This is a genomic window from Ruegeria sp. BE1 (genome assembly GCF_056538885.1).
The window spans coordinates 1-223,391 of record NZ_JBQFTY010000002.1 but is presented as its reverse complement, the minus strand read 5'-3'; the positions used below and the strand labels follow the sequence as shown (position 1 = coordinate 223,391).

217 protein-coding genes and 6 tRNA genes (1 of these 223 running past the window's edge) are annotated in these 223,391 nt (G+C 60.4%); 114 read left to right on the top strand and 109 right to left on the bottom strand.

The annotated features are described in order from the left end of the window. The 4 genes from ACR0J5_RS07295 to ACR0J5_RS07280 all read left to right on the top strand — a co-directional run. Positions 1 to 1,988, top strand: the 3' portion of a protein-coding gene (locus ACR0J5_RS07295; protein WP_480651853.1) for a penicillin-binding protein 1A. Its footprint begins 499 nt before the window's first position; only the last 1,988 of its 2,487 coding nucleotides appear in the window; its start codon lies off the left edge, out of view; the stop codon is at positions 1,986 to 1,988. A 91-nt stretch (positions 1,989 to 2,079) separates the two neighbouring features. Next, positions 2,080 to 3,204, top strand: coding sequence for a peptide chain release factor 2 (gene prfB, locus ACR0J5_RS07290; protein WP_480651851.1), 1,125 nt, complete (start codon positions 2,080 to 2,082; stop codon positions 3,202 to 3,204). Positions 3,205 to 3,371: 167 nt separating this feature from the next. Then, complete coding sequence (locus tag ACR0J5_RS07285) at positions 3,372 to 4,766, top strand: amidase (protein ID WP_480651849.1); 1,395 nt, start codon at positions 3,372 to 3,374, stop codon at positions 4,764 to 4,766. Between the two features lie 30 nt (positions 4,767 to 4,796). Next, positions 4,797 to 5,567: a DUF2189 domain-containing protein gene (locus ACR0J5_RS07280; protein ID WP_480651847.1), complete on the top strand. Its 771-nt coding sequence runs from the start codon at positions 4,797 to 4,799 to the stop codon at positions 5,565 to 5,567. Positions 5,568 to 5,676: 109 nt separating this feature from the next. On the opposite strand, the gene ACR0J5_RS07275 is transcribed toward ACR0J5_RS07280, so the two are convergent. The 3 genes from ACR0J5_RS07275 to ACR0J5_RS07265 form a co-directional block, all read right to left on the bottom strand. Further along, entirely contained in the window at positions 5,677 to 6,429 is a 753-nt protein-coding gene (locus ACR0J5_RS07275; protein WP_480651845.1) for a helix-turn-helix domain-containing protein, read from the bottom strand. Between the two features lie 290 nt (positions 6,430 to 6,719). After that, positions 6,720 to 7,280 (bottom strand): acetolactate synthase small subunit, encoded by a 561-nt coding sequence (ilvN, locus tag ACR0J5_RS07270; RefSeq protein ID WP_480651843.1) that lies wholly within the window; start codon positions 7,278 to 7,280, stop codon positions 6,720 to 6,722. Between the two features lie 67 nt (positions 7,281 to 7,347). Next, entirely contained in the window at positions 7,348 to 9,099 is a 1,752-nt protein-coding gene (locus tag ACR0J5_RS07265) for an acetolactate synthase 3 large subunit (RefSeq protein ID WP_480651841.1), read from the bottom strand. A 424-nt stretch (positions 9,100 to 9,523) separates the two neighbouring features. On the opposite strand from ACR0J5_RS07265, the gene ACR0J5_RS07260 reads away from it, so the two are divergent. Together ACR0J5_RS07260 and ACR0J5_RS07255 are read left to right on the top strand one after the other, a co-directional pair. Continuing rightward, complete coding sequence (locus ACR0J5_RS07260; RefSeq protein WP_480652879.1) at positions 9,524 to 10,369, top strand: HalD/BesD family halogenase; 846 nt, start codon at positions 9,524 to 9,526, stop codon at positions 10,367 to 10,369. A 45-nt stretch (positions 10,370 to 10,414) separates the two neighbouring features. Then, a complete protein-coding gene (locus tag ACR0J5_RS07255) occupies positions 10,415 to 10,798 on the top strand; it encodes a bleomycin resistance protein (RefSeq protein WP_480651839.1) in 384 nt (127 codons plus the stop codon). Between the two features lie 81 nt (positions 10,799 to 10,879). Here the strand turns inward: ACR0J5_RS07255 and ACR0J5_RS07250 are convergent, their stop codons facing one another. Together ACR0J5_RS07250 and ACR0J5_RS07245 are read right to left on the bottom strand one after the other, a co-directional pair. Then, positions 10,880 to 11,518 (bottom strand): response regulator transcription factor, encoded by a 639-nt coding sequence (locus ACR0J5_RS07250; RefSeq protein ID WP_480651837.1) that lies wholly within the window; start codon positions 11,516 to 11,518, stop codon positions 10,880 to 10,882. Next, a complete protein-coding gene (locus ACR0J5_RS07245) occupies positions 11,515 to 12,948 on the bottom strand; it encodes a cache domain-containing protein (protein ID WP_480651835.1) in 1,434 nt (477 codons plus the stop codon). The genes ACR0J5_RS07250 and ACR0J5_RS07245 overlap by 4 nt, the downstream gene beginning before the upstream one ends. A 247-nt stretch (positions 12,949 to 13,195) precedes the next feature. Between ACR0J5_RS07245 and ACR0J5_RS07240 the strand changes: the two genes are divergently transcribed. From ACR0J5_RS07240 to ACR0J5_RS07230, 3 genes are all read left to right on the top strand, one after another. Further along, entirely contained in the window at positions 13,196 to 14,278 is a 1,083-nt protein-coding gene (locus ACR0J5_RS07240; protein ID WP_480651833.1) for a TRAP transporter substrate-binding protein, read from the top strand. A gap of 122 nt (positions 14,279 to 14,400) precedes the next feature. Then, positions 14,401 to 15,327, top strand: a complete 927-nt coding sequence (locus tag ACR0J5_RS07235) for a TRAP transporter small permease subunit (RefSeq protein WP_480651831.1) — start codon at positions 14,401 to 14,403, stop codon at positions 15,325 to 15,327. Between the two features lie 17 nt (positions 15,328 to 15,344). Then, entirely contained in the window at positions 15,345 to 17,699 is a 2,355-nt protein-coding gene (locus ACR0J5_RS07230) for a TRAP transporter large permease (RefSeq protein ID WP_480651829.1), read from the top strand. 39 nt (positions 17,700 to 17,738) lie between these two features. Here ACR0J5_RS07230 and ACR0J5_RS07225 read toward each other — a convergent pair whose 3' ends face one another. The 4 genes from ACR0J5_RS07225 to ACR0J5_RS07210 form a co-directional block, all read right to left on the bottom strand. Next, a complete protein-coding gene (locus ACR0J5_RS07225; RefSeq protein WP_480651827.1) occupies positions 17,739 to 19,097 on the bottom strand; it encodes a dicarboxylate/amino acid:cation symporter in 1,359 nt (452 codons plus the stop codon). Positions 19,098 to 19,412: 315 nt separating this feature from the next. After that, the gene (locus ACR0J5_RS07220; protein WP_480651825.1) at positions 19,413 to 20,240 is read right to left on the bottom strand and encodes an arginyltransferase; all 828 of its coding nucleotides are present in this window, start codon (positions 20,238 to 20,240) and stop codon (positions 19,413 to 19,415) included. Positions 20,241 to 20,315: 75 nt separating this feature from the next. Continuing rightward, positions 20,316 to 20,747, bottom strand: coding sequence for an RDD family protein (locus tag ACR0J5_RS07215; RefSeq protein ID WP_480651823.1), 432 nt, complete (start codon positions 20,745 to 20,747; stop codon positions 20,316 to 20,318). 67 nt (positions 20,748 to 20,814) lie between these two features. Next, positions 20,815 to 21,237 carry a DUF2852 domain-containing protein gene (locus ACR0J5_RS07210; protein ID WP_480651821.1) on the bottom strand — a complete coding sequence of 141 codons (423 nt, stop codon included), beginning with the start codon at positions 21,235 to 21,237 and terminating at the stop codon, positions 20,815 to 20,817. A 186-nt stretch (positions 21,238 to 21,423) separates the two neighbouring features. Between ACR0J5_RS07210 and ACR0J5_RS07205 the strand changes: the two genes are divergently transcribed. The 4 genes from ACR0J5_RS07205 to ACR0J5_RS07190 are packed head-to-tail and all read left to right on the top strand — an operon-like array spanning position 21,424 to position 26,253. After that, positions 21,424 to 24,213, top strand: a complete 2,790-nt coding sequence (locus ACR0J5_RS07205; RefSeq protein ID WP_480651819.1) for a [protein-PII] uridylyltransferase family protein — start codon at positions 21,424 to 21,426, stop codon at positions 24,211 to 24,213. Then, positions 24,200 to 24,472: a hypothetical protein gene (locus tag ACR0J5_RS07200; RefSeq protein ID WP_480651816.1), complete on the top strand. Its 273-nt coding sequence runs from the start codon at positions 24,200 to 24,202 to the stop codon at positions 24,470 to 24,472. Before ACR0J5_RS07205 ends, ACR0J5_RS07200 begins: the two co-directional genes overlap by 14 nt. Before the next feature lie 39 nt (positions 24,473 to 24,511). Next, positions 24,512 to 25,714 (top strand): RSP_2647 family RNA methyltransferase, encoded by a 1,203-nt coding sequence (locus tag ACR0J5_RS07195; RefSeq protein ID WP_480651814.1) that lies wholly within the window; start codon positions 24,512 to 24,514, stop codon positions 25,712 to 25,714. Next, positions 25,711 to 26,253, top strand: a complete 543-nt coding sequence (locus tag ACR0J5_RS07190; RefSeq protein ID WP_480651812.1) for an RSP_2648 family PIN domain-containing protein — start codon at positions 25,711 to 25,713, stop codon at positions 26,251 to 26,253. Before ACR0J5_RS07195 ends, ACR0J5_RS07190 begins: the two co-directional genes overlap by 4 nt. Positions 26,254 to 26,324: 71 nt before the next feature. On the opposite strand, the gene ACR0J5_RS07185 is transcribed toward ACR0J5_RS07190, so the two are convergent. The 6 genes from ACR0J5_RS07185 to ACR0J5_RS07160 form a co-directional block, all read right to left on the bottom strand. After that, positions 26,325 to 27,014 carry a M48 family metallopeptidase gene (locus tag ACR0J5_RS07185; protein WP_480651811.1) on the bottom strand — a complete coding sequence of 230 codons (690 nt, stop codon included), beginning with the start codon at positions 27,012 to 27,014 and terminating at the stop codon, positions 26,325 to 26,327. Between the two features lie 54 nt (positions 27,015 to 27,068). Further along, positions 27,069 to 27,524 carry a hypothetical protein gene (locus ACR0J5_RS07180; protein WP_480651809.1) on the bottom strand — a complete coding sequence of 152 codons (456 nt, stop codon included), beginning with the start codon at positions 27,522 to 27,524 and terminating at the stop codon, positions 27,069 to 27,071. A 132-nt stretch (positions 27,525 to 27,656) separates the two neighbouring features. Beyond that, on the bottom strand, positions 27,657 to 28,841 hold the full coding sequence (locus ACR0J5_RS07175; protein ID WP_480651807.1) for a vWA domain-containing protein: 1,185 nt from the start codon (positions 28,839 to 28,841) through the stop codon (positions 27,657 to 27,659). Positions 28,842 to 28,844: 3 nt separating this feature from the next. Beyond that, positions 28,845 to 29,015, bottom strand: a complete 171-nt coding sequence (locus ACR0J5_RS07170) for a hypothetical protein (protein ID WP_480651806.1) — start codon at positions 29,013 to 29,015, stop codon at positions 28,845 to 28,847. Positions 29,016 to 29,018: 3 nt separating this feature from the next. Further along, positions 29,019 to 30,383 carry a DUF2927 domain-containing protein gene (locus tag ACR0J5_RS07165; protein WP_480651804.1) on the bottom strand — a complete coding sequence of 455 codons (1,365 nt, stop codon included), beginning with the start codon at positions 30,381 to 30,383 and terminating at the stop codon, positions 29,019 to 29,021. Positions 30,384 to 30,569: 186 nt separating this feature from the next. Next, entirely contained in the window at positions 30,570 to 31,415 is an 846-nt protein-coding gene (locus ACR0J5_RS07160; RefSeq protein WP_480651802.1) for an AAA family ATPase, read from the bottom strand. Between the two features lie 372 nt (positions 31,416 to 31,787). Between ACR0J5_RS07160 and dksA the strand changes: the two genes are divergently transcribed. Then, a complete protein-coding gene (gene dksA, locus ACR0J5_RS07155; RefSeq protein WP_480651800.1) occupies positions 31,788 to 32,210 on the top strand; it encodes an RNA polymerase-binding protein DksA in 423 nt (140 codons plus the stop codon). A gap of 71 nt (positions 32,211 to 32,281) precedes the next feature. Next, a complete protein-coding gene (locus tag ACR0J5_RS07150; RefSeq protein ID WP_480651798.1) occupies positions 32,282 to 33,433 on the top strand; it encodes an FAD-dependent monooxygenase in 1,152 nt (383 codons plus the stop codon). Positions 33,434 to 33,437: 4 nt separating this feature from the next. Here the strand turns inward: ACR0J5_RS07150 and xth are convergent, their stop codons facing one another. Together xth and ACR0J5_RS07140 are read right to left on the bottom strand one after the other, a co-directional pair. Continuing rightward, positions 33,438 to 34,217 (bottom strand): exodeoxyribonuclease III, encoded by a 780-nt coding sequence (gene xth, locus ACR0J5_RS07145; RefSeq protein WP_480651796.1) that lies wholly within the window; start codon positions 34,215 to 34,217, stop codon positions 33,438 to 33,440. Between the two features lie 279 nt (positions 34,218 to 34,496). Next, positions 34,497 to 34,820: a HesB/IscA family protein gene (locus ACR0J5_RS07140; protein WP_480651795.1), complete on the bottom strand. Its 324-nt coding sequence runs from the start codon at positions 34,818 to 34,820 to the stop codon at positions 34,497 to 34,499. Positions 34,821 to 34,896: 76 nt separating this feature from the next. On the opposite strand from ACR0J5_RS07140, the gene ACR0J5_RS07135 reads away from it, so the two are divergent. Next, entirely contained in the window at positions 34,897 to 36,039 is a 1,143-nt protein-coding gene (locus ACR0J5_RS07135) for a deoxyguanosinetriphosphate triphosphohydrolase (protein ID WP_480651793.1), read from the top strand. Here ACR0J5_RS07135 and ACR0J5_RS07130 read toward each other — a convergent pair whose 3' ends face one another. Next, the gene (locus ACR0J5_RS07130) at positions 36,040 to 36,591 is read right to left on the bottom strand and encodes a putative pterin-binding protein (RefSeq protein ID WP_480651791.1); all 552 of its coding nucleotides are present in this window, start codon (positions 36,589 to 36,591) and stop codon (positions 36,040 to 36,042) included. Between the two features lie 133 nt (positions 36,592 to 36,724). Between ACR0J5_RS07130 and argS the strand changes: the two genes are divergently transcribed. The 6 genes from argS (at position 36,725) to ACR0J5_RS07100 (ending at position 42,295) form a co-directional block, all read left to right on the top strand. Further along, the gene (gene argS / locus ACR0J5_RS07125; RefSeq protein WP_480651789.1) at positions 36,725 to 38,470 is read left to right on the top strand and encodes an arginine--tRNA ligase; all 1,746 of its coding nucleotides are present in this window, start codon (positions 36,725 to 36,727) and stop codon (positions 38,468 to 38,470) included. An 88-nt stretch (positions 38,471 to 38,558) separates the two neighbouring features. Beyond that, complete coding sequence (locus ACR0J5_RS07120; protein ID WP_480651787.1) at positions 38,559 to 39,623, top strand: SPOR domain-containing protein; 1,065 nt, start codon at positions 38,559 to 38,561, stop codon at positions 39,621 to 39,623. Then, complete coding sequence (gene nagZ, locus ACR0J5_RS07115; RefSeq protein ID WP_480651786.1) at positions 39,620 to 40,627, top strand: beta-N-acetylhexosaminidase; 1,008 nt, start codon at positions 39,620 to 39,622, stop codon at positions 40,625 to 40,627. The genes ACR0J5_RS07120 and nagZ overlap by 4 nt, the downstream gene beginning before the upstream one ends. After that, positions 40,617 to 41,411: a segregation and condensation protein A gene (locus ACR0J5_RS07110; protein ID WP_480651785.1), complete on the top strand. Its 795-nt coding sequence runs from the start codon at positions 40,617 to 40,619 to the stop codon at positions 41,409 to 41,411. The genes nagZ and ACR0J5_RS07110 overlap by 11 nt, the downstream gene beginning before the upstream one ends. Continuing rightward, on the top strand, positions 41,404 to 42,054 hold the full coding sequence (gene scpB / locus ACR0J5_RS07105) for an SMC-Scp complex subunit ScpB (protein ID WP_480651784.1): 651 nt from the start codon (positions 41,404 to 41,406) through the stop codon (positions 42,052 to 42,054). Before ACR0J5_RS07110 ends, scpB begins: the two co-directional genes overlap by 8 nt. Positions 42,055 to 42,118: 64 nt before the next feature. Then, a complete protein-coding gene (locus tag ACR0J5_RS07100; RefSeq protein ID WP_480651783.1) occupies positions 42,119 to 42,295 on the top strand; it encodes a hypothetical protein in 177 nt (58 codons plus the stop codon). A gap of 30 nt (positions 42,296 to 42,325) precedes the next feature. Here the strand turns inward: ACR0J5_RS07100 and ACR0J5_RS07095 are convergent, their stop codons facing one another. The 8 genes from ACR0J5_RS07095 to ACR0J5_RS07060 form a co-directional block, all read right to left on the bottom strand. Continuing rightward, the gene (locus tag ACR0J5_RS07095) at positions 42,326 to 43,405 is read right to left on the bottom strand and encodes a 2'-deoxycytidine 5'-triphosphate deaminase (protein WP_480651781.1); all 1,080 of its coding nucleotides are present in this window, start codon (positions 43,403 to 43,405) and stop codon (positions 42,326 to 42,328) included. Between the two features lie 61 nt (positions 43,406 to 43,466). Next, a tRNA-Pro gene (locus ACR0J5_RS07090) sits at positions 43,467 to 43,543 on the bottom strand. A 60-nt stretch (positions 43,544 to 43,603) separates the two neighbouring features. Beyond that, positions 43,604 to 44,248: a MerR family transcriptional regulator gene (locus ACR0J5_RS07085; protein WP_480651779.1), complete on the bottom strand. Its 645-nt coding sequence runs from the start codon at positions 44,246 to 44,248 to the stop codon at positions 43,604 to 43,606. Between the two features lie 12 nt (positions 44,249 to 44,260). Further along, on the bottom strand, positions 44,261 to 44,563 hold the full coding sequence (ihfA, locus tag ACR0J5_RS07080; RefSeq protein ID WP_037316145.1) for an integration host factor subunit alpha: 303 nt from the start codon (positions 44,561 to 44,563) through the stop codon (positions 44,261 to 44,263). A gap of 96 nt (positions 44,564 to 44,659) precedes the next feature. Further along, positions 44,660 to 45,631 (bottom strand): beta-ketoacyl-ACP synthase III, encoded by a 972-nt coding sequence (locus ACR0J5_RS07075; RefSeq protein ID WP_480651777.1) that lies wholly within the window; start codon positions 45,629 to 45,631, stop codon positions 44,660 to 44,662. 21 nt (positions 45,632 to 45,652) lie between these two features. Beyond that, positions 45,653 to 46,741, bottom strand: a complete 1,089-nt coding sequence (gene plsX, locus ACR0J5_RS07070) for a phosphate acyltransferase PlsX (RefSeq protein ID WP_480651775.1) — start codon at positions 46,739 to 46,741, stop codon at positions 45,653 to 45,655. A 23-nt stretch (positions 46,742 to 46,764) separates the two neighbouring features. After that, a complete protein-coding gene (rpmF, locus tag ACR0J5_RS07065; RefSeq protein ID WP_037316137.1) occupies positions 46,765 to 46,971 on the bottom strand; it encodes a 50S ribosomal protein L32 in 207 nt (68 codons plus the stop codon). A 206-nt stretch (positions 46,972 to 47,177) separates the two neighbouring features. Next, positions 47,178 to 47,714: a YceD family protein gene (locus ACR0J5_RS07060; protein ID WP_480651773.1), complete on the bottom strand. Its 537-nt coding sequence runs from the start codon at positions 47,712 to 47,714 to the stop codon at positions 47,178 to 47,180. 85 nt (positions 47,715 to 47,799) lie between these two features. Between ACR0J5_RS07060 and ACR0J5_RS07055 the strand changes: the two genes are divergently transcribed. From ACR0J5_RS07055 to ACR0J5_RS07045, 3 genes are all read left to right on the top strand, one after another. After that, positions 47,800 to 48,276, top strand: coding sequence for an outer membrane protein assembly factor BamE (locus ACR0J5_RS07055; protein ID WP_480651771.1), 477 nt, complete (start codon positions 47,800 to 47,802; stop codon positions 48,274 to 48,276). Between the two features lie 94 nt (positions 48,277 to 48,370). Then, positions 48,371 to 49,105, top strand: a complete 735-nt coding sequence (locus ACR0J5_RS07050; RefSeq protein ID WP_480651769.1) for a GNAT family N-acetyltransferase — start codon at positions 48,371 to 48,373, stop codon at positions 49,103 to 49,105. Between the two features lie 68 nt (positions 49,106 to 49,173). Next, on the top strand, positions 49,174 to 50,982 hold the full coding sequence (locus ACR0J5_RS07045) for an ABC-F family ATP-binding cassette domain-containing protein (RefSeq protein ID WP_480651767.1): 1,809 nt from the start codon (positions 49,174 to 49,176) through the stop codon (positions 50,980 to 50,982). Here ACR0J5_RS07045 and ACR0J5_RS07040 read toward each other — a convergent pair. After that, positions 50,979 to 51,530 (bottom strand): sugar O-acetyltransferase, encoded by a 552-nt coding sequence (locus ACR0J5_RS07040; protein ID WP_480651765.1) that lies wholly within the window; start codon positions 51,528 to 51,530, stop codon positions 50,979 to 50,981. The genes ACR0J5_RS07045 and ACR0J5_RS07040 overlap by 4 nt on opposite strands. Before the next feature lie 9 nt (positions 51,531 to 51,539). After that, entirely contained in the window at positions 51,540 to 52,295 is a 756-nt protein-coding gene (locus tag ACR0J5_RS07035) for a 3-hydroxyacyl-CoA dehydrogenase (protein WP_480651763.1), read from the bottom strand. Positions 52,296 to 52,504: 209 nt separating this feature from the next. Between ACR0J5_RS07035 and ACR0J5_RS07030 the strand changes: the two genes are divergently transcribed. After that, positions 52,505 to 53,359: a hypothetical protein gene (locus ACR0J5_RS07030; RefSeq protein ID WP_480651761.1), complete on the top strand. Its 855-nt coding sequence runs from the start codon at positions 52,505 to 52,507 to the stop codon at positions 53,357 to 53,359. A gap of 107 nt (positions 53,360 to 53,466) precedes the next feature. On the opposite strand, the gene tyrS is transcribed toward ACR0J5_RS07030, so the two are convergent. After that, positions 53,467 to 54,711 carry a tyrosine--tRNA ligase gene (tyrS, locus tag ACR0J5_RS07025; protein WP_480651759.1) on the bottom strand — a complete coding sequence of 415 codons (1,245 nt, stop codon included), beginning with the start codon at positions 54,709 to 54,711 and terminating at the stop codon, positions 53,467 to 53,469. A gap of 90 nt (positions 54,712 to 54,801) precedes the next feature. Beyond that, positions 54,802 to 56,067 (bottom strand): MFS transporter, encoded by a 1,266-nt coding sequence (locus ACR0J5_RS07020; protein ID WP_480651757.1) that lies wholly within the window; start codon positions 56,065 to 56,067, stop codon positions 54,802 to 54,804. 194 nt (positions 56,068 to 56,261) lie between these two features. Between ACR0J5_RS07020 and ACR0J5_RS07015 the strand changes: the two genes are divergently transcribed. Further along, complete coding sequence (locus tag ACR0J5_RS07015; protein ID WP_480651755.1) at positions 56,262 to 57,365, top strand: anhydro-N-acetylmuramic acid kinase; 1,104 nt, start codon at positions 56,262 to 56,264, stop codon at positions 57,363 to 57,365. A gap of 65 nt (positions 57,366 to 57,430) precedes the next feature. On the opposite strand, the gene ACR0J5_RS07010 is transcribed toward ACR0J5_RS07015, so the two are convergent. Together ACR0J5_RS07010 and ACR0J5_RS07005 are read right to left on the bottom strand one after the other, a co-directional pair. Continuing rightward, positions 57,431 to 58,318, bottom strand: a complete 888-nt coding sequence (locus ACR0J5_RS07010; protein ID WP_480651753.1) for a fatty acid desaturase — start codon at positions 58,316 to 58,318, stop codon at positions 57,431 to 57,433. Positions 58,319 to 58,321: 3 nt separating this feature from the next. Continuing rightward, complete coding sequence (locus tag ACR0J5_RS07005; RefSeq protein WP_480651751.1) at positions 58,322 to 58,741, bottom strand: cupin domain-containing protein; 420 nt, start codon at positions 58,739 to 58,741, stop codon at positions 58,322 to 58,324. An 88-nt stretch (positions 58,742 to 58,829) separates the two neighbouring features. Between ACR0J5_RS07005 and ACR0J5_RS07000 the strand changes: the two genes are divergently transcribed. The 8 genes from ACR0J5_RS07000 to ACR0J5_RS06965 all read left to right on the top strand — a co-directional run bounded on the left by ACR0J5_RS07000 (position 58,830) and on the right by ACR0J5_RS06965 (position 65,294). Next, a complete protein-coding gene (locus ACR0J5_RS07000; protein WP_480652876.1) occupies positions 58,830 to 60,248 on the top strand; it encodes a protein adenylyltransferase SelO in 1,419 nt (472 codons plus the stop codon). Positions 60,249 to 60,384: 136 nt separating this feature from the next. After that, a complete protein-coding gene (locus tag ACR0J5_RS06995; protein WP_480651749.1) occupies positions 60,385 to 60,747 on the top strand; it encodes a cupin domain-containing protein in 363 nt (120 codons plus the stop codon). 48 nt (positions 60,748 to 60,795) lie between these two features. Then, positions 60,796 to 61,512: an endonuclease/exonuclease/phosphatase family protein gene (locus tag ACR0J5_RS06990; protein ID WP_480651747.1), complete on the top strand. Its 717-nt coding sequence runs from the start codon at positions 60,796 to 60,798 to the stop codon at positions 61,510 to 61,512. A gap of 56 nt (positions 61,513 to 61,568) precedes the next feature. Beyond that, positions 61,569 to 61,982 (top strand): Fur family transcriptional regulator, encoded by a 414-nt coding sequence (locus tag ACR0J5_RS06985; RefSeq protein WP_480651745.1) that lies wholly within the window; start codon positions 61,569 to 61,571, stop codon positions 61,980 to 61,982. A gap of 136 nt (positions 61,983 to 62,118) precedes the next feature. After that, on the top strand, positions 62,119 to 63,000 hold the full coding sequence (locus ACR0J5_RS06980) for a DMT family transporter (RefSeq protein ID WP_480651743.1): 882 nt from the start codon (positions 62,119 to 62,121) through the stop codon (positions 62,998 to 63,000). A gap of 145 nt (positions 63,001 to 63,145) precedes the next feature. Further along, a complete protein-coding gene (gene eno / locus ACR0J5_RS06975; RefSeq protein ID WP_480651741.1) occupies positions 63,146 to 64,423 on the top strand; it encodes a phosphopyruvate hydratase in 1,278 nt (425 codons plus the stop codon). A 120-nt stretch (positions 64,424 to 64,543) separates the two neighbouring features. Continuing rightward, entirely contained in the window at positions 64,544 to 64,969 is a 426-nt protein-coding gene (locus tag ACR0J5_RS06970; RefSeq protein WP_480651739.1) for a GNAT family N-acetyltransferase, read from the top strand. 157 nt (positions 64,970 to 65,126) lie between these two features. Beyond that, complete coding sequence (locus ACR0J5_RS06965) at positions 65,127 to 65,294, top strand: hypothetical protein (protein WP_480651737.1); 168 nt, start codon at positions 65,127 to 65,129, stop codon at positions 65,292 to 65,294. Here the strand turns inward: ACR0J5_RS06965 and ACR0J5_RS06960 are convergent. The 3 genes from ACR0J5_RS06960 to mazG all read right to left on the bottom strand — a co-directional run bounded on the left by ACR0J5_RS06960 (position 65,291) and on the right by mazG (position 67,595). Then, the gene (locus tag ACR0J5_RS06960; RefSeq protein WP_480651735.1) at positions 65,291 to 65,740 is read right to left on the bottom strand and encodes a GNAT family N-acetyltransferase; all 450 of its coding nucleotides are present in this window, start codon (positions 65,738 to 65,740) and stop codon (positions 65,291 to 65,293) included. The two genes, ACR0J5_RS06965 and ACR0J5_RS06960, sit on opposite strands and share 4 nt — an antisense overlap. Next, positions 65,737 to 66,675, bottom strand: a complete 939-nt coding sequence (locus ACR0J5_RS06955) for a nucleoside hydrolase (protein WP_480651733.1) — start codon at positions 66,673 to 66,675, stop codon at positions 65,737 to 65,739. Before ACR0J5_RS06955 ends, ACR0J5_RS06960 begins: the two co-directional genes overlap by 4 nt. Positions 66,676 to 66,737: 62 nt before the next feature. Beyond that, a complete protein-coding gene (gene mazG / locus ACR0J5_RS06950; protein WP_480652874.1) occupies positions 66,738 to 67,595 on the bottom strand; it encodes a nucleoside triphosphate pyrophosphohydrolase in 858 nt (285 codons plus the stop codon). Positions 67,596 to 67,661: 66 nt separating this feature from the next. Here mazG and ACR0J5_RS06945 point away from each other — a divergent pair, with 66 nt between their 5' ends. From ACR0J5_RS06945 to ACR0J5_RS06930, 4 genes are all read left to right on the top strand, one after another. Beyond that, on the top strand, positions 67,662 to 68,825 hold the full coding sequence (locus ACR0J5_RS06945; RefSeq protein WP_480651731.1) for a M20 aminoacylase family protein: 1,164 nt from the start codon (positions 67,662 to 67,664) through the stop codon (positions 68,823 to 68,825). 12 nt (positions 68,826 to 68,837) lie between these two features. After that, positions 68,838 to 69,803 carry an agmatinase gene (speB, locus tag ACR0J5_RS06940; protein WP_480651729.1) on the top strand — a complete coding sequence of 322 codons (966 nt, stop codon included), beginning with the start codon at positions 68,838 to 68,840 and terminating at the stop codon, positions 69,801 to 69,803. 63 nt (positions 69,804 to 69,866) lie between these two features. Then, positions 69,867 to 70,808 carry an agmatinase gene (gene speB / locus ACR0J5_RS06935; protein WP_480651727.1) on the top strand — a complete coding sequence of 314 codons (942 nt, stop codon included), beginning with the start codon at positions 69,867 to 69,869 and terminating at the stop codon, positions 70,806 to 70,808. A 72-nt stretch (positions 70,809 to 70,880) separates the two neighbouring features. Then, on the top strand, positions 70,881 to 71,279 hold the full coding sequence (locus tag ACR0J5_RS06930; RefSeq protein ID WP_480651725.1) for a DUF1499 domain-containing protein: 399 nt from the start codon (positions 70,881 to 70,883) through the stop codon (positions 71,277 to 71,279). Here ACR0J5_RS06930 and ACR0J5_RS06925 read toward each other — a convergent pair. Beyond that, positions 71,226 to 71,513 carry a hypothetical protein gene (locus ACR0J5_RS06925; protein ID WP_480651724.1) on the bottom strand — a complete coding sequence of 96 codons (288 nt, stop codon included), beginning with the start codon at positions 71,511 to 71,513 and terminating at the stop codon, positions 71,226 to 71,228. The genes ACR0J5_RS06930 and ACR0J5_RS06925 overlap by 54 nt on opposite strands. Before the next feature lie 63 nt (positions 71,514 to 71,576). Between ACR0J5_RS06925 and prfA the strand changes: the two genes are divergently transcribed. From prfA to ACR0J5_RS06910, 3 genes are all read left to right on the top strand, one after another. Then, positions 71,577 to 72,632 carry a peptide chain release factor 1 gene (prfA, locus tag ACR0J5_RS06920; RefSeq protein WP_480652872.1) on the top strand — a complete coding sequence of 352 codons (1,056 nt, stop codon included), beginning with the start codon at positions 71,577 to 71,579 and terminating at the stop codon, positions 72,630 to 72,632. Next, entirely contained in the window at positions 72,629 to 73,471 is an 843-nt protein-coding gene (gene prmC / locus ACR0J5_RS06915) for a peptide chain release factor N(5)-glutamine methyltransferase (RefSeq protein ID WP_480651722.1), read from the top strand. Before prfA ends, prmC begins: the two co-directional genes overlap by 4 nt. 243 nt (positions 73,472 to 73,714) lie before the next feature. Then, positions 73,715 to 74,299: a DUF4167 domain-containing protein gene (locus ACR0J5_RS06910; RefSeq protein WP_480651720.1), complete on the top strand. Its 585-nt coding sequence runs from the start codon at positions 73,715 to 73,717 to the stop codon at positions 74,297 to 74,299. A gap of 54 nt (positions 74,300 to 74,353) precedes the next feature. Here ACR0J5_RS06910 and rsmA read toward each other — a convergent pair whose 3' ends face one another. The 5 genes from rsmA to lptG all read right to left on the bottom strand — a co-directional run bounded on the left by rsmA (position 74,354) and on the right by lptG (position 80,744). After that, complete coding sequence (rsmA, locus tag ACR0J5_RS06905) at positions 74,354 to 75,196, bottom strand: 16S rRNA (adenine(1518)-N(6)/adenine(1519)-N(6))-dimethyltransferase RsmA (protein WP_480651718.1); 843 nt, start codon at positions 75,194 to 75,196, stop codon at positions 74,354 to 74,356. A 79-nt stretch (positions 75,197 to 75,275) separates the two neighbouring features. Then, the gene (gene pdxA / locus ACR0J5_RS06900) at positions 75,276 to 76,241 is read right to left on the bottom strand and encodes a 4-hydroxythreonine-4-phosphate dehydrogenase PdxA (RefSeq protein ID WP_480651716.1); all 966 of its coding nucleotides are present in this window, start codon (positions 76,239 to 76,241) and stop codon (positions 75,276 to 75,278) included. Then, a complete protein-coding gene (locus tag ACR0J5_RS06895) occupies positions 76,238 to 77,491 on the bottom strand; it encodes a peptidylprolyl isomerase (protein WP_480651714.1) in 1,254 nt (417 codons plus the stop codon). Before ACR0J5_RS06895 ends, pdxA begins: the two co-directional genes overlap by 4 nt. After that, the gene (locus ACR0J5_RS06890) at positions 77,482 to 79,644 is read right to left on the bottom strand and encodes an LPS-assembly protein LptD (protein ID WP_480651712.1); all 2,163 of its coding nucleotides are present in this window, start codon (positions 79,642 to 79,644) and stop codon (positions 77,482 to 77,484) included. Before ACR0J5_RS06890 ends, ACR0J5_RS06895 begins: the two co-directional genes overlap by 10 nt. Next, positions 79,644 to 80,744, bottom strand: a complete 1,101-nt coding sequence (gene lptG, locus ACR0J5_RS06885) for an LPS export ABC transporter permease LptG (protein ID WP_480651710.1) — start codon at positions 80,742 to 80,744, stop codon at positions 79,644 to 79,646. The genes ACR0J5_RS06890 and lptG overlap by 1 nt, the downstream gene beginning before the upstream one ends. A gap of 240 nt (positions 80,745 to 80,984) precedes the next feature. Here lptG and ACR0J5_RS06880 point away from each other — a divergent pair, with 240 nt between their 5' ends. From ACR0J5_RS06880 to ACR0J5_RS06870, 3 genes are read left to right on the top strand one after another with little or no spacing between them, the layout of a single operon-like run. Continuing rightward, positions 80,985 to 82,451: a leucyl aminopeptidase gene (locus ACR0J5_RS06880; protein WP_480651708.1), complete on the top strand. Its 1,467-nt coding sequence runs from the start codon at positions 80,985 to 80,987 to the stop codon at positions 82,449 to 82,451. 4 nt (positions 82,452 to 82,455) lie between these two features. Next, positions 82,456 to 82,914: a DNA polymerase III subunit chi gene (locus ACR0J5_RS06875; RefSeq protein ID WP_480651706.1), complete on the top strand. Its 459-nt coding sequence runs from the start codon at positions 82,456 to 82,458 to the stop codon at positions 82,912 to 82,914. 31 nt (positions 82,915 to 82,945) lie between these two features. Continuing rightward, positions 82,946 to 83,992: an aldo/keto reductase gene (locus tag ACR0J5_RS06870; protein ID WP_480651704.1), complete on the top strand. Its 1,047-nt coding sequence runs from the start codon at positions 82,946 to 82,948 to the stop codon at positions 83,990 to 83,992. Positions 83,993 to 84,062: 70 nt separating this feature from the next. On the opposite strand, the gene ACR0J5_RS06865 is transcribed toward ACR0J5_RS06870, so the two are convergent. Beyond that, a complete protein-coding gene (locus tag ACR0J5_RS06865) occupies positions 84,063 to 85,049 on the bottom strand; it encodes a GlxA family transcriptional regulator (protein WP_480651702.1) in 987 nt (328 codons plus the stop codon). A gap of 131 nt (positions 85,050 to 85,180) precedes the next feature. Here ACR0J5_RS06865 and bcoG point away from each other — a divergent pair, with 131 nt between their 5' ends. From bcoG to ACR0J5_RS06850, 3 genes are read left to right on the top strand one after another with little or no spacing between them, the layout of a single operon-like run. Next, positions 85,181 to 86,098, top strand: a complete 918-nt coding sequence (gene bcoG, locus ACR0J5_RS06860) for a 3-dehydrocarnitine:acetyl-CoA trimethylamine transferase BcoG (RefSeq protein ID WP_480651700.1) — start codon at positions 85,181 to 85,183, stop codon at positions 86,096 to 86,098. Between the two features lie 48 nt (positions 86,099 to 86,146). After that, a complete protein-coding gene (locus ACR0J5_RS06855; protein WP_480651698.1) occupies positions 86,147 to 87,628 on the top strand; it encodes a carnitine 3-dehydrogenase in 1,482 nt (493 codons plus the stop codon). Continuing rightward, entirely contained in the window at positions 87,625 to 88,386 is a 762-nt protein-coding gene (locus ACR0J5_RS06850) for an SDR family oxidoreductase (protein ID WP_480651697.1), read from the top strand. Before ACR0J5_RS06855 ends, ACR0J5_RS06850 begins: the two co-directional genes overlap by 4 nt. A 6-nt stretch (positions 88,387 to 88,392) precedes the next feature. Here the strand turns inward: ACR0J5_RS06850 and ACR0J5_RS06845 are convergent, their stop codons facing one another. Next, positions 88,393 to 88,575, bottom strand: a complete 183-nt coding sequence (locus tag ACR0J5_RS06845) for a hypothetical protein (protein ID WP_480651695.1) — start codon at positions 88,573 to 88,575, stop codon at positions 88,393 to 88,395. An 82-nt stretch (positions 88,576 to 88,657) separates the two neighbouring features. After that, positions 88,658 to 89,524 (bottom strand): helix-turn-helix domain-containing protein, encoded by an 867-nt coding sequence (locus ACR0J5_RS06840; RefSeq protein ID WP_480651693.1) that lies wholly within the window; start codon positions 89,522 to 89,524, stop codon positions 88,658 to 88,660. 107 nt (positions 89,525 to 89,631) lie between these two features. Between ACR0J5_RS06840 and ACR0J5_RS06835 the strand changes: the two genes are divergently transcribed. Genes ACR0J5_RS06835 through ACR0J5_RS06825 form a run of 3 tightly spaced genes read left to right on the top strand, consistent with a single transcriptional unit; the run spans position 89,632 to position 91,621 of the window. Next, positions 89,632 to 89,835, top strand: a complete 204-nt coding sequence (locus ACR0J5_RS06835; RefSeq protein WP_480651691.1) for a DUF2061 domain-containing protein — start codon at positions 89,632 to 89,634, stop codon at positions 89,833 to 89,835. After that, the gene (locus ACR0J5_RS06830) at positions 89,828 to 90,697 is read left to right on the top strand and encodes a fatty acid desaturase (protein ID WP_480651689.1); all 870 of its coding nucleotides are present in this window, start codon (positions 89,828 to 89,830) and stop codon (positions 90,695 to 90,697) included. The genes ACR0J5_RS06835 and ACR0J5_RS06830 overlap by 8 nt, the downstream gene beginning before the upstream one ends. A 21-nt stretch (positions 90,698 to 90,718) precedes the next feature. Beyond that, positions 90,719 to 91,621: an EamA family transporter gene (locus tag ACR0J5_RS06825; protein WP_480651687.1), complete on the top strand. Its 903-nt coding sequence runs from the start codon at positions 90,719 to 90,721 to the stop codon at positions 91,619 to 91,621. 53 nt (positions 91,622 to 91,674) lie between these two features. Here the strand turns inward: ACR0J5_RS06825 and ACR0J5_RS06820 are convergent, their stop codons facing one another. From ACR0J5_RS06820 to ACR0J5_RS06810, 3 genes are all read right to left on the bottom strand, one after another. Further along, complete coding sequence (locus ACR0J5_RS06820) at positions 91,675 to 93,030, bottom strand: DEAD/DEAH box helicase (protein WP_480651685.1); 1,356 nt, start codon at positions 93,028 to 93,030, stop codon at positions 91,675 to 91,677. A gap of 186 nt (positions 93,031 to 93,216) precedes the next feature. Next, entirely contained in the window at positions 93,217 to 94,152 is a 936-nt protein-coding gene (locus ACR0J5_RS06815; protein WP_480651683.1) for a glycosyltransferase family 2 protein, read from the bottom strand. Between the two features lie 18 nt (positions 94,153 to 94,170). Then, on the bottom strand, positions 94,171 to 95,775 hold the full coding sequence (locus ACR0J5_RS06810; protein WP_480651681.1) for a peptide chain release factor 3: 1,605 nt from the start codon (positions 95,773 to 95,775) through the stop codon (positions 94,171 to 94,173). 109 nt (positions 95,776 to 95,884) lie between these two features. On the opposite strand from ACR0J5_RS06810, the gene ACR0J5_RS06805 reads away from it, so the two are divergent. From ACR0J5_RS06805 to ACR0J5_RS06775, 7 genes are all read left to right on the top strand, one after another. Continuing rightward, complete coding sequence (locus ACR0J5_RS06805) at positions 95,885 to 96,247, top strand: SnoaL-like domain-containing protein (protein WP_480651679.1); 363 nt, start codon at positions 95,885 to 95,887, stop codon at positions 96,245 to 96,247. A gap of 73 nt (positions 96,248 to 96,320) precedes the next feature. Next, positions 96,321 to 97,100 carry an SDR family oxidoreductase gene (locus tag ACR0J5_RS06800; protein ID WP_480652870.1) on the top strand — a complete coding sequence of 260 codons (780 nt, stop codon included), beginning with the start codon at positions 96,321 to 96,323 and terminating at the stop codon, positions 97,098 to 97,100. Between the two features lie 2 nt (positions 97,101 to 97,102). Next, positions 97,103 to 98,215 (top strand): DNA alkylation repair protein, encoded by a 1,113-nt coding sequence (locus ACR0J5_RS06795; protein ID WP_480651677.1) that lies wholly within the window; start codon positions 97,103 to 97,105, stop codon positions 98,213 to 98,215. Positions 98,216 to 98,293: 78 nt separating this feature from the next. Beyond that, positions 98,294 to 99,415 (top strand): ABC transporter ATP-binding protein, encoded by a 1,122-nt coding sequence (locus ACR0J5_RS06790; RefSeq protein ID WP_480651675.1) that lies wholly within the window; start codon positions 98,294 to 98,296, stop codon positions 99,413 to 99,415. A 121-nt stretch (positions 99,416 to 99,536) separates the two neighbouring features. Beyond that, complete coding sequence (gene surE, locus ACR0J5_RS06785) at positions 99,537 to 100,319, top strand: 5'/3'-nucleotidase SurE (protein ID WP_480651673.1); 783 nt, start codon at positions 99,537 to 99,539, stop codon at positions 100,317 to 100,319. Next, complete coding sequence (locus tag ACR0J5_RS06780) at positions 100,316 to 100,966, top strand: protein-L-isoaspartate(D-aspartate) O-methyltransferase (RefSeq protein ID WP_480651671.1); 651 nt, start codon at positions 100,316 to 100,318, stop codon at positions 100,964 to 100,966. The genes surE and ACR0J5_RS06780 overlap by 4 nt, the downstream gene beginning before the upstream one ends. A 57-nt stretch (positions 100,967 to 101,023) precedes the next feature. After that, on the top strand, positions 101,024 to 102,190 hold the full coding sequence (locus ACR0J5_RS06775) for a peptidoglycan DD-metalloendopeptidase family protein (protein WP_480651669.1): 1,167 nt from the start codon (positions 101,024 to 101,026) through the stop codon (positions 102,188 to 102,190). A 63-nt stretch (positions 102,191 to 102,253) separates the two neighbouring features. Here ACR0J5_RS06775 and ACR0J5_RS06770 read toward each other — a convergent pair whose 3' ends face one another. Both ACR0J5_RS06770 and ACR0J5_RS06765 read right to left on the bottom strand, forming a co-directional pair. Next, positions 102,254 to 102,925: a helix-turn-helix transcriptional regulator gene (locus ACR0J5_RS06770; RefSeq protein ID WP_480651667.1), complete on the bottom strand. Its 672-nt coding sequence runs from the start codon at positions 102,923 to 102,925 to the stop codon at positions 102,254 to 102,256. Positions 102,926 to 102,940: 15 nt separating this feature from the next. Continuing rightward, the gene (locus tag ACR0J5_RS06765) at positions 102,941 to 103,249 is read right to left on the bottom strand and encodes a hypothetical protein (RefSeq protein ID WP_480651665.1); all 309 of its coding nucleotides are present in this window, start codon (positions 103,247 to 103,249) and stop codon (positions 102,941 to 102,943) included. A gap of 216 nt (positions 103,250 to 103,465) precedes the next feature. Here ACR0J5_RS06765 and ACR0J5_RS06760 point away from each other — a divergent pair, with 216 nt between their 5' ends. The 4 genes from ACR0J5_RS06760 (at position 103,466) to ACR0J5_RS06745 (ending at position 105,974) form a co-directional block, all read left to right on the top strand. Next, positions 103,466 to 103,681 carry a twin-arginine translocase TatA/TatE family subunit gene (locus ACR0J5_RS06760; RefSeq protein WP_039531114.1) on the top strand — a complete coding sequence of 72 codons (216 nt, stop codon included), beginning with the start codon at positions 103,466 to 103,468 and terminating at the stop codon, positions 103,679 to 103,681. A 6-nt stretch (positions 103,682 to 103,687) separates the two neighbouring features. Beyond that, on the top strand, positions 103,688 to 104,146 hold the full coding sequence (tatB, locus tag ACR0J5_RS06755; protein WP_170788694.1) for a Sec-independent protein translocase protein TatB: 459 nt from the start codon (positions 103,688 to 103,690) through the stop codon (positions 104,144 to 104,146). Next, the gene (gene tatC / locus ACR0J5_RS06750; protein ID WP_480651663.1) at positions 104,143 to 105,018 is read left to right on the top strand and encodes a twin-arginine translocase subunit TatC; all 876 of its coding nucleotides are present in this window, start codon (positions 104,143 to 104,145) and stop codon (positions 105,016 to 105,018) included. The genes tatB and tatC overlap by 4 nt, the downstream gene beginning before the upstream one ends. 113 nt (positions 105,019 to 105,131) lie before the next feature. Further along, the gene (locus tag ACR0J5_RS06745; protein ID WP_480651661.1) at positions 105,132 to 105,974 is read left to right on the top strand and encodes an ATP-binding protein; all 843 of its coding nucleotides are present in this window, start codon (positions 105,132 to 105,134) and stop codon (positions 105,972 to 105,974) included. A 62-nt stretch (positions 105,975 to 106,036) separates the two neighbouring features. Here ACR0J5_RS06745 and ACR0J5_RS06740 read toward each other — a convergent pair whose 3' ends face one another. The 10 genes from ACR0J5_RS06740 to alr all read right to left on the bottom strand — a co-directional run bounded on the left by ACR0J5_RS06740 (position 106,037) and on the right by alr (position 116,018). Continuing rightward, positions 106,037 to 106,681 (bottom strand): SDR family NAD(P)-dependent oxidoreductase, encoded by a 645-nt coding sequence (locus ACR0J5_RS06740; RefSeq protein ID WP_480651659.1) that lies wholly within the window; start codon positions 106,679 to 106,681, stop codon positions 106,037 to 106,039. Positions 106,682 to 106,722: 41 nt separating this feature from the next. After that, the gene (locus ACR0J5_RS06735; RefSeq protein WP_480651657.1) at positions 106,723 to 106,971 is read right to left on the bottom strand and encodes a hypothetical protein; all 249 of its coding nucleotides are present in this window, start codon (positions 106,969 to 106,971) and stop codon (positions 106,723 to 106,725) included. Between the two features lie 266 nt (positions 106,972 to 107,237). Next, a complete protein-coding gene (gene purF, locus ACR0J5_RS06730; RefSeq protein WP_480651655.1) occupies positions 107,238 to 108,761 on the bottom strand; it encodes an amidophosphoribosyltransferase in 1,524 nt (507 codons plus the stop codon). 628 nt (positions 108,762 to 109,389) lie between these two features. Then, positions 109,390 to 110,013 carry a CvpA family protein gene (locus tag ACR0J5_RS06725; protein ID WP_480651654.1) on the bottom strand — a complete coding sequence of 208 codons (624 nt, stop codon included), beginning with the start codon at positions 110,011 to 110,013 and terminating at the stop codon, positions 109,390 to 109,392. A 41-nt stretch (positions 110,014 to 110,054) separates the two neighbouring features. Beyond that, the gene (gene radA / locus ACR0J5_RS06720; protein ID WP_475209158.1) at positions 110,055 to 111,416 is read right to left on the bottom strand and encodes a DNA repair protein RadA; all 1,362 of its coding nucleotides are present in this window, start codon (positions 111,414 to 111,416) and stop codon (positions 110,055 to 110,057) included. Between the two features lie 122 nt (positions 111,417 to 111,538). After that, positions 111,539 to 112,324 (bottom strand): DNA repair protein, encoded by a 786-nt coding sequence (locus ACR0J5_RS06715; RefSeq protein WP_480651652.1) that lies wholly within the window; start codon positions 112,322 to 112,324, stop codon positions 111,539 to 111,541. Between the two features lie 148 nt (positions 112,325 to 112,472). Next, positions 112,473 to 112,925: a paraquat-inducible protein A gene (locus ACR0J5_RS06710; protein WP_480651650.1), complete on the bottom strand. Its 453-nt coding sequence runs from the start codon at positions 112,923 to 112,925 to the stop codon at positions 112,473 to 112,475. Positions 112,926 to 113,461: 536 nt separating this feature from the next. Continuing rightward, a complete protein-coding gene (locus ACR0J5_RS06705) occupies positions 113,462 to 114,208 on the bottom strand; it encodes an ABC transporter ATP-binding protein (protein ID WP_480651648.1) in 747 nt (248 codons plus the stop codon). After that, positions 114,205 to 114,987: an MlaE family ABC transporter permease gene (locus ACR0J5_RS06700; RefSeq protein WP_480651646.1), complete on the bottom strand. Its 783-nt coding sequence runs from the start codon at positions 114,985 to 114,987 to the stop codon at positions 114,205 to 114,207. The genes ACR0J5_RS06705 and ACR0J5_RS06700 overlap by 4 nt, the downstream gene beginning before the upstream one ends. Continuing rightward, on the bottom strand, positions 114,984 to 116,018 hold the full coding sequence (gene alr / locus ACR0J5_RS06695) for an alanine racemase (RefSeq protein WP_480651645.1): 1,035 nt from the start codon (positions 116,016 to 116,018) through the stop codon (positions 114,984 to 114,986). Before alr ends, ACR0J5_RS06700 begins: the two co-directional genes overlap by 4 nt. A gap of 219 nt (positions 116,019 to 116,237) precedes the next feature. Between alr and ACR0J5_RS06690 the strand changes: the two genes are divergently transcribed. Then, a complete protein-coding gene (locus tag ACR0J5_RS06690) occupies positions 116,238 to 116,774 on the top strand; it encodes a GNAT family N-acetyltransferase (protein WP_480651643.1) in 537 nt (178 codons plus the stop codon). 3 nt (positions 116,775 to 116,777) lie between these two features. On the opposite strand, the gene ACR0J5_RS06685 is transcribed toward ACR0J5_RS06690, so the two are convergent. The 3 genes from ACR0J5_RS06685 to ACR0J5_RS06675 all read right to left on the bottom strand — a co-directional run bounded on the left by ACR0J5_RS06685 (position 116,778) and on the right by ACR0J5_RS06675 (position 120,496). After that, positions 116,778 to 118,268, bottom strand: coding sequence for a replicative DNA helicase (locus ACR0J5_RS06685; RefSeq protein WP_480651641.1), 1,491 nt, complete (start codon positions 118,266 to 118,268; stop codon positions 116,778 to 116,780). Between the two features lie 224 nt (positions 118,269 to 118,492). After that, positions 118,493 to 119,173 (bottom strand): orotate phosphoribosyltransferase, encoded by a 681-nt coding sequence (locus ACR0J5_RS06680; RefSeq protein ID WP_480651639.1) that lies wholly within the window; start codon positions 119,171 to 119,173, stop codon positions 118,493 to 118,495. Positions 119,174 to 119,314: 141 nt separating this feature from the next. Beyond that, positions 119,315 to 120,496, bottom strand: coding sequence for an ammonium transporter (locus ACR0J5_RS06675; protein ID WP_480651637.1), 1,182 nt, complete (start codon positions 120,494 to 120,496; stop codon positions 119,315 to 119,317). Between the two features lie 331 nt (positions 120,497 to 120,827). Between ACR0J5_RS06675 and ACR0J5_RS06670 the strand changes: the two genes are divergently transcribed. Both ACR0J5_RS06670 and ACR0J5_RS06665 read left to right on the top strand, forming a co-directional pair. Continuing rightward, a complete protein-coding gene (locus ACR0J5_RS06670) occupies positions 120,828 to 121,235 on the top strand; it encodes an SET domain-containing protein-lysine N-methyltransferase (protein ID WP_480651635.1) in 408 nt (135 codons plus the stop codon). A 6-nt stretch (positions 121,236 to 121,241) separates the two neighbouring features. Continuing rightward, entirely contained in the window at positions 121,242 to 122,468 is a 1,227-nt protein-coding gene (locus ACR0J5_RS06665) for a hypothetical protein (RefSeq protein WP_480651633.1), read from the top strand. Here the strand turns inward: ACR0J5_RS06665 and ACR0J5_RS06660 are convergent. Both ACR0J5_RS06660 and ACR0J5_RS06655 read right to left on the bottom strand, forming a co-directional pair. Then, the gene (locus ACR0J5_RS06660) at positions 122,465 to 122,938 is read right to left on the bottom strand and encodes a CinA family protein (RefSeq protein WP_480651631.1); all 474 of its coding nucleotides are present in this window, start codon (positions 122,936 to 122,938) and stop codon (positions 122,465 to 122,467) included. The two genes, ACR0J5_RS06665 and ACR0J5_RS06660, sit on opposite strands and share 4 nt — an antisense overlap. Further along, on the bottom strand, positions 122,935 to 123,432 hold the full coding sequence (locus tag ACR0J5_RS06655; RefSeq protein ID WP_480652868.1) for a phosphatidylglycerophosphatase A family protein: 498 nt from the start codon (positions 123,430 to 123,432) through the stop codon (positions 122,935 to 122,937). Before ACR0J5_RS06655 ends, ACR0J5_RS06660 begins: the two co-directional genes overlap by 4 nt. A gap of 201 nt (positions 123,433 to 123,633) precedes the next feature. On the opposite strand from ACR0J5_RS06655, the gene dusB reads away from it, so the two are divergent. From dusB to ntrX, 5 genes are all read left to right on the top strand, one after another. Further along, positions 123,634 to 124,617: a tRNA dihydrouridine synthase DusB gene (dusB, locus tag ACR0J5_RS06650; protein WP_480651629.1), complete on the top strand. Its 984-nt coding sequence runs from the start codon at positions 123,634 to 123,636 to the stop codon at positions 124,615 to 124,617. Continuing rightward, positions 124,614 to 125,681: a two-component system sensor histidine kinase NtrB gene (locus ACR0J5_RS06645; RefSeq protein ID WP_480651627.1), complete on the top strand. Its 1,068-nt coding sequence runs from the start codon at positions 124,614 to 124,616 to the stop codon at positions 125,679 to 125,681. Before dusB ends, ACR0J5_RS06645 begins: the two co-directional genes overlap by 4 nt. A 36-nt stretch (positions 125,682 to 125,717) precedes the next feature. Next, complete coding sequence (locus tag ACR0J5_RS06640; RefSeq protein ID WP_480651625.1) at positions 125,718 to 127,085, top strand: response regulator; 1,368 nt, start codon at positions 125,718 to 125,720, stop codon at positions 127,083 to 127,085. 99 nt (positions 127,086 to 127,184) lie between these two features. Next, the gene (locus tag ACR0J5_RS06635; protein WP_480651623.1) at positions 127,185 to 129,473 is read left to right on the top strand and encodes a sensor histidine kinase NtrY-like; all 2,289 of its coding nucleotides are present in this window, start codon (positions 127,185 to 127,187) and stop codon (positions 129,471 to 129,473) included. Beyond that, positions 129,470 to 130,879: a nitrogen assimilation response regulator NtrX gene (ntrX, locus tag ACR0J5_RS06630; RefSeq protein WP_480651621.1), complete on the top strand. Its 1,410-nt coding sequence runs from the start codon at positions 129,470 to 129,472 to the stop codon at positions 130,877 to 130,879. The genes ACR0J5_RS06635 and ntrX overlap by 4 nt, the downstream gene beginning before the upstream one ends. A gap of 12 nt (positions 130,880 to 130,891) precedes the next feature. Here ntrX and ACR0J5_RS06625 read toward each other — a convergent pair whose 3' ends face one another. Then, positions 130,892 to 131,374: a hypothetical protein gene (locus ACR0J5_RS06625; RefSeq protein ID WP_480651620.1), complete on the bottom strand. Its 483-nt coding sequence runs from the start codon at positions 131,372 to 131,374 to the stop codon at positions 130,892 to 130,894. A 96-nt stretch (positions 131,375 to 131,470) separates the two neighbouring features. Between ACR0J5_RS06625 and trkA the strand changes: the two genes are divergently transcribed. From trkA to hflX, 4 genes are all read left to right on the top strand, one after another. After that, the gene (trkA, locus tag ACR0J5_RS06620) at positions 131,471 to 132,847 is read left to right on the top strand and encodes a Trk system potassium transporter TrkA (protein WP_480651618.1); all 1,377 of its coding nucleotides are present in this window, start codon (positions 131,471 to 131,473) and stop codon (positions 132,845 to 132,847) included. Then, positions 132,847 to 134,385, top strand: coding sequence for a TrkH family potassium uptake protein (locus tag ACR0J5_RS06615; protein WP_480651616.1), 1,539 nt, complete (start codon positions 132,847 to 132,849; stop codon positions 134,383 to 134,385). The genes trkA and ACR0J5_RS06615 overlap by 1 nt, the downstream gene beginning before the upstream one ends. Positions 134,386 to 134,510: 125 nt before the next feature. Continuing rightward, positions 134,511 to 134,750 (top strand): RNA chaperone Hfq, encoded by a 240-nt coding sequence (gene hfq / locus ACR0J5_RS06610; protein WP_010440340.1) that lies wholly within the window; start codon positions 134,511 to 134,513, stop codon positions 134,748 to 134,750. Then, a complete protein-coding gene (gene hflX, locus ACR0J5_RS06605) occupies positions 134,750 to 136,021 on the top strand; it encodes a GTPase HflX (protein ID WP_480651614.1) in 1,272 nt (423 codons plus the stop codon). The genes hfq and hflX overlap by 1 nt, the downstream gene beginning before the upstream one ends. 3 nt (positions 136,022 to 136,024) lie before the next feature. Here the strand turns inward: hflX and ACR0J5_RS06600 are convergent, their stop codons facing one another. From ACR0J5_RS06600 to hemB, 4 genes are all read right to left on the bottom strand, one after another. Beyond that, positions 136,025 to 136,420, bottom strand: a complete 396-nt coding sequence (locus ACR0J5_RS06600; protein WP_480651612.1) for an SgcJ/EcaC family oxidoreductase — start codon at positions 136,418 to 136,420, stop codon at positions 136,025 to 136,027. Positions 136,421 to 136,530: 110 nt separating this feature from the next. After that, complete coding sequence (locus ACR0J5_RS06595) at positions 136,531 to 138,993, bottom strand: penicillin acylase family protein (protein WP_480651610.1); 2,463 nt, start codon at positions 138,991 to 138,993, stop codon at positions 136,531 to 136,533. Between the two features lie 173 nt (positions 138,994 to 139,166). Further along, the gene (locus tag ACR0J5_RS06590; protein ID WP_480651609.1) at positions 139,167 to 139,742 is read right to left on the bottom strand and encodes a lipid-binding SYLF domain-containing protein; all 576 of its coding nucleotides are present in this window, start codon (positions 139,740 to 139,742) and stop codon (positions 139,167 to 139,169) included. 143 nt (positions 139,743 to 139,885) lie between these two features. Next, the gene (gene hemB / locus ACR0J5_RS06585; RefSeq protein WP_480651607.1) at positions 139,886 to 140,884 is read right to left on the bottom strand and encodes a porphobilinogen synthase; all 999 of its coding nucleotides are present in this window, start codon (positions 140,882 to 140,884) and stop codon (positions 139,886 to 139,888) included. Positions 140,885 to 141,003: 119 nt separating this feature from the next. Between hemB and ACR0J5_RS06580 the strand changes: the two genes are divergently transcribed. Then, complete coding sequence (locus tag ACR0J5_RS06580) at positions 141,004 to 141,528, top strand: component of SufBCD complex (RefSeq protein ID WP_480651606.1); 525 nt, start codon at positions 141,004 to 141,006, stop codon at positions 141,526 to 141,528. A 21-nt stretch (positions 141,529 to 141,549) separates the two neighbouring features. After that, positions 141,550 to 145,008 (top strand): transcription-repair coupling factor, encoded by a 3,459-nt coding sequence (gene mfd / locus ACR0J5_RS06575; protein WP_480651605.1) that lies wholly within the window; start codon positions 141,550 to 141,552, stop codon positions 145,006 to 145,008. 137 nt (positions 145,009 to 145,145) lie between these two features. Here the strand turns inward: mfd and ACR0J5_RS06570 are convergent, their stop codons facing one another. The 4 genes from ACR0J5_RS06570 to ACR0J5_RS06555 all read right to left on the bottom strand — a co-directional run bounded on the left by ACR0J5_RS06570 (position 145,146) and on the right by ACR0J5_RS06555 (position 150,317). Further along, positions 145,146 to 146,804, bottom strand: a complete 1,659-nt coding sequence (locus tag ACR0J5_RS06570) for a hypothetical protein (protein WP_480651603.1) — start codon at positions 146,802 to 146,804, stop codon at positions 145,146 to 145,148. Between the two features lie 55 nt (positions 146,805 to 146,859). After that, on the bottom strand, positions 146,860 to 148,068 hold the full coding sequence (locus tag ACR0J5_RS06565) for a multidrug effflux MFS transporter (protein WP_480651601.1): 1,209 nt from the start codon (positions 148,066 to 148,068) through the stop codon (positions 146,860 to 146,862). A gap of 75 nt (positions 148,069 to 148,143) precedes the next feature. Further along, entirely contained in the window at positions 148,144 to 148,803 is a 660-nt protein-coding gene (locus ACR0J5_RS06560) for a DsbA family oxidoreductase (protein WP_480651599.1), read from the bottom strand. Next, positions 148,800 to 150,317, bottom strand: coding sequence for a class I adenylate-forming enzyme family protein (locus ACR0J5_RS06555; RefSeq protein WP_480651597.1), 1,518 nt, complete (start codon positions 150,315 to 150,317; stop codon positions 148,800 to 148,802). Before ACR0J5_RS06555 ends, ACR0J5_RS06560 begins: the two co-directional genes overlap by 4 nt. Before the next feature lie 65 nt (positions 150,318 to 150,382). On the opposite strand from ACR0J5_RS06555, the gene ACR0J5_RS06550 reads away from it, so the two are divergent. Next, a complete protein-coding gene (locus ACR0J5_RS06550; protein WP_480651596.1) occupies positions 150,383 to 151,006 on the top strand; it encodes a helix-turn-helix domain-containing protein in 624 nt (207 codons plus the stop codon). Here ACR0J5_RS06550 and ACR0J5_RS06545 read toward each other — a convergent pair. Further along, positions 150,995 to 151,231, bottom strand: coding sequence for a hypothetical protein (locus ACR0J5_RS06545; protein WP_480651594.1), 237 nt, complete (start codon positions 151,229 to 151,231; stop codon positions 150,995 to 150,997). The genes ACR0J5_RS06550 and ACR0J5_RS06545 overlap by 12 nt on opposite strands. Positions 151,232 to 151,770: 539 nt before the next feature. Continuing rightward, positions 151,771 to 153,585: an extracellular solute-binding protein gene (locus ACR0J5_RS06540; RefSeq protein ID WP_480651592.1), complete on the bottom strand. Its 1,815-nt coding sequence runs from the start codon at positions 153,583 to 153,585 to the stop codon at positions 151,771 to 151,773. 292 nt (positions 153,586 to 153,877) lie between these two features. Here ACR0J5_RS06540 and ACR0J5_RS06535 point away from each other — a divergent pair, with 292 nt between their 5' ends. Both ACR0J5_RS06535 and ACR0J5_RS06530 read left to right on the top strand, forming a co-directional pair. Next, positions 153,878 to 154,651 carry a 3-hydroxybutyrate dehydrogenase gene (locus tag ACR0J5_RS06535; protein WP_480651590.1) on the top strand — a complete coding sequence of 258 codons (774 nt, stop codon included), beginning with the start codon at positions 153,878 to 153,880 and terminating at the stop codon, positions 154,649 to 154,651. Positions 154,652 to 154,712: 61 nt separating this feature from the next. Continuing rightward, positions 154,713 to 155,741: a patatin-like phospholipase family protein gene (locus ACR0J5_RS06530; RefSeq protein WP_480651588.1), complete on the top strand. Its 1,029-nt coding sequence runs from the start codon at positions 154,713 to 154,715 to the stop codon at positions 155,739 to 155,741. Here the strand turns inward: ACR0J5_RS06530 and ACR0J5_RS06525 are convergent, their stop codons facing one another. The 4 genes from ACR0J5_RS06525 to ACR0J5_RS06510 form a co-directional block, all read right to left on the bottom strand. Then, complete coding sequence (locus ACR0J5_RS06525) at positions 155,742 to 156,419, bottom strand: DUF502 domain-containing protein (RefSeq protein WP_480651586.1); 678 nt, start codon at positions 156,417 to 156,419, stop codon at positions 155,742 to 155,744. 64 nt (positions 156,420 to 156,483) lie between these two features. Then, entirely contained in the window at positions 156,484 to 157,389 is a 906-nt protein-coding gene (locus tag ACR0J5_RS06520; RefSeq protein ID WP_480651584.1) for a pseudouridine-5'-phosphate glycosidase, read from the bottom strand. Then, the gene (locus ACR0J5_RS06515) at positions 157,386 to 158,279 is read right to left on the bottom strand and encodes a PfkB family carbohydrate kinase (protein ID WP_480651582.1); all 894 of its coding nucleotides are present in this window, start codon (positions 158,277 to 158,279) and stop codon (positions 157,386 to 157,388) included. The genes ACR0J5_RS06520 and ACR0J5_RS06515 overlap by 4 nt, the downstream gene beginning before the upstream one ends. 45 nt (positions 158,280 to 158,324) lie before the next feature. Then, on the bottom strand, positions 158,325 to 158,942 hold the full coding sequence (locus tag ACR0J5_RS06510) for a thiamine phosphate synthase (RefSeq protein WP_480651580.1): 618 nt from the start codon (positions 158,940 to 158,942) through the stop codon (positions 158,325 to 158,327). Between the two features lie 160 nt (positions 158,943 to 159,102). Here ACR0J5_RS06510 and ACR0J5_RS06505 point away from each other — a divergent pair, with 160 nt between their 5' ends. The 4 genes from ACR0J5_RS06505 (at position 159,103) to ACR0J5_RS06490 (ending at position 163,847) form a co-directional block, all read left to right on the top strand. Beyond that, a complete protein-coding gene (locus tag ACR0J5_RS06505) occupies positions 159,103 to 159,846 on the top strand; it encodes an RNA methyltransferase (RefSeq protein WP_480651578.1) in 744 nt (247 codons plus the stop codon). A gap of 62 nt (positions 159,847 to 159,908) precedes the next feature. Continuing rightward, positions 159,909 to 161,054 carry a heme A synthase gene (ctaA, locus tag ACR0J5_RS06500; protein ID WP_480651576.1) on the top strand — a complete coding sequence of 382 codons (1,146 nt, stop codon included), beginning with the start codon at positions 159,909 to 159,911 and terminating at the stop codon, positions 161,052 to 161,054. A gap of 1 nt (position 161,055) precedes the next feature. After that, entirely contained in the window at positions 161,056 to 162,525 is a 1,470-nt protein-coding gene (locus ACR0J5_RS06495) for a carboxypeptidase M32 (RefSeq protein WP_480651574.1), read from the top strand. 116 nt (positions 162,526 to 162,641) lie between these two features. Continuing rightward, the gene (locus tag ACR0J5_RS06490; protein WP_480651572.1) at positions 162,642 to 163,847 is read left to right on the top strand and encodes a DsbA family protein; all 1,206 of its coding nucleotides are present in this window, start codon (positions 162,642 to 162,644) and stop codon (positions 163,845 to 163,847) included. A gap of 39 nt (positions 163,848 to 163,886) precedes the next feature. Here ACR0J5_RS06490 and gyrA read toward each other — a convergent pair whose 3' ends face one another. Then, the gene (gyrA, locus tag ACR0J5_RS06485) at positions 163,887 to 166,622 is read right to left on the bottom strand and encodes a DNA gyrase subunit A (RefSeq protein ID WP_480651570.1); all 2,736 of its coding nucleotides are present in this window, start codon (positions 166,620 to 166,622) and stop codon (positions 163,887 to 163,889) included. Positions 166,623 to 166,815: 193 nt separating this feature from the next. Between gyrA and ACR0J5_RS06480 the strand changes: the two genes are divergently transcribed. The 6 genes from ACR0J5_RS06480 (at position 166,816) to ACR0J5_RS06455 (ending at position 173,474) form a co-directional block, all read left to right on the top strand. After that, complete coding sequence (locus ACR0J5_RS06480; RefSeq protein ID WP_480651568.1) at positions 166,816 to 167,085, top strand: usg protein; 270 nt, start codon at positions 166,816 to 166,818, stop codon at positions 167,083 to 167,085. Between the two features lie 103 nt (positions 167,086 to 167,188). Beyond that, entirely contained in the window at positions 167,189 to 167,884 is a 696-nt protein-coding gene (locus ACR0J5_RS06475; protein ID WP_480651566.1) for a lipid-binding SYLF domain-containing protein, read from the top strand. A 133-nt stretch (positions 167,885 to 168,017) separates the two neighbouring features. Next, complete coding sequence (zwf, locus tag ACR0J5_RS06470) at positions 168,018 to 169,466, top strand: glucose-6-phosphate dehydrogenase (RefSeq protein ID WP_480651565.1); 1,449 nt, start codon at positions 168,018 to 168,020, stop codon at positions 169,464 to 169,466. Then, positions 169,463 to 170,134, top strand: a complete 672-nt coding sequence (gene pgl, locus ACR0J5_RS06465) for a 6-phosphogluconolactonase (RefSeq protein ID WP_480651563.1) — start codon at positions 169,463 to 169,465, stop codon at positions 170,132 to 170,134. The genes zwf and pgl overlap by 4 nt, the downstream gene beginning before the upstream one ends. A gap of 5 nt (positions 170,135 to 170,139) precedes the next feature. Beyond that, positions 170,140 to 171,750: a glucose-6-phosphate isomerase gene (pgi, locus tag ACR0J5_RS06460; protein WP_480651561.1), complete on the top strand. Its 1,611-nt coding sequence runs from the start codon at positions 170,140 to 170,142 to the stop codon at positions 171,748 to 171,750. A gap of 104 nt (positions 171,751 to 171,854) precedes the next feature. Beyond that, a complete protein-coding gene (locus ACR0J5_RS06455) occupies positions 171,855 to 173,474 on the top strand; it encodes a long-chain-fatty-acid--CoA ligase (RefSeq protein ID WP_480651559.1) in 1,620 nt (539 codons plus the stop codon). 14 nt (positions 173,475 to 173,488) lie between these two features. Here ACR0J5_RS06455 and ACR0J5_RS06450 read toward each other — a convergent pair. The 3 genes from ACR0J5_RS06450 to ACR0J5_RS06440 all read right to left on the bottom strand — a co-directional run bounded on the left by ACR0J5_RS06450 (position 173,489) and on the right by ACR0J5_RS06440 (position 174,757). Then, a tRNA-Asn gene (locus tag ACR0J5_RS06450) sits at positions 173,489 to 173,563 on the bottom strand. A gap of 127 nt (positions 173,564 to 173,690) precedes the next feature. Beyond that, positions 173,691 to 173,765: transfer RNA gene (locus tag ACR0J5_RS06445), tRNA-Asn, on the bottom strand. A gap of 77 nt (positions 173,766 to 173,842) precedes the next feature. Beyond that, a complete protein-coding gene (locus ACR0J5_RS06440) occupies positions 173,843 to 174,757 on the bottom strand; it encodes an MBL fold metallo-hydrolase (RefSeq protein ID WP_480651557.1) in 915 nt (304 codons plus the stop codon). A gap of 44 nt (positions 174,758 to 174,801) precedes the next feature. Here ACR0J5_RS06440 and ACR0J5_RS06435 point away from each other — a divergent pair, with 44 nt between their 5' ends. Beyond that, a complete protein-coding gene (locus tag ACR0J5_RS06435) occupies positions 174,802 to 176,121 on the top strand; it encodes an ATP-binding protein (protein WP_480651555.1) in 1,320 nt (439 codons plus the stop codon). Between the two features lie 37 nt (positions 176,122 to 176,158). Here ACR0J5_RS06435 and ACR0J5_RS06430 read toward each other — a convergent pair. Next, positions 176,159 to 176,235, bottom strand: a tRNA-Ile gene (locus ACR0J5_RS06430). 107 nt (positions 176,236 to 176,342) lie between these two features. Here ACR0J5_RS06430 and purM point away from each other — a divergent pair. The 3 genes from purM (at position 176,343) to rnd (ending at position 179,245) form a co-directional block, all read left to right on the top strand. Continuing rightward, positions 176,343 to 177,389, top strand: coding sequence for a phosphoribosylformylglycinamidine cyclo-ligase (gene purM, locus ACR0J5_RS06425; RefSeq protein WP_480651553.1), 1,047 nt, complete (start codon positions 176,343 to 176,345; stop codon positions 177,387 to 177,389). Continuing rightward, entirely contained in the window at positions 177,386 to 177,985 is a 600-nt protein-coding gene (gene purN, locus ACR0J5_RS06420) for a phosphoribosylglycinamide formyltransferase (RefSeq protein ID WP_480651551.1), read from the top strand. Before purM ends, purN begins: the two co-directional genes overlap by 4 nt. Before the next feature lie 102 nt (positions 177,986 to 178,087). Continuing rightward, complete coding sequence (gene rnd, locus ACR0J5_RS06415) at positions 178,088 to 179,245, top strand: ribonuclease D (protein ID WP_480651549.1); 1,158 nt, start codon at positions 178,088 to 178,090, stop codon at positions 179,243 to 179,245. Between the two features lie 6 nt (positions 179,246 to 179,251). On the opposite strand, the gene ACR0J5_RS06410 is transcribed toward rnd, so the two are convergent. Further along, entirely contained in the window at positions 179,252 to 179,782 is a 531-nt protein-coding gene (locus tag ACR0J5_RS06410) for a hypothetical protein (protein WP_480651547.1), read from the bottom strand. A 139-nt stretch (positions 179,783 to 179,921) separates the two neighbouring features. Between ACR0J5_RS06410 and ACR0J5_RS06405 the strand changes: the two genes are divergently transcribed. Beyond that, positions 179,922 to 180,332: a SufE family protein gene (locus ACR0J5_RS06405; protein ID WP_480651545.1), complete on the top strand. Its 411-nt coding sequence runs from the start codon at positions 179,922 to 179,924 to the stop codon at positions 180,330 to 180,332. 2 nt (positions 180,333 to 180,334) lie between these two features. Here ACR0J5_RS06405 and ACR0J5_RS06400 read toward each other — a convergent pair whose 3' ends face one another. Both ACR0J5_RS06400 and ACR0J5_RS06395 read right to left on the bottom strand, forming a co-directional pair. Beyond that, complete coding sequence (locus ACR0J5_RS06400) at positions 180,335 to 180,988, bottom strand: DUF1638 domain-containing protein (protein WP_480651543.1); 654 nt, start codon at positions 180,986 to 180,988, stop codon at positions 180,335 to 180,337. Positions 180,989 to 181,088: 100 nt separating this feature from the next. Continuing rightward, positions 181,089 to 181,787: a corrinoid protein gene (locus tag ACR0J5_RS06395; protein WP_480651541.1), complete on the bottom strand. Its 699-nt coding sequence runs from the start codon at positions 181,785 to 181,787 to the stop codon at positions 181,089 to 181,091. 278 nt (positions 181,788 to 182,065) lie between these two features. Here ACR0J5_RS06395 and ACR0J5_RS06390 point away from each other — a divergent pair, with 278 nt between their 5' ends. Next, positions 182,066 to 183,151: a PA0069 family radical SAM protein gene (locus ACR0J5_RS06390; RefSeq protein WP_480651539.1), complete on the top strand. Its 1,086-nt coding sequence runs from the start codon at positions 182,066 to 182,068 to the stop codon at positions 183,149 to 183,151. A 36-nt stretch (positions 183,152 to 183,187) separates the two neighbouring features. Here ACR0J5_RS06390 and gltA read toward each other — a convergent pair whose 3' ends face one another. Together gltA and gltX are read right to left on the bottom strand one after the other, a co-directional pair. Beyond that, on the bottom strand, positions 183,188 to 184,483 hold the full coding sequence (gene gltA / locus ACR0J5_RS06385) for a citrate synthase (RefSeq protein ID WP_480651538.1): 1,296 nt from the start codon (positions 184,481 to 184,483) through the stop codon (positions 183,188 to 183,190). Positions 184,484 to 184,603: 120 nt separating this feature from the next. After that, entirely contained in the window at positions 184,604 to 186,004 is a 1,401-nt protein-coding gene (gltX, locus tag ACR0J5_RS06380) for a glutamate--tRNA ligase (protein ID WP_480651536.1), read from the bottom strand. 78 nt (positions 186,005 to 186,082) lie between these two features. On the opposite strand from gltX, the gene ACR0J5_RS06375 reads away from it, so the two are divergent. After that, positions 186,083 to 188,131 carry a ComEC/Rec2 family competence protein gene (locus ACR0J5_RS06375; RefSeq protein WP_480651534.1) on the top strand — a complete coding sequence of 683 codons (2,049 nt, stop codon included), beginning with the start codon at positions 186,083 to 186,085 and terminating at the stop codon, positions 188,129 to 188,131. On the opposite strand, the gene lexA is transcribed toward ACR0J5_RS06375, so the two are convergent. From lexA to ACR0J5_RS06345, 6 genes are all read right to left on the bottom strand, one after another. After that, the gene (gene lexA / locus ACR0J5_RS06370) at positions 188,125 to 188,823 is read right to left on the bottom strand and encodes a transcriptional repressor LexA (protein ID WP_480651532.1); all 699 of its coding nucleotides are present in this window, start codon (positions 188,821 to 188,823) and stop codon (positions 188,125 to 188,127) included. The genes ACR0J5_RS06375 and lexA overlap by 7 nt on opposite strands. Positions 188,824 to 188,901: 78 nt before the next feature. Continuing rightward, positions 188,902 to 190,074, bottom strand: a complete 1,173-nt coding sequence (locus ACR0J5_RS06365) for a molybdopterin molybdotransferase MoeA (RefSeq protein WP_480651530.1) — start codon at positions 190,072 to 190,074, stop codon at positions 188,902 to 188,904. Beyond that, positions 190,071 to 190,544 carry a cyclic pyranopterin monophosphate synthase MoaC gene (gene moaC / locus ACR0J5_RS06360; RefSeq protein ID WP_480651528.1) on the bottom strand — a complete coding sequence of 158 codons (474 nt, stop codon included), beginning with the start codon at positions 190,542 to 190,544 and terminating at the stop codon, positions 190,071 to 190,073. Before moaC ends, ACR0J5_RS06365 begins: the two co-directional genes overlap by 4 nt. After that, the gene (trpC, locus tag ACR0J5_RS06355; RefSeq protein ID WP_480651526.1) at positions 190,544 to 191,356 is read right to left on the bottom strand and encodes an indole-3-glycerol phosphate synthase TrpC; all 813 of its coding nucleotides are present in this window, start codon (positions 191,354 to 191,356) and stop codon (positions 190,544 to 190,546) included. Before trpC ends, moaC begins: the two co-directional genes overlap by 1 nt. Next, positions 191,353 to 192,372 (bottom strand): anthranilate phosphoribosyltransferase, encoded by a 1,020-nt coding sequence (gene trpD / locus ACR0J5_RS06350; RefSeq protein WP_480651525.1) that lies wholly within the window; start codon positions 192,370 to 192,372, stop codon positions 191,353 to 191,355. The genes trpC and trpD overlap by 4 nt, the downstream gene beginning before the upstream one ends. Beyond that, positions 192,369 to 192,950, bottom strand: a complete 582-nt coding sequence (locus tag ACR0J5_RS06345; protein ID WP_480651523.1) for an anthranilate synthase component II — start codon at positions 192,948 to 192,950, stop codon at positions 192,369 to 192,371. Before ACR0J5_RS06345 ends, trpD begins: the two co-directional genes overlap by 4 nt. Before the next feature lie 276 nt (positions 192,951 to 193,226). Between ACR0J5_RS06345 and ACR0J5_RS06340 the strand changes: the two genes are divergently transcribed. Continuing rightward, complete coding sequence (locus tag ACR0J5_RS06340) at positions 193,227 to 194,717, top strand: divergent polysaccharide deacetylase family protein (protein WP_480651522.1); 1,491 nt, start codon at positions 193,227 to 193,229, stop codon at positions 194,715 to 194,717. A gap of 47 nt (positions 194,718 to 194,764) precedes the next feature. Here the strand turns inward: ACR0J5_RS06340 and trpE are convergent, their stop codons facing one another. The 5 genes from trpE to fabI form a co-directional block, all read right to left on the bottom strand. Continuing rightward, entirely contained in the window at positions 194,765 to 196,276 is a 1,512-nt protein-coding gene (trpE, locus tag ACR0J5_RS06335) for an anthranilate synthase component I (RefSeq protein ID WP_480651520.1), read from the bottom strand. A 12-nt stretch (positions 196,277 to 196,288) separates the two neighbouring features. After that, positions 196,289 to 198,130 carry a peptidyl-prolyl cis-trans isomerase gene (locus ACR0J5_RS06330; RefSeq protein WP_480651518.1) on the bottom strand — a complete coding sequence of 614 codons (1,842 nt, stop codon included), beginning with the start codon at positions 198,128 to 198,130 and terminating at the stop codon, positions 196,289 to 196,291. Between the two features lie 79 nt (positions 198,131 to 198,209). Continuing rightward, entirely contained in the window at positions 198,210 to 199,385 is a 1,176-nt protein-coding gene (locus tag ACR0J5_RS06325) for an aminotransferase (protein WP_480651516.1), read from the bottom strand. A 22-nt stretch (positions 199,386 to 199,407) separates the two neighbouring features. Further along, positions 199,408 to 199,917, bottom strand: a complete 510-nt coding sequence (gene gpt, locus ACR0J5_RS06320; RefSeq protein WP_480651514.1) for a xanthine phosphoribosyltransferase — start codon at positions 199,915 to 199,917, stop codon at positions 199,408 to 199,410. A 4-nt stretch (positions 199,918 to 199,921) separates the two neighbouring features. Further along, on the bottom strand, positions 199,922 to 200,728 hold the full coding sequence (fabI, locus tag ACR0J5_RS06315) for an enoyl-ACP reductase FabI (protein ID WP_480651513.1): 807 nt from the start codon (positions 200,726 to 200,728) through the stop codon (positions 199,922 to 199,924). A gap of 134 nt (positions 200,729 to 200,862) precedes the next feature. Here fabI and pdxH point away from each other — a divergent pair, with 134 nt between their 5' ends. The 4 genes from pdxH (at position 200,863) to ACR0J5_RS06295 (ending at position 202,711) form a co-directional block, all read left to right on the top strand. Further along, a complete protein-coding gene (gene pdxH, locus ACR0J5_RS06310) occupies positions 200,863 to 201,468 on the top strand; it encodes a pyridoxamine 5'-phosphate oxidase (RefSeq protein ID WP_480651510.1) in 606 nt (201 codons plus the stop codon). Between the two features lie 142 nt (positions 201,469 to 201,610). Beyond that, on the top strand, positions 201,611 to 202,117 hold the full coding sequence (locus ACR0J5_RS06305) for a cold-shock protein (RefSeq protein WP_480652867.1): 507 nt from the start codon (positions 201,611 to 201,613) through the stop codon (positions 202,115 to 202,117). Positions 202,118 to 202,123: 6 nt separating this feature from the next. After that, the gene (locus ACR0J5_RS06300) at positions 202,124 to 202,591 is read left to right on the top strand and encodes a DUF192 domain-containing protein (protein ID WP_480651509.1); all 468 of its coding nucleotides are present in this window, start codon (positions 202,124 to 202,126) and stop codon (positions 202,589 to 202,591) included. 43 nt (positions 202,592 to 202,634) lie between these two features. Further along, positions 202,635 to 202,711: transfer RNA gene (locus ACR0J5_RS06295), tRNA-Pro, on the top strand. 10 nt (positions 202,712 to 202,721) lie between these two features. On the opposite strand, the gene ACR0J5_RS06290 is transcribed toward ACR0J5_RS06295, so the two are convergent. Further along, positions 202,722 to 203,156, bottom strand: a complete 435-nt coding sequence (locus ACR0J5_RS06290) for a hypothetical protein (RefSeq protein WP_480651507.1) — start codon at positions 203,154 to 203,156, stop codon at positions 202,722 to 202,724. Positions 203,157 to 203,687: 531 nt separating this feature from the next. On the opposite strand from ACR0J5_RS06290, the gene ACR0J5_RS06285 reads away from it, so the two are divergent. The 3 genes from ACR0J5_RS06285 to ACR0J5_RS06275 all read left to right on the top strand — a co-directional run bounded on the left by ACR0J5_RS06285 (position 203,688) and on the right by ACR0J5_RS06275 (position 208,095). Further along, a complete protein-coding gene (locus ACR0J5_RS06285) occupies positions 203,688 to 207,305 on the top strand; it encodes a vitamin B12-dependent ribonucleotide reductase (RefSeq protein WP_480651505.1) in 3,618 nt (1,205 codons plus the stop codon). Positions 207,306 to 207,550: 245 nt separating this feature from the next. Next, a complete protein-coding gene (locus ACR0J5_RS06280) occupies positions 207,551 to 207,853 on the top strand; it encodes a hypothetical protein (RefSeq protein WP_480651503.1) in 303 nt (100 codons plus the stop codon). Then, positions 207,850 to 208,095, top strand: a complete 246-nt coding sequence (locus tag ACR0J5_RS06275; RefSeq protein ID WP_480651501.1) for an EF-hand domain-containing protein — start codon at positions 207,850 to 207,852, stop codon at positions 208,093 to 208,095. Before ACR0J5_RS06280 ends, ACR0J5_RS06275 begins: the two co-directional genes overlap by 4 nt. A 49-nt stretch (positions 208,096 to 208,144) precedes the next feature. Here ACR0J5_RS06275 and ACR0J5_RS06270 read toward each other — a convergent pair whose 3' ends face one another. Continuing rightward, a complete protein-coding gene (locus ACR0J5_RS06270) occupies positions 208,145 to 209,686 on the bottom strand; it encodes a trimethylamine methyltransferase family protein (RefSeq protein ID WP_480651499.1) in 1,542 nt (513 codons plus the stop codon). A 434-nt stretch (positions 209,687 to 210,120) separates the two neighbouring features. On the opposite strand from ACR0J5_RS06270, the gene ACR0J5_RS06265 reads away from it, so the two are divergent. Continuing rightward, the gene (locus ACR0J5_RS06265; protein ID WP_480651497.1) at positions 210,121 to 210,639 is read left to right on the top strand and encodes an outer membrane protein; all 519 of its coding nucleotides are present in this window, start codon (positions 210,121 to 210,123) and stop codon (positions 210,637 to 210,639) included. Positions 210,640 to 210,643: 4 nt separating this feature from the next. On the opposite strand, the gene ACR0J5_RS06260 is transcribed toward ACR0J5_RS06265, so the two are convergent. After that, positions 210,644 to 211,834, bottom strand: coding sequence for a pyridoxal phosphate-dependent aminotransferase (locus ACR0J5_RS06260; protein WP_480651495.1), 1,191 nt, complete (start codon positions 211,832 to 211,834; stop codon positions 210,644 to 210,646). A gap of 54 nt (positions 211,835 to 211,888) precedes the next feature. Next, entirely contained in the window at positions 211,889 to 212,035 is a 147-nt protein-coding gene (locus ACR0J5_RS06255; protein WP_480651493.1) for a hypothetical protein, read from the bottom strand. Positions 212,036 to 212,101: 66 nt separating this feature from the next. On the opposite strand from ACR0J5_RS06255, the gene cysS reads away from it, so the two are divergent. The 3 genes from cysS to ACR0J5_RS06240 are packed head-to-tail and all read left to right on the top strand — an operon-like array spanning position 212,102 to position 215,965. Further along, a complete protein-coding gene (gene cysS / locus ACR0J5_RS06250) occupies positions 212,102 to 213,499 on the top strand; it encodes a cysteine--tRNA ligase (RefSeq protein WP_480651492.1) in 1,398 nt (465 codons plus the stop codon). A 52-nt stretch (positions 213,500 to 213,551) separates the two neighbouring features. Then, the gene (gene cimA, locus ACR0J5_RS06245; RefSeq protein WP_480651490.1) at positions 213,552 to 215,186 is read left to right on the top strand and encodes a citramalate synthase; all 1,635 of its coding nucleotides are present in this window, start codon (positions 213,552 to 213,554) and stop codon (positions 215,184 to 215,186) included. Continuing rightward, on the top strand, positions 215,183 to 215,965 hold the full coding sequence (locus ACR0J5_RS06240; protein WP_480651488.1) for a squalene/phytoene synthase family protein: 783 nt from the start codon (positions 215,183 to 215,185) through the stop codon (positions 215,963 to 215,965). Before cimA ends, ACR0J5_RS06240 begins: the two co-directional genes overlap by 4 nt. Positions 215,966 to 215,968: 3 nt before the next feature. Here ACR0J5_RS06240 and ACR0J5_RS06235 read toward each other — a convergent pair whose 3' ends face one another. After that, positions 215,969 to 217,195, bottom strand: a complete 1,227-nt coding sequence (locus tag ACR0J5_RS06235; protein WP_480651486.1) for an MFS transporter — start codon at positions 217,193 to 217,195, stop codon at positions 215,969 to 215,971. 97 nt (positions 217,196 to 217,292) lie between these two features. Here ACR0J5_RS06235 and ACR0J5_RS06230 point away from each other — a divergent pair, with 97 nt between their 5' ends. From ACR0J5_RS06230 to ACR0J5_RS06220, 3 genes are read left to right on the top strand one after another with little or no spacing between them, the layout of a single operon-like run. Next, positions 217,293 to 217,925, top strand: coding sequence for a DNA-3-methyladenine glycosylase family protein (locus tag ACR0J5_RS06230; RefSeq protein ID WP_480651484.1), 633 nt, complete (start codon positions 217,293 to 217,295; stop codon positions 217,923 to 217,925). Continuing rightward, positions 217,922 to 218,587: an alpha/beta hydrolase gene (locus ACR0J5_RS06225; RefSeq protein ID WP_480651482.1), complete on the top strand. Its 666-nt coding sequence runs from the start codon at positions 217,922 to 217,924 to the stop codon at positions 218,585 to 218,587. The genes ACR0J5_RS06230 and ACR0J5_RS06225 overlap by 4 nt, the downstream gene beginning before the upstream one ends. A gap of 27 nt (positions 218,588 to 218,614) precedes the next feature. Further along, positions 218,615 to 218,917 (top strand): putative quinol monooxygenase, encoded by a 303-nt coding sequence (locus ACR0J5_RS06220; RefSeq protein ID WP_480651480.1) that lies wholly within the window; start codon positions 218,615 to 218,617, stop codon positions 218,915 to 218,917. Between the two features lies 1 nt (position 218,918). Here ACR0J5_RS06220 and ACR0J5_RS06215 read toward each other — a convergent pair whose 3' ends face one another. After that, positions 218,919 to 219,344, bottom strand: coding sequence for a VOC family protein (locus ACR0J5_RS06215; protein ID WP_480651478.1), 426 nt, complete (start codon positions 219,342 to 219,344; stop codon positions 218,919 to 218,921). A gap of 31 nt (positions 219,345 to 219,375) precedes the next feature. Further along, a complete protein-coding gene (locus ACR0J5_RS06210; RefSeq protein WP_480651476.1) occupies positions 219,376 to 219,981 on the bottom strand; it encodes a pseudouridine synthase in 606 nt (201 codons plus the stop codon). A 211-nt stretch (positions 219,982 to 220,192) separates the two neighbouring features. Between ACR0J5_RS06210 and ACR0J5_RS06205 the strand changes: the two genes are divergently transcribed. Continuing rightward, entirely contained in the window at positions 220,193 to 220,780 is a 588-nt protein-coding gene (locus ACR0J5_RS06205) for an HNH endonuclease (protein ID WP_480651474.1), read from the top strand. Here the strand turns inward: ACR0J5_RS06205 and ACR0J5_RS06200 are convergent. Both ACR0J5_RS06200 and ACR0J5_RS06195 read right to left on the bottom strand, forming a co-directional pair. Next, entirely contained in the window at positions 220,777 to 221,244 is a 468-nt protein-coding gene (locus ACR0J5_RS06200; protein ID WP_480651473.1) for a disulfide bond formation protein B, read from the bottom strand. The two genes, ACR0J5_RS06205 and ACR0J5_RS06200, sit on opposite strands and share 4 nt — an antisense overlap. Continuing rightward, positions 221,241 to 221,819: a YqaA family protein gene (locus ACR0J5_RS06195; protein ID WP_480651471.1), complete on the bottom strand. Its 579-nt coding sequence runs from the start codon at positions 221,817 to 221,819 to the stop codon at positions 221,241 to 221,243. Before ACR0J5_RS06195 ends, ACR0J5_RS06200 begins: the two co-directional genes overlap by 4 nt. Before the next feature lie 145 nt (positions 221,820 to 221,964). Here ACR0J5_RS06195 and ACR0J5_RS06190 point away from each other — a divergent pair. Then, a tRNA-Leu gene (locus tag ACR0J5_RS06190) sits at positions 221,965 to 222,050 on the top strand. Positions 222,051 to 222,337: 287 nt separating this feature from the next. Continuing rightward, positions 222,338 to 222,820, top strand: coding sequence for a hypothetical protein (locus ACR0J5_RS06185; RefSeq protein ID WP_480651469.1), 483 nt, complete (start codon positions 222,338 to 222,340; stop codon positions 222,818 to 222,820). The last annotated feature ends 571 nt before the right edge of the window (positions 222,821 to 223,391 follow it).

Here is a 223,391-nt window from a genome sequence, read left to right as displayed (position 1 = left end):
AACTCTATATGAACGAGATCTTTTTGGGCCAGAACTCCTACGGTGTGACCGCAGCGGCCCAGACCTATTTCAATAAAACGCTGCAGGAACTGACCCCGCACGAAGCCGCGACGCTGGCCGCCATGCCGAAGGCGCCGTCGGATTACCATCCGGTCCGGCAAAAGGAACGCCTGCTGGCGCGCCGGGACTATGTGCTGCGCGAGATGCGCCAGAACGGCTATATCGATCAGGCCACTTTTGACGCTGAGGTCGCGCAGCCGCTGCGCTCGGTCCAGAACGGGGATTTCGAAAGCTTCCGCACCGCGCTGCCGCCGCGCGACTATTTCACCGATGAAATTCGCCGCCAGCTGAGCGAGGATTTTGGTGAGGGTGAGTTCTTTACCGGCGGCTTCACCGTCCGCGCCTCGGTCGATGAAGAGATGCAGGTTGAGGCCGCCAAGGCCCTTCGGACCGCCTTGCAGAAATACGATCGTTCCCGCGGGAAATGGCGCGGCACGGGCGAGGTGATCGCCGAGGACAATCTGGCGGATGAGGCGCAATGGCGCGAGGCGCTGTCGATCATGGAAATCCCCCGTGACGTGGTGCTGCCGACGCAATGGTATCCGGCGGTGGTGCTGAACGTGGCCGACCAATCCCTGACCGTAGGGGTTGAGGGCGGCCCGGCCGATGGCATCGTCCCACGCTCGGACATCCAGTGGATGCAGGGCAATTTCCAGGACAATTTCAAACGCGGCGACGTCATTCTGGTGATGGCCGGCGAAGAGGGCCAATGGTCCGCCCGTCAGGTGCCCGAAGTGCAGGGTGGCTTTGTTGCGATGGACGTGAACTCGGGCCGTGTTCTGGCGATGCAGGGTGGGTTCTCGTATCAGGATTCGGTGTTCAACCGCGCCACGCAGGCACAACGCCAGCCGGGCTCCAGCTTTAAACCCTTTGTCTATGCCGCCGCGCTGGACAGTGGCTATAGCCCCGCCACCATCGTTGTGGACGCCCCGATTGAGGTGAACACGCCGCAGGGCCTGTGGCGGCCCAAGAACTCATCGAACAAGTTCTACGGCCCGACACCGCTGCGCACGGGGATCGAACAGTCGCGGAACCTGATGACCATCCGCCTGGCGCAAGAGGTCACGATGCCGGTGGTCGCAGGCTATGCCGAACGGTTCGGCGTCTATGACCGAATGGGCGCGTTTCTGGCCAACTCATTGGGGTCCGAGGAGACGACGCTCTATAAGATGGTCGCTGCCTATGCGATGTTCGCCAATGGTGGCGAGCGGGTTGAGCCCACGCTGGTCGACCGTATTCAGGACCGCTTTGGCAAGACGATCTATCGCCATGATGATCGGCAATGCGTCGACTGTAACTCGGCCTGGCTGGAACCGGATGAATCGCCAACCATCGTGACCGACCGCTGGCAGGTGATGGACGCGATCACGGCCTATCAGCTGACCTCGATGATGAAAGGCGTTGTTGATCGCGGCACGGCGTCTGCCCATGTGAAGCTGCCGGTTCCGACGGCGGGTAAGACCGGCACGACCAACGAATCCAAGGATGCGTGGTTCATCGGCTTTACCTCGAACATCGTGGCAGGCTGCTATATCGGCTATGACCGCCCGCGTCCGATGGGGCGGGGGGCCTATGGCGGCACTATGTGCGGCCCGGTCTTCCAAAGCTTTATGGAAAAAGCCGTTGAGAAATACGGCGGCGGTCCCTTTGAAGTGCCCGAGGGGGGCCATTTCATCAAGATTGACCGGTTCAGCGGTGCGCGCCTGCCTGCGGATGCAAGCGGTGACTATGTCGTGGCCGAGTATTTCCGCGATGGCGTCGATGGCTTTATCGACCGTGTCTATGATGGTGGCTTTGCCGTCGGGTCCGACCTGCCGCTGTTCGAAGAGGTCAACACTGGCCGCCAGGTCACCACATCGACGGGCAATACTGTGACCGTTGGACCCAATGCCAGCCAGGGCGATCTGTCAACCGGCGGTCTTTACTGACACCTGACATGTTTTGCGGCCACCGCTGTCTTGTGGTGGCCTGAACCTCTTGCTATCACGCACACCTGATTGAGAATGTTGGGACAAGACCATGCGCGCCGAAACCCAGAATACCGTGGCGGAAATCGAAAAGTCGCTGGAGCTGCTGGCGCAGCGCATGGACTATGAAACGGCCCCGCACCGGCTTGAGGAATTCAATGCGCGGGTTGAGGATCCCAACCTGTGGGACAACCCCGAAAACGCGCAGAAACTGATGCGCGAGCGTCAGTTACTGGTTGATGCAATTGAGACCTACGAGTCCATCAAGACCGATCTCAGCGACAATATTGAGCTGATCGAACTGGGCGAGATGGAAGAGGACGAAGAGGTCGTCACTGACGCCGAAGCGGCGATCAAGTCGCTGCAGGCAAAGGCCGCCAAGAAAGAACTTGAGGCGCTGTTGGATGGCGAGGCGGATGGCAATGACACGTTCCTCGAGATTAACTCGGGCGCGGGTGGAACCGAAAGCTGCGACTGGGCCTCGATGCTGGCGCGCATGTATGTGCGGTGGGCCGAGAAAAAAGGCTATACGGTCGAGCTGCAATCCGAGACAGCAGGTGAAGAGGCCGGGATCAAATCCGCAGCCTACAAGATTTCCGGCCACAACGCCTATGGCTGGCTGAAATCCGAAAGCGGTGTGCATCGTCTGGTGCGAATCTCGCCCTATGACTCGGCGGCCAAGCGGCATACCTCGTTCAGCTCGGTATGGGTCTATCCGGTGGTCGACGACAATATCGAGATCGAGGTGAACCCCTCGGACATTCGGATCGACACCTACCGGTCGTCCGGTGCGGGCGGTCAGCACGTGAACACCACGGACTCGGCTGTGCGGATTACGCACATCCCGACGGGTATCGTCGTGACAAGCTCTGAGAAATCGCAGCACCAGAACCGCGATATTGCGATGAAAGCGCTGAAATCGCGGCTGTACCAGCAAGAGCTGGATCGCCGGAACGCCGACATCAACGCCGCGCATGAGGCCAAGGGCGATGCGGGCTGGGGCAACCAGATCCGATCTTACGTCTTGCAGCCTTATCAGATGGTCAAGGATTTGCGGACCAATCATGAGACCTCGGACACCAAGGGTGTGTTGGACGGCGATCTGGATGGTTTCATGGCGGCAACGCTTGCGTTGAATGTGGCGGGCAAAAGCCGGTCCGAGGCGCAGGGCGACTAAGGTCGGGCAGGGGGCTCTGCCCCCGCCGCGGCAAGCCGCGACTCCCCCGGGATATTTATGGCCAGATGAAGCGGATCCCGCGATTCTGACGGCCGAAAAGATACATCTAAACAGTGGGTTTAAATGGCGTGAGGCCCCGGCTAGGCTGTCTCTGAAAAGGGGATGGGATGGAGCTGGGCCGAACAACTGCAATTGAGTTGCTGGATGCGATTGCCGCCGGGCGCGTGTCGGCGGTTGAGGTGATGCAGGCCACGTTGGATCGGATTTCGGCGGTCAACGGGTCGGCCAATGCCATTGTTGCCTTGCGCGATCCCGAGGATTTGCTGGCAGAGGCCCATGCGCTGGATGACGGGCCGCACCGGGGTGCGCTGCATGGTTTGCCAATTGCGGTCAAGGATCTGGTCAACGTGGCCGGGGTTGTGTCGTCGCAAGGCTCGCCGATTTTTCGGGATTTTGTACCAGAGCAGGACGATCTGATTGCCGCGCGGATGCGGGCGGCTGGGGCGATCCTGATCGGCAAGACCAATACGCCGGAATTCGGTCTGGGGTCGCACACGTTCAACCCGGTCTATGGAGCGACGCGCAACCCTTATGATCCGGCCCGGACCTGTGGTGGGTCCTCGGGCGGGGCAGCGGTTGCGTTGGCTACTGGGATGGTGGCTCTGGCCGATGGGTCTGACATGATGGGCAGCCTGCGCAACCCTGCGGCCTGGAACAACGTCTACGGGTTTCGGCCCAGCTGGGGACGGGTGCCATCTGAGCCGGTTGGTGATGGGTATCTGCATCAGCTGTCCACGCTGGGTCCGATGGCGCGCAGCCCCGAGGATTTGGGTGTCTTGCTGGATGTGATTTCGGGGCCTGACCCGCGGCATCCCCTGGCGCAGGCCAGCCCGCCGGTTTCCCCGATACAGGCTGCTGACATGCGGGGCGTTCGGATCGGTTGGCTAGACGATTGGGGGGGCGCCTACAGGTTCGAAGATGGGATTCGCGACCTGTGCAACGACGCTTTGGCGGTTTTCACCGAGTTGGGGGCCGAGGTCGTTCCGGTTGCGCCACCGTTTCCGTCTGAGAAAATCTGGGACAGTTGGGTCACATTGCGATCCTGGAGCGTGGCCGCAGGGCTTGCGCCTTTGCGCGATCAGAGGGCTGCGTTGAAAGACACTGCGCAATGGGAGTTGGATCAGGGTTTGGCGCTGTCCGCGATGCGGGTGCATGAGTCGAGCGTTGCACGTTCAGACTGGTTCCGCCGTGCGGCTACCCTGTTTCATGAGTTTGACGCGTTGGTCCTGCCCTCGGCACAGGTTTGGCCGTTCCCGATTGAAACACCGTACCCGACACAGATCGCCGGGACGCAGATGGATACATATCACCGCTGGATGGAGGTCATGGTGCCGGTCAGCCTGATCGGCGTGCCATGCCTGTCGGTTCCCGTCGGCTTTGGGCAAGAGGGGCTGCCAATGGGCATGCAGGTGTTTGGCGCTCGGGGGAGCGACGCGCAGATCCTGTCCATCGGGGCCGCGTATCATGCCGCAACCGGGTGGCCACAACAACGCGCGGCCTGAATGCAGGGCTGGTAAGGGAGGAAAGTTAACATGGACAAACCCTTTGGTGTTCCGCAAATGGGGACAGTGACAACTGAGATGTTGCGCGAAGCCCTGCGCAGGGCCTGGGTCGATTTCCGCAGGGCACCGGTGTTCGGGCTGATCTTCGCGGCCTTTTACGTGTTGGCCGGATGGGCCATCGCCTGGGTCACGCTGCAGACGGGAACGTCTTATTGGCTGGTGTTGGCCGCCATTGGCTTTCCGCTTCTGGGGCCCTTTGCTGCGGTGGGCATGTATGAAGTGTCTCACCGGCTGGAACAGGGAGAACCGCTGGACTTCGGCGCGATCTTTGGGGTTGTGGTGCAGCAGGGGCGGCGTCAGTTACCCTCGATCTGCGCGATTATCGTCGTGATGTTTCTGTTCTGGTTCTTTCTGGGGCACATGATCTTTGCTCTGTTCATGGGGCTGTCGACCATGACCAACGTCTCTACCTCGCTTGAGGTTTACATGACTGCCAATGGTCTGACGATGCTGGCCGTGGGCACTGCGGTCGGGGCGGTGTTTGCCACTGTTTTGTATATGATTACAGTGCTTTCCATCCCAATGTTGTTGGACCGGGAACTGGATTTCGTATCTGCAATGATCGCCAGCTTTGCCTATGTCCGAGATCATTTTGGGGTGATGCTGCTATGGGGCGGTTTTATCGCCGTGTTGACCTTTGCGGCGATGATCCCGTGGTTTTTGGGTTTGCTGGTCGTGCTGCCCTTGTTGGGGCATGCCAGCTGGCATCTTTACCGGCTCATCACTGAAAAAACGGATTGAACACTAGAGTGTTTCGGTTTTTTTACCTGAATCACTCTGTGACACGAATGTCCCGAGAACGCCGCAGGCGTGGCAGGGTGTTCGTGTCTCAAATTAAACCCGAAACGCTTTAGCTTATAAGCTGTGGCTCACGCCGCTCTGAATGGCGCGCGGTACGTGCTGCCGCCAGCACAGCCGAGGGATCACCCCCCAGATGTCGTAGCAGAATGCGCCTGGTTGTTGTCGCACTGGCGGTCGTTTTCGACAGGCAGATAGCGACACCGCGCCAGCGGTCGGCATTTTCGTCAGTTCCGCGTGTGATCAGATAGATGCGACTGTTCTGCGAGCCCCGGCTGGACATCAGGATGTAGATCTGGCGGCCGGCACAGGCAGCGATCCCCTGCACCTCTCGATCCGTGGGCGTTGCACCGGGCATGCCGGGGCGGGGTTCGTAGCCGCGCACCAATGTGCATTGCGGCAATCGGCGCGCGTGAAACAGCCTGTGGCGGGATGGCTGAGTTTCTTCGATCTCGGTTTCCGTTGCGTAGTAAAAGCCGGCGGGAAACAGGGTCTCGGTCAGGGTCGATGGGCCAGAGCCCAGGAATTCGGTCAGGGCCGAGGCCGCCGGGTGCGCGGGTGCCTGATCGATTTCATCCAGCGGCCGCAGCAGAATGCGGGCATCCACGTCGAAAAAACGGCAGATACGATCCAGCACATCGGGCCGGGGAAAGCTCTCGCCGCCAAGATACCGGTTGAATTGCGTTCGATTGATGCCCAACTGGCGGCACAATTCCGAAACCGACGTGTAGGGCTGCGCAAGAAGTCTGAGATTGGCGCCAAACATGCGGCGTAATTCGTCCGGGCTACGGAGGTTCTTCGTCATTGATGTCCCAGGTTCTCGCGACTTGTTTTTAATACGCAACATGTCCGGCCTTTTGGCCGGAACGCTTTCGCAATCGTACAAATGACACTCGCGGGCGCATCCCATCGCCACGCGATATCCCGAGGCTAACGTTGATTGTCACAAAGGCAATAGGCTTTATGCTGTTTTGTGTGATCTTTTTCTGCGAAATTGCGCAAAGAACAACCAGAAGAAAAACGGCTGGCAAAAACTGCCAGCCGCATCAGTGGGATCCCAATCCGCAAGGATCAGATCGATAGTGAAAGAACGGGTTACTCGCCGCGCAGCAGGGCCGCGACGCCGGTGCGGGCCACTTCGACTAGGCCCAACGGGCGCATCAGATCGGCAAACGCGTCGATCTTGTCCGGCGCACCGGTGATTTCAAAGATGAACGAGTTCAGCGTGCTGTCGACCACATTGGCGCGGAAGATATCGGCCAGACGCAGCGCCTCGACCCGTTTATCGCCTTCACCGACAACCTTGATGATGGCCAGTTCACGCTCAACCGCCGCGCCTTCGACGGTCAGATCGTGGACGTCGTGCACAGGCACAATACGGCCCAGCTGCGCTTTGATCTGTTCGATCACCTGCGGCGTGCCGGTGGTGACGATGGTGATGCGGCTTAGATGGCCGGTATGATCGACTTCGGCCACGGTGAGGCTTTCGATGTTGTAACCACGGCCCGAGAACAAGCCGATCACGCGGGCCAGAACGCCGGGTTCGTTCTCGACCAGAACGGCGATGGTGTGACGTTCCTGAACGTCCGAGAAGGTGGGCCTTAGGTTATAGGCCGAGTGGCGGGTCGCGCCTTTTTTGATATGTAGGGCAGACATTTATGTCCCTTTCATCATCCTGCGAAGGTCGGGCACCGGAGCGCCCGACAAAATTCGACGAATTTTGTTAAACCAGAACCGAACCTTTGGAGTCGATCACGCCCTGCGTTTCGGCCTCGCCCAACAGCATCTCGTTATGGGCCTTGCCCGACGGGATCATGGGGAAGCAGTTTTCATGCTTTTCGACCAGACAGTCAAAGATGACCGGGCCGTCGTAATTGATCATCTCCATGATCGCGTCATCAAGGTCTGCAGGGTCCGAGCACAGGATGCCCTTGGCACCAAACGCCTCGGCGAGCTTGACGAAATCGGGCAGGGCCTCGGACCAGGAATGCGAGTACCGCTCACCATGCAGCAATTCCTGCCACTGGCGCACCATGCCGAGGCGTTCGTTGTTCAGAATGAACTGTTTCACTGGCAGGCGGTATTGGACGGCGGTGCCCATTTCCTGCATGTTCATCAGCCACGACGCCTCACCCGCCACGTTAATCACCAGCGCATCGGGATGGGCCATCTGCACGCCGATCGAGGCCGGAGTGCCGTAGCCCATCGTACCCAGACCGCCCGAGGTCATCCAGCGGTTGGGGTCTTCAAAGCCCAGGTACTGCGCAGCCCACATCTGGTGCTGACCGACTTCGGTCGTGATGTAGCGGTCGTACTTTTTGGTCAGTTCTTCAAGACGTTGCAGCGCATATTGCGGTTTGATCGTCTTTTCGCTGTTGGTATAGGCCAGACAATTGACCTTGCGCCAATCCGCGATCTGTTCCTGCCATTTGGCAACCGATGCCGCATCGGTTTTGCGACCGCGTGATTTCCAGACCTTGAGGATGTCCTCCAGCACATGGGCCACGTCGCCGACAATCGGGATGTCGACGCGGATCACCTTGTTGATCGACGAAGGATCGATGTCGATATGCGCTTTTTTCGAGTTTGGCGAGAACGCGTCGATCCGCCCGGTGATCCGGTCGTCGAACCGCGCGCCGATATTGATCATCAGGTCGCAATCATGCATCGCCAGGTTGGCCTCATAAAGACCATGCATCCCCAGCATCCCCAGCCAATTCTCACCCGACGCCGGGTAGGCCCCCAGACCCATCAGGGTCGAGGTGATCGGGAAACCGGTGCTGTCAACCAGCTCGCGCAGCAACTGGCTGGCTGCCGGGCCTGAGTTGATGACGCCACCGCCGGTGTAGAAGACCGGCTTTTTCGCGGTTTCCATTGCGGCGACCAGTTCGGTGATCTCTTCCAGATCGCCTTTCAGAACCGGTTGGTAATGCGAGGTTGACGGTTTCGGGCTGGAATACTCGCCCGAGGCAAACTGAACGTCCTTTGGGATGTCGATCAGCACCGGACCGGGACGGCCCGAGGTGGCGACATGGAACGCCTCGTGCAGGGTTTCCGCCAGCGAATCCGTGTCCTTCACCAGCCAGTTGTGCTTGGTGCAGGGGCGGGTGATGCCCACTGTGTCAGCCTCCTGAAAGGCGTCCGAGCCGATCATGAAGGTTGGAACCTGGCCGGTCAGAACAACAATCGGGATCGAATCCAGCAACGCATCGGTCAGGCCGGTCACCGCATTGGTGGCGCCGGGCCCCGACGTCACAAGGGCCACGCCCGGCTTGCCGGTCGAGCGCGCATAGCCTTCGGCTGCATGTACGGCCCCCTGTTCATGACGCACCAGAATGTGGCGAATGTCGTTTTGCAGAAAGATCTCATCATAGATCGGTAGGACAGCGCCACCGGGGTATCCGAATACCGTGTCCACGCCCTGATCCTTGAGGGCCTGAACCACCATCTTTGCGCCGGTCATTTCACCTGTCATCTGCTTTGCTCCGTTCGCGACATGTGTCTTGCGTATTGCCAAAAAAAAGCCCCCGAGGTTTTCGGAGGCGCATGGGTTCGATTATGGTTTTCCGTTACCGGCCCATGCGCGTTGTTCCTACGATTACGACTAGCGTTTTCATCGCCAGAGGCTCCTCTTTTTGCGTGCAGGGACATTATGAGCGGTGCGACGGGGCGTCAACAGGCAATCGCACCAATTTTGTAATCAGAATGGCGGTTTTTGCGACATTTTGTTGCGCAGATTGCCGCAGGTTGGGAATTTCCGTGAAATGAGGCCCGCCGCAGAGGGGAGAATCTGGATTTCAACTTGTCAGATTGCGTCAGCGCAATGTCTGAAACGGACATGAGGCGGGTTTGCGTCTGAGGCACGCTGATCCTCAGGAGTGGCTATCGTGGAGCGTTTGATGCTGGCGGATTTGGTTGACCTTGGTCGGTATCCCATCGATCGCCCGGACTCGCGTGCCTATGTGCAGCTGATTGGGGATTTACGGCGGGAACTGGACCAGGACGGCTGCGCCGTGTTGCCCGGCTTTGTTCATGAGGCGGGGCTTGAGAAGCTGGTGAGAGAGGCAGACCGCGTTGCGCCCAAAGCGCACCGCTCTTTCAATCGCACCAATGCCTATTTTACTAAAGATGACCCCAGCTATGGTATCGGCCACCCGATCCGTCGGTTCTTTGACCGCTCAAACGCGTTTGTTCCGGCAGATAATTTCCGCGCCAAAGGACCGTTGCGTCGTATCTATGAGTTCGAAGGGTTCATGCCCTTTGTACGAGACGCTTTGAATGAGCCGGAGGACCGGTTCTTTCGCTATGACGATCCGCTGGCCGATGTGATCATCAACGTGGTGGAAGAAGGGCAGGGGTTCCCATGGCATTTCGACACGAACAACTACACTGTCACTCTGGCCATCCAGAACGGTGAGGCGGGCGGGGCATTTGAATATGTTCCGAACCTGCGCACCGCCGAGGATGAGAATTTCAAAGGTGTGGCCTCGGTTTTGAGCGGAAACATGTCCAGGGTTCGCGAACTGGACTTGCAGCCGGGCGATTTGCAGATTTTCAAGGGGCGCTATGCGCTGCATCGGGTGGCCCCGGTCAAGGGAGAGCGCCGCCGGTATGTTGGCATATTCTCATTCGTTGAGGCTGAGGGGATGTGCGGTGGGGTGGAGCGGACACGCCAGCTTTATGGTCGGGTGCTGCAGCATCACCACGATCGCGAAGGAAACAGAAATGATCAATTGCTGGATTGAAATCTGTTAGGCTGAGGTTGGATACAGTCTTACCCGGAGGCGCCCGTGCCCAAGATATTGCAGCTTACGCCCTTTGTTTTGTGCTCATCTTTGCAAAATCAGATTGATTTCTATTGTGACCGGCTGGGGTTTTCCTGCGGGTTTCGGCAGGACAATTATGCGTTCCTGTCTTTGGGATCTGTAGCGATCAGGCTGTTGGAATGCCCGCCGCGCGAGGATGGGCGGCAATTGGGCGAGGAGCAGTCGTTTTACATCGATGTGGATGATGTGGATGCGCTGTACGAAAGCCTGCGTCCGGGGCTTGAGGACCTGCCCGAGGGGCGTGTGCGTGCGCCCTTTGATCAGCCCTACTTGCAGCGAGAATTTCATGTCCTTGATGAAGATGGCACGCTGGTGTTCTTTGGTCAGGACATTCGACCAAGGGCGTGACCTCTCCCGCCCGTTGTCAATGCGCCTGCGGCGCATCTCCGCCTGTTGGGCCGGGCAGCGCGTGCCGCGCTGCGGGTGGGTTCAGAAGCCGGGGCTGGTGCCCTGAAGCACGCCGTGTTCCAGCGCATAGCGGGTCAGCCCGGCGGTGGAGGAGATGCCGAGCTTGCGTTTGATATTCTTGCGATGGGTTTCCACGGTGCGGACCGAAATCTCAAGCGCGATGGCAACTTCTTTGTTCGATTTGCCCTGCGCCAGTTCCAGCAGGATCGTCTGTTCGCGCCCGGTCAGCGCCTCGCGCGTGCTGTCGCCTTTGGGCTCCAGCGAACCGCTTGCCCCGGTGCACAGATATTGCTCGCCCCGCATGACTGCGTCGATGGCCTGTTTGATCTCATCGGTGGGGACGTCTTTCAGAACATAGCCTTTGGCCCCATGGCTGAGCGCGGTTGAGATATATTCGGGGCTGTCATGCATCGACAGGATCAGGATGCGCGTGTCGGGCAGGCGTTCCAGGATCAGTTCCGTCGCGCTGAGCCCGCCGAGGCCCGGCATGTTCAAATCCATAAGGATCACATCGGGGGAGAGATCAGTGGCCTGATCGACGGCCTCTTGGCCGGTGCCCAAAGTGCCCACGACGGAGATGTCGGGGTAACTTTCCAGAATGGACTGAATCCCTTCGGCGACCATCGGGTGGTCATCGACGATGAGAACGCGGATTGTCATGTTCCGGCCTTTCGGTTCGGCGGTGAATCTTCCTGCGGTGGCAGCAGGTGGCTGAGGGGCAGGCTGACCTCGATCACGGTGCCGCCGCGTGGTGCGCGGGATGACAGGATGCGCAGGGTGCCGTCAAGCTGTGCGATCCGCTCTTCCATATTGCGCAGGCCGATGCCGGTATTCACCTGATCCTGCCGACCGGGCAGACCCCGACCGTTATCGGTGATCCGCATGGTTGCCCCTTTCTTGTGGCCGCGCAAGTCGATGGTAACACGGGTTGCGCCGGAATGGCGTTCAATATTGGTCAGCGCTTCCTGAGCGATGCGGTACAGCGCGATCTTGCTGTCCTGATCCAGACGGTTGCGGAAGACAACCGTTGTGAACTCGGTTTCGATCCCGGTGCGGTCCCGGAAATCGTCGGTCAGCGTTTTCAGGGCCGGGCCTAAGCCCAGATCGTCCAGCACACCGGGGCGCAGGTCGCGGCTGATGCGGCGCACCTCGGTGATGGCGGTGCCCAGGTGGTCGATCCCTTTGCCCAGCGGATCGCGGGCCCCGTCATCGTCGCCGCGTTCCAGCCGCCGCCGCGCGTTGTCCAGCGCATAGCGGACGCCCACCAGAATCTGGCTGATCCCGTCATGCAACTCGCGCGCCACGCGGCCTCGCTCTTCCTCTTGCGCGTCAAACACGCGCTGGGTCAGTTCCTTGAGCTTGGCATCGGCCAGACGCCGCTCGCGGACGTTCAGCAACATGCCCGAGGCGAAAACGATCAGCACAGCGGCCAGAACGATGCCGCCGATATACCGAAAGGTGCGCTGCACGCGGGCTTCGACCTCGGCGCGGGCGGTGGCGACAGTGGCGACGATATCGTCGATGAACACACCTGTGCCGACCGCCCATTGCCAATCCTGCAGGCCGACCACATAGGCGATCATCTGCGCCTCTTCCCCGGTCGAAGGCTTTTGCCACATAAAGCTGTGCCAGCCCGCACCTTGCCGGGCGAGGCGAATGAACTCATCCACGACCGGGGTACCGTCGCTGTCGGTCAGACCTTCCCAGTTGCGGTTGATGAACTGGGTCTGGCGCGGGCTGACCAGATTGGTGCCGTCGTAATCATAGACGAAAAAGAACCCGTCTTTCCCGTAGATCATCGCCGACAGGATTTGCGTCACAAGATTCTGTGCAACCGCATCATCCGGCGAGGCGCGTCCATAGATATAGGCAAACCCGTTGCGGGCCTGTGTGACGTAGTTCTTAAGCTCTTCTTTCTTGGCTTCGATCAGGCGGCGTTCGAGGGCCTGAATTTCGCGTTCGGCGGTGGCGCGGGATTCGTGGGCGACAAGCAGGGCAATGGCCGCGACCGCCGCGACCAGCGGAATCGCGGCGATCAGCGACAGTTTCTGGCCGTAGGTCAGCGAAATCAGATGTCGGAATCCCCTCATGGTCGAATCGATACGCAAGCGGGGCGGAAAATGCAAAATTTTTGGGCCGGAACCTGCGATTGTGCGCCCTGCGGGCCGAAATAGCTGGATGTTTTCCAGTTTTTGCCGCGTGGCCCGCCAAAAAACGCGGTCGCCTACGTAGTAGTAGGTATTCACATTCAAATCTTGGTCATTAGGCTGGCCCGCACTGAAAACGACTACCCCGGCAGGACCGGGGGATTGGACTATGTAGGGGAGGAACACTCATATGGATCGTCGTTCATTTCTAAAAACTTCTGCTTTGGGCGGTTCGGCTGCTGCGGCCACCACGCTGGCGGCTCCGGCCTATGCGCAGGGCAAGCGCACCCTGACCATGGTGACCTCATGGGGTCGCGGTCTGGCAGGCGTGTTCGACAGCGCACAACGCTGCGCCGACAGCATCACCACGATGTCCGATGGCAACCTGACCGTTGACATCAAGGCTGCCGGTGAACTGGTTGGCGCATTCGAAGTATTTGACGCGGTGTCGTCCGGTCAGGCCGACATGTACCACGCGGCAGACTACTACTTTGTGGGTCAGCACCCGGGTTACGCCTTCTTCACCGCTGTTCCGTTCGGCATGACCGCGCAGGAACTGGTGAACTGGTACTACCACGATGGCGGCATGGAGCTGCATGACGAGCTGGGCGAAATCTTTGGCCTGAAATCCTTCCTGGCCGGGAACACCGGTGCGCAGGCGGGCGGCTGGTACTCGAAAGAGATCAACGGCCCTGAGGATTTCCAGGGCCTGAAGTTCCGTATGCCGGGTCTGGGTGGTCAGGCGCTGGGTAAACTGGGCGCATCGGTTCAGAACATTCCGGGCTCGGAAGTGTATCAGGCGCTGTCGTCTGGTGCGATTGACGGAACCGAGTGGATCGGTCCGTGGGCCGACGAAAAAGCTGGTTTCCAGGAAATCACCAAGACCTACTACACCGCGGGCTTCCACGAGCCAGGTGCGGGTCTGTCGCTGGCGACCAACCGCGATGTGTTCGACGAACTGACACCGGCGCAGCAGAAGATCATCGAGATCGCAGCCGCCGAAGCGCACCAGTGGAACTTGGCGCAGTTCCTGGCCAACAACGGTGCCGCGCTGCAGCGTCTGCAGTCGGGTGGTGTGAAGGTTCTGGAATTCCCCGACAGTGTTTGGGACGCTTTCGGCGCAGCCAGCCAGGAAGTTCTGGACGAGAACATGGGCGACGAGCTGTTCAAGAAAATCCACGACAGCGCAATGTCGTCGATGGCAGCGTCCTCGGCGTGGAACAACCTGTCGTCGGGTGCCTACACCACGCAGCGCGACCGCGTTCGCGGTTAAGCCTAACGCTTACGACCAAACGGTTTCCCCGCCACGTGCGGGGAAACCTTTCCCGTTGCACATGCGTGGTTCGGACACACCCGCAAGACCAATAGGTGCAACTGACGCGACCTGGGGACAACATGCAGGACGAAAACGGTATCTCGTTCTTCGGCGCCCTGTGGAATGGGCTGATATGGTTCATCCAGAACATTGCCGAAGCCTTCTATAATTTCGGATACGCCATCACGCATCCGCAGCTCTGGCTGAACTGGTCGGACAAAGAAGCCATCATGCGCTTTGTCTACTATGGCGGCTCGGTCGAGTTCTTCTTTGTGGTCTTCACCTTCTTTTTGGTTCTGACCGCCATCGGGCTGTACTACCGCAGCTTCATGTGGGGCATGGTGCGGGTTCTGGAAGGGTTCGCCAACATCACGGGCCGTTTCTTTGCCTGGGCGGGCCTGTTGATGGTGATCCAGCAGATCGTCATCGTTTTCATGCAGCGCGTGTTTACGCGCCCCGATATGTCCTTTGGTCTGGGTATTCCGTTTACTCAGGACATCAGCTGGTTCGCCGAAGAGCTGAAGCTTTACAACGCTATGGTCGTCTGCCTGTGCTGCACCTACACCTTTGTGCAGGGCGGGCATGTACGCGTTGACCTGATCTATGCCGGGATCAGCCACCGGGCCAAGCGCGTTGTCGACATGTGCGGCGCGGTATTGTTCATGATGCCCATGGCCGTGCTGGTGTGGATGTATGGCTGGTTCTTCATGTGGCGTCACCTGATCGTGCCGAAACCCTCGGCCAGTGATGCTCTGGACAGGCTGGTGGCAAAATCCCGCGCCCTGCGGTGGAACGTGGAAACCATCGGGTTCAGCCCCAATGGGTTCAATGCCTACTTCCTGTTCAAAATTCTGCTGGTGGCCTTTGCTGCCATGGTGTTCCTGCACGCCGTCGCGTTCCTGTACCGCTCGTATCTGGAATACGTCGAAGGGCCTGAGAGCATTGGGAAAAACCTCGACAAGGACAGCCTTGGTGAGGGTGAAGAAGCCTACGAAGGCGCGCATTAGGGACGGAGACCCAGACTATGTTATTCGGACTTGATGGCGTCGAGATTGGCCTCATTATCGTATTCTTCTGCCTTTTCGGAGGCATCCTGTCCGGCTTTCCGGTGGCCTTTGCCATCGGTGGGGCGGGTATCATTTCCTTCGGGATCATCGCGGCGCTGGACAGTGCCGGGCTGCTGATCCATCAGGCGATCGATACCAGTTCACAAGCCTACCGAGACCTTGTGAATTCGGGTGTCAAACCCGACACGGTGTCGGTGTTCCGCTTCCCGGACCTCCCAAGGATAGCCGAGCCGGTGTTCGTGCAGGGCTGGGAAACCGCGCTGGACCGCAACGTCTCGTTCATTGTGAACCGGATCAACGAACGCGTTCTGGCCGGTCAGTCGATTGAGACGCTGCTGGCCGTGCTGATGTTCGTTCTGATGGGCATCACGCTGGAACGGTCCAAGATCGCAAACGACCTGTTGACCACGATGGCGCGTGTCTTTGGCCCGCTACCCGGTGGTCTGGCCGTGTCGATTGTGGTCGTGGGTGCGTTCCTTGCGGCCTCGACCGGGATTGTGGGGGCTACCGTGGTCACGATGGGCCTGCTGGCCCTGCCGACCATGTTGCGCAACAATTATTCGCCGGAACTGGCGACCGGTGTGATCGCGGCCTCGGGCACGTTGGGGCAGATCATTCCGCCGTCCATCGTGATCGTTCTGTTGGGTACGCTTGCCGGAGACCTTTACTCAACCGCGCAGGAAACCCGCGCGCAAGAGGCCGGGTGCACCGACGCGCTGACCTATCTGGGTGAGCCTGCTGTGGTCTCGGTCGGCACGCTGTTTCAGGCGGCTTTGCTGCCGGGGATCATGCTGGCCTTGCTCTATGCTATGTATGCGTTTGGCTATGCGCTGCTGAACCCGGATAAAGCGCCCGCCGTGGAAATGGGCGAGGGTGGGGGTGAGCCGATCACCCGTGCCGAAGGTCTGACCTGGTTGCTGGGTGCACCCGTTGCGCTGATTGTCGGTGCCGTGGTGCTGAGCAGCGCGGGCGTGATCGGCAGTCAGAACATCAACGTCTCGGCATTCTCGGACATTGGCGAGGGCGCGTCGCTGCGCACCAACGTCTCGGAAGAGTGCAAGGTGTCGATGATTGATCTGCATGGCCAATCCGCCTGGGATCAGGCCGTGGCCGAGCAGGAGGCCATCGATGCCGCAGGCGGCGCGGCCGAGTCAACCCGCCTGACCGAGGATGAACTGGCCGCCGCGCGCGAAGCCAAGATCGCGTCGGCAGCACCGATTGGCACCGGCGTTGCCGTGATGATCGTGTTGCTGGGCCTGACGCTGGTGATGGGCCGCGGCATCGCGCCGTCCAAACCGACGCAGCCCTTGATCGTGGGGGCTATCGGCTTGTTGCTGATGCTACTGGTGGATGTGCTGCTGATTGCGCCGACGACGTCGTCCGGTGCAACCTTCCTGCGGCTTGCCATCCCGTTCGCCCTGGCGATCTATGGCTGCAAACACGCGGCGGCGCGCTGTGCGACCAATGATCTGATCCGGGTGGTGTTCCCGCCGCTGGTTCTGATCATCGCGGTTCTGGGCTCGATCCTGGGCGGTGTGACCAACCCGACACCAGCGGCGGCGCTGGGTGCGGGTGGTGCGATCATGCTGGCCGCCTATCGCAAGCTGCAGGATCAGGGACGGTCGGGTAAGATCATCATCTGGGCCACATTGGCGGTGATCATCGCGTTGCTGATGGGTGTGAACTTTGATCTGCGCATCAATCAGAGCAACGTCGCGGCGGAAACTTTGGTGGCTTTCCCCATCGCCTACGGTGCCTATCTGTTTGCGCTGTTCGGGTTGCTGTACGGGTGCTGGGTTCTGTTCACCAGCGGCGTGCTGACCCCGGTGGTGCGCGAGACGGCCAAGGTGACCTCAATGGTGTTCACCATTCTGATCGGATCGCAGCTACTGAACCTTGTGGTGATCTCGTTCGGGGGCGAGCATTACATCCAGCAGTTCCTCCGCAGCTTTGACAACGAGTTCACGGTCTTCCTGATCGTGATGCTGGTGTTGTTCATTCTGGGCTTTGTGCTGGATTTCCTTGAGATCATCTACATCGTGATCCCCATCGTGGGCCCGGTGATCTATGGCGGGTCGTTCGATCCGAAATGGGTGACGATCATGGTGGCAGTGAACCTGCAGACCTCATTCCTGACGCCGCCCTTTGGATTTGCGCTGTTCTACCTCAGGGGTGTTGCGCCCAAAGAGGTGACGACCGGGCACATCTATCGCGGGATCATCCCCTTTGTGCTGATCCAGGTGGTTGGGATCGGGATACTCTGGTTCTTCCCGACGATCGTGACCATTGTTCCGGACCTGATCCCGAACTGATCGGAAAAAACGGCGGCCTCAGGGGCCGCCGTTTTACTTTTACGCATCCGCTTGCTTGTGGGTGATACTGGCGAACTCAGCCTCTGCCTCATGATCAACATCCAAAGCAGACGGCGCAAACGCACCTGCGTCGGGGTCATTGAACACGGCACGGTCCAGCTTGCCCACCTTTTGCGCCACGATAGTCGTAACCACCGCATCCCCGGTGATGTTCACAACCGTGCGCATCATGTCCAGGATACGGTCGACGGCCAGAATGATCGCGATCCCGTCCAGCGGCATGCCCAGCTGGTTCAGAACCATGGCCAGCATCACGATCCCCACACCGGGAACCCCAGCCGTACCGATCGACGCCAGAACCGAGATCGAAATGATCGTCATATAGCCGCCCAGCCCCAGATCCATGCCATAGACATTGGCCAGAAATACAGTCGCGACCCCGTGCATGATGGCTGTGCCGTCCATGTTGATCGTGGCCCCCAGCGGAATGCCAAAGGATGCGACAGACCGGTCAACGCCGATGCGCTGGGTGACACACTGCATGCTGGCCGGGATCGTCGCGTTCGAGCTTGAGGTCGAGAACGCAAACACTTGGGCCGAACGCATTTTGCGCAGGAATTCACGCGGGCTGAGACCGGTAAACACATAGAGCAGCAGCATCAGCGTGACGCACAGATGGAAAACCAACGTCAAGCTGATCGTGGTCAGATAACCGATCACCGGCGCGAACAGGCTGAACCCCTCCAGCGCAAAGGTTCTGGTGATCAGGCAAAAGACACCGATCGGGGCAAATGCCATGACGATCTGTACGATTTTCATCGCCAGTTCATTCATGAAGGTGCAGCCTTCGACAAAGCCTTTGGCGCGGTTTCCGATCATCAGAACCGCTATGCCGACAACAATGACGTAGAAGATGATTTGCAACATCTCGCCATTGGCCAGCGCATGTATCGGGTTCTTTGGAACGATATTGGCCAATACGTGCCATGCGGTCTCTGCCTGGGCGACCGAGACGGATTGGTCCGCCAAGTGAAGGCTGGTGAATCCAGTGCCCGGATTGATCAGGTTGGCAAAGAAAAGGGCAGTGGCCAACGCCATCGCCGTAGTCGCCACGTAGATCACAAAGGTCAGCCCGCCGACACGGCCCAAAACCCTGAGATCGCCGATCCCGACCACGCCGCACAGCAATGAGAAAACGACCAGCGGAACCACCAGCATTTGCAGACCGTTCAGGAACATTTGCCCGATCATCAAGAACAGACCGTTGACCAGATGGTCCTGCACAAACGGTAGGTCGAAATAGTTCAGGGCGACGCCGAATGCTGTCCCCACCACCAGTGCGGTCAGGATTTGCGTCGTAAGGTTCGCAGCAAAAAGTCTGCGCACGGCATATGTCATCGGTCTTCCCCTCTGGCCATGACCAACGCAACAGACCGGGGGATCTGTTGTGCCACTCGTTACGTTTTCTTGACCCCGGGAAACCGAAATACCGTGGCGGATTGCGCGGGGTCTCAGATATTTGGTGACGTAAGGTAAGTATTCAACCGCATAATTTTTGTGCGATTATTACTTTTTGTTTAACTTTTGTGCGGCTTCGGATATCAAAAGAGAAAACTTATGATTTGTCAGCGGGTTAAGGCCGATCAGCTCTTTGCCGGTCAACGCGACGAACCGCCCAGAGTCCGGGCGGGCTTCGGGCGAATAGGCGCGCTGTCAGCTTTTCTTGGTGGGGTGACGGTCGGGCAATTGTATCCCGGCCACCTGTTCGGCAATGGGGGCTGTGGACAGCGGGTGGTGGCTGGCATCCACCATGTCTTTGGGGTTGTCGATGCTTTTCCAGCCGCCCTGCATATAGACCTCAAGCCCCGAGAAACGGGCCTTGTAGCCCATCTTGGGGCTGCCGGGCACCCAGTAGCCCAGATAGACATAGGGCAGGCCCGCCTCGCGCGCGATATCGATATGATCGAGGATCATATAGGTCCCAAGGGAATTCTGCGGCTGGTCCGGGTCGTAGAAGGAATAGACCATGCTCAGACCGTCATCCAGAACGTCGGTCAGGCTGACCGCGATCAGCGCGCCCGTTTCGGGGTCGGCATATTCGACAACACGGCTGCGGATCGGAGTTTCCTCGATCATCGCGGCGAATTCGAAGACATCCATATCGGCCATCCCGCCATCGGCGTGACGGGTATCCAGATAGCGGCGGAACAGCTCATACTGCTCATCCGTCGCCCACGGAGAGTTCGCCCGCCGTTGCAAGTACGAATTCCGCCGGGCGGCGCGTTTCTGGCTTTTGGTGGGGCGAAAGGCGGACACGTTGATGCGCGCCGACAAACACGCCGCGCAATCGGTACACGAGGGGCGGTAGAGCACGTTCTGAGATCGCCGAAACCCTTGCTGAGACAGGGAATTGTTCAGCTGATCCGCGCCTTCGCCCTGCAGCGCAGTGAACAGCTTACGCTCCATCCTGCCCTCAAGGTAAGGGCAGGGTTGAGGGGCCGTCACATAGAATTGCGGCGCAATTGGCAGCGTGTGTCGCATGAAGGTTCCGTGTTTCCTGAAACCGGATGATAACAACGGTTCCTTAGGTCGCCAAGTGATTCAATGCGCTGATTTTCAGGCCCGCTGGTTGATCATTACCGTGCCCAGAAACGCATCCGACAGGCCCTGTCCGCGCGAACTGGTCAGCATCATGATGACCGAGATGATCTGGATCACGAACACCGCCATGCTGACGAAATACCCGGCCGTATGGGCGATGGCCTTGCCCATATCCATGCGGGCCCCGAAGGCGTCGCGCAGCTCGATCCCCATGAACCGCATGCCCAGTGTCGCCGACCCGTTCGAGATCGTGACAACCCGGTACACAAAGCTGATGACGCCATAGATCAGCGGCAAAAAGAACAGCCCTGCGCCGAAGGTCAGGAAAACAGGGATGATACACAGCAATGAGATAAAGGCGATGTCGAACAGCCACGCGACAAAGCGTTTGGTGGTCACCGACTGATAGAACTCAGGCTGGTTGTCGGGATCGGGAAGGTGGGTCATTCAGAGTGTTCCGGGTGGTTGATATGGGGCACCCTGTCCCGAATGGCGGGACAGGGCAAGGTCTGGATCAGGCGCGGGCGCCGTCTTCGGCTTCATCGCTGTTGTCGCGGGCGCGTTCGTCCATGAACTGGTCAAACTCGGCCTTGTCCTTGGCGTCGCGCAGACGGCGCAGGAAGGCTTCGAAATCCTGCTGTTCGCGCTCCAGCCGGGCCAGCGTATCGGCCTTGTAGGCGTCAAAGGCGCTGTTGCCCGAGGGCTTCATCGCGCTCATGTGGCTGCTCCAGGGTTTGCGGTGGCTGCAGGATTTGCTGAACATGCGTTTGCTCCAGATCATATAGGCCAGAAGGGCCAGACCGACGGGCCAGAAAAAGATGAATCCAAGGACCATCACGGCGATCCAGGCACCTTTGCCTTTGTCGTCCAGCCAGGTCTCGATACGATGCAGCCAACCCGGATTTTCTGGGACGGCTGGGTTGGATAATGCGGTCATTTGGTCTCTCCGGGGTTGATGTAAATCGTTTTCACATTGTTAAGATGGGAAGCGCCTGGCGGGTTGCAAGGGGTGGATGTGAAAATGTTTTACATCGCTGTGTGCAGGTGTCGCATAAGAGCAGTTTCCGCTTGTGCAACCCTTTGAAATCAGGCCATCTCTGAACAGTGTAGTGCGGGGGCTTGCATGACAGACGCTTTGACGATCCACCGAATGCCGCGTGCCTTTGATGCCGGGTTGGGGGCTGAGGCGCGCGAGGCCGTGCCCGATCTGACCCCTGAACAGGGTGAGTTGATCGCCGGGGCAGCGGGGTCCAGCCCCTATCTGAAGGGGTTGATCGAACGCGAACGCGACTGGTTGGCCCCGGCCTTGCAGCAGCCCGATCAGGCGCTTGTGGATGTGATGCAGGTGGCCCGTGCTTTGCCTGCGGATCAGTTGAAGCCCGGTTTGCGGCAGGGCAAGCGGCGGATGGCCCTGCTGACCGCTCTGGCCGATCTGGCGGGTGCATGGCCGCTGGAAAAGGTTACCGCCGCGCTGACGGATTTCGGGGCGCTGGCGGCGGATGTTGCCGCCAAGGCCGAGATCGCGGCCCTGATCCGGCACGGCAAACTGCCGGGTATGACCGAGGAGGATGTCGAAACGGCCGCCGGGATGATCATTCTGGCCATGGGCAAGATGGGCGCGCATGAGCTGAACTACAGCTCGGATATCGACCTGATCGTGCTGTTTGACGAGACCCGGTTCGATCCCGATGATTTCTATGATGCGCGGCATGGAATGGTGCGGGCGACGCGGAATTTCTGCGCCACGCTCAGTGACAAAACCGCTGATGGTTATGTGTTCCGCACCGATCTGCGCCTGCGCCCCGATCCGGCGGTGACGCCGGTCTGTATGGCGGCTGAAGCGGCCGAGCGCTATTATGAAAGCCTTGGCCGCACTTGGGAACGCGCAGCCTATATCAAGGCGCGCCCCTGTGCGGGGGACATCGCGGCCGGGCAGCGGTTTCTGGATGCGCTGCGCCCCTTTGTCTGGCGGCGGCATCTGGATTTTGCCGCCATTCAGGACGCCCACGACATGCGACTGCGCATCCGCGAGAACAAGGGCACCGGCGGCGCGCTGATCATACCGGGCCATGACATGAAGCTGGGGCAGGGCGGTATTCGCGAGATCGAGTTCTTTACCCAGACCCGCCAGTTGATTGCCGGGGGCCGCGACCCCGATCTGCGGGTGCGTGGCACGGTGCCGGGTCTGGCCGCGCTGGCTGAAAAAGGCTGGGTGCCGCCCGAGGTTGCCGAGAAGCTGACCGATCACTACCGCGCCCACCGTGAGGTCGAACACCGCATTCAGATGGTCCACGACGCCCAGACCCACAAGGTGCCGCAATCCGAAGATGGTCTCGCGCGGGTCGCCTGCCTGATGGGCACCGACAGCGCCGCGCTGACCGCCGACCTGACCCGCCGCCTGACCGAAGTGCATGAACTGACCGAAGGTTTCTTTGCCCCCGGTGCCCCGACACCGGCCCCCACCACCGGGGCCGAGTTCGACCAAAGCGTGCTGGCCCGCTGGTCCACGTATCCCTCACTGCGGTCCCAGCGCGGTGCGCGGATTTTCGAACGGCTCAAGCCCGAGCTTCTGACGCGCTTGTCGAAGACCGCGAAACCCGACGAGGCCCTGCTGGCGCTGGACGGGTTCCTGTCGGGCCTTCCCGCCGGGGTGCAGCTGTTTTCGCTGTTCGAGGCCAACCCGCATCTGATCGACCTGCTGGTGGATATTGTCGGCACGTCCCACGCGCTGGCCGGGCATCTGTCGCGCAATGCCTCGGTCTTTGATGCGGTGATCGGCGGTAGTTTCTTTACCGATTGGCCGGGCCAAGCCGCCCTGCAGGCCGAGCTGTCAGCGGCGCTGGAGCAGGAAGCAGACTATGAAACGCAGCTGGATTTCGCCCGCCGCTGGTGCAAGGAATGGCATTTCCGCATCGGCGTGCACCACCTGCGCGGGTTGATCGATGGGGCGCAGGCCGGGCAGCAATATGCTGAACTCGCCTGCTCTGTCATCGCTGCTGTTTTGCCCTGCGTCACCGATCAGTTCGCCCGAAAACACGGGCCCGCACCGGGGCGCGGGGCGGCGGTGCTGGGGATGGGTTCGATTGGGGCGGGGCGCATAAACTCGCAATCCGATCTGGATATGATCGTGATTTACGATCCACTGGATCAGGACATGTCAGATGGCCCGCGCCCCCTGGCCACGCGCACATATTATGCCCGTTTCACGCAGGCTTTGATCACCGCGCTGAGTGCGCCGATGTCACAGGGGCGGCTCTATGAGGTCGACATGCGACTGCGCCCATCCGGCAATCAGGGACCGGTTGCAACCAGTTGGGCCAGCTTCACCAATTACCAGCAGAACGAGGCTTGGGTGTGGGAGCACCTCGCCCTGACCCGTGCCCGCGTGATCGCGGGCAACGCAGGGCTGGCGCAGGATATCGAAGGTTTTCGCGCCGCTTTCCTTCAGCAACCCGAAGACCGCAATAAGGTCCTGCACGAAGTGGCCGAAATGCGCGCGCGGCTGGCGGCGGCCAAATCCCCGGCGGGCATCTGGGACGCCAAGAACGGCCCCGGTCGCATGATGGATATCGAACTGCTGGCCCAGACTGGGGCGCTGCTGTCCGGGGTCACGCAACGCGACGTGCAGGCGGGATTGCAGGGTGCTGTCGCTGCCGCGTTGCTGGATGTCGCTCAGGCGCAGACACTGCAAGAGTGCTACGATTTATGCTGGTCGGTGCAATGCGCGGCCCGGCTGCTATCGGGCAAAGTGATCGAGGCCGACAAGATCGGCGAGGGCGGGGCGGCATTCTTGTGCCGCGCCACCGGGTTCGAACAGGTCGAACAGCTTCAGGCCGCGCTGCAAGAGAGCTATGACACCGCTGCCGAGATCATCGGCCGCGTGATCCAAGGGGGGCAGGATGCCGCGCAGTGACGATCCCAATGATCACAAGGGCCTGATCCGAGAGGCCTATCGCATCGACGGTATCACCTTGCCCGAATGCCGCAGCATCTTTCTGGACTGGGCGCTCAGCCTGCCGGGCGACCGTGATCAGGCGCAGGCTTTGGCCGCTTTGCACGCCCTTTATTCCGCGCAAGAGCCTGACCACCCGATGACCGAGGTGCTGACCGAGGGGCTGCAATCGGCCAAAGCACCCAAGCGGCGCGGCGGCTGGCGGTCCCGCCCGCGCTAGGGCTTTCCCCCCGCCGCGTTCACCACTAAGAGGGGCGGCATGACCCAAAGCCCTGATCGCCCCCGTATCCGCCTGAAACCCAAAGCCAACGCACGTGGCCTGCGCCACGGTTTTCCGTGGGTATATGCCAACGACATCGTCACCGACCGCCGGACCCGCAAGATCCCGGCAGGCGCCTTGGCGGTGCTTGAGGATGACAAACGGTCCCCGATTGCGCTGGTCGCTGTGAACCCCGAGTCCAAAATCATGTGCCGCGTGCTGGACCGTGATCTGGACGCCGAACTGAACGCTGAATGGTTCGAAACCCGCCTGCGCCGCGCGCTGGAGATGCGCGCGGGCCTATTCGATGCCCCCTATTACCGTCTGATCCATGCCGAGGCCGATGGCTTTCCTGGCGTGATCATCGACCGCTTTGGCGACGCCTGCGTGATCCAGCCCAACGCCGCCTGGGCCGAGGCGCATCTGGACATCCTCACCGAGGCTTTGGTCAAAGTGACAGGCGTGACCACGGTGCTGAAAAACGCCTCGGGCCGGACCCGTGGGCTTGAGGGTTTGGACGATGTCAACCTGACCCTGCGCGGAACGGCGCCTGATGCACCCCTGCCGGTGCCTATGAACGGCGCAACCTATATGGCCGATCTGACCGGCGGTCAGAAAACCGGGTTGTTCTATGACCAGCGCCCCAACCACGGCTTCGCGGCCCGACTGGTGCAGCCCGGCGCACAGGTACTGGACGTGTTCAGCCATGTGGGCGGGTTCGGTCTGGCGATGCTGGCCGGAGGTGCGGGTCAGGCGCTGTCCGTTGATGGCTCGGCCGCTGCGCTGGAACTGGCGACCCAGGGCGCGCAAGCCTCGGGATGCGCCGACAAGTTCCAGACCTGTCAGGGCGACGCGTTCGATGTCCTGACCCAACTGGGCGAAGAGGGTGCGCAATTCGATGTGGTGATCTGCGACCCGCCCGCCTTTGCGCCCTCGAAACAGGCGCTGGACGCAGGGCTGCGCGCCTATGAGCGTATCGCCCGGCTGGCGGCACCTTTGGTCAAACCGGGCGGTTATCTGGGCCTGTGCTCCTGTTCCCACGCCGCCGATCTGGGCCGCTTCCGCGACGCGTCCTCGCGCGGGATCGGTCGGGCAGGGCGGCAGGCGCAGCTGATCCACACAGGCTTTGCCGGCCCGGACCACCCGCAATTGCCGCAACTGGCCGAAAGCGGATACCTCAAAGCCGTGTTCTACAGGCTGTGAAGGCGGTTCTGGATACCTGCGTCATCTATCCCACGGTGATGCGAGAGATGCTGCTGGGCGCGGCAAAACTGGGCCATTTCCAACCCATCTGGTCCGCGCGTATCCTCGAAGAATGGGCCCGCGCCGCCCGAAAACTGGGCCCCACGGGCGAGGCGCAGGCCCGCGCCGAAATCGCCATCGCCCAATCCCACTGGCCAAATGCCGAACGCGCCGCCGCGCCCGGCATCGAACAACGCCTGTGGCTGCCGGACAGCGCCGACATCCACGTATTGGCAACGGCAGTCGCCGCCTCGGCTGATATCATCGTCACCGTCAACGCCAAGGATTTCCCGCGCAATGTCCTGTCAGAAGAGGGGCTGGAACGCCACGACCCCGACGGCCTGCTCCATGGCTTCTGGCTAAATGACCCCGAAGGCATGACCCAGACAGCCAACCGCGTTCTCGCCGAAGCCAACCGCCTGTCCGGCGACCAATGGACCCTGCGCGCACTGATGAAAAAAGCCCGCCTCCCAAGGCTTGGCAAAGCCCTCAGCACCTAAACCCGTCCCGCCCTTCTTCTTGTTGCAAATACGGCGGGGAGCGCGAGGGGCTGGCCCCTCGCAGCGCAACCCTATACGCCCGTACTCCAACGCTGCTCAAGCGCTTCCAGCGCCGCGATTCGCTCATCGGTTTTGGGATGGCTCATCAGCCACGCGGGCGTCACCCCAGCACGCTGCTGGGTCAAATCCTCAAGCTTGTGAAACAGGGATTTCTGTGGCCCGATCCCAATCCCCGCCTTGGTCAGTAATGCGGCGGCATATTCATCCGCCTCATACTCATCGCTGCGCGACAGGCGCGAGGCCAGAAGATGCGTGAGCATATTTGCAATCCACGCACCGATGAACGGAATGAACCGGTTCAACAGCATCATCAACGCCGCCCGCAGTGCATTCTGACCGGAAAAATCAATCATCCGCCGCCGCGCATGACCCAACGCCACATGGCCCAATTCATGCGCAATCACGCTGGCCATTTCCTCGGTCGAGACCTCTCCATTGCGGAACTTGCGATAAAACCCGCGGGTGATGAATATCCGCCCGTCGGCCGCAGCCAACCCGTTCACCGGGTCGATCTCGTAGATATAGACCGGCACCCGATCGATCCCCAGCGCTGCGGCCAAACGGTCGGTCATGCGTTTCAGAGCCGGATCCGCCAATTCGGTTGATTTCGCGTCCAACTCCCGATGAGTACGCCAGACCGAGACGCGGTACATCACGAGTGCATAGGCAATGGCCAAGAGGATCGGGGTCAGGCGAAGCATGGGTTAGATATGGGACTATGACGATGTATCGGCAAGCAGAGTACAAGGGCTTAATTAATTTGGGCGTTGGATTTCGTGATGTGTTACTTGAACCAAAGCACCGCGGTAATCATGATCAAGCGCATCAAATAAGAAATGAGCATTTCGCTCAAATGCGGAAAGTACTCTATGCGTTTCTAAATCTACGTTAATCGGGTTTTTCTTTTCAATTTTGAAGTGATTTTTGATCGAAAAAGGGTTCCAAGCCTTCCCGTTCATAAGCAGGAATTCGTCGTGCGGCAAAAATAGCCAGCTTTCTGTCCATTCAGCTGCAGTTGTTGGTAGTTCGTCAATTGAAGCGAAACCAAAACTGTTCTTGCTTTGGGTTACACTGAACCGAAATGAGCGATCTGAAGGTGAGAAAGAGACGCTGAATTGTTCAATGAAATTGGTGACTTCTTTACGGATTAATTCACCCTGATACACTTGGTTCGAAGGATCCCACTGAGCATTGTAGATCGGATGCGCCACGAAGCCCCATGGTTCGGAATAGGCTGCTACGCTATTGAATACGTTTAAAAAAAGCTTCTTGTTTGGCCTCAAAATCAACACTCCAAAGATCAATGAGTTAGGGCAATGCTATTGTCTGAAAGCTAGCTACTCTTACCGCGTTAATTCCCGCATCCCCTGTTCCAGCCCGGCCAGGGTCATCGGCACCATGCGGTCCTCGAAAATCTCGCGGATCATGCCGATGGAATGGGTGTACTCCCAGTATTTCTCGGGCACCGGGTTGATCCACAGGTTCGATGTCCACTGGTCCCGCGCGCGTTGCAGCCAGACCTGTCCGGCTTCCTGATTCCAATGTTCATTTGCGCCGCCGGGATAGGCGATCTCGTAGGGGCTCATCGAGGCGTCGCCGACAAAGATGCACTTGTAGTCGGGGCCATAGGTGCGCAGCACCTCATGGGTGGGGGTTTGCTGATCCCAGCGGCGGGCGTTGTCGCGCCAGACGCCTTCGTACAGGCAATTGTGGAAATAGTAGTATTCCAGATGCTTGAACTCGGTCCGCGCGGCCGAGAACAGTTCTTCGACCACCTTGATATGCGGGTCCATCGATCCGCCCACGTCCAGAAACAACAGCACCTTGACCGCGTTGTGACGCTCGGGCCGGGTTTTGACGTCGAGATAGCCGTGTTCGGCAGTGGCGCGGATGGTACCGTCCAGGTCAAGCTCTTCGGCGGCACCTTCGCGGGCCCAGCGGCGCAGGCGTTTCAGGGCGACTTTGATGTTGCGCGTACCCAGTTCAACCGTGTCGTCTAAATTCTTGAATTCACGCTTATCCCAGACTTTGACGGCGCGTTGGTGGCGGCTTTCCTTCTGGCCAATGCGCACCCCCTCGGGGTTATAACCATAGGCCCCGAATGGAGACGTCCCGGCGGTGCCGATCCATTTATTGCCGCCCTGATGGCGACCTTGCTGTTCCGCCAGCCGCTCGCGCAGCGTGTCCATCAGCTTGTCAAAGCCGCCCATGGCCTCGATCTCGGCCTTTTCGTCCTCGGACAGATGCTTTTCGGCCATTTTGGCCAGCCAGTCGGCGGGAATATCGACAGCTTCAAGCACCTGATCAAAACTGATCTGCTCAAGCCCTTCGAAACTGGCGGCAAAGGCGCGGTCGAACTTGTCGATATTGCGCTCATCCTTCACCATCGAGACGCGGGCGAGGTAATAGAACGCCTCGACATCATAGGTGACCAGACCCTTTTTCATCCCCTCCAGAAAGGTCAGGTATTCACGTAAGGATACGGGAATGCCAGCTTTGCGGAGGTTTTCGAAAAAGGGTAGAAACATCGGCTATACTACAAACCTGACCAGAATAAGCGACAGCGCCAGCCCGATCAGGGCAAAAGCGATGCCATAACCGGCGGCATATTGGGCCATGTCGGCGCGGTTGCCATTGCGTTTGCGCGCCGCCAGTACCCCCAGGATAACCCCCAGAAGCGCCATTCCCAAAACCACGACCATGCCTTATCCGCCCCTGTTGTTGGTCGGTCCTTCAGCCACATCGCGCATCAGCGACCGGACCACCGTTTCCGAGCCGAACCCGTAGCGCGCCCATCCCAGACTGTCCAGCCTGACGGAACGTGCCTCGGTGCTGCGGCCCGCCTGGTTGAGGGCCTCGGATTTCAGCAGAAGCAGCGTCGCCAATTGCGAGGCGTTTTCGGCACGGGTCATCACGTTGATGGCCTTGTCCAGTTCAGGCAGAAAGGCGGGGCCTTCGCCTTGTGCCAGCGCAAAGGCGGCAAGTTGGGTTGTAACATAGGCCTGATGCACTTCGGTCCCCGGGGTGGAGCGCAGGTATTGCAAGGCAATCAGATAGTTATCCAGTGCCTCTTGTGGTTCGTCGAACTGTCCCATGCGCCCCATCAGGTAATAGGGATAAGCGCGGCGGTGATCGGTCCAGCCCTCTTCTGCGCCAATTCGTGCCGCCTTTTGCGCCGCCCGCATCCGACTTTGCGTGCGCAAAGACGGGCGCAGAGAGCGTTGAACCGCGTTGATCCAATCGCGAGGCGTTTCGGTCAGCGGTTGCGCGGGCAGGGCGTCGCCACGAGGGTTCAGGCGGGACAGGATGGCGGGTAGGGCGGCCTCGACCTGTTCCCGGCTCATGCCGTTGCGCAGGGCCGGGTCATAGGCGGTGCGCAGGATCAGCATGTCGAACCCGGTCAGAACCGTATGGATGTTGTCATCGTTGAAAACGGAATCTGACAGGTGATAGAGGTCATTCAACGGCCCCAGGGCCTGCGCAATTTCTTCGTGCAGGCAGTCGCGCTTTTCCTGCGGGCTGGCGTCGTAGGGGATGAAGATGCCCAGCCTCTCGCGGCTGTTCAGGCGGGTCCAGCTGCTTTTCTGTTTGCGCCGGTCGCGGCGATATTCCTCAAAGCTTGAGGCGTTGGGTACCACGAAACAGGCCGCTTGGGGCAGGATTTCGTGGATCTGCGCCTGGCTGACGGCTTCGACGGTGATGTTTGCAGAACCTTCTGTTACCTGGCGAATGTCAATTCCGGCCTCACTGCGCAACCGGTTCAGCAGGCGGGTCAGGTCGCGCTGCATCGACGGGGTCGGCGCGCCCGTCAGTTGCAAGGTGATCGGCGCTTCAAACCGTGTGAAAGCTGGCAGTTGTGTGCCACCTTCCAGCGCGAAATGAAGCGTGACGAAATCAGCGGCGATATTCACATTCGACCGGCCCGCGGGCGTGGGTGCCGGTCGCGAGAATGATTTTGCCGGGGGTAAGGTCTCTTCGATCACGCGCACACGGGTCGACACCTCGGTCGGTTCGACCGTTGTACAGCCCGCTATGGCCACAGCGGCGAAAAATGCAGCCCAACACTTCATGGCTGATCAGGTCGCATCAGCTTCAGCCGCCTGTCAGCGCCGCCCCCGTGTGTGGTCACAATGTCAGCCAATCAGATTGCCCCGCCTTGCCCAAAGCCGCCACGCCTGAACGGGTCGGGCGGCCTTGCCAATGCTGACAGGCCGCGCCGCGCATGGCAAGCGACGATCACCGGATGTTCAACACCGTCACCGTTTGCTGCGCGCCATAAAGGCCAGACGTTCGAACAGATGCACATCCTGTTCGTTCTTCAACAGCGCGCCGTGCAGCTTGGGCAGCGCATTCGCGCCATCGCGTTTCAGATCCTCGGCGCTCAGGTCCTCGGCCAGCAGCAGCTTGAGCCAGTCCAGAACCTCAGAGGTCGAAGGTTTTTTCTTCAGCCCCTGCGTGTCGCGGATTTCATAGAACTGGGTCAGCGCAGTGGTCAGCAGCGCGTCCTTGATGCCGGGATGGTGCACCTCGACGATGCGGCGCATCGTGGCCTCATCGGGAAAGCGGATATAGTGAAAGAAACAGCGGCGCAAAAACGCGTCGGGCAGTTCTTTTTCGTTGTTCGAGGTGATGATCACGATGGGGCGGTTTCTGGTCTTGATCGTCGCGCCGGTCTCATAGACATGGAACTCCATCTTATCGAGTTCCTGCAGCAGATCGTTGGGAAACTCGATATCAGCCTTGTCGATCTCATCGATCAGCAGCACGACCTTTTCATCGGCCTCAAACGCCTGCCACAGCTTGCCCTTGCGGATATAGTTCGACACGTCATGCACACGTTCATCACCCAGCTGACTATCACGCAATCGGCTGACGGCATCATATTCGTACAAACCCTGCTGCGCGCGGGTGGTGGATTTCACGTTCCACTCGATCATCTTCAGACCCAGCGCACCAGCCACCTGTTTGGCCAGTTCGGTCTTGCCCGTGCCGGGTTCGCCTTTGACCAGCAGCGGACGCTCCAGCGTCACGGCGGCGTTCACGGCAATGGTCAGGTCATCTGTGGCAACATATTCTGCTGTGCCTTGGAAACGTGCGGTCATTGGCCCCTCATGATGTGTCACGCGACATGTGGCACCGGGGTTACAGAGTGGCCGGGATTTTTACAACCCGGCACGCTGCGTCGGCAGGTGCCGAATTGCCTAACGAGTCCAATAACTTTGAATGATTCGAGCGCTAACACGACGTTCGGTAACTTTGGCAGCGCCATAAAAAGGCCCGCAGGTTTCCACAGAAAAACAAGGATTTGTTGTTAGATGTCTCACATTTAGACCACGCAAGTTCACACATCACGGGCGCGACGTTTGCATAGTGACAATCCCCGCGCCGTCAGATAAACGCTGCGCAGAAGGGAATGCCTCATGTCTGGTGAAGAGAGAGCACTCGGCGTTGCAGGCCACACCGAGGGAGCAAAGATGAAGCAGGAAGTATTTCTGCCCGAAGATTATCGTCCGGCCGAAGACGAACCATTTATGAACGACAGGCAGCTCGAATATTTTCGTCGTAAGCTGCTGGAATGGAAGAACGAGCTTCTGGCAGGCAGCCGCGACACGATCGAAGGGCTGCAGGACAACACCCGTAACATTCCGGACGTCGCAGACCGCGCCAGCGAAGAAACCGACCGCGCGCTGGAACTGCGCACCCGTGACCGTCAGCGCAAGCTGGTGGCCAAGATCGACTCGGCCCTGCGCCGGATTGACGAGGGTGAGTACGGCTATTGCGAAATGACCGGCGATCCGATCTCGTTGAAGCGTCTGGATGCGCGCCCGATCGCGACCATGACGCTTGAGGCGCAGGAACGGCACGAACGCCGCGAAAAGGTCCACCGCGACGATTGATCGCTGGACGAGAGCAAAATTCTGAAACGCCGGGGCCTGTCGCCTCGGCGTTTTTGCGTTAAGGCAGTGCCATGAAGATCGACGGTTTGAAATTCACTGTTATAGGCGGCGGAATAGGGGGGCTGTCGGTCGCGCTGGCGCTGCGACAGCGCGGGGCAGAGGTCACCGTGCTAGAGCAGGCGCCGGCTTTGACCGAGGTTGGGGCCGGATTGCAGATCAGCGCCAATGGCATGGCGGTGCTGAGGGCGCTGGGTGTGGCTGACGATGTACCGGAAGCGGGACAATTGTCCTATGGAACCGCGTTACGTGACTATCGCCGGGGCCGCGTCATCAGCCGGGTGCCCGCGCCAGCCGCTGGTCCGACCTATTATTACCACCGCGCCGACCTGCTGGACCTGCTGCACCGCGCCGCGTCCGAAACTGGCGTCGATATCCGTCTGAACGCCCGCGTGGCGAAGGTGATCAACCATCCCGCCGAGGCCGAAGTGGTGTTGGAAAACGGCGAACGGATGCGCTCGGAATGCGCCATTGCTGCCGATGGCGGGCGCAGCGTGATCCGGCCGATCCTGAACGGCGACGAAGCACCCCAATTCACCCACCAGATTGCGTGGCGCGCGACTGTCCCGTGGTCGCAGCGCGAAGATATGCCGTGTGCCTCGCTGACCATGGGGCCGGGGCGTCATGTGGTAACCTATCCCCTGCGTGACCAACGACTGATGAACCTGGTCGCGATCGAGGAACGCTCGGACTGGCAAGAAGAAGGCTGGCGTCTGACGGGTGACCCCGATGACCTGCGCGCTCGGTTTTCTGATTTTGGTGGTCCGGTGCGCGACATTCTCGCGCAAGTGACCGAAACCAACCTATGGGCGCTGTTCCTGCGCCCGGTTGCGCAGAATTGGCAAAACGGGCGTTTGGCCTTGTTAGGTGATGCAGCACACCCGACGCTGCCCTTCATGGCGCAGGGCGCGTGTCTGGCGCTGGAAGATGCTTGGGTTCTGGCCCGCGCTTTTGAGGACCAATCCGGCGTCACGCAGGCGTTGGCGGCTTACGAAGCCAAGCGCCGCCCCCGGGCCATGCGCGTCGTCGCAGCAGCCGGAGCCAATGCGCGCAACTTCCACCTGCGTGGGCCGATGCGCTTGGCAGCCCAGATGGCTCTGATGGTGATTGGCCCGCAAATGGCGAAGAAATACGAGTGGATCTACGGCTACGACGCGACCGCGTGAACGGTCACAGGTCGAGATCGACCCAGACCGGAACGTGATCCGACGGTTTTTCATGCCCGCGCACAGCCGCATCGATCTGGCAATCGCGCATCAGATCGGCAGCTTGCGGTGTCAGCAGGAAGTGGTCGATGCGAATGCCGTCATTCTTGTTCCATGCCCCGGCCTGATAATCCCAAAAGGAATAATGCCCGGGCCCTTGCGTGCGTGCGCGAAACGCCTCGGTAAACCCCAAGTTTAGGATTTTTCGATACGCGGCGCGGCTTTCGGGGCGGAACAATGCGTCCTCGCGCCAAACATCCGGGCGGGCGGCGTCCTCGGCTTGCGGAATGATATTGTAATCGCCCGCCATCAGCGCGGGCTCCTCACCGGCCATCAGGTCGCGGGCGCGGTCGTAAAGCCGCTCCATCCAGGCCAGCTTGTAGTCATATTTCGGCCCGGGCGCGGGGTTGCCGTTGGGCAAATACAACCCGCAGATACGCAGGGCCTTTTTGCCAATCACAGTGGCTTCGATCCAGCGCGCCTGTTCGTCCGTATCGTCGCCGGGCAAACCACGGGTCACATCTTCCAAAGGCAGCTTCGACAGAATCGCGACACCGTTGAAACTCTTCTGCCCATGTGTTTCGACGTTGTAGCCGCGCTCTTCGAAGATCTCACGCGGGAAGTTCTCGTCGACCGATTTGATTTCCTGAAGCAGCGCGACATCCGGCTGCGCCTCGTCCAGCCACCGGGGTAGAGCCTCGGCCCTTGCCTTGATACCGTTGATATTGAACGTGGCGATTTTCATGGGCGACCCTCCGAGGCTGTTGGCAACCTATCGCGCAGAATGAACCCAGCGGCAAGTGGCGGCGGCGGATGCGAGGCTCTGCCTCGCGCTCCGGGATATTTTTGGACAGATGAAGAAACGGATCCTTAACCAATTTGTTCGAAGTAGGGGGAGCGGTACAGGCGGGGACGCCGATGACCGCGACAGGTGAAGCTCTCCGGTGCAAAGGCCGGGGAGCGGATCCCTGCTTCATCTGTCCAAAAATATCCTGGGGGTGTGGGGGTAAAGCCCCCACCGGCGCTACATCGAGAAAGATGTGCCGCAGCCGCAGGAGGAGGTGGCGTTCGGGTTCTCGATCACGAACCGGGCACCGATCAATTCCTGCGTGAAATCGATCACCGCGTTTTCGAGAAAAGGCAGGGAGACCGAGTCCACGATGACCTTTTGGCCTTTGCCTTCCAGCACAAGATCATCCGCTTTCGGTTGATCCAGCGCGATTTCGTATTGAAAACCGGAACATCCGCCGCCTTCCACGGCGACGCGCAAGGCCTGCCCTTGATCCGCCGCGCCGATTTCGGCGAGTCGGTCAAAGGCGCGTTCCGTGACTGTGGGGGGCAGATTCATGCCAGACTCCAAAGGTTTATTTCCTGATCGCACTACAATATATGTAACCTGACGACAGGCGACAAGGACAAGACCTTTGAACAGAGCGGGTTTTGCCTCGGACCCCGGCCGCGCAAGGGGGCGGTTGGTGCCAGAGGAAGAGAGCAGTTTCCGATCATGCTTTCAGCGCGATCGGGACAGGATCATCCATGCCAGCGCCTTTCGGCGGCTTAAGCACAAGACACAGGTTTTTGTCGAGCATGAGGGCGACAGCTATCGCACCCGTCTGACACATTCCATCGAGGTCGCTCAGGTTGCGCGCACCATTGCGGGCGCTTTGGGGCTGAACCCGGAACTGACCGAAGCAGTGGCTTTGGCGCATGATCTTGGGCACACGCCGTTTGGGCATACGGGCGAGGATGCGCTGCACGCATTGATGCAGCCCTATGGCGGGTTTGATCACAACGCGCAGGCCATTCGCATCGTGACGCGGCTGGAACGCCACTATGCCGAATTCGATGGCTGCAACCTGACCTGGGAATGTCTGGAAGGGATCGCCAAGCATAACGGCCCGGTGACTGGCGAATTGCCTTGGGCTCTGGCCGAGTGCAACGCGGGATTTGATCTGGAGCTGCACACTCATGCCAGTGCCGAGGCGCAGGTGGCGGCCCTGTCGGATGACATTGCCTACAACAACCACGATCTGTTGGACGGGCTGCGGGCTGATTTGTTCACGGATGAAGAAATCCAGCAACTGCCTATCGTTGGCGATTGCTATGCGGACGTGGACCGGAAGTACCCGGGCCTCGATCCGTATCGCCGCCGGCATGAGGCGCTGCGTAGGGTGTTTGGTGTCATGGTTTCGGACGTGATCGATACTTCGCGTGATTTGATCGCAGGTTCAGGGGCGCAGACGGTCGAGGATATCCGTCATCTGGGCCATCCGGTGGTTCAGTTCTCAACCGGGCTATGGGCGCAGCTCAAGGAAATCCGCGCGTTCCTCTTCACCCGTATGTATCGCGCGCCCAGCGTGATGCAGGTGCGCGCCGAGGTGAGCAGAGTCGTCGAGGAGCTGTTTCCGATCTACCTGAGCGACCCCAAGCAGATGCCCGCGCGCTGGCACGAGGATATTGAGGCGGCGCAGGATGAAACCGCGCTGGCCCGGATTGTGTCGGACTATATCGCCGGGATGACGGACCGGTTTGCCTTGCAGGATCACAAGCGACTGACGGGCGGCTAGTTACTCGATCCCGATATAGGCCAGAGCCCAGACCTGTTGTCCGGCCTGTGTCTGCGCCAGTTCGACATCGCCTGTTGCGGGGAACACGATCATGGTGGGGCCATAGCCGCCGATGCCCATCGGTGCGCCATCCGCATGAGTGGCCACGATTGGCTGGTGGTCGGTGATGCTCTCCCACTCGATTTCCGACTGATAACCATCCAGCGCCATGGGGCGGGCCGTTTTGCCCGCAGCCCCGGCCATCGTCATCACGTCCGATAGCAGCGGGCCGGAAAAGGCGATGTCACGTTTGTTGTCTTCGGGGCCGTAGGTGATGGTGATCTCGACCTGCGGCAGCCCGTCCAGCATGGCGGCGTCGAACCCGGCGGCGCCGTCGTGCTGAACTTCAAGATAGCCCAGAAGACCGCCGTCATTTTCCCCACGGGCTGGCAGGTTTGTTTCGGTGACCGCACCACCCAGTGTCAGCAGAACGTGCCCCGTGGGTGCCGGAATGTCCGCAAAAGCGGGCAGGGCAGTTGTCAGCAGCAGGGCAAAGGGCAGGACAAGGCGCATCAGTGGTTCTCCGGCAAAGGTAATTGCGCCGACATTACCGGGGATGGACGCGAAACCAAGCGCAAATATTAGGCGTGCATTGACCTTGCCGCGTTGCGTGGTAAACCGCCCGGCAAGCAAAAGGACATCCGTAATGAACCTGTTTTCCGAGATCCGCGGCCTGGTACTGGACGCGCTGGCGCAGATGCAGTCCGAAGGCGCGCTGCCCGAGGGGCTGAGCTTTGACAATGTCGCCGTGGAACCTCCGCGCGATGCGGCGCATGGCGACATGGCCACGAACGCGGCGATGGTGCTGGCGAAACCGGCCAAGATGAAGCCGCGCGATATTGCCGATGTGCTGGCCGGGAAACTGGCTGCCGATGACCGGATCACCAGTGCCGAGGTGGCGGGGCCGGGGTTCCTGAACCTGCGTCTTGCGCCGTCCGTTTGGCAAGGTGTGCTGGCGGCGGTGCTGGAGCAGGGCACTGATTATGGCCGCTCGACCATGGGAGCCGGGCAGAAGGTGAACGTGGAATATGTGTCGGCCAACCCCACTGGTCCGCTGCATGTGGGTCATACGCGCGGTGCGGTGTTTGGCGATGCCTTGGCAAGCCTGCTGGCCTATTCCGGCCATGATGTGACCCGCGAGTATTACATCAACGATGGCGGTGCACAGGTGGATGTGCTGGCGCGGTCGGCCTATGAACGCTATCGCGAGGCCAATGGCCTGAGCCCCGAGATCGCCGAGGGTCTATATCCCGGTGACTACCTGATCCCGATCGGTGAGGCGCTGAAAGAAAAGTATGGCGACAGCCTGATCGACAAGCCCGAAAGCGAATGGCTGGAAGAGCTGCGCAATTTCTCCACCGACGCGATGATGGACCTGATCCGCGCTGACCTGAAGGCGCTGGGCGTTGAGATGGACGTGTTCTTCTCGGAGAAATCCCTCTACGGCACGGGCCGGATTGAAGCCGCACTGCAGTCGCTGACCGACAAGGGCCTGATCTATGAGGGCGTGCTGGAACCGCCCAAGGGCAAAAAGCCCGAGGATTGGGAACCGCGTGAGCAGACCCTGTTCAAATCGACCGAACATGGCGATGACGTCGACCGCCCGGTGAAGAAATCGGATGGCTCGTGGACGTATTTCGCGCCTGATATCGCCTATCACTATGACAAGGTGAGCCGTGGTTTTGACGCGCTGATCGATGTGTTTGGTGCGGACCACGGCGGTTACGTTAAGCGGATGAAGGCCGCCGTTTCGGCGCTGTCTGACGGCAAAGTGCCGCTGGATATCAAGCTGACGCAGCTGGTGAAGCTGTGGAAAAATGGCGAGCCGTTCAAGATGTCGAAACGGGCGGGGAACTTTGTCACCCTGCGCGACGTGGTCGATCAGGTTGGGCCGGATGTGACCCGTTTCGTCATGCTGACCCGCAAGAACGACGCGCCGCTGGATTTCGATTTCGACAAGGTTCTGGAACAAAGCCGGGAGAACCCAGTGTTTTACGTGCAATATGCCCATGCCCGGGTCATGAGCGTGCTGCGCCGTGCGGCTGAGGCCGGGATCGCAACCGATGACGCGACGCTTGCCGCTGCGGACCTTGGTAAGAACGATCATGCCTCGGAACTGACAGTGGCCAAGAAGCTGGCCGAATGGCCGCGTCTGGTCGAAATCGCCGCCCGCACGAATGAGCCGCACCGCGTTGCGTTCTACCTCTATGAATTGGCCGGGGACTTCCACGCGCTGTGGAACAAGGGCAATGACGAAACCCAGCTGCGGTTCATTCAGGATGGCGATGTTGCCACAAGCCAGTCAAAAATCGCATTGGCCCGTGCCGTTTCTGTTGTGATTTCAGCGGGCTTGGGTATTCTTGGCGTTACCCCGGCGCAGGAGATGCGGTAACAAACACCGCCCGACGCACCGGTTCGAGGTAGGCAAGAAATGACCCGCGCGCCTTATTTCCCGGCGCGAAACGGGCGGTGAGGCGGACATGGCAAGTTACGATTACGCGGGGCAGATGCGCCCCGAGCAGATGCATTACACGAATCAACCGCACCCTCAGGATGGGTATGCGCATTCCGACGACACGCACGGGTATGAACAGGCCCCGCGTGGTGCGGGGCTGGGCCGGATCGTCAATGTGATGGGGGCGGTTGCCTCGCTGGCGCTGGTCGCCGGGATTGGCGTTTGGGGCTACAAGTTGGTGATGCGCGATGTCAGCGGTGTGCCTGTTGTGAAAGCCATCGAAGGTCCGATGCGCATTCAACCCGAGAATCCGGGCGGAACGCCTGCCGATCATCAGGGGCTGGCCGTGAACGCTGTGGCCGCGGTTGGAACCGCTGCGCCGCCTGCCGATCGTCTGATCCTTGCGCCGCGCCCGGTGTCCCTGACCGATGAGGACACTCCGGTCGAACCGCTACAGGCCACCCCGGCCGTACACGTGGTGGAAGAAGAGATTTCGAACCAAGAGGCCGCGCAGCTGCGTCAGGGTTCTGTTGACGCTCTGGTCGCTGAACTGGCCGGTGAGGCCGCTGTGCTCGACACGCCCCCGGAAGAGGGTGTGCAACTGGCTTCTCTGGTCACGCCCGAGGAAGAGCCCGCGATTGATCCAGCCGATCTGGCCGCGCAACTGCCTGACCCGGAATTGGCGGCACTGCCCGGCGTGCGCCGGTCGCTGCGCCCGATCACCCGCCCGGCACGATCCACACCCAGCGGTATCACTGCCAATAGCGGCACTGAGGCGGCGATCAATGCCGCGGTCAAAGCAGCCGTTGGTCTGGATGTGGATGCTGACGCGTTATCCAAAGGCACCCGTATGGCACAGTTGGGGGCCTATGAAAGCTCGGACGTGGCGCGTGCGGAATGGGATCGTCTGAATGGTCGGTTCGGTGAGTATATGGATGGAAAACAACGCGTTATCCAGAAAACCTCACGCGGTGGTCGAACCTTTTACCGTCTGCGCGTGTTGGGGTTTGACGACCTGAGCGACTCGCGCCAGTTTTGCGCCGCGCTTGAGGCGCAGGGCGCCGATTGTATTCCGGTGGCTGCTCGGTGACGTTTGGCGCGGCGATCACTGACGCCGAGGGCCTGCGCCTGACGCCACAGGAAAAACGACTGTTTCGCGACATGAACCCGTTCGGGTTCATTCTGTTTGCCCGCAACATTGAGACCGAGGATCAGGTCCGCGCCCTGTGTGATGAGTTCCGCGAGGCGGTGGGCCGTAATTGCCCCATCACCATCGATCAGGAGGGCGGGCGCGTGCAGCGCCTGCGTGCGCCCATCGCGCGTGAATGGCTGCCGCCGCTGGATCATGCCGAACGGGCGGGGGATCAGGCTGAGCGCGCCATGTATCTGCGCTATCGCCTGATTGCGCAGGAGTTGTTCGAACTGGGCATCGACAGCAACTGCGCCCCGATGGTCGATCTGGCGCGGGATGAGACGCATGCTTTCCTGAAAAACCGTTGCTATGGTTCTGATCCCAAAGCGGTTTCCAAGATCGGGAAAGCCGTCGCCAAGGGCCATTTGGATGGCGGGGTTCTGCCGGTTGTCAAACACATGCCGGGGCATGGCCTGTCGACGCTGGACAGCCACCATGACCTGCCGCATGTGGACCTGCCGCAAGAGGCGCTGGAACAGGCCGATTTCGCAACCTTCCGCGCGTTGAACGACCTGCCGATGGGGATGACGGCGCATCTGGTCTATGACCGGATCGATCCGCAACCGGCGACGATCTCGGCTACGATGATCGGTCTGATCCGCGACACAATCGGGTTCGACGGGCTGATCATGACCGACGACATCTCGATGAAGGCCCTGTCTGGCGCACCCGAGGAGATTGCGCGTCAGGCGCTGCACGCCGGGTGTGACGTGGTTTTACACTGCAACGGCACCTATGAGGCCCGCGCCAAAGTGCTTGAGGCCGCTGGTGAGATGACGCCACAGGCGCAAAAACGCGCCGAAAAGGCATTGTCGATGCGGCAAAAGCCTGCGGAACTTGACATCCAAGCCGCCGAGGCGGAACTATCTGCCCTAATGGGCGGGCAGGTATATGAACGATAACCTTTTCAGCGAAGATCCGGTCTCGGTTGCGGATCGACTGGCCGCTGAGGCCCTGATCGTTGACGTCGACGGGTTCGAGGGCCCGCTGGACGTTCTGCTGACCTTGTCGCGCACGCAAAAGGTTGATCTGCGCAAAATCTCGGTTCTGGCGCTGGCGCAGCAATATCTGGCCTTTGTCGAAAAGGCCCGGGCGCTGCGGATTGAGCTGGCTGCTGACTATCTGGTGATGGCGGCCTGGCTCGCCTTTCTGAAATCCCGCCTGCTGCTGCCACCCGATCCCGATGACGAAGGACCGTCGGGCGAGGAACTGGCCGCGCATCTGGCGTTCCAGCTGGAACGTCTGCAGGCCATGCGCGACGCGGCCGCGCGTCTGATGGCGCGCGATCAGCTAGGGCGCGATTTCTTCAAGCGCGGGCAGGGTGAGGACATCACCCGCATCCGCACAGTCACCTATTCCGCCACACTGCTGGACCTGATGCAGGGCTATGCCCGCATCCGTACCCGCGACGAGTTCCGGCCCTTTGTTATGGATCGCGATGCGGTGTTCACCATGGAGCAGGCATTGGAACGCATGCGCCCCCTGATCGGGTTCGCGGGCGCGTGGACGGATATGGAGACCTACCTGCCCGATGGCTGGGATGCCGATCCCGTGCGCCGCCGGTCGGCCACTGCGGCGACCTTTGCGGCCTCGCTGGAACTGGTGAAAGAAGGACATATGGAGATACAGCAGAGCGAGACCTTTGCCCCGATCCAACTGCGTAAGAGGACAGAAACACGTGACTGACGCCCCCGAAGACGAAGGCACCGGCACCCTGTTCGAAGCGCCGCCCTTGGCGGAACAGGAACGTATGGTCGAAGCCGTGCTGTTCGCCAGCGCTGAACCTGTAACGATTGCTGACCTTGAGGCCCGGATGCCCCATGGCAGCGAGGCGGCGCAGGCCATTGAAATGCTTCAGAAACGCTATGAGGGGCGCGGTGTCCGTGTCGTCCGCGTGGGTGAGGCGTGGGCAATCCGCACCGCCCCCGATCTGGGTTTTCTGATGCAAAAGGAAACGGTTGAGACCCGCAAGCTCAGCCGCGCCGCGATCGAGACATTGGCTATTGTCGCCTACCACCAGCCCTGCACCCGGGCCGAGATTGAGGAAATCCGCGGTGTCTCGGTTTCGCGCGGGACCATCGATCAGTTGTTGGAAATGGAGTGGATCAGGCTGGGCCGTCGTCGCATGACACCGGGCCGTCCGGTGACATTTGTTGTGACGCCACAGTTTTTGGACCATTTCGGGCTGGAAAATGCCCGCGACCTGCCGGGGCTGAAAGAACTCCGCGCGGCTGGGTTGCTTGAGAACCGGCCCCCGCCGGGCGTCATGCCGATGGGAGATGGGCAGGAAGAAGAGGACGACCAAACCGAACTGTTCGAAGAAGAGTGATCGGGCGGCCCTTTTGTTGCCGCAGAAATCACCTATGTTGAGGCTCAGAAAACGGAGTTGAGCAATGAACGCTAATCAGATCATCAATATGATCGTGCGCCAGGTCATGCGCCGCCTTGTCAACGGCGGCATAAACAAGGGGTTTGATGTGGCCGGTCAGATGGGGCGCAAAGTCAGCAAACCGTCGCCTCGGCAAGATGACCCGGATGCGGGGCGCAGAAACTCTGACAATCGCGGCTGAACTCTGGGTCGGTGCGTTGGGCGCCCGACCTTAACCGACCGCTTTGAAATGCTTGGACAGTTTCAGACCCTGTCCCTGATAGTTCGAGGCAATGCCCGCGCCATAAAGCTGCGTGGGCATTTCTGACATCTGCTCATAAACCAGCCGCCCGACGACCTGCCCGTGTTCCAGCACAAAGGGGGCTTCGTGGCAGCGCACCTCCAATACGCCGCGTGATCCGGCCCCTCCGGCAGCGGCATGGCCAAATCCCGGGTCGAAAAACCCAGCGTAGTGCACACGGAATTCACCGACCATGGCCAGATAGGGGGCCATTTCGGCCGCGTACATGGGCGGGATGTGCACTGCCTCGCGGCTGACCAGAATATAGAACGCACCCGGGTCCAGAATGATGCGCCCGTCGCGCGTGCGCACCTCTTCCCAGTATTCTTGCGGGTCGTATTCCCCAATCCGATCCAGATCGATCACGCCCGTATGGGGCTTGGCGCGATACCCCACCAGATCGGTGTCGGGCAGTTGCAGGTCGACCGAAAAACCCAGCCCGTCCTGAATCACGGCGGGACCGTCCACCAAGGGCGAATCCGCGTGCAAGGCGGTCAGCTCAGAATCGCTCAGAACCGCCTGACCCTGGCGAAAGCGAATCTGGTTCAGGCGCATGCCGGGCCGGACCAGAACCGAAAAGGAACGCGGGCAAATCTCGGCATAAAGCGGTCCGGTATAGCCCGCGGGCACGCGGTCAAACTCGGCCCCGCCATCGGTGATGGTGCGCGTCAGCAGGTCCAGCCGCCCGGTTGAGCTTTTGGCGTTGGCCACGGCGGTGACGCTGTCGGGCAGGGCCAGTGATTCCATTAGCGGCACCAGATAGACGCAGCCTTTCTCAAGCACCGCGCCGTCGGTGATGTCGATGCGATGCATCTCAAACTCGGCCAGACGATCCGCGACCGAGCGCCCTTCGCCCGCCAGGAATGAGGCACGGACCCGGTAAGCCACTGTTCCCAATCGCAAATCAAGGCTGGCAGGTTGAACTTGTGCCGGAATGATCGCAGGGCTGGCGGTGATTTCACCACGCGCCATCATGCCTTCGATCTGCTGGTTTGGGCATACACCTGTCATTCCGATCCCCCCTGATGCCAGAGCGGGATCTGGCCTGTCTGCCATAAACGTCGGTGTGATTTGGTCGGGCTAGCAGGACTCGAACCTGCGACCTTCCGTCCCCCAGACGGACGCGCTACCAGGCTGCGCCATAGCCCGACGTTGGAGTGTTCATAACGGTTTTCCCGGCAGGGGCAAGAGGAAAACATTGCCTTTTTCTTATCCCGCCGTCCTGTTTTCGATACGGTCCAGAACCGCGCGCAAATCCTTTGCCACGGGGGCGATTTGTTTCAGTAACTCGGCGTCGAAATCGGTCTTGCTCCAGGCCTGGCTTGCGATTCCGCCAAGCAGGGGAGCCTCATCTATATAGTCCTCGGTTGCAGGCTGGGGTGTTTCAGGCTCTGTCTGCGCGGCGGCAGGTTGGGCTGGTTCCGGCGTTGCCGCAGGCTGTTGCGGGGCCGGCGGGCTCGCGTCACCCAGATCCAGCGTAATCTGTTCGCTGGCCGCGGTTGGTTTTGAGGCGAAAGGCACCACAACGCTGTCATCTTTCGGGGGCTGCGCTTCTGTCACCACGGGGTCCGCAGGTTCGTCCAGCGACGGAGACAGCGAGGCGACATAGCTCACACCCTGTTCGCGCAGGATACGCTGAACGCCTTTTATGGTGATGCCATCTTCGTGCAGCAGCTTTTTGATGCCGCCCAACAGCCGCATATCATTGGGGCGGTAATACCGACGCCCCCCGGCGCGTTTGACCGGCTTGACCTGCGCAAAGCGGCTTTCCCAGAATCGCAGGACATGAGCCTGAACGCCCAGCCAGTCCGCAACTTCACTGATCGTGCGAAAGGCGTCGGGGGACTTGCTCATGATGTGCTGACCTTACTTGCGATTCCCTGCGGCGACGCGATCCTTCATCAGGTGCGACGGGCGAAAGGTCAGAACGCGGCGGGGCTGAATCGGGACCTCTTCGCCGGTTTTGGGATTGCGCCCGATACGGGCGGTCTTGTCCCGAACACTGAACGTCCCGAAAGACGAAATCTTTACCTGTTCGCCCCGCACCAGCGCGTCAGACATGTGGTTCAGAACGCTTTCTACCAGCTGCGCACTTTCGTTGCGTGACAGGCCAACCTCGCGGAAGACGGCCTCGCTCAGATCCATTCGGGTCAGTGTTTTGTCGCTCATACCATTTCCCCTGTTGATACCAAAGAATATGGCGGACGGAAATTCGCTGTCAATATCAATGAATTGCGGGCCTGTGTGTAAGCCGTTTTGCGCCGGTTACCAGCGCAGGACCACGGCACCCCAGGCCAGACCGCCGCCAATCGCCTCGGTCACGATCAGGTCGCCTTGCTTGATCTGACCGCGTTGCTTGCCGACAGACAGGGCCAACGGGATCGATGCAGCCGATGTATTTCCGTGATCCTGAACGGTGACGACGACGTTTTCCATCGGCAGGCCCATTTTCTTGGCGGTGCCCTGAATGATGCGGATATTGGCCTGATGCGGTACGATCCAGTCAACATCGGTGCTGCCAAGACCAGCGCGTTCGAGCGCGGTTTCCGCAGTTTTTGCCAGTTTTTCAACGGCATGGCGGAAGACCTGATTGCCCTGCATGCGCAGATGGCCGGTCGTTTGCGTCGACACGCCGCCATCCACATACAGAAGGTCCTTGTACCGCCCGTCCGAGTTCAGGTCGGTGGCCAGGATGCCGCGATCCTGCGCGGTGCCGTCGCCCTCTTGCAGCTCAAGAACCAACGCACCGGCCCCATCGCCGAACAGAACGCAGGTCGACCGGTCGGTCCAGTCCATGATTCGCGAGAACGTCTCGGCCCCGATGACCAGAACCCGTTTGGCCTGACCCGATACGATCAGCGCGTTGGCATTGCTGAGCGCAAAGACGAATCCGGCGCAGACGGCCTGGACGTCGAAGGCAAAGCCCTTGGTCATGCCCAGCCGAGCCTGCACCATGGTTGCGGCCGAAGGGAAGGTCAGATCGGCAGTTGAGGTGGCCAGAACGATGGCATCGATGTCGTCCGCGCCTAACCCTGCGTCTGCAAGGGCGGCCTCGGCTGCCCGGGTGGCCAGATCCGAGGTCGATTCCCCGTCGGCGGCGAAATGCCGGCGTTCGATACCTGAGCGGCTCTTGATCCACTCATCCGTTGTATCGAGCGTCTTTTCGAACTCGGAATTCGGAACGATGCGCTCAGGCAAATAATGTCCGACACCTATGACAACTGCACGGCCTGCCATTCTGAGGTACTGCCTTTTTTGTTATTCGCCAGCCTTGGGCTGGGGGTTGACGGCATCTTGTGCAAGCTCAGCTGTTGATGCAACCCGTGCTGCCAATTTTTCGGCGAAACCGGACTGGGCCAGGGTAAAGGCCAGCTTGACGGCTGCCGAAACTCCGGTGGCATCGGCGCCACCGTGGGATTTGACGACAGTGCCGTTGAGGCCAAGGAATACCCCGCCATTCACCCGGCGCGGGTCGATCCGCTTTTTCAGGCGATTCATCGAGGTTATCGCCAGGATCGAGGCCAAACGCGAGAGCGGCGTGTATTTGAACGCCTCGCGCAGAAGATCACCAATCAGGCTGGCGGTGCCTTCGCCGGTCTTGATCGCGACATTGCCGGTAAACCCATCAGTGACAATGACATCTGCCTTGTCACCGGGGATATCACTGCCTTCGACAAAGCCGACAAATTCGAAATTCGCCTGATCTGCAAAATCTGAGATCAGCGCATGCGCCTCTTTCAACTCGGCGCGGCCCTTGTGTTCTTCGGTGCCGACATTCAGCAACCCGATCCGAGGGCGTTCCAGCGCCATGCCATTGCGGGCATAAGACGCTCCCATCAGCGCAAATTGCAGCAAATCCTTGGCGTCGGCGCGCACATCCGCACCCACATCCAACATCACGTTGAACCCCTGCGGGTTGCGCGATGGCCACAGAATCGCGATGGCCGGGCGGTTCACACCCGGCAATTTGCGCAGCCGCATCATCGACAGCGCCATCAGCGCGCCGGTGTTACCGCAGGACACCGCGCCATGGGCTTCGCCCTGACGTACCGATTCCAGCGCCGACCACATCGAGGTCTGCTTGCCGTTGCGGACAACCTGGCTGGGCTTGTCCTCCATCGTGACCACATCCGGGCAATCACGAAAAACGACGCGCCCGTTCAGGACACGCCGTTTTGCGACAAGTTTCTGCAGCACCTGTTCAGGCCCGTGCAGGATGAACGCGATGTCGGGGTTCTTGTTCGCCGAATTGGCGATGCCCGCAACAACGGTTGCGGGCCCCGAATCTCCACCCATAGCGTCAACCGAGATGGTAGTCCGTCCGGCGTGCGTGGGCTGTTCTGTCATGCCGTGCCTGCGCTTTTGTTAGCTTAGGCCGCGTCTTCGTCCAGATCGATTTCGTCGGCCTGAGCGACGACTTCGCGATCATCATAGTGGCCGCAGGACGCGCACACGTGGTGGGGGCGCTTCAGCTCACCACAGTTTGCGCATTCGTTCGGGTTTGCAGCAACCAGAGCGTCGTGTGCGCGGCGGTTGTTGCGACGCGACTTGGAAACTTTGTTCTGTTGGACGGCCATGGTCTCAACCTTTGTCTACTGAGGGTCAGCAGATTCGCCGCCGACCGGGTTTCATTCTTCGTTTTTCTCGTGGTTTGACGCGCGTTTGGGGTACGATCCCCACGGTGTCCAACCCAAATTCCAATGAGCGCGCGAAAATACTGCGATTCTCGACATGTTCAAGCAATTTTTCTGAGCGCCTGCTATGACAGGAAATATATCCCCTGTCACTCGTCTTTTTTCAGTGCATCGCGCAAACCGGCCAGCCCGGCAAAGGGTTTGGCATCTTCGTCGGTCATCGCCTGTTTTCCGGGTTCGGTAAAGTCGGCCTGTTCCAGCGCGGCCCCGTCCTTGCGCGGGTATTGGGGCAGGGCCAGCGACAGCGCCTCGATCATCACCAGCGCCGGGTCGATCTCTGGGCCGAGTGGCTCAGATTCGTCACCTTCGGGGATTTCGAACTCTTCCTCATCCGGGTCCGACCAATCCGCAATGAATATCCGTGAAACGGGAATATCGATGCGGGTTGTTACCGGTTCCAGTGTGACCACGCAGGGCTGTGTCACTGTCGCGCCCAGTTTGCCGGTCAGTGCCCAGTCGCGCTTGCCTTGTGCCCTTACGTCACCCTCAAAGCGGAGCTTGCGCAGGCCGAGCAGGCCAAGATCGTCTCGGATCGCGTCCAACGCCTTGCCTTCGGGGCGCAGATCAAAGGGGGTGGGGGCGTTCTGGGGCAGGTCGGCCACCCGCAGAGATGTCTGGTTGCTCATTCGTGACCCTTTCCTGTGTTGAACCGGGGCTGCGGTTTGATGTAAGCGGATAGGGCCCGGACGGGGCCAAGGCAAGAGGGTGTAAATGTTGAAGGTTGTGAACAGGTTGAAACCGGCGTCCAGAACGCTTGTCTTTGCGGCCTGTCTGGCGGCGGTGGCATGTACGCCCGTATTCAGGAATCACGGGTATATCCCTCCGCCGGAAGACCTGGCCGAGATTCAGGTGGGTGTGGATACGCGTGACACGGTGATGGAGGCGGTCGGCGCGCCCAGCTCATCGGGTGTGGTGCGCGATTCCGGGTTCTACTATGTACGTTCGCGCATCCGTCACTATGGGCCCAAGAAACCCGAGGTCGTCTCGCGCGAATTGGTCGCGATCAGTTTTGATGACCGGGGCGTTGTCCGCAATATTGAACGGTTCGGGCTGGAGGATGGCGTCGTCGTGACGCTGGATCGCCGCATCACCGAGTCGACGATTCAGGGCCAGGGCTTTATCCGTCAGCTGCTGGGTAATATCGGCAACTTCAACCCGGCCAACATTCCGGGCGCGAGCCAACAATAACCGCCACGCCTTGCGACGGTCACATGGCAGTCACATGTTGTGTGTTAGGGAAACGGCAAGAGACAACCGGTCAGCAACCGCGGAGGGGGCGACCATGGCACTATTGCTTGGCAAAGGCCGATACCGGGCCCGTCTGGCCCGGTCAGCGCAGGATGTGACGGCGGCCCAAGCCCTGCGCACGCGGGCCTTCGGGACCGCGCAGCCCGACGCCGATGTGTTCGATTCTGTCTGTGCACATATTCTGGTTGAGGATATGCGCGCGGGCGAAGACCTTGTCTGTTGCTTTCGATTGCTGACGATGGAAAGCGGGGCCGAGATTTCCCGCAGCTATTCCGCGCAGTTCTATGACCTTTCGGCGTTGCAGGGGTTCCAGGGGCGGATGGTTGAGATGGGGCGCTTTTGCATTCATCCCGACCGGTCCGACCCGGACATCCTGCGGGTCGCCTGGGGGGCGATGACAGCTTATGTGGATCAGAACAATGTCGAGATGCTGTTTGGCTGTTCGTCCTTTGCGGGGACTGAAACGGATGAATATCTGGATGCTTTTGCCATGCTGAAACACCGGCATCTGGCCCCCAAACGCTGGCTGCCGCGCGTCAAGGCGCCGGATGTTTTTCGTTTCGCTGCCCGTTTGCGGCGGCGGCCCGATGCGAAACAAGCGATGCTGCGGATGCCGCCGTTGCTGCGCACCTATCTGATGATGGGCGGTTGGGTCAGTGATCATGCGGTGGTCGATCGGCATATGAACACGCTGCATGTTTTTACCGGGCTTGAGATCGGGTCGATTCCCCCGGCACGGAAACGTCTGCTGCGGGCGGTGGCCGGGTAATTCCGTATTTTTGACGAGAAGAAGGGGTGGGCGTTGACGCGCAAGCCCTGCCGGTTTAGCTGGCGGGCATGGCGAGAATTCCTTTGTTGCAGATGTCCGGCATTTCCCTGACCTTCGGGGGTGATCCGGTGTTTTCCGAACTTGATCTGGTGGTTCAGCCCGGCGACCGTGTGGCGCTGGTGGGGCGGAACGGGTCCGGTAAGTCGACGCTGATGAAAGTCATGGCTGGTCTGGTCGAACCGGATCAGGGCGACATCGTGGTGCCGCCGGGCAAGTCGGTTGGGTACATGGAGCAAGACCCGGGCATGGAGGGGTTTGCCACGCTGGGCGACTATGCCTCAAGCGGGTTGGAGCCCGGAGAGTTGTACAAGGTTGAGCGCGCGGGCGAGGGGTTGAAGTTCGACCCGTCCCGCGCGGTTGAGACCGCCTCGGGTGGCGAACGCCGCCGTGCGGCGCTGGCCAAGCTGATGGCCGAAGCGCCGGATTTGATGCTGCTGGACGAGCCGACCAACCATCTGGACATCGAAGCAATCGCCTGGCTGGAGCGTGAACTTGGATCAACCCGCGCGGCCTATGTGCTGATCTCGCATGACCGGGTCTTTTTGCGGGCTTTGACCCGCGCGACCCTTTGGATTGACCGGGGCGCGGTGCGGCGACAGGAGCAGGGGTTTGATGCGTTTGAGACATGGCGGGACAAGATCTGGGACGAAGAGGATCAGCAGCGGCACAAGCTGAACCGTCTGATCAAGTCCGAGGCGAAATGGGCCGTGGAAGGTATCAGCGCCCGGCGTAAGCGCAATCAGGGCCGGGTGCGTGCGTTGCAGGCTTTGCGGGCCGAAAAGGCGGCGCAGATCAAACGGCAGGGTTCGGCCGCAATGACGCTGGAGGCGGGGCCGAAATCCGGGCGCAAGGTGATTGAGGCCAAGGGCTTGGCCAAATCTTTCGGCACCCAGCAGATCGTTCGGAATTTTGACTTGCTGGTGCAACGCGGTGACCGCGTGGCCTTTGTTGGACCCAACGGTGTGGGCAAGACCACGCTGTTGAAGATGCTGCTGGGGCAGGAACAACCTGACGAGGGTGCGGTGACACTGGGTACCAATCTTGAGGTTGCTGTCTTCGACCAGACCCGTGCCCAACTGGACCCCGAGATGAGCCTGTGGGACAGCCTGACCGGCGATCCCGAAATGCGGGTCTCGGGCAAGGCCGATCAGGTGATGGTGGGTGGTCAGCCCAAGCATGTGGTCGGCTATCTCAAGGAGTTCCTGTTTGACGATGCACAGGCAAGAGCGGCGGTTAAGTCCCTGTCAGGTGGGGAGAAAGCGCGGTTGTTGCTGGCGAAACTGATGGCTAAATCGTCGAACCTTTTGGTGCTGGACGAACCGACCAACGATCTGGATGTCGAAACGCTGGACCTACTGCAAGAGCTGTTGGACGACTACGATGGCACCGTTCTGCTGGTCAGCCACGACCGGGACTTTCTGGACCGCGTAGCCACCACGACCATCGCCATGGAAGGCAATGGTCGCGCCACCGTCTATGCGGGCGGATGGTCGGATTACATTGCGCAGCGGGGCGACCTGTTGCCCAAGAAAGAAGAGAAATCAAAGCTTTCGAAGCCGAAGATTAAGCAAGAGAGCCAGCCGAAATCGGGACTTTCCTTCTCGGAAAAGCACCGGCTTGAGAAACTGCCCGCCGAGATGGAACGCCTTGAGGCCGAGATCGGCAAACTGGAAGAACTGATGTCCGACCCCGAGCTGTTCACCCGTGAGCCAGTGAAGTTCCAGAAAGCGACCGAAGCCTTGGTCGAGCGGCAGGAAAAACTGGCCGCCGCCGAGGAAGAATGGCTGATGCTTGAGGAAAAGGCCGAAGGTTCCTAGCGGCGGGTGATCACGCGGGCAGGGTTGCCCGCTACGGTTTCGCCAGCGGCAACGTGTTTGGTCACGACACTGCCCGCGCCGATGATTGCATCGTCGCCGATCGTGATCCCAGGCATCAGGATCGCCCCTCCGCCGACCCAGACGTTCCGGCCAATGGTGACAGGCAAGCCGATTTCCAGACCCTGTGCGCGTTCTGTCGGGTCTTTGGCGTGCTGGGCGCAATAGATCTGAACCTGTGGGCCGAACATCGTTCCATCGCCCACCGTGACCGGCGCAGTGTCCAGAACCGTACAGCCCGCGTTGAAATAGACCTGGTCGCCAAGGTGAATGTTCAGGCCATAGGCGCAGTGAAACGGGGCCTCAACGAAACAGCCGTTCCCGGTTTTGACGAACAGGGCGCGTAACGCGTCGGCCATCGCGCCGCGCGTGTCGGGCGGGCAGATGTTATGCGCATGAACTGCGCGCCGGGCCTGCGCACGCAGCGCATCCAGCTCGGGGTCCAAGCAGCAATACCATTGCCCCGCCTGCATCTTTTTCCGCTCGGTCATTGGGCAGGTTTACCGCATCCGAAGGGCTCCGTCGATGCGGATGACCTCTCCGTTCAGGTAGCCCATCTCGACGATGAAGCCGGCCAGCCGACCGTATTCCTTTGGGTCGCCCAGACGGGCGGGGTTGGGGACGTCGGCCGCCAGTTGCTCTTGTACCTCTTCCGGCAGTCCGGCCAGCATCGGGGTCATGAAGATGCCCGGAGCAATCGCCATGACCCGAATGCCGGTTGAGGCCAGATCGCGCGCCATGGGCAGGGTCATGCCCACCACGCCACCTTTCGAGGCCGCATAGGCCGCCTGTCCCTTTTGCCCGTCAAACGCAGCGATTGAGGCAGTGTTGATGATCACCCCGCGCGCGCCATCGGGTTCGGGATCGTTCTGCGCCATCTCGGCAGCGGCCAGACGCGAGACGTTGAACGTACCAACCAGATTGATGTCGATCGTGCGTTGGAACGCGTCCAGAGGATGCGGGCCGTCGCGGCCCACGGTCTTGGCCCCGATGGCGATTCCGGCGCAGTTCACGGCGGCGGTGATCCGGCCCATTTTCTGTTTGGCCATGGCAATCGCAGCAGCGACCGAGGTTTCGTCCGTGACATCGGTTTGCGCGAAGTACCCGCCAATCTCGTCCGCGACCCGGGGGCCGCGCTCTGCATCTCTGTCCAGAATCGTGACCTGCGCGCCCTGTGCCGCGAAATAGCGGGCAGTTGCCTCACCCAGGCCGGACGCGCCTCCGGTGATGATGGCGGAGGTGGTTGAGAGTTCCATGGCAGTTCCCTTTTCCAGAGATATGAACGTTTGTTCATTTAACCCGAGGGTTTACGGCCTGTCCATGATTTTGCGTTGGATTTTGACGGAAAACAGGCGTTTCTCAAGGATTTCTCAGAACACCTTTAACCAAGCTTAATGCGCAAGTCTCACATCGAAGGCAGGAAAAAACCTGCGCCAATAGGGCGTTGTTGAAGGAGTTCATCGGTATGATCAAAGGTATTAGGGCCGGGTTTCCGGCGCTGGTTGCAGCGCCTCTTCTGGCCATGATGGCAACCAGCGGAGCGGCGGCGACGCCCGAAGTCTGTAACTGGAAAACCGCGCGCGACGCGGCAAATCGCGGGGATTATCAGGCCCTTTGCGATTGTCAGCAGGTCACGCCCAGCTTTTTGCAACGCCTGCAGTCCCGCTCGGATTTTGCGACGACCTTGCGCAACACAACGGCCCAATGCCCCGGCTTGGCAGCCCTGCTGACGGATCAGCCAACGGGATCTATCGCCGCGGCGAGCAACCCGGGTGAGGATCGCGGCAGCGAGCAGTTCGCCGGGAATACGAGTGGGTCCGGCGGTGACGGCGGTGGTCCCGGTGATGGTGGCGGTGGTCCCGGTGATGGCGGCGGCGACCCCGGTGATGGTGGTGGCGACCCCGGTGATGGCGGTGGCGATCCCGGCAACGGTGGTGGTGGCGGCAACGGCGGCAACAATGGCGGCGGCAACGGCGGCAACAATGGCGGCGGTAACGGTGGCAACAATGGCGGCGGTAACGGTGGTGGTCACGGCGGTCCCGGCAACGGGAACGGCAACGGTGGAAACCCCGGAAACGGCGGCGGCAATAACGGAGGATCGGGCCCCGGAACCGGAAATGGCGGCGGCAATAATGGCGGCGGCAATGGGTCGGGTAACGGCGGCGGCGGTCACGGTAATGGCGGCAGCAATGGCGACGGAAAAGGTGGCGGCAAAGGCGGCCATGGTGGCGGCAAAGGCAGCGACGGCAAAGGCGGTGGCAAAGGTGGCCACGGCGGCGGCAAGGGCGGTCACGGTGGGGGCCACGGCGGCAAGCGGTAACGTGTTGCGCGCCCGCACAGATCAAACGAAAGCGGCCACCCTTCTGGGTGGCCGTTCTGCATTCGGTGTGTCGCGGCAACGGCTCAGACGCGCCCAAGCCGCATTGATCAGCCCAGTTGAACCAACGCGTGCCGCTTTTTACCCGCGCTCAGCTTGATCGGAGACGACAGAGCGCCCGCATCGATCATCAGACCCGCATCCGTCAGGGCAGCGTCATCCAGCTTGGCCCCGTTTTCCGAGATCAGACGCTTGGCCTCTTTGCCCGATTTCGCCAGCCCCGACTTTACGATCAGTTGAACGATGGACACCGGAAGGTCGGCCTGGCTGAGCGTGAGCGTGGGCAGATCATCCCCAATCCCGCCTTTTTCAAAAACCTCACGCGCGGTGGCCTCGGCGGTGGCGGCGGCCTCGGCCCCGTGCAGCAGGGTGGTGACTTCGTTGGCAAGGCGGATCTTGGCCTCGTTGATCTCAGACCCTTGCAGCGCGGCCAGACGGTCGCATTCATCCACCGGCAATTCGGTGAAGATTTTCAGGAACCGGCCCACATCGGCGTCAGTGGTGTTGCGCCAGAACTGCCAGAATTCATAAGAGCTCAGCATATCGCCATTCAGCCAGATAGCACCGCCCTGCGACTTGCCCATCTTGCGGCCGTCGCTGGTGGTCAGCAGCGGCGTGGTCAGGCCATAGATTTCCTGATCCAGCACCCGGCGCGTCAGGTCGATGCCGTTGACGATGTTGCCCCACTGGTCGCTGCCGCCCATCTGCAGAACGCAGCTATAGCGGCGGTTCAGCTCAAGGAAGTCATAGGCCTGCAGGATCATGTAGTTGAATTCGAGGAAGCTCAGCGATTGTTCGCGATCCAGCCGCGATTTCACGGACTCGAAAGACAACATCCGGTTGACCGAGAAATGCCGCCCGATATCGCGCAGGAAATCGAGGTAGTTCAGACTGTCCAGCCATTCGGCATTGTTCAGCATCAGCGCGCCGGTGTCGCTGTCGTCATAGGACAGGTACTTGGCGAATACTTTCTGCATACCCGCGATATTGGCGTCGATCTGTTCGGGGCCCAGCAGGGGGCGCTCGTCCGACCGGAACGAGGGGTCGCCCACCTTGGTGGTGCCGCCGCCCATAAGGGTGATCGGCTTGTGACCGGTCTTTTGCAGCCAGCGCAGCACCATGATGTTCATCAGGTGGCCCACATGCAGCGACTGCGCCGTCGCGTCATAGCCGATATAAGCCGTTTGCACCCCGCTGATCAGCGCCTCGTCAAGGCCCTGATAATCGGTGCAGTCGGCGAGAAAGCCGCGCTCGATCATCGTGGCGATGAAATCCGATTTGGGGTGGTAGGTCATATCGTGCCCTTTGGGTTTGTGTTGCGCGGCACTGTATAGGCGGCGCGCAGGCCAAGGAAAAGGCACGTTTTGCAGGAAAGCCCGCGCGCTTCAGCTTTTGGTGGGGGGCAGGCGAAACGCATAGAGCATTGCAATCACGTTCAGCACCGCCAGTGCGATGATCGGCGTGACTGGATCATGCAGATGCGCCACCGCGCCCAGTATGGCGGCAAAGACCATCCCGATCAGTCCTGCCGAGACATCCCCGAGCGCAACCAGATAGGGGCGTTCTTTTTCGTTGGTCATTTCGATGATGTAGAGATAGCGCCCATAGATCACCCCGTTCCCGCCCAGCGAGAGCAGCAGAATGACCAGAGCATAGGCCCAGACGTTCTGCGCATAGCCGGTGAAGGTAAAGCCAAGCGCCAGAATTGCCGAAACCGCCGAGATCAGGCACCCCAGCCACATCACCGGCTTGACGGAAATCCGCCCGCTGAGCCACCCCCAAAGAACCGACCCGATCACCATCCCAAGGCTGGCGGCGATCACGAAATAGCTGAGCGAGTGTTTGGTCCCCACGTGAAAGGTCGCTGCGTGAATGGTGTAGAAGGGCATGGCCAGTTCGACCGAGACAAAGATCAGCCGCGCGGTCAGGAACTTGCGATACCAGGGATAGGCCATGCCGGTCTTGAACCCGGTGGCCAGTTCGGCCAGCGGTTTGGGCTTTGCCTCGGGTGTGGGCCTATGGGCCTGTTCCTCTTCCAGCAGGCGCACCCCGGCAAAGCTGACGCCTGCGGCAAACATGGCAACGACTCCGCACCATAGCACCACAATGTGCCGCTGCATCGGTTGGTCCGAGGCCAGCAGGTCTCGCGTCACCCAGACAACCAGGATCGCCAGAATGCCCGAGACGGTCGCCTGCGCAAACACCATCCGGTTGCGTTTGGCGTTAGGGATCGAGATGCCATAAATCTGACTGGTGCCCAGACTGGCAATGCCCTGACACAGGCCCATGATCAACGCGGTCGTCAGGAACAGCAGGACGATCATCACATTGGGCAGGTCGGTTGCAAACAGTGCGACAATGGACAGGATGGCGGCGGTCAGGATGTTGGGCGCGTAGACCGCCAGCTTTGCCCGCGTGACCCGGTTGATGAAGGGTGAAACGAAAATCTCGGCGATCAGCCGCGACCCAGTGACCATCGGCAGCAGCAGACCCGCGAAAAACGTAGGAGCCCCAAGCGCCAGATACAGAAAAGGCAGCACAAGGTTGGGGTTCACCAGCTGCGCCCCGATCGTCGCCAGCGATCCTGACCAGAATATCAGCTGGTAGTTACGCCCTTCATTGGGCTGTTTCAGGGTGCCTTTGTCGCTCATGAGTGTCTGTTTGCTGTGCCGCTATCGGTAATGCTTACCCAGGCCGGGCCAAGGTGCAACCGTTCTTGGGGCCGTGCTGTGGTAGCAGGCGCGCAACTGCTGTCTAAATCGCCAAATACTGCGCGATGTTGCTTGCCTTGCGGTGGCGCATGCAGGCAGGTTGAGGCCCAGAAAACAAGATCAATGAGGTGAGCGTGAACCGGTCCATCAGGAAGGGCGGGCCTGTCAGGGCCCTTGGTGCGATGTCTGGCACGTCGCTGGACGGTGTGGATACGGCTGTGGTTGAAACCGACGGGCACCGGATCTTCGGCTTTGGGGCGTCTGGTTATCGTCCTTATTCCGAGGGTGAGCGCGCCGATCTTCGCGCCGCTTTGGGGCAATGGCATGGTCCGGCCGTGGATCGGGCCTCAGAGGTGGTCACCTTCGCCCATGCCGAGGCTTTGGCCGAGTATGAAGAGGTCGACCTGATCGGCTTTCACGGCCAGACGCTGGCGCATGATCCGCACGGGCAGGGCACGTTGCAGGTGGGCGATGGCAAAGGGCTGGCGCAGGCTTTGGGCGTGCCGGTGGTGTGGGATTTCCGCAGCGATGACGTGGCCATGGGGGGCGAAGGTGCCCCGCTGGCGCCGTTCTTTCACTTTGCCTGCGCCAAGTGGATCAACGCGGCTGAGCCGCTGTGCTTTCTGAACCTCGGCGGGGTCGGGAACCTGACCTATGTGGACCCCGGCTTTGACGGCCCCGAGGCCCCCGGCGCGCTGCTGGCCTTTGACACAGGCCCTGCCAACGCCCCGGTGGACGACCTGATGCAGGCCCGGCTTGGCCTGCCCATGGACCGCGACGGCGCGGTGGCGCGCGGCGGAACCGTCGAGATGGGCGCGCTTGAGCTGTTCCTGGCCGAGCCGTTTTTTACCCGCATGCCCCCCAAATCGCTGGACCGGAACGACTTCGCCGAGATGATCGGGCTGGTGCAGGAGCTCTCAGACGCCGACGCGGTGGCGACCCTGACCGGCATGTGCGCCGCAGGCGTGGTGCAGGGGATGGAGCATTGCCCCAAACCACCCGCCCGCGTTCTGGTCACTGGCGGCGGACGGCACAATCCGGTCCTGATGGAAATGCTGCGCGTCTCGCTCGACTGTCCAGTCGAACCGGTTGAGGCGGTGGGCCTCGACGGAGACATGCTGGAGGCCCAAGCCTTCGCCTATCTCGCCGTCCGCGTCGCGCGGGGGCTGCCTACATCTTGTCCGGGTACGACTGGGGTCAAGGCTTTGGTTGGGGGTGGTGTTGTGAGTGCGGTTTAGGCATACGGATGATGGTCGGAAAGGTCTGATGACATCAACTTGCACAGGTCAGGAGTTCGGTAGGTTCACTTAAGCGAACGCGCGTACTCATCGGCAAACTCTGAATACCCGTCCGAGGTTGATTTCAAATGCGACCGAGTCCAGCCGTGCAAGGCGGGCAACTGGTGAAATGGCACGTTGGGAAAGGCGTGGTGTTCGGCGTGATAGGGCATGTTCCAGGCCAGAGAACGCACGACCCGGTTGGTGAAGGTGGTGCGCGAGTTCTCAAGCATATTGGCAACCGGCGGGCAGAGGCCATGCTCGGCCAATAGATAGAGCCGCAGAAAGGGCTGCCCGATCAGCACCGGAACCAGCCAAAGCCAGATCAACGCTGGAGTTAAGAACAGGTTCAGGCCCGCAAGGGCGTATAGGCCAAGGATCAGGCGCGCCTCAATCCGCATGGCGCGGTGTTGGCGGGCGGGCAGGTAGGGTGCATCGATCCGGCCGCGGGCGTTATCGACCAGAACCTTTGCCATTCCAGCCCAATAAGGCCAGCCGCTGAGATAGATCAGCAGATCACGCCAGCTGTCGGGCCGGGGCTTGCCTGCAAGCTCGGGGTCTTTGTCGGGGTGGTTGGTCCATTTGTGATGCGCCAGATGGAAATAACGAAACCACGTAAAGGGCAGGGCGATGGGGACTGAGACCAGATGGCCGACGACCTCATTCAGCCACCCGCTGCGAAAGGGGGTCTTGTGGGTGCATTCGTGGCTGAGCGTAAAGAGAAAGACCAAAAGCACGCCCTGAGGCAGCAAGAACACAGGCCACATCGGCACCCTGAGCGCGATACACAGAGACGATGCGCCCAATACAGCGGTGTAAAGCGCCAGATGCCGCAGCCCGGCGGCATTTGACCGCCGTTGCAGGCTGTCTTTCGCTTCGGGCGGGATCGACGCTATGAGGGCGCGGTGATCCATGCCTCAGCCGCGTGGGATCTCGAACCCGGGCGCGGCCAGAACAAAGCCATCGAACTCGAACCCTGGGGACACGGTGCAACTGACCAGAGTGAACTCTCCGGTCGTTTGCGCCGATTGCCAGTGGTTTTCGGGCACGATCACCTGTGGCGCGCCCTTGTTCAGATCCGGGGTCAGCAGGTGATCACTTGCTGGACCCTCATCCGAGGGGCTGAGCGACAGGGTCAGCGGAGCGCCTGCGTGATACAGCCAGATTTCTGTCGCATCGACCCGGTGCCAGTGGCTGCGCTCGCCCGCTTGCAGCAGGAAATAGATGCAGGTGCCGGTGGCGCGGCCTTCGTTCTCGGCGCGCCATGTCTCGCGGAACCAGCCGCCCTCGGGGTGGCGTTGCAGGTTCAGGTGGTCGATGATCTCTTGCGCGGTCATGGGGGCCTCTTGGTTGGGTTGGGCAGATTATGCACGCGGGCGCGCGATCCGCTATGGTATTCGCGTGTATCAGCAATATGTTTGCGACATGACCCTGACGATCCCGTTTGACAACAGCTATGCCCGGCTTCCCAACAGTTTCTATGCGCGGCAGGCCCCGATACCTGTGCGCGCGCCGCAGCTGGTGGCGTTTAACGACGACCTCGCGCGTATCCTGCGCATCACCCCCGGCGACGTGCAGGAAATGGCCGAGGCGTTTGCCGGTAACACCCTGCCCGAAGGGGCCGAGCCGATTGCGCAGCTGTATTCCGGCCATCAGTTCGGCAGCTATAACCCGCAGCTTGGCGACGGGCGCGCCGTTCTGCTGGGGGAAACGGTCGGTGCGGACGGTATCCGCCGGGACATCCAACTGAAAGGCTCGGGGCCCACCCCGTTCAGCCGCAGGGGCGACGGGCGCGCATGGCTGGGGCCGGTGCTGCGCGAATACGTGGTGTCCGAGGCGATGCACGCGCTGGGCGTGCCCACAACCCGCGCCTTGGCCGCCGTGGAAACCGGTGAGGTCGTCCGGCGCGAGGGTCCGATGCCCGGTGCGGTTCTGACCCGCGTGGCGCAAAGCCATTTGCGGGTGGGCACGTTTCAGGTCTTTGCTGGACGGCGGCAGATCGACAGCCTCAGAAAGCTCACCGACTATGCCATCGCGCGCCATTACCCCGATGCCGAGGGGCCTATGGGTCTGTTGCGGTCGGTTCGGGACGCGCAGGCGCGGTTGATTGCGCAATGGATGGGCGTGGGCTTTATCCATGGGGTAATGAACACCGACAATTCTTCGATTGCTGGAGAGACCATCGACTATGGCCCCTGCGCCTTTATGGACAGCTACCACCCGAATACGGTCTTCAGTTCCATCGACCGGATGGGGCGGTATGCTTATGCCAATCAGCCCGACATCGCTGTGTGGAATCTGGCGCAACTGGCAACAGCACTGATTCAGCAGGTGGACGATCCCGAAACCGCCGTGGAAGAGGCGACCGAGATCGTGCACGCGATGCCGGGTCTGATCCATCAGGAATGGCTGGCGCGCTTTCGGGCCAAGATCGGTCTGACCACGCAGGACGAGGGCGATGAGGCCCTGATCACCGATCTGATGAAGCGCATGGCCGAAAATCGCGCCGATTTCACCAATACCTTCCGCGCGCTGGGCGGCGATACGGCGCGCGACCAGTTCCTTGCGCCCGAGGCGTTCGACACATGGGCCGAAGGTTGGCAAGCACGCCTGACGCGCGAGGCCGATCCGCACACCGTGATGCGCGCCGCCAATCCTGCCTTCATCCCGCGCAACCACCGGGTCGAACAGATGATCGAGGCGGCGGTGCAGGGCGACTATGCCCCGTTCCATCGCCTGAACACGGTGCTGGCGAAGCCCTACGAGGACCAGCCCGAGGCGGTTGACCTGACCCGCCCGCCGACTGAAAATGAGGTGGTTCATGCGACGTTTTGTGGAACATAATTGTTGATCCGCCGGAATTCTGTGCGTTCAGGGCGGCAATAGCGAAATCGATACATCTCGCGACTTACCAACCCAATAGAATGCTGCATAATAGGTGCCACAAGGATTTGGTCTGACAGATTTGAAGGAGCAGGGCATGCGCTACTCCATATTATTGGAAGATTCTCAGGGTGTTTCGTATTTTGAAGACCGTGATGTTGACCTTGAACTCAAAACCTTTGCGCCGCCTGCAAAGGCGTTTCAGGTCTCGGACGAATTCGACGCCGCGCGCTTTGTCTTTCTGACCTTGCCTGCGGGATGGAAAGGCATTCAGCACCGTTCCCCCAAACGCCAGCTTGCGACAGTTCTGTCGGGTATCTTTCGCGTTGAGGCCGGATCGGGCGAGGTTCGCGACTTTACGGCCGGAGACCTGTTCTGGGCGGAAGATGTTACCGGAACCGGACATGCCTCATCCGCCGAGGGGGGTGAGCCGGTCAATTTGATGGTGACGCAGTTTTGAAGAGGGTCGGGTTGCCTGGGATCGTCAAATGATAAGCATAACCGTTTCATGACTCACACCCTGCGGATCGCCAGCTACAACATTCAGAAATGCGTCGGGCTGGATTTTCGCCGGCAGCCGCAGCGGATCATGCAGGTGATCCACGCGATGCAGGCCGATATCGTGGTGCTGCAAGAGGCGGATAAACGCCTGCCGCCACGCCCCGCAGCGCTGCCGCATTTCATGCTGGACGAGGCCGGGTGGCAGATCGTCGATCTGGGCGGTGCAGGCAGTCTGGGCTGGCACGGTAACGCGGTGATCTGGCGCGGTGATGCGATCCAGGTGCGGCAGACCGGGCATCACGACCTGCCGGGGCTTGAGCCGCGCGGCGCGGTGCGGGTTGAGTTTGACACGCCCATCGGGCCGCTGCGGGTGATGGGGATGCATCTTGGGTTGTTGCCTGCATCCCGCCGTCAGCAGATCACCCATATGCGCCGCTGCGACGAGGACCTGACACAGATGCCCACCGTCTGGGCCGGGGATTTCAACGAATGGTCGCGCCAGCCGGTGCTGGACCATCTGGCCCCCGAGATGCGGTTCCTGCCGCCGTTGCCCAGTTTTCCGGCGCCGCAGCCTTTGGGCGCGCTGGACCGCATCGCGCTGGGCGCGGGGCTTGAGGCTGTGACCCACGGTGTCCACGACGCGCGGCCCGCGCATATCGCCTCGGATCACCTGCCGATCTGGGCCGATCTCAGGGCTGTGCGGGAAACCGCAATTCCGCAGTAGCGCCAGCCGTTCAGACGGTTTAAGACAGAAACCCGAACTACTCCGAAGGGTCACTCATGTCCGATACGATCATCGCCCGCTGCGAAGCCAAAGGCCTGCGTATGACCGGCCAACGCCGCACAATTGCGCAGGTTTTGCAACAAAGCGAAGACCACCCGGATGTTGAAGAGCTTTATGCCCGGGCCTCAAAGGTGGATTCGGGGATTTCCATCGCCACCGTTTATCGCACTGTGAAACTGTTCGAAGAGGCCGGGATTCTGGAACGGCTGGAATTCGGCGATGGACGCGCACGCTATGAAGACGCCGAGCGGGACCACCACGATCACCTGATCGACATGCAATCGGGCGAGGTAATCGAATTCGTTGACCCCGAGATCGAGGCGCTGCAGGAAAAAATCGCGGCCAAGCTGGGCTATAAGCTGAAAGGCCACCGGCTGGAGCTGTACGGCGTTCCTCTGGATCAGGATTGACCCATCACAAATCGCGAAGGGCAGGCGCACGGGATTTCATGAATCCCGCGCGGATAGGGCTTGCCTGACACCCGCTCCTTCGGGTTGGGTGGGACAAGGCGCGGCGCGCGGGCCGCATGGCTTTACGGACATGACCATGAATAACGTACACGGCATCTTGCTGGTTGTCGCTGCGATGGCGGCTTTTGCGCTTGAGGATATGTTCATCAAGCTGCTGTCAGTGTCTGTGCCGACAGGGCAGATCATGCTGTTGCTGGGCCTGGCCTGCGGTGTGCTGTTTGCGCTGATGGCGCTGGTCACGCGCAAGCGCATCTTTGATCCGCTGGCATGGCGTCCTTTGCCGTTGGCCCGCGCCGGGGCCGAGACGGTGGGCGCGTTGACTTTCGTGACCGCCCTGTCGCTGGTGGATCTGTCCACCGTGGCCGCCGTGTTCCAAGCCATGCCACTGGCCGTCACCATGGGGGCCGCGCTGTTTTTGGGCGAACAGGTCGGCTGGCGACGGTGGAGCGCCATCGGCGTCGGGTTTGTCGGGGTGCTGATGATCATTCGGCCCGGCTTTGAAGGGTTTCAGCCTGTGTCGCTGTTCGTGGTCGCCTCGGTGATCGCTATCGCGGCCCGCGACCTGATGACCCGCAAGCTGGACAGCCGGATTGCGTCCTCGGTCGTGGCACTGCAGGCCTATCTTGCGGTGGCTGTGTCGGGGGTTGCGCTGATGGTGTTCTCGGCTCAGCCGGTGATCGTGCTTGAAGCCTCTCATCTGGGCCCGTTCCTGGGGGCCATCGGATTTGGTGTTTTGGGTTATTACGGGATCATCACCGCCATGCGGATCGGTGAGGCCTCGGCGCTGACCCCGTTTCGGTACACGCGCCTGATCTTCTCGATCATGGCCGGGATGTTGATGTTTGGCGAACGCCCGGATGCGATGACACTGGCCGGGGCCTCGCTGATCATCGGGTCCGGCATGTATACCTTCCTGCGCGAACGCAAACTGTCCCGCGCCTTTGCGCCCGCGACCTGACGGATTGTCGCAGTTTTGCGCAAACAGAGTACCTTTCGCGCCAAAGGATCGGCAATTGTCGTGTTAGCGATAACATGAATGGTTTACTTTTTACCCGGTGATGCTATGAGGCTGGCAAGTTATTGCAGCCACAGGGACGGGCCTCATGAGCACGATTATCGACATCCACGCACGCGAAATTCTGGACAGCCGGGGCAATCCGACGGTTGAGGTGGACGTGATCCTGGAAGACGGCACCATGGGCCGTGCCGCTGTGCCCTCGGGCGCGTCGACCGGGGCGTATGAGGCGGTGGAAAAGCGTGACGGCGACAAATCCCGTTACATGGGTAAAGGTGTGCTTGAAGCCGTTGCTGCCGTAAACGGTGAAATCGCCGAGGAACTGATGGGTTTTGACGCGACCGAGCAGGTCGCCATCGACCAAGCCATGATCGAGCTGGACGGGACCGAAAACAAAGGCCGTTTGGGCGCAAACGCCATTCTGGGCGTCTCTCTGGCGACCGCAAAGGCGGCGGCGGATTTCACCACGCAGCCTCTGTACCGCTATGTGGGCGGCACCTCGGCCCGCGTTCTGCCGGTGCCGATGATGAACATCATCAATGGTGGTGAGCATGCCGATAACCCCATCGACATTCAGGAATTCATGATCATGCCGACCTCGGCCGCGAATATCCGCGAGGCGGTACGCATGGGGTCCGAGGTGTTCCACACCCTGAAAAAAGAACTGTCCGCCGCAGGTCTGGCCACTGGCGTGGGCGACGAGGGCGGCTTTGCCCCCAATATCGCCAGCACCCGTGAGGCGCTGGATTTCATCCTCAAGTCCATCGAAAAGGCCGGCTACAAACCGGGTGATGAAATCCACCTGGCGCTGGATTGCGCCGCGACCGAATACTACAAGGACGGCAAATACGTTCTGGCGGGTGAGGGCACGACGCTCACCTCGGACGAAAACGCGGCCTATCTGGCGGCGCTGGTGAACGACTATCCGATCATCTCGATCGAAGACGGCATGTCCGAAGATGACTGGGATGGCTGGAAAGCCCTGACCAACGCCATTGGCGACAAGGTGCAACTGGTCGGCGACGACCTGTTCGTGACCAACCCCGCGCGCCTGGCCGAAGGGATCGAGCGTGGTTGCGCAAACTCGATGCTGGTCAAGGTGAACCAGATCGGCTCGCTGACCGAGACGCTGCGCGCTGTCGATATGGCCCACCGTGCGCGGTACACCAACGTGATGTCGCACCGCTCGGGCGAGACCGAGGATGCTACCATTGCCGATCTGGCCGTGGCAACCAATTGCGGTCAGATCAAGACCGGCAGCCTCGCGCGGTCGGACCGGTTGGCCAAGTATAACCAGCTGATCCGCATCGAGGAATCGCTGGGTGAGGTTGCCGAATATGCCGGGGCTTCGATCCTGAAGCGTTAAGTGTTACCCTGATCCGCAATTGGATTTGAGGATCAGGATTTGCTTAAAGTTATACAAGCCACAACGCCGGACCACTTCGAGTCTGTCCGGCGTTTGTGTTGGGATTATCGCGATTTTCTGTTGACGCTGGATCCGGTGTCCCAAGAGGTCGTGCGTACCTATTACCCTCGTGAAAAATATGCGCGCCTCATGGACGTGATTGAGGTTGAACACGGCGCCCCGCATGGCGGGGTGCGCCTGGCCTTAAAAGATGATCAACCCGTCGGATGCGGCATGTTCCATACCATCGCGCCGGGTGTGGCCGAGATCAAACGGGTTTATGTCTCTGACAGTGCACGGGGGACCGGGGCAGGCTATGCGATCATGCAGTCGCTGATCGAAGCCTGCCGAGCCAAAGGCTTTGACTTTATCCGCATGGACACCGGCAAACCGCTTGAGGCGGCGACTCGGTTATACCTGTCTATGGGGTTCCAGTTGCGGGACGCTTATTCAGATATCCCCAAGATTACAGAGGGGCATCTGCTGTTCTTTGAATTGGCGCTGTGACCGGAATTTAATCTTTGCGCCACCACATTGAAAATGCTCGTAAATTACAGATTCTGGCAGGGTGTGCCGTGTTAAGTTCCAATATGTGTGAACTTATTCATACTTCGGCTGAATAGCATTGACGTAGGGTCACCACATTACAGAAAAGGAGCATACCATGAGTGGTTCAAAATTCCTTCTCGTAGCGTCGGTGATCAGTGTTTTTGTTTTGGCGGCCTGTTCCGGGCCCGGTCACTATCCAGTTTCGGGAATGCCTGCGTCGTCCAGTGATCCGGTGATGGATATGGATGTTCCCGGCATGGATATGGGGATCGAGGCGCGTTAAAGCACCTTACTCATCAGCATATAGCGATCACGTGGTTTGAACCCTGTGCGCAGGTAGAGGTTCTGCGTGGCCGCGTTGCTGCGGTCGACCTCAAGATGCAGCGCTGTCAGCCCCGCGCCCGCAAGGGCCTTGGGCAGGTCCAGCAGCACTTCGGTCGCGATACCACGGCCCCGGACGGCCGGTCGGATATAGATCTCGTCCACAAAGCCGTCCATGCCGCCAAACTCGACCGACCAGCCAAAGGTCAGCACGATATAGCCCAACGGGGCCCGTCCGGGCCCGATCAGGTAGACACAACCATGTGGTATCCCCTCAAGCAGGGGGGCCAGCGCGTTGCGGGTACGATCCACGTCCTGTTCGATGCCGGTTTCGGCATGGAAAGCTGTGACCAGCGCCATCAGGCGGTCCAGATCGTCAGGACGGGCAAGTTTCAGTGCGGCGCTCATAGGCGGGCCAGCCTTTCTGTCAGCAGGTCGAAAAAGCCATCGGCGTCAATTTCGCCCATGAACATGGCGTTGGGTTCATGCGGCGTGACCCGCCACCAGTCGGCAACGGTCATGCCCATGGTCAGCTCAGATTGGGTTTCGATCTGAACGTTGATGTGACGGCCTTTGAACAAGTCCGGGCGGATCAGATAGGCGGTCACGCAAGGATCATGCAGCGGCGCCCCCTCAGAGCCGTACTTTTCCTTATCGAACCGTTCGAAGAAATCTGTCATCTCGGCGACCGCGTGGCCGACTTGGGAATTCAGCGCGCGGAAGGCATCATTGCGGTGTTTCGTGACCAGCGCGTCATGGGTCACGTCAAGTGGCATGACGACAATATGTACGCCAGATTTAAACACGATTTCAGCGGCTTCCGGGTCGACGTAAATGTTGAACTCAGCCGCTGGTGTGATGTTGCCGACCTGGAAATACGCGCCACCCATCAGGACGATTTCCTGTACTCGGTCGATGATGTCAGGTGCTTTTTGAAAGGCGGTGGCGATATTGGTCAGTGGCCCCAGCGGGCACAGCGTCACCGTGCCAGGCTCATGCGCGCGCAGCGTGTCGATGATAAAGTCTACCGCGTGGCCGTCGGCCAAAGCCATGTCAGGGTCAGGCAGCACGGGGCCGTCCAGACCGGTCTTCCCATGTACATGTTCTGCCGTGACCAGATCGCGGTTCAGGGGGCGGTCACACCCTGCGTAAACGGGGATATGCGTATGCCCGGCCAGCTCGCAGACAATGCGGGCGTTTTTGGCGGTCAGTTCCAGCGGTACGTTTCCGGCGACGGCGGTGAGGCCCAGAACCTCGATCTCTTCGGGGCTGGCCAGCGCCAACAGAATGGCAACGGCGTCGTCCTGACCGGGGTCGGTGTCGATGATGATCTTGCGGGGCATGGTCGTCTCCGGGGTCTTGAAGCGCGGACACTCGCAAGTGTCACCGCGCTTGTCCAGCGGTTTCAGCCCCCGGTCGCCGCATCCACAGGCGGGAGTTTGCCATTGGCGCGATGCTCTTCGGTCTTCACCTCGTCCCACAGGGCATCCATCTCGGCCAGATCGCTTTGGCTCGGTGTTTTGCCACGCGCGGCCAGTCGCGCCTCGACCTGTTCAAAGCGGCGGGTGAACTTGGCGTTGGTGCGACGCAGGGCGGCCTCGGGTTCGATCCCCAGATGTCGGCCCAGGTTGACGATGACGAACAGCAGGTCGCCAAATTCATCCTCAAGCGCGTCGGCATCCATGTTGTCGCGGGCCTCTTCCAACTCGGCGGCCTCTTCGGTGATCTTGGCAAGCACATGGCTGGCATCGGGCCAGTCGAACCCCACGCGGGCGGCGCGTTTCTGCAACTTGTGCGCGCGCAGCAGAGCAGGCAGGTTCGCGGCCACACCGTCCAGCGCGCCTTTCTGCTCCTTGCCCGCGCGTTCCGCCGCTTTGATGGTTTCCCAGTCCAGCGTTTGTTGTTCTGCGGACTTGTCGCGGGATTCGTCCCCGAACACATGCGGGTGGCGGGCCACCATCTTGTCCGACATGGTGCGCACCACGTCCTGAAAGGTGAAATGCCCCGCTTCTTCGGCCATTTGCGCGTGAAAGACCGATTGGAACAGCAGGTCGCCCAGTTCGCCCTTTAGCTCATCATACGCCTCACGCTCGATGGCATCGGCGACCTCATAAGCTTCTTCAATCGTATAGGGCGCAATGGTCGAGAAATCCTGTTCAATGTCCCACGGGCAGCCGCTTTGCGGGTCACGCAGGCGGCGCATGATTTCCAGCAGACGCTCGATCCCGGCGTCACTGTCGTGGATCAGAGGATTTTCGGCCATTGCGAACCCTTTCGTTCCGGTGTCAGATGCATCCATTCCGCAGTCCCGATCAGGAGTCCACCCCCGATGCCCGTCGTCAACCGAATTGCCGATTTCGCCGCCGATATGACCGCATGGCGCCAGCACCTGCATTCGATCCCGGAATTGGAGTTCGACTGCTTTGAGACCGCCGCCTTTGTCGCCGATCGTCTGCGTGAGTTCGGAGTGGATGAACTGCACGAAGGGATCGCCCAAACCGGCATCGTTGCGATCATCAACGGGCAGGCGGATGGGCCCACGATTGGCCTGCGCGCCGATATGGACGCGCTGCCGATCCCCGAAGAGACGGGCGTGGAATATGCCTCGACCAATCCGGGCAAAATGCATGCCTGTGGTCATGACGGGCACACCACCATGCTGCTGGGGGCGGCGCGCTATCTGGCTGAGACGCGGAACTTTGCGGGCCGCGTGGCGCTGATCTTTCAGCCTGCCGAGGAAGAGGGCGGCGGCGCGGGAGTGATGGTCGAAGACGGCATCATGGACCGGTTCGACATCTCGCAGGTCTATGCCCTGCACAACGCGCCGGGCATCCCCGAGGGCGCGTTCTACACTACTCCGGGAGCGATCATGGCAGCGGTGGACACGTTCCACGTTTATATTCAGGGCGTTGGCGGCCACGGGGCCATGCCGCATGAGGCCCGCGATCCGGTGATGGCCGCTTGTGGCATCGCGCAGGCGCTGCAAACCATCGTCAGCCGCAACCACCATGCGCTGGACGATCTGGTGGTCTCGGTCACGCAGATCCACACCGGGACGGTCAACAACGTGATCCCCGACACCGCCTATATCAACGGCACTGTGCGCACCTTTGACCCGTCGGTCCAGAAAATGGTGATGGAGCGGATGGAGCAGATCGTAAAAGGACAGGCGGCCTCCTACGGGGTTGAGGCGTGTCTGGATTATGAGGTGAACTATCCCGCCACCATCAATGATGCGGCCAAAGCCGGGTTCGCGGCAGATGTGGCCCGCGAAATCTCGGGCGCGGATAACGTGGTCGACAACATGACCCGCAACATGGGGGCCGAGGATTTCTCGTACATGCTAAACGCGCGACCAGGGGCCTATCTGAACCTTGGGCAGGGCGACAGCGCCGGGCTGCACCACCCGAAATACAATTTCAATGATGAGATCGCGCCGGTTGGCGCGTCCTTCTTTGCGCGGATCGTAGAAAAGGCGCAGCCGCTGGGCTGATAAGGGACAGATATGGGACTGGAAGACGCGAAAAATCAGGTCGATGAGGCTTTTACCAACCCCGACCTCAAAGGGTTGTCGTTTGAGAATACATTCGGCGGGGCGACCTCGTTCCTGCGGAGGCTGTATACCAAGGACCTCAAGGGCGTGGATATTGCCGTGACCGGTGTGCCCTTTGATCAGGCGGTGACCAACCGCCCCGGCACCCGGCTTGGCCCCCGCGCGATCCGCGAGGCCAGCGCACTACAATCGCCGGATGCGCCCTATGGCTGGCCTTTTGATGCGCTCAGCGAGCTGGCGATCGTGGACTATGGCGACGTGGCTTACGATTATGCCAATATCCCGGCTTTTCCCGATACGCTGACCGACCATATCCGCACCATTCTGGCCGCCGATGTGGCCTCGGTTTCCTTGGGCGGGGACCACTATATCAGCTTTCCGATCCTCAAGGCGTATGCCGAGAAATACGGGCCGATGTCGTTGCTGCAATTCGATGCGCACACCGATACCTGGGCCGATGATGACATGACCCGCGTGGATCATGGAACGATGTTCTACAAGGCGGTGAAATCGGGGATCGTGGACCCCAAGCGATCCGTTCAGGTCGGTATCCGCACCACCAATGAGGACACGTTGGGCGTCAACATCATCGACGCGCGCGAGGTCTACGAATCCGGCCCCGCCGCCGTGGCGCAAAAGATCAAAGGTATCCTTGGCGACAGCCCGGTCTATCTGAGCTTTGACATCGACGGTCTGGACCCGGCCTTTGCCCCCGGCACCGGTACGCCAGTTTGGGGTGGGCTGAGTTCAATTCAGGCCCAAATCATCCTGCGCGACATAGCCGGGATCAACATCAAGGGCGGCGACGTGGTCGAGGTCAGCCCGCCCTATGACACATCCGGCGCAACGGCGATTGCCGGTGCTCATGTGGCGACCCAGATCATTTGCCTATTGGGGTGGAACAAGCTGCAGCCTTAACCTTTGGTTAGCCATCTTTCCGGTATCAGTTAACGCAAAAGACCGGACGGGAGAGATACGGGCATGACAGAGTTGAACCAACCCATCAGCGGCAATGATCTGGCGCGGTTTTCGGGGCCGAATACGTTCATGCGGCTGCCGCAGGCGGATACGCTGGCGGGGCTGGATGTGGCCGTTCTGGGTATTCCGCTGGATATCGGTACCTCGTGGCGGTCCGGGGCGCGGTTGGGGCCGAAACATATCCGCAGTGAAAGCGCGATGATCCGGCCCTATAACATGGCCAACGGGGCCGCGCCGTTTGATCGCCTGCAGGTGGCCGATATTGGCGATCTGGCGATCAATACCTTCTCTCTGGCCGACAGCCTGAAGATCATCAAGGAAAGCTATGATGCCGTTCTGGCGCAGGGCGTGATCCCTGTGGCGATGGGGGGCGATCACTCGATCACGCTGCCGATCCTGCGGGCCATCGCGGCCAAGCGCGGGCCGGTTGCGCTGGTGCATGTGGATGCCCATGCGGACGTCAATGACGAGATGTTTGGTGAGCGTGAGACCCACGGCACCATCCTGCGCCGCGCGTATGAAGAGGGGCTGATCGTTCCCGATAAGACCTTTCAGATCGGGTTGCGCGGATCAGGCTATGGGGCCTCGGATTTCTCCGAGGCGCAGGGATGGGGGTTCCGTCAATTCCCCGCGTGGGAGCTGTGGCAGCAGAACCTGACCGAGATCGGCTCACAAGTGCGCAAAACTGTGGGCGATCACCCGACCTATATCTCGTTCGATATAGACAGCCTGGACCCGTCATTTGCCCCCGGCACCGGCACGCCCGAGATCGGCGGCCTGACCACCCCGCAGGTGCTGCAACTGATCCATGCGATGGCAGGTCTGAACGTGGTGGGCTGCGATCTGGTCGAGGTCTCTCCGCCCTATGATCCCACGGGCAACACGGCTTTGACTGCCGCGAACCTGTTGTTCGAACTGCTGTGCATCCTGCCCGGAGTGACGTGACGACAGGGGCCGATGCGCCTTGCCGGGGGCCGCATTCCGGCTAGGGTGAGGTCAAAGATTGGGGTTGGGATGATGAAAATGCTTCTGTGGCTGATCGTGGCGGTGGTTGTGGCCGCAGGTGCCTATATCCGGCTTGCGCCCTCTGACCCCGCGCAATGGCACATCGGGGTTGCGAACGCGTCGGATGTGGACATGCAAGGCGGCGTGGTGCGTATCGTTGAAACCGGGCCGGACGGTCTGGCGCGGATAGATGCCCTAGCACGGGTCACCCCGCGTACCTCGGTTCTGGCTGGGTCGGTGGACGAGGGCATGATCACCTATATCACACGCTCCAAGGTGATCGGTTTTCCGGATTACACCACTGTCTGGCAGGATGGCGACACCCTGCGCATCCATGCCCGCCTGCGGTTCGGACGGTCAGATTTTGGGGTAAACCGTGACCGTGTTGAGGGGTGGCTGGCTGCTCTGTAGTCGTGAAGATAGGCAGCCCTGGGATACTTCGCGCCACATGGGCACGTTCAACGACATCTGGCACTGGGCGGTGAACATGCGGCCGTCGACCTGCAGGCAGATCATCTGACCCAATTCGATGCGCGTGCCGGATTTATCGGTGCAATAACAGTCCTGAACCTTGCCTTTGGGGCCGGTCACATCGGCCATAGCAGGGCCTGCGCAGAGCAGGAAAACAAGTACCAAACATCTCATGCGCGGCAGCTTAGCACAGGGACGGGCCTTGACCAAAGGCTTCGGATGATAGACACCGCGCGGATGATCCCCGAAGAACGCCTTGAACAGATCACACAGCGATTCCAGTACCTCGAAGCGGCCATGGCGGATGGTGCCTCGGGAGGGGATATTGCGACCCTTGCCAAAGAATATTCCGACCTCAAGCCGGTGGTCGATCAGATCATGGCCTGGCGTCAGCTGGTGGCCGATCTGGCCGAGGCCGAGGCGATGCTGTCCGACCCAGATATGAAAGAGCTGGCCGAAGAGGAAATCCCCGACCTTCAGGCCCGCATCCCCGATGCCGAGCACGCGTTGCAACTGGCGCTGTTGCCTCGGGACGCAGCCGATGCGCGGCCCGCGATGCTGGAAATCCGTCCCGGTACGGGCGGGGATGAGGCCGCTCTGTTCGCCGGTGACTTGCTGCGCATGTATCAGCGATATGCCGAAGCGCGCGGCTGGCAGTTCGAGATCATCGAGGAACAGGCCTCGGATCTGGGCGGCATCAAAGAGGTTGTGGCCCATATCAAGGGCGACAATGTCTTTGCCCGGATGAAGTACGAATCCGGTGTGCATCGTGTGCAGCGGGTCCCCGAAACCGAAAGCGGCGGGCGCATCCATACCTCCGCCGCCACGGTTGCGGTTCTACCCGAGGCCGAGGATGTGGACATCCAGATCGATGCAAATGACATCCGCATCGATACGATGCGCAGTTCCGGCGCGGGCGGGCAGCACGTGAACACCACCGACTCGGCGGTGCGGATTACGCACCTGCCCACCGGGCTGGTTGTGACCAGTTCCGAGAAATCCCAACACCGCAATCGCGAGATTGCGATGCAGGTGTTGAAAACGCGTCTTTACGATCTGGAACGTCAGCGGATTGACAGTGAACGCTCGGCTGATCGCGCCAGTCAGGTGGGGTCGGGGGACCGGTCCGAGCGGATCAGGACCTATAACTTCCCCCAAGGGCGGATGACGGATCACCGCATTAACCTGACGCTGTACAAGCTGGATCAGGTGATGCAGGGCGATCTGGAAGAGGTCATCGATGCCCTGACCGCTGATGATCAGGCGCGTTTGCTGGCGGAGATGGCGCAGTGATTGCCGCCCTGACAGCGGCGCAGGCTATGGTCGCGGCCACCGCGCGCCTTCGCGCGGCTGGTGTTGATGACCCGGCGCGGGATGCGCGTGTTCTGCTGGCCCACGCGGCTCGGATCGAGGCCAGCCGAGTCACCCTGATCGCGCCCGAGGAGCTTTCGCCAGAGATTGCCGAACGCTATGACCAGTTGGTCTCGCTGCGCGCCATTCGCGTGCCGGTGTCGCATCTGTTAGGGGAACGTGAATTCTATGGCCGCCGCTTTCGCGTCAGCCGCGATGTGCTGGACCCGCGCCCCGAGACCGAAACCCTGATCGAAGCTGCGCTCAGCGAACCGTTCGACCATGTGCTGGATCTGGGCACCGGGTCCGGCTGTATCCTGATCACTCTGTTGACCGAGCGTGGCAGCGCCTCGGGCGTAGGGGCGGATCTGAGCGAGGCCGCTTGTCTGCAGGCCAGCGCCAACGCGGTGCAGCATCGCGTTCAGGGACGGGCCGAGATTTTGCGCTCCGACTGGTTTGAAAACATTGAAGGGCAGTTTGATCTGATTGTTTCCAATCCGCCTTATATTTCACTTGCGGAAATGGACGATCTGTCGCCCGAAGTGCGCGAACATGAACCTCGCATGGCGTTGACCGATGAAGGCGACGGGTTAGGGGCCTATCGTCATATCGCGGCATCGGCCCCGGATTTCCTGATCCCCGGAGGGCGCATACTGGTTGAGATCGGTCCGACCCAGGGGCCAAGCGTAGCAGGTCTGTTCAGCGCGGCTGGGCTGGTGGGTGCGCGCATCATTCCCGATCTGGACGGCCGCGACCGTGTTGTTTTGGCCAGAATGCCGTGATTCCCGGGGCAGGTGAGGCCGAAAAGCGCCGATTGATGTAAAAAAGCTGCGAAATTTTGGACAAACCTCTTGTCTGGACACGCAGGACATGTTTACTCAGAGTTAGTCGGAGAGGTTGACGCTGGTTCAGCGGGCCCCTGACGCCAAGCCCAAAAAAGTCGACATCGCGTGACGGCTAGTGCCCTTGAGCAGTGCAGGACGCGACGTGATCGACACCGTATGACAAGGCTGACGTAAAGTAAGATGAGATCTTCCAAATCCCGCTCACGGGCCAAGAATAACCGCAATCGTCCTTCTGGCGGCAATGTTGTTAACCGGGTTTTTGACAGCTCGGGTCCCGAAGGCAAGGTGCGTGGCACGCCCCAGCAGATCATTGACAAGTACAACCAGTTGGCGCGCGATGCCCAACTGTCGAATGACCGCGTGGCGGCTGAAAACTTTCAGCAACATGCTGAACACTACCTGCGCATGCTGAGCGAAGCGCAGCGCGAGATCGAAGCGCGCCGCGAAGAGCAGGAACGCCAAAACCGCGAACGTCAGGCCGAACGTGACCGCGAACGCGCCGAACGTCAGGAACGCGAAGCGGCCCGTCAGGCCGACCCGGCCGAGGCCCCGCAGCCCGACGTCATGGATTTCGGAACCGAGGCTGCTGCGCCAGAATCGGGTCTGGTTGAGACACCGGAAAGCAAAAGCAACGCGCCCGAATCCGATGCTGCGCCCGAGAAGAAAGAAAAGCCAGCCCGTCGCCCACGCGCGCGCAAGCCCAAGGCGGCACCTGCGGAAGAGGCCCCCAAAACCGATGGGGACGCGCCCGAAGCGGCCGAGTGAACGCTGCGCTATGAAATGCCAAAGCCCCGGAGTTTCCGGGGCTTTTTCTTTGGCTCAGGCTTTCTTCACCTCGCGGGCCAGCGCGCAGAACGCCTCAAGCGGGACCTGTTCCGCGCGTTCCGTCGGCTGGATACCGGCGGCCAAAAGGCGATCTTCGATATCTGGTGCGATCCCCTTTAACGAGGCGCGTAGCATCTTGCGGCGTTGGTTGAACGCGGCCGCCACAACGCGCGACAGGGTAGCGGCGTCAGCGGGATAGCGCGGTTCGGGCAGGGCGGTCAGGTGGACCACAGCGCTTGAGACTTTGGGCGGCGGTGTGAACGCGCCGGGCGGCAGGGACATGGCGATCCGGGCTTCGGCCCGCCATTGGGCCAGAATCGCCAGACGGCCATAGGCTTTGCTGCCGGGCTGGGCGACGATCCGCTCGGCCACCTCGCGCTGAAACATAAGCGTCAGGCTTTGCCAGAACGGGGGCCATTCCGGCGGTGTCAGCCAGCGCACCAAAAGTTCGGTGCCCACGTTATAGGGCAGGTTGGCCGCGACGCGGATCGGCGGGGTCAGATGCTCTAGTGGATTGATCTCAAGCGCATCGCCATTGATGACCTCAAGCTGACCGGGATAGGCGGCGGCGATGTCATTCAGGGCTGCGATGCACCGGGTGTCTTTTTCAACGGCGACAACTTTACGCGCGCCTTCGGACAGCAGCCCACGGGTCAGACCGCCCGGACCGGGGCCGATCTCCAGCACGTCGCATTCGGTCAGGTCCCCGGCCTGACGCGCGATCTTGGCGGTCAGGTTCAGATCCAGCAGAAAGTTCTGACCCAGCGATTTGCGGGCCGACAACTGGTGGGTCGCGATGACCTCACGCAGAGGAGGGAGGGTGTCTATGGCGCTCATGATGGTCTACCGTGGCGCGGTTTGAAGGGATGCGCCAGTTTTTTGCCTCCGGCGGGGATATTTTCAGACAGGTGAAGGGTCAAGCGCTTTGCGCCATGCGGTGGGCCAGTTTCAGCGCTTCGATCAGGCTGGTGGGCGTGGCGATGCCTTGTCCGGCGATGTCCAGCGCAGTGCCGTGATCGGGCGAGGTTCGGATGAAGGGCAAACCCAGCGTGACATTCACGCCCCGGTCGAAATCCAGCGTTTTGATGGGGATCAGCGCCTGATCGTGATACATCGCAATTGCCGCGTCATAGCGGGCGCGGGCGGCGGCGTGGAACATCGTGTCGGCAGGGTGAGGCCCGCTGACCGAGTAGTTGTCACCGGGCAAGTCCGCGATCAGCGGGGCGATCCAGTCAAGCTCCTCATGGCCCATCTTGCCGCCCTCTCCGGCATGGGGGTTCAGGCCTGCGATGGCGATGCGCGGATGGGCAATGCCGAACTGGTGGCGCAACCCCTTGGCGGTGATCGAGATCGTCTCGCGCAGCAGGTCCGGGGTCAGGGCCGAGGGGACCTCGGACAGGGCGATATGGATTGTTGCGGGAACGACGCGCAGCTGGTCGCTGGCCAGCATCATCACCACCCGGTTGCGGTTGGCCAGCGCGGCCAGAAACTCGGTATGGCCGGGATAGGCAAAGCCCGCGCCGTCAATCAGCGCCTTTTTGTGGATCGGCGCGGTGCACAGGGCCGAGGCCGCACCGGATCGCACCAGCGACACGCCTTGTTCGATGGCGTCGATGACGTAGGGCGCGTTCCCGGGGTTGGGGTGGCCGGGCACGTTTGGCGCCGGGAACTCCAGATGCAGAACAGGCAAGGCCGTGGCGCTGACCTTTGCCGCCTCGGACGGGTCGGAAATACGCGCCACAGGCGTCTCAGGCGGCAGATGTGTTGCGTCGCCGATGTAGAAGAACGGGCAACTGTCCCGCAGATCCGACCACGCTTTGGCTGCGATTTCCGGGCCGATACCGGCAGGCTCACCGCAGCTGAGCGCGATCGGTGGCATCATTGTTCCACGATATTCGCCTCAGCCCGCAGCTGGGCCAGCAGGCTGTCCGCGAAGGCTTCGAGGCGCTGTTGGGTCAATGCGTTCGCCACATCCGCGCGGCTGGTTTCCTCGCCCATGTCGCGGGTGCGGGTGCACAGCATCAGGAACATCAGCGTTTGCCCGTTGTTGCTGGTCAGCGCGGTGGACACTTCGTTCAGGTCCAGTTTGGCAAGCTCCAGCGCCACGTCGCGCGGGATCTCAGAAGGGCTGGCCTGAATGCGTTGCAGAACGTCCTCGGGCTGTCCTTTGGCCAGGCCGTAGAGATCGTCACAGGTGTCGATCTCTTCCCGCAGGCGGGTGGCCTCGGCAAGCGTATCCGCGCTGCGGCCGCCGGGCAGGTGGTAGATCGCGTAGTCAATCTCGGAGAAGGTGGTGTTGCTTGTTGCAACCTCGCGCAGGCCCCGCATCTGGAACAGGGCGATGGCGTTCGGCAGCGACAGGGGTTGGGTGATGTCGCCGTTCTTCAAGCCGATGATCACGGGTTGCAGAGCAGGTGGCAAGTTCGACAGATTCAGCCATTCCAGACGCCCGCCGTTTTCGCGGGTGGCGGCGGCGGAATACTGGATCGCCGCTGAGGCGAAGGCATCAAACCCTTCGAGTTGCGAGATTTCTTCGGCCAGCAGTTCCGCCTGCGCAACGGTTTGCTGGTTAACGGGAATGATGATTTCGGACAGCAAAACCTGAAGACCGCCGCCATCGGTCTGACCCAGGGCCCGGTTGATTTCGTCTTCTGTCGGACGTGCCTGCGACAGGAACCGCGCGCTGATATAATCGCGCCAGACCAATTGGTCGGCAACAAAGTCACGAACGGTTTCCTGATCGACGCCCTGATCGGCCAGCAGCTGCAGGAACTGGTCACTGGACAGCTGACCGCGGGCTGCAAATTCATCAATGCCCACCTGCACGTCTTCGGGTGCGACCTGAATGCCCGCTTCGCGCAGGACCTGACGACGTAACCTTTCGTCGATCAGCGCGTCGCGCACTTCTTCTTCGGATGATCCTGGCGCGCCCAGAGCCGTCAGGAACTGTTGGCGCTGGTTCAGCTCATACCATGTAATGCTTTCCTGATTGACCTTGATCGCCGGCGAAAACAGGCTTTGGGCCTGTGTCTGTGGTGCTGTCAACGCGATCACGACACCGACAAAGACCGGGGCGACCGGTTTAAGCCAACCGGAGCGAAGGAAACTGGAGAAACCTGTTGTCAACTGCATCTTCTCTTGAACTGTTGGCCGCCACCTTCGACGGAGTATCCCGTCAAGGCCACGGTAAAGCCGAATTCTGTCGAAGGCTCAATACTTGATGAGGAAGTAAATCGCCTGCTGACATTCATGTTAACCTGTACGCATTCATTGCGGTACGTGACACCCAACCCATAGCGGATGGGCTCAGATTCGCTCAGGTCATAGCGCGCCAGAGCGTTTGTGTTCCAGTTCTGATCCACTTGGTAGCGCCCGGTCAACCTGATTTCTGAAATCTCGTCATCAACATTTTCGTCCGGGTCCGGTTCCTGCCAGACATAGCTGCCTGCGACGGCGGCTGTCGGGCGGCGCCATGCGGCGCGCAGCTCGGCCTTGGCAAAGCTGAAATCGCCGTTCAACAGGCCGCGCCCCGCCAGTGACCAGCCATTGGCTGTTTCAATCTGGCCCGCCAGCAGCAGGTCGGAAGCGGTGCCTTGCAGCCCCGATGTCAGGTTGAAATCTGGATCGGCATCGGCGCGAAAGACCTGACCGATGGTGGCCAGTGCGCGCCAGTTATTGGCCGCGTATCGCGACCAGTTCACCCCGACGACCCCTGTCAGACCGTCTTCGCGCCGGTCAGGGGCGGGAAAGCGTGACAGGGACAGCAGGTTGCCCTGATCGAACTCCTGAAACGTGCTTTCATCATTGGGGACATTGTCATCGGTGACATGGGTCCAGCCAATCTGGGCGATCGGCTCCAGAATCTGGGTCGCGCCCGTCTGTTCGCGCCGCTGCATCGGATAGCGCAGCGTCAGCGCGGCCCTTGGGGTGGCGCGCGTCAGCTGGCTTGGGAATTCACTGTCATTGCGAATGTTGAACGTGTCGACCGAAGTGCCGATGCGCGCCTCGGCCCTCAGACCCGAGGCATAGGTCCAGTTGCGCAGCCATTCCGCGTCAAACGTAGCGCGGGCCACGTCACGGCCTATAATGTCTTCGTCGCTTGTACGCTCATGGGCGTGGGTGATGAAACCCAACCGGACCTCTCCACCTACAGCGGTCGGGAACAGGCGTTTCTGGTAATAGAGGTCAAACACACGCGACGGGATTTCATCCTGATCCTCACTGTCGCGCAGCGACTTGAAATGAATAAAGCTGGTGCGGAAAGCCGTGTCGCGTTTGAACCGTTCCAGCGCGACCTCACTGCGCAGCCGATCCACATCGGGCAGGCCGTAATCGGCCAGATAGGCATCATCCGATGTGGTTCGGATATTGAACGTGAACCGGTAACCGTCATTCAGGTTGTACCAGCCATTGGCAAACAGGAATCCGCGATCCTCGCCGGGTTGCAGGTCGTCGCGGGTATAAGCGCCGTTCAGCGTAATCCGGCCCCGTTTGAACGCCTGGCGATAGCGCAGCCCCAGCGTTTTGGTGCGGGATGACACGTAAGGGGTCACCGTCAGGTCTTTGTGATCGCCCAGCTTGATAAAATATGGAACCTGCAGGCCGGTGCCCAATTGCGACGTGGTGCGCAGCGAGGGCACAAGAAACCCGGTCGCGCGATCCAGCGTCGGGTCGGGAAGACGCAGATAGGGGAAATAGAAGACAGGCACATCCAGAACGCGCAGCTGTGCGCCTTCGAAATACAACTGCCGTTCCAGCTGATCATGCGTGACCTTGCGGGCGCGAATCTGCCAGATCGGCGGTTTGCCATTGGCGCAGACATGGCACGACGTGGCCGAGACTTTGCTGAGCTGAGTGTAACGCCCGCCCGCGCGCGTCGCCTGAACCGAGGCGATCTGCACCTGCTGATCAAACACCATACGGGCCCCGATCAAAAGCCCGTTCTGAATGCCATCATCCAGTTCCGCCGAATCTGCCAGAATGGTGGTGTTGCCTGCCTGATCGATCCGGATCGGACCTTCCAAAGACAACGCGCCCGACTCGCGATCAAAGGTGATGCGGTCGGCAGAGATTTTGACATCGCCCTGAAAGGCTTCGACATTGCCCTCGGCCACCAAAAGGCGTTCCGGTGTGATGAAAATCTGATCAGCGACCAGCAGGGCAGGCTGGTCCTGTTCCTGCGCGTTCTGAGCCGGTGTGGGTCCGGGCTGGGCCTGTGCAAGGGCCGCGGTCGGCAGAGCCAGCGCAACCGCGCCGGACAAAAGTAGCTGAGAGAGACGCCGCATCAGCCATCCTCCGCATGTAGCAAAAGCCCAAGGGACAGAAGAATGGCGGCAAAGGGCGGGGCCCAGGCTGCGACGAGTATTGGCAATTGACCGTTTTCCCCGAGTATTTGGGCAAAGTTCCGAACGAAGTAGATGGCAAAGCCCAGCAGAACCGCGGACAGAACCGCGATGCCTGTGCCGCCAAACCGCACATGGCGCATTGTAAACGCCGCCCCGATCATCACCATCGAGATCAGAAAGATGGGCCGGGCAAGTTCAACCTGCAGCCAGACTTCGTATTGTTTGGTGGTAAACCCGGCCTCTTTCAGATCGCGGATTAACTGCGGCAGGTCATAGACCGACACCAGCCCCTGTTGGGTCAGCGTGTCCAGAATGCGCTGCCGGGTCAATGTGGTCGGGATTTCGATTTGCTCATGGAACCGGGCGTCGCTTTCCGGGTTTGCATCATCGCGCAAAGACCAGATCTTGGCGTTGTTCAGCACCCAGACCCCATCCGACAGCCGCGCTTGGTCGGCCACGATCTGCTGGGTCGGTTTGCCGTCCGGTGAAAAGTCGATGATCGTAACCCCTGTGAGTTCCAGATCATCCGAATTCGTCGTGCCACGCGCATGGATCACAGACTGCCCGCTTGCCGACCCCTGCCGCAGCCAGACCCCTTCGCTGGTGATCGACAGGGCAGATTGTTCCTTGTTTTTGTACAGGCTGGACAGCCGCCAGTATTTCTCGGACGTGGCCGCCGCGATGGGGTTCAGCAGCGCAACCGCAAGGGCCCCGATGAGCAGCGCCAGCGTCACTGGTGCCAGCAAGGCGCGAATGCCCGACCGTCCGATGGCGCGCGTCACCACCAGTTCTGAACTGCGCGCCAGCCCGACAAACAGCGCAATGGTGGACAGGATCACCAACAGGGGCATCATTTCGCTGATCGCGGCAGGCGTATTCAGCAAGGTTAGATAAAGCAAAGTGCCAAAGGACAGGTTTTCACTGTCGAACCGGCGGGCCTGTTCCACCAGATCGATCAGAATCATCAGTGTCAGAAAGATGCCGCCGATGACCAGAAAGCTCTGAATGAACCGGCGGGCGAAATAGCGGTCGAGGATCACGAAAGCGCCTCCACCAGTTGGGCGTGACAGGCGGGCTCTGCGGTGGCGGGGGCAGAATCACAAATGCCCGCGCGGATGCGCAACGGCTTATGCCTGCCCTGTCTTGCCAACGTGCTCTCCCCCGATCTTGCCGGAATTTTTGGGGGACTGTACTGCAATTGAAGCGCGGGGAAAACTGCTATCTGGTCAAGTCGCGCAGCGCGGGCTAGGTCTTGGGGAGCAGATTTTCAGGAGTTCGCAATGAGCAGTTTAATCCCGATCCAGTTTCAGGCCTTTGATGTGGACATGATGGCGCAGGCCGAAGGGCGTGTTGTTGTCGTGCTGCCACCCGAGGCAAAGATGGGGCCTGCTGTGCGCCGGGCCAACCGCCTGACCCGCGGTGCGGTCGCTCGTCTGATCGAAAGCGACCGGTTCGAAAAGGTTAAGCCGGGCGATGTCGTGTCGCTGGCGTGGCCCAGCGGTATGGCGGCCGAGGCACTGGATATTCTGGTTCTGCCCAAACGCCCCGACGCGGCCGAGGCGCGCAAGGCCGGGGCCAAGCTGGCCAAGCTGGCGGACAATCAGCCCCTGCTGGTCATGGCCGGAAATCAGGTCCGGGTCGAGGAACTGGCGCTGGGGATCGCCCTGCGCAGCTATGATTTTGATGCTCACAAGTCCAAGGATGCGGCTGAGGTTGGCGCGGTCACCATCGCCCACCAAAAAGCCGATGAGGCACAGGCCGCCTTTGCGCCGCTTTATGCCATCGCGGACGGTGTGCGTATGACGCGTGACCTGACCAATGAACCGGCCAATGTTCTGACAACCACCGAATTCGCCGATCGTCTGGATGAGATGAAAGAGCTGGGCCTTGAGGTCGAAGTGCTGGAAGAGGACAAGCTGGAAGAGCTGGGCATGCGCACGCTGCTGAGCGTCGGGCAGGGCTCGGCAAGCCCCTCGAAGGTTGTGGTGATGCAGTGGAAGGGCGGCGACAAGGACGACGCGCCGCTGGCCTTGGTCGGGAAGGGTGTTGTGTTCGACACCGGGGGGATTTCGCTGAAACCTGCGGGCGGCATGGAAGACATGACAATGGATATGGGCGGCGCGGGCGTGGTCGCGGGCACCATGCGGGCGCTGGCCAAGCGCAAGGCCAAGGCCAATGTGGTCGGGCTGGTCGGACTGGTGGAAAACATGCCCTCGGGCAATGCCACGCGTCCCGGCGATGTGGTCAAGTCGATGAAGGGCGACACGGTCGAGATCATCAACACCGATGCCGAGGGCCGCTTGGTTCTGTGTGATGTGATGTGGTACGCGCAGGAACGCTTCAGCCCCGTTGGCATGATCGATCTGGCCACCCTGACCGGTGCGATCATCATTGGTCTGGGGCATGAGAATGCGGGTGTCTTCTCGAACAACGACACGTTCTGCGACGCGTTCCTGAAATCGGCCAAGGCCGAGGATGAGGGCGCGTGGCGGATGCCGCTGGGCGATGCCTATGACAAGATGCTGAAATCGCGCATCGCGGATATGAAGAACGTGGGCGGGCGTCCGGCGGGCTCGATCACGGCGGCGCAGTTTCTGCAACGGTTCGTGAAAGAGGAAACCCCGTGGATTCATCTGGATATCGCGGGTGTCGCCTCGGTATCGTCGGAAACATCCTATGCGCCCAAAGGGGCGACCGGCTGGGGCGTGCGTGCGCTCAGCCGGTTTGTGCAGGACAATTTCGAGTAAGCAGATGGGCGCTGTCTATTTCTACCACCTGACCCGTCAGCCATTGGAGTACACCTTGCCGGTTCTGCTGGACAAGGCGCGGCAGGCCGGGTGGAAGATTGCCGTGCGGGGCACCGATCCCGCGCGGATGGACTGGCTGGACGAAAAACTGTGGCTGGGGCCTGATGAGGGGTTCCTGCCACATGGCCGCGCGGGTGGGCCACATGACGCAGCGCAGCCGATTTTGCTGACCACCGGGCCAGAGGCTGCCAACGCGCCCGCCTGTGTGATGGCGGTGGATGGCGCGCAGGTTGAACCGGATGAAGTCACCGCGATGGAGCGGGTGTGCATTCTGTTCGACGGCAATGACGAACAAGCGGTGCAGCACGCGCGGGGGCAGTGGAAGGCCCTGACCGGGGCGGGCTGTTCGGCGCAATACTGGTCCGAGGAATCGGGCCGGTGGGAGAAAAAGGCCGAGGCCTAGGCCCGCGCCGGGATTTTCAGGAGAGTAACAGATGGAAATGAAGCCCTTGGGCCGCACCGGCATCATGGTGACCGACCTGTGCCTTGGTACGATGACGTTTGGCACCCAGACATCCGAGGCTGACGCACATACCCAGATGGATATGGCGCTGGAGGCCGGGATCAATTTTGTCGATGCCGCCGAGATGTATCCGGTGAACCCGATCTCAAAGGAAACCGTGGGCCGGACCGAAGAGATTCTGGGCAATTGGAACGCCGCCAACCCGGCCCGTCGGGGGGATTATGTGCTGGCCACCAAGCATTCCGGTGCCGGTTTTGCCCATGCCCGCGATGGCGCGCCTATCACGGCGCAGACCATCCCGGTGGCCATCGAAGGCTCGCTGCGGCGGTTGCAGACGGACTGTATCGATCTTTATCAGTTTCACTGGCCGAACCGGGGCAGTTACATGTTCCGGCAGAACTGGAACTATGCCCCGTCCGGGCACAACACCAACGAGGTTCTGGACAATATGCAGGACTGCCTTGAGGCCCTGCAGGCGCAGGTCGACAAAGGCAACATCCGCGCCTTTGGCCTGTCGAATGAAAGCGCATGGGGTACGGCGCAGTGGGTGCGGATCGCCGAGCAGATGGGCGCGCCGCGGGTGGCCTCGGTTCAGAATGAATATTCGTTGCTGTGTCGCCATTTCGATACAGATATGGCGGAACTCAGCGTGCATGAAGACGTGGGGCTGATGGCGTTTTCACCGCTGGGGGCAGGGTATTTGACCGGCAAGTACCAGGGGGGCGCGGTGCCTGACGCGTCGCGCAAGTCGCTGAACCCGGAAATGGGCGGGCGTCAGACGGATCGGGTTCTGGAGGCCGTTGGGGCCTATCTGGAGATTGCCGAACGCCACGGGATCGATCCGATCCACATGGCGCTGGCCTGGTGCCGGACGCGGCCTTTCATGATGTCGGCGATCTTTGGGGCGACCTCGGTGGCGCAGTTGGCGCATATCCTGGACGGCAAGGACTTGCAGGTGTCGGATGAGGTTATAGCCGAGATAGTCCAGGCGCATCGCGCGCATCCGATGCCCTATTAGGGGGCTCTGCCCCCGCCGCGCTTTGCGCGCCTCCCCCGGGATATTTTTGGCCAGATGAAGTGGGATCCGGTCAGTGATGGGTGTGGGGCGCGCGCTCTTGCCTGAGGTCGCGGGCCGACAGGCCATGTGCGGTGCGAAAGGCACGGGCAAAGCTGGATTGTGAGGCAAAGCCGGTGGCCAGCGCCACGTCCAGCAGGGACATATCCGTGTCGGTGACCAGACGGCGGGCCTCGGCCAGGCGCAATTGCAGGTAGTGGTCCTGCGGCGTGGTGTTCAGGCGCAGGCGGAATTGCTGCTGCAGGGTGCGGGGGCTGGTGCCCAGCGTTTCGGCGATGTCCGCAAGTGGGAGCGGTTCGTCCAGAGACGATTCCATCAGCGTGTTGGCTTTGGCGGTCAGGGCGGTATGGCGGTGGGGGGCACCGGTGCGGCTTTGGGGTTTGGCCGGGTCTGGCGCGCCCTCGTAGAGGAAGAGGCCCGCGACCCGTGCGGCAAAGCCAGCGCCGTGGCGCGCGGCGATGATGTGCAACATCATCTCAACCGCCGGAATCGCGCCGCCTGACGTAAGGCGGTTTTCCGAGACGGTGAACCGGTCGGGGCGCACGTCGACCTCAGGGAAGCGGGTTGCGAAATTGTCCAGGTCTTCCCAGTGGGTTGTGGCAGAATGGCCGTCTAGCAGACCCGCTTCGGCTAGCAGCCAGGGGCCGCCGTCAATGCCAGCCATGGTGGCGCCTGTTCCTGCAATGCGGCGCAGACCGGCCAGCAGGCTGGGCGTGGCGTGGCGTGCCAGTTGGAACCCGGCGACGACGATCATCAGATCGCAGCTTTGCAGACGCGCCAGAGGGATACCCGGAACCGTCAGCGCACTGGTCAGCATCGCGGGCTCGGTCGTTGCGGTTACATAATCCCAATCGAAGGCCGGGCGGTCCGCCAGCCGGTTGGCGGCGCGCATCGGATCAACGGCCGAGGCAAAGCTGAGCGTGTTGCATTCATCCAGCACCAGCACCGCCGTTTTCAGGGCGCGATGTTCGGGTTGGAGTATGTTTTTTGCGGATTTCATCAAGTTCGATTCGCATTCTGGCAAGTGTTTCCACAAGGCTGCGTCAGACTTGCAGGCAACGCAAATCGATTGCCGGGGAGAAGTCTGGGGAAAACTCAGGGCAAAACCGGGTATAAGCTGGGGAGAACGCCATGCCTTTGGAAATGAACCGCGAGGTCTTTATCACCTGTGCCGTCACCGGCTCGGGCGGGACGCAGGATCGCAGCCCGCATGTGCCGCGTTCACCGCAGCAGATTGCCGACAGCGCGATTGCCGCGGCCAAGGCGGGGGCGGCGGTGGTGCATTGCCATGTGCGCGACCCTGAAACCGGCGCGCCCTCGCGCGATCTGGGTCTGTATCGCGAGGTGACAGAGCGGATTCGCGAGGCCGAGGTCGATGTGGTTCTGAATCTGACCGCCGGGATGGGCGGGGATATGGTCTTTGGTCCGACCGAGCATCCTCTGCCTTTGAAAGAGGATGGCACTGACATGATCGGCGCGGCCGAGCGGGTGCAGCATGTGGCGGAATGCCTGCCGGAAATCTGCACGCTGGATTGCGGCACCATGAACTTTGCCGAAGCCGATTATGTCATGACCAACACGCCGGGCATGTTGCAGGCGATGGGCCGGATGATGACGCATCTGGGCGTGAAACCCGAGATCGAAGCCTTTGACACCGGCCATCTGTGGTACGCCAAGCAGTTGGTGAAAGACGGAATTCTGGAGCCCAACGCGCTGGTGCAGCTGTGCATGGGCGTGCCGTGGGGCGCGCCGGACGATCTGAACACCTTTATGGCGATGGTGAATAACGTGCCCGACGATTGGACGTTCAGCGCCTTTGGTTTGGGGCGCAACCAGATGGCCTATGTTGCAGCCTCGGTGTTGGCGGGTGGCAATGTGCGCGTCGGGTTGGAGGACAATTTGTGGCTGGAAAAAGGTGTGCTGGCCGAGAACTGGCAACTGGTCGAACGGGCAGGGTCCATCATCGAGAACATGGGGGCCAAGGTCATTGGGCCCGCTGAGGTGCGCGAGAAGCTTGGTTTGACCAAGCGTGCGCCGGTGTCGAGGTAAGCGTGGATTGGGGGCCAGCCCCCAAACCCCCGGGATATTTTTAGCCAGATGAAGAGGCGGATCGACGTGAAAACAGCGGCAATCATTGGTGGCGGGGTCATTGGCGGCGGGTGGGCCGCGCGGTTCTTGCTGAACGGTTGGGACGTGCGGGTCTTTGACCCCGACCCCGAGGCCGAGCGCAAGATTGGTGAGGTTCTGGACAATGCGCGGCGTTCACTGCCGGGGCTGAGCGATGTTCCCTTGCCGGCTGAGGGCGCGTTGAGCTTTCATGATGACATGGCCGAGGCCGTGCAGGGTGCGGATTGGATTCAGGAAAGTGTGCCGGAACGGCTGGACCTGAAGCTAAAGGTTTACAAAGGTCTGCAAGAGGCGTGTGATCCGGGTGCGATCATTGGGTCCTCGACCAGCGGGTTCAAACCGTCGGAATTGCAAGAGGGCGCGTTGCGGCCCGAGCAGATCGTGGTGACGCATCCGTTCAACCCGGTGTACCTGCTGCCGCTGATTGAACTTGTTCCGACCGACAAGAACCCGCCCGAGATGGTGGCACGCGCGCAGGAACTGCTGAAATCTGTGGGCTTCTTCCCGCTGCATATTAAGAAAGAGATCGACGCCCATATCGCTGACCGCTTTCTTGAGGCCGTCTGGCGCGAAGCGCTTTGGCTGGTCAAGGACGGCATCGCCACCACCGAAGAGGTCGATGAGGCGATCCGAATGGGCTTTGGCATTCGCTGGGCGCAGATGGGCCTGTTCGAGACGTATCGCGTGGCCGGGGGTGAGGCCGGGATGCGGCATTTCATGGCGCAGTTCGGACCGGCGCTGAAATGGCCCTGGACCAAGTTGATGGATGTGCCAGACTTTACCGATGAACTGGTCGATATGATCGCAGATCAGTCGGATGCGCAATCGGGGATGCATACCATCCGTGAGTTGGAGCGTATCCGCGACAACAATCTTGTGGGGATGATGCGGGCGCTGAAGGCGCAGAATTATGGCGCGGGGGCGGTGCTGAACCAGCATGACGCGATGCTGAAGCCGGGGGCGTTGCCGACGATCGATCAGGCCGATTTGACCCAGCCGATCCTGACCTTGTCGCGCGCCGTGCCGCTGGATTGGACCGACTATAACGGTCACATGAACGAGGCCCGGTATCTGGAGGCTTTTGCCGCCGCCACCGACCGTTTCATGGAGGTCATAGGCTGTGACGCTGACTATATCGCCTCGGGCGGCAGCTATTTCACTGCTGAAAACCACATCCGCTATGTGGATGAGGTGCATGCAGGCGCAAAAATTCAGGTGCGCACGCAGATGCTGTTGGGGCAGGGCAAGAAGCTGCATGTCTTCCACAGCATGTTTGAGGGCGACAAGCTGTTGGCCACGGGTGAAAGCTTCCTGCTGCATGTCAGTCTGGACACCCGCCGCCCCAGCGCCCCCTCGGCCGAGATTGAGGCCGCGATGGCCCGGATAGCCGAGGCGCAGGCCGGTTTGCCCTATCCCGAAGGCGCGGGTGCCGCGATCCGTAAACCTGCATGAGCGGGCGGGTTCTGATCACGGCCGGTGCCTCGGGCATCGGCCGGGCCATGGCCGAGGCGTTCGATGCCGCAGGGGCGCAGGTCTGGGTCGCAGATCTGGACCGCGCGGCCCTGTCGGACTGTCCTGCGCATTGGAAGCAGTCGCAACTGAACGTGTCTGACGAAGCCGCTGTGGCCACGCTGTTTGCTGAGATTGACCAGGAATGGGGTGGCCTTGAAACGCTTTGTGCCAATGCGGGGGTCGCGGGTCCCACCGCTTTGGTCGAGGATATAGCGCTGGAGGATTGGCGCGCCTGTCTGGCAGTCAACCTTGAGGGCGCGTTTCTCTGTGCGAAATACGCGGCCCCGATCCTGAAACGGCAGGGCAGCGGGGCGGTGGTGATCACCTCTTCTACGGCGGGACAGTACGGCTATCCCAACCGCGCACCTTATGCAGCGGCGAAATGGGGGGTGATTGGGTTGGGCAAGACGCTGGCAATGGAGCTGGGGCCCTTTGGCGTTCGCTGCAACACCATCTGCCCCGGCGCGGTCGAAGGCCCCCGGATGGAGGGCGTTCTGGCCCGCGAAGCCGCCGCCAAAGGCATGAGCCGCGATCAGGTCTACGACGGCTACGCCTCGGGCACGTCGATGGGCCGGTTTGTCGAGGCGCAGGACATCGCCAATATGGCTGTTTTCCTCGCCTCGGATGCGGCGCGGCTGGTGTCGGGTCAGGTGATTGCCGTGGACGGCCATACGGTGAACCCCGACCCGAAAATTTAGGCCGTATCAGCCCTGATTTGGCCCCCGGATCTGGCGGATGGTCTGACGGACCGCCTGCCAGTCTTTGGCTTCCTGAACATTTCCCGCGGCTTCACATTCGCGCATGCGCTGCGCTGCTTCGGCCTCGGCCCGGTCACCATGAGCGGTATAGAGCGCCCGTGCGTATTGAGCGGTTTGTAATGCGTCCATTCCTGTCGTCCTCCGTCTGTTGTCGGAATACCCGAAGGTTCGCGCCAAAGCACGATACCACATCAGGGCGGATCGCGCAGTCCTAGTGTTCGGAGATCATAGCCCGCAGCTGTTTCAGGTGATCGGGAAAGTCGCGCGCGGTCAGATCGGCCTCGCGCACGAGGCGGTCGAAATGGCGGGTAAAGGCCTCAATCCGGTCGCGGTCGCGGAAGGCCATGTAATGGCTTCCGGCGTAGAACACACATAGAAGTGGGCCGAAAATAGTGACTGGAGCGGAGTAGAGCCGTTTCGCATCAAACAGATAGATGCGCAGGCGGGGATATAGCTGCTCACAAATTTCCAGCAGGTGATCGATCTGTTCCAGCCGTATTCTGGGGCAAAGTCCTTCATAATAACTGGTGGCCCGCGCGAAACTGTCGATTTCAAACAGCGGCATGGCGATTTCATAGTCAGATTGCGCTCGGCGCATCCAGGTCAGGCGGTCCTCTGAGGCGCCGATGGCCTGATCCGCCGTGCGGCCCAGATGCGGGGCATATTCCCATTCCAACACCGCGCGGGTTTTCAGCATGTCCGGCAAAGTCGCTGGAACATAACGGATTTTATAGCCCGCGGCCTCTTGGTGCCATTCGAAAATCCGTTCATCCACCAGCGCGCGGGGGGCCTCGGTCACGGTCAGAGAGCCGGCCAGCAATTCCGCCGCGCTTTCGGGCCGGTCCGACAGGCTCAGCAGCCAGTCCGCCGACACGCCAAGGGCCGAGGCACAGCTGCCCACCACATGCGCATTGGGCAGACGCGCGCCCGCATCGGTCAAAAGTTGCGATACTGTTGATCGATCCACGCCGATATGTCGGGCCAGCGCGCTTTGGCTGACGTGGCGCTCCTCCATCGCGCGGGCAAGGCGCAGGCGGAACTGGGCGGCGCGGTCTCTTTTGTCTATTTTATCCTGCATATGTTTGAAAATATCACATTTGATGAATTTTGTTAATCATATTCAGAATTTTCAACGACCTCGATCAGTCGTAATTTTGAAGACATAACAACAAATTGGGTGACGGAATGGAAACACGACGCAGATCGGTCGTGAAGGCGGTGCTGTGGAATGCGATGGGGCTGGCCGTAATGACTCTGGTTGGTCTTGTCGCAACCGGATCGGCGGCCATCGGGGGAACGCTGGCGATTGTGAACACGGCCATCGGCCTGACGATGTATGTGATTTACGAGCGTATCTGGGCAGGGATCACGTGGGGCCGCAATGTCTAGGGCGACGCCGGAATGGGGCACCTTGGCCCTGATCGGGTTCTGCTATGGGACGTGGCTGGCCGTGATGTTCCTGTTGCCGCTGTGGCTAGCGATTCCGGCCATGGGGCTGGTCGCGGCCTTGCATTCGTCACTGACCCATGAGGCGCTGCACGGCCACCCGTTCCGCACGCGTTGGCTGAATGAGGCGTTGATGGCGTTGCCCTTGACGCTGTTCATCCCGTATCAGCGCTTTCGCGACCTGCACCTGGCGCATCACCGGGATGAGACGCTGACCGATCCCTATGATGACCCCGAGACGAACTATCTGGACCCGCAGGTCTGGGCGGCGCTGTCGGGCTGGCAGAAACGCTTGCTGAGGGCGAATAATACGCTGCTGGGCCGCATGGTTATGGGGCCGGCGATCGGGCAGGTCACGTTCCTGCGCGCTGAGCTACGTGCCGGGCGTGCTGTTCTAAGGGCCTGGGCGTTACATCTGGTCGGAGTCGCTGTGGTCGTAGGGGTTGTGGCACAGTCCCCGATGCCTGTCTGGGCCTATCTGGTTTCCGCCTATGCCGGGCTGGGGTTGATCAAGATCCGCACCTTTCTGGAACATCGTGCCCACGATTGCTCCGGCGCCCGCACGGTGATCATCGAAGATCAGGGGCCGCTGGCATTCTTGTTTCTGAACAATAACCTGCACGTGGTTCATCACATGAATCCTTCGGCCCCATGGTATCGGCTGCCGCGCCTCTACCGTGCCGAAAAGGCGCGGTATCAGGAGCGGAACAAGGCATATGTCTATCGATCATACACGCAGATTTTCCGGTCGTATTTCCTGCGGGCCAAAGACCCGGTGGCGCATCCGCTCTGGCCAAAGGGTTGATTTGACGACACAAGGGACGCCATGAGTTTATGGATTCCCGTCACCATCGCAGCCGCGTCGTTCCAGACCGTGCGGTTCATGCTGCAAAAGTCTCTCAGTACCGTCAAGCTGACAGCCGCGGGGGCGACTTTTGCCCGGTTTGCCTATTCCCTGCCGCTGGCGCTGTTGGGGTTGTTTGTGGCGTTGCAGGTCACGGGGTACAGCCTGCCGCCGCTGACGGGGTGGTTCTGGGTGTTTGCGGTCATCGGCGGCACCTCGCAAATCCTTGCGACGATCTGTGTGGTCGCCCTGTTCAAACAGCGCAATTTTGCCGTTGGGATCACCTTTAAGAAGACCGAAGTCATCCAGACTGCAATCCTCGGATTTCTGGTTCTGGGTGATCAGGTTTCCATCGGAGCGCTGGGGGCGATTTTGATTGGGCTGCTGGCGGTGCTGCTGCTGTCGAAATCGCCCGAGGGGGACGGGGCGTGGTGGCAGCACCTGACCAACCGCGCGTCACGGCTGGGGCTGGGGTCGGGGGTGCTGTTTGCCTTTTCCTCGGTCAGCTATCGCGGCGCCTCGTTGGAGCTGGGCGATATGGACGCGTGGTTTCGCGCCTTGGTGACGCTGGCCGTTGTCGTCAGCTTTCAGTTTCTCAGCATGGGTCTGTGGCTGCTGTGGCGTGACCGGGCCGAGCTGTTGGCCGTCTGGCAGGCGCGCCGCACGGCTGTTTTTGTCGGCCTGACCAGCCTGTGCGGATCGTTCTGCTGGTTCTTTGCCTTCACGCTGCAGAACGCGGCCTATGTCAAAGCGTTGGGGCAGGCTGAGCTGCTGCTCAGCCTGTTTGCGTCGCTTTTGTTTTTCCGGGAAACCATCACCCGGCGTGAAATCGCCGGGATGACATTGCTTGGTGTCTCGATACTGGCGCTGGTGCTGGCAATTTAGGTCGTGGTTGATTTCACGAGCGCAGAGCACCGGTTCAACGCAATCAAATACGACTAGCCAGCGCGGCGCTCATCAAAGCTGAGGGCGATAAAGCTGGGCAGGTGATCGCCCATGCCCACTACCGCAGGGCCATTGTCTTCGCGACGGCCACGACCGCGCGGTTCTTTGTCCCTCTTGCGGTCAGGCTTTCTCTCGGTCTTTTTCTCATCCGAGGGTTTGGCCTTTCTCTCGCGCTTGGGGGCCTCGTCCTTAGGCGCGTCCTTGATCGGATTGTCGAGCCGGGGAATTTCCTTCTGGATCAGCTTTTCAATCGCATCCAGCGCCTTTTCATCACGGCCCGAGCAGATGGTGATCGCCTTGCCCTCGCGCCCGGCGCGGCCTGTGCGGCCGATGCGGTGTACGTAATCCTCGGCATGGCCAGGCACGTCAAAGTTGAACACATGGCTGACCGACGGAATATCCAAGCCGCGCGCGGCCACATCTGATGCCACCAGCAGGCGCAGTGATCCGTCGCGGAACCCGTCCAGCGTTTTCATCCGCTGCGACTGGTCCAGGTCGCCATGGATGGCGGCAGCGTTATAGCCGTATTTCTTCAGCGATTTCGCGCAGATGTCCACATCCGTCTTGCGGTTGCAGAAGATGATCGCGTTGGAGCATTTGTCGCCCTCGGCATCGATCAGCGCGCGCAGAACATTGCGCTTGGCGCTGGCCTCACGGTCGCGGCGCCCGCCCTTGAACATGACCACGCCCTGTTCGATGGTCTCGGACGCGGTGGCCTGACGGGCAACCTCGATCCGGGCAGGGGCGGACAGGAACGTATCCGTGATGCGCTCAATCTCGGAGGCCATGGTGGCTGAGAAGAACAGCGTCTGGCGGGTGAAGGGCGTCAGTGAGAAGATGCGTTCGATGTCGGGGATGAACCCCATATCCAGCATCCGGTCGGCTTCGTCCACCACCATGATCTGAACGCCGGTCAGCAGCAGCTTGCCGCGCTCGAAATGGTCCAGCAGACGGCCCGGTGTGGCGATCAGCACGTCGACGCCGCGGTCGATCAGGGCGTCCTGTTCCTTGAAGCTGACACCGCCGATCAACAGCGCTTTGGTCAGTTTCACATTCTTGGCATAGGTGTCGAAATTCTCGGCCACCTGTGCGGCCAGTTCCCGTGTCGGGCACAGCACCAAAGATCGCGGCATCCGCGCACGGGCGCGCCCACGGGCCAGCAGGGTGATCATCGGCAGCGTGAAGCTGGCGGTTTTGCCCGTGCCGGTCTGGGCGATGCCCAGAACATCCTTGCCCTCAAGCGCAGGCGGAATCGCTCCGGCCTGAATCGGGGTGGGGGTTTCGTATCCGGCTTCCTCAATGGCTTTGAGGACCTTCGGGTTCAGGTTCAGTTCGTTAAACTTTGTCATGTATGTCCGGTTCAAGCGGACACTAGACCTGGCCCGCGCGTCAGAGGTTTGCCGGGCCCGGATGGCCATGCGCGCACTTGCGCAAATTCGGCTTGGAGGGGGACATAACAAAATCGTAGGTCGGGGTCAAATGAAGACCTTTTCAGGGTCTTCAGCCTGTGCGGAATGCGGATTTCGCGCAACAATTCAGACACTTCCGGGGAAGTGTTTCGTAAGCTTGGCCTCCAGATCCAGGGGCCGGTGCCGGATAAGACCATGCTGTTCCAACCGCGCGCGCACTTCGGGGTCGGTGCCGCTGATCTCGTTGAAAAAGGCGCGCAGCCCGTCCATGCCGTCCTCAGCCTCAATCCAGCTGAGCAGCTCATTCATGTTCATCCCGCCCTGATCGCGCGGTACATTCGGGGACATGCCGGGCTGATACGAGCCACGCGCAAGCCGGAAACGGTAATGAGTTAGCCAATGATCCCAGCTTGTTGCGTGGCGATGGCACAGGTCCAAACCGGGCAGTTCAACCTTGCAGGGCAGAAGAGACCCATCCTGAAACAGGTTGTGAATGCGGAAATTGATCCTGGGCAGGCCGGTGCGCGTGAAAAGCTTGCCCTGTACATGGCTAAAGAAACCGCCCAGAACAAACCCGCCATAATTCGGGTACAACGTTTGCAAAAGGGCGTCGCGGTCTTTGCCTTTGGGGATATGCGCCTTGTACAGATCGTCTCCGGCCATTGCCTCGGCCGGGCGCATGCGGATCGCGGGTGTGTCGTCTGGCGCTGTGGACAGGATGTCACTGACAGCGCGCTCAGCCCACAAAAACTCATCCACATCGATATGGGCCAGCCAGTCCAATTTGGACCGGCGGTAGGACAGCGAGGCATTCGCCGTCTGTCGCGTTTGATGCCGGTCAGGGCGTTGGCGTTTCCGATTTGCCCAGAACCCGTCGTCGCAATTGCGCACTTCGACCTTGGGGTGCCGGTTCAAGGCGTTGAAAGCCTTGGGGCAGGGTTCATCCAGATAGATGTCCAGCTGATCCGCGCCAAGGTCCAGATGATAGGCCGCAAACCGCAGGATGTCCGGGGCAGATCCCCGGACGGTCGCAACGATGCCCCAGGTCGGCTTACCGACCATATGCAGCCTGTGACGGGCTCACGTCATCATTTCCTTGGTCGCGGTCAGGCTCAGCTCGGGGTAGTCGCGTACGACCCGGTCGATGTCCCATTGCAGCCGCGTCAGATAGACGATGTCGCCGTCGTGATCATGGGCGATATGCTGCTTGTTGGCGTTGACGAACTTGTCCACTGCAAGCTTGTCGCCGCTGACCCAGCGGGCCGAGGTGAACTGAGACGCCTCAAACCGCACCGGCAGGCCGTATTCCATCTCAATCCGGCTGGCGAGCACCTCGAATTGCAGGGCGCCGACGACGCCGACAATAAAGCCCGAACCTATCGAGGGTTTGAACACCTTGGCCGCGCCTTCCTCGGCAAATTGCATCAGAGCCTTTTCCAGATGCTTAGCCTTCATCGGGTCGCCTGCGCGGACAGTTTGCAGCAGTTCCGGCGCGAAAGAGGGGATGCCCTTGACGCGGATCGCCTCACCCTCGGTCAGTGTGTCGCCGATGCGCAGTTGCCCGTGGTTGGGGATGCCGATGATGTCACCGGCCCAGGCCTCCTCGGCCAGTTCACGGTCGGATGCCAAAAACAGAACCGGGTTCGAGATCGCCATCGGTTTCTTGGTCCGCACATGCGTCAGCTTCATGCCCCGCTTGAAATGGCCAGATGCCATGCGGACAAACGCCACCCGGTCACGGTGCTTGGGGTCCATATTGGCCTGCACCTTGAAGACAAAGCCTGCGACCTTCTTTTCATCCGGCGCGATCTGGCGGGGTTCCGCGGACTGAACCTGCGGCTGCGGGCCATAAGCGCCGATACCCTCCATCAGTTCCTTCACACCGAAGGAATTGATGGCTGAGCCGAACCAGATCGGGGTCATGTGCCCTTCCAGCACCGCTTGCGGGTCGAGTGCAGGCAGCAATTCGCGCGCCATTTCGACCTCTTCCAACAGCTTTTCAAGCAGGTGCTCGGGCACATGTTCGGCCAGCTTGGGGTCGTCCAACCCGTCGATCTGAATGCTTTCGGCCACCTTGTTGCGGTCGGCGCGGTCCATCAGTTCCAGCCGGTCGCGCAGCATGTCATAGCAGCCGATAAAGTCGCGTCCCACGCCGATGGGCCACGCGGCGGGCGTTACGTCGATGGCCAGCATTTCCTGAATCTCGTCGATGATCTCGAACGTATCGCGGCTTTCGCGGTCCATCTTGTTACAGAAGGTCAGGATCGGCAGATCGCGCAGGCGGCAGACCTCGAACAGTTTCTGCGTTTGGCTTTCCACACCTTTCGCACCGTCGATCACCATCACGGCGGCGTCCACAGCCGTCAGCGTGCGATAGGTGTCTTCCGAGAAATCGCTGTGGCCGGGCGTGTCCACCAGATTGAACCGGAAATTCCCATAGTCGAACGACATGGCGGATGCGGAAACCGAGATACCCCGATCTTTCTCCATCTGCATAAAGTCCGAGCGCGTGCGCCGCGCCTCGCCCTTGGCGCGTACCTGACCAGCCATCTGGATCGCGCCCCCGTACAGCAGGAACTTTTCGGTCAGCGTCGTTTTACCCGCATCCGGGTGCGAGATGATGGCGAATGTCCGGCGCCGGGCGATCTCGGGCGGCAGGGAGGGTTGGTTCGAGGTATCAAGCATGACCGCGCGTATAGGCGGGGAAACCCGCCGAGGCAAGACAAAGGGGGTGGTTCGAATCGTGTCGATATGGCAATAAGAACATATAGTGAACAAATGATGGAGAGGATCAATGAATTTGAAAGAAATCGCAGACGAGCTTGTTGCAGGATGCCGCGAGGACCGCGCCAAAGAGAACCTTGAGAAACTCTATGCCGAGGATGCCGTTTCGGTCGAGTCGCAGGATTTCATGGATATGGGCCGCGAAACCTACGGTCGCGACGCGATCCGGGGCAAACATGAATGGTGGGAAGGCGCGCATGAGGTGTCCGGTGCCTCGGTCAGTGATCCCATGCCCCACGGCGAAGACCGCTTTGCCGTGATCTTCGAAGTGCAGGGCAAGGTGAAGGAAACCGGCGAAGAGTTTGATATGAAAGAGGTTGGTGTCTATCATGTCGCCAATGGAAAGATCGTGCGCGAGGAGTTCTTTTACTGACACGTGCTGAAATCTGGTCTTCCCCGTCTGGCCGGTGCTAGACATGGCGATAACAACGGATGGGGAGGATCATATGGATCTGGGTATCAAGGGAAAACGCGCGCTGGTCTGCGCCAGCAGCAAGGGCTTGGGTCTGGGTTGTGCCGAGGCTTTGGCGGGCGCAGGCGTCGATCTGGTGATGAACGCGCGTGGTGCTGAGGTGTTGGAGGCCGAAGCCGCGCGTTTGAGGGCCGAGTATGGCGTGGACGTGCAGACCGTCGCCTGCGATGTGACCTCTGCCGACGGGCAGGCGCAGGTGATCGAGGCCGCGCAGGGTGTTGATATCCTAGTGACAAACGCGGGTGGCCCGCCTCCGGGCATGTGGTCGGATTGGGATCGGGATGATTTCATCAAGGCGTTGGATTCCAACATGCTGACGCCGATTGCGTTCATGAAGGCGCTGCTGCCGGGCATGATGGACAAGGGTTGGGGGCGCGTGGTCAACATCACCTCGCAATCGGTGCGCGCGCCGATTGCCGTGCTTGGGCTGTCGAACGCCGCGCGCACCGGATTGACCGGCTATGTCGCGGGAACCGCGCGGCAGGTAGCCCCGCAGGGGGTGACGATCAACAATCTGCTGCCCGGCATTCACGCCACTGATCGCGCGGATTCGCTGGATAGCGGTGTGGCGTCTCAACAGGGGATTTCGATGGATGACGCCCGGGCCCAACGCGCGGCCACGATCCCGGCGCGGCGCTATGGGTCACGGCAGGAATTCGGCGCGACCTGCGCCTTTTTGTGCTCGCAACATGCCGGGTTCATCGTGGGGCAGAACATCCTGCTGGATGGCGGCGCAACGAACCTGACGATGTAGTTATGGCAAGTGGCTTTTCTCTGAAAGACCAGCTGTTTAACCGGGAAAAGACCCGCTACCTGGCCGGTCTTTTTGCGCAGGCTGATCCGTCCTTTGACCCGGATGCGTTCGAGGCACAGGTGATGTCGCGCCTGCCAGAGCTTGAGTTGAAAGAGCGGATGGCCTGGATCGCGGACTGCCTGCAACAGGCCGTTCCCGGCGACTTGCCGCAAATTGCACCGGTTCTGCTGCGCGCTTTGCCACCACCGCTGGACCCGACCAAAACGGATGATGATTTCGGCGATTTCATCTTTGCGCCTTTAGGAGATTGGGTTGTGTCCGTCGGGTTGGATCATCCCGATCTGGCGCTGGATGTGCTGGAGGAACTGACCCAGCGCTTTTCCATGGAATGGGCCATCCGCCCGTTTCTGAACGCCCACCCCGAACAGGTGCTTGCGCGATTGCAAGTGTGGTGTGCGCATGACAGCTATCACGTGCGCCGTCTGGTCAGTGAAGGCACGCGGCCCCGTTTGCCATGGGGGCAGGCCGTTGGGCTGGCGCTTTCCGATCCATTGCCTCTGCTGGATCAGTTGCATCGCGACCCGACGCGCTATGTCACGCGGTCGGTGGCCAACCACCTGAATGACATCACCAAGAAAGATCCCGATCTGGTGCTGGATCGCCTGCGGGCCTGGTCCCAAGCCAAACGACAGGATCACGATGAGCTGAGCTGGATGACCACCCATACCCTGCGCGGGCTGGTCAAATCGGGCCATCCACAGGCCCTGAAGATGCTGGGCTATGACCCCGATGCTGCGGTTTCAGTTCAGGTAGAGGTCAAGGGCGAGGCCCGGATTGGTGAGGTGTTGGAGTTCGATACCGTCCTCAGCGGGGAAGGGGGTCAGCCTGTTCTTGTGGGCTATATCATTCACTTTCAACGTCCTGGCGGCAGAACCTCAGCCAAAGTGCACAAGCTGAAACAGACCGCGCTGCGTGACGGGCCACTGACACTCAGCAAAAAGCACAAGCTCAAGGGCAACGCGACGACCTTCACATTGGTCCCCGGTGCGCATCGGCTTGAGATTCAGGTCAACGGGCGCGTCTGTGCCGGTGTCGATTTTGATTTGCTGGGTTAGGTTTCCGCAAACAGAGTCCATCGCCTCGGCTGATCTCTTGCACCTGCGGGACAGGGTTGTTATCCCGGCCTAAGCCCGATGAATTCGCTCGGGAAATTGCATTGGGATGTATCGGTGACAGGTGACGCAGCTCCTCCTCGGCTAGAAATCCGCAATCTGGTGGCCCGGTATGAGGGGCGGGTTGTTGTGGACAATGTCTCTCTGACGGTTCAGGCGGGAACGGTGACCTGCTTGTTGGGCCCGTCTGGCTGCGGAAAATCGACCACGCTGCGCATGATTGCCGGGGTCGAAATGCAGGAATCGGGCGAGATTTTCGTGGATGGCAAGCTGATCTGCGACACGGTATTCCGTGTCCCGCCTGAACGCCGCGCCATTGGTCTTATGTTTCAGGACTTTGCCCTGTTCCCGCATCTGAGCGTCGCCGACAACGTGGGTTTTGGCCTGAAAGGCAGCAAAGAGGCCAAGCGCGCCCGGGTCGAGGAGCTGCTGCGCAAGGTCGATCTGATTCACTTCATCGACAAGTTCCCGCATCACCTGTCAGGAGGGGAGCAGCAGCGCGTGGCGCTGGCCCGTGCATTGGCGCCGCGCCCTCGGATCATGTTGATGGATGAGCCGTTCTCGGGTCTGGATAACCGCCTGCGGGATGGCATCCGGGATGAGACGTTGGCCATTCTCAAGGAAGAAGACGCCGCCGTGGTGCTGGTCACGCATGAGCCGGAAGAGGCGATGCGCATGGCCGATGAGATCGCTTTGATGCGGCGCGGCAAGATCGTGCAGCAGGGCGCGCCCTATAATGTTTATACCCGCCCGGCGGACAAGGCGGCGGTGGCTTTTTTCAGTGATGTCAATGTCTTGAAGTCCCAAGTCAACGGGGCACTGGCCGATACGCCTTTTGGTCAGTTTCTGGCCCCGGGTCATGCCGACGGGACGGATGTTGAGATCGTCTTTCGCCCGCAATATGTGCGGCTGGACTTTGATCGCAACGGCAAAGGGCCCGTGCCCACTGTCTCAGACGGGGTTGCAGCGCGCGGCGTGGTACAGCGCGCGCGTTTTCTGGGCAATGAAAGCCTGATCGAGTTTCGGATGGATTATGACGGCTCGATCCTGAAGGCCACGGTGCCGAATGTGTTTGTACCGCAACCGGGACGGGTGATGTGGCTGACGGTGCGCCGGGATCGGTGCTTTATCTTCCCGGTTTAGGCTTTGAAATCACAGTTTAGGTCAAAGTGGTGCGCGAAAGCCTCAGATTGCTGGCGCGCTTTGCTTGCCGCCGCGCAGGGGCGCGTCTATCAAGGTCAAAACGCTGCGGTGGATGGGGCATATGCGTATTCTTTTGACCAATGATGACGGGATCAACGCGCCGGGTCTGATCGCGCTGGAAAAGATCGCGGCGGATCTGGCCGGACCGGATGGTGAGGTCTGGATCGTCGCACCTGCGTTTGAGCAGTCTGGCGTTGGCCATTGCATCAGCTACACCCGCCCGATGATGGTCGCCAAACTGGCCGAGCGTCGCTATGCCGCCGAGGGGTCGCCGGCCGATTGTGTGCTGGCTGGTCTGCATGACGTGATGAAGGACGCGCCCCCCGATCTGGTGCTTTCGGGTGTGAACCGGGGGAACAACTCGGCGGAAAACACGCTCTATTCCGGCACAATCGGCGGCGCGATGGAGGCGGCCTTGCAAGGCGTTCCCGCGATTGCCATGTCGCAATATTACGGTCCACGCAATCTGGGCCTGGATGACCCGTTCGAGGCCGCGACCCGATACGGGGCTGATCTGGTGCGCAAGATTCTGGACGCAAATCCGGCAGAGCAGGGCGATTACCGCCTGTTTTACAACGTGAATTTCCCGCCCGTCCCAGCGGATGAGGTGCTGGGCACCCGTGTTGCACCGCAAGGCTATCGCCGCGACACACATTTCTCGGTTGAGCCGCACAGCTCGCCCTCGGGGCGGCGGTTTCTGTGGGTCAAGGGCGGCTATCAGCATAACCCGACCGCGCCTGGAACGGATGCGGCGGTCAATCTGGCGGGTTATATCTCGGTCACGCCGATGCGGGCCGATCTGACGGCGCATGACACATTGCAGGCGTTGAAGACAATCGAATGAGCGGACTGGACCCCGAAACAACCATGCAATTCCTGTTCGCCTTGCGCTCGCGCGGGGTGACGGATGCGCGCGTTTTGGCAGCGATGGAACAGATCGACCGGGGCCGGTTTGTCAAAGGTCTGTTTGCTGATCGCGCATATGAGGACACGCCGCTGCCGATTGCCTGCGGCCAGACGATCAGCCAGCCCTCGGTCGTGGGACTGATGACACAGGCGCTTGAGGTCAGCCCGAGGGACACGGTGCTGGAGGTCGGCACCGGCTCGGGCTATCAGGCGGCGATCCTGTCCAAACTGGCGCGTCGGGTCTACACGGTGGAACGGCACAAGCGGCTGGTGCGTGAAACCGGGCAACTGTTTCGCGATATGGGCCTGACCAATGTGACCGCGATGCTGACCGATGGATCGTTCGGTTTGCCCGAACAGGCGCCCTTTGATCGAATAATTGTGACAGCTGCGGCAGAAGACCCGCCCGGGCCGCTCTTGGCGCAGCTGAAAATCGGCGGTATCATGGTATTGCCGGTGGGACAGTCGGATACGGTTCAGACCCTGATCCGGGTCCGGCGTACCGAATCCGGTCTGGACTATGACGAGTTGTTGCCCGTCCGCTTTGTGCCCTTGCTGGAAGGGCTGGGAAAAGACGGGGCCTAAAGGATATTCATTGCGCCGGAACCCCGGAAAACAGGGGCAGGTGCCGAGGACAGTAAAATGAGAGCAGTTTCCAAATCAGCGATGCTTCGCTGCGCGACAGGGGTTGTGGTTGTCGCCGTTCTGGCCGGATGCGAAGGCCCGTTCGACTATGACCTGCGGGGCAATGTGGGCGGATTTTCGACCGCCAACGCCGCACAATCCGTGACCGCGAGCCGCCCGGCGCCGGATGCGCGCGGGGTGATCACGTATCCCAACTATCAAGTGGCCGTCGCCCGCCGGGGGGACACGGTTGGCGATGTGGCCGCACGTGTCGGCCTGCCGGTCGGGGAACTGGCCAGCTTTAACGGATTGCAGCCCAATGATCAGCTGCGCGATGGCGAAGTGATCGCTTTGCCGCGTACCGTCAGCGCAGCCAGCACGGTGGATATCGCCACCATCGCAGGAACCGCGATTGATGAGGCTCCGGCGGATGGAAGCGTGCGGACCTCGACGCTGGAACCGGCACAGCCGGCGGTCGCTCCGGCCCCGACACCGCCCGCGGCATCTGGGCCCGAGCCGGTCCGCCACCAGGTCAAACGGGGTGAGACGGCCTTTACCATCTCGCGCCTTTATGATGTGCCGGTCAACGCGCTGGCCGAGTGGAACGGGCTGGATACCGAATTCACCGTCCGCGAAGGGCAGTTCCTGCTGATCCCGATCAAGAACCAGCCAGCGCCGCAACAGGCGGCTGTGCCCGCGACCAATGTCACGCAGCCGGGGCAGGGATCACCCACCCCGACACCGCCGAGCGCCACCCAGCCTTTGCCCGACGAAGAGATTGCACCGGCTGTGCCTGCACCTGATGTCACAGCTGAGGCGCCGACCAATCAGAGCAACTCGGCCCTGGCGCTGCCAGTTACCGGGACGATCATCCGGACCTATGAAAAGGGCAAGAACGAAGGCATCGACATTGCTGCCTCGCCGGGCACGCCCGTCAAAGCGGCAGAGGCCGGAACCGTTGCGGCGATCACGGCGGATGCCGATCAGGTGCCGATCATCGTGATCAAGCACAATAATGACTTGCTGACAGTTTATGCCAATGTCGACAAGGTCTCGGTCAAGAAAGGCGACCGGGTGCGGCGCGGGCAACAGATCGCGGCCCTGCGGGGCGGAGACAACTCCTATGTGCATTTCGAGGTGCGTCAGGGGTTCGAGTCCGTTGATCCGGAACCCTATTTCAAGTGAGGGGAATGGCCCGGTCCGGGCCATGCCTCCGGCGGGGATATTTTTGGACAGATGAAGGGCGGATCAGCCCTGTGGATCAAAATCGCTCAGGCGTTTGCCGGGCTCGTCGGTGAACAGCTCGGGCAGGGGTTGGACGGTTTCGATCAGGTCGATGCGAAAGGTGCGAAAACCCTCGCGTAGCTCGCACCACGCGGTCAGGGTCCAGACGCGACCCCAATATTCCATATGCAGCGGGCGGATGGTGCGGTCGGTCAAGACGCCGTCAATGCGGCGGTAGGACAGGTGCAGTTTCTGGCGCGACTTGATGGCGGCGCGGATCGGGGCCATATGCGCCAGCCCGCGCGCGGCATCGGCAAAGGGGTAGACGGCGAATTTCCACGCATCGGCCTCGGCCACGACCTGCGTGGGCAGAACCGCATCGATCTTGTCGGCCAGTGTTTCAGCGGCGGCTTTCAGGTCCGGATCAGCGGCCTCGGCCACGATGGCCATCCCGAGGTTCAGCGCCTCAAGCTCGGCCGGGGTCAGGTTGAGCGGCGGCAGGGTGATCTGTTCGCGCACCATATAGCCCACGCCGCGCTCGCCCTCGACCGGGACGCCCGAGGCCACCAGCGTATCCATGTCGCGATAGATCGTGCGGACCGACACCTCAAGCCGGTCCGCGATGTCCTGCGCCCGGTGCAATTTGCCGTCGCGCAGGATCTGGATGATATCAAACAGCCGGTCGGTGCGGCGCATGGATGGGCCTGTTCGTCATGAGGCGCTGATGCTCCAATGGATTGCATCGTGGCGCATGGTGACCGTGTCGGGCGCGATGGCCCCCATCACGGCGGGTGCGAAATCCTGTTGAGGGAAGGCAGCCGCCGCAGCCTGGGCGCTGTCCATGTCATCCCAGATGACCGTATCGGTCCAAAGCCCGTCTTCGCCCGCGCTGAGGCGGCGGAAGACAAAACCCTTTGCGTTGCGAACGAAGGCTTCTGTGCCTTTCATGATCTCTACGAACTCTTCCTGTGTTACGTCGGCTGCGAGTTTGAAGGTGACGGATTCAGCGATTTGTGTCACGTGACGCTCCTGTTTGTTTGAGACAGGGGTGTTCTACGCGCCTACAACTGACATAAACCTGTCAGTTGAGAATTGCCAGTGGGCAAAAACCGCGTGATCCGATCAAATTCACGGGCGGATTTGATCCGGTGCACTTTTGCCAGCCGCGTAGCGGGCGTAGACACATAGCCAGACATTATTCCCGGCGCGCTGCGCCGACGCAGAAGGAGACAAGACATGCTTAACAATATCGGCCTTCCCGGTCTGCTGCTGATCGCCGTTGTGGTGCTGGTGCTGTTTGGCCGCGGCAAGATCAGCTCGCTCATGGGTGAAGTGGGCAAGGGCATCACCTCGTTCAAGAAGGGCGTCAAAGAAGGCGCGGATGAGCTGGAGCAGGACGCGTCCGAGCTCGCCAAGGACGTCACCCCCGAGACTGACAAAGACAAGGCCTAAGCGCAGATGTTTGATCTGGGCTGGACCGAGCTTCTGGTCATCGGCGTTGTTGCCCTGATCGTTGTGGGGCCAAAGGACCTGCCGGTGCTGTTCCGCAATGTGGGGCGCTTTGTCGGCAAGGCCCGTGGCATGGCGCGCGAGTTTTCCAGCGCCATGAACGAGGCCGCCGATCAGGCGGGTGTCAATGAGATCAAGAAAGGTCTCAACGCGGCCACCAACCCTGTGGGCAGCGCCATGGATGGCGTGAAAGAGGCCGCGCAGGACTTGGCGAAAAGCATCGACCCCACCAAGTTCGACCCCGAAAGCGAGACCGGCAAGCTGGCCGCCGAGCGGGCAGAGCAGGCCAAGAAGATCCAGGCCTCGACCGCGCGGGCGGCGGCTGAACGCAAAGCGAAAGAGGCTGCTGACGCGCTGGCCAAAGCCGAAGAGGCCGAGGCCGCGTTGAAAACCGAAAGCAAGACATGACGAATACCGACGAGATCGAGGACAGCTCGGCCCCATTGATCGAGCATCTGGCGGAACTGCGCACGCGGCTGATCCACTGCGTTGTGGCGTTTCTGATCGGAATGATCATCTGTTTCACGGTGGCCACGCCGCTCTTTAACTTTCTGACGCATCCGCTGTGCGATGTTCTGGCCGAACGTGGGCAGGATTGCGGGCTGATCTTCATCTCGCCGCAGGAAGGGTTCTTTGTCGCCATCAAAGTCTCGCTGCTGGGTGGGTTCATTCTGTCTTTCCCCTATTTGGGGATGCAGATGTGGCGGTTTGTGGCACCGGGGCTTTACAAGTCGGAAAAGAACGCCTTCCTGCCGTTCATGCTGGCTTCGCCCTTCATGTTCCTGCTGGGCGCGAGCTTTGCCTTTTACGTGGTCACGCCGTTGGCATATGATTTCTTCTTGGGATTCCAGCAATTCGGAGCGGAAGGCGAAGCCGTAACCGAAGGCGCAACCGCAGCACCGCTGAGCGTGGTGTTCCAGGGTTCGGCGCAGGAATATCTGAACCTGACGATCAAGTTCATCGTAGCCTTTGGTCTGTGTTTCCAGCTGCCGGTTCTGCTGACGCTGATGGGCAAGGCCGGGCTGGTATCGGCCGAAGGGCTGGGGTCGGTCCGCAAATACGCGGTGGTCGCCATTCTGGTGCTGGCCGCACTGGTCACCCCGCCGGACGTGATTACGCAGGTCATCCTGTTTGTGGTGGTCTACGGGCTTTACGAAATCTCGATCTTCCTCGTCGCCCGTGTTGAGAAAAAGCGCGAAGAACAGCTGCGCGCCGACGGGTATTATGACGACGAAGAAGAAGCCGACGAAGAGATCGTCCGCGAAGAAGACGGCAAGTAACCCTGCCTCAAGCAATGAAAAGGCGCGCCACCTCCGGGCGCGCCTTTTTCGTTTCGGGCTCTTGTTGCGCTGCCTCGAACGTGGTTTGAACGCCAAAACACCCGGAGGCCCCCATGGACGACCACGCCCTGAATCGCATCGCCAACGCTTTGGAACGGATGGCCCCGGCACCTCTGGCGGCCCCCGATTTCGCATCGGCCCCGGCCTTTGTCTGGCATGTGGACCCAGACCGGCTGGAACCCGTCAAACAGGTCAACCGGGTCGACCTTGATCTGCTGGTGGGCATCAACCGGTCCCGCGACACCCTGCTGGACAACACGCGGCGCTTTGCGGCCGGATTCAAGGCCAACAACGCACTGCTTTGGGGCGCAAGGGGTATGGGAAAGTCCAGCCTCGTCAAAGCGGTTCACGGTTCCCTGCAGGCGGATTTCCCGGACCTGAAACTGGTCGAGCTTCAGCGCGAGGATATGGGCTCGGTCGCGCGCCTGCTGAACCACCTGCGCGCCGCGCCGCACCGGTTCATCCTGTTCTGCGATGACCTGTCGTTCAGCCATGATGACCAGCACTACAAATCGCTCAAGGCGGTGCTGGATGGCGGCATCGAAGGCCGCCCGGAAAACGTGGTGTTCTACGCCACGTCAAACCGCCGCCACCTGATGCCAAGGGACATGATCGAAAACGAACGCTCCAGCGCCATCAACCCGTCTGAGGCGGTGGAAGAAAAGGTCTCGCTGTCGGACCGCTTCGGCCTGTGGCTGGGCTTTCACCCCTGCGATCAGGACGAATACCTAGCCATGATCGACCGCTATTGCGCCGCTTACGGGGTCTCCGCCGATCCTGAAACCCTGCGCGCCGAAGCCATCGAATGGCAAGCCACCCGCGGCGCACGTTCGGGCCGTGTGGCATGGCAATTCTTCGTCGATCTGGCCGGGCGTACCGGAACCCATATCGGATAACCCGCCCGCTTCATCTGTCCAAAAATATCCCCGCCGGAGGCATGGCCCGCAAGGGCCATCCTTTACAGCGATGCCAGAATGCGCGCCGCTTCATCTGCCGGGCTGGTCAGACCCTCACGATCCTCACCGGGATGGAACCGTGCGCGCACTGCGGTGGGCATAGGCGCGGGTTCAACGATCGACACGCGCGGCCCGGTCTTCTCGGTCTCCAACGCCCAGCTGCGTGCCAAAGCCATCTGTGCCGCCTTGGTCGCGCCATAGATGCCATAGAATTTTTCACCCGCCTTGGGATCGTCAAAGAAAACGGCATGGCCGTCTTCACCCAGCAACGGCGCGATGTACGGGATCAGAATCGAAGTGGCCGTGGCGTTGATGTTCATCGCCTTGGTCCATTCCTTGGGATCAACAAAATTGGCAGGCGTCAGGGCCGACGTATGAACTGCCGTGTGCAGCCAAAGATCCACCTTGCCCCAGCGGTCATGAATGCCTCGGCACAGGGTTGCCATGGCGTTCGGATCGGCGATGTCCATCGGGGCGAGGGTGGCCGCGCCGCCTTTGGCCTGAATGCGGTCGTCCAGCTCTTCCAGCCCGCCGGTGGTGCGGGCGACGGCGACAATGTGGTATTCGGGTGCCAGCGCCTCGGCCAAGGCCGCGCCCAGCCCGCGTGAGGCCCCGGTGATAAGGGCAATTTTGGTCTGATCGGTCATGACAGCGGTTTGAACCCCTGCGCCCAAAGCGTCAAGCCAGATTAGCTGCCGGGTATCGCGATGCGCCGTGTCTGGCCGCTTTGTCGCAGCATGACGCCGTCTTCGTCGATGGCGACAACCGTGCCGGATGACACACGGCTGCCCAGCTTAACCTTTTTGACGCGTCCCGAAGACAGGCGCATCAGCGCGTTCATCTCGGCTTTGGGTCCGAAAACACCAAGAACCGAGACCGCGTTTTTCTTGAGCGCGCCTTTTTGCGTGGCCGCGCTTTTGACAGTGGCGTTAGACATGAAATGTGGCCCGGCCGCAGCGGCCCGACCCCTTGTTGTGAGTGGTTGGTGAACGATGGCCTAGCAAAGCCCGGCAGTGAGAAAAACCCCAACCCCCGTTCACGAAACCGACAGCAATCTGCCCCCTGACGAAGCCTTTGGGATTGCGTTTTCTTCCCCAAAGGGTTGTGCGCGAAATCCCACTCATGCAGGTCGAAGCCGCGCAAAATAAAGGCCCGCGCCACAGGTGGGTGCGGGCCTTTGAACACTGCGATTCGATTGGTGCCCTAGCCGGATGCCAGCTTTGCCGCGTTCCATGACCCGCCTGGCACCTGCATATCCGCGCGCTTTTTGGTGACGCGGCTGCTGTTTTCCAGGCTGTCCAGGTAATCACCGCTGACGCTGCCGGTGATGTAATTGCCGTCAAAGCAGGAACAGTCGAACGTCTCGATCTCGGGGTTGCCTTCTTTGGCGGCCCAGATCAGGTCGTCGAGATTCTGATAAAACAGCGCGTCTGCGCCCAGTTCCTGACGGATTTCTTCGATCTCTTTGCCATTGGCAACCAGCTCATGCTTGGTGGGCATGTCGATCCCGTAGACATTCGGGAATTTCACCGGTGGAGAAGCGCTGGCGATATAGACCTTTTTGGCACCGGCCTCGCGGCACATCTGCACGATCTTCTTGATCGTGTTGCCGCGCACAATTGAATCGTCGATCAGCAGCACATTATGCCCTTTGAACTCAAGCGGAACGGCGTTCAGCTTGCGGCGCACGGATTTCTGACGCTCTTCCTGACCGGGCATGATGAAGGTCCGACCCACATAGCGGTTTTTCACCAGACCTTCGCGATAGGGGATGCCAGTGGCCTTGGCGACCTCAAGCGCGACGGGGCGGGCGCTGTCGGGGACCGGGATGATACGGTCGATCTCAAGCCCTGCCGCCTCGATCTGCCGCGCCAAGGTCTGGCCCATGCGCATTTGGGTTTTATAAACCGACACGCCATCCAGCAACGAATCCGGGCGCGCCAGGTAGACATATTCAAAAATACAGGGCGTCAGTTGCCCTTCGACCGCCTGAAAGCTGTGCATATTGCCGTCGAGATCGATCAGGATCGCCTCGCCGGGTTTCACATCGCGCAGCTTTTCGAACCCGTTGATGCCAAAAGCCACATCCTCGGACGCAAAGGCATAATCGTCTCCGTCGCCGTCCACATCGCGCTTGGCGACGGACAGGGGGCGGATGCCATAAGGGTCGCGGAAGGCCAGCATGCCAACGCCCGCAACCAGACAGATCACCGAATAGGCGCCCTGAACCCGCTCCATCGTCATCTTGACGCCGGCAAACAGGTTGCGGATCGGCTCGGCATTGCCGTTCACCTTGATCGCATCGGCCACCTTGTCGGCCAGCACGTTCAGCAGAATTTCCGAATCCGATGTGGTGCGCAGATGGCGGCTGTACTTTGCGGTTACCTTTTCGCGCTGTTCAGCGGTGTTTGTGATGTTGCCGTTATGGACCAGATAAATCCCGTAAGGCGCGTTCACAAAGAAGGGCTGTGCTTCGGCCGCGCTCAGCGAGCCTGCGGTGGGATAGCGGACATGGCCCATGCCGATCTTGCCAAACAGCGTCTCAGCGTCCTGGGCGTTGAACACGTCCTTGACCAGACCGTTGGCTTTTTTCTCGCGAAAGAACTCGTCATTATAGGTGACGATCCCCGAGGCGTCCTGCCCCCGGTGCTGCAACATCAGCAGCCCGTCATAGATTTCCGCAAAGACATCATGTGTCCTGCTTGCGATCCCCAAAATCCCACACATCTACGGGCTCCAACTTTCTGCGACACTGTCACTGGCGATGATGATCTGAACCTCTGCATGGGCGAACCTGCGCACCTTGGGGCCGCAATGGCCCAGGGTACAGACGCGCCTTCGAAAAACGGGCAGGCGCGAAGGAAAACAGGTGCAGCAAGATCGGTGACTCCGATTCCATGTCAGTTCGGCCTCCACATACTGCCTTAGCAGGGCTGTGTCATCAAAGGATCACAATTGTTACTTTCATCCTTTGGATTTTGCCGGATGCGGCATCAAAAGGTGACATGGGTCCGGGCTTGTGCTGTCATAATGGCAAGTCTGAAGGTCGAAAGACATCTGACAACGCGCGAGGCCGAGCCATGTGGCAACACAAGCAGGGACAAAAGAAAGAAGAAACCATCAAGCGCCGGTGCCATCGGTGCCGGGGGATGGGGCGTTCGCCTTGTCCGATCTGCAACGGGTCCGGCGAGGTGATCAAGACCCGCGATATACACGGCGCACCGATCATGGGCCGGTGTGAGGGGTGCTTTGGCCTGAAAAACACCCGGTGTAGTGTCTGCGGCGGGGAAGGGTTCATCAACGAACGCGTCTGACAGGCAGACAAGAAAAAGCCCGGTCATTGCCGGGCTTTCTTTTATTCGGTTGTTGCGGGGGCGGCCTCTTCCGTGGCCGGAGCCGCGGGTTCCGGCGTGGGGCTGCCGGAATGTGCACCGCAGCTTGCCACCAGTTCTTCATATTGCTGTGTGACCCAACCCAGTGCCTGTTCGGGGTTCTGTTCTTCGATCCGGTCGCTGAACTGTTCGAACACCTTGGCCGAGCGGCTTTCGTCCACGATTGTATAGGACTGGCCGGTCATTACCGTGTCGTAGACAAAGAATGCGATGGCCACCAGCAGGATGCCGCGCGCGATCCCGAAGAAAAAGCCAAGCGCCTGATCCAGACCGCCAATGGCCGAGCGTTGCACGATCGACGAGAACAGCGGGGTAAAGATGCTGACCACGATCAGTGCCACCGCGAAGACGGCGGCAAATCCGGTGATCACCGACAATTCGCAGCTGTCGCGCAGGAAATCTCCGACGACCGGAATCTCTTTGACCAGCGGAACAACCTGGGGTGCAAAAATAAAGGCCAATACGGCGGCTGCGACCCAGCCTGCAATGGCCAAAACTTCACGTAAAAATCCGCGTGAATAGGCCAAAAGGCCTGACACGACGATAATCAGGGCTACCACCCCGTCGATAATTGTAAAACCTTCCATGGCCCTCGCCTGTATTTTTTTCAGCCCCTCAAGGCGTTATCTTAACCTGCTCCGAAGGTTTCGCCAACAAACCCCACCAAATCAGAGGGTCGGGTGAGTGTCAGACCTGCCACAGTGCCGGTTTTGCCACCCGCCGGAGCAATGGCCGATGTGAAACCAAGTTTTTGCGCTTCTTTCAACCTGTTTTCGGTTTGCGGGGCCGGCCTAAGTGCCCCGGATAACGAGATTTCTCCGAAAACAACGGTATCCGCGGGCAGGGCTGTGTCTTCGCGGGCACTCAGCAATGCGGCGGCCACTGCCAGATCGGCGGCAGGTTCGCTGACCTTCAGCCCGCCGGCGACGTTCAGATATACGTCGAGCCCGGCAAAGGGGATGCCGCAGCGGGCTTCGAGCACCGCAAGGATCATCGCCAGCCGCCCGCTGTCCCAGCCGACAACCGTGCGGCGCGGCTGAGAATGCGGCGACGGGGCCACAAGTGCCTGTAATTCCACCAGAACAGGGCGGGTGCCTTCGATCCCGGCAAAGACCGCCGAGCCGGGGCTGGGGGTGCCGCGTTCCGACAGAAACAGGGCCGAGGGGTTGGTGACCTGTGCCAGCCCTTTCCCTGTCATCTCGAACACGCCGATCTCATCCGCAGGGCCAAAACGGTTCTTGACGGCGCGCAGGATGCGGAACTGGTGACCGCGTTCGCCCTCGAAATACAGCACCGTGTCGACCATGTGTTCGACCACCCGGGGGCCTGCGATCTGGCCTTCCTTGGTGACGTGGCCGACCATGATGATCGAGACGCCGTGTCGTTTCGCAAACGTGGTCAATTCATGCGCAGCGGCCCGGACTTGTGACACTGAGCCGGGGGCGCTGTCCACATTGTCCGCCCACATGGTCTGAATCGAGTCGATGATGGCAAGGCCGGGCTTTTCGGCCTCAAGCGTGGTGAGGATGTTGCGCAGGTTGGTTTCAGCAGCCAGTTGCACCGGTGCATCCTCAAGCCCCAGACGACGCGCGCGCATACGCACCTGAGCGCTGGCTTCCTCGCCCGAGACATAAATGGTTTTGACGCCTGCGCGCGAAAACCGGGCGGCGGCCTGCAGCAACAGGGTGGATTTGCCAATGCCCGGATCTCCGCCCACCAGCAGGGCCGAGGCGGGGACAAGGCCGCCGCCCAGCACGCGATCCAGTTCCTCGACCCCGCAGAGGGTGCGGGGCGGGGGCGTTTCCTCGGTGGACAGGTCCGTGAGTGCGATGGACTGGCCGCGCTTGCCACCGAGGGATTTCTTGGCGGGGCCAGCCGAAAGGGGGACGTCCTGGGTGATCGTGTTCCACTCACCACAGGCGTCACAGCGCCCGGACCAGCGCGAATGGGACGCGCCACAGGCCGAGCAGGAGAAAGTCGTCTTTGCCATGCGGCCTTGGTGCCCGAGGACGGGCGGTTCTTCAAGCCCTTGCAGGGCTTTCCTCACCGCCGGTGGGGCGCCGCGTCCTCAGGCCCCAAGGGGCCATCGTCTGCGGCGGGCGCTGGCGCGCCTTACTCGGCCGCGCGGGGCGGGGGCGACATGGCGATGACGCTGGAGGTTTTCGCTGCGCTGTCATTGGGCGCGGTCTGCAACTGGGCCGAAAGCTCGGGCAGCAGTTCAAACAGTTCATCGCGCAGGCGGGACAGTTGCGAACGGGCGATGGTTTCCTCCATCTCGACATCGCGGGTCCATTGGCGCAGTTCATTCTGGATCACCTGCGCCTCTTCCAGACGCTGCTGGAACAGCTCGATCTCTTCCTGACGCTGTTGCAGGAAGGTGCGGGCCCGAGTGACGCGTGTATCGCCATAGGTATCCGCCAGTTCCTGGCTGATCTGGCTCATCTGAGCGGCGATCTCAAGGATTTCGGGTTCAAGCGATTGCAGGTTGGGGTGTTGGCGCAGGAAGGCCATGCGTTCCTTTACCGCGTCGAACTCGGAGGACATCATGAACAGACCCTCGCGGTCGGCGGCATGGGCCATCTGGTAAGCCTGCGTGATGTCGTGCATGTTCAAAGCAAATTTGCGGTGGTTGTTTTCCAGCGCCATCATGCGGCCATTTGCAGGCAGGTAGAACGCCAGCATCAGGACCAAAGCCGTCAGGCCGATCTGGATGAACATCCCCGCGTCGGTTGCGGGGCCCGCCCCGAATCCGGCTTGCATGGACAGCCAAGGCAAAACCCCAAAGGCGGATAAAAGCGTCGTGGCAACGGCCATCAAAGCAGCCGCGCAGATCAGGAAAAAAGTCAGTCTTAAAAAGGCATTCTGAAATTGCAATGTTATGTTGTGGAAGGTGGTCATGGTTGACGATCTCCTTCTAGAACCGGTTAAAGACCGGACCCTAGCGGAGACATCAAAAACACACAGTATGATCCGCTGCGGATCCGTAAACTACAAAACTTGCTGCTCGAAATATTAAGATGATACTCAGATAAACGTTTTCAATCAATTAGCTCTGAGGATTTCGTGATTTGAATGTCATCTCGGTAATATAGCCGAGGGCAAGCGAGGCCAGAATGCAGGCGGTAAACAGGTACAGACCCCAGGCGGTCTCAACGGTGGCGTATGAGATGCCCTTGGCCAGCGTGATGTAAAGCGCGATCAGGAAGATGTCGGCCATGGCGAGCTTGCCCATGATGTTGAGCGCGGGTTGAACGCGCGGGTCCATCAGGTTCCATTGGATCAGGGCGGTGCCAATGGTTTTGACAAAAGGTGCCACGAGGGCAAAGACGGTGACCACCAGCGCAAGGAAGATGTCGGATTTCCACAATGATTGCAGGCCGGTGATGACGCTGATTTCTGACAGGCCGAAGATCGGTAGGAGACCGGCGCGCATCAGGGGGGCGAACCATGCGATGGGGTAGAGGATCAGGAGGGAGAGGGTGGCGAGGCGGAGGGTCATTGCGTTGGTAAATCCGGTTCTTGTTGCCAACATCTATGGGCCGACAAATCCAGTCGCAAGTTTTTCATTGAGGTCGCAATTGCCCATGTTTAAGTGTTTTAGGGCATAGTCATTCTTCTTGGAGTTGCAGTGCCTGATCCTGTGATAAAAATCGTATACGGTCCGTCTGCACTGAGCAAAGGTGTCTCTAATGCGTCGACAGGAGGACTAGGCGCTCTTCTGTCCGCCGGCAGTTCGGCTGCTGACAGATTGCCCTTCGACCGGGAGCAGCTTTTTGGAGTGCTGCATTTCCGGTTGTACGAAACGAACCGTGCTAGACAAAGGGCCAATTGGTTTGGAGGACGGATTTACAACAAGTTTTCTGGCGAAGATCCCGAATATATACCAGTTTCGGGTACGCATTTGACGCAAACACTGGATGCAATCCGAATTCAGGCTCCGGACTTTGTAGTTGCTAGTGGGCACTACTTGCTGAGATATGACTACGCTAAACGGGCTTATGATCAATTGAAAAGCGAACGGCAGCAGGAAGGTACTTAACGCACCGCCTCAATCGGCCCCTCGGCACTCCCGCTGATGAACTGCTCCACATAAGGATCACCCGAGGCGTCCATCTGGCTGACCGGACCGGTCCACTGGATGACGCCTCCGTGCAGCATCGCCACATTGTCGGCAATCGCGCGGACCGAGCTCATGTCGTGGGTGATGGTCATGGCGGTGGCGCCCATCTCGGTCACGATCTCGCGGATCAGGTCGTTGATGACGCCGGACATGATCGGGTCCAACCCGGTTGTGGGCTCGTCAAAAAAGATGATCTCGGGCTCGGCGGCGATGGCGCGGGCGAGGCCCACGCGTTTTTGCATACCGCCCGACAGTTCGGATGGGAACCGGTCGGCCACGTCCGATTTAAGGCCCACGCGGCGCAGCTTCTCGATGGCGATCTCGCGGGCGTATTCGGCGGGGCGTTTCAGCGGGCCGCGCAGGAGGCGGAACGAGACGTTCTGCCAGACGGGCAGCGAGTCAAACAGCGCCGCGCCCTGAAACAGCATGCCAAACCGGGCCAGAAACGCATCGCGGTCGCCTGTGGAGGCGTCTTTGCCATCCACATAGATCATGCCGCTGTCGGGTTTGATCAGGCCAAGGATACATTTCAGCGCCACCGATTTGCCGGTGCCCGAGCCACCGATGATGACCATCGACGTGCCCTTGGGGATCTCAAGGTTCATGCCTTGCAGCACGTGATTGTCGCCAAAGGCTTTGTGGACGTTTTCAAGCCGTATCATACCGAAAAGAACACCCCTGTCAGAATGAAGTTGGCGGCCAGGATCATGATCGCTGCGGCCTCGACCGAGGATTTGGTGGCCCGGCCCACGCCCTGTGCGCCACGGCCCGAGTTCATGCCGTAATAGCAGCCCATGACAGCGGTGATCAGGCCAAAGGCGGCCCCCTTGGCGAGCGAGGTCAGCACGTCGTGTAGTTCCAGGAAATTCACCGTGTTCTGCAGATAGACGGCGGGGTTGAAGCCCAGGCTTTGCGTGGCCACCAGATAGCCGCCCGCGATGCCGATCACATCGCCTACGGCCACCAGAACCGGCACGGTCAGGACTGCGGCCAGAACGCGCGGGGCGGTGAGGTATTTCATCGGATGGGTGGACAGGGTGACCAGCGCGTCGATCTGCTCGGTCACTTTCATGGTGGCGATCTCGGCGGCAATGGACGACGTCACGCGCGCCGCGATCATCAGCCCGCCCAGAACGGGGCCCAGCTCGCGCACCATGCCGATGGCGACGATCTGCGGCACCACGGCCTCGGCATTAAAGCGCGCGCCGCCGGCGTAGATTTGCAACGCCAGCGCGCCGCCGGTGAAGATCGCCGTCAGGCCAACCACCGGCAGGGACAGCCAGCCGATATTCAGCAGCGCCATGGCGAATTCACGCGGATAAAACGGCGGGCGGAAGATGTGAGAAATCGCATCCACCGTGAACAGCGCCACTTTGCCGAATGTCGCAAACAGGGTCAGGACCGCACGGCCCAGACCACCCAGCATATCAAGAGGGTTCATTCCACGTAGCCCCGGGAATAGCGCGCACCAAGCGAGGTGAGGATTTCATAACCGATGGTTCCCGCCGCCTCGGCCAGATCATCGACGGTCTGGTGGCCGTTCAGAATACGCAGACGCTCGGGGTCTTCGGGCAGGTCGGTGACATCGACGGTGATCAGGTCCATCGAGATCCGGCCAACCACGGGGCAGGGTTTGCCTGCCGCGAAGGTATCGATGCCGCCGCCGATGGCGCGGTGCAGACCGTCCGCATAGCCTGCGGCCACGGTTGCGATCCGCGATGGGCGTTTTGCCACCCAGCTATTGCCATAGCCCACGGTCTCACCCACCTCGACCGAGCGGACCTGAATGACGGGCAGGTCGGCGGTGACAACAGGTTTTGCGTCCGCAAAGGGCATGCCACCATAAAGCCCCACGCCGGGGCGGCAGAAATCAAAGTGGAACTCGGGGCTCAGCAAGGTGCCTCCGGTGGCCGCCAGCGACCTTGGTGCGGTGACACCTTCGGTCATCGCGCGGAAGGTGTTCAGCTGCTGCGCGTTCATCGGATGATCGGGCTCATCCGCGCAGGCCAGATGGGACATGACCACAACCGGGTTCAGTGCCTCGGCCTTGGGGCGCAGTTCGGCCCAGTCGGCGGGCTCCAGCCCCAGGCGGTTCATACCGCTGTCGAGTTGAATCCCAAAGGGCCGATCGGGCAGAGCCTGCTGATGGCGCAGGAATTGCTCGGGCGCGTTGATCAGTGGCGTCAGGTCGTGATCGCGCAGCAGATCGGTGTCGCCTTCCATATGGCCTGAGAACACGGCGATCATCGGACCGGGGCCAACGGCCTTGCGCACGGCAACGCCTTCTTCGGCGACGGCTACGAAAAACTTGCGCACGCCTTCCTCGGCCAGCGTTGCGGAAACGGGTCCGGCGCCCAGACCGTAGGCGTCGGCTTTGACAACGGCGCCGGTCTCGACAGCCGTCTTTGCGTCCAGCGCGCGCCAGTTGCTGGCCAGCGCCTGAAGATTGATCGTCAATCGTGCGGTACTCATGGTGCTGTTCATGACATTGGAGCGCCGCAGGTCAAGGGGGAATGCGGCGATTTCGACCCTTATCGTGACGATACTGCGCGACGAATGGCCACTATCCCAAGGCATTGGCGAAAAAAGGCCTTTGAGCGGTTCAGCTATGTCTCGTCTTTGTGTTCGCACTGTGATCAACTTGAGACATAGAGCAAAGTCATTGATGCAACCAAAACGAGGTCGAAGGCGTTGAACCTGACAGCAGATTACGCAGCCCATACCGATCAAATACCCCGGTTTTTCCAGACGGTTTTTGCCGATTCCGAAGGCGCGGAGGAGGGGCGTACGATAGGGGCACTGGTGGCGGATATTCTCAACGCCACGCCGCGCGACGATCTGCGGGGTGCGCTGGCGCTGGACGGGGCCGACCTGATTGGGTGCACACTGTTTACCCGGCTGAACTATGAGGATGATCCACGTCAGGTGTTTCTGATGTCCCCGGTTGCGGTGCAGACGGGCAGGCAGAAATCAGGGATCGGGCAGAAACTGATCGGTTTCGGGTTGCAAGACTTGCGCCTGCTGGGGGTGGATTTTGTCATGACCTATGGCGACCCGGCCTATTACGGCAAGACGGGGTTCGAACATGTTCCCGAATCACAGGCCAAGCCGCCAATGCCGCTGAGCATGCCGTTTGGGTGGCTGGGGCAATCCCTGAGCGGCGCTGAACTGCCCATCGCGGGCCCGTCACGCTGCGCCAGCGCATTCAACAAACCGGCGCTGTGGTAAGGGTCAGTAACCCTCGATCTCGCCGCCCTGTTGCCAGGGCTTGACCAGATTGCCGAACCGGGTGAACTGCGCCTCAAAGGACAGCTCGACCGTGCCGATGGGGCCGTGACGCTGTTTGCCGACGATGACTTCGGCCTTGCCATGCAGGCGTTCCATGGCCTGCTTCCAGTCTTCCATCTTCTCCAACTCATGATCGCCGGGCTTTTCGCGTTCTTTGTAGTATTCTTCACGGAACACGAACATCACCACGTCGGCGTCCTGTTCGATCGAGCCCGATTCCCGCAGGTCAGACAGCTGTGGGCGTTTGTCGTCGCGGCTTTCGACCTGACGGCTCAGCTGCGACAGCGCGATGACCGGGATGTTCAATTCCTTGGCGATGGCTTTCATGCCCATCGAAATCTCGGCGATCTCGTTGACGCGGTTGTCGGCCATACCCCGGCACAGCTGCAAATAGTCGATCACAAGCAGGTCCAGCCCATGGGTCCGTTTCAACCGCCGCGCGCGGGCGGCAAGTTGGGAGATCGGCAGGGCAGGGGTGTCGTCGATAAACAGCGGGCAGGCTTCCAACTCTTTGGCGGCATCCACGAAACGGCGGAACTCACCCTCGGTCATGTCACCCTGACGGATTTTGTGGCTTGAGATTTCCGAGGCTTCGGCGAGAACCCGGCCCGCCAACTGCTCGGCGCTCATCTCGAGCGAAAAGAACCCGACCACGCCGCCATCAATCGCGCCCTCGGACCCGTCGGGTTTGGTCCCGCGCTTGTAGGCTTTGGCCACGTTAAACGCCACGTTGGTCGCAAGCGAGGTTTTCCCCATCGACGGACGACCCGCCAGAATGATCAGGTCGGACGGGTGCAACCCCCCAAGCTGTTTGTCCAAGTCGGCCAGACCGGTGGAAATCCCCGCCATGCCACCACCGCGCTGATACGCTTCGTTGGTGACGTTGACGGCTTCTGTGACCGCCTTGAGGAAGGATTGAAATCCCTGTTCGGTCTGGCCCTGCTCGGATAACTGATAAAGCTGTTGCTCGGCCTCGACGATCTGTTCCTTGGGCTCGCTGGAAACATCGACCCGTGCCGCCTTGTCCGAGATGTCGCGACCCAGCCGGATCAGCTCGCGCCGGATGGCAAGGTCATAGATCATCTGGGCATAATCATGCACCGCGAAGGCACTGATCGATGCCCCGGCCAGTTTGACAAGATAGGCGGGGCCGCCCAGTTCCTTCAGGCCCTCATCCTCGGCCATGAAAGATTTCAGCGTCACGGGCGAGGCCAGCGCGTTCTTGGCGATGCGATTGGCCGCGACCTCGTAAATCCGGGCGTGAACCGGGTCATAGAAATGCTCGGACCCGATGATCGAGGCCACCCGGTCATACAGGTCGTTATTGGTCAGGATCGCACCCAGAAGCTGCTGTTCGGCCTCGATGGAATGCGGCATGGTTTCGGCGTTTTGAATCTGCGCCGCTGCCTGCTCGATACTGCTTATCTCGTTCATTTTGTCCCCGCTGCCCTGCTGAGGTTCTACACGCGAATGACCGATCCAATCCATCTGGAAATCCCTGTGGCTAACTTGGGGTAAGACCTTGGGATAACTTTCCAGACAGGTTGGATATCTGAATGGGTGTAGCTTATTATGTAGGAAAAGTGGGGAAAGTCACCAGATATCGTGCTTGGTGCGCCGATTCTTCTGGGCTTATCCCCAAATTGTCCACAAGAGGTTTACGTGGGTTTATTGGCTTCCTGCCAGCCGCGGGGGTCGTTCAGGAAGGCTTCGACACCTTCAAGTGTCTCTTGATCAAAGGCTTTCTGGGCCTTGGCCTCGGCCAGAACATCCCACCAGGTGCACACGTGGTGCAGTTGCACGCCGTGGTCGCCCAGCGTTTTCTCAGTCTCGGGGAAGATGCCGTAGTAGAAAATCACCGCCGTATGGCCGCAGGTCGCGCCGGTATCGCGGATCGCATCCACGAAGGACAGTTTCGATCCGCCGTCCGTGGTTAGGTCTTCGACCAGCAGAACGCGCTCGCCCTCGCTCATCGCGCCTTCGATGCGGGCGTTGCGGCCGTACCCTTTCGGTTTCTTGCGTACATAGGTCATCGGCAGGGCCATACGTTCCGCCACCATCGCTGCAAAGGGGATGCCTGCGGTCTCACCGCCTGCAATGTTGTCGAACGCCTCAAACCCGGCGTTGCGCATCACGGTGACGGTCAGAAAGTCCATCAGGGTCGAACGGATGCGCGGGTATGAGATCAGCTTGCGGCAGTCGATATAGGTCGGGCTGGGCAGACCTGAGGCCAGCGTGAACGGTTCGCGCGCGTTAAAGTGGACGGCCTTGATCTCCAGCAGCATGCGCGCGGTCAGGCGGGCGATTTCGGTGCTATCGGGGAATGAGCTGGGGATCATGACGGGACCTCTGGACTGAAATGACGTTGCGGGCTGATAGCCCGTCGGGGCGACCAGAGTCGAGAGGGTTGCGCGCAAAAGAAAAGCGGACCCGCAAAGGTCCGCTTTGTGCCCTTGCGGGCCGAGCATGCCAAGGTGGGCTTAGCTGCTCATGTCATAGGCCCGTTCGCCGTGTACCGACAGATCAAGGCCATTTGTTTCGGTCTCGGCATCTACGCGAAGCGGGGTGATGAGCGCAACCAGTTTGATCAACACAAATGTGACAACTGCCGTAAAGACACCCACGATCACCAGACCGCCCAGCTGCGCGGTCCAGGCCCCAAGGCCGAAGACGGCGATCATAATGGTGCCAAAGATGCCACCCACGCCGTGTACGGCGAAAACGTCGAGCGTGTCGTCGATGTTCAGCATGTTGCGGACCACGTTGACGGCCTCTTGGCACAGCACACCTGCGACGGCCCCGACAATCAGCGCCTGAACCGGATCGACATAGCCCGAGGCCGGGGTGATCGAAGCCAGACCGGCAATGGTACCGGTGACCAGACCCACCATCGAGGCTTTGCCGTATTTGATCCGCTCCCACAGCGCCCATGTCAGCGACGCGGTCGCGGCCGAGATATGCGTGACGGTCATCGCCATCGCGGCACCGCCATCAGCGGCCAGTTGCGATCCGCCGTTAAAGCCGAACCAGCCAACCCACAGCATCGCAGCGCCGATCATGACATAGCCGGGATTGTGCGGCGGGGTGGTGCGGTTGCGGCGCGGTCCCAGCACCACGGCGATGATCAGCGCAGCCAGACCTGCGGTTTCGTGGACCACAATGCCACCTGCGAAGTCGCGCACGCCGATCTCGCCCAGAATGCCGCCATCGGTCAGCATGCCGCCACCCCAGATCCAATGCACAACCGGAGCATAGCACAGCAGCATCCACAGGCCCGAGAAGGTGAGGACAAAGCCAAAACCCACACGCTCGACGTAAGCGCCCACAATCAGCGCCGGGGTGATGATGGCAAAGGTCATCTGGAAGGCGAAAAAGAGAACCTCGGGCAGGGTGCCAGACAGGCTGTCTGCGTCGACCCCGTTCAGAAAGGCTTTGCCCAAGCCGCCCCACAGTCCCGATCCGCCGTCGCCAAAGGCGATGGAATAGCCAGCGACCAGCCACAGGATGCTCATCAGACAGGCGATCGAAAAGCAGTGCATGAAGACGCTCAGCACGTTGCGGGCGCGCACGAGGCCACCATAGAACAGGGCGAGGCCCGGCAATGTCATGAACAGGACCAGGGCGGTTGCCACTATGATCCAGGCTGTATCGGCTCCATTCATCGGCCGGTCTCCTCTTTAACTTGCGTGGCGGGGTTACAAGCGGATCAGAGGCGGGGAAAAAAGAGGCAACAGCCCAAGTCAGCGCCTGTTTTAAGGGCTTTTTGTGAATTGGCGATTAAATGAGCGGCAAAGTTCAGGATTTGCTTAAAAGATGGGCGAAAAGAAAAGTGTTAAGCATTTGTCTTCGAAACCAGATGCCGACCGGGCGCTTTGCTCTGTTCGGCGATCACCCTCCTGCGGTGCCATTTTTGCCAGTCCCACACTGCAAGTCATTGCTTGTTTTCGCAGAATGCGGGTTTTAGGCTGAAGCAGGGCCAAAGGAGGAGCCGGAATGGGAGTGGAATTGTCAGGACCGCGTATCCAGAATCTGGGCGGGGTCACTGAAGGACCAAGCGCCATTCACGGAACCGGCTTGTTTGCAACGTCGGACATCGTTGCGGGAACTGTTCTGGGCCATCTGGACGGGCAGGTGGTTGATTACGACCGCAATCCAGATGTGCGCAGGCTGGAATGGAACGGCATCGGTGGCAGTCTGGTGCTGTGTCGTCCCTTTGCGACGCAATATGCGCTGATTAACCATTCTTTTACCCCTAATCTTTCAATACTTCGATCTGACTGGGCCATCGTTGCGCGGCAGGATATCCCGGCAGGCGCAGAGCTTACGCTGGACTACCTCGAACACGGTGTGCCACAGGATTATCTGAATTCTGCGCACGGAACCTATTTGCGAACCTCCTGAGATAACATGTTTACCCACCACCTTATCCATCCGGTTCATCTGGAGACCGAAACGCGCATCCAGCTGTCCTCGGCCGTTCGTGAGATTTTGCCCCTTCGGCCGGTGCTGCGCGGACTTTCCGCGCATGAGATTTCCGAAACGCGGCTGGATGCGAACCATACCGATGCGCTGCATGCGTTTTCGGGGGCTGCGTTCTCAAAAAGCCTGACGGATTTGCGGCGAAATGCCTGCCTGGAATGGGACTTGACCGACCTGGTGTCGCAGCCTGAAACCGGGTGCAGCACGTGGTATTACAAGCTGTTGCTGATGGTGTCGGGGGATATGTGTCTGGTCTACGGGGCCAGTTTTGCTGATCTGGCGGACGTCCCCCAGAACCCGCGCCCCTCATATTTGCAGCAGGTGCTGCCCAAGGCCCGCGCCACTGTCGACGCCCTGATTGATCTGCTAAAGCCCCGTGTGGGGTCGGTGGTCGAGGCCGATCTGGACACGCCCATTCACGTTGTACTGGGGGGGGAAGACTCAGCGGCATTTCACGCCCGCTTGTCGAGTTTGTTCGAGGCCGAAGGACTGGTGCTGTCCGATTGCGTCATGTCCTCGGCCGATACCGGCGAATGGACGATCTATGGCGGGTGGAGTTACTCGGCCATTATCCGCAAGGATTTCATGGAAGAGTTCTATTTCGTCGCGCTGATGTTCCGCCTGCAACTGGATTGGTTGAAAGCGCGTCGCATTCGGAACAAGATCGTCAATACAGCCGATGGTCGGGCTGAAACCTATCAGGGCAAGCAGATTGGTGCGTTGAATACTGCGTTGAACGAGTTGATTTTCTTTCTGCAAGTCGCGCGTCAAAGGCGGGCTGACTACCGGGCCAATCTCAAGCCGTGGCTGGCGCGCTGCTACGATTCAACCAACGAACGCTGGCATGTCGAGGATAACTTCGACAGTCTTTACCAAGCAGCCTGTGATTTTCGTGACTATGTTGGCTTCATCAGCGATGAGAAGTCGAAACTGCAGCTCGAAATTCAGTCTAAGCTGCTGTATTTCATCGCAGGTCTCGATACGCTGGCCATTTCCTCATTTGCGATGACATTGCTGTCGTTCCGGCGTGGCGACAGCCCGGTTCTACCCAATTGGATACATCAATACGGCCCCAAACTTCTGTTGTTGATTGTGGCGGCAAATGTTGGGCTGCTGCTGGTGATTTTCGTGCTGGGATTTGTGCGCAAACGCTAGGGTCTGGTCAGGCCCTGCATCAACAGCGCCAGCGCATGGTCGCGGGCGGCAAGGCGCACTTTGTCTCGCCCCAATGCTCCGAATTCGATTGTTTCGGTCTGAACCGCGCCGCCCGCTGCGGCCAGTCCGAAACAAACCCGCCCTTCGGGTTTGAATTCAGACCCGCCGGGCCCCGCGATACCAGTGACCGAAACCGCAAGCTGTGCGTTTGAACGGGTCAGGGCCCCTTGGGCCATTTCACCTGCGACCTGTTCCGAGACCGCGCCATGCGCCTCTAGCGTCTCGGGCAGAACGCCAAGCATCTGCTGTTTGGCCAGATTGGTGTAGGTGACAAAACCACGCTCGACCACGGCTGAGCTGCCGGGAACATCAGTCAGCGCGGCGGCCACCATGCCGCCCGTACAGCTTTCGGCGGTGGCGATCATCACATCCTGCGCCTTGGCGCGATCGAGTAGCTCGGCGACGGTCACAGGCCCAGTACCCCATGCGCGATCCCTGCCAGAATCAGCACTCCGATCCCGGCCAGAATGCCCGCGATGACGTCATCCAGCATAACCCCCATCGCATCATTGCGCCGGTCTGCCCAGCCAACCGGACCGGGTTTGGTGATGTCGAACAGCCGAAACAGCAGGAACCCGGCCACCCAGCCGGGCCAAAGCGCGGTAATGTCGATCCCATGCGCCCAGGACGGGTAGGAAATCGCCCAGAGCGCAATGAACTGCCCCGCAACTTCATCAATGACGATTTCAGAGGGATCGTGGTCGTCCTGCCCTTCGGTCATGACACGGGTTGCCCACAGCCCGCCAAAGAACACCGCGACCGTGGCCAGCGCCAGCAGGGGAAACCCTCCGATCGTATGCAAGACCCACACAAGGGGAAGGGCCGCCAGCGACCCCCATGTGCCCGGCGCGGGGCGCAGGTTTCCCACCCCGCAGACTGTGCCAATCAGGCGGGCGGCGTTCATTTGGGCGGCTGAGGCCATGAGCGTACTCTCCGGTCGTGTCAGGGCAATGTTTAGGGGGCGGTGAATGCAGAGGCAATCGCCCAAGGTAATCTGCCTAAAAATTAAGCATGTGATGATTTTGCGGGCTTGAAGGGCGCCGTTTTGTTGTTCATATGCGCCCAATTCGATATCAAAGTCGCAACTGCCCAAGGATTAAGCACGTTGACTCTTCACCTTGCCGACAAAGACCTGAACCCGCCGGTTCTGCTGGCCCCGATGGCTGGTATCACGGATCGGCCTTTTCGCGATCTCGTAATGCGGTTCGGCGCGGGCATGGTCGTCAGCGAGATGGTGGCCAGCCAGGAGATGGTACAGGCCAAACCCGGCGTCCGCGAACGGGCCGAGCTGTCGGCGGATGTGGAAAACACTGCCGTCCAACTGGCCGGGCGCGAGGCGCATTGGATGGCCGAGGCCGCGCGACAGGTGGCAGATCGGGGCGCGCGGGTGATCGACATCAACATGGGCTGCCCGGCTAAAAAAGTGACCAACGGCTATTCCGGCTCGGCCCTGTTGAAGACACCGGATCATGCGCTTACGCTGATCGAGGCCGTGGTCGCCGCCGTTGATGTGCCGGTGACCCTGAAGACGCGGTTGGGATGGGATGACACCCTGCTGAACGCGCCCGACGTGGCGCGGCGTGCGCAAGATGCGGGGATTTGTATGGTGACGATCCACGGGCGCACGCGGTGCCAGTTCTACAAGGGTCACGCCGACTGGAACGCGATCCGGGCGGTGAAAGAGGCGGTGTCGATCCCGGTTATCGCCAATGGCGATATTGTGGACATCCCAACAGCGCGGCAAGCTCTGGATCAATCCGGTGCGGATGGCGTCATGGTTGGACGCGGTGCACAAGGAAAGCCGTGGGTTTTGGCTCAGATCTGTCACGCGCTTTACGGAACGCGGGCCCCCGATATTCCCACCGGAGAGGACCTGATCGACATGGTCCGCGCGCATTATCAGGCGATGTTGGCGTTTTATGGGGCTGATCTGGGCCTGCGCGTAGCCCGCAAGCATCTGGGCTGGTACATGGACGAAGCTGGAACGCCTGCAACGCTGCGGCGCGCTGTACTTACCGCGCGCGACAGCGATGAGGTTCTGCGCCTGTTGGGCGACGCGCTGAGCGCAGATGCAGAGGTGGCCGCATGAACTCGGATCAAAGCATCTGGAACTCGCTGCCGGTTCCGGCCTTCATCATTGACCCCGAAGATCGCATTTCAGACGTCAATTCCGCCGGTGAGGGCTTTCTGAACGCCTCACGTAAGGCGGTAATCGGGCATCCGGTCTGGGATCAAATTGCCGTCGACGCCCCGTTGGAAGAAGCGTTTGAGCGCGCGCGCAGTCAGGGCACGCCCTTGTTTGTCAACGACGTCGACGCAGGGTCGGGCAATCGCGCGCCGCTGCAATGCGCATTGCAGATCGCGCCCTTGGTCGGGCATCCGGGGTCGATGATCATGATCATCTCACCCCGAGAACTGGCCGGGCGCATGACGCGGGGCAATACGGTTAAATCGGCGGCGCAATCGGCCATCGGCATGGCCGAGATGCTGGCCCATGAGATCAAAAACCCCTTGGCCGGGATCACCGGTGCGGCCCAGCTGCTGAGCATGAATATCCCGCAGCAAGACCTTGAACTGACGGATCTTATTGTGGCTGAAAGCCGCCGTATCGTAAAGCTGCTGGAGCAGGTTGAGCAGTTCGGAAACCTGTCCGAGCCCGACTTCAAACCGGTCAATATCCACGACGTTCTGGACCGCGCACGGCGGTCGGCGCTGCTGGGGTTCGGCGCACATATGACGATCATCGAGGATTACGACCCCTCGCTGCCGCTGGCTTTCGGAGACCCTGACCAGTTCCTGCAAGTGATCCTGAACCTGCTGAAGAACGCCTCGGAAGCGGCTGATCCCAATACCGGCACGATCCGGCTGCGGACCTATTTCGAACATTCTTTCCGCCTGCGGCGCAGCGACGGCTCTGGTCACTCGCTGCCGCTTCAGATCGAGATCATCGATGATGGCCCGGGGCTACCCGAGAAAATTCGCGGCGACATCTTTGACCCCTTCGTATCGGGCAAGGAAAATGGCACCGGTCTGGGGCTGGCGCTGGTGAGCAAGATCATCTCGGACCACGACGGCTGGATTTCGGCGGATTCGGTTCCGGGCCGCACGGTGTTTCGCATTTCGCTGCGGCGGGCACCCAAGGACGCATCATAAATGGCCGCTAAGAGCAAGATATAAGGAGAGCACCCGATGGATGGCACAGTATTGGTCGCAGATGACGACCGCACGATCCGCACCGTTCTGACCCAGGCGCTGACACGGGCCGGGTGCAAGGTGCACGCGACCTCATCCCTGACCACGCTGATGCGGTGGGTTGGCGAAGGTAAGGGCGATGTGGTGATCTCGGACGTGGTGATGCCGGACGGAAACGGGCTTGAGATGTTGCCCAAGATCGCCCAGGACCGTCCCGGTTTGCCGGTCATTGTGATCTCGGCCCAGAACACGATCATGACCGCGATTCAGGCGGCTGAGGCGGATGCCTATGACTACCTGCCCAAGCCCTTTGACCTGCCGGATTTGATGAAACGCACGGCCCGTGCGCTGGAACAGAAACAGCGCGTGCAGACCGAGCCGGCCGAGACTCAGGATGAGCGCCCCGAAGAGCTGCCTCTGGTCGGGCGCACGCCACTGATGCAGGCGCTGTATCGTCTGGTGGCGCGGGTGATGAATACTGACCTGTCAGTCATGGTGTCTGGTGAAAGTGGGACTGGTAAGTCCCTGATCGCGCGGGCTATTCACGACTTCTCAGATCGTCGGACATTGCCTTTTGTCACCGCAACCGCAGCCGATCTGCGGGATTTGGAGGGGCCCGCACGGGTCATGGCGCGGGTGCGCGGTGGGACGCTTCTGATCGATGAGATCGCCGATATCGATGATGAGCTGCAGGCCCGCATCGTCCGGATGATGGACACGCCGGGCGATCATGTTCCACGGTTCATGGCCACCAGCCAATCTGATCTGACGGACGCAATGGAAAGCGGTCAAGTGCGTCAGGACTTGTATTACCGTCTTTGCGGGGCGACCATCCATGTCCCGGCACTGCGGGAACGGGTCGATGACATTACCCTGCTGGCCGATCATTTCCTCGCCCGCGAAGAGCGTGAACACGGTGCCAAGCGCTGGCTTAGCCCCGACGCGGTCGAGCTGGTGCGGCGCTATTCCTGGCCGGGCAACGTGCGGCAGCTGGAAAATGCAATCCGCCGCCTGAGCCTGACCAGCCGCGCCGATGAAATCTCGAAAGCCGAGGTTGAGGTGGTTCTGGGCAGCCAGCCCGAGGCCGAGCCGGTTCTGGGCGATGGTGAGCGTGAAAAGCTCTCTGCCTCGGTCGCACGTCATTTGCGCCGCTATTTCGATCTACATGGCAATCTTTTGCCGCCCCCGGGCCTATATCAGCGCATTCTGCGCGAGGTTGAGGCCCCCCTGATCGAACAGGCGCTGGACGCAACTGGCGGAAATCAGGCGAAATGTGCCGATTTGCTGGGGATCAACAGAAATACGCTGCGAAAAAAGATTACAGACCTCGATATTCAGGTGACACGTCGTCGCAAACTGATGTAATATCGCCACACAAACCGTGGCATCCGGGCATAGCCCGGCCAAAGACCACGACATATGGCGGTACGTCGCGAAAGCGACACATCAGAATGAGGGCAGACGGTGGTAACCCGGGCACAGAGCGGGCCGCTTCCAGCGATTAATCGGTGGCGGAAATCCCGAAAACTGCGCAATTTCGGCACCTTGGGGCTGGTTCTTTTAGGGCCTGCGCTGGCGTTGGCCACCTATCTTGTCATTGGTCCATTTGATCTGGGGGCGGCTGCCCCGACATTACGCCTGATCCTTCTGGCCGACCTTGTCTATGTGCTGGTCGTCGCGGCGCTGGTTCTGGGGCAGGTGGGCAGCCTGATCGCGGCGCGTCGGGCCAAATCCGCTGGGTCGCGGCTACACCTGCGTCTGATCGGCGCTTTTACGCTGCTGGCGCTGGTTCCCACTGTGACGGTTGCGATTTTTGCCGGCCTGACAGTGAATATCGGGCTTGAGGGGTGGTTCTCAGACCGGGTGCGTCAGGTGGTCGGGTCATCCCTGACTGCGGCCGAAGCTTATGAGCTGGAACACCGGCAGGGGCTGACGCAGGACGCAATCGTTCTGGCACGGTTCCTGAACAACGCCCGCGCGCGGGATTACTACATCTCAGACGCTGAACTGCGCGAGGTTCTGGCGCAGGGCCAGTCGCAAATCCAACGCGGCCTGCGCGAGGCGTATGTGATTGATGGAACAGGGGAAATCAAATCACGCGGCGATCGGTCCTATCTGTTCAACTATGAGGCCCCGACGCCCGAGCAGATGATCGAAGCCACCGATAATGACCTGCTGATCATCGCCGATTGGGAGAACAGCGAGTTTCGCGCGCTGGTGCCGTTGCGAGCCTATTTGGACCGCTATCTTTACATCAGCCGGGATGTGGATGGCGAATTGCTGACGCTGCTGGACGACACCAAGGAAACGGCGCAGTTCTATCAACAGCTCGAAAGCGAACGGGGACGGGTACTGTTTGAATTCGGCCTGCTGTATCTTGGCTTTGCGGTCATCCTGATCCTTGCGGCGATGTCACTGGGGATGTGGTTCGCCGAACGCCTGTCGCGCCCTGTGGGGCGGTTGACGACGGCGGCCCAGCGGGTCGGCGCAGGGGATCTGAGCGTTCAGGTGATCGAAGAGGCCAGCGACGACGAAATCGCCATGTTAGGTCGATATTTCAACCAGATGACGCGGCAACTTAAAGGGCAGCGCGACACGCTGCTTGAGAATACCCACCAGATTGAACGTCGCCGCCGCCTGTTCGATTCGGTTCTCAGTTCGGTCACGTCGGGCGTTGTCGGGGTTGACCCGGACGGATGCGTGACCTTCGTGAACCGCTCGGCCGAGCGGTTGCTGGACTGGTCGCGCGGCGAAGAGCATCTGGCGATTGGTATCGCCGTTCCCGAGTTTTTGCCCCTGTTCGAAAACCTGAAAGACAGCGGCCAGGAGGCGGTTCAGGAAGAGATCAAGGTGACCCGCAAAGGGCAGTTGGAGAACTTGCTGGTCCGCATGGCGACCCGGCGCGGCGAGGATGGTGGGCTTGAGGGCTATGTGGTGGCCTTTGACGACGTGACCGATCTGGTCAGCGCACAGCGAATGGCCGCCTGGGGTGATGTTGCGCGGCGCATCGCGCATGAGATCAAAAACCCTCTGACGCCGATTGGGCTGAGTGCGGAGCGGATCAAACGCAAATTCTCACGCAAGCTGGATGAAACGGACAGTCAAACGCTGGATTCAATGACCGATGTGATTGTCCGGCAAACGGCAGACCTGAGACGGATCGTCGATGAATTCTCGAAATTCGCGCGGATGCCCGAACCCGAGCGCAGCGAAGAAAACATCGTTGATCTGGTGCGTGAGGCGGTCTTGCTGCAGCAGACCGGTCAGCCGGATGTACAGATCGATGCGGATCTGCCCGAAGACCCGATACTGACGGATGTGGATGCCACGATGCTGAATCAGGCGCTGACGAACCTGATCAAGAACGCAGGTGAAGCCATTGGAACGCTAAAGGAAAGTGGCGCACCAGAGAACCTGAAGCCACAAATCAAAGTGGCAGTGACCAGTGATGATGCGGGTGCGATCATTACCATTGCTGATAACGGCATTGGCCTGCCCGAAGACCGGGCGCGCCTGTTTGAGCCGTATGTGACCACACGGGACGAGGGCACCGGTCTGGGCCTGCCCATCGTCAAGAAAATCATCGAAGAACATGGCGGCGCGCTGACACTGGAAGATGCGCCGGTATTTGACGGACAGGACCATTTTGGCGCGATGGCCGTAATCCGTCTGCCCGGGGGCAATTTCCCCCAACCCTCAGCGCCCCAAAAGCAGGCAATTAAAACAAACAAACTGAAAGCAGGCCAAAGATGAGTGACATTCTAATCGTAGATGACGAACGCGATATTCGCGAGCTGGTGTCCGACATTCTGGAGGACGAAGGCTATTCAACCCGGCTGGCCGGCAACTCGGATGAGTGCATGGCCCAGATCAATTCCGAACCGCCGGGTCTGCTGATTCTGGACATCTGGCTAAAGGACAGCCGCATGGACGGGATCGACATCCTAAAGGCGGTCAAGCGCGACAACCCGGATGTGCCGGTGGTCATTATTTCCGGCCATGGCAATATTGAGATCGCGGTGGCTGCGATCAAACAGGGGGCTTATGACTTTATCGAAAAGCCCTTTAACATTGATCAGTTGATGGTGGTGATCCGCCGCGCGATGGAAACCTCGCGCCTGCGCCGCGAGAATGCGTCTCTGAAACGCAAAGAGGTCACCAGCTCGGACATGATCGGGAAATCCGCAGCGTTCCGCGCGATGCAAGGCCAGCTGGACAAGGTGACGAAATCCAATGGCCGCGTGATGCTGAGCGGCCCTGCGGGCTCGGGCAAGGAAATCGCGGCGCGGTATATCCACGCTCATTCCAACCGCGCCAATGCACCGTTTGTGACAGTAAACTGTGCGGGCATTGAACCGGAACGCGTCGAGGAGGTGCTGTTCGGGCGTGAATCCTCGGAACGGGGGATCGAATCCGGTCTGTTGGAAGAGGCCCATGGCGGCGTGGTCTATTTCGACGAAGTCGCCGATATGCCGCTGGGCACCCAGTCCAAAATCCTGCGCGTTCTGGTCGATCAGCAATTCCAGCGTGTTGGCGGCACGGACAAGGTGCGCGTTGATCTGCGGGTGATCTCGTCGACCAACCGCGACCTTGAGGATGAAATCGCCGCTGATCGCTTTCGCGAAGAGCTGTACCACCGCCTGAACGTGGTGCCGATTGCCGTTCCGTCGCTGGAAGAGCGTCGCGAGGATATTCCGGTTCTGGCCCAGCATTTCATCGAGATGTGCAATGAATCGCAGGGTCTTGCCATGCGCGAGATCTCGGAAGAGGCGGTGGCGCTGTTGCAGACCATGACCTGGCCGGGGAATGTGCGTCAACTCAAGAACCTGATCGAACGGGTGCTGATCCTGGGCGAAAGCACGGGCCCGATTGAGGCACGCGAACTACCCAGCGAAGAGGAAAAGACGGACGACTCGGGCCGTGTGGTTCTGTCAGGTGCTTTGGCGACGCTGCCGCTGCGCGAAGCGCGCGAGGCGTTCGAGCGGGAATACCTGCTGACCCAGATCAACCGGTTTGGCGGCAATATCAGCCGCACCGCCAGCTTTGTGGGAATGGAGCGCAGCGCGCTACACCGCAAGCTGAAATCGCTGGGGGTTGTGACCTCGAACAAATCCGGTGCGCGGGTGGCGCAACTGGACGAACCGGAACCGGCGGAATAATCCGCCGGGCCTTTACCCAGCCTGACCGGGGTTGATGATCTGGAACGTCCCGTCGTCGAATTTCACATAGCAGGACTGAGTGCTCAGCGGCGGCAATGTCGTCGTTGGCGCAGGCGCGGCCTGTGACTTTGCGCTTTGGCGGCAGGGCGGCAGGCTGATCGGACGATAGCCTTTTTGCGCCATGCACTGTGCCTCGACATCACTGCGCAACCCCTGGTTCACATCGACCGTATAAACCTGACCGGGCTGCCACCATCCGGGGGTGCGATAGCAATTGCCATGGCTGTTGCAATAGGTGCGGCCGGGCCAATAGGTGGGTGGGCTTTGCCGCACTTGCGTGGCCACCGGCACATCATTGGCCGCCTGGACCCGGCATTGTGTGGTCTCGGTCTGTGCGCGTGACACGCTTTCGCCTTCGCGGTAATACATCGACAACGGGCCGCTGCACGCGGCAAGCACGGCCATTGGGATCAGCAGGCGAAGCATTGTTTTCATGGGCTTATCTTGCCTCAGCTTTGGCGGGATGACAATTCAATTGACCGCTTTGGGGGCATCTGTCATTCAAAGAATTCAGGCAGAAGGGCCAGGAACATGAAGGTCATCATTTGCGGCGCCGGTCAGGTCGGCTGGCAGATTGCGCGGCACCTTTCGGGCGAGTTGAACGACGTAACCGTGGTGGATAACAACCCCGATCTGGTGCGTCGCGCGACCGAGACGCTGGATGTTCAGGGCCTTGCTGGGTTTGCCAGCTATCCTGATGTCTTGGACCGGGCCGGGGCCCGCGATGCTGATATGATCATTGCAGCGACCCATTCGGACGAGGTGAACATGGTCACCTGTCAGATGGCGCATTCGGTGTTCTCGATTCAGCGCAAGATCGCACGCCTGCGGTCGAAATCCTACCTGCAGGCCATCCACTCGGATCTGTTCCGGCGCGACCACCTGCCCATAGACGTGGTGATCAGCCCCGAGCGCGAGGTGGCCGCCGCCGCCATGCGCCGCCTGTCCGCACCTGCCGCCTTTGATACCGAGATGTTCATGGATGGCAAAGCGCAGTTGCTGGGCATTCGCATCGACGAAGATTGCCCCATCGTGAACACGCCCTTGCGGCAATTGACGGACCTGTTTTCGACGCTGAGTTCCATCGTGGTGGGGGTCCGGCGCGAGGGCAGCCTGTTTGCCCCTGAATCCGAGGATCAGCTGTTTGTAGGCGATGAATGCTATGTCTTTACCAATGTCAAAGACGTGGACCGCACGATGGAGGTCTTTGGCAAGGCGCAAAAGAAACAGGACCGAGTGGTCATTGTCGGTGGCGGCAATGTCGGGCTTGAGGTCGCGCGGTCGCTGGAGGAACGCGAAAGCCGGGTGCGCGCCAAGATTATCGAACGCGACCGCAGTTGCGCCGAGGTTGCCGCCGAAGCGCTGGAGCGGACGATTGTTCTGAACGGCGACGGTCTGGATGCGGCACTGCTGCGCGAGGCGGGGATTGAACGCGCGGACGCGATGCTGGCGGTGACAGATGATGACCGCTCGAACATGCTGGCGGCGGTGCGCGCCAAGGCCGAAGGATGCGCGCTGGCCATCGCGTTGATCAACGATCCCAGCATGGTGGCGCTGATGGGGCCTTTGGGCATCGACGCCTATATCAACCCGCGGGCCACCACCGTAAGCTCGATCCTGCGCCATATCCGCCATGGCCGGGTGCGTCAGGTCTATTCCATCGGCGATGCCGAGGCCGAGGTGATCGAGGCCGAGGTTCTGTCGACCTCTCCGATGGCCGGGCAAAAGTTGCGCGACATAGATTTCCCCGAAGGTGTTCTGGTGGGCGCTGTCCGCAAAGGGGATGAGCTGCTGCGCCCGACCGGCGGCCTGCGGATCGAGGAAAAAGACGTGGTGGCCATCTTTGCCATGGCCAAGGACGTTCCCGAGGTCGAACGGTTGATGCAGGTCTCGATCGACTTCTTTTGATGATACGGGTGGGCACACAAAAGATCTCGGTTGTGCGGCGCTTGCCGCTGTTTCTGCTGATCTGGTGTGTTGCCGCGCTGTCGATGTGGATACCCGCTGGTTATGCGTTGGTACTCGACAATCACGATACCTCGCGGTCGTTTTTCTACTCTGGTCTGCTGGGGCTGTTCGTGATGTCGACCATTGCGCTGGCCTCGTCAAACCGCAGACCACGGCGCGGGACGTTGGGGCAATTGGCGGTTTTGCTGGGCTGTTTTACCGTGCTGCCCCTGTTTCTGGCTATTCCTCTGCATGATGCTTTGGGGAACACAACGTTTCTGAACGCTTATTTCGACATGGTCAGCGCCCTGACGACGACCGGCGCCGATATCTTTCCTGATCCGGACCGGTTGACCGCTCCGCTGCATTTGTGGCGCGCGCTGGTGGGATGGATGGGGGGATTGCTGATGTGGATCGCGGCTGCGGCGATCCTGGCTCCGCTGTCTCTGGGCGGGTTCGAGGTGACCGCGCGCGGCCAGCCTGGCCGCCCTGTTTCGGGCGTGGCGCAGAGCGAAAAGGTGGACCCGCGCGGGCGTCTGATCCGGGTGACCCAAACACTGACGCCGGTTTATGTTGGACTGACCGGCGTGGTCTGGCTTTTGCTGATGATCGCGGGCGAGCAGGGCCTGACTGCCATCTGCCACGCCATGTCGACCATGGCCACATCCGGCATTTCCCCGGTCGGAGGGCTGGAAGGCGCGCAAGCCGGCATCACAGGTGAGGCGATCCTGTTTCTGTTCCTGTTCTTTGCCTTGTCCCGACTGACCTTTTCCACCGATACCGCAATGGCCGGGTATGCGCGGCTGGACCGCGACCCCGAGTTCCGCATCGGCATCATGATTGTTCTGGCCGTTGCGGCGCTGTTGTTTTTCAGGGTCTGGGCGGGCGTCAACGAGGTCGGCGCGACGCTGCAACCTGTTGAGGCGCTTAAGGTTCTTTGGGGCATGACCTTCACGGCCCTGTCCTTTCTGACGACTGCCGGATTCGAAAGCGCCAACTGGAATGATGCGCAACAGCTATCGGGGTTGGGGACACCGGGGTTGATCCTGATGGGGCTGGCCTTGATCGGGGGCGGCGTCGCCACCACGGCGGGGGGCGTCAAGCTGTTGCGGGTTTTCGCCCTGTACCTGAACGGCGCGCGCGAGATTGACCGCCTGATCTATCCGTCGTCAATCAGCGGAGCAGGCGGTGGGAACCGCCGTATCCAAAGCGACGGTGCTTTCATCGCGTGGATCTTTTTCATGATGTTTGCGATGACTCTGGCCGTGTTCAATCTGCTGTTGTCGATGATGGGATCAAGCTTTGAACAGGCGATGGTCCTGAGTGTCGCCGCCCTGAGCACCACCGGCCCGCTGATCGAGCTGGCGACAGATATTCCCATTCGGATCGTCGACCTTCCGGGCGGGGCCAAGCTGACGCTGTGCGCCGCAATGGTGATCGGGCGGTTGGAAACACTGGCGATCATTGCGCTGATTACGCCAAGCCTCTGGCGAGACTAAGATTCAACAGTCTTGAATTGACTGATTTTTGATCTGGAAACTCGGTTAATCTCTCTCCATACTCGGCCAGAGGGAGCGCGTTGGTCCGCAGCGCGTAGCAAGAACAATGGCGAGATTATAAAAATATGGCTTCGGACAGACAGAATCTGCAGGACGCGTTCCTGAACAATGTGCGCAAGGCAAAGGTCCCGGTCACAATTTTCCTGATCAACGGCGTGAAATTGCAAGGTGTCATCACCTGGTTCGACAATTTCTGCGTGTTGCTGCGCCGCGACGGACAGTCGCAGCTTGTCTACAAGCATGCGATTTCCACCATCATGCCGTCGCAGCCGATCAGCCTGTATGAGGGCGAAGACGCCTCTTGATGGAACATGACAGGACGCGCACCCGGGCCTGGGTGCTGCATCCGGAAATCAAATCAGATGAACAGCGCCGTGTCCCCGAACCGGCGCTGGCCGAGGCGGTGGCACTGGCCGCCGCTTTGCCCGATCTGGATGTGATCGGGTCCGAGATCGTACGCCTGCAACGCGCGCAGCCCGGTCTGCTGTTTGGCAGCGGCAAGATCGAGGAACTGGCCGAACGCCTGCATGACAGTGAAATCGAATTGGTTCTGATCGACGGGCCGGTGACTCCGGTCCAGCAGCGAAACCTTGAAAAAGCGTGGAAGGTCAAAATCCTCGACCGGACGGGTCTGATCCTTGAGATTTTCAGTGACCGTGCCCGCACCCGCGAAGGTGTGCTACAGGTTGAGATGGCCGCGCTCAGCTATCAGCGCACACGGCTGGTGCGCGCCTGGACCCACCTGGAGCGTCAGCGGGGCGGCTTGGGTTTTGTCGGTGGTCCGGGTGAAACGCAGATCGAGGCTGACCGCCGCGCCATCGACGATCAACTGGTGCGTCTGCGCCGACAGTTGCAGAAGGTCATCAAGACCCGCACCCTGCATCGTGCCGCCCGCGCCAAGGTGCCGTACCCGATTGTTGCGTTGGTGGGCTATACCAACGCGGGCAAATCGACGCTGTTCAACCGCCTGACCGGGGCCGAGGTGATGGCCAAGGACATGCTGTTCGCCACGCTTGACCCGACCATGCGTCGGGTCGAACTGCCCGACGGCCCCGAGGTGATCCTGTCGGACACGGTGGGCTTTATCTCGAACCTGCCGACCGAACTGGTCGCGGCCTTCCGCGCCACGCTTGAGGAGGTTCTGGGTGCCGATATCGTCGTGCATGTGCGGGACATCAGCCACGAAGAAACCGACGCACAGGCGCAGGATGTCGAGGCGATTTTGACCTCGCTGGGTGTCGATGATGAACGTCCCAGGCTTGAGGTTTGGAACAAGATCGACCTGTTGAACGATGACGAACGCGAAGCCGCGTTCAAACGCGCAGACCGTGATCCGTCGATCTTTGCCATCTCGGCCGTGACGGGCGAGGGGGTTGAGCCTCTGCTGGCGGAAATCGCAACCCAGCTGCAGGGCGCACGGCATCAAGAGGTGCTGTCGCTTGGATTCGCTGACGGCGACAAGCGTGCGTGGCTGTTCCGTCAGGACGTGGTGCGATCCGAGGAACAGACCGATGACGGGTTCACGATCACTGTGCTCTGGACCGACAAGCAGGCGGCTCAGTTCAAGGCGCTTTGACTGCTATTTCCCGTCGATCTGGCGCTGATAATCCTCGGCATCAAACCAGCCGAGTGAGGTCTGCACCTTGTGATCTTCGGTCAGATCCCATTCCTCCCAGCCGCGGGTCACCACGTGGTTGCCTGTCTGGGCATGGTGCCCTTCCAGTGTCCAAACAAAAATGGCGTGGTTTCCGGCCCATCGCAGCATGTCGCAGCGAACCTCAAGGTCGGGGAAATCGGCGTAAAAGCTGCGCGCCATTTCGGCCACGGCGGCGCGGCCTATGATTGGCTCGCCCCGATTGATGGTGATCTGTCCGTCTGGCGCATAAAAGCTGGCCACGGCGTCAGGGTCGCCCGAGCTCCAGGCGATTGCGTAATCGCGTGCAAGATTGTTCAATTTATCCCGAAGACTGGCCATCAATACCCCCACACTCAAATAACCTGATCAGACCGAGGGTACGGCAAAACGCCCGCTTTCGTCCACGCAGAGGCGAAAAAAGGGGCAAGGTCTTGCCGATACAGGCGAAATCAGCGCGGGATCAGGTTTGTCACACCAACAGCGGCTGCGCGGGCAAGGTCCAGATCAAGGGACATGGGGATGTATTCGCCCCGCCGCCACAGCTGTGCCTGATCGTCATAATAGCGCGACAGAAAGTGCCCCGATTGCCCGGTGGCCGTGATAAAGACCGAGCTGTCGGGGTCGGCAAAATCATAAACCCCGCGATAGCCTGCGCCATGCACATTCAGGAACGGGTTCTTGCCTTCGCCCGACGTACGCCCGCGCAGCAGCGTATTGTCGCCGCCGCTGGTGGATTGACGGATGTTGACGAAAAACCTCAGCACCGGAACTTCACCCAGAACCGGATGGTCATGGGTGGCCTGATGCGCGTCGCCCCAGCGCAGGGATTGCAGTGCGGTGCCGTAATTCTCGGCGATCCAGATCAGCGCGTCATCCAACGCCAGCCGCGCCATGTCGGTGCAGGTCTCGACCGGGGCGCTTTGGCGGACGTCGCACCAGACCGAGGCCCCGTCAATGTCGCGATAGACCCGTTCGATGAACAGCGGCTCCACATGTTTGTATTCCGCGGCCAAGGGGCCCAAATCGTCCGAGATCAAACGGATCTGCAAGGCCCGCAGCCAGGCGGCATAGATCAGCGGCTCGGGTAGGTGTTCGTTCATCTCGCCATTCCACTCGGCCAGCAGGGACAGGGCGATCTGGCGTTGACGTTCGGGGGTGCCTTCGGGGGCTGAGGCTCCGGTAAACCAGAGATCGGCGCCGATCAGTGGCAGCAGGGAACGAGCGGTAAAGCTGACGGTATCCAGCTGCGCCTCGATAAAGCTGTCGCGGGTGTGGACCTCACGTGATTGCATCAGGCGTTCCCAACGGTGCACACGTTGGGTATCGCCCCATTCATAGGACACATGTTCGGGAAAGGGGCGGTCGATGATCTTGTTGTTGGTGTTGCCCAGAATGCCGCCCACGGGGGCCACGAATTCGGGGTTGTCGGCATAGGGCAGGCGGCCCTGCCATAGGTTCTCGGCCAGCCAGCCGGGGGTCGGGATACGGCCCCGGCTTTGGTTGCGCAGGTCGCGTTTGGGCATCGCGCCGATCAGCTTCAGGCCGATTGTATCCTTATCGACCAGCGACAGGTTCTGCGAGGGTGAGATGAAGCGCTCTCCGGCGGCGATTCCTTCGCGCACAGTGTCTGCATTCATCAGCGCCATCGACGCGCTCATCGACGTGTCGCGCGGGCTGAGTGCTGTCCAAGAAAGAGACGCTATATGCCCCTGCGGTGTGATCGTTTCCAGATCGTAATGGCTGCCGGGCAGAACGGGGCCGTTTTCCGTCCAGCGCAGGGTCAGGGTAATGGGGGCCTCGTCCTTGATCTCGATGATCGAGGGGCGGGTGCGGAAGGTCTTGTAGCCCTCGGGCGTCAGGTATTCTTCGGGGTTATCGGGGTTCAGCTGTTCGATATGGACGTCCTGATCGTCCAGGTAGGACGAGGTCAGGCCCCAGCCCAACCGGTCACTGCGTCCAGCCATCACGGCGGGAATGCCGGGGATGGTTGCCCCAATCACGCCGCCCTTGGCCAGTTCCAGCCGGGCCAGATACCACACGCCGGGTGCGGTAAAGCCCAGATGGGGATCGTTGGCCAGCAACGTACCGCCACTGGCTGACCGCGTGGGCGCAGCGGTCCAGGCGTTCGATGCCCCGGCCAGTCCGCGTTTCGGGAAGGGCGACAGCGGGTTGTCGGGCATGGGCGTTCCGCGGGCATATTGCGGCAGGCCGGGAAACAGCGCGGCATATTCGGGTAGGGCGGCGATACCGGCCCCCGGAACATCGGGCAGAATATCTGCCAGCCGCGCCGGATCGTTCAGCATCAAAGAGGTGCGGGCGCGCAGAACCTCATCCTGCAGGTGGCCCGAGAGTTGCAGGCCCATCAGCTTGATCACGGCAATGCTGTCGCCGGGTTGCCACGGCGAAACGGGGGCGCTGAACAGGAACATCTCGGGCGCGCCGCGTCCCAATGCGGCCTCGTTAATCTCATCCAGCCGTGCGTTGACGCCGGCCGCATAGGCACGCAGCGCCGCCTTGGTATAGTCGTCCTGCGCATCCAGCGACCGGTGGGCCAGCCCATACAGGTCCAACCGGCGCAGCAATTTGTCGATATGGACCGTGCGTTTGCCGAAAACCTCGGACAGGCGGCCTTGGGCGGTGCGGCGCATGACGGTCATCTGCCACAAACGGTCCTGCGCATGGGCGTAGCCCAGGCCAAAAAACACGTCCGGGTCATTTTCGGCCAGAATATGCGGCACGTTGGCGGTATCGCGGATGATCTCGACCGGGGTGCTCAGACCGTCGACTTTGACCGTTTGATCATAGTCTGGCAGCGACTGGTTGGCGAGGAAATACACCAGGGCCACAGCGGCCAGTGCAAGCAGGATCAGGCCCGTTGAAATACGCACTAGCCAGCGAAACACGAATCCCATCTGCGGCCCACAATCCTGATCTGTTCTCGGTTGCGGCAAGACTAGTGGATGGCCGGTCTGACCGAAAGAGGAACAGCCCCAGAATATTCACGTTTCCAGAGCCATAAACGAAATACCCCGCCATGGCTGGTGCCGGTGGCGGGGCGTATCAGTAACCTGAATGCGGGGTTGGATCAGGGGATGATCCGCGTGTACTTGGTACCATCGACGGTCGCGCCGAATTTCAGACCGGCCTGACCAAAGACCGCCGCCAGGACCGGAGAGCGCAAGGTTGTCGTGTCGGTCGACAAGGATTCACCTGTTGCGTCGACCACGTAACCAATATCGGCCCCGGCGGTCCATCCGCTGGAGCGGCGGAAATCGTTCAACGCATCCTGGGTCATGAAGAACAGAACATGGGCATATTGCTGTGCCCCGATTTGCAACCCGGCAGTGCCGGAAATTGCGGAATAATAGTCAACCGTTGCGCCCTGAATGCGCAATGCGCCCTGTCCGTAGGCGCCTCCGAAAAAGATCAAACCGGCGTCGGTGATCAGGGGCATGACCAACATGCCATTGGCTTTGTTTGCGATCTCAACCGTGTTGGGATAGCGCGCGTACATTTCTGTTAGCGTGGCGTCGACGCGGGCGTCGATCGTGGCGGCATTGGAATTGCCGACACCATTGCCGCAAGCTGCGGTCACTGTCAGACCGGCCATGCCAAAGGCAAAGCCACGACGGCTTAGTCGGGGTGCGTTGGAACTGCTCATGTTTTTTTGTCTCTGTATAACTGCCTGATTTGTCGGGTGATCCCGATCTTGTGTGCAAGAATACGCCGATTGCGGCTGTGTGTCACGGGAAAGCTGCGCGACCGCAGATCACAATCGGCGAAAACTCGCGACAATTGCTGGCATTAGCCCTGAAGGATGCGCGCGACCTGAGGGGCGAAATAGGTCAGGATGCCATCGCAGCCCGCGCGTTTGAACGCCAACAGGCTTTCCAGCATCACCTTTTCCCCGTCGATCCAGCCATTCTGGGCTGCGGCCTGAATCATCGCGTATTCGCCCGACACCTGATAGGCATAGGTCGGCGCGCCAAACGCGTCTTTCACGCGGCGGCAAATGTCTAGGTAAGGCATGCCGGGTTTGATCATCACCATGTCGGCGCCCTCGGTCAGGTCCCGTTCGATCAACCGCAGCGCCTCGTCCGAATTGCCCGGATCCATCTGATAGGTCTTTTTGTCACCGGTCAGTGCTCCGGACGCGCCGACGGCATCGCGAAACGGGCCATAAAAGGCGCTGGCATATTTCGCGGCATAGCTAAGGATCATCACGTTGTGATGCCCGCCCGCCTCAAGCGCCCGGCGCATTTGCCCGATCCGGCCATCCATCATGTCCGACGGCCCGATTATATCGGCCCCGGCCTCGGCCTGTGCGAGGGTCATTTTGACCAGCGCGTCGATCGTCTGGTCATTCACAATTTCGCCATCGACCACATAGCCGTCATGGCCATTGATGTTGTAAGGGTCCAGAGCGACATCGGTCATCACAGCGATATCCGGCGCTGCTGCCTTGATCGCGCGGATGGCGCGGTTGGACAGATTGTCAGGGTTCCACGCCTCGGCGCAGTCCTCGGTCTTCAGGCTGTCATCGGTATAGGGAAAGATGCAAATCGCCGGAATGCCCAACGATTGCGCCTCAACCGCGGCCTTTGCGATCAGATCGACCGACCGGCGCATGACACCGGGCATCGAGGGCACGGGCTCTTCTATGCCTTCGCCGTCGCGCACAAACACCGGCCAGATCAGATCATCCGTGGTCAGAGTGTTTTCCCGCACAAGGCCGCGAATGGCCTGCGATTTGCGGGCCCTGCGAAAGCGGGTCAGGGGATAGGGGGCGATGGTGGGTTTCATGTCGCGCTCTCCTTGAATATTCCCGCATTGGGTGGCATGAATTCCGGGTGGTCTCAAGGGTTAGGATGAACGTGCCTTTGCGAAAAGGCCCATCGGGACAGGGAACAAAGGGCTAACGCTTGGACTTATACTCTTCGCTTTTCGAAATCATCGATATGCGCAGCTTTTCGAATCTGTGGTACTGGATCGTGCTGGCGGTGCTGTGGTCTTCGGTCAGTCACTGGGCCATGGGCGTGCCCTATGACCTGCTGGTACGCGCCCGCCGGATCGGAGGGCAGACGGAACAGGATTTGCTGGATATCGTGCGCATCAACGGCAATCGTATCCTGTTTATCGTGGAAAAGTCCGGGCTAATCCTGCTGGCGCTGTGCTGTTTTGCCTTTACCGGTCTGGCGACGCTTGGGTTTTACTACGGGGTCGAATTTGCACAGGCGGTGTTTTTGCTGCTTTTCCCCATGAGTTTCGTGACATTCGTCAATATAAGGGCCGCACATAAGTTACGGCGCAGCGATGGCACATTGGAATTTGCGGGCAAGGTGCTGACCCGTTGCCGGATTTACACGCAGATTATCGGTATGATCGCGATTTTGATCACGTCGCTTTGGGGCATGTACCAGAATTTCTCGATTGGGGTTCTGGGGTAGGACATTCGGAAAGGCTGGGACATGAAGGCTCCGAACCACGTTACTGTTGGCGGCGCCCCCGAGGGGTTTGACGCACAGCTTGTTCTGAACGAGGTCGCACGTTCGGGCGGGCCCGTGTGCCATGTCGCGCGCGATGACAAGCGGCTGGAGGCGATGCGCGCCGCGCTGGCCTTTTTTGCCCCCGATATGCCGGTGTTCGTTTTCCCCGGCTGGGATTGTCTGCCCTATGACCGCGTGTCGCCCAATGCCGATATTGCGGCTGCGCGGGTGGCGACTTTGGCGGCGCTGGTGCATCAGATGCCGGACCGGTTTGTGCTGCTGACATCGCTGAACGCCGCAACGCAGCGGGTGCCCGCGCGCGATGTCCTGCGCGAGGCCGCCTTTACCGCCCGCGTCGATCATCGTGTGGATGAGACCGCGCTGCGCAATTTCCTGGTACGTATGGGGTTCACCCAAAGCCCCACCGTGATGGAGCCGGGCGACTATGCCATTCGCGGTGGCATCATCGACATCTTCCCGCCGGGCGAATCCGGCCCCGTGCGGCTGGACCTGTTCGGAGATGTTCTGGACGGCGCGCGCCGGTTTGATCCGGTGTCGCAGCGCACGACGGAAAAGCTGGACATCGTCGAACTGGCCCCGGTGTCCGAGGTCATTCTGGACGATGCCGCCATCACCCGGTTCCGCCAGAACTATCGCATCGAGTTTGGCGCGGCGGGCACCGATGATCCCTTGTACGAGGCGGTCAGTGCGGGCCGCAAACATCAGGGGATCGAACACTGGCTGCCGTTTTTCCACGAAAAGCTGGAAACACTGTTCGACTATTTGCCGGACGCAACGATCACCGTGGACGATCAGGTCACACCTGCGCGGCTGGCACGGTGGGACACGATTGCCGACCAATACGAAACCCGGCGTCTGGCGCTGGAAAACCGATCCCGCATGGATACGGTCTATAAACCAACGCCGCCCGAATTGCTGTATCTGGACGATGCCGCGTGGGAGGCGGCAGTTGGCGCCCGCAGGGTGCTGCAATTCAGCCCTCTGCCACAGGCCAGCGGACCCGGTGTGATCGACGCGGGCGGTCGGATCGGGCGCAACTTTGCGCCGGAGCGGCAACAGGAAAGCATCAGCCTGTTTGGTGCTCTGGCCGCGCATATCACCGACAAGATGGCGAAAGGCCCGGTGCTGATCGCGTCGTATTCCGAAGGCGCACGCGAACGTCTGACCGGGTTGATCGAAGACGAAGGTCTGGCCGAAGCGATCCCCGTCACTGACGGCACCCGTGTCGGTAAACGGGGTCTGCATCTGGCCGTCTGGGCGCTGGAGCACGGGTTCGAAACCCCCGATCTAACGGTCATCGCCGAACAGGACGTGCTGGGCGACCGCCTGATCCGCCAGCCCAAGAAGCGCCGCAAGGCCGAGAACTTCCTGACCGAAACCCAGTCGCTGTCCCCCGGTGATCTTGTGGTGCATGTGGATCACGGTATCGGGCGCTACATGGGGATGGAGGTCGTCACTGCCGCCGGTGCAGCCCATGAATGCCTGCTGCTGGAATATGCGGAACAATCCAAGCTTTACCTGCCGGTCGAAAACATCGAACTGCTGTCCAAGTATGGCCACGACGAAGGTCTGCTGGACCGTCTGGGTGGCGGCGCATGGCAGGCCAAGAAGGCCAAGCTGAAAGAGCGCATCCGCGAAATGGCGGACAAGCTGATCCGTATCGCCGCTGAACGCGCGCTGCGGAAAGCTCCGGTCATGGACCCACCGCCCCACGCGTGGGAGGAGTTCAGCGCGCGCTTCCCCTATCAGGAAACCGACGATCAGTTGCGGGCGATTTCCGAGGTCATGGAGGACATGCATTCCGGCGCGCCGATGGATCGCCTGATCTGTGGCGATGTGGGCTTTGGCAAGACCGAAGTCGCCATGCGCGCGGCCTTTGTCGCGGCGATGTCCGGCGTGCAGGTGGCGGTGATTGCACCCACAACGTTGCTGGCCCGTCAACATGCTGCCAGTTTCAAGGACCGGTTCCGGGGCTTCCCGCTGGAGGTGCGGCAATTATCGCGCTTTGTCTCGGCCAAAGAGGCGCAGCAAACCCGTGACGGGCTGGCGCGCGGCACGGTGGACATCGTGATCGGCACCCATGCGCTGCTGGCCAAAGGGATACGGTTCAACAATCTGGGACTTCTGATCATCGACGAGGAACAGCATTTCGGCGTGGGTCACAAGGAACGGCTGAAGCAACTGCGCAGCGACATTCATGTTCTGACCCTGACCGCCACACCGATCCCGCGCACGCTGCAATTGTCGCTGACCGGGGTGCGCGACCTGTCGATCATTGGCACGCCGCCCATCGACCGTCTGGCGATCCGCACCTATGTCAGCGAATTCGACGCCGTGACGATCCGCGAGGCGCTGCTGCGCGAACACTATCGCGGGGGGCAGAGTTTCTACGTGGTCCCGCGCATCTCGGACCTGCCCGAGGTCGAGGAATTCCTGAAAGAGCAACTGCCGGAACTGACCTATATGGTGGCGCATGGGCAAATGGCGGCAGGTGAACTCGACGACCGCATGAACGCGTTTTACGACGGCAAGTATGACGTGCTGTTGGCGACGACGATTGTGGAAAGTGGTCTGGACATTCCGACCGCAAACACGATGGTGGTGCATCGGGCGGATATGTTCGGTCTTGCGCAGCTTTACCAAATTCGCGGCCGGGTGGGGCGGTCAAAGACCCGCGCTTACGCATACCTGACCACCAAGCCGCGCAAGAAGCTGACCGCCACGGCCGAAAAACGCCTGCGCGTTCTGGGCTCGCTGGACACGTTGGGGGCCGGGTTCACTTTGGCTTCGCAAGATCTGGACATTCGCGGCGCGGGCAATCTGCTGGGCGAGGAACAGTCGGGCCAAATGCGCGACGTTGGCTATGAGCTCTACCAATCGATGCTGGAAGAGGCGATTGCCAAGATCAAAGCGGGTGAGATGGAGGGACTGTCGGATGCCGATGACCAATGGGCCCCGCAGATCAATCTGGGTGTGCCGGTTCTGATCCCCGAGGATTACGTGCCCGATCTGGATGTACGTCTGGGCCTTTACCGCCGCCTGTCGTCACTGTCGACCAAAGTCGAATTGGAAGGCTTTGCCGCCGAACTGATCGACCGCTTTGGCTCTCTGCCAAAAGAGGTCAACACCCTGATGCTCGTCGTGCGGATCAAGGCCATGTGCAAACGCGCAGGCATTGCCAAGCTGGACGGAGGGCCAAAGGGCGCGACGATCCAGTTCCACAATGACAAGTTCGCGTCACCTCAGGGGTTGGTTGAGTTCATTCAGAACCAGCGCGGATTGGCCAAGGTCAAGGACAACAAGATCGTTGTGCGCCGTGACTGGAAGAAAGACAGCGACAAGATCAAGGGCGCCTTTGCGATTGCCCGCGATCTGGCTGAGAAGGTCATCGCCCAGACCAAAAAAGCCAAGGCAGGATGAGGAAGTAGGAGGGGGCTCTGCCCCCGCCGCGCGTGCCGCGCGACTCCCCCGGGATATTTGTGGACAGATGAAGAAGCGGATCCCAGCTTCATCTGGCTTTAAATATCCCCGCCGGAGGCATCGCGCGTTAGCGCGATTTAGGCGCGCATCGCGGCCTGAGCGCAAAAGCACGAGGCGGACACGGCGCGATCCGCGCGGGCAAGGGCCAGATCGAGGCGCTGTTTGATCTGTATGATCTCAACCCCTTCGCCGCGTGCTTTCAGGCAGTCGTGCAGACCCTTGAGACTCCAGACATTGTCCGGGTGGATTGAGGCGCGGCTAAGTGTGCCGCTCAGCCCTAAATCCTCGCGGTAAACCGCTTCGGCCTCGGACAGGTGCCCCTGTTCAAACAGCAGCGCCCCCAGCGCGTGGCGGGTGGGCTGCATCCAGCCCCAGGGCTCATCATAAGGCAGGGTGTCGTCCAGTTCGACCGAGCGGCGCAGATGGGCGAAGGCGATCTCATAATTGCCTTTGCGGTATTCGATCTCGCCCCGCAGCATTTCCCGCGCGATTTCCAACAGATCAACCACGCGGTTGTTGTGGAGCAAGCGGGTCTCAGGCACGCAGGCTTTGGCGGACAGGAACAGCTGTTCTCCGGCCTCGGCCTCAGCAACCTGTCCGGTGGCCGCGTGGGCGATGGCGCGGGCATAGTGGGTTGTGGCCGTCAATGTGCGGTAGAGCACGGGGTCGGACGGCAGGTCGAGCGCTTTGGCCTCTTCCCAGCGGCCAAAGCGGATCAGGATATGAGGGCCCATCGACATGTAGGATTCAAAGTAATCCGCCATGGGCGGGCTTTCGATGCGCAGCATATCCTCGGGCGTGGTGTCCCATAGCCCCTGATTGGCGCGAAGGGCGGGTTCGATCTGGCCCAGAAACAGCGCGCCATAGATGACGAAGTGGTAATCGTGCTGACGGTAGCCGGTGTAGATGTTGAACGCCCCTTCGCGTTCGTAGTATTTCAGGTCAGCCTCGATGGCCTTTTCGTTCCAATGCACGACATTGTGGTAATGCCCGCACAGCACGTCGATATGGGTGGGCATGTGCACCAGATGGCCTGCATCCGGCACCAGCGTGCGCAGCACATCCCCGGCCTTGAGTGCTTTTTCCGGCGTTGGCGACATTTCCATCAGATGCACATAGAGGTGCAGCAAACCGGGATGAGACATGGCGGCGGGGTCGCTGGCCATTGCGTCCTCGAGCGCTTTTTGCGCCTCAAGCGTGGCGGCACCCTTCGCGGGCTGACCGGTTTTCAGGTCCCACATCTGCCAGGGGGTCAGGTTCAGCAGTGCCTCGACATAGATGGTGCGCAGGTCCAGATGATCGGGCTGCGTGGCAAAGGCGGTGCGCATAGCGTCGGCAAAGTCGTGATCCCAGCTGTGCATGTCCGGGATCGGGTCACGTTGTGGATAGCGGGCGGGCAGGGCGCGGATCAGGGCTTGTTCGACCGGGTTCGCAGTATCGACCAGCGCAAGCGCCTGTTGGGTGGCGTCATAGGCTTGGGCCAGCGCCTTTTGCTGACCACGCGCGTCGCGCAAATCCCATGGCAGATTATAGTTGGGCCCCGCCGCATAGGCGATGCCCCAATAGGCTATGGCGCAGGTCGGATCATGTTCAGCGGCCTTTTGGAAACAGACGACGGCCTCATCATGGTTATAGCCGTAGGTCCAGATAAGGCCCCGATCAAACCAAAGTTGCGCTTTGGGTACAGAGGTGCTGACGGGACAGGAATATGTCCCCAGATCGTAATACTCGCTCATCTGAACCCTCCCGCTTTTGCGGTCAGGTTAGCGGGATTCGCGTGGTCTGCACAGGTCAGGCGGGCAGCCTGTTTTCGATCCGGCCCATATGCAGCATCAGCCCGAAACCCACGACGCTCATGGTCAGAATGCCCGCGATCAGCGGGATCAGAGAGCCATCGAACAGCAGCCCGATCGGGGCCGCAATCGCCGCTGCCAGAACGGTCGAAAACGCTCCGATGACCGACGCGGCCATGCCGGCGATATGACCCATTGGCTCCATCGCGATGGCGTTCAGGTTGCCCATGGTCATGCCAGCCATGAAGAAGATCGAGGTTTGCCAAAAGACGAACAGGCCAAAAGACAGGTTGGGCGACAGAGGTATGGCGTTCAGCGTTGCCACGCCCAGAGTGACCGCGATCTGCGCGCCAAGCGCCCATGTCACCAGGCGGCGCATACCGATGCGGACCACAAGGGCTGCGTTCAGCAGGCTGGCCGATCCTGCAATCAAGGCCACGAGGCCGAACCAGAAGGGAAAACTGTCGGCGCTGTCGTGAATGACGTCATAGACCGGCTGCACCATGGTCAGCGTGGTAAACAGCATGCCCAGACACAGCGTCTGAACGAAAATCGACAGGCGTACTGTGGGATGCGAGAACATCTCGCGCGCGGCAGAGGCCATAAGGGGCAGGCGCAGGGGACGGCGGTTTTCAGGCTTCAGCGATTCCGGCAGGCGCAGATGCATCCAGGCAACTGTAATCAGTGAAAACAGCATGAACGAGACAAAGATGCCGCGCCAGCCCACAAGGGCGATCAGGCCTGCACCCAGCATGGGGGCCACGGCGGGCACCAGCGTAAAGATCATCATCGCGATTGAGACGATGCGCGCCATTTCCCGGCCCGAATACAAATCGCGAATGATCGCCATGGCGACCACGCGGGGCGCGGCACAGCCGATCCCCTGGGCGATCCGCGCGAATAGCAGCACCTCCAACGAAGAACTGGCCCATGCCACTGCAGCGGCTGTAACGTAAACGGCTGACCCCACATAGATCACCGGTTTGCGCCCAAACGTGTCCGACAAGGGACCGACAAAGAAGGTACCGATCCCCATGCCCAGCACGAAGGATGTCAGGATCAACTGCGCCCGGTTGAGGTCATCGGGGCTGAGCTGTGCGCCAATTTCGGGCAGGGCGGGCAGCATCGCGTCGATGGAAAACGCAATCGTCGCAAACATCATTGCGACCAGTGCGATAAATTCACCCTTTGACATGCGATTGGTCATTGCGCCCTCCTGACCTGATCGCGCTATCACGGGAGGTCAGGCGGCGCCAGAGATCAATTTGCACATGGGTCTGTGCTAATTTGCAGGATTAGCCTCAATTTGAGACATGATCTCGCCGATCACTTTCTCCCACATTTCAGGGGGTTGCGCGCCGGGGACCGCATGTTGGTTTGCCACGATGAAGGTGGGCACCGAATTGACACCCATCTGACGGGAATGGGTGTCGCGGCCGCGGATGTCCTCGCGGTCGGCGTCGGATTTCAGCAGTTTTTGCACCACGGCGGCGTCCATACCGACGCTGTCGGCAATGTCGCCCAAAACCTCATGATCGCCAATGTCGCGGGCTTGCACGAAATAGGCATCGAACAGGGCATCCACCACCGCGTCCTGTTTGCCCTCAATCCCAGCCCAGTGGATCAGGCGATGGGCGTCCAGCGTGTTGGGGGTGCGTTTCATACCCTCGAAATCAATGCTAAGCCCGGCGTTTTCGGCATGTTCAACCACCGGAGCATAGGCGCGCACGGCTCCGTCTTTGCCGCCGAATTTCCGTTCAAGATACTCGCGGCGGTCCATGCCTGCATCCGGCATGTCGGGGTTCAGCTGAAACGGGTGCCATTCTATGACAAAAGGATGGTCGGGAATGGCGGCCAGCGCCTTGTCCAGATGGGTTTTGCCGATATAGCACCACGGGCAGATCGGATCGGACATGATGTCAAGCTTGACGGTCTGGGTCATGGTGTGTTCGCCTTGAAATAGGCCGGCAACGCCCGGCGCAGGAGTTTGCCATTCCCGCCGCTTGGCAGTTCAGGCAGATGGACAAAAGCGCGCGGTTGTTTGTAGCGCGCCAGATTTTCCTCGACATAGGTGCGCAAGGCGGCCTCGTCCAGTTTTTCCGGTCCGGTATAGAAGGCGGCTATCACGAATGTGTCTTGTTTGACCTCAACCGCTGCGGCGCCCACCTGGGTGATGCCGGGGTATTTGGACAGGGCGGCCTCAACCTCGACCGGGGACACGCGATAGCCGCCCGCGTTCATCATGTCGTCGCCGCGTCCCAGATAGGTGATCTGTCCATCGACGGCCATGGCGCCCTGATCGCCGGTCAGGAACCAGTCGCCCTGCATGCGAGCCTTGGCCTCATCCGGGGCGTTCAGGTAGGTCAGCATGAGGCCGGGATCGGTGCGGTGAATGGCAATAGTGCCTTCCTGCCCTTGGGGAACCGGGCCGTCCGGGCCCAGGATTGCGACGCGGCGGCCGGGCTGCGGCTGCCCCAGCGACTCGCCCCGTGCCGGATGATCGGGGCTGGACGAGATAAAGGTCGAACATTCGGACATCCCGAACGCCTCATACAATTCACACCCGGTCGCCGCGACCCATTGGGTGTGCAGCGGACGTGAAAGCTTTTCCCCTGCACACAGGCCGTGGCGCAGCGCAGGTAGGTTCAGCGCGTCCGGGGATTTCAGCAGTTTGCGAAACACGCCCGGCGCGGCGGCAAAGATCGTGGCTTTATGCTCATGCAACAGGTCGGGCAGCGCGTCGGGGTCTGTGCCGGGCTCAGGGATCAGTGCAGTGGCGCCGATGGTCCAGGGGTCCATCAACCCTGTGCCCAGCGTATAGGTCCAGTTAAAGGCCCCCGCATGGCACAGCCGGTCGTCGGCGCGCAGCCCGTACCAGCCATCCACCATCATCTGCCGCGCCCAGATCGCCCGGTGCGCGTGGGCTACGGCGCGCGGTTTGCCCGATGTGCCAGATGTATAGACCACATAGGCCAGCCGGTTCGGATCGCCCATCTCGAACGCGGCGGGGGGCAGATCGCGCATGGCGGTCAGGTCGCTGAGGGTGATCTGATTGGGATGCGCCGCGCAGGCGACCGTGGGGTCACGCAGGATCGCGACAGGTTGCAGGTCTGCGATGATCCCTGCGGTTTCTGGTTCGGTCAGTTGTGACGAGGTCGGAACCGGCACGATGCCCACGGCAATTGCGCCGAGATAGGCGATGGGGAAATCGACCGTATTGCCCAGACGCATCAGCGCTATGTCCCCGGGGGTCAAACCGGCGCGCAGCAATCCGGTAGCCGTGCCAAGTATCGCCGCTTTCAGCGCGCGATAGGTCCAGTCATCAGCCCCGTCGGCGCGCAACACCGACAAGGCAACCTTATCGGCCACCTCATCCGCGCGGCGCAGCACATGGGCGGCCAGATTGAAAGGGGCGGGGCAGGCCGGGGGCGGCCCCTGATCAAAAACAGACAGCATGGCAACTGGCTAGCGCGGTGCCTCGCGCGTTGCAAGCCGGGCAAGCTGCGCCTATAGAGTTTCGCATGAGCAAGAATGAACAGCCCTCATTGATCCGCATCGCCCGGGATTCCGGCGACCCGACCGAGCTGGAGCCTCTGGATCTGGGGGCTCGCGTGCGCGAGCTGCGCAAGGCGCGGAACTGGACGCTGGAACAGGCGGCCAGTCAGGCGGGGCTTGCGCGCTCGACCCTCAGCAAGATCGAGAACGGTCAGATGTCGCCCACCTATGACGCGCTGAAAAAGCTGGCGATCGGGTTGGAGATTTCGGTGCCTCAGCTGTTCACGCCGCCGCAGCGCGATCAGGTGATCGGACGCATGGCCGTGACCCGTATGGGCGAAGGGGCCGGGCACCCGACGGCCACCTATGAGCATGAGCTTTTGGCCGAGAACCTGACAAAAAAGCAGATGTTGCCCTATCGCGCCCGCGTGCGCGCGCGGTCAATGGATGAGTTCGACGGCTGGGTCCGCCATGACGGAGAAGAGTTCCTGTATGTGCTGACAGGGGTCGTGCAGCTGTACACCGAGTTTTACGAGCCCGTCGAAATGCGCCGCGGCGACAGCGCCTATTACGATGCCAGCATGGGCCACAACGTGATTTCGACCAGTGACGAGGACGCGACGATCCTGTGGGTCACGTCACTTGCTTAACGTGCGGTCGAATTCTCGGTTCAGACCTTCGGTAAACAGGAAATCCTCAAGCTCTTCATGGGCCTCGTTCACGGTCAGGTGGTGGCGTTCGGCCAGATAGGCCTCGAACCGTTTGCGATCTTTGCCCAAGCGCGGTTTGTCCTGGTCGCGCAGGTTCGGAAAGCGCCGCTTTGCACGCGAGTACATCGAGTCCCAGTCTTGCGTCAGGTCAGTCCAGTTCAACATATGTCAGCTTCCGTCATTTGCGTTGCACGGCTGCTCGGCCCACGTATCAGGGTACGGAGCGGGGCAGAGTCCCCGAGCATGACAAAATGTCGCAGGTGTGCGTGGCTGAGTTCGGTGGGTAAATGGCCCGCCACGCACAACGCGCAACGGGCCTACGGACCTAGGTTGTGAGTGAGTGGAGGCCGGTCCGCAAAACCCATCAATGCAAGTGTGGCTGTCCGGCTATCTAGCGAAATTTTCAGAACTAATCCGAACACCCAACGTTCTAAAATACCGGTAAGCTAGCTTGTTTGGGTATGATCCGTAAAGCCCCTAGTATGGGTTTATTGGGCTTCTGCTGGAAATTGGTTAGGGCACATAATGTTGTGGTTTTGTCCAAAGCCGCCCAAATTGGTGGTATTGTTTCCTGAATGTGCCGAAATCCGCCGACACCCAAGGATGCGCCGCCCCGCTGAGATAACGAACCGGATAGTGCGCAACCTTCGGTGAAATGGGCGCGGGCACAGACGCCCCTGACGCGGGCACGGTGCCCTGCGCGGTTACTCTTGGTGCCACCATATTTGCGGCATGTATTCCGGCCCGTCTCCGTAGATTGGCAAAGTGTCGGGATGCCTAAGCTCTTTGACATGTGCGATGCGACCGACATCGAAATTCCAGATCGGAATGACATATCGTCCGGCGGTCAGAACGCGATCCAGCGCGCGGGTGGCTGCCACGAATTCCTCGTGGTTTTCCGAGGCCAGCATCGCATCGATCAGGCCATCGACCGCGGGTGAGGTCACCCCCATCAGGTTGCGGGTGCCTTGGGTATCCGCGTTCTGGCTGCCCCAGTAGAGGCGCTGTTCATTGCCGGGCGACAGCGACAGGGCGCGCCGGAAAAAGGTCATGTCGAAATCCAACTCGGCGGTGCGTCCGACCAGTTGGGCGCTGTCCACCTGCTCGATGGTGAAACTGATCCCCAGCCGTTCCAGCGCGCGCGCATAGATTTCCATCGCTGTCTGGCTTTCGGTGTCACCCTGTTGCAGCAGGATGCTGAGGGTGAAATCCTGCCCCTGCTGGTTCCGCAACACCCCGTCCTGAATGGTCCAGCCGGCCTGATCCAGCAGATCAATTGCTTTTCGGATATTCGACCGGTTGCGGGCTGAGCCGTCACTGACGGGCAGGGTATACCCCTCAAGAGCGCCGGGGGGCAGATCACCCGCATAGGGTTCTAGCAGTTCAGCGACGCGTCCCGATGCGGGTCCGGGCTGCATGCTCAATTCCGAGCCCGAGAAATACGAGGTGATCCGGGGTTGGGCATTGCCAGTGATCGTGTCGTTGATGAACTCGAAATTGAACGCCAGCAGCAACGCCTCGCGCACGCGCCAGTCATCCAGAGGTGCGGCGCGGGTGTTCATCACAAATCCGGTCATGCCCGAAGGCTTTCCATGCGGGATTTCGGTTTTGACCACATCGCCGCGCTGAATGGCGGGGAAATTGTATTGGTTGTCCCATTTGTCGGCGTTGAACTCGCGCACGGCGCTCAGCTCACCTGCCTTGAACGCCTCAAACAGAACGGTGCCGTCGCCGTAGAATTCGATCCGCATCTCATCAAGGTTCATGGTGCCCCGGCGAAACGGGACATCCGCGCCCCAATAGTCAGGGTTGCGGCGCAGGTTCACATAGCGCCCGGCCTCATAGCTGTCGACGACATAGGGGCCGGTTCCGATGGGAACATCGTGCAGACCTGCATTGGCAAAGTCTTTCCCCTCCCACTGGGCCTTTTGCAGGATCGGGCGCATACCGGCCAGCAGCGCCAGTTCCCGATCCGGTTCGTTGAACGAGATACGGACGGTGCGCGGCCCGGTCTGTTCAATGCTGTCCACCTTGTCCCAAAGCCCGCGATAGCGCAGATGACCTTCGGTGCCCAACGTCTCATACGACCAGATCACATCGTCTACGGTGACCGGGCTGCCATCGGAAAACCGCGCGCCGTCGCGCAGGGTGAATTCCACCCAGGATCGGTCCGGCGCCGTCTCAACTGATTCGGCCAACAACCCGTAAAGCGTGAAAGGTTCGTCCCAGGACCGGCCCATCAGGCTTTCGTGGGTCCAAAATGGCAATTGCCAGGGGGATGCGCCTTTTTGCACAAACGGGTTCAAACTGTTAAAGCCGCCGGTGTTTCCGAAAACGACCCGTCCGCCCTTGGGTGCATCCGGATTGGCATAGGGCAGAGACACAAAATCCGGTGGTAGGGCCGGGTCGCCATACATAGCTATGCCGTGGGCCGATTCTGCGTTAGCGATAGCAGCAGAGAAAAGGCAGGTGATTCCCGCGATCACAGGGCGAACGGGGCGTAGAAAATCGGGGCGCATTTTGGAAACAATCCTGCTCTGGCCTTATTTTGTTGGGATTCATCGTACCGATGATTTTTCTTATTTTCAAACTTTTAGCTTGGATGAATGCAAGGAATTGCTTATAAAGGTTGCACTGCTCGATAGGTTTCTTGCCTGTATGAAACCTGCCTCAATAACTTAACGCCCGCTTCGTGCGGGCGTTTTTTTTGGCAATTTTTCCGCAGGGAAATGTCACCGGTTGTTTCCCCGTTCACTTTGCAGGTGCAGCATGGCACTGTGCTGCCAAAGCGAAATCTGAGGGAGAACTGGCATGAGCCTGTCTGGAAAAACGGCAATCATCACGGGATCGAATTCAGGGATAGGTCTGGGCGTTGCACGCGAATTGGCCAAGGCCGGGGCGGATGTGGTTTTGAACTCATTCACCGACCGGGACGAAGATCATGCGCTGGCGGCCCAGATCGCGAAAGAGACCGGCACCAACGCGCGCTATATCAAGGCGGACATGTCCAAAGGCGATGAATGCCGGGCGCTGATCGAGCAGGCGGGGGCCTGCGATATTCTGGTGAACAATGCGGGCATTCAGCACGTGTCACCGATCGATCAGTTCCCGATCGACAAATGGGACGCGATCATCGCGATCAACATGAATTCGGCCTTTCACACCATGGCTGCGGCTTTGCCGATGATGCGCAAGGCCGGGTGGGGGCGGGTGGTGAACATCGCCTCGGCCCACGGGCTGACGGCGTCGCCTTACAAGGCGGCCTATGTCGCGGCCAAACATGGTGTGGTGGGGATGACCAAGACCGTGGCGCTGGAAACCGCGCAGGAACCGATCACCTGCAACGCCATCTGTCCGGGCTATGTGCTGACCCCACTGGTCGAGGCGCAGATTCCCGACACGATGAAGGAATACGGCATGAGCCGCGAGGACGTGATCAAGAACGTTATGCTTGAGCGGCAACCGTCGAAAGAGTTCGCAACGGTGGAACAATTGGGCGGGACGACGGTCTTTCTATGCTCGGACGCGGCGGCGCAGATCACGGGCACGACGATTTCCGTGGATGGTGGCTGGACGGCGTTGTGATGTTGTGTGGGGGCTTTGCCCTCACGCCCCCGAAGTATTTTGAACAGAAAATGGGGTGGGCGTGGTGAAAAAAATAAATCTGGCTTTGCAGGGTGGTGGCGCGCATGGGGCGTTTACCTGGGGCGTGTTGGATCGGCTGCTGGATGAGGACGATCTTGAGGTTGCAGCCATCACCGGCACCTCGGCCGGGGCGCTGAACGGGGCGGCGTTCAAATCCGGTATGGTGCGCGATGGGCGTGACGGAGCGCGCGCCAATCTGAACGGTCTGTGGGAGAGGATGGGGGCCGTAGGTGACATGCGGCTTGCCAATTGGATGCAGGCCATCGAACCCTCGCAGATTGCACAAGCGATGGAGTATTCCCTGCCGTTCTCGGTCGGGGATACGTGGTCGCGGTTGGTGTCGCCATATGCGTACGGCCCGTTTTACCGCAACCCGCTGGAGACCGTGGTCGATCGGTTCAATTTCGCCGAGATTTGCGCCGATGAAGGCCCCCGTTTGCATGTCTGCGCCACATGCGTGCGCAGTGGCAAGATACGGGTGTTCACCGGGGATGAGATATCGACCGACGCGATCCTGGCGTCGGCCTGCTTGCCTACGCTGTTTCAGGCCGTTGAAATCTATGACCCCAAATCGGGCCGGACCGAGGCGTATTGGGATGGCGGCTATACGGGCAACCCGGCGCTTTATCCATTGTTCGACAGTGACTTGCCGGATGACGTGGTAATCGTAAATATCAACCCGCTGGAACGGGATGAGGTGCCAAAAACGCCGCAGCAGATTCAGAACCGGGTCAATGAAATCAGCTTTAACTCATCCCTGTTTCGCGAGCTGCGCGCGATCAGTTTTGTGCAGCGCCTGCTGGCCGAAGGTAAGCTGAAGGCCGGGGAGATGAGCCGCGTTCTGGTGCATATGATTGCGGATGACGCCTTGATGAACGATCTGTCCGTTGCGACCAAAACGGTGCCCAACCCGGTGATCCTGCACAAGCTGAAAGAGGCCGGTCGCGCGGCGGCGCATCGATTTCTGGCCGATCACAAAGACGATCTGGGGCAGCGCAGCACGGTTGATCTGCCCGAGATGTTCGGCTGATCACTCGGGCGGCTGGGTCGGGTCTTTTTCGTTGGGATAGACAAGGCCCGCCGAAATCACCAGTTTTGCGGCCTCTTCAATGGACATATCCAGAAGGATCACGTCCTCTTCGGGGAAGAACAGCAAAAAGCCCGAAGTCGGGTTTGGCGTGGTGGGGACGAAGATGCTCAGCAGGGCGCCGCCGGTTTCGGCGCGTTCGCTGACTTCGCCCCGCGCGGTGGTAGAGACGAAGCCGATCGCCCAGATGCCCCGGCGCGGGTATTGGATCAGGCAGGCTTTTTCAAAGGATCGCTCGGTCTGTGCAAACACCGTTTCCGAGATTTGCTTGATACCGGAATAGACGGATCGCACCACCGGCATCCGATCCACAACGCTTTCGGCGAAATGGATCAAAGAGCGACCGAGGATGCCCTTTGCGATCCAGCCGACCAGAATGGTGAAGATCAGGAAGATCACCACCCCTACGCCGCGCAGGTTGATGCCGACATATTGCTCGGGTTGGAATTGCTGCGGCACCAGCGGCAGAACCGCGCTGTCGATCCAGCCGACCACGGACCAGATCAGCCAGACGGTCAACCACACAGGCGCAATGACAACGATGCCCGTCAGAAAAGACGCACGCAGCCGGGAAAACAGGCCCGGTCGGCGGTGAGGTTCTTCGTCAAAAGGCGTGTTCATTGCGGTCCTGAGCAGTTTGCGGATTTAGTTAAGCAGTCCCGTGCCTTGGTACAATAGGTTTATGTCATTGCGACAGGGCGCGGGCGATCCGGGCGGCCAATTTTGCGTTATTGCGGACCAGAGCGATGTTTGCGGTCAGCGAACGGCCCTCGGTCTGTTCGTAGATCCGTTGCAACAGATACGGGGTGACGCCTTTGCCCGTGATGCGGTGGGTGTCCGCGTCTGCCTGGGCCGATGCGATGATAGGGGCCAGTTCCTCGGCCGCAATCTGGTCATCCTCGGGGATCGGGTTGGCGATCAGTTGTCCACCGGGCAGGCCAAGGGCGCGGCGGGTGGCGTGGGCCTTGGCGATGGCCTCGGCACTGTCCATGCGCAACGGGGCGGCATAGGGGGATTTGGCCGACCAGAAGGCCGGGAATTCATCCTGACCGTGGGCGATGACAGGCACGCCCAAAGTCTCTAGCACCTCAAGTGTTTTGGCCAGATCGAGGATGGCTTTGGCACCAGCTGCAACCACCGTCACGGGGGTTTGCGCCAGTTCGTGCAGGTCGGCGGAAATGTCAAAGGACGTCTCGGCCCCCTGATGCACGCCGCCAATGCCGCCAGTGGCAAAGACCTGAATTCCAGCATAATGCGCCGCGATCATGGTGGCGGCGACAGTGGTGGCCCCGGTGCCCCCGGTCGAGATGCAGGCCGCCATATCAGCGCGTGAGATTTTGGCGACGCCTTGCGCCTGACCCAGAGCCTGCAGCTGATCAGCCTCAAGCCCCACGTTCAGAACACCATCGATCACCGCAATGGTCGCTGGAACTGCACCGGCGTCGCGGATGTCCTGTTCGACCTGTGCCGCGACCTCGATGTTCTGCGAGTAAGGCATGCCGTGGGTGATGATGGTGCTTTCCAGCGCCACGATGGGGTGGCCTGCATCCTTGGCGGCGCGGACCTCGGCTGAGTATTGAATGTCGATCACAGTGGTGTTTCTCCGGAAACGTAAGTGGCTGCGGCGTGCAGGGCGCGGGTCAGGGCTGCGTCGGGGGCGGCCCCGGCGGCCTCGGACGCGATATGCGCCGCCATGAAAGTGTCGCCTGCACCGGTCACGCGGGTGACCAGAACGGACGGGGGTGTTTGGGTCAGGATTTGATTGGCGCTGCCGATCGTGGCCGAATTGCCGCCATCCGTCACCAGCACCCGCAACGCGCCTCGGTCCAACAGGCCCTTGGCGGCGGATTCGGAATCGGTGAACTCGCGCTGGCAGAGGATGCCGGCCTCTTCTAGGTTCACGTAAAGCGTCGCGCGCGCGCTTTTCAGGAACGGCAAAAGACGTTCGGCCTTACCGGGTGAGGCCGGGGCAACGCGCAGGTCCGCTTTTGCAAAGGCGGGACTTTGCGCGATGTCCTCCAGCAGGCTTTGCGTCAGGTTGCCGTCCAGCGCGATGGGGCCTTCGAACGGCGTATTTTCATACCCCAAAGGCCCGTGCATCAATGGGCGCAAGATCTTGGACCCTGCGGCCTCCAGCGAATGCGCATCAGCAATTGCGGCGATCAGACCATTGGCCCCTTCGACCGCCATATACCGGTCGGTCGGCAGGTCCTGCGAACGGTAGACGTGATCCGTCACCATACCCAACCGGGCGCAGGCGTTGACCAGTTCATCGCCTTCAGGGTCGCGGCCAATGGCGGTCAGCAGAGTGGGGGTCATGCCGAACCGCACCAATGTCATGGCAATGTTCATGGCCACGCCACCGGGCAGGCGGGTGATCCGCCCCGGCACGTCTGATCCCTGCCGCATGGCGCTGGCAGACCGCCCGATCACGTCCCACAGGACCGAGCCGATACACAGGATTTCGCTGTTCTGAGTCATGCCCGTGTCATGCCGCAGCACTGGAAGGGGTGCAAGGGTTAACGCTCACATCGCGTCGGTAAGCGATTTCAGCGCTGCAACCGGGTCGTCCTGCGACCAGATTTCATCCCCAATGCCAAAGAAATCGGTATGAGGGGCGAGGTCGCGGATCAGCTCGGGCGTCAGGCCGCCTTCGGCCACGACCGGCACTTCGATCATCTCGGACCACCATTGAAACAGGTCTTTCCCGGCAATCGTGCCGTCGCCCAAAGCTGACGCGCCAACCGGGCCAAAGGCCACATAATCCGCGCCATTCTCACCAGCGGTCATGCCATCGTGGCTGGAGGCGGCGCAGAAACTGCCAACGATGGCATCCGCACCCAGTTCCTTGCGAGCGGCGCGGACGGAACGCGCGGCATCGTCCAGATGCACCCCGTCCAGCCCCAGTCGTTGCGCCAGCAGGACATGGTTTGAGATCACGATCGCCACATCCCGCGCATGGGCAACCTCGCGGCAGACATCGGCGGCGCGGGCGATGGTGTCTTCGTCACTGCCCGCCAGCGCCAGCCGGATACAGGCAACCTCGGTGCTGTCCAGCACGCGGCCCAACTGCTCGGGGAAGGTGCTGAGCGCGATGGTCGGAGGCGTTATCAGGTAAATCTGCGGCTGCTCGGGGGTGTCCATGGCGTGTCCTTCGGAATTGTTCTTAGGCGCGGTTTAGCGGATTGCGCGGGGGAAGCAAACTTTTAAGCCTCTGGCCGAAGTATTTGGGAACAGAACAAGGGGATCGGCTTGCTCTGACCTGACAGGCCGATTACAGCAGGCGGAACTTTCGGAGACAGCCATGCCCAGCGATACATCCCAGCCGTCCTTTGTGCTTGTGCGCCCGCAGATGGGCGAAAACATCGGTGCCGCCGCGCGCGCGATGTGGAATTTCGGGCTGGACCGGATGCGGATTGTTGCGCCCCGTGACGGCTGGCCCAACCCCAAGGCTGTGGCGATGTCCAGCGGGGCCGGGCGTTTGCTGGATGAGGCGCAGCTGTTCGATGATCTGGCCGGGGCGTTGGCCGACAGCACCTTTGTCTTTGCCACCACGGCGCGGCAGCGGGGGTTGACCAAGCCGGTCTACAGCCCCGAACGCGCCATGCAGATGGCCGCCGAAAAGGTCGCGGCGGGTGAAAAAGTCGCCGTTCTGTTCGGCCCCGAACGCGCAGGGTTGGAAAATGAGGACATTGCCAAGGCCAATGCCATCATCTCGGTGCCGGTGAATCCCGAATATGCCTCGCTCAACCTTGGGCAATGCGTGCTGCTGACGGCGTATGAGTGGATGCGTCAGACCGGCGATGTGGTGCATGAGGCCACCGATCTGGGCAAAGGTGACTGGGCCACAGGGATCGAGGTTGAGAAACTGGTTGAACACTATGAGGACCGGTTGGAAGAGGCAGGCTTTTTCTACCCGCCCGAAAAGGCCGAGGGGATGAAGACCAATCTGCGCAACCTGTGGTCGCGGATGCGGATGACGCGGGCCGATGTGCAGATGCTGCACGGGATCATGCGTCAGATGGTCCGCTGGAAGGACAAGGGCTAAGGCTGGACCTATGTTCCGCTTCACCCTAGCTTGCGACGAAATCCAAGGCACAAGAGGACAGCATGAGCGGTAAGCGCAGCATCTTCGAAGACGTCTCAGACACAGAAAAACAACAGGCAGTTCAGCCCGGTATGATCGACCGTGGCCGTGGTGGCGCGCGAAAGGCGATCCGCGCGTGGCTGATGATCCTGTTTGCGCTGGTCGTGATCATGATCGCCGTGGGTGGGCTGACCCGATTGACGGATAGTGGCTTGTCGATCACCGAATGGCGCCCGATCACCGGGGCCATCCCGCCGATGTCCGAGGCCGACTGGCAATCCGAGTTCGACAAGTACAAGGAAATCGACCAGTGGCGCATCCAGAACCAGTGGATGGAGCTGGATGACTTCAAATTCATCTACTGGTGGGAATGGGGCCACCGCCAGTTGGGCCGCGTGATTGGTCTGGTCTGGGCGCTTGGGTTCTTTGGTTTCCTAGTCGCGCGGAAAATCCCGACGGGATGGACCGGCAAGCTGCTGATCCCCGGTGTTCTGGGCGGGGTTCAGGGCGCTGTCGGCTGGTGGATGGTCGCCTCGGGCGTGACGCAGGGCGAGGGGATGACCGCTGTTGCCAGCTATCGCCTGGCCACTCATCTGGGGCTGGCCTTTGTGATCCTGGGGTTTCTTGCGTGGTACATCTTTGAACTGGGCCGCGAAGAACGCGACCTGTTACAGGCCCGCCGCGCGAAAGAGGCGAAACTCTTCTCGCTATCCACCGGCCTGATGCATTTCGCATTCCTTCAAATCCTGATTGGTGCTTTGGTCGCGGGGATCGACGCGGGGCGGTCCTACACCGACTGGCCCCTGATCGGCGGGCAAGTGTTGCCGCCCGATGCCACGATGCTGGAGCCGATGTGGCGCAATTTCTTCGAAAGCCCCGGTCTGGTGCAGTTCATTCACCGCTGCGCGGGCTATCTGCTGTTGATTTTCGGCGTCATCGTCTGGCGGCGGGGCGGCACCAGCGCGCATCCGCAGACGCGGTTTGCCTTTAACGCAGCCTTTGCGGCGCTGGCACTGCAAGTGGTGATCGGCATCGTAACCGTGGTTTATGCCGCGCCGTGGCAGATCGCGATTGTCCACCAGTTCATGGCCGTAGTCGTCTGGACCCTGATCCTGCGCGCGCGGTTCCTGACCGCTTACCCAATCGCAACCTCAATCCGCGGAGCGTGACATGACCGCCTTTGACGACCTGATGGCTTTTCAACGCGAAACCTCGGCGCTGGGGCAGATCGCCGGGCGGTTGGGCTGGGATCAGGAAACGGTGATGCCGCGCGGGGCCGCCCCGCAACGGGCCGAGGAGATGGCCGCGATCGAAGCTGTTTTGCACGCCCGCCGGTCCGACCCACGTGTGGCCGAATGGCTGGAACACGCCGACCCGCAGGATGAGGTGGGGCAGGCGCAGGTGCGTGAAATCCGTCGGTCGTATGAGCGTACGATCAAAGTGCCGGCCGATCTGGCAAAGGCCATCGCGCGGGTCACATCCGCCGCGCAGGGCACCTGGGCGCAGGCCCGCGCGGATGAGGATGTCTCGGCCTTCCTGCCCGTGCTGCAACAGGTCGTCGCCCTGAAACGTGAAGAGGGCGCGGCGCTGGCCCAGGGCGGTGATGTCTATGACGCCATGGTCGAGGATTATGAGCCTTACACAACCGGCAGCCAGATCGCCGACATCTTTGATCAGATGCGCCCGCGTCTGGTGGCCCTACGCGCAGCCGTTCTGGACCGCCCGGCGCCGCAAGAACTGACCGGCACGTTCGACGAACTGACCCAGATGCGCTTGTCGCAGAAACTGGCGACAACCTTTGGCTATGACCTGAACACGGGGCGGGTGGACAAGGCCGTGCACCCGTTCAGCTCGGGCAGTGGTCTGGACGTGCGCATCACCACCCGCACCAGCGAGACTGATCCCTTCAACTGTTTCTATTCGGCCATTCACGAGGTCGGCCATGCTGCCTACGAACAAGGCATCGATCCGGCCTATGCGCTGACACCGCTGGGCAGTGGGGTGTCGATGGGCGTCCATGAAAGCCAAAGCCGGATTTATGAAAACCAGCTGGGCCGCTCGCGCGCCTTTACCGGTTGGCTGTTCGACCAGATGAAAGACGCGTTTGGGGATTTCGGGATTGCCGATGCAGACGCGTTCTATGCCACGGTCAACGGTGTCCATAACGGCTATATCCGTACCGAGTCGGATGAGGTGCAATACAACCTCCACATCATGCTGCGCTTTGATCTGGAGCGCGCGCTGATGGCCGGAGACTTGCAGGTCGACGATCTTGAGGCCGCGTGGAACGACCGGTTTAAATCGGATTTCGGTTATGCGGTCGATAAGCCGTCGAACGGGTGTTTGCAGGATGTCCACTGGTCGGTGGGGCTGTTTGGTTACTTCCCGACCTATTCGCTGGGCAACGTCTATGCCGGGTGCCTGTATCAGGCGTTGCGCGCTGCGGTGCCGGATCTTGAGACGCAACTGGCGCAGGGCGACACGACAGGCGCAACCACGTGGCTGCGCGAGAACCTGCAACGCCATGGCGGGCTTTACGCACCCCGCGACACAATCACCCGCGCCAGCGGGATGGAGCCCGGACCGGAACCGCTCTTGTCCTATCTTGAGGGTAAATTCGGCGCGCTCTACGAGCTGTGAGACGTCACGTTCCCGTGTCGCGGCATGGGCTTTTCTGCCGCAACCGTTAAAGTGCCCCAAGACACGCGTCGGAGGGGCCTTTGTCAGTCAGTCGGAAACTCAAAACGCGGGCCGCAATGGTTCTGACCAGCAGCGGGTTGCAGACCACGCGGCGAACCCTGCATGAGGTCAGGCGCCGACTGACCGGACAGCCTCATGTGGTTGAGTATTTCCATGATCTCTCAGATCCTTACAGCCTGCTGACGGTGCAGGTTCTGGCAGATTTCAAACATCGCTATAGTATAGAACTTCGAACCTTTCTGATCTCAGGATCGCCGCCCGATATGATGCCCTCACCAGAAGCGTTTCGGCTGAATGCGTTCCACGATGTGGTGCGGGTGGCCAACCGTTTGGGCTATGTGCCTCCCACGGTGCCCACTCCTGATCCCGCGCGCATTGCCACGGCGGAACGCGTTTTGGCTGGCGCGGATGATTTCATTGCCATGGCTCCTGAGGTGACTGAAACCCTCTGGGCTGACGCATCGATCCCGGAGGGGCCAGAGGTCGATCCAGCGACGGTCATAGCATTGGGCGATCAATCTCTTGCGGCGGTCGGCCATTATCAGGGCGGATGTTTTGCCTATGGCGGCGAGACCTATTGGGGGCTGGACCGGCTGCATTATCTGGAAAACCGGTTGCAGGGTCTGGGGCTGGGGCAAAAAGCTGATCCGATCATCCCGCAGATCGCACCGAACCTGACCCCAGCGCCGGGGGCTGAGATCGAGTTCTTTTTCTCTTTCCGCAGCCCGTATTCCTATCTGGCCTTCGACCGGGCCCGTGCCCTGGCCCGAGACTGCCAGGCCAATCTGATCCTTAGGCCGGTGCTGCCGATGCTGATGCGCGGCTTGCCGGTGCCAAAGGCGAAATCGTCCTACATCCTGCGCGATTGCACGCGCGAGGCGCGGCGGCTGGGTATTCCATTCGGTCGCATCTCTGATCCGCTGGGGGCAGGGGTGGAACGTGGTTATGCCCTGCTGGATCATGCCGAGGCGCAGGGGCGGCTGGCTGACTACTGCTCGGCCTTTCTGACGGCTGTGTGGTCGCAGGGGATTGATGCGGCGACGGAGACCGGCTTGGCCCAGATCGCGGAAAAAGCGGGGCTGGATTGGCAAGAGGCCAAGGCGCATGTGCACTCCGACACGTGGCGCAACCGGGTTGAGGCCAACCAAGCCCGCCTGCAAGAGATCGGCCTGTGGGGCGTGCCCAGCTTTCACGTCAACGGGCAGAGCATCTGGGGGCAGGATCGGTTGTGGGCAATTGCGGACCTGCTGCGCGGCAGTTAGCAGGCAAAGAAAAAGGCGCCGAAGCGCCTTTTTGTTCGTTTATTCGGGGGCTTGCCCGTCGTCTTCTTCGTCACCCTGATCGGCGATCCAGGCGACGCTGACGACCTCTTCTCCCTTGCCGGTGTTGAACACCCGCACGCCACCCGCGCTGCGCGACCGGAATGAGATACCATCGACCGGCACCCGGATCGACTGCCCCTTCGATGTCGCCAGCATGATCTGGTCGTCGATCTCAACCGGGAATGAGGCCACAAGCTCACCGCCGCGCATCGCCTTGTCCATGGCCGCGACACCCATGCCACCGCGCCCGCGCACCGGGTAATCGTGGCTGGAGCTCAGCTTGCCCGCGCCGCCCGATGTGATGGTCAGGATCAGGTTCTCGGCCGCCGACATCTCGGCATAGCGTTCCTGCGTGATGGTGCCGGGGGCTGCTTCGTCTTCGTCCGTCTCGCCATCATCGGCGATGCCCGCCACGGCCCGGCGCATCTTGAGGTAGGCGGCACGCTCGTCCGGGTCGGCCTCGAAATGGCGGATCACGGACATGGAAACCACCCGGTCGCCATTCGTCAGCTTGATGCCGCGCACACCGGTGGATTCGCGCGAGTTGAAGACGCGCACATCGGTGGTGCGGAAACGGATCGCACGGCCCGAATTGGTCACCAGCATCACATCTTCGTCTTCCGAACAGATACGCGCGTTCACCAACTCCACATCGTCCGGCAGCTTCATCGCGATCTTGCCGTTGCGGCGCACATTGGTGAAATCCGACAGGCGGTTACGCCGCACATCGCCCGCGCTGGTGGCAAAGACGATTTGCAGGTTCTCCCACTCTTCATCCGGCACATCCACGGGCATGATCGCCGCGATGGAAACCCCGGTCGGGATCGGCAGGATGTTGACGATCGCCTTACCTTTGCCAGTCCGGCTGGACTGCGGCAAACGCCAGGTCTTGAGCTTGTAGACCATGCCTTCGGTGGTGAAGAACAGCAGCTGCGTGTGAGTGTTGGCCACGAAGAGGTTGGTGACGACATCCTCTTCCTTGGTCTGCATCCCCGACAGGCCCTTGCCGCCGCGCTTTTGCGCGCGGAAGTCGGCCAGCGGTGTACGTTTGATGTAGCCGCCCGATGTAACGGTCACGACCATGTCTTCGCGCTCGATCAGGTCCTCGTCTTCCATGTCGCCGGACCAGTCGACGATCTCGGTGCGACGGGGCACGGCAAACTGTTCACGGACTTCGCGCAGCTCATCGCCGATGATCGACATGATGCGTTCGCGCGAGGACAGAATATCCAGATATTCTTTGATCTTGGCCGCCAGTTGCTCCAACTCGTCCGTGACCTCTTTGACGCCCAGTTGGGTCAGGCGCTGCAGACGCAGTTCCAGGATGGCGCGGGCCTGAACCTCGGTCAGGTTATAGGTGCCATCGTCGTTCATCTTGGACAGAGGATCGTCGATCAGGCGCAGATAGCCTTCGATCTCGGCCGCGGGCCAGCGGCGGGTCATCAGTTTTTCGCGCGCCTCGGCGGCGTCGGCGGATGAGCGGATGGTGGCAACCACTTCGTCCACGTTCGACACGGCCACGGCCAGACCACACAGGATGTGGCTGCGTTCCCGCGCTTTGCGCAGGTCATAGGCGGTGCGGCGGGCGACGACATCCTCACGGAAGTCGATGAACGAGGTCAGGAACCGGCGCAGGGTCAGCTGTTCAGGCCGACCACCGTTCAGGGCCAGCATATTGCAGCCAAAAGACGTCTGCATCGGCGAGAAACGGTATAGCTGGTTCAGCACCACCTCGGGCGTTGCATCGCGTTTCAGTTCGACCACGACGCGCACGCCATTGCGGTCGGATTCGTCCTGCACATGCGCCACACCTTCGATGCGTTTTTCACGTACGGCTTCGGCGATCTTTTCGATCATCGAGGCTTTGTTCACCTGATAGGGGATCTCATCCACCACAATCGCATATCGGTCGCGGCGGATTTCCTCGACCCGCGTCTTGGCGCGGATGATGACGCTGCCGCGCCCCTCAAGATAGGCTTTGCGCGCGCCGGATCGGCCCAGCATGACGCCTCCGGTCGGGAAATCAGGTCCGGGGACGTATTCGATCAACTGCTCGGAGGTCAGGTCAGGGTCGTCGATCAATGCCAGCGTGGCGTCAACAACCTCACCCAGGTTATGCGGAGGAATGTTGGTCGCCATACCCACGGCGATACCGCCTGCGCCATTGACCAGCATGTTCGGGAACCGGGCGGGCAGGACGGTCGGCTCTTTGTCTTTGCCGTCATAGTTGTCCTGAAAATCGACCGTCTCTTTTTCGATATCGGCCAGCAGGGAGGCGGCGGGTTTGTCCATCCGCACTTCGGTATAACGCATGGCCGCCGGGTTATCGCCGTCCATCGAGCCAAAGTTGCCCTGACCGTCCAGCAGCGGCAGCGACATTGAGAAATCCTGCGCCATCCGCACCAGCGCGTCGTAGATCGCGCTGTCACCATGCGGGTGGTATTTACCCATCACATCGCCCACCGGACGCGCCGATTTGCGGTACGCCTTGTCATGGGTGTTGCCGGTTTCGTGCATCGCGTAAAGGATGCGCCGGTGCACCGGTTTCAGGCCATCGCGCAGATCGGGGATCGCGCGGGAGACGATGACCGACATGGCATAATCCAGATAGGATGTGCGCATCTCGGATTCGATGGAGACCGTCGGGCCGTCATAGACTGGGCGCTCGGGCGGGGTTTCATCCATGTTTTCTGGGGTTTCTGGCGTATCGCTCACGTAAACTGCCCGTTCTTTGTGCTGGGTCTATATCTTGTGTGTGCACTCTATCAGACCCGGCACATAAGGTGCAAGCAAGCAGCGTATTTCGCGCAAAAAACCCCCGTAACACCAGAGTAACATATTGTTAACCAAGGATTAGGGGGTAGTCGTGTTACCCTGAAGAGACCTTGTAACAAATCTGGAGGTCTGCATGGAGCAAAGCGAAACGGAATTGATGCTTAAGGGATATGGGCTGACGACGGCGGAATTCTTCTATCACATGCCCGACTATATCCATGTTCTGAACACGTTCATCTGGCAGGACTACGATCTGGCGCCAGACCACCCGAAACTTTTTGAGTTTGTCGAGTTCTGGCAGCGCGAGATCGAAGGCCCGCTACATTCGGTTCGGTTTACCCATCGCAAGATGATCGCCCCCGGTGAATGGCGCAACATGGTGGGTGAGCTCCGCGTGAACTGAGCGAATGGAAAAATTTGGATGTGCAGTAAATTAGATACGTAAATTTGTTCTGCGCTTGGGGTAAGGTGCGATCAATCGCATTGACCACAGATGGAATCATTTCATGCCCCGAGGACTTATTTTAGCAACCAGCCTTTTCCTGAGCGGTCCGGCTCTGGCCGAAGGTGTTCTTGATAAGATAAAGAAAGGGGCGGAAAGCACGGCCACTGCCATTGGGCAGGGGGCCGAAGCAGTTGGTGATACGATTGAAAAAGGTGCCAATGTGGTCGATCACACGATCGATTCCACCGCCGATCTGGTCACCAATGAGGCCACCCCCGAAGAGACACGCGCCAAACTTGATCTGATGGCCGATGAAGTCTTGACGCAATTGCTGGCTGAAAACCCCGAAGCGGATGAGCTGTTCGGCATCAGCGCTGGATACGCGGTCTTTGACTCCCGCAAGGTCACGGTGTTTCCGGTTTCTGCCGGGTATGGGCGCGGGGTTGCGGTTTCCAAGGACACCGGGCAGCACACCTATATGAATATGGGCACCGGAGGCGTTGGGGCCGCCGTCGGCATTGGCGGGTTTGAAACCAAGTTCGTGATCCTGTTCCAAGAGCCTGCGGATTTGGACAAGTTCATCACCCATGGTTATGACGCAACCGCTGAATCGGGCGCGATGTATGGTGATGAGCGCAGCGATGAAACGGTGCGTTTTGTGGATGGCCGCTCTTTCTTTGTGCTTGGGAAGAAAGGCTGGCGTGTATCTGCCGGGGCGAACGGTACCAAATACTGGAAATCGCCCGAGCTGAACTAGCAGAGCCTTTCCCGATCCTGGGGCTGACAGGTCCACAGCCGTGCGGTGGACCCTTTCCGGATTCACTAAAAAAACTTGGGAATTGATTGCGCTAACATTAGACATGGTCGCCGGGGCAAGGTAAGGAAAACGCATGGTTTCTCGTGTCATTCCTGTCGACCCTTTCGATCTGGTCATTTTTGGCGCAACCGGCGATCTGGCTCAGCGCAAGATTTTGCCGGCGCTGTTTCGCCGTTTTTGCGCCGGGCAATGGGCGGACGGGGTGCAGATCATCGGGGCGGCGCGATCCGATCACGATGCGGAGGGGTTTCGCGAAATCGTGGCCGAGTCGCTCAGGACGCATGCGGCAAAGCACTGCCGGGATGTCTCGGCGCTGAGGTCGTTTCTGCAATGTATCGACTATGTCTCGCTGGATGGCATCTCGGGTGAGGGCTGGGGGGCTTTGGCCAGCAAACTCAGCCATATCCGTGTGCGGGCCTTCTATTTCTCGGTCGGGCCGGCGCTGTTCGGGCCTTTGGCCGAGCGGATCAAGGCCCATAGCCTGATCACCCCGATGACCCGGATTGTCGTGGAAAAACCCTTTGGTCATGATTTGGAGAGCGCGCAGGCGCTGAACGCGACTCTGGCCGTGCATTTTGCCGAAAACCAGATCTATCGCATCGACCATTATCTGGGCAAAGAAACCGTTCAGAACCTGATGGCCGTCCGCTTTGGCAATATGCTGTTTGAACCGCTGTGGAACAGCCAATACGTCGATCATATCCAGATCACCGTGGCCGAATCCGTCGGCATTGATGGGCGCGAGGACTATTATGATCGCGCCGGTGCGATGCGCGACATGATGCAGAACCATCTGATGCAGCTGCTGTGTCTGATCGCGATGGAACCCCCGGCAAAGTTCGATCCTGATGCCGTGCGGGACGAAAAGCTGAAAGTGATCCGTGCGCTTGACTCGGTTGAGCCCCACCACATCGTGCGCGGCCAGTTTGTGGGCGACGGGCCCGGGTATCGGGATGTGGTGGGCAATCCGCGCTCCACAACCGAAAGCTATGTTGCGCTCAAGGCGCATGTCAGCAATTGGCGGTGGGCAGGCACTCCGTTTTACCTGCGTACCGGCAAGCGGTTGGTGGCGCGGTCCTCGGTCATCAACGTGATGTTCAAGGACGCGCCGCATTCCATCTTTGGCGAAGAGGCGGGGCGCCATGCCAACGTGCTGTCGATCCGTTTGCAACCGAATGAAGGTATCACGTTAAAAGTAACGATCAAAGAGCCGGGGCCGGGTGGGATGCGTCTGGTCGATGTGCCCCTGGACATGAGCTTTGCCGAGGCTTTGGGCCCGGAAAATCAGGACCCGCCCGATGCCTATGAACGTCTGGTGATGGACGTGATCCGGGGCAACCAGACCCTGTTCATGCGCGGGGATGAGGTCGAGGCCGCCTGGGCCTGGACCGACCCGATCATTGCAGGGTGGCAGGCACGTGGCGATGTGCCCAAACCCTATGAAAGTGGCAGCACGGGTCCGGGCGACGCCGAACTGCTGATGAAACGAGACGGTCGCCGCTGGCAGGGGATAAACCCATGAAAATACAAGAATACGCTGACCGCGACATGCTGGCCATCGACGTCGCCAACGTATTGGCCGGAGAGCTTGAGGCTGCCCTGCTGCACCATGATACCGTCTCGTTCGCAGTACCCGGAGGCACCACACCGGGGCCGATTTTTGACGGGCTGTGTGCGGCTGATCTGGAATGGGATCGGGTGCAAGTTCTGCCCACCGACGAACGCTGTGTCCCCGGCGACAGCGACCGCTCGAACGAGGGGCTGATCCGTGCGCGTTTGCTGACCAATCGCGCCTCGGTCGCGCAATACGTCCCGCTTTATCTGCCGGGGAAAGAGCCTGAGGATATTCTGCCCGAACTGGAAAGCCTGATTACACCGATCCGGCCTCTGTCCGTGCTGGTGCTGGGCATGGGCGAAGACATGCACACCGCATCCCTGTTCCCTGGAATGGATGGGTTGGAGGCCGCTTTGGACAGTCACGCGCCCCCATTGGCCGTGGCGCGCACGGATGTGCAGCCCGAACCGCGCATCACCCTGACCGCGCCGGTGCTGAACGGGGCCTTGTCGAAACATCTTGTGATCTTTGGGGCGGCAAAGCGTGACGCACTGGATCGTGCCATGTCCTTGCCACCGGAAGAGGCCCCCATCGCCGCCGTTCTCAGCGGTATGACAGTGCACTGGGCGGAGTGACTGCGATGAATTTGGATACCCTGATCACCCTTGCAGCGGACCGGAAAGACCAGACCATCCTTGATTTGTTCGACAAGGATACGACGCGGGCACAAGGGTTTTCGGCCTCAACCGGTGATCTGCTGTTTGACTATTCCAAGACGCAGATTGACGGCGACATCCGCGATGCGCTGATCGGGCTGTGTGACGATGCCGGGCTAGCCGACCGGCGCGCGGCGATGTTCTCGGGCGCAAAGATCAACGAAACCGAAGGGCGTGCGGTGCTGCATACGGCGCTGCGCAATCTGGATGGCGGCCCGGTCGAAGTTGACGGGCTGGACGTGATGCCCGACGTGCTGGACACGCTGCACCGGATGCGGGTCTTTGCCGAAGAGGTACGCGGCGGCGCGATCGCAGGAGCAGGGGGCGGCTTTACCGATGTGGTGAATATCGGCATTGGCGGCTCGGACCTTGGGCCGGTGATGGCGACCCACGCGCTGGCCCCGTATCATGATGGACCCCGGCTGCATTATGTGTCCAACGTGGATGGGGCGCATATCGCTGACACTTTGCGCCAGCTTGATCCGAAACGGACGCTGGTGATTGTGGCCTCCAAGACCTTTACCACCATTGAGACCATGACCAACGCGCGCACCGCGCGGGCATGGATGATGGATGGCGGGGGTGATCCGGCCAGACAATTCGCCGCCGTGTCCAGCGCCGTGGACAAGACCGAAGCCTTCGGTGTCCCGGCTGAACGTGTGTTTGGTTTCGCCGATTGGGTTGGCGGGCGGTATTCGGTCTGGGGGCCGGTGGGACTGCCTGTGATGATCGCTGTCGGCTCGAACGCGTTCGACGCGTTTCTGCGGGGCGGGCAGGCGATGGATGTGCATTTTCAGGCCGCAGACTGGGCCGAGAATATGCCGGTCATGCTGGCCCTTGTCGGCATCTGGCACCGTCAGGTTCTGGGCCACGCCAGCCGTGCGGTTCTGCCTTATGATCAACGCCTGCTGCGCCTGCCAGCCTATTTCCAACAGCTTGAGATGGAATCGAACGGCAAATCCGTCGCCATGGATGGCAGCGCGCTTATCGTACCGTCTGGTCCTGTTGTCTGGGGTGAACCCGGCACTAATGGTCAGCACGCGTTTTATCAGTTGATCCATCAGGGCACCGATGTAATCCCCTGCGAATTCATGGTCGCCGCCGAAGGGCACGAACCAGAACTGACCCATCATCACCTCCTGCTGCTGGCCAATTGCCTGGCCCAGTCCGAGGCGCTGATGCGCGGACGTTCGCTGGAAGAGGCCCGGCAGCGTATGGCCGAAAAGGGCCTGACGGGGGATGAGTTGGAGCGACAAGCCCGTCACCGTGTGTTTCCGGGCAACCGGCCATCCTCGACCCTGATTTACCCGCTGCTTACGCCGTTCGTGCTGGGCCAGATCATCGCCCTGTACGAACATCGCGTTTTTGTCGAAGGGGTTCTGCTGGGCATCAATTCCTTCGATCAATGGGGCGTTGAGCTGGGCAAGGAACTGGCGACGTCCTTGGGGCCGATTGTGGATGGTGAGCAAAGCGCCGAGGGCAAGGATGGCTCGACCGCGGCGCTGGTCGACTTTGCCTTGCGTCATCGCGGTTGACGCAGGGATCGGCTGCACTCTCTTATTGTCAGACAATTGAAATCTTGGCAGTGTCGGTGCCAAGGTAAAAGCGCGCCCAAGCGCTGACGATGGGAGGAATGTCCATGCTGGGACAGATGATGACGCAGCCTTTGCTGATCTCGTCACTGATCAATCACGCCGACCGGTATCATGGCCAGACCGAGATTTTCTCGGTCGAAACCGATGGCACGGTGACGGAAACAAACTGGTCCGAAGTGTCGCGCAACGCGCGCAAACTGGCTTCGGCCCTGACCAGCTTGGGTCTGGAGCCGCAGGCGAGGATCGGCACACTGGCATGGAACAACCGCCGTCATCTTGAGATTTACTATGCCGCTTCAGGCGCAGGTTTTGTCTGTCACACGATCAATCCGCGCCTGTTCCCCGAGCAGCTGACCTATATCATCAACCACGCGCAGGACCGCGTTCTGTTCTTTGACGCCACCTTCATCCCGCTGGTTGCCGCGCTGAAAGAGCATCTGACCGAAGTCCAGCATTTCGTTCTGATGGGTGCGCGTAATGCCGAGGCTGAGGCGCAAATTCCAGGCGTTCAGTTCTATGATGATCTGATCGAGAAGGGCGATGCAGGCTTTGAGTGGCCCAGCTTTGATGAAAACACCGCCTCCAGCCTGTGTTACACGTCGGGCACGACCGGGCATCCCAAGGGTGTGTTGTATTCGCACCGCTCGACGGTTCTACACAGTTTCGGATCGAACACGCGCGACGTGATCGGGTTTTCGGCCATGGATGTGGTGATGCCTGTTGTTCCGATGTTCCACGTCAACGCCTGGGGGTCACCCTATGCCTGCGCCATGTCCGGCTCTCGCATGGTGCTGCCGGGGCCGGATCTGCATGGCGAGGCGTTGGTCAAACTGATCGACACATACGGCGTGACGCTGGCGATGGGCGTGCCGACGATCTGGCAAGGTCTGCTGGCCTATGCCGCACAGTCCGGCAGCCAGTTGGAAAGCCTTGAACGGACGGTGATCGGTGGGGCGGCGTGCCCGCCCTCGATGATCGAAACCTTCCGCGACACCTATGGCGTCGATACGGTCCACGCCTGGGGCATGAGCGAGATGAGCCCGCTGGGCACCGCCAACCATCCGCTGGCCAAGCACCGTGACTTGCCGCTGGAAGAACAACACAAAGTCAGGGAAAGTCAGGGGCGGCCATGCTATGGGGTCGAACTCAAGATCGTCGATGATGACGGCAATAACCTGCCACATGATGGAGAAACACAGGGCGATCTTCTGGTAAGGGGCCACTGGGTGTTGGACAGCTATTTCCAGATGCAGGATCAAGAGCTTCTGCAGGATGGATGGTTCGCCACGGGCGATGTCGCCACGCTGGACCCGGACGGTTATATGACCATCCGCGACCGGTCCAAGGACATCATCAAATCGGGCGGTGAGTGGATCAGTTCGGTTGAGTTGGAGAATATCGCCGTCGCTCATCCCAAGCTCGCAACCGCCGCCGTGGTTGGTGTGCCGCATGAGAAATGGGACGAACGCCCCTTGCTGGTCGCCGTCAAGGCCGAGGGCGAGGAACCCTCGGAGGAGGAAATTCTGGCTTTCTATGACGGCAAGATTGCCAAGTGGCAGGTCCCGGACAAGGTCGTCTTTGTAGATGCGCTGCCGCTGAACGCCACGGGCAAGATTCTGAAACGCACGCTGCGTGCGGATTTTCAGGATGCCTTAACGGGTTGACATATAAGGGTGAATGGCTCCGGCGGTAGGGATCGAACCTACGACCAATTGATTAACAGTCAACTGCTCTACCGCTGAGCTACGCCGGAACGGTTCGCGCCGTATAGCAATCCGTTTCTGCGGCGTCCAGAGGGCGCGGAAGATTTTTCGTCGAAAAATCTTGGACCCCATTCCACGCGACATGCGTGCCATAGATGTCTGGATTTGTGGGGAATTTGGCTCCGGCGGTAGGGATCGAACCTACGACCAATTGATTAACAGTCAACTGCTCTACCGCTGAGCTACGCCGGAACTGAGGGGCGTATAACAATCCCGATTTTCCCCGTCCAGAGGGGAATGTGACCTTTTCACAAAAAAGTTCTGCGGCGTCAGTTTTGTTGTTGAAAGGTAGCCGTGGCAGAGAGTGCGCCGATGGGTTTCACCCGGTTATTTCCCGTCAGATCAACAAGATGAGCGAACACGTTCCGCTCGGCGGCCCGCAACAGCGCGGCGGGGGTGTCAACATAGATGCGCGCCGCCAAATCCTGAGCTGTCCCGGGTTGTTCCTGTAATGCGTCCAGAATCTGGCCCTCGCGCATCTGGCGGTGATTGATCAGCCAGTCCAGCCGCGCCGCAGGGTCGTGAATCGGGGCACCGTGCCCGGAATGGAACACCGACCACTCCCGCGCGCGCAGGCGGTGGCAGGCGGACATGAAATCCGTCAGGTCTCCATCCGGGGGCGAGACCAGAGAGCTGGCCCACCCCATCACGTGATCGCCGGTAAAGCACACATCCCCCCAGGCCAGCGCGATGTGATTGCCCAGATGCCCGGGCGTGTGAATCACCTCAAGCTGCCAGCCATCGCCGGTGATCTGCGCGCCGTCGGGCAGTTCTTGATCGGGGCGAAAGGCGGTGTCGATGCCTTCGCCGCCACCGGCCAACCCTTCGTGGGCCAGTTGGGTCATGATTGCGCTGCGCCCGGCCTGCGGCCCGCCAAAGGCCAGGACCGGCGCTCCGGTTCGGTCGGCCAGCGGTCGCGCCAGTGGCGAATGGTCAAGATGGCTGTGCGTGACGATGATGTGGCTGATGCGTTGGCCCGGCTGAACCGCCTGCAGAATCGTCTCAAGATGCGCTTCACTCAGGGGGCCGGGGTCAATCACCGCCAGATCGCCTGTGCCCAGCAGATAGGTGTTGGTGCCGCGATAAGTCATGGGCGAGGGATTCGGGGCCAGAATGCGGCGTAGGCCCGGTTGCAGCGCAATGGCTTGACCGGTCGGGGGGTTGAAATCGTCAGGGGCCTGCATTTTGCGCTCTTTCTCTTGTCGATACAGCCCGTTAGGTTTAGCGCATGTCCGCACGATGGCTCAAATCTTATATGCCGCGCAGCCTCTATGCCCGTGCTGCGCTGATACTGGTGCTGCCAGTGGTTGTCCTGCTTCTGGTTGTGGGCATTGCGTTTCTGCAAAAGCACCTTGAGGACGTGACGGCGCAGATGACGCGCACTGCCTCGCGCGAGGTGATGCTGGTCGTCGATGCGGTCAACGCGGTGGAAACCCAGCAGCAGGCGCTGGCGGCTATTCGGCCTGATCTGCAGGCGCTGGACATGAAGGCCCGTTTTCTGACCATCAACGAAGAGCCGATGATCGGCCATCGCCGCTGGTATGATTTCATCGCGCCGCAGGTTGAGACGGATCTGTGGAACCTTCTGCCTGATCTTACGGCGGTGGCGCTTCCCAGCGGGCAAGAAGCGCGGGTCTATATGCAGACGGATCTGGGGCTGCTGCAATTGACCTTTGACCGCAGACGCCTGTCACCGGTTGCTCCGCACCAGTTGATCGTGACGATGGTGTTTTTTGCGATCATCATGACGTCGATTTCCTTTCTGTATATGCGCAACCAGCTGCGCCCGATCATGCGTCTGGCGGATGCGGCGCAGGCGTTTGGCCGCGGGCGGGTGGTGCCATACACGCCGGGCGGTGCGATCGAAGTGCGCGCGGCGGGCAGTGCGTTTCTCGATATGCGCGCGCGGATCGAACGGCAGATGGAACAGCGCACCATGATGCTGTCGGGTGTCAGCCACGATCTGCGCACCCCTCTGACCCGCCTGAAACTGGGCCTGTCGATGCTGCCCGAGGAAGAGGCCGCCCCGCTTCAGCAAGACGTGGATGAGATGCAGCTGTTGCTGGATGCTTTTCTGGAGTTCTCACGCGGCGCATCCGAAAGCGCCCCAGAAGAGGTCGATCCGAGAACCCTGTTGGACCAAATCGTCAAAGACGCGCGCCGGGCCGGGTATGAGGCAGACTTGATTCAGGTTGAAGGCGACGGCACCGCTGTTTTGCGGCCCACGGCCATCCGGCGTGGGGTTGAGAACCTGATTGGCAACGCCGTGCGCTATGGCAACCGCGCGGATGTCAGCCTGTCCATCTCGCCCAAGTCCGTTCGGTTCCGGGTCGAAGATGACGGGCCAGGCATTCCGCCCGAGCAGCGGGCCGAGGCGGTCAAACCGTTTTCGCGCCTTGATCCCGCGCGCAACCAGAATCAGGGCAGCGGGGTCGGGTTGGGGCTGGCGATTGTCTCAGATATTGCCCGCGCCCATGGCGGTGTGCTGCGGCTTAGCAAAAGCGAAAGATTGGGCGGATTGTGCGCCGATATCATCATTGGGCGCTAAGGTCCCGACTGCGTTTTCTGCTGCTGTTGCGGAGATTTGGTAGGCCCGGCAGGACTTGAACCCGCAACCAAAGCGTTATGAGCGCTCTGCTCTAACCAATTGAGCTACAGGCCCGCCTGAGCGCTTTGAGTATCACGGTGAACGCCCGCGTCAAGCCTGACCGTTGCAACAAGCCGCACAATCGACTAACCCGCGCGGGAACCATTCATAAGGGGCTGGCCATGACGACGGGCAAGAACGGAATCACCTATGCCGATGCGGGCGTTGATATTGATGCGGGGAACGCTCTGGTCGACCGGATCAAGCCTGCGGCCAAGCGGACGGACCGATCCGGCGTGATGAGCGGGCTGGGCGGATTTGGCGCTCTGTTCGACCTCAAGGCGGCTGGCTACACGGACCCGGTTTTGGTGGGTGCCACCGATGGCGTGGGCACCAAGCTGCGGATTGCGATCGACACCGGTGTGGTCGATGGCGTGGGGATCGACCTTGTCGCCATGTGCGTCAATGACCTGATCTGTCAGGGTGCTGAGCCTCTGTTTTTCCTTGATTATTTCGCAACCGGAAAGCTGGACACCGACACCGCCGCACGGATCATCGAAGGGATCGCCGAGGGCTGCGTGCAGTCCGGCTGCGCCCTGATCGGGGGTGAGACAGCTGAAATGCCGGGCATGTACCCGGATGGCGATTTCGATCTGGCCGGTTTCTCGGTCGGCGCGATGGAGCGGGGCGCGCATCTGCCTGCGGGCGTACAGCAGGGGGATGTGCTGCTGGGTCTGGCCTCGAACGGGGTGCATTCCAACGGCTATTCGCTGGTGCGCAAACTGGTTGAGATGTCGGGGCTGGGCTGGGACGCCGCGTCGCCCTTTGGTGAGGGATCGCTGGGTGAGGCGCTGCTGACGCCGACTCGGCTGTATGTCAAACCCGCGTTGCAGGCGATCCGGGCAGGGGGCGTGCATGCGCTGGCCCATATCACCGGTGGCGGTCTGACTGAAAACCTGCCGCGTGTCCTGCCCGAAGGGCTGGGCGCTGAGATCGACCTGAATGCCTGGGACTTGCCGCCAGTTTTCCGCTGGATGGCGGAAACCGGCGGGATTGCCGAGGCTGAGATGCTGAAGACCTTCAACTGCGGCATCGGCATGATCGTCGCCTGTGACGCGGACCGTGCGGATGAACTGGCCGCATTGCTGGCTGATGCGGACGAGACCGTCTCGCGCATCGGCACCATCACCGACACGCCCGGCATGGCCTATTCAGGCAAGCTGTTGTGAGCCACAAGCGTGTCGCCATCCTGATTTCGGGCGGTGGATCGAACATGGTGTCTCTGGTCGACAGCATGGTGGGCGATCACCCGGCCCGGCCTTGTCTGGTGTTGTCCAACGATGCCGAGGCGGGTGGTCTGAAAAAGGCCGCTGCGCGCGGTATCCCAACCGCTTGGGTGGACCATCGCCCCTTCAAGGGCGACCGCGCCGCGTTCGAGGCGGAACTGTTGAAACCACTGGAGGCCGCGCAACCTGATATTGTCTGCCTTGCGGGCTTTATGCGTGTTCTGACCGGCGATTTCGTCTCGCGCTTTCAGGGGCGGATGCTGAACATCCACCCGTCGCTGCTGCCGAAATACAAGGGCCTTAATACCCATGCCCGCGCGATTGAGGCCGGGGATGCCGAGCATGGATGCTCGGTCCATGAGGTGACGGCGGCGTTGGATGACGGCCCGATTCTGGGCCAGGCGCGGGTCCAAATCGAACCGGGCGACACCCCGGAACAGCTGGCGGCGCGTGTGTTGGTCTGGGAACACCAGCTCTACCCGGCAGTGTTGCGCCGTTACGCCAGTGGAGATCGGACTCCGGTGTTGCTGCCGGGGTGATTTACAGACGGGCGATATTCTGCCTATGGTTTCCCCCAAGGCTGGGTACGGCATTTCGCTGACGGAAAGCCATCAAGAAAAAGAGCAAGAATAGCACCACGCATGAAAACCCTGACAACGACGCAAGAGCTGGCCGATTTCTGCAGGGCCGCGGCGGAATACGATTATGTGACCGTAGACACCGAATTCCTGCGTGAGCGTACTTATTACTCCAAGCTCTGCCTTGTTCAGCTGGCCGTCCCATCCGAGGACGAAGACAGCGCCGTGTTGGTTGATCCACTGGCCAGTGGCCTGTCGCTGGACCCGCTTTATGAGCTGTTCGGCAATGAAAACGTGGTCAAGGTGTTCCACGCCGCCCGTCAGGATCTTGAGATTTTCTGGGTCGAAGCGGGCGTCTTTCCTGTTCCACTTTTTGACACGCAGGTCGCGGCCATGGTCTGCGGGTTTGGGGAACAGGTCGGCTATGAGACGCTGGTGCGCAAGATCTGCAAGCAGGGGGTCGACAAGACCTCTCGCTTTACCGATTGGTCGCGGCGTCCGCTGTCGGATGCGCAGAAAACCTATGCTCTGGCCGATGTAACGCATCTGCGCCAGATTTACGAACATCTGGCGGCGCAGCTGAAAAAGACAAAGCGCAGCCATTGGGTGGCCGAGGAATTGCAGATTCTGACCCGCCCCGACACTTATGACATTCGGCCCGAGGACGCGTGGAAACGGGTCAAGACCCGCACCAACTCGGCCAAGTTCCTGGCAGTGGTGCGTGAACTGGCGCAGTTCCGCGAAGGCTATGCGCAGGAAAACAACGTACCCCGCAGCCGCGTGTTCAAGGATGATGCACTGATCGAGCTGGCCTCGACCAAACCGAAATCGCCCTCTGATCTGGGTGGATCGCGCCTTTTGCTGCGCGAGGCGCGCAAGGGCGCAATTGCCGAAGGTATTCTGGCGGCCGTCAAAAAAGGCGTGAACTGCCCGGCCGATCAATTGCCACGGGTGGATAACAGCCGCGACAAGCTCAAGGTCAACCCGGCGCTGGCCGATCTGCTGCGTGTCTTGCTGAAGTCCAAGACAGAAAGCTCAGGCGTGGCGGCGAAACTGATTGCCACAAGCGCCGAGTTGGACCAGATCGCGGCCGGTGAGCGTACATTGCCCGCCATGTCCGGCTGGCGGTTCGAGGTGTTCGGAGAGGATGCCCTGAAACTGTGTGAGGGCAAGATCGCACTGGCCGCCAACGGCCAGAGCGTCGAGGTCGTGACGCTGTAACGCCTGTTAACGGCGCCGAGATTCCAGCGCGTTCTGCTGGCCCACGACCCGTACCAGACGCACACCTTCCAGATCGCGTCTGGACACGTTGATCGCGTCCGACACCATCCGCGACCGCTCGGTGCCTTGGTTGGTCGGGCTCTGCGGATACTCAACCCGGAATGTGTATTCCAGAACCCCGTTTTTCTGGTTCTCTTCGCTTTCGACAAGGACCAGCCGCGCGTTAAAGGCCCCTTGGCGGGCGGCGGTACCCGCAGCGTAGATAATAGCCCCATTGGCTGTGGGGTCGATCCGCAGTTCATCGATTTTGGCGATCGCAACGCTCAGATCGTCTGGCACGCTGCGGGAAAACAACCCGCCGCGTTCGTTGTCGGGAACCAGCAGGTTCGCGTCATTGGCGGCAGTTACCGGGTCCACAGCCGGGGCCGGGGTGCTTGATCCGAACCAATTCGACGGGTTCACCCGAGAATCCCCCCAGTTGCTGCAGGCAGAAACGGTCAGGGCAGCGACCAGAAGAACAATATACGATTTTTGCATGGTCCAGATGTCCAGAGCTGTAATTCCAGCAATGGGTTACCGCAAAAGCCGGTGTTTGAAAAGCCGCGCGAAGGGGTGGACAGGTCCAGATCAGCGGCATAGGTCACAATTGTGAACGCAACAAAAGGACTGCCCGACCATGGCCACGCCCGCCTTTGAGGAAATCGTTGAGGATTTCGAGTTTCTGGACGATTGGGAAGATCGCTATCGCCACGTGATCGAGCAAGGCAAAGCGATGGAGCCATTGGACGATGCGCTCAAGGTTCCGGCCACCAAGGTTCACGGTTGCGCCAGCCAGGTTTGGTTGCACCCGATCATCGAAGATGGCGTATTCCGTTTTGACGGAGACAGCGACGCGCTGATCGTGCGTGGGCTGATCGCGGTATTGCGGTCCTTGTATAACGGCTTGCCGGTTCGCGATGTTGCCGCCGTCGATGCCGGAGGCGAGCTGGCGCGTCTGGGTCTGAACGACCACCTTTCGGCACAGCGCTCAAACGGGTTGCGCGCGATGATCGAGCGTATCCGCGAGGTGGCGCAGGAAAACGCCTGACCTCAGCGGTTCGCCCAGTCCGTCAGCGTCGATTCAAGATCGCCATAACCGGTCAGGCGGCGCTCAAATTCCAGGCCCATGCGTTCGGCGCATTCACGGGCGCGTTCGGTCAGGGCCGGATCATCGGTTTGGGCCTGATAGATCAGCTTGGTGTAATTGCCGAAATACATGTCGCGCAGCTCGGGGTGGCGGTCCAGGCCCAGAGGTTTCCAGACAAAGGCATCGAATTGCCGGGCCAGAAAATCGGTCAGGTAAAAGGCGGTGGTCTCATCTTCACCTCGGGCCTCAAACTGCTGATTGCCTTCGAAAAAGGAATAGCAGTGCGGGCCCTTCACTATTTCGATTCCCAACTCGTTGCAGGCCCGTTCCAGCAGCCCGCCCGTGCCACAATCGGCGTAGACGACATAGATCGTCTCATACTGCGCACGATGTTTGGCCACAGCATCCTGTACCGCCTGCGTGATGCGGTCGGGATGCACATGCAGGATGGCGGGCAGGCAAGTCAGTTCCATATGGTCCCAGCCATTGCGCTGCTTGAGGTCCAGAATCTCGCGCGCAAGGGCCCCGCAGGCCAGCAGCAGAATTTTGCCCCGTTCGCTTGAGACATATCCTTCGGTCGTGAGGCTGGCGTCGTCTGGCAAGTCGCTGTGCTGCATAGGTTACCCCTCGGTCGTTGCGCATCAGATAGTCAGGGCTGCGGCGCAAAAAAAGGCCGCCCGAAAACCGGACGGCCCCAGAACAGTCAATTTTGTCCGATCAGCCGGCCAGTTGGTTGTGCTTGCGCGATACCATGTCCTTGGCCATTTCCACAGCAACGGCTGCGTCGCGGCAGTAGCCGTCAGCGCCAATCGCTTTGCCGAACTCTTCGTTCAGGGGCGCGCCGCCAACCAGAACGATGTAGTCCTCGCGCAAGCCCTGTTCGACCATCGTGTCGATCACGACCTTCATGTAAGGCATCGTGGTGGTCAGCAGGGCGGACATGCCCAGAATGTCGGGCTTTTCGGTTTCCAGCGCCTCAAGGTAGTTTTCGACCGGGTTGTTGATGCCGATGTCGACAACTTCGAAGCCTGCGCCTTCCATCATCATTGAAACAAGGTTCTTGCCGATGTCGTGGATGTCGCCTTTTACGGTGCCGATCACCATCTTGCCCACGCGCGGTGCGCCGGTTTCGGCCAGCAGCGGCTTGAGGATGAACATGCCGCCCTTCATCGCGTTCGCGGCCAGCAGAACTTCGGGGACGAACAGGATGCCGTCACGGAAGTCGTGGCCAACAACGGTCATGCCGCCGACCAGCGCTTTGGTCAGGATGTCGTAAGGCGTCCATCCGCGTTCCAGCAGGATGTTCGTACCTTCTTCGATTTCTTCCTTCAGACCGTCGTAAAGATCGTCGAACATCTGTTCGACAAGCTCTTCATCATTCAGTTCGGACAGGACGATGTCTTCTTCATCGGACATGGGGCGTTTCCCTGAGCTGTTCGGGCACTGCGCCCGTGGGTGGCATTTTCCTCGTTTTGACCAAAACGCCGCAGTTGGACTTTGACAATTGCGACGTCGTTAGTTTCGAGACCGACCTTTATGTCAAATTCTTGATCACTTCGATGTCATTCTTTGCATCATGATTTTGCATCACATTCATTTTCCAGAAATTCTGCAAAGAAACGCAGGGTTTTCAAGTTAAGATCGACCGGGTTGTTTCGCTTGTTCTCCAACGGTTTGCGCGTTACACAGTGAAAATGAACAAAACGGGAACAAATGGTAAGGCATCGCCTGTTCGGGGGCGGGGTGTCGCCAGCAATATCGCAGGTCGGTTTGAGGCGTATCAGACCGACCAGATCGATGATGGGTGGGAGGGTGAAGAGGATATTCCGCCCCTGCGCACTGAGGTCGCAGAAGAGATCGCGCGCAGTGTGATCACCTATAACCGGTCGCCTGATTTGCCGTTTGACCGTTCGATCAACCCGTATCGCGGGTGCGAGCATGGCTGTGTCTATTGTTTTGCCCGCCCGACGCATGCGTATCTGGGGCTGTCGCCGGGGCTGGACTTTGAAACCCGGTTGGTGGCCCGGCCAAACGCGCCCGAGGTGCTGCGGCACGAGCTGTCGTCGAAATCCTACAAGGTGGCGACAATCGCCTTGGGGACCAATACGGACCCATATCAACCGGTTGAGAAAACGCATTTGATAACAAGGCGCTGTCTGACTGTTTTGAAAGACTTTCAACACCCGATTGGCATTGTGACCAAGGGTACGTTGATTGAGCGTGATCTGGATATTCTGGCCCCCATGGCGCAGATGGGCCTGGTGCGGGTCGGGATTTCTCTGACGACCCTGGACGCGGATTTGTCACGACGGATGGAACCCCGTGCGCCGTCACCCAAGCGGCGTCTGGCCACGATTCGTCGGCTGACAGAGGCGGGTGTGCCGGTGCGTGTCATGACCTCGCCCGTGATTCCCGGCCTGACGGATCATGAGTTGGAGAACCTGCTGGAAGCCGGCAAAGACGCCGGAGCGGATGCTGCCAGCTGGATCATGTTGCGCCTGCCGCGCGAGGTCTCGGCCCTGTGGCAAGACTGGCTGAAAGAGCATGAAGCCGCACGGTTCGAAAAGATCATGTCCAAACTGCGCGAGATGCACGGGGGCAGGGAGTATGACCCGCGATGGGGCCACCGGATGCGGGGTGAGGGCGAATACGCCACCCTGATCGCCAAACGCTTTGCCATTGCGGTCAAACGGTTGGGCTTGTCGACCCGGACGCCACCCTTGCGCAACGACCTGTTCGCGCGCCCACCTCAGGTGGGTGATCAGTTGAGCCTATTGTAAGAAAAAACCCCGGAGCCGGGTCCGGGGTTTCTGGGATCATCGGTTTTCGATATCCGTGTAATCGCGGGTGGTCTCGCCCAGATACAGCTGGCGCGGACGGCCGATTTTGTTTTGCGGATCTGCAATCATCTCTTTCCACTGGCTGACCCAGCCAACGGTGCGCGACAGCGCAAAGATCGGGGTGAACATCGAGGTCGGGAAGCCCATCGCCTCAAGAATGATGCCCGAGTAGAAATCCACATTCGGGAACAGCTTCTTCTCGGCGAAATACGGATCTTCCAACGCCTGCTTTTCCAGCGCCTTGGCGACCTGCAGTTTCGGGTTGTTTTCAACACCCAGCAGGTCCAGCACTTCGTCCGCAGACTGTTTCATCACCTTGGCGCGCGGGTCAAAGTTCTTGTAGACGCGGTGGCCAAAGCCCATCAGGCGGAACGGATCGTCCTTGTCCTTGGCGCGGGCGATGTATTCGGGGATACGATCGACCGAGCCGATCTCTTCCAGCATCTCAAGACATGCCTGGTTCGCACCGCCATGGGCGGGGCCCCAAAGACAGGCGATACCCGCCGCGATACAGGCGAACGGGTTGGCACCCGAGCTTGACGCCAGGCGCACGGTCGAGGTCGAGGCGTTCTGCTCGTGATCGGCGTGCAGAGTAAAGATGCGGTCCATCGCGCGGCTGAGGATCGGGTTCACCTCATATTCCTCGGCCGGGACGCTAAAGCACATGCGCAGGAAGTTCGACGCATAGTCCAAATCGTTTCGCGGATACACGAAGGGCTGACCAGTGTGATACTTATAAGCCCAGGCCGCGATGGTCGGCATCTTGGCGATCAGGCGATGCGAGGCAACCTCGCGCTGATGCGGGTCCGAGATATCGGTCGAATCGTGATAGAAGGCCGACATTGCGCCGACGACGCCGACCATGATCGCCATCGGGTGCGCATCGCGACGGAAACCACGATAGAAATACTGCATCTGCTCATGCAGCATGGTGTGACGGGTGATGGTGGATTCGAATTTCTCAAGATCGGGCGCGGTCGGCAGCTCTCCGTACAGCAGCAGGTAGCAGACCTCGAGGAAATGAGATTTGCCAGCCAACTGGTCGATCGGATAGCCACGGTGCAGCAGTTCACCTTTTTCGCCGTCGATATAAGTGATTGTGCTGTCGCAGCTGGCGGTCGAGGTAAAGCCGGGATCATAGGTGAACACACCCGCAGTGCCGTACAGCTTGCGGATATCGATCACATCAGGACCTGCAGTCGGCGAATGAATCGGCAGCTCATATGTTTCGCCATGGACTGTCAGAGTGGCTGATTTCTTGCTGTCGGTCATAGTGTCCCTTCCTCATTCATGCGCAGTTTGGATCGCTGTCCGAACCTGCGGGCAACGGATGCGCGCAGGCGCGCAGTCCGGGTGTTAGCGGAGCAGCGTTACCCAAATGTGAACCTTGGTTTAGGTCGCTGCGTCAGAAAGCCGTGCAAGGGTTTCATCGCGCCCCAACACAAGCATCATGTCAAAAACTGATGGGGTCACCGCCCGACCCGCCAAAGCGGCGCGCAATGGCCCCGCCAGCTTGCCGAACTTGAGCCCGTTGGCTTCCGCAAAGGAATTCAGGGCCCCCTCCAGTTCGCTCCGCGTCCAGCTAACATTTTGCAACTGCGGCGTCAATTCATTCAGTATACCGTCGGATACTGAGGCCAGCGCCTTGGTGGCCTTTTCATCCGGTTCAACTGGGCGCGCAGTCAGCGCAAAATGGGCTTTTTCAAGCAGTTCCGGAAAAGTTCGCGCCCGATCCTTGAGGCAATACATCGCACGTTCCAGATCACCAGATTGTGTGTCACTGAGAGCAGGCTGGTCTGAAGCAGCCAAATACGCCTGAATTTCCTGCCGCAGCGCAGCATCATCTGTGATCGCAATATGCTGACCGCACAGATTCTCCAGCTTTTTCAGATCGAACCGCGCCGGGCTTTTGCCGATTCCGTCCAGATCGAACCATTCCTTGGCCTGTGCGTCAGTGAAAAACTCGTCATCGCCGTGGCTCCAGCCCAGACGCGCCAGATAGTTCCGCATCCCGGCTGCCGGATAGCCCATCGCCTGGTATTCCTGCGCGCCCAACGCGCCGTGGCGTTTCGAAAGTTTCTTGCCGTCGGGGCCGTGGATCAGCGGGATATGCGCCCAGACAGGAACGTCCCAGCCCATCGCTTCATAGATCATCATCTGGCGCGCGGCATTGTTCAGGTGATCATCGCCCCGGATCACATGGGTCACGCCCATATCGTGGTCATCCACTACCACGGCCAGCATATAGACCGGAGTCCCGTCCGAGCGCAGCAGGATCATGTCGTCCAACTGGTCATTGCGGATGGTCACATCCCCCTGCACCTGATCGCGGATCACCGTTTCGCCGTCCTGCGGGGCCTTGATACGGATCACAAACGGCGCGTCGGGATAGGACGACGGGTCGGCATCACGCCAGGGGCTGCGGAACAGGGTGGATTTGCCCTCGGCTTTGGCCTGTTCGCGGAATTCGGCGATCTCGTCCTGCGTAGAGAAACACTTATAGGCTTTGCCCTCGGCCAGCAGGTGATGCGCGACTTCGGCGTGCCGCGCGGCACCCTCGAACTGGCTGACCACATCGCCGTCGTGATCCAGCCCCAGCCACGCCATGCCTTGCAGGATCGCCGCCGTCGCCTCGGGGGTCGAGCGTTCGCGGTCCGTATCCTCGATCCGCAGCAGGAACTTGCCGCCGCGCCCCCGGGCATAGAGCCAGTTGAACAGCGCAGTGCGGGCACCACCGATATGCAAAAAGCCGGTGGGGGACGGGGCGAAACGGGTGACGACCTGATCGGACATTGTGTGGATTAACCTTTTGGTAACCGTGTCGGGCATAGTTTTGCGCTTGTCTAACGAGCCCGAAGGACGGGGGCAACCATGCGTGTTCTGGCACGGGTCGAGGCCGCATTGCTGAACCAGACGGGGTACCTGTTCCAATGGTCTCCGGTCTGTCTGGCAATCGGCATTGGCTTGTACTTCAGCCTTCGGTTTGAACCCGGCTGGCAGGTCTACGCAAGCGTGCTGGCAGGGGTCGCAGTCCTGATCGGGGCAGGGCGCGCGATACAGACCGGATGGGCTGCGTTGGCAATGGGGGGCGCGCTGATTGCAGCCGGGTTTGTCCTGGCCGGCGCACGAGCCCATTCGGTGACAGAGCCGGTCCTGTCCTGGCGGTATTACGGCCCGATCGAGGGGAGGGTCGTCGCCATGGATCGCTCTGCGTCGGACGCGTTGCGCGTGACGCTGGACCGGGTGCGCATAGGGGATGTGCCCGCAGACCGGCGACCGCAACGCGTCCGGCTTTCACTGCATGGGGGCGCCCCGGCGCTGGTCCCCGGTCAGCGGATCATGACCACTGGGCATTTGTCTCCGCCACAGGGGCCAGTGGAACCGGGCGGTTTCGACTTTCGCCGCCACGCTTGGTTTCAGGGGCTGGGCGCGGTGGGTTATACGCGCGTTCCCGTGGTGACAATCGCGCCGCCCGAGGCCGGAGGGGACGGCGTTCGGATTACCGCGCTGCGGATGGCGATCTCGGAACGGGTGCGCGCGATCCTGCCTGGTGAGGTCGGGGGCTTCGCAGCCGCCGTCACCACAGGCGACCGCAGCGGCATGGGGCAAGAGACGCTGAAATCGCTGCGCGCTTCGAATCTGGCGCATCTGCTGGCCATTTCGGGCCTGCATATGGGGCTGCTGACAGGGTTCGTGTTTCTGGTCTTTCGTCTGGCCTTGTCCGCCATCCCAGCCGTGGCCCTGCGTGTCCCTGTGCGCAAACTGGCGGCGGTCTTTGCGTTGATTGCGGCGGTGATCTACCTGATGCTGTCAGGGGGCAACGTGGCCACGGAACGCGCCTTTGTAATGGCAAGCGTCATGTTGGGGGCCGTGCTGATCGACCGCCGGGCCATATCTCTGCGCGCTGTTGCCGTTGCTGCCCTGATCGTGCTGGTTCTGCGCCCGGAATCGTTGCTTAGCCCCGGTTTTCAGATGTCTTTTGCGGCCACAACAGCCCTTGTCGCGGTGTTTGGTCAACTTAGAGAGTTCGGGCCGATGCCGGGCCCCAAATGGACCAAGCCGGTTGTCGGCCTACTGATGTCCTCGGCCATTGCGGGGTTGGCCACCGCGCCGATCGGGGCGGCGCATTTCAATACGATGTCGCATTATGGATTGCTGGCCAACATGCTCTCGGTGCCGGTGATGGGGACCATTGTTGTCCCCTCGGCCTTTGTGGCCGCGCTGCTGTCGCCCTTTGGGCTTGAGGCGCTGCCGCTGCACGTCATGGGGCTGGGGTTGGAGTGGATTTTGATCGTCTCGGACAAGGTTTCGGGGCTGAGCGGCGCGCAGGGCTATGTGGTCAGCCCGCCGCATTATGTGCTGCCGATGTTTGCCTTGGGTGCCCTGTGGATGGCGTTGTGGCGCGGGCGGGCGAAATGGGTCGGGATCGCCCCGGTGATCGCGGCGTTTCTGTTATGGGGGCAAGGCCATCGCCCCGAGGTTCTGATCGCGGATTCCGGCGGGTTGGTGGGGGTCATGACCGATGCGGGCCGGGCGCTGAGCAAGGAAAAAGGCAGCGGATTCATCGCAAATGTCTGGCTGGAGAATGACGGCGACGGCGTGGATCAGCCCAAGGCCGCCAGCCGTTGGCCCTCCGGCGACCTAGTGCAGCGCTATACCTGGCAGGGAAAAGAACTCATCCACATCACCGGAAAACGGGCGGCTCAGGGGTTTTCGGAATGTGCGGAAAACCAGATCGTGGTCTCTGCGGTGGCTTTGGACCTGACCGGAGAGTGCGGGCTGTTCGACCCGGAGAAGCTGAAAGAAACCGGCAGTCTGGCTCTATCAGGGGGCCGCGTCCTTTCGAGCCATGAGGTCAGCGGCCACAGACTGTGGTCCCCGCAAGATGACAGGGACCGCAGATCAAAGCAGCGTCAGTAGCTGCGGATCAACCCGACCAGCCGACCCTGCACCTTGACCTTGTCTTCGGGCAGAACGCGGGTTTCATAGGCGGGATTTGCAGCCTCAAGCGCAATGGCGTTGCCACGACGGAAAAAGCGCTTGAGCGTGGCTTCCTGATCCTCGACCAGAGCCACAACAATATCTCCGTTATCCGCGGTCTTGGTCTCACGAATGACGACCACGTCACCATCATTGATGCCCGCGTCGATCATCGAATCGCCCCGGACCTCCAGCGCGTAATGCTCACCACGGCCAGAGACCATGCTGCCCGGAACCGCAACCCGGTGCGAGACATGGCTGATCGCCTCAATCGGAACACCGGCCGCGATCCGGCCCATGACTGGCAGCTCCATCGCGTCCACGGTCACCGGTTCGAAATTGGCGGGCCGCGGGCCTTCGGGCTTGTCGCCTTCGATCACGCGCGGCTTGAACGCGGCCGTCGGCTCGCCCCCCAGACTTTCCGGTAGCTTCACAATTTCAATCGCGCGGGCGCGGTGCGCTAGGCGGCGGATAAATCCGCGTTCCTCCAGCGCCGTGATCAACCGGTGGATGCCGGATTTCGAGCGCAAGTCCAGCGCGGCCTTCATTTCGTCAAAACTGGGCGGAACGCCGTCCGCTTGTACGCGATTGTGGATGAATTCCAACAAATCCAACTGTTTCTTGGTCAGCATTGCTCACACCTCGTCGGTCATGCGTTTTCTTTTGTTCTACGCATGTTCACGTTTTGTGTCAACGGATTTGAGCGGTGCCTAGATCGGCAGGTACAAGACCTCATCCCCCGCAGCACGAGCCGGGTCATGCGGTTCGCGCACCAAAAGAGCGTTCGCCTGCGCCAAAACACTGAGCAGTGAGCTGTCCTGATCGGCACATGCGCGGATGCCCGACCCGTCAAGTACCGCCCGCATATAATGCTCGCGTGGACCGTTCTGACCAATCGGTTCAGCCAGTGGGGCACGTTGGAAGGGCGTCAGAACACGGTCTTGCCCCAGCATGCGGCGAACCATCGGAAGCAAGAAGAGATAGCCGCAAACCATTGCGCTCACAGGGTTTCCGGGTAATCCGACCATTGCGGTATCGCCCAGCCGCCCAGCCATCAGCGGTTTGCCGGGACGCATGCGGATTTTGTAGAACGCGCGCTCCATCCCCAGCGCGTCGGCAACATCGGCCACCAGATCATATTCGCCAACCGAAGCCCCGCCGATGGTCACCACCAGATCGGCCCCTTTGGCCAGGCTAAACGCCGTTTCAAGCGAGGCGACCGTGTCGCGTGCAATTGGCAGAATGCGCACATGCGCGCCAGCGTTTTCCAGCAAAGCCTTCAGCCCGAAGGTATTGGACGCGATGATCTGATCCGGCCCCGGCGTTTCGCCCGGCATCACCAGCTCATCCCCGGTTGAGATCAAAACGACCTCGGGTTTGCGCGTGACAGGGACCGAGGCGATGTTCATCGCCGCCATCAATGCCACGTCTTCGGGGCGCAAGCTGCGCGGGGCAGAGATAGATGCACCTGCCTTGAAATCGACACCTGCCGGGCGAATGTTCGATTTGGGACCGGGATCGTCTGTGATTGTCAGAAGATCTCCGCGACGGTCGGTATCTTCTTGAATAACAACAAAGTCCGCACCTTCGGGAACCGGTGCGCCGGTGAAAATCCGCACCGCCTGACCAGCGCCGACCTTGCCCTGAAACCTGCGTCCTGCTGCCGCTTCGCCAATGACCTTGAACATGGCGTGCAGCTCAACTTCGGTCGCCTTGAGCGCATAGCCATCCATGGACGAGGCCGCGAAGGGCGGTTGATCGCGGTTTGCTTTGACCTCTTGCGCCAGAGTGCGCCCGGCTGCGACCGCTATGGGGACTGTTTCGGCCTCAAGCGGCGAAACAAGGTCAAACAGCAGGGCGCGGGCGTCTTCTACCGAAATCATGTCGCCTCATAACGCCCTGATTTACCGCCATCTTTCAGAAGAACGCGAATGCCGCCGATCTCCATGGCTTTGTCGACAGCCTTGGTCATGTCATAGACGGTCAAGGCCGCGGTGGACGCGGCAGTCAGAGCCTCCATCTCAACCCCGGTTTGGCCCGAGGTTTTGACAGTGGCCTCAATCTGAACACCCGGCAGGTCGGGATCCAGGGTCAGTTCAACGGCGACCTTGGTGACCGGCAGCGGGTGGCACAGAGGAATCAGGTCGGGCGTTTTCTTAGCACCCATAATCCCGGCCAGACGAGCAACGCCCAAAACATCACCCTTCTTGGCCCGGCCTTCTGAAATCAAATCAAAGGTTTCCCGCGCCATTTTGATGTGACTCGCAGCCACGGCAACCCGGTCCGTGACCGCCTTGTCCGACACATCGACCATATGCGCCTGACCTTGCGCATCGAAATGAGTGAGCGGCATCACATTCCTCCGGGCATCAGCGGGCTGGCTAACAGCGACCGCGTGGCATGGGCCACGTCATCCTTGCGCATCAGGCTTTCCCCGATCAGGAAGCTGCGCGCGCCGTAACGGGCCATATCGGCAAGATCTTCCGGAGACCCCAGACCGCTTTCACACACGATTGTCCGATCACCGGGCACCAGTTTCGACAAGCGGCGCGTTGTATCAAGAGTGGTCTCGAACGTCTTGAGATTGCGGTTATTTATCCCGATCAGAGGGCTTTTGAGTTGAACAGCCCGTTCCAGCTCTGCCTCGTCATGGACCTCGATCAGAACGTCCATGCCCCAGTCAAACGCAGTTTGCTCAAGCTCAGCCGCTTGGGCATCTTCGACCGAGGCCATGATGATTAGGATGCAATCTGCACCCAAGGCGCGCGCTTCGACCACCTGATAGGGGTCATACATGAAATCCTTGCGCAGCGCGGGCAGAGAGGTCGCGGCGCGGGCGGCGGTCAGATACTCTTTGGCACCTTGGAAACTGGGCGTGTCGGTCAGCACGGACAAACAGGCAGCGCCGCCATCTTCATAGGCTTTGGCCAGAACTGGCGGATCGAAATCCGGGCGGATCAGACCTTTGGACGGGCTGGCCTTTTTGACCTCGGCGATCAGGCCATAGCCTGTGCGGGCGGCTGAATGAAGCGCTTCGGCAAATCCTCGCACCTCGGATGCCGCGAGGGCCTCATTTTCCAGCGTTTCCAAAGACTTATGCGTCTTGTCTGAGGCGACTTCCTCAAGCTTATAAGCTTTGATCTTGTCCAGTACCGTCACGGTCATGCGGCCTCCTGCGTCATTCGGGCCAGTGCGGCGATTTTTTCTTTGGCTTTGCCGCTATCGATGCTTTCGACGGCTTGTGCTACGCCGTCTTTCAGGTCCGAGGCCGCATCGGCCACCACCAGCGCTGCCGCCGCGTTCAGCAGAACCGCATCGCGATAGGCTGACGGCGTGCCATCCAGCAGCGCGCGGAAGGCGACGGCATTCTCTTCGGGCGTCCCGCCAAGGATGTCTTCGAACGGATGCACGGGCAGGCCCGCGTCTTCTGGATGCAATTCGACATCCTTGACACGGCCATCCTCCCAGGCGGCGACCCAGCTTACGCCGGTGATCGTCAACTCATCGGTTCCGTCCGAGCCATGGACCAGCCACGCGTGTTCGGCCCCCAGTACCCCAAGGGTTTCGGCCATGGGGCGGATCAATTCGCGACTGAACGCGCCGGTCAGCTGACGTTTGACACCGGCGGGGTTGGTCAGAGGCCCAAGGATGTTGAAAATCGTCCGCGTCCCAAGCTCTTGCCGCGAGGGCATGACATGGGCAATCGCCGGATGGTGCATCGGGGCCATCATGAAACCGATACCGACCTCTTTCAGCGCATTTTCAACCACTTCCGGGCCGACCATCACGTTGATTCCCAGCTGACCCAACGCATCAGCAGCGCCGGATTTTGAGCTGAGATTGCGGTTGCCATGCTTAGCCACGGTCACACCGGCGCCTGCGACGACAAAGGCCGTCGCGGTTGAGATGTTGAGCGTTCCTTTACCGTCGCCCCCGGTGCCCACAATGTCGATGGCCCCGGCGGGTGCGGCCACGGCGTTGCACTTGGCACGCATCACGCCAGCTGCGGCGGCATATTCATCAACTGTTTCGCCACGGGTCCGCATCGCCATCAGCAAGCCGCCGATCTGGCTGGGCGTGGCAGCGCCATCAAACAGGATGCCAAAGGCTTGCTCGGCCTCGGCGCGGGTCAGGGGCCGTTCGGCGGCGGCTCCGATCAGCGGTTTCAGAGCGTCGCTCATGCGGGTACTTTCATCTCGGACAGGAAATTCTTGAGCAGGGCGTGGCCATGCTCGGACGCGATGGATTCGGGGTGGAACTGAACGCCGTGGATGGGCAGCTCTTTGTGCTGCAGGCCCATGATGGTGCCGTCTTCCAGATGCGCAGTCACCTCAAGGCAATCAGGCAGGGTGTTCGGGTCAACCACCAGCGAATGATAGCGCGTCGCCTCGAACGGCGAAGGCAGACCGGCGAACACGCCCTTGCCGGTGTGGTGCATGGTGCCCATTTTGCCATGCACGATCTCATGACAACGAATGACGTCGCCGCCGAACGCCTGGCCAATGGTCTGATGACCCAGACATACACCCATCAAAGGCGTTTTGGTCTCGGCGGCGGCTTCGGTCAGAGCCAGGCAAATTCCAGCCTGATCCGGGTCGCAGGGACCGGGGCTGAGAAGGATACCGGCGGGGTTCATGGCCATGGCTTCCTGGACGTCTAAGGCATCATTTCGCCGAATGACCATTTCGGCGCCAAGTTCGCCTAAATAATGTACCAGATTGTAGGTAAACGAGTCGTAGTTGTCGATCAGCAGCAGCATTTGGGCACTTGTCTCGGCTTGGGCATTTCGGACTGGCGATGCAGCCCCGGGCCACGGTATAATGTCGGGACATACATGCTCAGGCTTGCGCAGCAGCGTCAAGGGGACATCCCGATCTTGGCGCTGCGGTAAGTAAATGCCGCAGCAGACGGCGAACATGCGATCGAAGCAGGACCAGGACGAGAGGCAATTGGAATGGGCGGATTTGTCGGTGGAATGATCGTGGGAGCGATCGTTGTTCTTGCAATGGGGGCCGTACTGTCCCTGAGGGCACCGTTGACGCGTGAACCAGAGGTCGCGCTGTCGGCCCCGGAACCCGAACCGGCTGAGATAGCCGAAACAAAGGCCAATGCGCCCGAGACCGGGGGTGATGCGGACGTGGTGGATCTGGCGCCCACCACACCTGATTCCCCGATTGAGCGTACCGATACCCTGGCAGAACTGTCGGATGTTGAGCTGGAACCTGAGGCGCGCCCCGAAGTTGCGCAGCCTGTCGCCCAGGGTGAAGACCCAAGCGCGGCCGTGTCAGCGCCGGTGACCGTATCAACCGAGGCACCGGTTGCACCGCAGGCCCCGACGGTGACTCAGGCCGCGCCCGACTCGGGATCTGCCCCAGAAGTGTCGTTGGTGGTTCCGGAACCTCAGCCCGCGCCGCTTGAGACCGTTGAGCCCCAGCCTGAAGTGTTGACGACGGAACCGGAATTGACCGAAACCGCCCCACAGTCTGAACCAGAAACCGTTGAAGATACGCAGCCTGAAACCGTTGAAGAGCCGCAGCCTGAACCTGAAGTCGCGGCTGTTACTCCCGAACCCGAAGTGAGCACAGAACCCGAAGGGAACACGGAACCCGAAGTGGCCGAGACCCCTGCGCCCGAGCCACAGGCCGATCCGGTTGCTGACAGCCCGATTGCAGTCGAAGGCGATGAAGACACGGCGCCGCGCAATCTGCCGCGGATCGCTTCGGTTCCTCAGATTGGGGGGGTGGACAGCACAGGCGGAGCACCGACGATTGGCAAACGCGTTGTTCCGCTGACCGAACGCTCGGGCAGTGATGAGCCAACCAGCGATGCCGATGCGGCCCCGATTGTGCCCGGAAAACCGATCGAGGCTTATGCCGCCGATTTTGACAACCCAGACTCCAAGCCGCTGATGTCCATCATCCTGATCGATGATGAGGGCGCGTATGGGGCCGAGGCCCTGCGCGATTTCCCCTATGCGCTCAGCTTTGCGGTCAGTCCCTCAGACCCGGAAGCCGCTGAAAAAATGGCACGCCATCGCGAGGCTGGGTTTGAAGTTTTGGCGCTGGCCGATCTGCCCGAGGCGGCCAGTGCGCAGGACGCCGAGGTTTCTCTGGCCGTCTGGTTCGATACGCTGCCGGAAACCGTGGGCATTCTCGAAGGGGTTGAGTCGGGCATTCAGGGCAATAGAAAACTGGCCGACCAAGTGGCTGCGATTGCCGCCGGCACGGGCCGGGGGCTGATCACGCAGGATAACGGGTTGAACACCGTGCAAAAGCTGGCGGCGCGCAATGGTGTGCCGTCAGGCGTGATTTTCCGCGATATCGACAGCGCCCGTCAGGACCCCAAGATCATGCGGCGCTTTCTGGATCAGGCGGCGTTCCGTGCCGGGCAAGAGGGCAGCGTTGTGATGCTGGGTCGCTTGCGGCCCGACACGATCTCGGCCCTGTTGTTGTGGGGGCTGGAAGATCGCGGAAACCGCGTGGCGATGGCCCCGATTTCCGCCGTGATGATGCAAGAGGTTCAGTAAGCGCCGAACTGAACAAAGCGGCTGACCCAGGCGGTCAGCCGTTTTCTTTAGCTGTTGCGTGATCCGGTGAACCGCGCCGCATCCGCCGCGGCCCGACGGATCGCGTTCGATTTGTGAACGGTCTCCATATATTCCGCCTCGGGGTCGCTGTCATAAACGACCCCACCACCGGCCTGAATATAAAGCTTGTGATCCTTCACGATGGCCGTGCGCAGGGCGATACACATATCCATATCGCCACCGGCGCTGAAGTAACCAACACCGCCGCCATAAACGCCGCGTTTTTCCGGCTCCAGTTCGTCTATGATCTCCATCGCGCGTACTTTGGGCGCACCAGATACGGTACCAGCGGGCATCCCGGCAAAGAACGCGTCCAGCGCGTCTTTGTCTTCGGCAAGTTCTCCGACCACGTTGGACACGATGTGCATGACGTGGCTGTAGCGTTCGATGATGAACTCTTCGGTCGGGCGCACGGTGCCGATCTTGGCCACGCGCCCGGTGTCGTTGCGCCCCAGATCCAGCAGCATCAGATGTTCGGCCAGTTCTTTCTTGTCGGCCAGCAGATCAACCTCGTTGGCTTTGTCTTCTTCGGGCGTCGCGCCACGGGGGCGGGTGCCTGCGATGGGGCGGATCGTCACCTCATTGCCGAAGACGCGGACCAGAATCTCGGGGCTGGCGCCCACGACCTGAAAGCCGCCAAAGTTGAAATAGAACATGAAAGGCGACGGGTTTGTGCGCCGCAGCGAGCGATAAAGCGCAAAGGGGGGCTGCGGGAAATCCTGCGTCCAGCGCTGCGCCGGAACCACCTGAAAGATGTCGCCCGCGCGGATGTATTCCTTGGCTTTTTCAACCGCTTCCATGTAGCCGGACTTGGTAAAGTTCGACACGGGCGGACCCGCTTCGGACGCATCGCCCAGATCGCGGGTTTCCGCAGGCATGGCGCGTTCCAGATCGCGCACGGCGTCCATCACACGCTCGGCCGCTTGCGCATAGGCCGCTTTGGCCGATTGCCCCTCGGCCACCCAGGCGGGTGAGACCACGGTGACCTCGCCTTTGACGCCGTCCAGAACGGCAATCACCGACGGGCGCAGCATGATCGCATCGGGCAGGCCCAGCGGATCGGGGTTCACATCGGGCAGGTATTCGACCAGCCGCACCATGTCATAGCCCAGATAGCCAAACAGGCCCGCCGCCGCCTGCGGCAGGTCATCGGGCAGGTCAATCCTGCTTTCGGCCAGCAGCGCGCGCAGGTTGTCCATCGGGTTGCCATCCTGCGGCGCAAAGCCTTCGGGATCAAACCGGGCCTGCCGGTTTAACTCGGACGTCTCGCCCCGGCAGCGCCAGACCAGATCGGGCTTCATGCCGATGATCGAATAGCGCCCGCGGATTTCACCGCCGGTCACTGATTCCAGCATGAACGCGTCTTTTTGCGCGCCCGTCAGCTTGAGCATCAGGGATACGGGCGTATCCAGATCCGCAGCCAGACGGGTATAGACGACCTGATTTTCGCCGGCCTCATAGGCGCGGGCGAAACTGTCAAACTCGGGGGTCAGGGCCATTCTGGGTCTCTTTTAATAGCTCGACTGCACGGCGTTCAGCGCGCGTTGATCCACGATGGGGCGGGCGCGTTCCTGTGCATCGCGCACGAAGGCGTCGAAGATGTTCTGGGCCAGCGCCTGATTCAGCTGCGCGCCAAGAGCGGTCTGGGCCTGACGCAGCTCATCCGTTTCGGCGGGCGGCAGGGTTTCATCCAGCCGGACGATAAAGGCGGCACCGGTTGCGGGGATCACGCGCAGCTCACCGGGGTCCATCTCAAAGACCTGAACCATGAAATCGGCGGGCACATCGTCCAGAAACGCGGTGCGGGTCAGGGCATTTTCGACCCGGAAGGGCAGTTCGGTCGCGGTGAAGTCACCATCGGCTTTCAGCCCCTCCATCACCGTTGCCGCCTGCGCGGCCAGCGCCTTGTTCGTTTCTGCCAGCGTCCAAGCGGCGGCAACCCGGTCACGGGCGCTGTCCAGCGGTTCGGGGCGGCGGGGCAGCACTTCGTTCAGGCGCAGGGCAAAGATCGAGCCGTCTTCCAGAAATGCGATCTCGGGGAAATCGCCTTCGTTCACCGCTGCGGCGGCCGAGCGGAAACCGTCATAGGCTGCAACGCCGTCATCGCTCTGCTGGCTCCAGTCGATCTGTCCCAATTCCATCTCGGTCTCGGATGCCACCTCTTCCAGCGTAGCGCCACCGGCCAACATGTCGTTGAAGTCTTCGGCCTGCGCCTCAATCTGGCGGCGGGCGCGGTCTGCGGCCAGTTCCTCGCGCAGGGCGGGCGCAGCATCTTCGAACGGAGTGTTGTTTTCGGCCAGCGACCCATTGATGCGGAACAGTGCCGGGCCAAAGGTCGAGGGCAGCGGGCCCACAACAGTGTCCAGATCGGCGGCAAAGACGGCATCGGCGGCTTCACCCAGATCATCGCGGGTCACGTCGCCCAAATCGATATCGCTCAGCTCCAGCTGACGGTCGCGCACCAGTTGTTCAAAAGTGGTTCCGCCGACCTCAAGCTGGGCCTTGGCGCTTTGCGCGTCTTCCTCAGAGGGATAGGTCAGGCGTTCGACCAACCGGCGTTCGGGCTGGTAGAATTCCGAGGCGCGGTCGTCATACAGGCGGCGCACCGAATCCTCATCAACGTCGATGCTATCCAACAGCATGTCAGGCGACAGGATCGCATAGGTCAGCTGCTTGGTGCGGGGCAGGGTGAACTGATCCTGATTGTCATCGTAATAGGTCTGGATCTGTTCATCGGTGGGTGCGGAAATCGCGGCCTCCAACGCCTCAGGGCCCACGGTCGCAACGGTAAAGCTGCGGCGGGCACCAACGTAATCGGTCATGACCTCGGTCAGGACCGAGGGCATCTCAACCCCGCTGACAATGGCGTTTTGCACCAGCGTACGGGCGGATTCCTTGCGCAGGTCCGATTCGAACTCGGAATCCGTCATGCCGACCTGATCCAGCTGAAACTGATAGGCCTCGCGGTCAAACTCACCATTCACGCCTTGAAAGGCCGGAATGGCGAGGATTTCGCGTTGCAGGTTCTCATCGCCGATCGACAGGCCCAGTTCACCGACTTCGTTGTCCAGCGCGGCCAGCGCGGTCAGACGGGACAGGGCCAGACGGTCCAGTCCGAACTCATGCGCCTGCGACATTTGCAGGGGCTGACCGGTTTGGCTTTCGACCGCGCGGATTTCGCGCTGCAGTTCGCGCACATATTCATTGACCGAAATGTCTTCGTTGCCGACCTGCGCGACGGTGCGCACGGTGCCGGTCAGGCTGGTTGCGCCAAAGCCCGCAAGGCCCAGCATCAGCAGGCCCATGAGGATCCAGACAAATGTCTTCGATAGGTTTTTCATGCCTGCGGCCATGGTGCCCTCTTGTTCTGTGGCAAAGGTCTGCCCTGTCGGTTGCCGCCTTGAATACGACGGGCACCGCCGGGGGGCAAGATCATAAGGTCAGGGCCAGAAGCCGGTCGAACAATTCCGTTATTCCGGTCCGGTCGAGATTGGCAAAGGCCACGCGCACCTGCCGTTTTCCGGCAGGATCGTCCTGCGGCATGAACATGGTGCCGGGCAGCAAGAGAATCCCTGCCTCAGTTACCAGACGTCGGGCCAGTTCGTCGGACGGAATGTCGAAGGGGTGTTCAAGATAGGCGAAATAGGCCCCAAGCCCCAATAAGCGCCAGCCTTTATCTGCCAGCCGGGGCATTTGTTCCTCAATCGCGGCGCGGCGGTCCAGGATTTCGGCCCGCTCGCCGGCAACCCACTGCGACAGGTTTTGCATGCCCCAAAGGGCCGCAAATTGCCCCATCTGACCGGGACAAATCGCGACCGTATCCAGAAATTTCTCGATCTCGGCCAGCAATGCGGGGTCTGTTGCAATGGCCCCCACACGGTGACCGGTCAGCCGGTAGGCTTTCGAGAAGGAATACAGATGTACCAGCGTCTGGTCCCACTCGGGCTGGCTGAACAGCGCGTGGGGCGGGCCGCTGCGGCTGTCGAAATCGCGGTAGGTTTCATCGACCAACAGTCGGATGCCGGTTTCGCGGGCCAGATCATAGAAGGCGCGCACCAGATCGGCAGGGTATTCCACACCGCCCGGATTGTTCGGCGTTACCAGTGAGATTGCGCGGGTTTTGTCTGTGATCAGGGCGCGGGCATCTTCGGGATCGGGAAGCAGATTATCGTCAGTGTTCAACGCCACGGCGCCCACGCCTGCCATATCCAGCCACATTTTATGGTTGAAATACCATGGGGTTGGCAGGATGATCTCATCCCCTTCATCGGTGAGGGCCGAGATTGCGGCGGCAAACGCCTGGTTGCAGCCCGAGGTGATCGCAACCTGCTCGGCGGTCACGTCGGCTGAGTAATGATGGCTGATCTGAGAGGCCAGCTCGGCCCTGAGGTCCGGATTCCCAAGAACCGGCCCGTAGAGATGGGCGCTGTCTTCGCTGACCGCGAATTCTGCCATGGCCTGACGCAAGGCCAGCGGCGGCGGGTCCACCGGGGCCGCCTGACTGACATTGATCAGGGGACGGTCTTTTGGAAACACCACACCGTCCAGCCAGCGCCGCGCCTCCATCACCGGAGGGGAAAAGGTGGCGGCGGTGCGTGTCCGGTTCATTGGGTGGTCCAAATATATGGGATCAGTCGGTACCGCGATAGGGTTCGACATATTGCAGGGCCATATCCCACGGGAAGAAAATCCACGTGTCCTGGCTGACCTCGGTGATGAACGTGTCGACCATCGGGCGGCCTTTGGGTTTGGCATAGACAGTGGCGAAATGCGCCTTGGGGTACATGGCGCGTACCAGTTCCAGCGTTTTGCCGCTGTCGACCAGATCATCGACGATCAGAATGCCCTCACCATCGCCCATCAACTCGGCATCGGGGGCCTTAAGCACTTCGGCCTCGCCCTGTGCCTGATGGTGGTAGGAGCGCACGCTGATCGTGTCGACGGTGCGGATGTCCAGCTCGCGGCTGACGATCATCGCGGGGGCCATGCCGCCGCGTGTGATCGCGACAACGGCGCGCCATGCGCCGTCATCCGGGCCCTGTCCGTCCAGCCGCCACGCCAACGCGCGCGAGTCGCGGTGAATCTGGTCCCAGCTGATGTGAAAGCCCTTTTCGTGGGGCAGACGGTCCTTGGCGCTCATGTTCTTAACCTTTTTCAACGTCCGGTGCATCGACAGCCTTCATGCCGACGATGTGATAGCCCGAATCCACGTGCAGATTCTCTCCGGTCACGCCGCTGCTGAGGTCGGACAGCAGATAAAGTGCCGACTTGCCTACGTCATCAATGGTCACGTTGCGGCGCAGGGGCGAGTTATACTCGTTCCACTTCATGATATAGCGGAAATCGCCAATCCCGCTGGCGGCCAGCGTCTTGATCGGACCGGCCGAGATCGAGTTCACGCGGATGCCGTCCTTGCCGAGGTCTTCAGCCAGATATTTGACCGATGCCTCAAGTGCTGCTTTGGCAACGCCCATCACATTATAATGCGGCATCACCTGTTCGGCGCCGTAATAGGTCAGGGTGATGGCGCTGCCGCCTTCGCCCATCATCTTTTCGGCGCGCTGCATCACGGCGGTGAAGGAATAAACCGACACATCCATGGTCAGCTTGAAATTCGCCCGGCTGGTGTCGACATAGCGACCGCGCAGTTCGTTCTTGTCGGAAAAGCCGATGGCATGAACAACAAAGTCCAATTTGCCCCATTTTTCCTCAAGCGAGGTGAACAGCGCATCAATCGACGCCTCATCGCTTACGTCACAGGGCAGGACGATTTCGCTGCCCAATTGGGCCGCCAGCGGATCGACCCGTTTTTTCAGGGCATCGCCCTGATAGGAAAAGGCCAGCTCGGCCCCGGCATCAGAAAGCGCGCGGGCAATGCCCCATGCGATCGATTTATCATTGGCCAGTCCCATGATGAGGCCGCGCTTGCCGGCCATCAACTGATTTGACATGTTCGGTTCTCCGCCTGTCTTCGCGTCATGTTGAGTTGGTTTATGCCATTGGTTGCGCTGCTTCAAGGCCGTGGACTCTTGCTCGCAGCGGGTTCTCGCCTTAGATTAACATTAAATGTTTCCGGGGGATGGAAATGACCGAGCGTGGTGGCATTTTCGCTGGCTCCGATCCGTTTGAAATAGCGGGGCGGTGGTTGAGTGAGGCCGAAGACAGCGAGCCCAATGATCCGAACGCCATAGCGCTGGCGACGGTGGATTCGGATGGCATGCCCAATGTCCGCATGGTGTTGTTGAAAGAGATCGAGCCCGATGCGTTCGTCTTTTACACCAATTACACCAGTGCCAAGGCGGCCGAGCTCGACTCGGCGGGGAAAGCCGCTTTTGTGATTCATTGGAAATCGTTGCGGCGTCAAATCCGAGTTCGTGGTACAATAACCCGGGAAAGCGGGCCGAAAGCTGACGAATATTATGCGTCCCGTTCTTTAAAGAGCCGTCTTGGGGCCTGGGCGTCGAAGCAGTCGCAGCCCCTCAGTAGCCGGTCGGCGTTGATGGCAGAGGTTGCGAAAGTGACAGCGAAACTGGGACCCAATCCTGAGCGGCCACCTTTTTGGGGAGGGTACAGGCTGGAGCCCACCGAGATCGAATTCTGGGCCGATGGGGCGTTCAGGCTACATGACAGGTTCCAATGGCGGCGTGAACAGGTGGACTCGGGTTGGCAAGTGCAGAGGCTGAATCCATGACATTCACGTATCGTGAAATGCAACACGCAGGAATCAAACAGTTTTTTCAGCTTGAATTTGCGCGCCATTCCCATACACATCGCACCCTTAACGAAGTCTTAAATTTCATGATGGGAAGACAGTGCCGGAAGATCTGAACAACATGTACCGCGTCAGTGGACACGTGAAATGGTTCGACCCTGCCAAGGGGTACGGATTCGTTGTGTCTGACGAAGGCGGCCCGGATATTCTGTTGCATGTGAACGTGTTGCGCAATTTCGGCCAAAGCTCTGTTGCCGATGGCGCGGGCATTGAGATCATGACCCATCGCACAGATCGCGGTGTGCAGGCTGTTGAGGTGATCAGTGTCGATCCCCCGGCCCGAACCGACTCGATGATGCTGGCCGATTTCGCCGAGCTGGACCCGGTGGTCATCGCCGAAGCCCCGTTGGAGGCAGCGCGGGTGAAATGGTTCGACAAGGGCAAAGGATTCGGATTCGCGAATGTATTTGGTCGGGGCGAGGATGTGTTTCTGCACATTGAGGTTCTGCGCCGGTCTGGTCTGGCCGATCTGCAACCGGGTGAGGCGCTGGCGATGCGTGTCATTGACGGTAAACGTGGACGTATGGCGGCGCAGGTCCTTGCCTGGGAAGCCGCATTGGATGACTGATCCAAAATGACCAGGTTTGTTGCGGTTCTCACAGTCTTGACGGCGCTTTGGGCCGCACATGTACAGGCGGCTTGCCGCGAAGATCGGGTTGGGGTGCGCAATGACACGACTCAGATCTCATTCAACATTGAATTGGCCATAAGCCCGCAGGAACGGTCGCGCGGGCTGATGTTTCGCGAATCCATGCCACAGCGGTCTGGCATGCTGTTTGTGTTCGACCCACCGCAGCGCGTTGCCTTTTGGATGAAGAACACGCTGATCCCGTTGGACATCATTTTTCTGGACCGCACCGGGACTGTGACTCGTGTGCATGAAAACGCGATACCGCATGATGAAACGCTGATTGAAGGCGGCGATTCGGTTTTTGCGGTGCTGGAAATCAACGCGGGTTTGGCGGCGCGCTACCTGATCACGCGGGGCACGCAAATGCAGCACGAAGTTTTTTCGCAAGGCCCCGCAATTTGGCCCTGTTAGGGCTTTTCAAATCAGATCGGCATCGTTAGGAAGGCGCACGGTCCGGGGCGTGGCGCAGTCTGGTAGCGCACCTGTTTTGGGTACAGGGGGTCGTAGGTTCGAATCCTGCCGCCCCGACCACTTCTTTCCTTTATCTAGGCGATCCACCCATAGCTTGAAAAAGCGCGCTGATCGCCTGATCCACTGCCGTGCTTTCCACCGGAACCTGTACTGAACTGCCATTCCTCTGCGGGACATTAAAGAACAACTCGGCATCCACTTGGTAGCCCGAGCTGTTTTTGACCGTGGTCATCCGTGTGATGCTCTGGGGCAGGTCTTGCGGATAGCCATCATAGTTGAGAATCAGAAACGCGGTGGTTTCGGGGGGGAGAAGCTCTGTGCATTCGAACACCCGATTCCCGGCTTTTCGGAATTCTTCGCCGGGTCCGCTGCATTGTGTTTCAAACGCGTTCAGCAAACGGTCAGGAAACGTATCGAACTGTGCACTGCGCGTGGGCGGTGGGACATCCTGTGGTGTGCAGGCCACGATCAGAGCCATCACTGGAAGAAAACGAAACCCAGACATTCAGACCGATCCTTTTACTCAAGCGTTACGCGTGCCTGATAGCGGCAGAGAGCCGTTTGGCCGCCGCGCTGATTCTGAACAAGCCTACCCATCATATGTCGGGTTTATCAAATGGCGGTAACTGTGCTGCAAAACACAGTTAATTGAGATGGGCGCCGCGCTGTCCTGATGGCTGAGCCTGTGGTCAAACCTGTGGAGGAATCGCAATCGTCCGCCTGACAGCCAAGTTCTGAATTTTGGTCAATATAAAAGTTTTCAAAAATCACTGAAAAAGGCCGTTGACGATCTATGGCCGAATACGCCAGATTGTATGGGCCGAAAGGAGTGCCACTAAATCTGGTAGGTCAAACCGGGTAAGGCACTGGGCGAGGGTCGGACAGCACATCAATTACACGTGCAACCGCATGAATGGTTCTGCGCTGTTGAAAGACAGTGCCCGGTCTCTTGCGCCCAAATTTCAGGCGCGGTGGAAGATACTCTTAGACGTGTCCGACGCCAAAAGGGAAGTTGATTAAATCTAGGGCGGCGGACATGAAGATTGAACGGAAATTCACTAAATCGGGCCAGGACGCATACGCAGATTTGGATTTTGTGTCCGCAACCTCTGAGATTCGGAACCCGGACGGCACCATCGTCTTTCGTCTGGACGACATCGAAGTCCCCGCAAAGTGGAGCCAGGTCGCAAGCGACGTGATCGCACAGAAGTATTTCCGCAAGGCTGGCGTTCCGTCCGAGATGAAAAAGGTCAAGGAAAAGGACGTTCCCGAGTTCCTGTGGCGTTCGGTTCCCGCAGACGGTGCGGAATTCGAGGGCGAAACATCCTCCAAGCAGGTGTTTGACCGTCTGGCCGGCGCGTGGACCTATTGGGGGTGGAAAGGCGGCTACTTCTCGACCGAGGAAGACGCGCGCGCCTATTTTGACGAGATGCGCTATATGCTGGCGACCCAGCGTGCCGCGCCGAACTCGCCGCAGTGGTTCAACACGGGTCTGCACTGGGCCTATGGCATCGACGGCCCGGCGCAGGGGCACCACTATGTCGACTATAAAACCGGCAAGCTGACCAAATCGAAATCCGCCTACGAACATCCGCAGCCGCACGCGTGTTTCATCCAGTCCGTCGATGATGATCTGGTGAACGAAGGCGGTATCATGGACCTTTGGGTGCGTGAGGCGCGCTTGTTTAAATACGGCTCGGGCACTGGGACGAACTTCAGCCATCTACGGGCCGAGGGCGAGGCACTGTCGGGTGGCGGCAAATCCTCGGGCCTTATGGGTTTCCTCAAGATCGGCGACCGCGCCGCTGGCGCGATCAAATCAGGCGGGACAACCCGTCGAGCAGCAAAGATGGTAATCGTCGATGCAGATCACCCCGATATCGAGCAATTCATCGAATGGAAGGTGATCGAAGAGCAGAAAGTGGCCTCGATCGTTGCCGGATCGAAAATGCACGAGAAGATGCTGAACGGCATTTTCGAGGCCATTCGCTCGTGGGATGGGTCGGCTGAAGACGCCTATGATCCGAACAAGAACGACGCGCTGAAATCTGCTGTGCGCGAGGCGAAAAAAGTCGCGATCCCCGAGACTTACATCAAGCGCGTGCTGGATTACGCCAAGCAGGGTCACGACAGCATCGAATTCCCGACCTACGACACGGACTGGGATTCGGAAGCCTACAGCTCGGTTTCGGGTCAGAACTCCAACAACTCGATCCGCGTGACAAATGCGTTCCTGACGGCTGTTGAGAAAGACGCTGATTGGGAGCTGATCAACCGCACCGATGGCAAGGTTGCCAAGACCGTCAAGGCGCGTGACCTGTGGGAAAAGGTCGGTCATGCGGCATGGGCCTGTGCCGATCCGGGCATCCAGTTCCATGACACCGTAAACGAGTGGCACACATGCCCGGCAGACGGAGAGATTCGCGGCTCGAACCCGTGCTCGGAATACATGTTCCTGGACGACACGGCCTGTAACCTGGCGTCGATGAACCTGCTGACCTTCCTCAAGGATGGCGAGTTCCAGGCGGCGGACTATATGCATGCCTCGCGTCTGTGGACGCTCACGCTGGAAATCTCGGTGACCATGGCGCAGTTCCCGTCGAAGGAAATCGCGCAACTGTCCTATGATTTCCGCACCTTGGGTCTGGGCTATGCGAACATCGGCGGCCTGCTGATGAACATGGGTTACAGCTATGACTCGGATGAGGGTCGGGCCATCTGTGGCGCGCTGACCGCGATCATGACCGGTGTGGCCTATGCGACCTCGGCCGAAATCGCCGGTGAGCTGGGTGCCTTCAAAGGCTATGAGCGTAACGCAGATCACATGTTGCGCGTCATCCGCAACCACCGCCGCGCGTCGCAGGGTGTGACCGAGGGGTATGAGAAGCTGGCGGTCAAGCCGGTGCCTTTGGACCACGGTAATTGCCCGGACAAGCGTCTGGTCGATCTGGCCATGTCGGCCTGGGATGAGGCGCTGAGCCTCGGCGAGAAAAACGGCTACCGCAATGCGCAGGCCACCGTGATCGCGCCCACCGGCACCATCGGTCTGGTGATGGATTGCGACACCACCGGGATCGAGCCGGATTTTGCGCTGGTTAAGTTCAAAAAGCTGGCCGGTGGCGGTTACTTCAAGATCATCAACCGCTCGGTGCCTTCGGCGCTGGAGAAACTGGGCTATTCCTCGTCTCAGATCGAAGAAATCGTGGGTTACGCAGTCGGTCACGGCACCATCGGTAACGCGCCGGGGATCAACCACACCTCGCTGACCGGTCACGGCTTTGGCCCCAATGAACTGGCCAAAGTGGACGCCGCGCTGGAAAGCGCCTTTGATATCCGGTTCGTCTTCAACCAGTGGACGCTGGGCGAAGATTTCTGCACCGGCGTGTTGGGCATTCCGGCGACCAAGCTGAATGATCCGACGTTTGATCTGCTGCGCCATCTGGGCTTTACCAAGGCGGATATCGACGCGGCGAACGATCACGTTTGCGGGACCATGACGCTGGAAGGTGCGCCGCATCTGAAGGAAGAGCACTATTCGATCTTCGACTGCGCCAACCCGTGCGGCAAGAAAGGTAAGCGTTTCCTTGGCGTTGACAGCCACATCACCATGATGGCGGCAGCGCAGAGCTTTATCTCGGGCGCGATTTCCAAGACGATCAACATGCCGAATGACGCGACCATCGAGGATTGCCAGAAGGCTTATGAACTCAGCTGGTCGCTGGGTGTGAAGGCCAACGCGCTCTACCGCGACGGCTCGAAACTTTCGCAACCTCTGGCAGCAGCGCTGGTCGAGGATGATGACGAAGCAGCCGAGGTTCTGGAAAGCGGCTCGCCCGCCGAAAAGGCCGCCGTGCTGGCCGAAAAGGTCATCGAAAAGGTGGTCGTGAAGGAAATCGTCCGCTCGCATCGTGAAAAGATGCCTGAGCGTCGGAAAGGCTACACGCAGAAAGCCATCGTGGGCGGCCATAAGGTCTATCTGCGGACGGGCGAGTATTCGGACGGTTCGCTGGGCGAGATCTTCATCGATATGCACAAGGAAGGTGCTGGCTTCCGGGCGATGATGAACAACTTTGCCATCGCGGTCTCAGTCGGTCTGCAATACGGCGTGCCGCTCGAAGAGTTCGTGGATGCATTCACTTTTACCAAGTTCGAACCGGCGGGAATGGTGCAGGGCAACGACTCGATCAAGAACGCGACATCGATCCTGGATTACATCTTCCGTGAACTGGCTGTGTCCTATCTGGACCGCACCGATCTGGCCCATGTGAAGCCCGAGGGCGCGACCTTTGATGACATTGGTCGCGGTGAGGAAGAGGGCGTCTCGAATGTGTCCGAGATCAGCGAAAGCGCGGCGTCCAAGTCTTTGGAAGTGTTGAAGCAAATCAGTTCCACCGGGTATCTGCGCAAGCGGCTGCCGCAGGATCTGGCCGTGTTCAACCCGCAGGCGGACGCGACCGGCATGGCCGAACAGGCCGCCGTGTTCGAAGCGCCAGTAGCTGAAACCGCAGTTGCAACCGGGATGGACGCCCGCACCAAAGCCAAGATGCAAGGCTACGAGGGCGATCCTTGCGGTGAATGCGGCAACTACACGCTGGTGCGCAACGGCACCTGCATGAAGTGCAACACCTGCGGCGCGACAAGCGGGTGTAGCTGAGTTTAGCGCCCCGGCACCCCGGGGCGCAGGGGTCGGATAGCTGCCACAGGTACCGACCCCGACGAATACGGAGAAAGGCGCCGAGACTTACCGCCGATGCCTTTCTCCACTCGGCCGACATGCCCGTGTTGGCCGGGAACAGGGTGGGGCGGAATATTGCTCTTTCCCACTCTTCCACGGGGCGGGTGCGCTCGCCCCATGCGCAGTCCAGGCCGCAGGCAAAAAAACACCGGGCGGTCAACGAAATGAGCCTGGAAGGCGAAACTACAGGGGGCTTCGGCCCCCTTTTCTTTTTTCGGGTTGAGGCAGGCGGATTTGAGCAGAGCCTTGCCGGAATTGCGGTCCTGCACCGGGCAAGACCCGCCGAGGCCGCTTGGGGGATTTTTGCCGAGCAACTTGCCGCAGGTGCGACTCGGCCGAACACGCAAAGATTGGCGCGAAACAGGCGGATTCCCTCAGTACGGGTGACAGCGGGGGTGCTGGCGATGTTTGTGGTCGGTGTCCGGACGCAAAACCAAGCAGAACTCAATCAGGAGGCATCACAATGAAACCGCAAACACTGACAGTTATTTCCACCCTTATCCTTGGACTGCCGATCATGGCCGCCGCTGACACCACAGCCGATGCAAACGGAGATGGCGTGCTGACCATCGAAGAGGTTCAGGCCGTTGTGCCCGGTGTTGACGCCGATACGTTCTCGGTCATGGACGCCAATGGCGACGGCGCGCTGGATGAGGCCGAGATCGTCGTGGCACAGGAAGCAGGGCTGTTGCCCGCCACCGACGGCTGATGCAAAGAAAGAGCGGCCAGAGACATTCTGGCCGCTTTTCAATATTTTATCAGTTCAGGTGAATGTTGAATTTGCCGCGCAGCTCAGCATCCAGCAAAGGATCTAACCGTGCGGGTGACGGAGTGGCGAGGATTTCCTCTTTCCGTTTGACGGCCTTTTCGATCAGGTCCGGCTTGCCCAGTTCAACCCATTCCTTGGGTGAGGTCCGATCGCCGAAGGTGGGGTAGACATAGTCTGCCTGCATCCGGCTGAGCGTGGCATCTGTGCCCAGATAGTGGCCGGGTCCGCCCATGCAGACCTGAGCGATCTGGTCCAGCGCCAGGGTTTCGTCCGTTACCTCAATCCCGCGCACGCAGCGCTGCGCCTGACCAATCAGATCATCGGCCAGGATAAGACTTTCGTGGCAGAATCCCAGCAGAGAGGCATGCATCCCCGCCGCCTCATAGACCATGTTCAGCCCTGACAGCCCGGCCATCACGTTCGAGCACATCTGCTCCCAACCGGCCTGCATGTCGGGCAGTTTCGAATCCGACGCCCCCGCAGCCGCGCCGCCGGGCAGGTCATAGAACCGGTGCATTTGGGCACATCCCGCCGTCAGCAGCGCCTGTTCGCCCGACCCGATGGACATGGCCCCTGTGCGCAGGTCCAGCCCGAAGGGCCAGGTGCCGAAAATCGCAGGGGCCCTGGGGCTTACTGCATTTACGTAAACCAGCCCGGCCAGGCATTCCGCCGTTGCCTGTGTGATCGCGCCTGCAATCGTAGAGGGCGCCGTTGCGCCCGCCATACCGGCGGACAGCAACAGGATCGGCATTCCGGCCTTGATGCACAGCTCCATCACTTCGCAGCTTTCGGTCGCGAATTTCATGGGCGGCACAACAAAGCAGTTTGTGTTCGAGATAAAAGGCCGCTCGCGGTACTTATCCTCGCCACCTGCGATCATATGGATCATCTCCATCGCCGGGGCGACATGATGAGGTTCGGTGAACGATGTACCGATATGTTTGAACGTGCCGGAACAGGATGCGTAGATCGTGTTCAGGTCCATCTCAAGGTTGTCGGCAATATCGCGGCAGACCATAGGGCGTTGAACGAAATGGATATTGTCCAGCTGTTCGCAAATCCGCGACGCGTCGTGCAGGTCCTGAACGGTTGAATCCCGGTATTCCTGCCCGTGAACGTCGACCATGCTGACTGCCGCGCCTGCGGTGCCGTAATGCACTTTGGTGCCGCTCAGATCCAGATCGGTTTTGCCATCCCGGCTGTAGAGTGTGACGGATCGGTTTGCGTTGGCCAGCGTGTCTTCGACCAATGCGCGCGGAAACCGGATGCGCCCGTCATCCCCAAGGGTACAACCCGCACCGACCAGATAGTCGATCCCGCTTTGGGGCGCATCGGCCAACCCGATGGTTTCCAGCGCGGTCAAAGCGGCCTCGTGGATGCGTTCGACCTGCGCCTGTGTCAGGACGTTGAGAACGCCGCCCTCCATCCCGGGGCGGACGGGGCGCAGATGGTCGGGCAGGGCAGTTGCGCGGGCGGCACGACGGGCGGCACGACCACCACTGCGGGAAGAGCTACGGGTTTGTTCGTTCATGGTTTGGAATCCAGTTTGCTAGGCGTCGCAGAAAGTTGAGAGTTTTACGCCTGAAACGGTCTGCCCCGCGCTGCACGACCCCTATCCGCACCGATGGTGCGGCTCACCAGCCGGATTTTCCAAACATCATTTTGCACGCGGTTCATCCCTTGTTGCTGCGCAGTATTCCGGCTGGGCAGTACATGTTCTGTTCTGTTTGCGACCTGGCCATTCAAAAGCGAAGTTCAATTGCGAAGTTCAATTGCGAAGTTTACGCCAATAGCTTCTTTCGCCAAAGTATTTTCCAGCCGCGACAGAATTCTGTTATAGTACCTTCACTTATTTTAGAGCGGTTCGTGAAAGCAATTGATTCTTAACCATTGCGAACCATGTTTTGAGACGAAGACGACCCGAATGACCAAACGCTACGGCAGAAGGTTAAGTAGGAGAGATTGATGAAAGGCCTTGTGACCCTCAGCGTCCTTTGGATGGCGGCCCTTGCGGCCCCTTCGATGGCTGAGGATTGGACGGGGGCCTATGCGGGTTTCAGCCTTGGATATGCCGATGCTGACGGCCCGAACGGATCAAGCGGCAACGACACCGCCTTTGGCCCTCATATCGGATATGACCGGGATTTCGGCAATTTCGTTCTGGGGGGTGAACTGGAATATAACCGCCTGTCGCTGAACCTGGGTGACGGAGAAGGCAGCCTGGACAGCATGACCCGCCTGAAACTGCGCGGCGGTTACGATTTCGGCCCCGCGCTTGGCTATGTGGTGGTCGGTGCCGCGCGGGTGGATGCCTCGGCAGACAATGACACAGCTGCTGTTTACGGTATTGGCGTGGCCTATCCGATCAATGACCGCTTTATCATCAGTGGTGAGGCGCTGCGTCAGGAATTCGACGATGTCACCCGGTCGGATGGTGGGCTTCAGTCGAACGTGTTCAATCTGCGCACCTCGTTCCGTTTCTGAGGTATCATCCAACTGCTGCCGGACGGTCGGCTTTTTCGGCTGCGAATTGGCATATGGTTTCGAGGGCGGCCAAGAATCTGTCGTCGTCAATCGTCATCGCCACTCGGATATGTCCGGCCGCCGCTGTCCCAAAGCTTTCGCCCGGCATGACGGCTATGGAATGCGTGTCCAGCAGGGCATTGGCAAAGTCTTCTCCGCTGAGCCCCGTGGCCCGAATGTCCAGCATCAGATACATCGCACCCTGTGCGGGGACCAGTCTGACGGTATTCTGGGCCTTCAGAACCTCAAGCGCCAGCGCGCGACGCCGGCGGAAAGGTGCAGCGATGCGCTGTTCCAACTCGTCTCCTGCGCTCAGCGCAAAGCTGGCGGCGTCCTGAATAAAGCCCGGTACGCCATAGGTTGTGTGGGTGGCCAGATTGATCAGGTGGTTGATCACCTCTTCCGGTGCAACGATCCAACCGCACCGAGACCCGGTCATCGCGTGTGATTTGGACATTGAGCCCACCACCAATGTCCGCTCGGCCATTCCGGGCAGGGTTCTGGGTGAGATATGTGTGCCTTCCCAGACCTGTGTGTCGTAAACCTCATCTGAAATCAGCCAGAGGTGGCGGGCCTGACAGACCTGTGCAAACCCGTCCAGTGTTTGCCGGGAATAAACCACGCCGGTTGGGTTGTTCGGCGTGTTGATCAGCAGGGAAACCGCGCCATCTGCGGCGGCCTCGATCTGTTCGGGGCGGGGTTGAAAGGCGTCCTCGGCCCGGGTTTGGATGGCCCGCGCGGTGGCACCCGCGCCCCGGATCGTGCCGGGATAGGTAGCATAGTAGGGGTCCAGATACAGCCCGACATCGCCGGGATCGCAGACCGCCACATGGGCGGCAAATAGCGCCGCTTGGCCCCCGGGTGTGATCAACACGTTGTTGCGTGTGGTCAGTACTCCGGTGCGGGCCTGCACCCGTGCGGCGACCGTATCGCGCAGCAAATCCGTGCCGGGCACCATGGCATAGCCGGTGTGGCCTTGCCGTGCAGACAGGTCCATCGCCTGCAGAATCGAAGGGTCGGTGCGGATGTCATGTTCTCCGATGGTCAGTTCGGTCACGGCGTGGCCTTCGCTGATCATCCGGCGGGCGCGATAGAACACGTCCCACCCGTCACTGCCGCCTTCTGTCAGGTGAGTGATCCGCTGCGACAGTTTCATGATGCGCCTCCGTCTGGTCTTTGGCGCTGACTGGGCCAGAGGCGCGCGGGAAAGTCAATCAGTGACGCCGGGGCGCAAAACTGCGGGCTTGGCGTCGGGCCAGCGGCGTGATAAATCAGCCTTATGAACCGTATGACCTGCACCATTATCTGCTGCATTACCTGCTGATTTATCAAGCGGGCCGGTTTCTTTCGTTTTCATCCCTGAGACAAGTTGCTAAGCCCGCGCCAACGCGACACTGCTTATGCTGTCTTTAGGAGCCGACCGATGACGACGATCAAACTGCACAACACACGGACGCGGACGAAAGAGGCTTTCGTGCCGATCAGCGCCGACAATGTGCGGATGTATGTCTGCGGTCCCACGGTCTATGACCGCGCGCATCTGGGCAATGCTCGGCCCGTGGTGGTGTTCGATGTGCTCTATCGTCTGTTGCGGCACGCCTATGGTGCGGATCACGTCACCTATGTGCGCAATTTCACCGATGTGGATGACAAGATCAACGCAACCGCCTTGTCGCGGCAACAGGCCGGGGCCGAAGGCACGTTGGAGCAATTGGTGCAGGAACGCTCGGACGAGACAATCGGCTGGTATCTGCACGATATGGGTGTGCTGGGGGCGTTGGAGCCGAACCAGATGCCGCGCGCGACCGAATTCATCCCTCAGATGATCGCGATGATTGAGGGGCTGATTGCCAAGGGGCATGCCTATGCAGCTGAAGGGCATGTGCTGTTCGCGGTCGACAGCTGGAAAGAGAACTATGGCGCGCTGTCCGGGCGTTCGGTGGATGACATGATCGCCGGGGCACGGGTTGAGGTTGCGCCGTACAAAAAGAACCCGATGGATTTTGTGCTGTGGAAACCCTCGACAGACGAACTGCCCGGGTGGGACAGCCCATGGGGACGCGGGCGTCCGGGGTGGCACATCGAATGCTCGGCCATGAGCTATGAGTTGCTGGGTGAAAGTTTCGACATTCATGGTGGCGGCAACGATCTGATGTTCCCGCATCATGACAACGAGATCGCGCAGAGTAAGTGCGCCCATCCGCATGGTGAGTTCGCCAAGGTCTGGCTGCACAATGAGATGTTGCAGGTTGAGGGCAAGAAGATGTCCAAATCATTGGGCAATTTCTTTACCGTCCATGATCTGTTGGAACAGGGTGTTCCGGGTGAGGTGATCCGGTTTGTGTTCCTGCAGACCCATTATCGCAAGCCGATGGACTGGACCGAGAAGAAGGCGCGGGATGCTGAGGCCACGATGCGCAAGTGGCGGGCGCTGACAGCGGGCATCGAACCCGCAGCCAGCGCAGCACCCGCCGTTATCGCTGCGCTGAGTGACGACCTGAACACTGCGGGTGCTGTGGCCGAACTCCACCGTCTGGCGGCGGACGGGGATGCGGCGGGGCTGTTGGCCAGCGCGCGTCTGCTGGGTCTGTTGACGCCTGAGATGGGGGCGTGGGCGGATACTGCGGCGGTTGACTTGTCCGCCTTTGCAGATCGGTTGGCAGAGGCGCGGACGACGGCCATGCAAAGCAAGGACTTCGCTGAAGTGGACCGCCTGAAAGCGGCTTATTTGGCTGCCGGTTTGGAGGTCCGCATGAGCAAGGACGGCGTCGAACTGGTACCGGGCGCGGGGTTTGATTCCGCCAAGCTGGAGACGATCTGAACCGCGTTTTCTAGACGAAAGACGCAATAATCTGGGCCAGCGGGAGCGAGCCATGACCAAAGAACGCCTTTACCTGTATGACACCACCCTGCGCGACGGGCAGCAAACGCAGGGTGTTCAGTTTTCGACCGCGGAAAAGGTGCAGATTGCGCAGGCGCTGGACGAATTGGGCGTCGATTACATCGAAGGCGGTTGGCCGGGGGCAAACCCCACGGACAGTGCGTTTTTCGAGGTTGCGCCCAAAACCTCGGCCCGGTTGACCGCGTTCGGGATGACCAAACGCTCGGGTCGGTCGGCTGAGAATGACGATGTTCTGGCTGCGGTGATGAACGCGGGCACGCAGGCCGTGTGTCTGGTCGGCAAATCGCATGACTACCACGTCACCCATGCGCTTGGGATCGCGCTGGAGGAGAATGTCGAGAATGTCCGCGCCTCCGTCGCGCATATCGTGGCGCAGGGGCGTGAGGCGCTGTTTGATGCCGAGCATTTCTTTGACGGCTACAAGGACAATCCCGCCTATGCGGTTGAGGTCTGCCGCGCTGCGCTGGAGGCGGGCGCGCGCTGGGTCGTGCTGTGTGACACAAACGGCGGCGCGCTGCCTGCTGAGGTCTCGCGTATCGTCGCCGAGGTCATCGCCGCAGGTCTGCCGGGTGACCGGCTGGGCATTCATACGCATAACGACACCGAAAACGCGGTGGCCTGTTCGCTGGCTGCCGTAGATGCAGGGGCGCGGCAGATTCAAGGCACGCTGAACGGCTTGGGCGAGCGATGCGGTAATGCCAACCTGACCGCGTTGATCCCGACTCTGCTGCTAAAGGAACCCTATGCCTCTGAGCTCGAGATCGGCGTCAGCACGCAGGCTTTGGCCGGATTGACGCGCATCAGCCGGATGCTGGACGATATTCTGAACCGCGTGCCCAGCAAGCAATCGGCTTATGTGGGGGCCTCGGCCTTTGCCCATAAGGCGGGGTTGCATGCCAGTGCGATCCTCAAGGATCCGTCGACCTATGAGCATATCGAACCCGGCGCGGTCGGCAATGCGCGGATCATCCCAATGTCGAACCAGGCGGGCCAGTCGAACCTGCGCAAGCGTCTGACCGAGGCGGGGTTGATCGTGGAAAAAGCGGACCCGGCGCTGGGGCGTATCCTTGACCGGATCAAACAGCGTGAGGCCGAGGGATATTCCTACGACACTGCGCAAGCGAGTTTCGAATTGCTGGCGCGCGATGAACTGGGGCAACTGCCCGAGTTCTTTGAGGTCAAGCGCTACAAGGTCACCGTTGAGCGGCGCAAGAACAAGTACAACCGGATGGTCAGCCTGTCCGAGGCCGTGGTCGTGGTGAAGGTCGACGGGGAAAAGAAGCTGTCTGTCAGTGAATCTCTGGACGAGGATGGCAGCGACCGGGGGCCGGTGAACGCGCTGGCCAAGGCACTGGCGAAGGATTTGGGGCAGTATTCGCAGATTCTGGCCGATATGCGGCTGGTCGACTTTAAGGTGCGGATCACGCAGGGCGGGACCGAGGCGGTGACTCGCGTCATCATCGACAGCGAAGACGGGCAGGGGCGGCGCTGGTCGACCGTGGGCGTCAGTGCGAACATAGTCGATGCCTCGTTCGAGGCGCTGCTGGACGCGATACAGTGGAAACTGGTGCGCGATTGCGGGCCAAACGCGGCGGTGGCTGAGTGACCGTAGAGTTCGACGAGGACGTCAAAGCCTGTGCCGCGCTAGTGCACAAGGCCGACCCGGATCGGTTCATGGCGGTCATGGCTGCTCCGGTTGCGGTGCGGCCCGTGCTGTTCCCGCTTTATGCGCTGAACGTCGAAGTCGCGCGGGCGCCATGGGTCACGCAAGAGACGATGATTGCCGAGATGCGGCTGCAATGGTGGCGCGATGCGCTGCAAGAGATTGCCGAAGGGCAAGCCGTGCGCAGGCACGAGGTTGTGACGCCGTTGTCGCGGGCCCTATCCCCGCAATTGGCTGCCATGCTGGACGAATATGTGGCTGTAAGGCGTTGGGATATATACCGTGATCCGTTTGAGGATCAGGAACATTTTGATGCTTACATCAACCACAGCGCTGGCTCTTTGATGGTAGCAGCGGCGCAGATGTTGGGTACCGCCGATGAGAGTGTCTTGCGCGATTTTGGCTTTGGGGTTGGGGTAGCAAATTGGTTGCGGGCCATTCCCGATCTTGAGGCACGCGGGCGCATTCCCTTGCTGGACGGCACCCCGGATGGCGTGCGCGCCCTTGCGCAAACGGCTTTGGACAGGCTGCACTGCGCTCGCACTAACGCGACCGTCGTTTCACCTGACGCGCGCCCTGCGCTCTATTCCGGTTGGCAGACCGATTGGATTCTGCGCCGGGCCATCGCGCGACCAGACCGTGTGGCGGCAGGGGATTTGGCGCAGGGCGAGATTCGCCGTAGGGCGTCATTGATGTGGGTTGTGGCCAGCGGACGCTGGTGAGGATCAGACTGTTTCCGGCTCGGACGGTTTCAGAACCAGCCACAACAGCGCCGCGCCCGCCAATGTCAGCAGCGGGATCATGGCCAGGTTTACCGCTGTCCAGCCTTCAACCGCCGATCCGCCCGAACAGTTCATCAACCCGCCCGAGGCGAGCGAGGCGATTGTGACGCCTCCGAACACCAGCAGGTCGTTCAGGCCCTGCATCCGGCCACGTTCGCTGACGTCATGCGAGGCGGCCAGCATGGTGGTGGCACCGATAAAGCCAAAGTTCCAGCCGATGCCCAGCAGGATCAGGGCGATGAAAAAGTTTTCCAGCTCAACGCCTTGCAGGGCGACGACGCCCGCTCCGGCCAGAATGGCAAGGCCAAGGGCAACGATCTTCTCAACCCCGAACCGGGCGATCAATTGGCCGGTGAAAAAGCTGGGGATGTACATGGCAAGTACGTGACCCGTCACCACATCCGCCGCGTCATTGGCCGAATAGCCGCATCCGACAACGGCCAGCGGGGTCGAGGTCATGACCAGATTCATCAGCGCGTAGGACACCATCGCGCAGATGATCGCCACGGCGATACGCGGTGTTTTCAGCATCTCAAGACGGCTGCGGCCCTTGGGGGCGCCTTCCTCGGCCTTGGGGGGGGTGGGGATGTCCAGAAAGAAGAACAGGGCTGACCCGATGACGTTCACCGCGATGACGGCGATATATGTCCCAAGGAAGGGTATGACATAAGCCGTCGACGTCAGCTTGACGATCTGTGGTCCAATGATCGCCGCCGCCAGACCGCCTGCCATGACATATGAGATCGCCTTGGGGCGGAAAGCGTCCGAGGCGGAATCCGCAGCGGCAAAGCGGTAAAAACCATGCGCGCTCATGTAGATGCCAGTCAGCAGGCTGCCCACAAGGAACACGGGGAACGATCCCAGATACAACCCGTATGCTCCGACCAAACCGCCAAGCGCGCCTGCGGTTGCGCCGACCAGAAACCCTGCGCGTCTGCCCCAGCGCTGCATGATGGCGGAAATCGGCGTTGCCGCCAGCATCGATCCCAGCACGATCAATGAGATCGGCAAGGTCGCCAGACAGGCATTGGTCGCCAACGACTGTCCGGCGAGACCGCCAACGATAAAGATCATCGGCATCTGCGCGCCAAGCACCGCTTGTGCCGCAACCAATACGGCGACATTGCGTTTGGCCTGACTGTCGTTTGGGGCAGTTGAGGTCATTGTCATGCGCCTATGGGTATCGGTGAAAACCCAGACGCACAAGCGGGTTGCATATGCGGCAAAGCCGCCTAACGTGCTCGTGACCTTGGGGGCCAGAGAGCAGATGTCCGTCGGACGTATCATCGAAACCAATGACTGTGTAAGCGAGGGCGCCGCGTGGCTGGCCGATGCGTGCCCGCGTATGTCCTATGCGATGGACCAGACTGGCCCGTTGCCGCTGCGCCGCCGCCCGGACGGGTTTGCGCAGCTGCTAAGCGCGATTGTCAGCCAGCAGGTCAGCGTGGCCTCGGCCAATGCAATCTGGAAGCGGTTGCAGGATGCGAAACTGACGGGCCCGCGCAAAATCATGTGGGCCACGGATGACGATTTGCGGGCTGTTGGGCTGAGCCGTCAGAAAATCAGATACGCGCGGGCCTTGGCCGAAGCGCGCATTGATTACAAAGCGTTGCGCGACGTTTCTAACGAGGAGGTCGTCGCCACACTGACCGAAGTGCCGGGCATTGGCATTTGGACGGCCGAGATTTACGCGATGTTTTCACTGGGTCGCGCTGACGTGATCGCGCCCGGTGATCTGGCGCTGCAAGAGGCGGCGCGCATCCTCTATGACCTGCCCAAACGTCCGACGGATAAAGAACTCCGCCAAATGGCTGAAGCGTGGTCGCCCTGGCGGTCGGTTGCGGCGCGGGTGCTGTGGGCCTATTACCGGGTGGCCAAAGAACGAGAAGGGATCAGATGACTCGAGTTTTGAATGCGCTCCGAAAAGAGCCGGTTTCGGGCGATATACGCTCGGTCGTGGTGTTTGTGCACGGCTACGGGGCCAACGGGGCCGACCTGCTGGGTCTGGCCGATCCGCTGGGGGAACATCTGCCTGATACGCTGTTCGTGGCCCCCGATGCGCCGGAACAGATACCCGGAATGCCCAATGGGTTCCAGTGGTTTCCGATCCCGTGGATCGACGGCTCATCCGAGGAAGAGGCGCGCCGGGGCATGGAGATGGCCGTTGAAGACTTCAACGCCTTCCTCGACGCACTGATGGTGGACGAAGATGTCCTGCCCGAGCAGGTGGTTCTGTTCGGCTTCAGCCAGGGCACGATGATGAGCCTGCACGTCGCCCCGCGCCGCGAGGACCCTGTGGCGGGCGTCGTGGCCTTCTCGGGCCGGTTGCTGGAGCCTGATCTGCTGCCGGATGAGACGGTCAGCCGCATGCCGATCCTGCTGGTGCATGGTGATGCGGATGACGTGGTGCCGCCGCAATCCTTGCCCGAGGCTGCCGAAGCCCTGCAAGCGGCAGATTTCAAAGAGGTCTACGCCCATGTCATGAAGGGCACAGGCCACGGTATCGCCCCTGACGGGCTAAGCGTTGCGCTGGCGTTCATGCGTGACAAGCTGAGCCTCTGAGCGTGATCTGAATTGAGAGGGAATGCAATGCTGGTTGTCACCGGAACGGTTGAAGTCGCGCCAGAGGGCGTTGAAAAGGCTGCGAAAGCGGCGTTGGAGATGGTTGCGGAAACCGTGAAAGAAGAGGGCTGTCTTACCTATGAGTTCAGCCAAATTCTGGGCACCCCAAACCGCTTTCGTGTCTATGAGGAGTGGGAAAGTCAGGCCGCGCTTGAGACCCATTTTGAAACCCCTCACATGGCCAGATTTCGCGCAGCCCTTGGCGAAGCCGGCGTCAGCGCGAGCGACATTTGCCGGATCGTTGGGGGTGAGAAACTGCCGCTGAAATGAGCTAGCCCCAGAGGTGGGGCTCGGCAAATTCGACCGAGTTTCCCGCGGGGTCTCGGACGTAAAGCGATCGTGCGCCGCTGGGCCAGTCGAATTCGGCATCGACAGGGATGTTCCAGTCCAGCAGGTGTTTGCGCATGGTGTCGATCTGGGTACGCGTCAGGGTCAGGCACACATGCCCGGGTCCGTGCGCGCCATGCGGTGGGACAGGCAGATCGGGATTTGTCGGAGGTTGCGCGGTCTCTTGCGCGTTGAACAACAACAGAACCGACGGACCCACCCGGTAGAACACATGCCGGTCTGCCACCCGCTGGATTTTCTCAAGGGTCAGAACATCGCCATAGAAACGCTCGGCCTCATCCAGATCGTCGACGTAAAGCGCAGCCTCAAGAATCCCGGTGGGTTGGGGTATGTCCGGCGTGATCTTCATCCGGTAAGCCTATCACAAAGCGCGGTTTTTGTCACCTGCGTGGGCGTCGGTCCCGCTTGCGCTGAGGGGCGGCGCTCAGGGTCGGTGCTGGCAGGCTGTCCCATTGGCCCGACTCAAGCCCCTCAAGCGACCAATCGCCAACCCGTGCCCGGATCAGCCGCAGCGTGGGGTGCCCCACGGCGGCCGTCATGCGGCGGACCTGCCGGTTTTTCCCTTCGCGCAGGGTCAGTTCGATCCAGCAATCAGGTATGGTCTGGCGCACGCGAATGGGCGGGGTGCGCGGCCACAACCCCTCGGGTTCGTCCATCAGACGGGCCTTGGCGGGGCGGGTCACGCCGTCTTTCATTTCAACCCCGTCGCGCAGCGCCTTGAGGGCCGCTGAATCCGGCAACCCTTCGACCTGAACCCAATAGGTTTTGGCCATCTTATGTTTGGGGTCCGAAATTTGTGCCTGCAGCCGCCCGTTGTCGGTCAGCAGCATCAGCCCTTCGCTGTCGCGATCCAACCGCCCGGCCGGGTAGACGCCCGGCAGGTCGATATAGTCAGACAGGGTGCTGCGCGGTGTATCCGCATTGGCGCGGTCGGTGAATTGCGGCAGCACGTCAAAAGGTTTGTTGAATCGGATGAACCAGCTCATGGATCACGCCATAGCCCGCAGGCCACAGTCGCGCAAGCTGTGGATAAGTGTCACGTCTCTGTTACGGAGTCGCCTTAACCAATCCCGAGATATTGTGGAAACTCAGGGCTTGTCAGAGTTTTAACACGATATATAGTTGAACCAAGGCCGGGGCGGGTGATCCCCGCTCTGATGTCAAAATGGGCAGAGCAGAGCGAGGAGCGAGTCTGATATGGATGGAGACTTCAGAACCGAATTTGTCAGGGAACCCGGTGCGCTCAGGCATCATCCGGCATTGGTTTTGAACGCCGATTATCGCCCCTTGTCCTATTACCCGCTGTCCCTGTGGCCCTGGCAAGAGGCGATCAAGGCGGCCTGGCTGGACCGGGTCGACATTGTGGCCGAATACGATGAGGTCGTCCGAAGCCCGAGTACCGAGATACGAATACCGTCGGTCGTTGTCCTCAAAGACTATGTAAAACCCAGAAAGCGCGTGGCCTTCACGCGCTTTAATTTATTTCTGAGGGATGAGTTCCGCTGCCAGTATTGCGGCAGCAAGGGGGATCTGACCTTTGATCATGTGGTGCCGCGCGCCGCCGGCGGTGTGACCAGCTGGCAGAACGTGGTGGCGGCGTGTAGCCCGTGCAACCTCAAGAAGGGGTCGAAATCACTGAGGCAGGCGGGCATGACCTTGCGCAAACCGCCCCGTCAACCGGATGCTGAGGCGTTGCGGAATATCGGGCGCAAGTTCCCGCCAAACCACCTGCATGACAGCTGGATCGACTTTCTCTACTGGGATGCGGAACTGGACGAGTTTTAACGGCCCGCGCGCCACGCCGCGAGCCAGACAAGGACCAAAGCGCCCGACAGAACGGCGTTCCACCCGGCCATGGACAGGCCCAACATCTGCCACGGGATGTCATCGCAGCGTACCAGTGGCGCGGACATGATCTGATCCATCAGGTCCTGTGTGGACAACCCACCTATGTCGCCCGAAGTACAGCTTGACGGACCTTCCCACCACGCAAGTTCTACCCCGGCGTGAAAAACACCGATGGCCGCAGTTGTCAGGGCGGCTAAGGCACCCAGCAAGGGCAACAGGTTCACGCGGGGCAGGGTCAGCGCCAGCACCCCGATTAGGGCTGCTGCCCCATGCGGATAGCGCTGCCAGATGCACATTTTGCAGGGGGCAAGTCCGCCGATGTATTGAAACGCCCACGCGCCAAGCAGCAGGGCCGCAGACCCGCCTGCCGCAACCAGGACCAGAATGCTCTTGCGTGTCACAGATACTTCACCGCCAAAAAGCCGCCAAACAGCAGGATGATGAACAGGGTGAACATAAGACCCAATCGCTTTTCAATGAAGTCTCGGATGGGTTCACCGAATTTCCACAACAGACCGGCCACAAGGAAGAACCGCAGCGCGCGGGCCAGAATCGAGGTGGCGATGAACGTTCCCAGCGGCATGCCGGTCCAGCCCGACATGATGGTGATCACCTTGTAGGGGAAGGGCGTGACCCCTGCGGCAAGCACGGCCCAGAACCCAAAATCATTGAACCGCGTGTTGAACTCTTCCATCGCGTGGGTCTTGCCCATGGCCTCAAGCACGGGCTGTCCGATGCTGTCATAGAAAAACGCACCAATCGCATAACCCAGGATGCCACCCAGAACCGAGGCCACCAATGCCACCGTTGCGATCAGCCAGGCCCGTGATGGGCGCGCCAAAATCATGGGAATCATCAGCACGTCAGGTGGGATCGGAAAGACCGAGCTTTCGATAAAGGCGACAATAGCCAGCGCCCAAAGAGCGTGCGGATGTTCGGCCAAACGAATGGTCCAGTCATAGAGCGATCGCAACATATGGTACTAAAATCCTGATTAAACCTTGCCTATGCCAAACCATGCGCCTTTAGGGCCGTCAACCATTGCGGTGAAAACAAACTGTATTTGGGTTGGTTTTTGCCTCTGGACCTTCCCGGTCATGGACGCTAATCCAGTGTTCGTGGCCCAAGTGGCGGAATGGTAGACGCAGGGGATTCAAAATCCCCCGGTAGTGATACCGTGCCGGTTCGAGTCCGGCCTTGGGTACCATAGTAAAAACAGAGGGTTAGGGAAGCTGATCCTCTGTTTTTTCTTATCCGCCATTTCGTTTACTCACACCGCTAACTCAAACTTTCACGTTCTGGTCTTGTGTCAGAGCTGACGGGTTTGGGTGTGTGTCTGACGTTTCCCGTCCCGCATCGTTTACCAGTTTTTTATCAAAGACGTGGCAATTTCTTCCGGTGGAGAAAGCGGCCGCAAACAATTTTCGTTGTTCAAGCCGCATCTTGGCTTTAGGACGAGTGAAACCACTCTAATTAAGTCTAAAGGATTTTTTGATGAGAACGGTGCTGATATCCGCAGGCTTCCTGGCCCTGGCAGGATGTGATACGATACAAGAGACAACAAGTTCAGCGAGCGAACCCCAAGGTAGAGCCGCTGTCTTTTCAATGTCTGAGCTGCAACCTCTTTTGGCCGAATGTATAAAGGTCGTAACCCAAGCAAAAGCTCCGAATAAGAGTTTGGGAAAAGAATCGCGGGCAAGCGTCGCAATACCACCGCTGAACGTAACTGGGGCCAAGCGTCGCTGCCTGGTAACCATGCCAAATACAGGACCAAAACCTCAGGAAATTGCAGAAGAAACTGCTGCTCTGTTGGCAAAAAATGGATTTACACCTGCGAGTAATCCAGAAATTTCAAAAAAGTGGAAGAAGCACGCGTCACCGTATATTTTCTCCAATGGTGATGACTATATTGCTGTTTCGGGTCAAAAGTTCTCGGACTTCGTCAATAAGAGTCAGTTGTTTTTTAACCTGTTTTAACTTTGATCGGAAAAGGACATCCTGCAGGGGGCTCTATGTAAGTGTCTCTTTTCCCCTCGTACACTCAGGTTTAGTTATTCGCCGCAGTTTCCCGAGCCCCGAATGCGCTTTGCTGGCACCACCGCATCTGTAAAACCCTGTTTCTGTTTCAACAGTTTGTGCGAGGCATCAGGCTGTGCGTTCCGAGGGCCGATACGGGGAAGCCTCTGCAACGTGCCTCAGATCTGAGGAATGAACGCATCCAGAAATTCGCGGGGGTTGACAAGAGCAGTCTCAATAGGAAACGTCGAATATGTTGGGAGATTATGGAAATTCAGACGCTTGGCCCGGTGAAAAACAGTTCCGGGCTCGTCTTGGAAGACGTGCCCTTTTGGCAAGCGCTGAGTGATCTCTCATCCACCAAAAATGGGAGTTCTCAAAATGAAAAACAGCAGCAAGCTTAGCCTCGGTGCGGTTGTGGCGTCAGCCCTTATGGCCCCTGCCGCATACGCCGAAGAGTTTATCACGATTGGTACGGGTGGTGTTACTGGGGTTTATTATCCGACGGGTGGCGCGATTTGTCGGTTGGTGA

What these genes read in the sequence shown, in the direction of transcription:
- prfB (WP_480651851.1), top strand. Translation starts at nt 2,080, where the DNA reads ATGCGCGCCGAAACCCAGAATACCGTGGCGGAAATCGAAAAGTCGCTG.
- ACR0J5_RS07285 (WP_480651849.1), top strand. Translation starts at nt 3,372, where the DNA reads ATGGAGCTGGGCCGAACAACTGCAATTGAGTTGCTGGATGCGATTGCC.
- ACR0J5_RS07280 (WP_480651847.1), top strand. Translation starts at nt 4,797, where the DNA reads ATGGACAAACCCTTTGGTGTTCCGCAAATGGGGACAGTGACAACTGAG.
- ACR0J5_RS07275 (WP_480651845.1), bottom strand. Translation starts at nt 6,429, where the DNA reads ATGACGAAGAACCTCCGTAGCCCGGACGAATTACGCCGCATGTTTGGC.
- ilvN (WP_480651843.1), bottom strand. Translation starts at nt 7,280, where the DNA reads ATGTCTGCCCTACATATCAAAAAAGGCGCGACCCGCCACTCGGCCTAT.
- ACR0J5_RS07265 (WP_480651841.1), bottom strand. Translation starts at nt 9,099, where the DNA reads ATGACAGGTGAAATGACCGGCGCAAAGATGGTGGTTCAGGCCCTCAAG.
- ACR0J5_RS07260 (WP_480652879.1), top strand. Translation starts at nt 9,524, where the DNA reads ATGCTGGCGGATTTGGTTGACCTTGGTCGGTATCCCATCGATCGCCCG.
- ACR0J5_RS07250 (WP_480651837.1), bottom strand. Translation starts at nt 11,518, where the DNA reads ATGACAATCCGCGTTCTCATCGTCGATGACCACCCGATGGTCGCCGAA.
- ACR0J5_RS07245 (WP_480651835.1), bottom strand. Translation starts at nt 12,948, where the DNA reads ATGAGGGGATTCCGACATCTGATTTCGCTGACCTACGGCCAGAAACTG.
- ACR0J5_RS07240 (WP_480651833.1), top strand. Translation starts at nt 13,196, where the DNA reads ATGGATCGTCGTTCATTTCTAAAAACTTCTGCTTTGGGCGGTTCGGCT.
- ACR0J5_RS07235 (WP_480651831.1), top strand. Translation starts at nt 14,401, where the DNA reads ATGCAGGACGAAAACGGTATCTCGTTCTTCGGCGCCCTGTGGAATGGG.
- ACR0J5_RS07230 (WP_480651829.1), top strand. Translation starts at nt 15,345, where the DNA reads ATGTTATTCGGACTTGATGGCGTCGAGATTGGCCTCATTATCGTATTC.
- ACR0J5_RS07225 (WP_480651827.1), bottom strand. Translation starts at nt 19,097, where the DNA reads ATGACATATGCCGTGCGCAGACTTTTTGCTGCGAACCTTACGACGCAA.
- ACR0J5_RS07220 (WP_480651825.1), bottom strand. Translation starts at nt 20,240, where the DNA reads ATGCGACACACGCTGCCAATTGCGCCGCAATTCTATGTGACGGCCCCT.
- ACR0J5_RS07215 (WP_480651823.1), bottom strand. Translation starts at nt 20,747, where the DNA reads ATGACCCACCTTCCCGATCCCGACAACCAGCCTGAGTTCTATCAGTCG.
- ACR0J5_RS07210 (WP_480651821.1), bottom strand. Translation starts at nt 21,237, where the DNA reads ATGACCGCATTATCCAACCCAGCCGTCCCAGAAAATCCGGGTTGGCTG.
- ACR0J5_RS07205 (WP_480651819.1), top strand. Translation starts at nt 21,424, where the DNA reads ATGACAGACGCTTTGACGATCCACCGAATGCCGCGTGCCTTTGATGCC.
- ACR0J5_RS07200 (WP_480651816.1), top strand. Translation starts at nt 24,200, where the DNA reads ATGCCGCGCAGTGACGATCCCAATGATCACAAGGGCCTGATCCGAGAG.
- ACR0J5_RS07195 (WP_480651814.1), top strand. Translation starts at nt 24,512, where the DNA reads ATGACCCAAAGCCCTGATCGCCCCCGTATCCGCCTGAAACCCAAAGCC.
- ACR0J5_RS07185 (WP_480651811.1), bottom strand. Translation starts at nt 27,014, where the DNA reads ATGCTTCGCCTGACCCCGATCCTCTTGGCCATTGCCTATGCACTCGTG.
- ACR0J5_RS07175 (WP_480651807.1), bottom strand. Translation starts at nt 28,841, where the DNA reads ATGTTTCTACCCTTTTTCGAAAACCTCCGCAAAGCTGGCATTCCCGTA.
- ACR0J5_RS07170 (WP_480651806.1), bottom strand. Translation starts at nt 29,015, where the DNA reads ATGGTCGTGGTTTTGGGAATGGCGCTTCTGGGGGTTATCCTGGGGGTA.
- ACR0J5_RS07165 (WP_480651804.1), bottom strand. Translation starts at nt 30,383, where the DNA reads ATGAAGTGTTGGGCTGCATTTTTCGCCGCTGTGGCCATAGCGGGCTGT.
- ACR0J5_RS07160 (WP_480651802.1), bottom strand. Translation starts at nt 31,415, where the DNA reads ATGACCGCACGTTTCCAAGGCACAGCAGAATATGTTGCCACAGATGAC.
- dksA (WP_480651800.1), top strand. Translation starts at nt 31,788, where the DNA reads ATGAAGCAGGAAGTATTTCTGCCCGAAGATTATCGTCCGGCCGAAGAC.
- ACR0J5_RS07150 (WP_480651798.1), top strand. Translation starts at nt 32,282, where the DNA reads ATGAAGATCGACGGTTTGAAATTCACTGTTATAGGCGGCGGAATAGGG.
- xth (WP_480651796.1), bottom strand. Translation starts at nt 34,217, where the DNA reads ATGAAAATCGCCACGTTCAATATCAACGGTATCAAGGCAAGGGCCGAG.
- ACR0J5_RS07140 (WP_480651795.1), bottom strand. Translation starts at nt 34,820, where the DNA reads ATGAATCTGCCCCCCACAGTCACGGAACGCGCCTTTGACCGACTCGCC.
- ACR0J5_RS07130 (WP_480651791.1), bottom strand. Translation starts at nt 36,591, where the DNA reads ATGCGCCTTGTCCTGCCCTTTGCCCTGCTGCTGACAACTGCCCTGCCC.
- argS (WP_480651789.1), top strand. Translation starts at nt 36,725, where the DNA reads ATGAACCTGTTTTCCGAGATCCGCGGCCTGGTACTGGACGCGCTGGCG.
- ACR0J5_RS07120 (WP_480651787.1), top strand. Translation starts at nt 38,559, where the DNA reads ATGGCAAGTTACGATTACGCGGGGCAGATGCGCCCCGAGCAGATGCAT.
- ACR0J5_RS07110 (WP_480651785.1), top strand. Translation starts at nt 40,617, where the DNA reads ATGAACGATAACCTTTTCAGCGAAGATCCGGTCTCGGTTGCGGATCGA.
- ACR0J5_RS07100 (WP_480651783.1), top strand. Translation starts at nt 42,119, where the DNA reads ATGAACGCTAATCAGATCATCAATATGATCGTGCGCCAGGTCATGCGC.
- ACR0J5_RS07095 (WP_480651781.1), bottom strand. Translation starts at nt 43,405, where the DNA reads ATGACAGGTGTATGCCCAAACCAGCAGATCGAAGGCATGATGGCGCGT.
- ACR0J5_RS07085 (WP_480651779.1), bottom strand. Translation starts at nt 44,248, where the DNA reads ATGAGCAAGTCCCCCGACGCCTTTCGCACGATCAGTGAAGTTGCGGAC.
- ihfA (WP_037316145.1), bottom strand. Translation starts at nt 44,563, where the DNA reads ATGAGCGACAAAACACTGACCCGAATGGATCTGAGCGAGGCCGTCTTC.
- ACR0J5_RS07075 (WP_480651777.1), bottom strand. Translation starts at nt 45,631, where the DNA reads ATGGCAGGCCGTGCAGTTGTCATAGGTGTCGGACATTATTTGCCTGAG.
- plsX (WP_480651775.1), bottom strand. Translation starts at nt 46,741, where the DNA reads ATGACAGAACAGCCCACGCACGCCGGACGGACTACCATCTCGGTTGAC.
- rpmF (WP_037316137.1), bottom strand. Translation starts at nt 46,971, where the DNA reads ATGGCCGTCCAACAGAACAAAGTTTCCAAGTCGCGTCGCAACAACCGC.
- ACR0J5_RS07060 (WP_480651773.1), bottom strand. Translation starts at nt 47,714, where the DNA reads ATGAGCAACCAGACATCTCTGCGGGTGGCCGACCTGCCCCAGAACGCC.
- ACR0J5_RS07055 (WP_480651771.1), top strand. Translation starts at nt 47,800, where the DNA reads ATGTTGAAGGTTGTGAACAGGTTGAAACCGGCGTCCAGAACGCTTGTC.
- ACR0J5_RS07050 (WP_480651769.1), top strand. Translation starts at nt 48,371, where the DNA reads ATGGCACTATTGCTTGGCAAAGGCCGATACCGGGCCCGTCTGGCCCGG.
- ACR0J5_RS07045 (WP_480651767.1), top strand. Translation starts at nt 49,174, where the DNA reads ATGGCGAGAATTCCTTTGTTGCAGATGTCCGGCATTTCCCTGACCTTC.
- ACR0J5_RS07040 (WP_480651765.1), bottom strand. Translation starts at nt 51,530, where the DNA reads ATGACCGAGCGGAAAAAGATGCAGGCGGGGCAATGGTATTGCTGCTTG.
- ACR0J5_RS07035 (WP_480651763.1), bottom strand. Translation starts at nt 52,295, where the DNA reads ATGGAACTCTCAACCACCTCCGCCATCATCACCGGAGGCGCGTCCGGC.
- ACR0J5_RS07030 (WP_480651761.1), top strand. Translation starts at nt 52,505, where the DNA reads ATGATCAAAGGTATTAGGGCCGGGTTTCCGGCGCTGGTTGCAGCGCCT.
- tyrS (WP_480651759.1), bottom strand. Translation starts at nt 54,711, where the DNA reads ATGACCTACCACCCCAAATCGGATTTCATCGCCACGATGATCGAGCGC.
- ACR0J5_RS07020 (WP_480651757.1), bottom strand. Translation starts at nt 56,067, where the DNA reads ATGAGCGACAAAGGCACCCTGAAACAGCCCAATGAAGGGCGTAACTAC.
- ACR0J5_RS07010 (WP_480651753.1), bottom strand. Translation starts at nt 58,318, where the DNA reads ATGGATCACCGCGCCCTCATAGCGTCGATCCCGCCCGAAGCGAAAGAC.
- ACR0J5_RS07005 (WP_480651751.1), bottom strand. Translation starts at nt 58,741, where the DNA reads ATGACCGCGCAAGAGATCATCGACCACCTGAACCTGCAACGCCACCCC.
- ACR0J5_RS07000 (WP_480652876.1), top strand. Translation starts at nt 58,830, where the DNA reads ATGACCCTGACGATCCCGTTTGACAACAGCTATGCCCGGCTTCCCAAC.
- ACR0J5_RS06995 (WP_480651749.1), top strand. Translation starts at nt 60,385, where the DNA reads ATGCGCTACTCCATATTATTGGAAGATTCTCAGGGTGTTTCGTATTTT.
- ACR0J5_RS06990 (WP_480651747.1), top strand. Translation starts at nt 60,796, where the DNA reads ATGACTCACACCCTGCGGATCGCCAGCTACAACATTCAGAAATGCGTC.
- ACR0J5_RS06985 (WP_480651745.1), top strand. Translation starts at nt 61,569, where the DNA reads ATGTCCGATACGATCATCGCCCGCTGCGAAGCCAAAGGCCTGCGTATG.
- ACR0J5_RS06980 (WP_480651743.1), top strand. Translation starts at nt 62,119, where the DNA reads ATGAATAACGTACACGGCATCTTGCTGGTTGTCGCTGCGATGGCGGCT.
- eno (WP_480651741.1), top strand. Translation starts at nt 63,146, where the DNA reads ATGAGCACGATTATCGACATCCACGCACGCGAAATTCTGGACAGCCGG.
- ACR0J5_RS06965 (WP_480651737.1), top strand. Translation starts at nt 65,127, where the DNA reads ATGAGTGGTTCAAAATTCCTTCTCGTAGCGTCGGTGATCAGTGTTTTT.
- ACR0J5_RS06960 (WP_480651735.1), bottom strand. Translation starts at nt 65,740, where the DNA reads ATGAGCGCCGCACTGAAACTTGCCCGTCCTGACGATCTGGACCGCCTG.
- ACR0J5_RS06955 (WP_480651733.1), bottom strand. Translation starts at nt 66,675, where the DNA reads ATGCCCCGCAAGATCATCATCGACACCGACCCCGGTCAGGACGACGCC.
- mazG (WP_480652874.1), bottom strand. Translation starts at nt 67,595, where the DNA reads ATGGCCGAAAATCCTCTGATCCACGACAGTGACGCCGGGATCGAGCGT.
- ACR0J5_RS06945 (WP_480651731.1), top strand. Translation starts at nt 67,662, where the DNA reads ATGCCCGTCGTCAACCGAATTGCCGATTTCGCCGCCGATATGACCGCA.
- speB (WP_480651729.1), top strand. Translation starts at nt 68,838, where the DNA reads ATGGGACTGGAAGACGCGAAAAATCAGGTCGATGAGGCTTTTACCAAC.
- speB (WP_480651727.1), top strand. Translation starts at nt 69,867, where the DNA reads ATGACAGAGTTGAACCAACCCATCAGCGGCAATGATCTGGCGCGGTTT.
- ACR0J5_RS06930 (WP_480651725.1), top strand. Translation starts at nt 70,881, where the DNA reads ATGAAAATGCTTCTGTGGCTGATCGTGGCGGTGGTTGTGGCCGCAGGT.
- ACR0J5_RS06925 (WP_480651724.1), bottom strand. Translation starts at nt 71,513, where the DNA reads ATGAGATGTTTGGTACTTGTTTTCCTGCTCTGCGCAGGCCCTGCTATG.
- prfA (WP_480652872.1), top strand. Translation starts at nt 71,577, where the DNA reads ATGATCCCCGAAGAACGCCTTGAACAGATCACACAGCGATTCCAGTAC.
- ACR0J5_RS06910 (WP_480651720.1), top strand. Translation starts at nt 73,715, where the DNA reads ATGAGATCTTCCAAATCCCGCTCACGGGCCAAGAATAACCGCAATCGT.
- rsmA (WP_480651718.1), bottom strand. Translation starts at nt 75,196, where the DNA reads ATGAGCGCCATAGACACCCTCCCTCCTCTGCGTGAGGTCATCGCGACC.
- pdxA (WP_480651716.1), bottom strand. Translation starts at nt 76,241, where the DNA reads ATGATGCCACCGATCGCGCTCAGCTGCGGTGAGCCTGCCGGTATCGGC.
- ACR0J5_RS06895 (WP_480651714.1), bottom strand. Translation starts at nt 77,491, where the DNA reads ATGCAGTTGACAACAGGTTTCTCCAGTTTCCTTCGCTCCGGTTGGCTT.
- ACR0J5_RS06890 (WP_480651712.1), bottom strand. Translation starts at nt 79,644, where the DNA reads ATGCGGCGTCTCTCTCAGCTACTTTTGTCCGGCGCGGTTGCGCTGGCT.
- ACR0J5_RS06880 (WP_480651708.1), top strand. Translation starts at nt 80,985, where the DNA reads ATGAGCAGTTTAATCCCGATCCAGTTTCAGGCCTTTGATGTGGACATG.
- ACR0J5_RS06875 (WP_480651706.1), top strand. Translation starts at nt 82,456, where the DNA reads ATGGGCGCTGTCTATTTCTACCACCTGACCCGTCAGCCATTGGAGTAC.
- ACR0J5_RS06870 (WP_480651704.1), top strand. Translation starts at nt 82,946, where the DNA reads ATGGAAATGAAGCCCTTGGGCCGCACCGGCATCATGGTGACCGACCTG.
- ACR0J5_RS06865 (WP_480651702.1), bottom strand. Translation starts at nt 85,049, where the DNA reads ATGAAATCCGCAAAAAACATACTCCAACCCGAACATCGCGCCCTGAAA.
- bcoG (WP_480651700.1), top strand. Translation starts at nt 85,181, where the DNA reads ATGCCTTTGGAAATGAACCGCGAGGTCTTTATCACCTGTGCCGTCACC.
- ACR0J5_RS06855 (WP_480651698.1), top strand. Translation starts at nt 86,147, where the DNA reads ATGAAGAGGCGGATCGACGTGAAAACAGCGGCAATCATTGGTGGCGGG.
- ACR0J5_RS06850 (WP_480651697.1), top strand. Translation starts at nt 87,625, where the DNA reads ATGAGCGGGCGGGTTCTGATCACGGCCGGTGCCTCGGGCATCGGCCGG.
- ACR0J5_RS06845 (WP_480651695.1), bottom strand. Translation starts at nt 88,575, where the DNA reads ATGGACGCATTACAAACCGCTCAATACGCACGGGCGCTCTATACCGCT.
- ACR0J5_RS06840 (WP_480651693.1), bottom strand. Translation starts at nt 89,524, where the DNA reads ATGCAGGATAAAATAGACAAAAGAGACCGCGCCGCCCAGTTCCGCCTG.
- ACR0J5_RS06835 (WP_480651691.1), top strand. Translation starts at nt 89,632, where the DNA reads ATGGAAACACGACGCAGATCGGTCGTGAAGGCGGTGCTGTGGAATGCG.
- ACR0J5_RS06830 (WP_480651689.1), top strand. Translation starts at nt 89,828, where the DNA reads ATGTCTAGGGCGACGCCGGAATGGGGCACCTTGGCCCTGATCGGGTTC.
- ACR0J5_RS06825 (WP_480651687.1), top strand. Translation starts at nt 90,719, where the DNA reads ATGAGTTTATGGATTCCCGTCACCATCGCAGCCGCGTCGTTCCAGACC.
- ACR0J5_RS06820 (WP_480651685.1), bottom strand. Translation starts at nt 93,030, where the DNA reads ATGACAAAGTTTAACGAACTGAACCTGAACCCGAAGGTCCTCAAAGCC.
- ACR0J5_RS06815 (WP_480651683.1), bottom strand. Translation starts at nt 94,152, where the DNA reads ATGGTCGGTAAGCCGACCTGGGGCATCGTTGCGACCGTCCGGGGATCT.
- ACR0J5_RS06810 (WP_480651681.1), bottom strand. Translation starts at nt 95,775, where the DNA reads ATGCTTGATACCTCGAACCAACCCTCCCTGCCGCCCGAGATCGCCCGG.
- ACR0J5_RS06805 (WP_480651679.1), top strand. Translation starts at nt 95,885, where the DNA reads ATGAATTTGAAAGAAATCGCAGACGAGCTTGTTGCAGGATGCCGCGAG.
- ACR0J5_RS06800 (WP_480652870.1), top strand. Translation starts at nt 96,321, where the DNA reads ATGGATCTGGGTATCAAGGGAAAACGCGCGCTGGTCTGCGCCAGCAGC.
- ACR0J5_RS06795 (WP_480651677.1), top strand. Translation starts at nt 97,103, where the DNA reads ATGGCAAGTGGCTTTTCTCTGAAAGACCAGCTGTTTAACCGGGAAAAG.
- ACR0J5_RS06790 (WP_480651675.1), top strand. Translation starts at nt 98,294, where the DNA reads ATGAATTCGCTCGGGAAATTGCATTGGGATGTATCGGTGACAGGTGAC.
- surE (WP_480651673.1), top strand. Translation starts at nt 99,537, where the DNA reads ATGCGTATTCTTTTGACCAATGATGACGGGATCAACGCGCCGGGTCTG.
- ACR0J5_RS06780 (WP_480651671.1), top strand. Translation starts at nt 100,316, where the DNA reads ATGAGCGGACTGGACCCCGAAACAACCATGCAATTCCTGTTCGCCTTG.
- ACR0J5_RS06775 (WP_480651669.1), top strand. Translation starts at nt 101,024, where the DNA reads ATGAGAGCAGTTTCCAAATCAGCGATGCTTCGCTGCGCGACAGGGGTT.
- ACR0J5_RS06770 (WP_480651667.1), bottom strand. Translation starts at nt 102,925, where the DNA reads ATGCGCCGCACCGACCGGCTGTTTGATATCATCCAGATCCTGCGCGAC.
- ACR0J5_RS06760 (WP_039531114.1), top strand. Translation starts at nt 103,466, where the DNA reads ATGCTTAACAATATCGGCCTTCCCGGTCTGCTGCTGATCGCCGTTGTG.
- tatB (WP_170788694.1), top strand. Translation starts at nt 103,688, where the DNA reads ATGTTTGATCTGGGCTGGACCGAGCTTCTGGTCATCGGCGTTGTTGCC.
- tatC (WP_480651663.1), top strand. Translation starts at nt 104,143, where the DNA reads ATGACGAATACCGACGAGATCGAGGACAGCTCGGCCCCATTGATCGAG.
- ACR0J5_RS06745 (WP_480651661.1), top strand. Translation starts at nt 105,132, where the DNA reads ATGGACGACCACGCCCTGAATCGCATCGCCAACGCTTTGGAACGGATG.
- ACR0J5_RS06740 (WP_480651659.1), bottom strand. Translation starts at nt 106,681, where the DNA reads ATGACCGATCAGACCAAAATTGCCCTTATCACCGGGGCCTCACGCGGG.
- ACR0J5_RS06735 (WP_480651657.1), bottom strand. Translation starts at nt 106,971, where the DNA reads ATGTCTAACGCCACTGTCAAAAGCGCGGCCACGCAAAAAGGCGCGCTC.
- purF (WP_480651655.1), bottom strand. Translation starts at nt 108,761, where the DNA reads ATGTGTGGGATTTTGGGGATCGCAAGCAGGACACATGATGTCTTTGCG.
- ACR0J5_RS06725 (WP_480651654.1), bottom strand. Translation starts at nt 110,013, where the DNA reads ATGGAAGGTTTTACAATTATCGACGGGGTGGTAGCCCTGATTATCGTC.
- radA (WP_475209158.1), bottom strand. Translation starts at nt 111,416, where the DNA reads ATGGCAAAGACGACTTTCTCCTGCTCGGCCTGTGGCGCGTCCCATTCG.
- ACR0J5_RS06715 (WP_480651652.1), bottom strand. Translation starts at nt 112,324, where the DNA reads ATGACCACCTTCCACAACATAACATTGCAATTTCAGAATGCCTTTTTA.
- ACR0J5_RS06710 (WP_480651650.1), bottom strand. Translation starts at nt 112,925, where the DNA reads ATGACCCTCCGCCTCGCCACCCTCTCCCTCCTGATCCTCTACCCCATC.
- ACR0J5_RS06705 (WP_480651648.1), bottom strand. Translation starts at nt 114,208, where the DNA reads ATGATACGGCTTGAAAACGTCCACAAAGCCTTTGGCGACAATCACGTG.
- ACR0J5_RS06700 (WP_480651646.1), bottom strand. Translation starts at nt 114,987, where the DNA reads ATGAACCCTCTTGATATGCTGGGTGGTCTGGGCCGTGCGGTCCTGACC.
- alr (WP_480651645.1), bottom strand. Translation starts at nt 116,018, where the DNA reads ATGAGTACCGCACGATTGACGATCAATCTTCAGGCGCTGGCCAGCAAC.
- ACR0J5_RS06685 (WP_480651641.1), bottom strand. Translation starts at nt 118,268, where the DNA reads ATGAACGAGATAAGCAGTATCGAGCAGGCAGCGGCGCAGATTCAAAAC.
- ACR0J5_RS06680 (WP_480651639.1), bottom strand. Translation starts at nt 119,173, where the DNA reads ATGATCCCCAGCTCATTCCCCGATAGCACCGAAATCGCCCGCCTGACC.
- ACR0J5_RS06675 (WP_480651637.1), bottom strand. Translation starts at nt 120,496, where the DNA reads ATGAATGGAGCCGATACAGCCTGGATCATAGTGGCAACCGCCCTGGTC.
- ACR0J5_RS06670 (WP_480651635.1), top strand. Translation starts at nt 120,828, where the DNA reads ATGGGAGTGGAATTGTCAGGACCGCGTATCCAGAATCTGGGCGGGGTC.
- ACR0J5_RS06665 (WP_480651633.1), top strand. Translation starts at nt 121,242, where the DNA reads ATGTTTACCCACCACCTTATCCATCCGGTTCATCTGGAGACCGAAACG.
- ACR0J5_RS06655 (WP_480652868.1), bottom strand. Translation starts at nt 123,432, where the DNA reads ATGAACGCCGCCCGCCTGATTGGCACAGTCTGCGGGGTGGGAAACCTG.
- ACR0J5_RS06645 (WP_480651627.1), top strand. Translation starts at nt 124,614, where the DNA reads ATGAACTCGGATCAAAGCATCTGGAACTCGCTGCCGGTTCCGGCCTTC.
- ACR0J5_RS06640 (WP_480651625.1), top strand. Translation starts at nt 125,718, where the DNA reads ATGGATGGCACAGTATTGGTCGCAGATGACGACCGCACGATCCGCACC.
- ntrX (WP_480651621.1), top strand. Translation starts at nt 129,470, where the DNA reads ATGAGTGACATTCTAATCGTAGATGACGAACGCGATATTCGCGAGCTG.
- ACR0J5_RS06625 (WP_480651620.1), bottom strand. Translation starts at nt 131,374, where the DNA reads ATGAAAACAATGCTTCGCCTGCTGATCCCAATGGCCGTGCTTGCCGCG.
- trkA (WP_480651618.1), top strand. Translation starts at nt 131,471, where the DNA reads ATGAAGGTCATCATTTGCGGCGCCGGTCAGGTCGGCTGGCAGATTGCG.
- ACR0J5_RS06615 (WP_480651616.1), top strand. Translation starts at nt 132,847, where the DNA reads ATGATACGGGTGGGCACACAAAAGATCTCGGTTGTGCGGCGCTTGCCG.
- hfq (WP_010440340.1), top strand. Translation starts at nt 134,511, where the DNA reads ATGGCTTCGGACAGACAGAATCTGCAGGACGCGTTCCTGAACAATGTG.
- hflX (WP_480651614.1), top strand. Translation starts at nt 134,750, where the DNA reads ATGGAACATGACAGGACGCGCACCCGGGCCTGGGTGCTGCATCCGGAA.
- ACR0J5_RS06600 (WP_480651612.1), bottom strand. Translation starts at nt 136,420, where the DNA reads ATGGCCAGTCTTCGGGATAAATTGAACAATCTTGCACGCGATTACGCA.
- ACR0J5_RS06595 (WP_480651610.1), bottom strand. Translation starts at nt 138,993, where the DNA reads ATGGGATTCGTGTTTCGCTGGCTAGTGCGTATTTCAACGGGCCTGATC.
- ACR0J5_RS06590 (WP_480651609.1), bottom strand. Translation starts at nt 139,742, where the DNA reads ATGAGCAGTTCCAACGCACCCCGACTAAGCCGTCGTGGCTTTGCCTTT.
- hemB (WP_480651607.1), bottom strand. Translation starts at nt 140,884, where the DNA reads ATGAAACCCACCATCGCCCCCTATCCCCTGACCCGCTTTCGCAGGGCC.
- mfd (WP_480651605.1), top strand. Translation starts at nt 141,550, where the DNA reads ATGAAGGCTCCGAACCACGTTACTGTTGGCGGCGCCCCCGAGGGGTTT.
- ACR0J5_RS06570 (WP_480651603.1), bottom strand. Translation starts at nt 146,804, where the DNA reads ATGAGCGAGTATTACGATCTGGGGACATATTCCTGTCCCGTCAGCACC.
- ACR0J5_RS06565 (WP_480651601.1), bottom strand. Translation starts at nt 148,068, where the DNA reads ATGACCAATCGCATGTCAAAGGGTGAATTTATCGCACTGGTCGCAATG.
- ACR0J5_RS06560 (WP_480651599.1), bottom strand. Translation starts at nt 148,803, where the DNA reads ATGACCCAGACCGTCAAGCTTGACATCATGTCCGATCCGATCTGCCCG.
- ACR0J5_RS06555 (WP_480651597.1), bottom strand. Translation starts at nt 150,317, where the DNA reads ATGCTGTCTGTTTTTGATCAGGGGCCGCCCCCGGCCTGCCCCGCCCCT.
- ACR0J5_RS06550 (WP_480651596.1), top strand. Translation starts at nt 150,383, where the DNA reads ATGAGCAAGAATGAACAGCCCTCATTGATCCGCATCGCCCGGGATTCC.
- ACR0J5_RS06545 (WP_480651594.1), bottom strand. Translation starts at nt 151,231, where the DNA reads ATGTTGAACTGGACTGACCTGACGCAAGACTGGGACTCGATGTACTCG.
- ACR0J5_RS06540 (WP_480651592.1), bottom strand. Translation starts at nt 153,585, where the DNA reads ATGCGCCCCGATTTTCTACGCCCCGTTCGCCCTGTGATCGCGGGAATC.
- ACR0J5_RS06535 (WP_480651590.1), top strand. Translation starts at nt 153,878, where the DNA reads ATGAGCCTGTCTGGAAAAACGGCAATCATCACGGGATCGAATTCAGGG.
- ACR0J5_RS06525 (WP_480651586.1), bottom strand. Translation starts at nt 156,419, where the DNA reads ATGAACACGCCTTTTGACGAAGAACCTCACCGCCGACCGGGCCTGTTT.
- ACR0J5_RS06515 (WP_480651582.1), bottom strand. Translation starts at nt 158,279, where the DNA reads ATGACTCAGAACAGCGAAATCCTGTGTATCGGCTCGGTCCTGTGGGAC.
- ACR0J5_RS06510 (WP_480651580.1), bottom strand. Translation starts at nt 158,942, where the DNA reads ATGGACACCCCCGAGCAGCCGCAGATTTACCTGATAACGCCTCCGACC.
- ACR0J5_RS06505 (WP_480651578.1), top strand. Translation starts at nt 159,103, where the DNA reads ATGCCCAGCGATACATCCCAGCCGTCCTTTGTGCTTGTGCGCCCGCAG.
- ctaA (WP_480651576.1), top strand. Translation starts at nt 159,909, where the DNA reads ATGAGCGGTAAGCGCAGCATCTTCGAAGACGTCTCAGACACAGAAAAA.
- ACR0J5_RS06495 (WP_480651574.1), top strand. Translation starts at nt 161,056, where the DNA reads ATGACCGCCTTTGACGACCTGATGGCTTTTCAACGCGAAACCTCGGCG.
- ACR0J5_RS06490 (WP_480651572.1), top strand. Translation starts at nt 162,642, where the DNA reads ATGGTTCTGACCAGCAGCGGGTTGCAGACCACGCGGCGAACCCTGCAT.
- ACR0J5_RS06480 (WP_480651568.1), top strand. Translation starts at nt 166,816, where the DNA reads ATGGAGCAAAGCGAAACGGAATTGATGCTTAAGGGATATGGGCTGACG.
- ACR0J5_RS06475 (WP_480651566.1), top strand. Translation starts at nt 167,189, where the DNA reads ATGCCCCGAGGACTTATTTTAGCAACCAGCCTTTTCCTGAGCGGTCCG.
- zwf (WP_480651565.1), top strand. Translation starts at nt 168,018, where the DNA reads ATGGTTTCTCGTGTCATTCCTGTCGACCCTTTCGATCTGGTCATTTTT.
- pgl (WP_480651563.1), top strand. Translation starts at nt 169,463, where the DNA reads ATGAAAATACAAGAATACGCTGACCGCGACATGCTGGCCATCGACGTC.
- pgi (WP_480651561.1), top strand. Translation starts at nt 170,140, where the DNA reads ATGAATTTGGATACCCTGATCACCCTTGCAGCGGACCGGAAAGACCAG.
- ACR0J5_RS06455 (WP_480651559.1), top strand. Translation starts at nt 171,855, where the DNA reads ATGCTGGGACAGATGATGACGCAGCCTTTGCTGATCTCGTCACTGATC.
- ACR0J5_RS06440 (WP_480651557.1), bottom strand. Translation starts at nt 174,757, where the DNA reads ATGCAGGCCCCTGACGATTTCAACCCCCCGACCGGTCAAGCCATTGCG.
- ACR0J5_RS06435 (WP_480651555.1), top strand. Translation starts at nt 174,802, where the DNA reads ATGTCCGCACGATGGCTCAAATCTTATATGCCGCGCAGCCTCTATGCC.
- purM (WP_480651553.1), top strand. Translation starts at nt 176,343, where the DNA reads ATGACGACGGGCAAGAACGGAATCACCTATGCCGATGCGGGCGTTGAT.
- rnd (WP_480651549.1), top strand. Translation starts at nt 178,088, where the DNA reads ATGAAAACCCTGACAACGACGCAAGAGCTGGCCGATTTCTGCAGGGCC.
- ACR0J5_RS06410 (WP_480651547.1), bottom strand. Translation starts at nt 179,782, where the DNA reads ATGCAAAAATCGTATATTGTTCTTCTGGTCGCTGCCCTGACCGTTTCT.
- ACR0J5_RS06405 (WP_480651545.1), top strand. Translation starts at nt 179,922, where the DNA reads ATGGCCACGCCCGCCTTTGAGGAAATCGTTGAGGATTTCGAGTTTCTG.
- ACR0J5_RS06400 (WP_480651543.1), bottom strand. Translation starts at nt 180,988, where the DNA reads ATGCAGCACAGCGACTTGCCAGACGACGCCAGCCTCACGACCGAAGGA.
- ACR0J5_RS06395 (WP_480651541.1), bottom strand. Translation starts at nt 181,787, where the DNA reads ATGTCCGATGAAGAAGACATCGTCCTGTCCGAACTGAATGATGAAGAG.
- ACR0J5_RS06390 (WP_480651539.1), top strand. Translation starts at nt 182,066, where the DNA reads ATGAACAAAACGGGAACAAATGGTAAGGCATCGCCTGTTCGGGGGCGG.
- gltA (WP_480651538.1), bottom strand. Translation starts at nt 184,483, where the DNA reads ATGACCGACAGCAAGAAATCAGCCACTCTGACAGTCCATGGCGAAACA.
- gltX (WP_480651536.1), bottom strand. Translation starts at nt 186,004, where the DNA reads ATGTCCGATCAGGTCGTCACCCGTTTCGCCCCGTCCCCCACCGGCTTT.
- ACR0J5_RS06375 (WP_480651534.1), top strand. Translation starts at nt 186,083, where the DNA reads ATGCGTGTTCTGGCACGGGTCGAGGCCGCATTGCTGAACCAGACGGGG.
- lexA (WP_480651532.1), bottom strand. Translation starts at nt 188,823, where the DNA reads ATGCTGACCAAGAAACAGTTGGATTTGTTGGAATTCATCCACAATCGC.
- ACR0J5_RS06365 (WP_480651530.1), bottom strand. Translation starts at nt 190,074, where the DNA reads ATGATTTCGGTAGAAGACGCCCGCGCCCTGCTGTTTGACCTTGTTTCG.
- moaC (WP_480651528.1), bottom strand. Translation starts at nt 190,544, where the DNA reads ATGCCGCTCACTCATTTCGATGCGCAAGGTCAGGCGCATATGGTCGAT.
- trpC (WP_480651526.1), bottom strand. Translation starts at nt 191,356, where the DNA reads ATGACCGTGACGGTACTGGACAAGATCAAAGCTTATAAGCTTGAGGAA.
- trpD (WP_480651525.1), bottom strand. Translation starts at nt 192,372, where the DNA reads ATGAGCGACGCTCTGAAACCGCTGATCGGAGCCGCCGCCGAACGGCCC.
- ACR0J5_RS06345 (WP_480651523.1), bottom strand. Translation starts at nt 192,950, where the DNA reads ATGCTGCTGCTGATCGACAACTACGACTCGTTTACCTACAATCTGGTA.
- trpE (WP_480651520.1), bottom strand. Translation starts at nt 196,276, where the DNA reads ATGGCCCTGACCCCCGAGTTTGACAGTTTCGCCCGCGCCTATGAGGCC.
- ACR0J5_RS06330 (WP_480651518.1), bottom strand. Translation starts at nt 198,130, where the DNA reads ATGGCCGCAGGCATGAAAAACCTATCGAAGACATTTGTCTGGATCCTC.
- ACR0J5_RS06325 (WP_480651516.1), bottom strand. Translation starts at nt 199,385, where the DNA reads ATGAACCGGACACGCACCGCCGCCACCTTTTCCCCTCCGGTGATGGAG.
- gpt (WP_480651514.1), bottom strand. Translation starts at nt 199,917, where the DNA reads ATGAGCGCCAAGGACCGTCTGCCCCACGAAAAGGGCTTTCACATCAGC.
- fabI (WP_480651513.1), bottom strand. Translation starts at nt 200,728, where the DNA reads ATGTCAAATCAGTTGATGGCCGGCAAGCGCGGCCTCATCATGGGACTG.
- pdxH (WP_480651510.1), top strand. Translation starts at nt 200,863, where the DNA reads ATGACCGAGCGTGGTGGCATTTTCGCTGGCTCCGATCCGTTTGAAATA.
- ACR0J5_RS06305 (WP_480652867.1), top strand. Translation starts at nt 201,611, where the DNA reads ATGTACCGCGTCAGTGGACACGTGAAATGGTTCGACCCTGCCAAGGGG.
- ACR0J5_RS06300 (WP_480651509.1), top strand. Translation starts at nt 202,124, where the DNA reads ATGACCAGGTTTGTTGCGGTTCTCACAGTCTTGACGGCGCTTTGGGCC.
- ACR0J5_RS06290 (WP_480651507.1), bottom strand. Translation starts at nt 203,156, where the DNA reads ATGTCTGGGTTTCGTTTTCTTCCAGTGATGGCTCTGATCGTGGCCTGC.
- ACR0J5_RS06285 (WP_480651505.1), top strand. Translation starts at nt 203,688, where the DNA reads ATGAAGATTGAACGGAAATTCACTAAATCGGGCCAGGACGCATACGCA.
- ACR0J5_RS06280 (WP_480651503.1), top strand. Translation starts at nt 207,551, where the DNA reads ATGAGCCTGGAAGGCGAAACTACAGGGGGCTTCGGCCCCCTTTTCTTT.
- ACR0J5_RS06275 (WP_480651501.1), top strand. Translation starts at nt 207,850, where the DNA reads ATGAAACCGCAAACACTGACAGTTATTTCCACCCTTATCCTTGGACTG.
- ACR0J5_RS06270 (WP_480651499.1), bottom strand. Translation starts at nt 209,686, where the DNA reads ATGAACGAACAAACCCGTAGCTCTTCCCGCAGTGGTGGTCGTGCCGCC.
- ACR0J5_RS06265 (WP_480651497.1), top strand. Translation starts at nt 210,121, where the DNA reads ATGAAAGGCCTTGTGACCCTCAGCGTCCTTTGGATGGCGGCCCTTGCG.
- ACR0J5_RS06260 (WP_480651495.1), bottom strand. Translation starts at nt 211,834, where the DNA reads ATGAAACTGTCGCAGCGGATCACTCACCTGACAGAAGGCGGCAGTGAC.
- ACR0J5_RS06255 (WP_480651493.1), bottom strand. Translation starts at nt 212,035, where the DNA reads ATGAAAACGAAAGAAACCGGCCCGCTTGATAAATCAGCAGGTAATGCA.
- cysS (WP_480651492.1), top strand. Translation starts at nt 212,102, where the DNA reads ATGACGACGATCAAACTGCACAACACACGGACGCGGACGAAAGAGGCT.
- cimA (WP_480651490.1), top strand. Translation starts at nt 213,552, where the DNA reads ATGACCAAAGAACGCCTTTACCTGTATGACACCACCCTGCGCGACGGG.
- ACR0J5_RS06235 (WP_480651486.1), bottom strand. Translation starts at nt 217,195, where the DNA reads ATGACAATGACCTCAACTGCCCCAAACGACAGTCAGGCCAAACGCAAT.
- ACR0J5_RS06230 (WP_480651484.1), top strand. Translation starts at nt 217,293, where the DNA reads ATGTCCGTCGGACGTATCATCGAAACCAATGACTGTGTAAGCGAGGGC.
- ACR0J5_RS06225 (WP_480651482.1), top strand. Translation starts at nt 217,922, where the DNA reads ATGACTCGAGTTTTGAATGCGCTCCGAAAAGAGCCGGTTTCGGGCGAT.
- ACR0J5_RS06220 (WP_480651480.1), top strand. Translation starts at nt 218,615, where the DNA reads ATGCTGGTTGTCACCGGAACGGTTGAAGTCGCGCCAGAGGGCGTTGAA.
- ACR0J5_RS06215 (WP_480651478.1), bottom strand. Translation starts at nt 219,344, where the DNA reads ATGAAGATCACGCCGGACATACCCCAACCCACCGGGATTCTTGAGGCT.
- ACR0J5_RS06210 (WP_480651476.1), bottom strand. Translation starts at nt 219,981, where the DNA reads ATGAGCTGGTTCATCCGATTCAACAAACCTTTTGACGTGCTGCCGCAA.
- ACR0J5_RS06205 (WP_480651474.1), top strand. Translation starts at nt 220,193, where the DNA reads ATGGATGGAGACTTCAGAACCGAATTTGTCAGGGAACCCGGTGCGCTC.
- ACR0J5_RS06195 (WP_480651471.1), bottom strand. Translation starts at nt 221,819, where the DNA reads ATGTTGCGATCGCTCTATGACTGGACCATTCGTTTGGCCGAACATCCG.
- ACR0J5_RS06185 (WP_480651469.1), top strand. Translation starts at nt 222,338, where the DNA reads ATGAGAACGGTGCTGATATCCGCAGGCTTCCTGGCCCTGGCAGGATGT.